Annotated in this window: 237 protein-coding genes, 3 tRNA genes, 1 other RNA gene and 5 pseudogenes (1 of these 246 cut by a window edge); 101 read left to right on the forward strand and 145 right to left on the reverse strand. The window is 49.3% G+C overall.

The features are described from left to right. Positions 1-25: 25 nt before the first annotated feature. Both BBW69_RS02590 and uvrA read right to left on the reverse strand, forming a co-directional pair. Positions 26-1003 carry an AvaI/BsoBI family type II restriction endonuclease gene (locus BBW69_RS02590; RefSeq protein ID WP_188210316.1) on the reverse strand — a complete coding sequence of 326 codons (978 nt, stop codon included), beginning with the start codon at positions 1001-1003 and terminating at the stop codon, positions 26-28. A 22-nt stretch (positions 1004-1025) separates the two neighbouring features. After that, on the reverse strand, positions 1026-3872 hold the full coding sequence (gene uvrA, locus BBW69_RS02595) for an excinuclease ABC subunit UvrA (protein ID WP_188210317.1): 2847 nt from the start codon (positions 3870-3872) through the stop codon (positions 1026-1028). A gap of 152 nt (positions 3873-4024) precedes the next feature. Between uvrA and BBW69_RS02600 the strand changes: the two genes are divergently transcribed. Further along, positions 4025-4747, forward strand: coding sequence for a phosphatidylserine decarboxylase (locus BBW69_RS02600; protein WP_188210318.1), 723 nt, complete (start codon positions 4025-4027; stop codon positions 4745-4747). A gap of 139 nt (positions 4748-4886) precedes the next feature. Here BBW69_RS02600 and znuD read toward each other — a convergent pair whose 3' ends face one another. Continuing rightward, positions 4887-7175, reverse strand: coding sequence for a TonB-dependent zinc receptor ZnuD (gene znuD, locus BBW69_RS02605; protein WP_188210319.1), 2289 nt, complete (start codon positions 7173-7175; stop codon positions 4887-4889). Between the two features lie 409 nt (positions 7176-7584). Here znuD and BBW69_RS02610 point away from each other — a divergent pair, with 409 nt between their 5' ends. The 3 genes from BBW69_RS02610 to BBW69_RS02625 all read left to right on the forward strand — a co-directional run bounded on the left by BBW69_RS02610 (position 7585) and on the right by BBW69_RS02625 (position 10677). Beyond that, positions 7585-8175, forward strand: coding sequence for an aminodeoxychorismate/anthranilate synthase component II (locus BBW69_RS02610; protein ID WP_003754790.1), 591 nt, complete (start codon positions 7585-7587; stop codon positions 8173-8175). 63 nt (positions 8176-8238) lie between these two features. Then, positions 8239-9267 carry an anthranilate phosphoribosyltransferase gene (trpD, locus tag BBW69_RS02615; protein ID WP_107996703.1) on the forward strand — a complete coding sequence of 343 codons (1029 nt, stop codon included), beginning with the start codon at positions 8239-8241 and terminating at the stop codon, positions 9265-9267. Positions 9268-9933: 666 nt separating this feature from the next. After that, positions 9934-10677 carry a transferrin-binding protein-like solute binding protein gene (locus BBW69_RS02625; RefSeq protein ID WP_223169922.1) on the forward strand — a complete coding sequence of 248 codons (744 nt, stop codon included), beginning with the start codon at positions 9934-9936 and terminating at the stop codon, positions 10675-10677. 143 nt (positions 10678-10820) lie between these two features. Here the strand turns inward: BBW69_RS02625 and mutY are convergent, their stop codons facing one another. Then, positions 10821-11882 (reverse strand): A/G-specific adenine glycosylase, encoded by a 1062-nt coding sequence (mutY, locus tag BBW69_RS02630; RefSeq protein WP_188210320.1) that lies wholly within the window; start codon positions 11880-11882, stop codon positions 10821-10823. 163 nt (positions 11883-12045) lie between these two features. On the opposite strand from mutY, the gene BBW69_RS02635 reads away from it, so the two are divergent. After that, entirely contained in the window at positions 12046-13086 is a 1041-nt protein-coding gene (locus BBW69_RS02635) for a zinc-dependent alcohol dehydrogenase family protein (RefSeq protein WP_188210321.1), read from the forward strand. Between the two features lie 277 nt (positions 13087-13363). On the opposite strand, the gene BBW69_RS02640 is transcribed toward BBW69_RS02635, so the two are convergent. The 3 genes and pseudogenes from BBW69_RS02640 to BBW69_RS02650 form a co-directional block, all read right to left on the reverse strand. Beyond that, positions 13364-14002 carry a bifunctional 4-hydroxy-2-oxoglutarate aldolase/2-dehydro-3-deoxy-phosphogluconate aldolase gene (locus BBW69_RS02640; RefSeq protein ID WP_188210322.1) on the reverse strand — a complete coding sequence of 213 codons (639 nt, stop codon included), beginning with the start codon at positions 14000-14002 and terminating at the stop codon, positions 13364-13366. A 179-nt stretch (positions 14003-14181) separates the two neighbouring features. Continuing rightward, on the reverse strand, positions 14182-14322 hold the full coding sequence (locus tag BBW69_RS02645; RefSeq protein ID WP_188210323.1) for a hypothetical protein: 141 nt from the start codon (positions 14320-14322) through the stop codon (positions 14182-14184). Between the two features lie 11 nt (positions 14323-14333). Continuing rightward, positions 14334-14825, reverse strand: a pseudogene (locus BBW69_RS02650) (dihydroxy-acid dehydratase); the annotation flags it as partial. Between the two features lie 384 nt (positions 14826-15209). Between BBW69_RS02650 and BBW69_RS02655 the strand changes: the two are divergent. Then, positions 15210-16034 (forward strand): annotated as a pseudogene (locus BBW69_RS02655) (glucose-6-phosphate dehydrogenase); the annotation flags it as partial. A gap of 96 nt (positions 16035-16130) precedes the next feature. On the opposite strand, the gene BBW69_RS02660 reads toward BBW69_RS02655, so the two are convergent. From BBW69_RS02660 to BBW69_RS02720, 13 genes are all read right to left on the reverse strand, one after another. Beyond that, positions 16131-17093 (reverse strand): transposase, encoded by a 963-nt coding sequence (locus tag BBW69_RS02660; protein ID WP_188210324.1) that lies wholly within the window; start codon positions 17091-17093, stop codon positions 16131-16133. Positions 17094-17306: 213 nt separating this feature from the next. Further along, entirely contained in the window at positions 17307-17510 is a 204-nt protein-coding gene (locus BBW69_RS02665; RefSeq protein ID WP_188210325.1) for a DNA-binding transcriptional regulator, read from the reverse strand. Further along, positions 17507-17740, reverse strand: a complete 234-nt coding sequence (locus BBW69_RS02670) for a hypothetical protein (protein WP_188210326.1) — start codon at positions 17738-17740, stop codon at positions 17507-17509. The genes BBW69_RS02665 and BBW69_RS02670 overlap by 4 nt, the downstream gene beginning before the upstream one ends. A gap of 45 nt (positions 17741-17785) precedes the next feature. After that, positions 17786-18013 (reverse strand): hypothetical protein, encoded by a 228-nt coding sequence (locus tag BBW69_RS02675; protein ID WP_188210327.1) that lies wholly within the window; start codon positions 18011-18013, stop codon positions 17786-17788. 142 nt (positions 18014-18155) lie between these two features. Continuing rightward, entirely contained in the window at positions 18156-19340 is a 1185-nt protein-coding gene (locus tag BBW69_RS02680) for a zonular occludens toxin family protein (RefSeq protein ID WP_188210328.1), read from the reverse strand. After that, positions 19340-19624, reverse strand: coding sequence for a DUF2523 domain-containing protein (locus BBW69_RS02685; protein WP_188210329.1), 285 nt, complete (start codon positions 19622-19624; stop codon positions 19340-19342). Before BBW69_RS02685 ends, BBW69_RS02680 begins: the two co-directional genes overlap by 1 nt. 1378 nt (positions 19625-21002) lie before the next feature. Beyond that, the gene (locus BBW69_RS02690) at positions 21003-22382 is read right to left on the reverse strand and encodes an IgG-binding virulence factor TspB family protein (protein ID WP_370628308.1); all 1380 of its coding nucleotides are present in this window, start codon (positions 22380-22382) and stop codon (positions 21003-21005) included. Between the two features lie 130 nt (positions 22383-22512). After that, positions 22513-22833, reverse strand: a complete 321-nt coding sequence (locus BBW69_RS02695) for a hypothetical protein (RefSeq protein WP_118817940.1) — start codon at positions 22831-22833, stop codon at positions 22513-22515. A gap of 114 nt (positions 22834-22947) precedes the next feature. Then, complete coding sequence (locus BBW69_RS02700) at positions 22948-23250, reverse strand: hypothetical protein (protein WP_188210331.1); 303 nt, start codon at positions 23248-23250, stop codon at positions 22948-22950. A 27-nt stretch (positions 23251-23277) separates the two neighbouring features. After that, positions 23278-23508: a hypothetical protein gene (locus BBW69_RS02705; protein ID WP_188210332.1), complete on the reverse strand. Its 231-nt coding sequence runs from the start codon at positions 23506-23508 to the stop codon at positions 23278-23280. A gap of 228 nt (positions 23509-23736) precedes the next feature. Beyond that, complete coding sequence (locus BBW69_RS02710; RefSeq protein WP_108043995.1) at positions 23737-23937, reverse strand: hypothetical protein; 201 nt, start codon at positions 23935-23937, stop codon at positions 23737-23739. A gap of 3 nt (positions 23938-23940) precedes the next feature. Beyond that, positions 23941-24252: a hypothetical protein gene (locus tag BBW69_RS02715; protein WP_108043994.1), complete on the reverse strand. Its 312-nt coding sequence runs from the start codon at positions 24250-24252 to the stop codon at positions 23941-23943. An 11-nt stretch (positions 24253-24263) separates the two neighbouring features. After that, the gene (locus BBW69_RS02720; protein WP_188210333.1) at positions 24264-25478 is read right to left on the reverse strand and encodes a replication initiation factor domain-containing protein; all 1215 of its coding nucleotides are present in this window, start codon (positions 25476-25478) and stop codon (positions 24264-24266) included. A 447-nt stretch (positions 25479-25925) separates the two neighbouring features. On the opposite strand from BBW69_RS02720, the pseudogene BBW69_RS02725 reads away from it, so the two are divergent. The 5 genes and pseudogenes from BBW69_RS02725 to BBW69_RS02745 form a co-directional block, all read left to right on the forward strand. Continuing rightward, positions 25926-26582, forward strand: a pseudogene (locus tag BBW69_RS02725) (glucose-6-phosphate dehydrogenase); the annotation flags it as partial. 63 nt (positions 26583-26645) lie between these two features. Then, complete coding sequence (gene pgl, locus BBW69_RS02730; protein WP_188210334.1) at positions 26646-27341, forward strand: 6-phosphogluconolactonase; 696 nt, start codon at positions 26646-26648, stop codon at positions 27339-27341. Continuing rightward, on the forward strand, positions 27322-28302 hold the full coding sequence (locus tag BBW69_RS02735; protein WP_188210335.1) for a glucokinase: 981 nt from the start codon (positions 27322-27324) through the stop codon (positions 28300-28302). The genes pgl and BBW69_RS02735 overlap by 20 nt, the downstream gene beginning before the upstream one ends. A 47-nt stretch (positions 28303-28349) precedes the next feature. After that, positions 28350-29198 carry a DNA-binding transcriptional regulator HexR gene (hexR, locus tag BBW69_RS02740; RefSeq protein WP_188210336.1) on the forward strand — a complete coding sequence of 283 codons (849 nt, stop codon included), beginning with the start codon at positions 28350-28352 and terminating at the stop codon, positions 29196-29198. Positions 29199-29514: 316 nt separating this feature from the next. Further along, on the forward strand, positions 29515-30717 hold the full coding sequence (locus BBW69_RS02745) for a lysozyme inhibitor LprI family protein (RefSeq protein WP_188210337.1): 1203 nt from the start codon (positions 29515-29517) through the stop codon (positions 30715-30717). Positions 30718-30898: 181 nt separating this feature from the next. Here the strand turns inward: BBW69_RS02745 and BBW69_RS02750 are convergent, their stop codons facing one another. The 3 genes from BBW69_RS02750 to BBW69_RS02760 form a co-directional block, all read right to left on the reverse strand. Then, complete coding sequence (locus tag BBW69_RS02750) at positions 30899-31438, reverse strand: C40 family peptidase (protein ID WP_107860112.1); 540 nt, start codon at positions 31436-31438, stop codon at positions 30899-30901. A gap of 56 nt (positions 31439-31494) precedes the next feature. Next, positions 31495-33021: a phospholipase D family protein gene (locus tag BBW69_RS02755; RefSeq protein ID WP_188210468.1), complete on the reverse strand. Its 1527-nt coding sequence runs from the start codon at positions 33019-33021 to the stop codon at positions 31495-31497. A 111-nt stretch (positions 33022-33132) separates the two neighbouring features. After that, the gene (locus BBW69_RS02760) at positions 33133-34539 is read right to left on the reverse strand and encodes an MFS transporter (RefSeq protein WP_188210338.1); all 1407 of its coding nucleotides are present in this window, start codon (positions 34537-34539) and stop codon (positions 33133-33135) included. Positions 34540-34819: 280 nt separating this feature from the next. Here BBW69_RS02760 and BBW69_RS02765 point away from each other — a divergent pair, with 280 nt between their 5' ends. From BBW69_RS02765 to BBW69_RS02775, 3 genes are read left to right on the forward strand one after another with little or no spacing between them, the layout of a single operon-like run. Next, entirely contained in the window at positions 34820-35599 is a 780-nt protein-coding gene (locus BBW69_RS02765) for a (Fe-S)-binding protein (RefSeq protein WP_188210339.1), read from the forward strand. Next, positions 35596-36297, forward strand: coding sequence for a lactate utilization protein C (locus BBW69_RS02770; RefSeq protein ID WP_188210340.1), 702 nt, complete (start codon positions 35596-35598; stop codon positions 36295-36297). The genes BBW69_RS02765 and BBW69_RS02770 overlap by 4 nt, the downstream gene beginning before the upstream one ends. Continuing rightward, complete coding sequence (locus BBW69_RS02775; protein WP_188210341.1) at positions 36294-37748, forward strand: LutB/LldF family L-lactate oxidation iron-sulfur protein; 1455 nt, start codon at positions 36294-36296, stop codon at positions 37746-37748. Before BBW69_RS02770 ends, BBW69_RS02775 begins: the two co-directional genes overlap by 4 nt. 143 nt (positions 37749-37891) lie before the next feature. Here the strand turns inward: BBW69_RS02775 and BBW69_RS02780 are convergent, their stop codons facing one another. Then, entirely contained in the window at positions 37892-38698 is an 807-nt protein-coding gene (locus BBW69_RS02780; protein ID WP_111727054.1) for a sulfite exporter TauE/SafE family protein, read from the reverse strand. Beyond that, positions 38699-39445: a CDP-diacylglycerol--serine O-phosphatidyltransferase gene (gene pssA / locus BBW69_RS02785; RefSeq protein WP_188210342.1), complete on the reverse strand. Its 747-nt coding sequence runs from the start codon at positions 39443-39445 to the stop codon at positions 38699-38701. Positions 39446-39868: 423 nt separating this feature from the next. Between pssA and BBW69_RS02790 the strand changes: the two genes are divergently transcribed. Further along, positions 39869-40351 carry a DUF4189 domain-containing protein gene (locus BBW69_RS02790; RefSeq protein ID WP_107960388.1) on the forward strand — a complete coding sequence of 161 codons (483 nt, stop codon included), beginning with the start codon at positions 39869-39871 and terminating at the stop codon, positions 40349-40351. Between the two features lie 46 nt (positions 40352-40397). Here the strand turns inward: BBW69_RS02790 and BBW69_RS02795 are convergent, their stop codons facing one another. Further along, on the reverse strand, positions 40398-41609 hold the full coding sequence (locus tag BBW69_RS02795) for a uracil-xanthine permease family protein (protein WP_188210343.1): 1212 nt from the start codon (positions 41607-41609) through the stop codon (positions 40398-40400). A gap of 215 nt (positions 41610-41824) precedes the next feature. On the opposite strand from BBW69_RS02795, the gene BBW69_RS02800 reads away from it, so the two are divergent. The 3 genes from BBW69_RS02800 (at position 41825) to clpP (ending at position 46496) form a co-directional block, all read left to right on the forward strand. Beyond that, positions 41825-44257 (forward strand): DNA translocase FtsK, encoded by a 2433-nt coding sequence (locus tag BBW69_RS02800; RefSeq protein WP_188210344.1) that lies wholly within the window; start codon positions 41825-41827, stop codon positions 44255-44257. A 220-nt stretch (positions 44258-44477) separates the two neighbouring features. Continuing rightward, the gene (tig, locus tag BBW69_RS02805) at positions 44478-45788 is read left to right on the forward strand and encodes a trigger factor (RefSeq protein ID WP_188210469.1); all 1311 of its coding nucleotides are present in this window, start codon (positions 44478-44480) and stop codon (positions 45786-45788) included. An 87-nt stretch (positions 45789-45875) separates the two neighbouring features. Next, complete coding sequence (clpP, locus tag BBW69_RS02810; RefSeq protein WP_107859946.1) at positions 45876-46496, forward strand: ATP-dependent Clp endopeptidase proteolytic subunit ClpP; 621 nt, start codon at positions 45876-45878, stop codon at positions 46494-46496. Between the two features lie 52 nt (positions 46497-46548). On the opposite strand, the gene ispG is transcribed toward clpP, so the two are convergent. From ispG to BBW69_RS02845, 7 genes are all read right to left on the reverse strand, one after another. Further along, positions 46549-47814, reverse strand: a complete 1266-nt coding sequence (ispG, locus tag BBW69_RS02815) for a flavodoxin-dependent (E)-4-hydroxy-3-methylbut-2-enyl-diphosphate synthase (protein ID WP_107859947.1) — start codon at positions 47812-47814, stop codon at positions 46549-46551. 15 nt (positions 47815-47829) lie between these two features. Further along, positions 47830-48591 (reverse strand): type IV pilus biogenesis/stability protein PilW, encoded by a 762-nt coding sequence (pilW, locus tag BBW69_RS02820; RefSeq protein WP_039853971.1) that lies wholly within the window; start codon positions 48589-48591, stop codon positions 47830-47832. After that, positions 48591-49691, reverse strand: a complete 1101-nt coding sequence (gene rlmN, locus BBW69_RS02825; protein WP_188210345.1) for a 23S rRNA (adenine(2503)-C(2))-methyltransferase RlmN — start codon at positions 49689-49691, stop codon at positions 48591-48593. The genes pilW and rlmN overlap by 1 nt, the downstream gene beginning before the upstream one ends. Positions 49692-49830: 139 nt before the next feature. Further along, positions 49831-50256 (reverse strand): nucleoside-diphosphate kinase, encoded by a 426-nt coding sequence (gene ndk, locus BBW69_RS02830; RefSeq protein WP_107859949.1) that lies wholly within the window; start codon positions 50254-50256, stop codon positions 49831-49833. 71 nt (positions 50257-50327) lie between these two features. Continuing rightward, on the reverse strand, positions 50328-51470 hold the full coding sequence (gene zapE, locus BBW69_RS02835; protein WP_188210346.1) for a cell division protein ZapE: 1143 nt from the start codon (positions 51468-51470) through the stop codon (positions 50328-50330). Positions 51471-52019: 549 nt separating this feature from the next. Next, the gene (gene fghA, locus BBW69_RS02840) at positions 52020-52847 is read right to left on the reverse strand and encodes an S-formylglutathione hydrolase (protein WP_188210347.1); all 828 of its coding nucleotides are present in this window, start codon (positions 52845-52847) and stop codon (positions 52020-52022) included. Positions 52848-52855: 8 nt separating this feature from the next. Beyond that, a complete protein-coding gene (locus BBW69_RS02845) occupies positions 52856-53965 on the reverse strand; it encodes an S-(hydroxymethyl)glutathione dehydrogenase/class III alcohol dehydrogenase (protein ID WP_308019378.1) in 1110 nt (369 codons plus the stop codon). Positions 53966-54112: 147 nt separating this feature from the next. Between BBW69_RS02845 and BBW69_RS02850 the strand changes: the two are divergent. Beyond that, positions 54113-54509, forward strand: a pseudogene (locus BBW69_RS02850) (MerR family transcriptional regulator). A 433-nt stretch (positions 54510-54942) separates the two neighbouring features. Here BBW69_RS02850 and BBW69_RS02855 read toward each other — a convergent pair. From BBW69_RS02855 to BBW69_RS02880, 6 genes are all read right to left on the reverse strand, one after another. Further along, positions 54943-55257 carry an integration host factor subunit beta gene (locus tag BBW69_RS02855; protein ID WP_003675203.1) on the reverse strand — a complete coding sequence of 105 codons (315 nt, stop codon included), beginning with the start codon at positions 55255-55257 and terminating at the stop codon, positions 54943-54945. A gap of 10 nt (positions 55258-55267) precedes the next feature. Continuing rightward, the gene (rpsA, locus tag BBW69_RS02860; protein WP_003675204.1) at positions 55268-56953 is read right to left on the reverse strand and encodes a 30S ribosomal protein S1; all 1686 of its coding nucleotides are present in this window, start codon (positions 56951-56953) and stop codon (positions 55268-55270) included. Between the two features lie 154 nt (positions 56954-57107). Beyond that, positions 57108-57764 (reverse strand): (d)CMP kinase, encoded by a 657-nt coding sequence (gene cmk / locus BBW69_RS02865; RefSeq protein ID WP_188210349.1) that lies wholly within the window; start codon positions 57762-57764, stop codon positions 57108-57110. A gap of 263 nt (positions 57765-58027) precedes the next feature. After that, positions 58028-59392, reverse strand: a complete 1365-nt coding sequence (locus tag BBW69_RS02870) for a sodium-dependent transporter (protein ID WP_188210350.1) — start codon at positions 59390-59392, stop codon at positions 58028-58030. A gap of 483 nt (positions 59393-59875) precedes the next feature. Further along, positions 59876-60568 (reverse strand): 16S rRNA pseudouridine(516) synthase, encoded by a 693-nt coding sequence (locus BBW69_RS02875; protein WP_188210351.1) that lies wholly within the window; start codon positions 60566-60568, stop codon positions 59876-59878. A 63-nt stretch (positions 60569-60631) separates the two neighbouring features. Continuing rightward, positions 60632-62617, reverse strand: a complete 1986-nt coding sequence (locus tag BBW69_RS02880; protein ID WP_188210352.1) for a LysM peptidoglycan-binding domain-containing protein — start codon at positions 62615-62617, stop codon at positions 60632-60634. A 185-nt stretch (positions 62618-62802) separates the two neighbouring features. Between BBW69_RS02880 and BBW69_RS02885 the strand changes: the two genes are divergently transcribed. The 3 genes from BBW69_RS02885 (at position 62803) to BBW69_RS02895 (ending at position 65209) form a co-directional block, all read left to right on the forward strand. After that, the gene (locus BBW69_RS02885; RefSeq protein WP_107996727.1) at positions 62803-63468 is read left to right on the forward strand and encodes a class I SAM-dependent methyltransferase; all 666 of its coding nucleotides are present in this window, start codon (positions 62803-62805) and stop codon (positions 63466-63468) included. A gap of 50 nt (positions 63469-63518) precedes the next feature. After that, positions 63519-64346, forward strand: a complete 828-nt coding sequence (gene mutM, locus BBW69_RS02890) for a bifunctional DNA-formamidopyrimidine glycosylase/DNA-(apurinic or apyrimidinic site) lyase (RefSeq protein WP_107996728.1) — start codon at positions 63519-63521, stop codon at positions 64344-64346. A 95-nt stretch (positions 64347-64441) separates the two neighbouring features. Then, the gene (locus BBW69_RS02895) at positions 64442-65209 is read left to right on the forward strand and encodes a 1-acyl-sn-glycerol-3-phosphate acyltransferase (RefSeq protein WP_188210353.1); all 768 of its coding nucleotides are present in this window, start codon (positions 64442-64444) and stop codon (positions 65207-65209) included. 30 nt (positions 65210-65239) lie between these two features. On the opposite strand, the gene BBW69_RS02900 is transcribed toward BBW69_RS02895, so the two are convergent. Further along, positions 65240-65566, reverse strand: coding sequence for a stress response protein (locus BBW69_RS02900; protein WP_188210354.1), 327 nt, complete (start codon positions 65564-65566; stop codon positions 65240-65242). Positions 65567-66040: 474 nt separating this feature from the next. On the opposite strand from BBW69_RS02900, the gene nrdA reads away from it, so the two are divergent. The 3 genes from nrdA (at position 66041) to yfaE (ending at position 70192) form a co-directional block, all read left to right on the forward strand. After that, positions 66041-68320 (forward strand): class 1a ribonucleoside-diphosphate reductase subunit alpha, encoded by a 2280-nt coding sequence (gene nrdA, locus BBW69_RS02905; RefSeq protein WP_188210355.1) that lies wholly within the window; start codon positions 66041-66043, stop codon positions 68318-68320. A gap of 313 nt (positions 68321-68633) precedes the next feature. Then, entirely contained in the window at positions 68634-69767 is a 1134-nt protein-coding gene (gene nrdB / locus BBW69_RS02910; RefSeq protein ID WP_107859964.1) for a class Ia ribonucleoside-diphosphate reductase subunit beta, read from the forward strand. Positions 69768-69901: 134 nt separating this feature from the next. After that, positions 69902-70192 carry a class I ribonucleotide reductase maintenance protein YfaE gene (gene yfaE, locus BBW69_RS02915; protein WP_188210470.1) on the forward strand — a complete coding sequence of 97 codons (291 nt, stop codon included), beginning with the start codon at positions 69902-69904 and terminating at the stop codon, positions 70190-70192. A 39-nt stretch (positions 70193-70231) separates the two neighbouring features. Here the strand turns inward: yfaE and ftsB are convergent, their stop codons facing one another. The 6 genes from ftsB to mfd form a co-directional block, all read right to left on the reverse strand. Next, positions 70232-70510, reverse strand: a complete 279-nt coding sequence (ftsB, locus tag BBW69_RS02920) for a cell division protein FtsB (protein WP_107859965.1) — start codon at positions 70508-70510, stop codon at positions 70232-70234. A 14-nt stretch (positions 70511-70524) separates the two neighbouring features. Continuing rightward, on the reverse strand, positions 70525-71811 hold the full coding sequence (eno, locus tag BBW69_RS02925; protein WP_188210356.1) for a phosphopyruvate hydratase: 1287 nt from the start codon (positions 71809-71811) through the stop codon (positions 70525-70527). 44 nt (positions 71812-71855) lie between these two features. Further along, positions 71856-72299 carry a DUF4149 domain-containing protein gene (locus BBW69_RS02930; protein ID WP_188210471.1) on the reverse strand — a complete coding sequence of 148 codons (444 nt, stop codon included), beginning with the start codon at positions 72297-72299 and terminating at the stop codon, positions 71856-71858. An 18-nt stretch (positions 72300-72317) separates the two neighbouring features. Next, a complete protein-coding gene (kdsA, locus tag BBW69_RS02935; protein ID WP_188210357.1) occupies positions 72318-73160 on the reverse strand; it encodes a 3-deoxy-8-phosphooctulonate synthase in 843 nt (280 codons plus the stop codon). A gap of 21 nt (positions 73161-73181) precedes the next feature. Next, positions 73182-73565 carry an aspartate 1-decarboxylase gene (gene panD / locus BBW69_RS02940; protein WP_002217080.1) on the reverse strand — a complete coding sequence of 128 codons (384 nt, stop codon included), beginning with the start codon at positions 73563-73565 and terminating at the stop codon, positions 73182-73184. A gap of 126 nt (positions 73566-73691) precedes the next feature. After that, positions 73692-77204, reverse strand: a complete 3513-nt coding sequence (mfd, locus tag BBW69_RS02945) for a transcription-repair coupling factor (RefSeq protein ID WP_188210358.1) — start codon at positions 77202-77204, stop codon at positions 73692-73694. Positions 77205-77412: 208 nt separating this feature from the next. Here mfd and BBW69_RS02950 point away from each other — a divergent pair, with 208 nt between their 5' ends. Then, positions 77413-78840, forward strand: coding sequence for an acyl-CoA dehydrogenase family protein (locus tag BBW69_RS02950; RefSeq protein WP_188210472.1), 1428 nt, complete (start codon positions 77413-77415; stop codon positions 78838-78840). A gap of 191 nt (positions 78841-79031) precedes the next feature. Here BBW69_RS02950 and ssrA read toward each other — a convergent pair. The 10 genes from ssrA to glyA all read right to left on the reverse strand — a co-directional run bounded on the left by ssrA (position 79032) and on the right by glyA (position 89205). Further along, positions 79032-79393, reverse strand: a transfer-messenger RNA (tmRNA) gene (ssrA, locus tag BBW69_RS02955). 62 nt (positions 79394-79455) lie between these two features. After that, positions 79456-80061, reverse strand: a complete 606-nt coding sequence (locus tag BBW69_RS02960; RefSeq protein WP_188210359.1) for a Smr/MutS family protein — start codon at positions 80059-80061, stop codon at positions 79456-79458. Between the two features lie 153 nt (positions 80062-80214). Then, the gene (locus tag BBW69_RS02965; RefSeq protein ID WP_188210360.1) at positions 80215-81270 is read right to left on the reverse strand and encodes a sulfate ABC transporter substrate-binding protein; all 1056 of its coding nucleotides are present in this window, start codon (positions 81268-81270) and stop codon (positions 80215-80217) included. A gap of 105 nt (positions 81271-81375) precedes the next feature. Next, a complete protein-coding gene (locus BBW69_RS02970; protein WP_188210361.1) occupies positions 81376-81858 on the reverse strand; it encodes a GNAT family N-acetyltransferase in 483 nt (160 codons plus the stop codon). A 62-nt stretch (positions 81859-81920) separates the two neighbouring features. Then, complete coding sequence (locus BBW69_RS02975) at positions 81921-83057, reverse strand: 5-(carboxyamino)imidazole ribonucleotide synthase (RefSeq protein ID WP_188210362.1); 1137 nt, start codon at positions 83055-83057, stop codon at positions 81921-81923. 258 nt (positions 83058-83315) lie between these two features. Beyond that, positions 83316-84791, reverse strand: a complete 1476-nt coding sequence (gene trpE / locus BBW69_RS02980) for an anthranilate synthase component I (protein WP_188210363.1) — start codon at positions 84789-84791, stop codon at positions 83316-83318. Between the two features lie 111 nt (positions 84792-84902). Beyond that, a complete protein-coding gene (locus tag BBW69_RS02985; RefSeq protein WP_188210364.1) occupies positions 84903-85268 on the reverse strand; it encodes a hypothetical protein in 366 nt (121 codons plus the stop codon). Between the two features lie 20 nt (positions 85269-85288). Beyond that, complete coding sequence (locus BBW69_RS02990; protein ID WP_188210365.1) at positions 85289-87199, reverse strand: ATP-binding cassette domain-containing protein; 1911 nt, start codon at positions 87197-87199, stop codon at positions 85289-85291. Positions 87200-87217: 18 nt separating this feature from the next. Continuing rightward, positions 87218-87862: a DedA family protein gene (locus BBW69_RS02995; RefSeq protein WP_107859996.1), complete on the reverse strand. Its 645-nt coding sequence runs from the start codon at positions 87860-87862 to the stop codon at positions 87218-87220. Positions 87863-87954: 92 nt separating this feature from the next. Then, positions 87955-89205, reverse strand: coding sequence for a serine hydroxymethyltransferase (gene glyA, locus BBW69_RS03000; RefSeq protein WP_188210366.1), 1251 nt, complete (start codon positions 89203-89205; stop codon positions 87955-87957). Between the two features lie 210 nt (positions 89206-89415). Here glyA and BBW69_RS03005 point away from each other — a divergent pair, with 210 nt between their 5' ends. Next, positions 89416-89634, forward strand: coding sequence for a YdcH family protein (locus BBW69_RS03005; protein ID WP_003675287.1), 219 nt, complete (start codon positions 89416-89418; stop codon positions 89632-89634). A gap of 159 nt (positions 89635-89793) precedes the next feature. Here the strand turns inward: BBW69_RS03005 and BBW69_RS03010 are convergent, their stop codons facing one another. Next, entirely contained in the window at positions 89794-90768 is a 975-nt protein-coding gene (locus BBW69_RS03010; protein WP_188210367.1) for a class 1 fructose-bisphosphatase, read from the reverse strand. A gap of 254 nt (positions 90769-91022) precedes the next feature. Here BBW69_RS03010 and BBW69_RS03015 point away from each other — a divergent pair, with 254 nt between their 5' ends. Both BBW69_RS03015 and BBW69_RS03020 read left to right on the forward strand, forming a co-directional pair. Beyond that, complete coding sequence (locus BBW69_RS03015) at positions 91023-91265, forward strand: hypothetical protein (protein ID WP_188210368.1); 243 nt, start codon at positions 91023-91025, stop codon at positions 91263-91265. A 50-nt stretch (positions 91266-91315) separates the two neighbouring features. Then, on the forward strand, positions 91316-91648 hold the full coding sequence (locus BBW69_RS03020) for an NGK_0946 family protein (RefSeq protein WP_188210369.1): 333 nt from the start codon (positions 91316-91318) through the stop codon (positions 91646-91648). A 111-nt stretch (positions 91649-91759) separates the two neighbouring features. Here BBW69_RS03020 and BBW69_RS03025 read toward each other — a convergent pair whose 3' ends face one another. Both BBW69_RS03025 and plsY read right to left on the reverse strand, forming a co-directional pair. Beyond that, positions 91760-92605: a 23S rRNA (adenine(2030)-N(6))-methyltransferase RlmJ gene (locus BBW69_RS03025; RefSeq protein ID WP_188210473.1), complete on the reverse strand. Its 846-nt coding sequence runs from the start codon at positions 92603-92605 to the stop codon at positions 91760-91762. Between the two features lie 77 nt (positions 92606-92682). After that, on the reverse strand, positions 92683-93291 hold the full coding sequence (gene plsY / locus BBW69_RS03030) for a glycerol-3-phosphate 1-O-acyltransferase PlsY (RefSeq protein ID WP_188210370.1): 609 nt from the start codon (positions 93289-93291) through the stop codon (positions 92683-92685). A gap of 55 nt (positions 93292-93346) precedes the next feature. Here plsY and BBW69_RS03035 point away from each other — a divergent pair, with 55 nt between their 5' ends. Together BBW69_RS03035 and BBW69_RS03040 are read left to right on the forward strand one after the other, a co-directional pair. After that, positions 93347-93703 (forward strand): dihydroneopterin aldolase, encoded by a 357-nt coding sequence (locus BBW69_RS03035; protein ID WP_108043667.1) that lies wholly within the window; start codon positions 93347-93349, stop codon positions 93701-93703. A 30-nt stretch (positions 93704-93733) separates the two neighbouring features. Continuing rightward, positions 93734-94270 carry an NUDIX hydrolase gene (locus BBW69_RS03040; protein ID WP_188210371.1) on the forward strand — a complete coding sequence of 179 codons (537 nt, stop codon included), beginning with the start codon at positions 93734-93736 and terminating at the stop codon, positions 94268-94270. Between the two features lie 508 nt (positions 94271-94778). Here BBW69_RS03040 and BBW69_RS03045 read toward each other — a convergent pair. Further along, positions 94779-95138, reverse strand: a complete 360-nt coding sequence (locus tag BBW69_RS03045) for a fluoride efflux transporter CrcB (protein ID WP_188210474.1) — start codon at positions 95136-95138, stop codon at positions 94779-94781. Between the two features lie 28 nt (positions 95139-95166). After that, positions 95167-95847, reverse strand: a complete 681-nt coding sequence (locus BBW69_RS03050) for an energy-coupling factor ABC transporter permease (RefSeq protein ID WP_188210372.1) — start codon at positions 95845-95847, stop codon at positions 95167-95169. 164 nt (positions 95848-96011) lie between these two features. On the opposite strand from BBW69_RS03050, the gene BBW69_RS03055 reads away from it, so the two are divergent. The 3 genes from BBW69_RS03055 (at position 96012) to BBW69_RS03065 (ending at position 102257) form a co-directional block, all read left to right on the forward strand. Further along, positions 96012-99026, forward strand: a complete 3015-nt coding sequence (locus BBW69_RS03055; RefSeq protein WP_188210373.1) for a DNA translocase FtsK — start codon at positions 96012-96014, stop codon at positions 99024-99026. A gap of 677 nt (positions 99027-99703) precedes the next feature. After that, positions 99704-101497 (forward strand): 2-isopropylmalate synthase, encoded by a 1794-nt coding sequence (locus BBW69_RS03060; protein ID WP_107960429.1) that lies wholly within the window; start codon positions 99704-99706, stop codon positions 101495-101497. A 97-nt stretch (positions 101498-101594) separates the two neighbouring features. Then, complete coding sequence (locus BBW69_RS03065; RefSeq protein ID WP_039853955.1) at positions 101595-102257, forward strand: YecA family protein; 663 nt, start codon at positions 101595-101597, stop codon at positions 102255-102257. A 73-nt stretch (positions 102258-102330) separates the two neighbouring features. Here BBW69_RS03065 and lgt read toward each other — a convergent pair whose 3' ends face one another. From lgt to hpnD, 11 genes are all read right to left on the reverse strand, one after another. Then, positions 102331-103179 (reverse strand): prolipoprotein diacylglyceryl transferase, encoded by an 849-nt coding sequence (lgt, locus tag BBW69_RS03070; RefSeq protein WP_188210374.1) that lies wholly within the window; start codon positions 103177-103179, stop codon positions 102331-102333. A 75-nt stretch (positions 103180-103254) separates the two neighbouring features. Then, a complete protein-coding gene (locus BBW69_RS03075; RefSeq protein ID WP_188210375.1) occupies positions 103255-104385 on the reverse strand; it encodes a carboxypeptidase family protein in 1131 nt (376 codons plus the stop codon). Between the two features lie 94 nt (positions 104386-104479). After that, entirely contained in the window at positions 104480-105148 is a 669-nt protein-coding gene (locus BBW69_RS03080) for an HAD family phosphatase (protein ID WP_188210376.1), read from the reverse strand. Further along, the gene (gene hda / locus BBW69_RS03085) at positions 105145-105813 is read right to left on the reverse strand and encodes a DnaA regulatory inactivator Hda (protein WP_188210377.1); all 669 of its coding nucleotides are present in this window, start codon (positions 105811-105813) and stop codon (positions 105145-105147) included. The genes BBW69_RS03080 and hda overlap by 4 nt, the downstream gene beginning before the upstream one ends. A gap of 100 nt (positions 105814-105913) precedes the next feature. Next, a complete protein-coding gene (locus BBW69_RS03090; protein WP_188210378.1) occupies positions 105914-107683 on the reverse strand; it encodes an ABC transporter ATP-binding protein/permease in 1770 nt (589 codons plus the stop codon). A 286-nt stretch (positions 107684-107969) separates the two neighbouring features. Beyond that, positions 107970-108617, reverse strand: coding sequence for a DUF799 domain-containing protein (locus tag BBW69_RS03095; protein WP_188210379.1), 648 nt, complete (start codon positions 108615-108617; stop codon positions 107970-107972). Beyond that, positions 108614-108982 carry a DUF4810 domain-containing protein gene (locus BBW69_RS03100; RefSeq protein ID WP_188210380.1) on the reverse strand — a complete coding sequence of 123 codons (369 nt, stop codon included), beginning with the start codon at positions 108980-108982 and terminating at the stop codon, positions 108614-108616. The genes BBW69_RS03095 and BBW69_RS03100 overlap by 4 nt, the downstream gene beginning before the upstream one ends. A gap of 9 nt (positions 108983-108991) precedes the next feature. Then, positions 108992-109663, reverse strand: coding sequence for a CsgG/HfaB family protein (locus BBW69_RS03105; protein WP_188210381.1), 672 nt, complete (start codon positions 109661-109663; stop codon positions 108992-108994). A 352-nt stretch (positions 109664-110015) separates the two neighbouring features. Beyond that, complete coding sequence (locus tag BBW69_RS03110) at positions 110016-110735, reverse strand: SDR family oxidoreductase (protein WP_188210382.1); 720 nt, start codon at positions 110733-110735, stop codon at positions 110016-110018. Between the two features lie 77 nt (positions 110736-110812). Next, positions 110813-112126 (reverse strand): hydroxysqualene dehydroxylase HpnE, encoded by a 1314-nt coding sequence (gene hpnE, locus BBW69_RS03115; RefSeq protein ID WP_188210383.1) that lies wholly within the window; start codon positions 112124-112126, stop codon positions 110813-110815. Further along, complete coding sequence (hpnD, locus tag BBW69_RS03120; protein WP_107860017.1) at positions 112123-112971, reverse strand: presqualene diphosphate synthase HpnD; 849 nt, start codon at positions 112969-112971, stop codon at positions 112123-112125. Before hpnD ends, hpnE begins: the two co-directional genes overlap by 4 nt. Before the next feature lie 171 nt (positions 112972-113142). Here hpnD and hscA point away from each other — a divergent pair, with 171 nt between their 5' ends. The 4 genes and pseudogenes from hscA to fdx all read left to right on the forward strand — a co-directional run bounded on the left by hscA (position 113143) and on the right by fdx (position 116511). Beyond that, complete coding sequence (gene hscA, locus BBW69_RS03125; RefSeq protein WP_188210384.1) at positions 113143-115005, forward strand: Fe-S protein assembly chaperone HscA; 1863 nt, start codon at positions 113143-113145, stop codon at positions 115003-115005. An 82-nt stretch (positions 115006-115087) separates the two neighbouring features. Continuing rightward, positions 115088-115718 (forward strand): annotated as a pseudogene (locus tag BBW69_RS03130) (GIY-YIG nuclease family protein). Beyond that, the gene (locus BBW69_RS03135) at positions 115715-116077 is read left to right on the forward strand and encodes a TIGR02328 family protein (RefSeq protein WP_188210385.1); all 363 of its coding nucleotides are present in this window, start codon (positions 115715-115717) and stop codon (positions 116075-116077) included. Before BBW69_RS03130 ends, BBW69_RS03135 begins: the two are co-directional and overlap by 4 nt. 92 nt (positions 116078-116169) lie before the next feature. Then, positions 116170-116511 carry an ISC system 2Fe-2S type ferredoxin gene (gene fdx / locus BBW69_RS03140; RefSeq protein WP_107860020.1) on the forward strand — a complete coding sequence of 114 codons (342 nt, stop codon included), beginning with the start codon at positions 116170-116172 and terminating at the stop codon, positions 116509-116511. A gap of 99 nt (positions 116512-116610) precedes the next feature. Here the strand turns inward: fdx and BBW69_RS03145 are convergent, their stop codons facing one another. Continuing rightward, positions 116611-117204 (reverse strand): amino acid permease, encoded by a 594-nt coding sequence (locus BBW69_RS03145; RefSeq protein WP_188210386.1) that lies wholly within the window; start codon positions 117202-117204, stop codon positions 116611-116613. A 76-nt stretch (positions 117205-117280) separates the two neighbouring features. On the opposite strand from BBW69_RS03145, the gene iscX reads away from it, so the two are divergent. Then, on the forward strand, positions 117281-117478 hold the full coding sequence (gene iscX, locus BBW69_RS03150; RefSeq protein WP_107860022.1) for a Fe-S cluster assembly protein IscX: 198 nt from the start codon (positions 117281-117283) through the stop codon (positions 117476-117478). A gap of 53 nt (positions 117479-117531) precedes the next feature. Here iscX and BBW69_RS03155 read toward each other — a convergent pair whose 3' ends face one another. Beyond that, the gene (locus BBW69_RS03155; protein ID WP_188210387.1) at positions 117532-117933 is read right to left on the reverse strand and encodes an RNA-binding S4 domain-containing protein; all 402 of its coding nucleotides are present in this window, start codon (positions 117931-117933) and stop codon (positions 117532-117534) included. Between the two features lie 207 nt (positions 117934-118140). Here BBW69_RS03155 and BBW69_RS03160 point away from each other — a divergent pair, with 207 nt between their 5' ends. The 8 genes from BBW69_RS03160 (at position 118141) to bioB (ending at position 125143) form a co-directional block, all read left to right on the forward strand. Continuing rightward, the gene (locus BBW69_RS03160) at positions 118141-119100 is read left to right on the forward strand and encodes an acetyl-CoA carboxylase carboxyltransferase subunit alpha (protein WP_003675358.1); all 960 of its coding nucleotides are present in this window, start codon (positions 118141-118143) and stop codon (positions 119098-119100) included. A gap of 67 nt (positions 119101-119167) precedes the next feature. Then, positions 119168-120478 (forward strand): tRNA lysidine(34) synthetase TilS, encoded by a 1311-nt coding sequence (tilS, locus tag BBW69_RS03165; protein WP_188210388.1) that lies wholly within the window; start codon positions 119168-119170, stop codon positions 120476-120478. Positions 120479-120551: 73 nt separating this feature from the next. Next, positions 120552-121337, forward strand: coding sequence for an RNA methyltransferase (locus BBW69_RS03170; RefSeq protein ID WP_188210389.1), 786 nt, complete (start codon positions 120552-120554; stop codon positions 121335-121337). A gap of 9 nt (positions 121338-121346) precedes the next feature. Beyond that, entirely contained in the window at positions 121347-121544 is a 198-nt protein-coding gene (locus tag BBW69_RS03175; protein ID WP_188210390.1) for a hypothetical protein, read from the forward strand. Between the two features lie 234 nt (positions 121545-121778). Further along, positions 121779-122132, forward strand: a complete 354-nt coding sequence (locus BBW69_RS03180; protein ID WP_188210391.1) for a hypothetical protein — start codon at positions 121779-121781, stop codon at positions 122130-122132. 11 nt (positions 122133-122143) lie between these two features. Further along, the gene (locus tag BBW69_RS03185) at positions 122144-122449 is read left to right on the forward strand and encodes a DUF4124 domain-containing protein (protein ID WP_188210392.1); all 306 of its coding nucleotides are present in this window, start codon (positions 122144-122146) and stop codon (positions 122447-122449) included. A gap of 61 nt (positions 122450-122510) precedes the next feature. Continuing rightward, complete coding sequence (gene mpl, locus BBW69_RS03190) at positions 122511-123887, forward strand: UDP-N-acetylmuramate:L-alanyl-gamma-D-glutamyl-meso-diaminopimelate ligase (protein WP_188210393.1); 1377 nt, start codon at positions 122511-122513, stop codon at positions 123885-123887. Between the two features lie 203 nt (positions 123888-124090). Further along, on the forward strand, positions 124091-125143 hold the full coding sequence (bioB, locus tag BBW69_RS03195; RefSeq protein WP_188210394.1) for a biotin synthase BioB: 1053 nt from the start codon (positions 124091-124093) through the stop codon (positions 125141-125143). A gap of 76 nt (positions 125144-125219) precedes the next feature. Here bioB and BBW69_RS03200 read toward each other — a convergent pair whose 3' ends face one another. The 3 genes from BBW69_RS03200 to BBW69_RS03210 all read right to left on the reverse strand — a co-directional run bounded on the left by BBW69_RS03200 (position 125220) and on the right by BBW69_RS03210 (position 129198). Continuing rightward, positions 125220-126410, reverse strand: coding sequence for a CapA family protein (locus BBW69_RS03200; RefSeq protein WP_188210395.1), 1191 nt, complete (start codon positions 126408-126410; stop codon positions 125220-125222). A gap of 50 nt (positions 126411-126460) precedes the next feature. Then, positions 126461-128320 (reverse strand): dihydroxy-acid dehydratase, encoded by a 1860-nt coding sequence (ilvD, locus tag BBW69_RS03205; protein ID WP_188210396.1) that lies wholly within the window; start codon positions 128318-128320, stop codon positions 126461-126463. Positions 128321-128541: 221 nt separating this feature from the next. Beyond that, positions 128542-129198 (reverse strand): cytochrome b/b6 domain-containing protein, encoded by a 657-nt coding sequence (locus tag BBW69_RS03210; protein ID WP_188210397.1) that lies wholly within the window; start codon positions 129196-129198, stop codon positions 128542-128544. 61 nt (positions 129199-129259) lie between these two features. Between BBW69_RS03210 and BBW69_RS03215 the strand changes: the two genes are divergently transcribed. Beyond that, positions 129260-130165, forward strand: coding sequence for an NAD(P)H-hydrate dehydratase (locus BBW69_RS03215; protein ID WP_188210398.1), 906 nt, complete (start codon positions 129260-129262; stop codon positions 130163-130165). Between the two features lie 91 nt (positions 130166-130256). Next, positions 130257-132068: a translational GTPase TypA gene (gene typA, locus BBW69_RS03220; RefSeq protein WP_188210399.1), complete on the forward strand. Its 1812-nt coding sequence runs from the start codon at positions 130257-130259 to the stop codon at positions 132066-132068. Positions 132069-132475: 407 nt separating this feature from the next. On the opposite strand, the gene BBW69_RS03225 is transcribed toward typA, so the two are convergent. From BBW69_RS03225 to BBW69_RS03235, 3 genes are all read right to left on the reverse strand, one after another. Beyond that, a tRNA-Ser gene (locus tag BBW69_RS03225) sits at positions 132476-132566 on the reverse strand. 37 nt (positions 132567-132603) lie between these two features. Further along, positions 132604-132690, reverse strand: a tRNA-Leu gene (locus BBW69_RS03230). Positions 132691-132722: 32 nt separating this feature from the next. After that, positions 132723-132809 (reverse strand) — tRNA-Leu (locus tag BBW69_RS03235). Positions 132810-132897: 88 nt separating this feature from the next. On the opposite strand from BBW69_RS03235, the gene rnr reads away from it, so the two are divergent. After that, on the forward strand, positions 132898-135273 hold the full coding sequence (gene rnr, locus BBW69_RS03240) for a ribonuclease R (RefSeq protein ID WP_188210400.1): 2376 nt from the start codon (positions 132898-132900) through the stop codon (positions 135271-135273). Positions 135274-135461: 188 nt separating this feature from the next. On the opposite strand, the gene guaB is transcribed toward rnr, so the two are convergent. From guaB to BBW69_RS03280, 8 genes are all read right to left on the reverse strand, one after another. Then, positions 135462-136925: an IMP dehydrogenase gene (gene guaB, locus BBW69_RS03245; protein WP_188210401.1), complete on the reverse strand. Its 1464-nt coding sequence runs from the start codon at positions 136923-136925 to the stop codon at positions 135462-135464. A 146-nt stretch (positions 136926-137071) separates the two neighbouring features. Beyond that, positions 137072-139630 carry a [protein-PII] uridylyltransferase gene (gene glnD, locus BBW69_RS03250; protein WP_188210402.1) on the reverse strand — a complete coding sequence of 853 codons (2559 nt, stop codon included), beginning with the start codon at positions 139628-139630 and terminating at the stop codon, positions 137072-137074. Between the two features lie 45 nt (positions 139631-139675). Continuing rightward, positions 139676-139993, reverse strand: a complete 318-nt coding sequence (locus tag BBW69_RS03255) for a helix-turn-helix domain-containing protein (RefSeq protein WP_188210403.1) — start codon at positions 139991-139993, stop codon at positions 139676-139678. A gap of 338 nt (positions 139994-140331) precedes the next feature. Further along, entirely contained in the window at positions 140332-140805 is a 474-nt protein-coding gene (gene bfr / locus BBW69_RS03260; RefSeq protein WP_003675402.1) for a bacterioferritin, read from the reverse strand. 28 nt (positions 140806-140833) lie between these two features. After that, a complete protein-coding gene (gene bfr, locus BBW69_RS03265) occupies positions 140834-141298 on the reverse strand; it encodes a bacterioferritin (protein ID WP_003675404.1) in 465 nt (154 codons plus the stop codon). 474 nt (positions 141299-141772) lie between these two features. Beyond that, complete coding sequence (gene lipA, locus BBW69_RS03270) at positions 141773-142756, reverse strand: lipoyl synthase (protein WP_003675408.1); 984 nt, start codon at positions 142754-142756, stop codon at positions 141773-141775. Beyond that, the gene (lipB, locus tag BBW69_RS03275) at positions 142749-143372 is read right to left on the reverse strand and encodes a lipoyl(octanoyl) transferase LipB (protein WP_188210404.1); all 624 of its coding nucleotides are present in this window, start codon (positions 143370-143372) and stop codon (positions 142749-142751) included. The genes lipA and lipB overlap by 8 nt, the downstream gene beginning before the upstream one ends. 1 nt (position 143373) lies before the next feature. After that, positions 143374-143649 (reverse strand): YbeD family protein, encoded by a 276-nt coding sequence (locus BBW69_RS03280; protein ID WP_003675413.1) that lies wholly within the window; start codon positions 143647-143649, stop codon positions 143374-143376. Positions 143650-143833: 184 nt separating this feature from the next. Here BBW69_RS03280 and BBW69_RS03285 point away from each other — a divergent pair, with 184 nt between their 5' ends. Next, positions 143834-144904, forward strand: a complete 1071-nt coding sequence (locus tag BBW69_RS03285) for an AI-2E family transporter (protein WP_188210405.1) — start codon at positions 143834-143836, stop codon at positions 144902-144904. A 204-nt stretch (positions 144905-145108) separates the two neighbouring features. Here the strand turns inward: BBW69_RS03285 and BBW69_RS03290 are convergent, their stop codons facing one another. Beyond that, positions 145109-146056 (reverse strand): SPFH domain-containing protein, encoded by a 948-nt coding sequence (locus tag BBW69_RS03290; RefSeq protein WP_107960508.1) that lies wholly within the window; start codon positions 146054-146056, stop codon positions 145109-145111. Between the two features lie 14 nt (positions 146057-146070). Next, positions 146071-146421: an NfeD family protein gene (locus BBW69_RS03295; protein ID WP_231992144.1), complete on the reverse strand. Its 351-nt coding sequence runs from the start codon at positions 146419-146421 to the stop codon at positions 146071-146073. Between the two features lie 58 nt (positions 146422-146479). Between BBW69_RS03295 and BBW69_RS03300 the strand changes: the two genes are divergently transcribed. Beyond that, a complete protein-coding gene (locus BBW69_RS03300; protein ID WP_003714312.1) occupies positions 146480-146746 on the forward strand; it encodes a SemiSWEET family transporter in 267 nt (88 codons plus the stop codon). A gap of 217 nt (positions 146747-146963) precedes the next feature. Further along, complete coding sequence (ung, locus tag BBW69_RS03310; RefSeq protein ID WP_188210406.1) at positions 146964-147623, forward strand: uracil-DNA glycosylase; 660 nt, start codon at positions 146964-146966, stop codon at positions 147621-147623. A gap of 149 nt (positions 147624-147772) precedes the next feature. Here ung and BBW69_RS03315 read toward each other — a convergent pair whose 3' ends face one another. Beyond that, positions 147773-148759, reverse strand: coding sequence for a GlxA family transcriptional regulator (locus BBW69_RS03315; protein WP_188210407.1), 987 nt, complete (start codon positions 148757-148759; stop codon positions 147773-147775). Positions 148760-148856: 97 nt separating this feature from the next. Between BBW69_RS03315 and BBW69_RS03320 the strand changes: the two genes are divergently transcribed. Then, positions 148857-149708 (forward strand): MBL fold metallo-hydrolase, encoded by an 852-nt coding sequence (locus BBW69_RS03320; protein WP_188210408.1) that lies wholly within the window; start codon positions 148857-148859, stop codon positions 149706-149708. 662 nt (positions 149709-150370) lie between these two features. Here the strand turns inward: BBW69_RS03320 and BBW69_RS03325 are convergent. The 7 genes from BBW69_RS03325 to BBW69_RS03355 all read right to left on the reverse strand — a co-directional run bounded on the left by BBW69_RS03325 (position 150371) and on the right by BBW69_RS03355 (position 155350). Then, complete coding sequence (locus BBW69_RS03325) at positions 150371-150646, reverse strand: hypothetical protein (protein WP_188210409.1); 276 nt, start codon at positions 150644-150646, stop codon at positions 150371-150373. A 186-nt stretch (positions 150647-150832) separates the two neighbouring features. Beyond that, complete coding sequence (locus BBW69_RS03330; RefSeq protein WP_188210410.1) at positions 150833-151321, reverse strand: hypothetical protein; 489 nt, start codon at positions 151319-151321, stop codon at positions 150833-150835. A 138-nt stretch (positions 151322-151459) separates the two neighbouring features. Beyond that, positions 151460-151768: a hypothetical protein gene (locus BBW69_RS10100; protein WP_308019377.1), complete on the reverse strand. Its 309-nt coding sequence runs from the start codon at positions 151766-151768 to the stop codon at positions 151460-151462. A 235-nt stretch (positions 151769-152003) separates the two neighbouring features. Then, positions 152004-152507 (reverse strand): hypothetical protein, encoded by a 504-nt coding sequence (locus BBW69_RS03340; protein ID WP_107863501.1) that lies wholly within the window; start codon positions 152505-152507, stop codon positions 152004-152006. Positions 152508-152540: 33 nt separating this feature from the next. Continuing rightward, positions 152541-153017, reverse strand: coding sequence for a DUF4124 domain-containing protein (locus BBW69_RS03345; RefSeq protein ID WP_223169926.1), 477 nt, complete (start codon positions 153015-153017; stop codon positions 152541-152543). Continuing rightward, positions 152983-154902, reverse strand: a complete 1920-nt coding sequence (locus BBW69_RS03350; RefSeq protein WP_188210411.1) for an ATP-binding cassette domain-containing protein — start codon at positions 154900-154902, stop codon at positions 152983-152985. The genes BBW69_RS03345 and BBW69_RS03350 overlap by 35 nt, the downstream gene beginning before the upstream one ends. A gap of 76 nt (positions 154903-154978) precedes the next feature. Beyond that, positions 154979-155350 (reverse strand): Mth938-like domain-containing protein, encoded by a 372-nt coding sequence (locus tag BBW69_RS03355; protein WP_223169927.1) that lies wholly within the window; start codon positions 155348-155350, stop codon positions 154979-154981. Positions 155351-155546: 196 nt separating this feature from the next. Here BBW69_RS03355 and BBW69_RS03360 point away from each other — a divergent pair, with 196 nt between their 5' ends. Both BBW69_RS03360 and BBW69_RS03365 read left to right on the forward strand, forming a co-directional pair. Further along, positions 155547-156854 (forward strand): homoserine dehydrogenase, encoded by a 1308-nt coding sequence (locus BBW69_RS03360; RefSeq protein WP_188210412.1) that lies wholly within the window; start codon positions 155547-155549, stop codon positions 156852-156854. Further along, positions 156847-157281, forward strand: a complete 435-nt coding sequence (locus BBW69_RS03365) for a hypothetical protein (protein ID WP_188210413.1) — start codon at positions 156847-156849, stop codon at positions 157279-157281. The genes BBW69_RS03360 and BBW69_RS03365 overlap by 8 nt, the downstream gene beginning before the upstream one ends. A gap of 57 nt (positions 157282-157338) precedes the next feature. Here the strand turns inward: BBW69_RS03365 and BBW69_RS03370 are convergent, their stop codons facing one another. Both BBW69_RS03370 and lon read right to left on the reverse strand, forming a co-directional pair. Next, complete coding sequence (locus BBW69_RS03370; RefSeq protein ID WP_003677477.1) at positions 157339-157608, reverse strand: HU family DNA-binding protein; 270 nt, start codon at positions 157606-157608, stop codon at positions 157339-157341. A 181-nt stretch (positions 157609-157789) separates the two neighbouring features. Continuing rightward, positions 157790-160252, reverse strand: a complete 2463-nt coding sequence (gene lon / locus BBW69_RS03375; protein WP_188210414.1) for an endopeptidase La — start codon at positions 160250-160252, stop codon at positions 157790-157792. A gap of 216 nt (positions 160253-160468) precedes the next feature. On the opposite strand from lon, the gene BBW69_RS03380 reads away from it, so the two are divergent. Then, positions 160469-161572, forward strand: a complete 1104-nt coding sequence (locus BBW69_RS03380) for a class I SAM-dependent methyltransferase (RefSeq protein WP_188210415.1) — start codon at positions 160469-160471, stop codon at positions 161570-161572. A gap of 75 nt (positions 161573-161647) precedes the next feature. Here BBW69_RS03380 and recD read toward each other — a convergent pair whose 3' ends face one another. The 3 genes from recD to BBW69_RS03395 all read right to left on the reverse strand — a co-directional run bounded on the left by recD (position 161648) and on the right by BBW69_RS03395 (position 165397). Further along, positions 161648-163396, reverse strand: a complete 1749-nt coding sequence (gene recD, locus BBW69_RS03385) for an exodeoxyribonuclease V subunit alpha (RefSeq protein ID WP_188210416.1) — start codon at positions 163394-163396, stop codon at positions 161648-161650. A gap of 65 nt (positions 163397-163461) precedes the next feature. Further along, a complete protein-coding gene (gene lolD / locus BBW69_RS03390; protein WP_111726937.1) occupies positions 163462-164157 on the reverse strand; it encodes a lipoprotein-releasing ABC transporter ATP-binding protein LolD in 696 nt (231 codons plus the stop codon). After that, entirely contained in the window at positions 164150-165397 is a 1248-nt protein-coding gene (locus BBW69_RS03395; protein WP_108043711.1) for a lipoprotein-releasing ABC transporter permease subunit, read from the reverse strand. Before BBW69_RS03395 ends, lolD begins: the two co-directional genes overlap by 8 nt. 191 nt (positions 165398-165588) lie before the next feature. On the opposite strand from BBW69_RS03395, the gene BBW69_RS03400 reads away from it, so the two are divergent. Then, positions 165589-165867 carry a hypothetical protein gene (locus BBW69_RS03400; protein WP_003677468.1) on the forward strand — a complete coding sequence of 93 codons (279 nt, stop codon included), beginning with the start codon at positions 165589-165591 and terminating at the stop codon, positions 165865-165867. 57 nt (positions 165868-165924) lie between these two features. Here the strand turns inward: BBW69_RS03400 and recR are convergent, their stop codons facing one another. From recR to BBW69_RS03415, 3 genes are all read right to left on the reverse strand, one after another. After that, positions 165925-166542 carry a recombination mediator RecR gene (gene recR / locus BBW69_RS03405; protein WP_188210478.1) on the reverse strand — a complete coding sequence of 206 codons (618 nt, stop codon included), beginning with the start codon at positions 166540-166542 and terminating at the stop codon, positions 165925-165927. A 68-nt stretch (positions 166543-166610) separates the two neighbouring features. Beyond that, complete coding sequence (locus BBW69_RS03410; RefSeq protein ID WP_188210417.1) at positions 166611-168149, reverse strand: SurA N-terminal domain-containing protein; 1539 nt, start codon at positions 168147-168149, stop codon at positions 166611-166613. Between the two features lie 86 nt (positions 168150-168235). Beyond that, positions 168236-168589, reverse strand: coding sequence for an arsenate reductase (locus BBW69_RS03415; protein ID WP_188210418.1), 354 nt, complete (start codon positions 168587-168589; stop codon positions 168236-168238). Between the two features lie 150 nt (positions 168590-168739). On the opposite strand from BBW69_RS03415, the gene BBW69_RS03420 reads away from it, so the two are divergent. The 4 genes from BBW69_RS03420 to ruvB all read left to right on the forward strand — a co-directional run bounded on the left by BBW69_RS03420 (position 168740) and on the right by ruvB (position 173237). Beyond that, positions 168740-170368, forward strand: a complete 1629-nt coding sequence (locus BBW69_RS03420) for an ABC-F family ATPase (protein WP_188210419.1) — start codon at positions 168740-168742, stop codon at positions 170366-170368. Positions 170369-170452: 84 nt separating this feature from the next. Beyond that, entirely contained in the window at positions 170453-171706 is a 1254-nt protein-coding gene (locus BBW69_RS03425) for a multifunctional CCA addition/repair protein (RefSeq protein WP_188210420.1), read from the forward strand. Positions 171707-171825: 119 nt separating this feature from the next. Continuing rightward, complete coding sequence (locus BBW69_RS03430; protein WP_101122971.1) at positions 171826-172134, forward strand: hypothetical protein; 309 nt, start codon at positions 171826-171828, stop codon at positions 172132-172134. A 71-nt stretch (positions 172135-172205) separates the two neighbouring features. Beyond that, positions 172206-173237, forward strand: a complete 1032-nt coding sequence (gene ruvB, locus BBW69_RS03435) for a Holliday junction branch migration DNA helicase RuvB (protein WP_188210479.1) — start codon at positions 172206-172208, stop codon at positions 173235-173237. Positions 173238-173313: 76 nt separating this feature from the next. On the opposite strand, the gene rpe is transcribed toward ruvB, so the two are convergent. Then, a complete protein-coding gene (gene rpe, locus BBW69_RS03440; protein ID WP_003677452.1) occupies positions 173314-173997 on the reverse strand; it encodes a ribulose-phosphate 3-epimerase in 684 nt (227 codons plus the stop codon). A 158-nt stretch (positions 173998-174155) separates the two neighbouring features. On the opposite strand from rpe, the gene BBW69_RS03445 reads away from it, so the two are divergent. Next, the gene (locus BBW69_RS03445; protein ID WP_188210421.1) at positions 174156-174590 is read left to right on the forward strand and encodes a Spy/CpxP family protein refolding chaperone; all 435 of its coding nucleotides are present in this window, start codon (positions 174156-174158) and stop codon (positions 174588-174590) included. A gap of 13 nt (positions 174591-174603) precedes the next feature. Here BBW69_RS03445 and BBW69_RS03450 read toward each other — a convergent pair whose 3' ends face one another. The 4 genes from BBW69_RS03450 to mobA form a co-directional block, all read right to left on the reverse strand. Further along, positions 174604-175467 carry an ATP-binding protein gene (locus BBW69_RS03450; protein WP_188210480.1) on the reverse strand — a complete coding sequence of 288 codons (864 nt, stop codon included), beginning with the start codon at positions 175465-175467 and terminating at the stop codon, positions 174604-174606. A gap of 7 nt (positions 175468-175474) precedes the next feature. Then, a complete protein-coding gene (locus BBW69_RS03455; RefSeq protein WP_107960534.1) occupies positions 175475-176095 on the reverse strand; it encodes a riboflavin synthase subunit alpha in 621 nt (206 codons plus the stop codon). 103 nt (positions 176096-176198) lie between these two features. Next, positions 176199-176693, reverse strand: coding sequence for a hypothetical protein (locus BBW69_RS03460; protein WP_107860077.1), 495 nt, complete (start codon positions 176691-176693; stop codon positions 176199-176201). A gap of 74 nt (positions 176694-176767) precedes the next feature. After that, positions 176768-177382, reverse strand: a complete 615-nt coding sequence (gene mobA / locus BBW69_RS03465; protein WP_188210422.1) for a molybdenum cofactor guanylyltransferase MobA — start codon at positions 177380-177382, stop codon at positions 176768-176770. 206 nt (positions 177383-177588) lie between these two features. On the opposite strand from mobA, the gene BBW69_RS03470 reads away from it, so the two are divergent. Together BBW69_RS03470 and BBW69_RS03475 are read left to right on the forward strand one after the other, a co-directional pair. Beyond that, a complete protein-coding gene (locus BBW69_RS03470; protein ID WP_188210423.1) occupies positions 177589-179361 on the forward strand; it encodes a histidine kinase in 1773 nt (590 codons plus the stop codon). Next, on the forward strand, positions 179358-180014 hold the full coding sequence (locus BBW69_RS03475; RefSeq protein ID WP_107860080.1) for a response regulator transcription factor: 657 nt from the start codon (positions 179358-179360) through the stop codon (positions 180012-180014). The genes BBW69_RS03470 and BBW69_RS03475 overlap by 4 nt, the downstream gene beginning before the upstream one ends. 384 nt (positions 180015-180398) lie before the next feature. Here the strand turns inward: BBW69_RS03475 and purM are convergent, their stop codons facing one another. From purM to BBW69_RS03575, 20 genes are all read right to left on the reverse strand, one after another. Next, complete coding sequence (gene purM, locus BBW69_RS03480; protein WP_188210481.1) at positions 180399-181433, reverse strand: phosphoribosylformylglycinamidine cyclo-ligase; 1035 nt, start codon at positions 181431-181433, stop codon at positions 180399-180401. Positions 181434-182003: 570 nt separating this feature from the next. Beyond that, entirely contained in the window at positions 182004-182447 is a 444-nt protein-coding gene (locus tag BBW69_RS03485) for a phage virion morphogenesis protein (protein WP_188210424.1), read from the reverse strand. A gap of 2 nt (positions 182448-182449) precedes the next feature. After that, positions 182450-183352 carry a phage minor head protein gene (locus BBW69_RS03490; RefSeq protein ID WP_188210425.1) on the reverse strand — a complete coding sequence of 301 codons (903 nt, stop codon included), beginning with the start codon at positions 183350-183352 and terminating at the stop codon, positions 182450-182452. After that, complete coding sequence (locus tag BBW69_RS03495) at positions 183349-184818, reverse strand: DUF935 domain-containing protein (RefSeq protein WP_188210426.1); 1470 nt, start codon at positions 184816-184818, stop codon at positions 183349-183351. Before BBW69_RS03495 ends, BBW69_RS03490 begins: the two co-directional genes overlap by 4 nt. Positions 184819-184833: 15 nt before the next feature. After that, a complete protein-coding gene (locus BBW69_RS03500) occupies positions 184834-185109 on the reverse strand; it encodes a hypothetical protein (protein WP_042508120.1) in 276 nt (91 codons plus the stop codon). 1 nt (position 185110) lies between these two features. Then, entirely contained in the window at positions 185111-186607 is a 1497-nt protein-coding gene (locus tag BBW69_RS03505; RefSeq protein ID WP_013448346.1) for a terminase large subunit domain-containing protein, read from the reverse strand. Beyond that, complete coding sequence (locus BBW69_RS03510; RefSeq protein WP_118796560.1) at positions 186604-187149, reverse strand: DUF3486 family protein; 546 nt, start codon at positions 187147-187149, stop codon at positions 186604-186606. Before BBW69_RS03510 ends, BBW69_RS03505 begins: the two co-directional genes overlap by 4 nt. A 1-nt stretch (position 187150) precedes the next feature. After that, positions 187151-187468, reverse strand: a complete 318-nt coding sequence (locus BBW69_RS03515; RefSeq protein ID WP_013448348.1) for a hypothetical protein — start codon at positions 187466-187468, stop codon at positions 187151-187153. After that, complete coding sequence (locus tag BBW69_RS03520; protein ID WP_013448349.1) at positions 187465-187785, reverse strand: hypothetical protein; 321 nt, start codon at positions 187783-187785, stop codon at positions 187465-187467. The genes BBW69_RS03515 and BBW69_RS03520 overlap by 4 nt, the downstream gene beginning before the upstream one ends. A 3-nt stretch (positions 187786-187788) precedes the next feature. Then, on the reverse strand, positions 187789-188001 hold the full coding sequence (locus BBW69_RS03525) for a TraR/DksA family transcriptional regulator (RefSeq protein ID WP_013448350.1): 213 nt from the start codon (positions 187999-188001) through the stop codon (positions 187789-187791). Beyond that, positions 187994-188212, reverse strand: a complete 219-nt coding sequence (locus BBW69_RS03530) for a hypothetical protein (RefSeq protein ID WP_107859083.1) — start codon at positions 188210-188212, stop codon at positions 187994-187996. Before BBW69_RS03530 ends, BBW69_RS03525 begins: the two co-directional genes overlap by 8 nt. After that, positions 188193-188588, reverse strand: a complete 396-nt coding sequence (locus tag BBW69_RS03535; protein WP_188210427.1) for a hypothetical protein — start codon at positions 188586-188588, stop codon at positions 188193-188195. The genes BBW69_RS03530 and BBW69_RS03535 overlap by 20 nt, the downstream gene beginning before the upstream one ends. Beyond that, on the reverse strand, positions 188572-188901 hold the full coding sequence (locus BBW69_RS03540; protein WP_188210428.1) for a hypothetical protein: 330 nt from the start codon (positions 188899-188901) through the stop codon (positions 188572-188574). Before BBW69_RS03540 ends, BBW69_RS03535 begins: the two co-directional genes overlap by 17 nt. Then, positions 188826-188999 (reverse strand): hypothetical protein, encoded by a 174-nt coding sequence (locus BBW69_RS03545; RefSeq protein ID WP_002241500.1) that lies wholly within the window; start codon positions 188997-188999, stop codon positions 188826-188828. The genes BBW69_RS03540 and BBW69_RS03545 overlap by 76 nt, the downstream gene beginning before the upstream one ends. 13 nt (positions 189000-189012) lie before the next feature. Next, positions 189013-189516, reverse strand: a complete 504-nt coding sequence (locus BBW69_RS03550; RefSeq protein ID WP_188210429.1) for a glycoside hydrolase family 108 protein — start codon at positions 189514-189516, stop codon at positions 189013-189015. A gap of 77 nt (positions 189517-189593) precedes the next feature. Beyond that, the gene (locus BBW69_RS03555; RefSeq protein WP_070822341.1) at positions 189594-190601 is read right to left on the reverse strand and encodes a GTP pyrophosphokinase family protein; all 1008 of its coding nucleotides are present in this window, start codon (positions 190599-190601) and stop codon (positions 189594-189596) included. Then, entirely contained in the window at positions 190598-191677 is a 1080-nt protein-coding gene (locus tag BBW69_RS03560) for a nucleoid-associated protein (protein ID WP_223169928.1), read from the reverse strand. Before BBW69_RS03560 ends, BBW69_RS03555 begins: the two co-directional genes overlap by 4 nt. Before the next feature lie 16 nt (positions 191678-191693). Then, complete coding sequence (locus tag BBW69_RS03565) at positions 191694-191888, reverse strand: S24 family peptidase (RefSeq protein WP_188210430.1); 195 nt, start codon at positions 191886-191888, stop codon at positions 191694-191696. Further along, positions 191881-192504 (reverse strand): hypothetical protein, encoded by a 624-nt coding sequence (locus BBW69_RS03570; protein ID WP_188210483.1) that lies wholly within the window; start codon positions 192502-192504, stop codon positions 191881-191883. The genes BBW69_RS03565 and BBW69_RS03570 overlap by 8 nt, the downstream gene beginning before the upstream one ends. Position 192505: 1 nt before the next feature. Beyond that, positions 192506-192874, reverse strand: a complete 369-nt coding sequence (locus tag BBW69_RS03575) for a helix-turn-helix domain-containing protein (protein WP_074897822.1) — start codon at positions 192872-192874, stop codon at positions 192506-192508. 117 nt (positions 192875-192991) lie between these two features. On the opposite strand from BBW69_RS03575, the gene BBW69_RS03580 reads away from it, so the two are divergent. The 25 genes from BBW69_RS03580 to BBW69_RS03700 all read left to right on the forward strand — a co-directional run bounded on the left by BBW69_RS03580 (position 192992) and on the right by BBW69_RS03700 (position 207770). Then, positions 192992-193168, forward strand: a complete 177-nt coding sequence (locus BBW69_RS03580) for a DNA-binding protein (protein ID WP_074897824.1) — start codon at positions 192992-192994, stop codon at positions 193166-193168. Positions 193169-193179: 11 nt separating this feature from the next. Continuing rightward, positions 193180-193470 (forward strand): DNA-binding protein, encoded by a 291-nt coding sequence (locus BBW69_RS03585; protein WP_107970788.1) that lies wholly within the window; start codon positions 193180-193182, stop codon positions 193468-193470. Between the two features lie 45 nt (positions 193471-193515). Then, a complete protein-coding gene (locus BBW69_RS03590; RefSeq protein ID WP_188210431.1) occupies positions 193516-194391 on the forward strand; it encodes a DUF3102 domain-containing protein in 876 nt (291 codons plus the stop codon). Then, the gene (locus tag BBW69_RS03595) at positions 194384-196150 is read left to right on the forward strand and encodes a DDE-type integrase/transposase/recombinase (RefSeq protein ID WP_188210484.1); all 1767 of its coding nucleotides are present in this window, start codon (positions 194384-194386) and stop codon (positions 196148-196150) included. Before BBW69_RS03590 ends, BBW69_RS03595 begins: the two co-directional genes overlap by 8 nt. 41 nt (positions 196151-196191) lie before the next feature. Beyond that, a complete protein-coding gene (locus tag BBW69_RS03600; RefSeq protein ID WP_188210432.1) occupies positions 196192-197337 on the forward strand; it encodes an ExeA family protein in 1146 nt (381 codons plus the stop codon). Position 197338: 1 nt separating this feature from the next. After that, on the forward strand, positions 197339-197479 hold the full coding sequence (locus BBW69_RS03605; RefSeq protein WP_159068915.1) for a hypothetical protein: 141 nt from the start codon (positions 197339-197341) through the stop codon (positions 197477-197479). A 105-nt stretch (positions 197480-197584) separates the two neighbouring features. After that, on the forward strand, positions 197585-197854 hold the full coding sequence (locus tag BBW69_RS03610; protein ID WP_013448363.1) for a hypothetical protein: 270 nt from the start codon (positions 197585-197587) through the stop codon (positions 197852-197854). Positions 197855-197953: 99 nt separating this feature from the next. Beyond that, positions 197954-198289, forward strand: a complete 336-nt coding sequence (locus BBW69_RS03615) for a hypothetical protein (protein ID WP_188210433.1) — start codon at positions 197954-197956, stop codon at positions 198287-198289. Beyond that, complete coding sequence (locus BBW69_RS03620; RefSeq protein ID WP_188210485.1) at positions 198286-198777, forward strand: hypothetical protein; 492 nt, start codon at positions 198286-198288, stop codon at positions 198775-198777. The genes BBW69_RS03615 and BBW69_RS03620 overlap by 4 nt, the downstream gene beginning before the upstream one ends. After that, positions 198761-199216, forward strand: a complete 456-nt coding sequence (locus BBW69_RS03625) for a hypothetical protein (protein ID WP_107960480.1) — start codon at positions 198761-198763, stop codon at positions 199214-199216. Before BBW69_RS03620 ends, BBW69_RS03625 begins: the two co-directional genes overlap by 17 nt. Before the next feature lie 158 nt (positions 199217-199374). Beyond that, positions 199375-199986: a DUF3164 family protein gene (locus BBW69_RS03630; protein WP_107960478.1), complete on the forward strand. Its 612-nt coding sequence runs from the start codon at positions 199375-199377 to the stop codon at positions 199984-199986. A gap of 2 nt (positions 199987-199988) precedes the next feature. Beyond that, the gene (locus BBW69_RS03635; protein ID WP_019272472.1) at positions 199989-200186 is read left to right on the forward strand and encodes a hypothetical protein; all 198 of its coding nucleotides are present in this window, start codon (positions 199989-199991) and stop codon (positions 200184-200186) included. 15 nt (positions 200187-200201) lie between these two features. Beyond that, on the forward strand, positions 200202-200510 hold the full coding sequence (locus BBW69_RS03640; protein WP_159069351.1) for an HU family DNA-binding protein: 309 nt from the start codon (positions 200202-200204) through the stop codon (positions 200508-200510). 169 nt (positions 200511-200679) lie between these two features. Beyond that, positions 200680-201156 (forward strand): gp16 family protein, encoded by a 477-nt coding sequence (locus tag BBW69_RS03645; protein ID WP_107859097.1) that lies wholly within the window; start codon positions 200680-200682, stop codon positions 201154-201156. Beyond that, positions 201134-201475 carry a Mor transcription activator family protein gene (locus tag BBW69_RS03650; protein ID WP_118813951.1) on the forward strand — a complete coding sequence of 114 codons (342 nt, stop codon included), beginning with the start codon at positions 201134-201136 and terminating at the stop codon, positions 201473-201475. The genes BBW69_RS03645 and BBW69_RS03650 overlap by 23 nt, the downstream gene beginning before the upstream one ends. 222 nt (positions 201476-201697) lie before the next feature. Continuing rightward, the gene (locus tag BBW69_RS03655) at positions 201698-202051 is read left to right on the forward strand and encodes a hypothetical protein (protein ID WP_107859098.1); all 354 of its coding nucleotides are present in this window, start codon (positions 201698-201700) and stop codon (positions 202049-202051) included. Between the two features lie 6 nt (positions 202052-202057). Continuing rightward, positions 202058-202333, forward strand: coding sequence for a hypothetical protein (locus BBW69_RS03660; RefSeq protein ID WP_019271763.1), 276 nt, complete (start codon positions 202058-202060; stop codon positions 202331-202333). A 136-nt stretch (positions 202334-202469) separates the two neighbouring features. After that, entirely contained in the window at positions 202470-203501 is a 1032-nt protein-coding gene (locus BBW69_RS03665; protein ID WP_188210434.1) for a 2-oxoacid:acceptor oxidoreductase, read from the forward strand. A 57-nt stretch (positions 203502-203558) separates the two neighbouring features. Then, positions 203559-204497 carry a major capsid protein gene (locus BBW69_RS03670; RefSeq protein WP_188210435.1) on the forward strand — a complete coding sequence of 313 codons (939 nt, stop codon included), beginning with the start codon at positions 203559-203561 and terminating at the stop codon, positions 204495-204497. Positions 204498-204545: 48 nt separating this feature from the next. Beyond that, positions 204546-204815 (forward strand): Gp49 family protein, encoded by a 270-nt coding sequence (locus BBW69_RS03675; RefSeq protein ID WP_188210436.1) that lies wholly within the window; start codon positions 204546-204548, stop codon positions 204813-204815. Then, the gene (locus tag BBW69_RS03680) at positions 204816-205154 is read left to right on the forward strand and encodes a capsid cement protein (protein WP_107818788.1); all 339 of its coding nucleotides are present in this window, start codon (positions 204816-204818) and stop codon (positions 205152-205154) included. It begins immediately after the preceding gene. A gap of 2 nt (positions 205155-205156) precedes the next feature. Then, positions 205157-205438, forward strand: a complete 282-nt coding sequence (locus tag BBW69_RS03685) for a hypothetical protein (protein WP_188210437.1) — start codon at positions 205157-205159, stop codon at positions 205436-205438. A 3-nt stretch (positions 205439-205441) separates the two neighbouring features. Further along, positions 205442-205867 carry a gp436 family protein gene (locus tag BBW69_RS03690; RefSeq protein WP_188210438.1) on the forward strand — a complete coding sequence of 142 codons (426 nt, stop codon included), beginning with the start codon at positions 205442-205444 and terminating at the stop codon, positions 205865-205867. Then, a complete protein-coding gene (locus BBW69_RS03695; RefSeq protein WP_188210439.1) occupies positions 205867-206364 on the forward strand; it encodes a Gp37 family protein in 498 nt (165 codons plus the stop codon). Before BBW69_RS03690 ends, BBW69_RS03695 begins: the two co-directional genes overlap by 1 nt. 11 nt (positions 206365-206375) lie before the next feature. Continuing rightward, positions 206376-207770, forward strand: coding sequence for a phage tail sheath subtilisin-like domain-containing protein (locus BBW69_RS03700; RefSeq protein ID WP_188210440.1), 1395 nt, complete (start codon positions 206376-206378; stop codon positions 207768-207770). Positions 207771-207921: 151 nt separating this feature from the next. Here BBW69_RS03700 and BBW69_RS03705 read toward each other — a convergent pair whose 3' ends face one another. The 13 genes from BBW69_RS03705 to BBW69_RS03765 form a co-directional block, all read right to left on the reverse strand. Further along, on the reverse strand, positions 207922-208884 hold the full coding sequence (locus BBW69_RS03705; protein ID WP_188210324.1) for a transposase: 963 nt from the start codon (positions 208882-208884) through the stop codon (positions 207922-207924). A 213-nt stretch (positions 208885-209097) separates the two neighbouring features. After that, positions 209098-209301, reverse strand: a complete 204-nt coding sequence (locus BBW69_RS03710; protein WP_188210325.1) for a DNA-binding transcriptional regulator — start codon at positions 209299-209301, stop codon at positions 209098-209100. Continuing rightward, positions 209298-209531 carry a hypothetical protein gene (locus BBW69_RS03715; RefSeq protein WP_188210326.1) on the reverse strand — a complete coding sequence of 78 codons (234 nt, stop codon included), beginning with the start codon at positions 209529-209531 and terminating at the stop codon, positions 209298-209300. Before BBW69_RS03715 ends, BBW69_RS03710 begins: the two co-directional genes overlap by 4 nt. Before the next feature lie 45 nt (positions 209532-209576). Next, complete coding sequence (locus BBW69_RS03720) at positions 209577-209804, reverse strand: hypothetical protein (RefSeq protein WP_188210327.1); 228 nt, start codon at positions 209802-209804, stop codon at positions 209577-209579. Positions 209805-209946: 142 nt separating this feature from the next. Next, the gene (locus tag BBW69_RS03725; protein ID WP_188210328.1) at positions 209947-211131 is read right to left on the reverse strand and encodes a zonular occludens toxin family protein; all 1185 of its coding nucleotides are present in this window, start codon (positions 211129-211131) and stop codon (positions 209947-209949) included. Continuing rightward, complete coding sequence (locus BBW69_RS03730) at positions 211131-211415, reverse strand: DUF2523 domain-containing protein (protein WP_188210329.1); 285 nt, start codon at positions 211413-211415, stop codon at positions 211131-211133. The genes BBW69_RS03725 and BBW69_RS03730 overlap by 1 nt, the downstream gene beginning before the upstream one ends. A 1378-nt stretch (positions 211416-212793) precedes the next feature. Continuing rightward, positions 212794-214173 (reverse strand): IgG-binding virulence factor TspB family protein, encoded by a 1380-nt coding sequence (locus tag BBW69_RS03735; RefSeq protein WP_370628308.1) that lies wholly within the window; start codon positions 214171-214173, stop codon positions 212794-212796. Positions 214174-214303: 130 nt separating this feature from the next. Then, positions 214304-214624, reverse strand: coding sequence for a hypothetical protein (locus BBW69_RS03740; RefSeq protein ID WP_118817940.1), 321 nt, complete (start codon positions 214622-214624; stop codon positions 214304-214306). 114 nt (positions 214625-214738) lie between these two features. Then, positions 214739-215041 (reverse strand): hypothetical protein, encoded by a 303-nt coding sequence (locus BBW69_RS03745; protein WP_188210331.1) that lies wholly within the window; start codon positions 215039-215041, stop codon positions 214739-214741. A gap of 27 nt (positions 215042-215068) precedes the next feature. After that, a complete protein-coding gene (locus tag BBW69_RS03750; protein WP_188210332.1) occupies positions 215069-215299 on the reverse strand; it encodes a hypothetical protein in 231 nt (76 codons plus the stop codon). Between the two features lie 228 nt (positions 215300-215527). Beyond that, entirely contained in the window at positions 215528-215728 is a 201-nt protein-coding gene (locus BBW69_RS03755; protein ID WP_108043995.1) for a hypothetical protein, read from the reverse strand. Positions 215729-215731: 3 nt separating this feature from the next. Further along, positions 215732-216043: a hypothetical protein gene (locus tag BBW69_RS03760; protein WP_108043994.1), complete on the reverse strand. Its 312-nt coding sequence runs from the start codon at positions 216041-216043 to the stop codon at positions 215732-215734. An 11-nt stretch (positions 216044-216054) separates the two neighbouring features. Then, positions 216055-217269 (reverse strand): replication initiation factor domain-containing protein, encoded by a 1215-nt coding sequence (locus BBW69_RS03765; protein WP_188210333.1) that lies wholly within the window; start codon positions 217267-217269, stop codon positions 216055-216057. Between the two features lie 456 nt (positions 217270-217725). Here BBW69_RS03765 and BBW69_RS03770 point away from each other — a divergent pair, with 456 nt between their 5' ends. From BBW69_RS03770 to BBW69_RS03780, 3 genes are all read left to right on the forward strand, one after another. Then, the gene (locus BBW69_RS03770; protein WP_188210441.1) at positions 217726-218241 is read left to right on the forward strand and encodes a phage major tail tube protein; all 516 of its coding nucleotides are present in this window, start codon (positions 217726-217728) and stop codon (positions 218239-218241) included. Positions 218242-218336: 95 nt separating this feature from the next. Then, entirely contained in the window at positions 218337-218633 is a 297-nt protein-coding gene (locus BBW69_RS03775; RefSeq protein ID WP_188210442.1) for a phage tail assembly protein, read from the forward strand. A 55-nt stretch (positions 218634-218688) separates the two neighbouring features. Beyond that, positions 218689-218757: a hypothetical protein gene (locus BBW69_RS03780; protein ID WP_223169944.1), complete on the forward strand. Its 69-nt coding sequence runs from the start codon at positions 218689-218691 to the stop codon at positions 218755-218757. An 88-nt stretch (positions 218758-218845) separates the two neighbouring features. On the opposite strand, the gene BBW69_RS03785 is transcribed toward BBW69_RS03780, so the two are convergent. After that, positions 218846-219124, reverse strand: coding sequence for a hypothetical protein (locus BBW69_RS03785; protein ID WP_107960470.1), 279 nt, complete (start codon positions 219122-219124; stop codon positions 218846-218848). A 57-nt stretch (positions 219125-219181) separates the two neighbouring features. Between BBW69_RS03785 and BBW69_RS03790 the strand changes: the two genes are divergently transcribed. The 8 genes from BBW69_RS03790 to BBW69_RS03825 form a co-directional block, all read left to right on the forward strand. Then, positions 219182-221788 (forward strand): phage tail tape measure protein, encoded by a 2607-nt coding sequence (locus tag BBW69_RS03790; RefSeq protein ID WP_188210443.1) that lies wholly within the window; start codon positions 219182-219184, stop codon positions 221786-221788. After that, positions 221788-222684, forward strand: a complete 897-nt coding sequence (locus BBW69_RS03795; protein ID WP_188210444.1) for a phage tail protein — start codon at positions 221788-221790, stop codon at positions 222682-222684. Before BBW69_RS03790 ends, BBW69_RS03795 begins: the two co-directional genes overlap by 1 nt. Next, positions 222681-222902, forward strand: a complete 222-nt coding sequence (locus BBW69_RS03800; RefSeq protein ID WP_013448388.1) for a tail protein X — start codon at positions 222681-222683, stop codon at positions 222900-222902. Before BBW69_RS03795 ends, BBW69_RS03800 begins: the two co-directional genes overlap by 4 nt. Beyond that, complete coding sequence (locus BBW69_RS03805; protein ID WP_188210445.1) at positions 222890-223984, forward strand: contractile injection system protein, VgrG/Pvc8 family; 1095 nt, start codon at positions 222890-222892, stop codon at positions 223982-223984. Before BBW69_RS03800 ends, BBW69_RS03805 begins: the two co-directional genes overlap by 13 nt. After that, positions 223947-224582: a phage baseplate assembly protein V gene (locus tag BBW69_RS03810; protein ID WP_188210446.1), complete on the forward strand. Its 636-nt coding sequence runs from the start codon at positions 223947-223949 to the stop codon at positions 224580-224582. The genes BBW69_RS03805 and BBW69_RS03810 overlap by 38 nt, the downstream gene beginning before the upstream one ends. A 72-nt stretch (positions 224583-224654) precedes the next feature. Then, a complete protein-coding gene (locus BBW69_RS03815; protein WP_114935680.1) occupies positions 224655-225032 on the forward strand; it encodes a GPW/gp25 family protein in 378 nt (125 codons plus the stop codon). Next, positions 225023-226156, forward strand: a complete 1134-nt coding sequence (locus BBW69_RS03820) for a baseplate J/gp47 family protein (RefSeq protein WP_188210447.1) — start codon at positions 225023-225025, stop codon at positions 226154-226156. The genes BBW69_RS03815 and BBW69_RS03820 overlap by 10 nt, the downstream gene beginning before the upstream one ends. Before the next feature lie 2 nt (positions 226157-226158). Then, positions 226159-226300 carry the 5' end (the start) of a phage tail protein gene (locus tag BBW69_RS03825; RefSeq protein WP_107859114.1) on the forward strand. It continues 437 nt past the right edge of the window, so only the first 142 of its 579 coding nucleotides appear in the window; the start codon lies at positions 226159-226161; its stop codon lies beyond the right edge, outside the window.

The raw sequence follows: 226300 nt of genomic DNA on the forward strand, positions 1-226300 counted from the left end.
AGCTTTTGCTGTTGTGAGTTAAATTTTAAGTTATATCTTTAATATTTGTTAACCAAAGGCAATATTCTTGTAGTTGTTCATCGTTAGAAAAATTGGCTGCATTAGATAGCTCATTAGATTCAAGTTGATCAAATATTTCATTAGCCATAGACTTTTCAATTGCAGCACCTAAAAATGAAGTTAAAACAGGAGTTTCTTTTTTTAAAAAAGCTTGTCGTATTCTATTTAATGCAGAGTTGGCAGTTTTCCAATGCTCATCAGCTCCTGCAGGATCTATCCCGCCTTTCAATTCTCCAAGCATACAAAATTTATCAATTTTTGAAACAATAGCTCCATTTTCAAATTCTGAATAATCTGCATTAAATAAAAGAATATCTATATTTTTATCTACAATAGGCACCTTTAAGTTAAAAGCTAATATATAACTTTTATTATTCTTAATCCAAGAAATTGCTAATGCCTGGTTTTCAACTTCATTTATACTTGAAAGATCTTCTTTACGTTCTTGCCATTCAAGATTTTTATTTGATTTCAGCTTATACCTGTAATGAATATTTTGCATCTCTAAGCATGCAATTACATATCTTTTAAGTTTCTGTTCTGCAAAAGTTCCTATTATATTTCTCATTGAACCACCAAGAGAATCTCCTTTAATAAGTAAAAAACGATATACTAATTCATCAACAAAGTTTGCTCCAGCAGGAATTAGGAATTTTTTTATTAATTCGTTTACTGCTTGCAATTTGTCTTCATTATTAAAATATTTCAATGATTTGTCTGATAATCCTGATGCGGTTAGAAGGCTAGATTGAATCGTTTCTATTTTCAACAAATCCATAGGATTTTGTGCTTTTAGTGCTTCTTGCTTAAGAAAATTGGCTTGAGCAATATAAGGCGATGATCTACGGTTTTTCTCCAAGGCAAAATTGATAAATCCTGTGCGTATTTGCTCTTTTGAGGTAATTAAATCATCGGCTTTAGTGATGAATCTGTTATAGGTCATAAATGATTTCCAAATTAAGATGTTAAATAATTTTTTTTAAATATATCCCAGTATAACTCCCTTTTACCATCGCCACCTGCTCAGGGCTACCTGAAGCAATAATCATGCCGCCTCCATCGCCGCCTTCCGGTCCTAAGTCCACAATCCAATCCGCAGTTTTAATCACGTCCAGATTATGTTCGATAATCACAATCGAGTTGCCTTTGCCTTTCAGACGACCTATGACTTCCAGCAGCAGGGCGATGTCGGCGAAGTGCAGGCCGGTGGTTGGTTCGTCGAGGATATAGAGCGTTCTGCCGGTGTCGCGTTTGGAGAGTTCCAAGGCAAGTTTGACGCGCTGGGCTTCGCCGCCGGAGAGGGTGGTGGCGGACTGGCCGAGGCGGATGTAGCCGAGGCCTACGTCCATCAGGGTTTGCAGTTTGCGCGATACGGTGGGGACGGCGTCGAAAAATTCGCGGGCTTCTTCGACGGTCATGTCGAGGACTTGGCTGATGTTTTTGCCTTTGTATTGGATTTCGAGCGTTTCGCGGTTGTAGCGTTTGCCGTGGCAGACTTCGCAGGGGACGTACACGTCGGGCAGGAAGTGCATTTCGACTTTGATGACGCCGTCGCCTTGGCAGGCTTCGCAGCGGCCGCCTTTGACGTTGAAGGAGAATCGGCCGACGTTGTAGCCGCGTTCGCGCGAGAGGGGTACGCCGGCGAAGAGTTCGCGGATGGGGGTGAACAGGCCGGTGTAGGTGGCGGGGTTGGAGCGCGGGGTGCGGCCGATGGGGGATTGGTCGACGTTGATGACTTTGTCGAGGTGTTCGAGGCCGCGGATGTCGTCGTATGGGGCGGGTTCTTCTTGGGCGCGGTTGAGTTCGCGGGCGGTGATTTTGGCGAGGGTGTCGTTAATCAGGGTGGATTTGCCGCTGCCGGATACGCCGGTGATGCAGGTAATCAAACCGAGCGGCAACTCGAGGGTAACGTTTTTGAGGTTGTTGCCGCGCGCGCCTTTGAGGACGAGCATTCGGTCGGGATTGACGGGAGTGCGTTCAGACGGCACGGCAATGGATTTTTTGCCGCTGAGGTATTGTCCGGTAACGGATTTTTCGCATTTGGCGACGTTTTCGGGTGAGTCGGCAATCAGTACGTTGCCGCCGTGTTCGCCCGCGCCGGGGCCCATATCGACCACGAAATCGGCTTCGCGGATGGCGTCTTCGTCGTGTTCGACCACAATCACGCTGTTGCCCAAGTCGCGCAGGCGTTTGAGGGTGGCGAGCAGGCGGTCGTTGTCGCGCTGGTGCAGGCCGATGGAGGGTTCGTCCAAAACGTACATCACGCCGGTCAGTCCGCTGCCGATTTGGCTGGCGAGGCGGATGCGCTGGGCTTCGCCACCGGAAAGGGTTTCGGCGGAGCGGCTTAAATTCAGGTAATCCAGTCCGACGTTAATCAGGAAGCCGAGCCGCTCGGTGATTTCTTTGAGGATTTTTTCGGCGATTTGTTTTTTGTTGCCGTCCAAATCCAGCGTTTCAAAGAATTGGTGGGTTTTGGTCAGCGGCCAGGCGGAAACTTCGTGCAACGGTTCGCCGCTGACGTAAACGTAGCGGGCTTCTTTGCGCAGACGTGCGCCGCCGCAGCTCGGGCAGGCGCGGTGGTTCTGGTATTCGCGCAGTTTTTCGCGCACGGTTTCGCTGTCGGTTTCGCGGTAGCGGCGTTCGAGATTGGGGATGATGCCTTCGAAGGCGTGGCTGCGGTTGAAGGTGGTGCCGCGTTCGGATAGGTAAGTGAAATCAATGACTTCTTTGCCTGAGCCGTGCAGCACGACTTTTTTGACTTTTTCAGGTAGTGTTTCCCAAGCAGCCTGCACGTCGAAACCGTAATGCCGCGCCAGCGACTGAATCATTTGGAAATAGAACTGGTTGCGTTTGTCCCAACCGTCAATCGCACCTGCGGCTAAGGATAATTCAGGATGGGCGACCACTTTTTCGGGGTCGAAGAAATTGGTGTTGCCCAAGCCGTCGCAAGTCGGGCAGGAACCCATTGGGTTGTTGAACGAAAAAAGGCGCGGCTCTAATTCGGGCAGGCTGTACGAACACACTGGGCAGGAGAAACGCGCGGAAAACCAATGCTCTTCGCCGCTTTCCATTTCCATTGCCAGCGCGCGCTCGTTGCCGTGGCGCAGCGCGGTTTCAAAACTTTCCGCCAGCCGCTGCTTGATGTCCGCCTTCACTTTCACGCGGTCGATGACCACGTCGATGTTGTGCTTGATGTTTTTTTCCAGCTTCGGCACTTCGTCCAACTGATAGACCTCGCCGTCTACGCGCACCCGCGCAAAACCCTGCGCCTGCAAGTCGGCAAAGAAATCGACAAACTCGCCCTTACGCTCGCGCACCGCCGGCGCCAGAATCATCACGCGCGTGTCTTCCGGTAGTTTTAAGACGGCATCGACCATCTGCGACACGGTCTGGCTGGATAGCGGCAGCTTGTGTTCGGGGCAATACGGTGTGCCGACGCGTGCGTACAAAAGGCGCAGGTAATCATGGATTTCCGTAACCGTACCGACGGTGGAACGCGGATTGTGGCTGGTGGATTTCTGCTCGATGGAAATCGCGGGCGACAGACCTTCAATCAAATCGACGTCGGGTTTGTCCATCATCTGCAAAAACTGCCGCGCATAGGCGGAAAGGCTCTCAACATAACGCCGCTGCCCTTCGGCATACAGCGTATCAAACGCCAGCGACGATTTGCCGCTGCCTGACAATCCTGTTACCACCACGAGCTTGTGGCGCGGAATGTCTAAATCGACGTTTTTCAAATTATGCGTACGCGCGCCGCGGATGCGGATGGTGTCGTTGTCGTGTGAATGTTTGGGATGATGGTTGCACATGGTGAATGCCGTCTGAAAAAGAAGGAAACGGCTATTGTAGCACTTTATCAAATAACGTCTTAAGCAGGATTCAGACGGCATTTGCCAGCGGAGTACGGCAGATTCCGCTATAATGTCGGCAATTTTAACCCGCTTGAATAGAAGGATGACAAATGAACCGTCTTTACCCCCACCCGATTATCGCCCGTGAGGGCTGGCCGATTATCGGCGGCGGTTTGGCTTTGAGCCTGCTGGTGTCGATGTGCTGCGGCTGGTGGTCTTTGCCGTTTTGGGTGTTTACCGTATTTGCCCTGCAGTTTTTCCGCGACCCTGCGCGTGAGATTCCGCAAAATCCTGAAGCGGTGTTGAGCCCGGTTGACGGCCGTATCGTGGTGGTCGAGCGTGCACGCGATCCGTATCGTGATGTCGATGCTTTGAAAATCAGTATTTTTATGAACGTGTTCAACGTGCATTCGCAAAAATCGCCTGCTGATTGTACGGTAACGAAAGTGGTCTATAACAAAGGCAAATTCGTGAATGCGGATTTGGACAAAGCCAGCACAGAAAACGAACGTAATGCGGTGTTGGCGACTACGGCTTCAGGTCGTGAAATTACTTTTGTTCAAGTGGCTGGTTTGGTGGCGCGCCGTATTTTGTGCTATACCCAAGCAGGTGCGAAACTGTCTCGTGGCAAACGCTATGGCTTTATCCGTTTTGGCTCGCGCGTGGATATGTATCTGCCTGTCGATGCGCAGGCGCAAGTGGCGATTGGCGATAAAGTTACCGGCGTCAGCACTGTATTGGCGCGTTTGCCGCTGACTGATCCTCAAGCCGAGCCTGTTTCACAAGCTGCTTCGGTTGAAACAGCGGCAAACCAATCTGCCAAACAGCACTAAATCGAAGCTGCTGCTGCCAAGATTCAGGCGGCTGTGCAAGATGTGTTAAAAATTAATTGCCGGTTTTAAAATTGGTTTAAAGTAAGAAAAAGGTTTTCAGAATGCCGTCTGAAAACCTTTTTTGTTTGCCTGTCCAATTTTAAAACTTCACGTTCACGCCGCCGGTAAAGCTGCGGCCCATTTGCGGCGTATCAGAGAGGAAGCTGCTGTGGGCGTAAACGGATTGGTTGAGCAGGTTGTCGGCTTTGACGTACCAATTCCACTCGCCATAGCGTGTATTGCGGCGGTAGTTTGCGCCGAGGTTGAGCATATGGTGTCCGGGCGTGCGTGTTTCGTAGCGGGCGAGTTTGTTTTGGGCGAACACGCGGTAGTAGTCCAAATTGGCATCGATACGGTCGGTCAGCGAGGCTTTCAGGTGGAAGCCGAGGCGCGCAGCCGGAACGCGAGGCGCGTTTTGGTCGTCCTGTGCGATGAAAGGACGGTTGCCGTAAGCATCTTCCCTACCGGGCAGCGACGGAAGGTTTTTCAGACGGCCTCGTACATAGTCGCCAGAAATACCGATGCGGTAGCGCGGTGTCGGTTTGAAGTAGATTTCGCCTTCCGCGCCGTAGAAGTCGGCACCGGATTGGTTGTAGCGCACGAGCTTCATTTCGCTGTCGTCTTCGATGGATTTTGGGCCGCGTCCGTCGTTTAAGGTTTGGGCGTAAATGTAGTTGCCGAAGCGGTTGCGGTAGAGTGCCAGATTGTATTGCCAGCGGTCGCCTTCGTAGCCCAGCGCGAGTTCGATGTTGTTGGAACGTTCTTTGTTGAGGTGTTTGTTGCCGACTTCAAAGGTGTTGGTGGCAACGTGTTTGCCGTGTGCGTACAGCTCTTGCGTTGACGGCAGGCGTTCCTGATGGGAGGCGGTCAGGCTGAGTTTGTGGTGTGGCGTGAAATACCAGTTGCCCGAAAGTGCGAACGAGCGGGCGGTTTGGCGGTGCGCACCGAGGTCGGGCAGGGGTTGGTTGTAGTAGTTTTCCCGATCAATCAATGCTTTGTCGTACTGGATGGAAGCTTTTTGTTTTTCCACGCGTACGCCGCCTTCAAGCGTGAAGTTGTCCCAGTTTGCCTGTTCTACACCGAAAAAGCTGTAATGGCGCACATTGTTGTCAATCAGCATCGGCTGTTGGACGGTTTCGGGAATGGCAGAAAGCGCGCTGGATTTTTGTCCCAAATATTGCACGCCCCAGCTGCCTTTCAGACGGCCTATGGGGTGGTGGCGCAACTCGATACGGGCGTTGTGTGTTTTGTTGTTGAAGAAGTTTTCTACTGCATCGCCTGCTTTTTCGTCGTGGTGGTAGTCGTTGCGGTTCAGGTGCACGCGTAGGGCTTCAAAACCGGGGAGTGGCTGCTTCCATTCGGCGCGGAGTTCGTAGCGTTTGTTGCGCAGGTCTATCCACGGTCTGCCGTTGTGGGCATGGGCGTGTGCATTATCGTCGTCGTGGAAGCCGCAGCTTAAGCCCGGATTGTCGTAATCGACGTCTTCTTCGGTCAGCAAGTGCGGATAAAGCTGCAAATAGCGTTTGTTAATCAAACTCTTTTGCCAGATGATGTCGGCGTGGCAATCATCGTATTCGTGGCTGTGGGCAGGCAGGCCGTATTGGTCGCTACGGTCGCTGTACGCCACGCCGATAAAGCCTTTTTCGCCAACCCAAGACAGTCCGATGCTGCCTGTTTTGGAATCGGCATGGCTGTCGGGCAGTCGTTTCAGACGGCCTTCTTCTTTTTGATAGCGCGGTACGGCGTAATCGCCCGATTTGCGGTACAAGCCTTCGGTATGCAGCACGAAGTTGTTGCCCAAACCGATATTGATACCTGCGGATGTCAGTTTTTCCAAATTGCCGCTGCTCAAACGCAATCCGGCTTCGCCCGATACGCCGTTTTCAGGCATTTTTTCAGGAATTTTGCCATCGGCAACATCGACCAAACCGGCCACATTGCCCGAGCTGTACAAGAGCGTAACTGGGCCGCGCAGGATTTCGACCTGTTGCGACAAGGCGCTGTCCACCATCAAGGCATGGTCTGGAGAGAAGTCCGCCATGTCGCCCGTTTCGCCGTGATGGTTCAATACTTTAATCCGTCTGCCTGTTTGACCGCGAATGACGGGAGCGGATGCGCCGCCGCCGTATTGCGAGGCATGAATGCCCGGTACGCCGTCTAAAGCATCGCCCAAGTTGACGGCTTTTTGGCGCAAGGTGTCGCCGGAGATGATTTTATCGGAGGCGGTTGAAGTGTGCAGCAGCCCCGACGTGGTGCGCGGACGGCTTTTGCCGACGACGGTAACCGTTTTTAAGTCCATAGACTGTTCGGTCCCATGTGCTTGCGAGAGGATAGGAGTGCTGATTAAAAGAATTGATAAAACAATGGGTTTTAGCGTAGTTTGCGCCATTTTAGTTTCTCATCACATTTTGAAAACCTGTTATTATATAACATTGCATTATTTATATAATAAATTTTTAAGAAAAAACCAAGGTACCGGAAAAAGTTTTTTCAAATGATACGGTTGTGACATTTAATGGCGTTAATTTGTATTAACCCTAATTTTAGGGAAGTGAATGATGTGAATACGAATTCCGCTATATTTGGCTATCGGATAATCAAAATTTATGAGGGCATAAAATCGGTGCTTTCCCGAATGGTCGAAAAGATGGCAAAATTGCACACTTGTCAGAAAGCGAGACTCTGCGTCAGATTCCTAAGGGTGCATCAGGCACGCTAAGATATAAGGGGTATGCTCAGGGGTATCGGAAAGGCAGTAAATAATAAATAACACTATAAATCAACAGGTTAATTACAAAATGCTTTTATTTATTGATAATTATGACAGTTTCACTTACAACATCGTCCAGTATTTTACAGAATTGGGGCAGGAAGTTGTCGTGCGCCGTAACGATGATATTACATTGGAAGAAATCGAAGCCTTAAAGCCGCAATATCTTGTAATCGGCCCCGGACCGTGTTCCCCTAAGGAGGCGGGTATTTCAGTAGAAGCCATGCGCCATTTTGCCGGCAGGCTGCCGATTATGGGCGTGTGCCTAGGGCATCAGACGATAGGCGAAGCGTTCGGCGGAGATGTGGTACGGGCAAAAACCTTGATGCACGGCAAGGTGTCGCCTGTGTCCCATTCGGGTAAGGGTATGTTTAAAGATTTGCCCAATCCGGTTACCTGTACGCGTTATCACAGCCTCGTTATCGATAGGAATACGATGCCCGAATGTTTGGAAGTAACGGCTTGGACTGAGGACGGCGAGATTATGGGTGTGCGCCATAAGGAATATGCCGTTGAGGGGGTACAATTCCACCCTGAAGCTCTGCTGACCGAACACGGACATGATATGTTAAACAATTTTTTAGTTGAATTTCAAAACTTCAAACCGCAAAAAATCTGACGTGATGCCGTCTGAAGCCCTTCAGACGGCATTTTCGTCCGAATATTGAACGGAGGACAAAAAATGATTACACCGCAACAGGCTATCGAACGATTAATCAGCAATAATGAGTTGTTTTACGATGAAATGACCGACTTGATGCGTCAGATTATGAGCGGACAGGTTCCGCCGGAGCAGATAGCGGCCATTTTGACAGGATTGCGTATCAAGGTTGAAACCGTTTCCGAAATTACCGCAGCTGCAGCCGTCATGCGCGAGTTTGCGACAAAAGTGCCGCTGGAGAATGCAGAGGGGCTGGTCGATATCGTCGGTACTGGCGGAGATGGTGCCAAAACCTTCAATATTTCGACGACTTCGATGTTTGTTGCCGCAGCGGCAGGCGCGAAGGTTGCCAAACACGGAGGCCGGTCGGTCTCTTCCTCCAGCGGTGCGGCGGACGTGATGGAGCAAATGGGCGCAAACCTCAACTTGACTCCCGAACAGATTGCCCAAAGTATCAGCCAGACCGGTATAGGGTTTATGTTTGCACCCAATCACCACAGCGCTATGCGCTATGTCGCCCCGGTGCGCCGTTCGCTCGGTTTCCGAAGTATTTTCAATATATTGGGTCCATTGACCAATCCTGCGGGCGCGCCGAACCAACTTTTGGGCGTGTTCCACACCGATTTGTGCGGCATTTTGTCGCGGGTCTTGCAACAACTTGGTTCCAAACACGTTTTGGTTGTTTGCGGGGAGGGCGGTTTGGATGAAATTACACTGACGGGCAAAACGCGCGTTGCCGAGCTAAAAGACGGAAAAATCAGCGAATACGACATCCGCCCAGAAGATTTCGGTATCGAAACCCGCCGCAATTTGGATGAAATCAAAGTTGCCAATACTCAGGAATCTTTGTTGAAAATGAACGAGGTGCTGGAAGGAAGAGAAGGGGCGGCACGCGATATCGTATTGCTTAATACCGCCGCCGCCCTATATGCCGGAAATATCGCTGCTTCGCTTTCAGACGGCATATCTGCCGCACGGGAAGCCATCGATTCAGGTAGGGCCAAATCGAAAAAAGAGGAGTTTGTCGGGTTTACGCGGCAATTTGCCTAAGCAGGCAGAATGAATATAAAGCAACAAATGCCGTCTGAAAATTTCAGACGGCATTTGTGTTTTAGAGTCAAAAGAATGGAGAGGGCAATTTATTTATATATAGTGGATTAACAAAAATCAGGACAAGGCGACGAAGCCGCAGACAGTACAAATAGTACGGAACCGATTCACTTGGTGCTTCAGCACCTTAGAGAATCGTTCTCTTTGAGCTAAGGCGAGCCAACGCCGTGCTGGTTTTTGTTAATCCACTATAAAACTTTTGGGGCTGTAAAAGAGCAAAGATTGCAGTTGCAACGTGTGGTAGAGTATGGCGAAAATCGAAACATTACAGTCAAAATTACGGAGATCGAATAAAGGTGCTCATGAGAAATCCCCTAAATGCCTTGGTGGGAATTTTGGGGATTTCGGGGGGATTTTGCAAAGGTCTCAGGCCGTCTGAAAAAGTGGGTTGATTTGATGCGTTTCCTGCTAATGAATTGTTAACTTAGTCATAATTTAGTTATATTTTGTTTGCAAATTTACTTAAATTAACTATTGCGGATGGGTTAGCTTATCTTTTTAGTATAAAATGTCTAAGTCATTGATTCAGGTGCGTCGCAAGCACAATCAAGACTTGTTCCCGAATACAGAAACTTCGAGATTCAATTTAAAAAAGGATGATACGACATGAAAAAAGTACTTGCATTGATTTGTACAGCAGCTTTGGCTGCCTGCGGAGGCGGTGGTGGTGGAAATTCCACTCCTTCTTCACAACCTACGCCTAACGCAGGTTCAAGCAACCCATCAACGACAACTCCTGCTACTCCGGCGGTTCCTACCGCTGCACAGCAAACAGTTGGTGGTAACAGCATTGCCATTGATAATAGCAACATCAAACACATCCGCGTTGACGGTGTGGATTTCGATTTGACCCAAAGCGGTGGTGTTTCTTTGGGTGATTGGAAAAGCAAAGTCCCTGGTTTTGCTTCAGGAATTGCATCCGGCGAGCCGAAATCCGTACAGAAATTCTTAGTCAATGCTGCTTCAGCAAATGCTACTGCCGGCGTGTTGGAAGTTAACGGCAAAAAACAAGCTTTTTTCAGCGGACACTTTACGCCTGCAGCCGAGCTGCCTAAAGGACAAGTTCATTACGGTGCCAGCGTTGCCTCTATGCATAGCGGCGCAAATTACGGTATTGACCGCACAGAGTTGACTGCTAATTTTGACAGCAAAAAATTAACAGGCACTATCTTCCGTGATGCTAAATTTGGTGGCGACATTGCTGTTAATGCCCAAATTAGCGGCAACAAATTTGACCAATCGGGTGCGACCCAAATCAAAGGCGGTTTCTTTGGCAAAAATGCAGCGGAAGTTGCAGGCGGATTCTCTAACGGCAATACGGTAGGCGCATTCGTCGGCTCGAAGAAATAATCTTCCGGTAAACGGTATGTAAATAAAGGCCGTCTGAAAACAGGTTTTCTGGTTTTCAGACGGCCTTTACTTTCCTGTAAAACAACACTCAGGCCGTCTGAAAAACAGCTTCGACAAAGACGCGGTACACAATGCCACCAGGCTTAACTTTCTCTATCTAATACAGCCCCAAATTTTTTACTGTTTAAATAGATTTCCAAAGGCTTGGGCAGGCCGTAATCTTTCAAATGCGCCGGCTTTATCCAAATGCCGTCTGAAGGGCTTTCAGACGGCATTTGTCCTTCAATCGGCGTAATCATCAGCAACCGGTGCGTCAGGCGGTGGGTCAGGGCGGTTTGTTCGTCCATATCTGCCATGGTCAGGGAGAATTTGGCGGCAAAGTCGGAAAGCCCGTTCAAACTTTCAAAACACGGTACGCAATACAGACCGCCCCAAATGCCTTTGGCGGGGCGTTTTTCCAGCAAGATTGCGCCGTTTCGGTTGCGGACAATCAGCCAGTAAAGCGGCAGGGTTTGTACCTCGGGGGCAGTTTTTTTGCGCGGTAACTCGGCGATGCGGTTTTGCTTTTTCGCTTCACAGATGTCTGCCATCGGGCATTGGTGGCACAAGGGTTTCGTCCGTTTGCACACGGTTGCCCCCAAGTCCATCAAGCCTTGCGTGTAGGCGGGCATATCGGCGTTTTCAGACGGCATCAGACTTTCGGCAAGCGTCCAAAGCGAGTTTTCAAATTTTTTGTCTTGAGGATTGCCGTCGCGGGCGAACACGCGGCAGAGTACGCGTTTGACGTTGCCGTCCAAAATGGTTTCGCGGCGGTTGAAGGCGAAGGCGCAAATAGCGGCGGCGGTGCTTCTGCCGACGCCGCAGAGGGTTTCCAAGTCTTTGCGCTCCGATGGAAATGTGCCGCCGAATTGTTCGACGACTTGTTGCGCGGCTTTGTGCAGATTGCGCGCGCGGCTGTAATAGCCTAAGCCCGCCCACAACGACAACACTTCGTCTTGCGGCGCGGCGGCAAGCGTTTGTATGGTCGGGAATTTTTCCAAGAAACACGGATAGTAGTCCAACACGGTGGCAACCTGCGTTTGCTGGAGCATGATTTCGGAAAGCCAAACGCAATAAGGGTTTTTGACTTGCCAAGGCAGGTGGTGTCTGCCGTATTGTTTCTGCCAGCGGATGAGCCGTTCGGAGAAGGGGATGGGTGTGTTCATTAATATCAATCTGTGGTTTTATTTATATTTAAAACAGTATGTTATGGTATAACTTTGTGAAAGTAATTCTTATTGGCTTATTTTTTGTAGGGGGTATGTAACTCATATAAAGAGACTTTATTGCGGTATTGAAATTATTTATCAACAAGCAAGGAGTATCAGCATGAAAGCAATGGTTTATTACGGCGCAAACGACATCCGTTTTGAAGAAAAACCCCGTCCGCAGATTATCGATCCGACCGACGCGGTGGTGAAAATCGTCAAAACCACGATTTGCGGTACCGATTTGGGTATTTGGAAAGGCAAAAACCCCGAAGTCGCCGACGGCTGTATTCTCGGCCATGAAAGCATCGGTATTGTAGAAGAAGTCGGCGAGGCTGTAAAAAACATCAAAGTCGGTGATAAAGTCATTATTTCATGCGTCAGCAAATGCTGTACTTGCGACAACTGCAAAATCCAACTCTATTCACACTGCCGTAACGGCGGCTGGATTTTGGGCTACATGATTGACGGCACGCAAGCCGAATACGTCCGTACGCCTTATGCCGACAACAGCCTTGTTCCGCTACCCGACAACGTCAATGAAGAAGTCGCGCTGCTGTTGAGCGACGCCTTGCCGACCGCCCACGAAATCGGCGTGCAATACGGCGATGTTAAACCCGGCGACACCGTATTCATTGCAGGTGCCGGCCCTGTCGGTATGTCTGCGTTGCTGACTGCGCAACTGTATAGCCCTGCCGCCATCATCGTTTGCGATATGGACGAAAACCGCTTGAAACTGGCGAAAGAGTTGGGCGCGACCCATACCATTAACCCTGCTTCCGGCGACGTCTCCAAACAAGTCTTTGCCATCGTCGGAGAAGACGGCGTGGACTGCGCGATCGAAGCCGTCGGTATCCCTGCGACTTGGAATATGTGCCAAGACATTGTGAAACCCGGCGGCCATATCGCTGTGGTTGGTGTACACGGTCAGTCCGTTGATTTCAAACTGGAAAAACTGTGGATTAAAAACCTTGCAATCACAACCGGTTTGGTAAACGCCAATACCACCGAAATGCTGATGAAAGCGATTTCCAGCAGCTCCGTCGATTACACCAAAATGCTGACCCACCGTTTCAAATTCAGCGAATTGGAAAAAGCCTACAACGTGTTCAAGCATGCTGCTGAAAACCAAGCCATGAAAGTGGTTTTGGAAGCGGATTAATCAGCGTTGAATCAGTTGTTTTTTAACCGGATGCCGTCTGAATGCGTTTCAGACGGCATTTTTTCAGCCGTGTAGCACGGGCTGTCCGGCCGCTGTATTTGTCGAATGGATTGACCGTTATTTTTATTATGCGGAAGATGGATGGGCATTTTAGGGGCAGTATGTCGGAGCGGTGCTGCTATGTATGCCTACCGAGTCGCCAATCGGCAAAATGCCGTCTGAAACAGGAAAGGGACGCAATATATAAGGGCTTCAGACGGCATTTTTACGATGCGAATCAGGCTTTGGGTTTCAATGCCGCCGCTTCTTTGGCGAGGCGGGTGATGGTGTCCCAGTCTTTGTTTTTCACGGCTTCTTTCGGTGTCAGCCATGAGCCGCCGACGCACAAGACATTAGGCAGTGCCAAGTACTCGGGCGCGGTAGCGAGACTGATACCGCCGGTCGGGCAGAAGCGCACGTCGGCATAAGGACCGTAGAGTGCTTTGAGCATGGCTTTGCCGCCAACGACTTCGGCAGGGAAGAGTTTGAGGGTGTCGATGCCGTGTTCCAAAGCCAGTTGGACTTCGCCCGGTGTGGCAACGCCGGGAATCAGGGGAATGCCGCTGTTGTGGCTGGCTTTGGCGAGGGATTCGTGCAGGCCCGGGCTGATGGCGAAAACCGCGCCTGCGTCTTCGACGGCTTTGAGCTGTTCGGGATTAGTTACTGTACCTGCGCCGACGATGGCGTTGGGCACTTCTTTGGCAATCAGGTGGATGGCGTCGAGGCCGACAGGGGTGCGCAGGGTGATTTCGAGGGTGGGGATGCCGCCTTCGACAAGGGCATGGGATAAATCGACGGCAGTACTCAAGTCGTCAATCGCCATCACAGGTACAACTGCGCCTGCGCTTAGGATTTCGCGGGGGGTCAGTTTGGACATTTCGGTTCTCCGGGTAGGATGGGGTGTTTTATTAAGATGGGACAGGTTGTAGGTTGGATTCAAGAAACCGACATCTTGGACGGCTGTGTCGGATTCGAGAATCCGACCTGCGTCTATCTTAAAACGCTTGAATAATTTTTCAGACGACCTTCTGTTTGAAAAGGCCGTCTGAAAAGGGTTTAGGCAAATTCGCCTCCGAAGCTCATGGCGCCGGTTTCTGCGCTGCTGGTCATGCTGCGGAAGTTGGCGAAGAGTTCACGGCCGCAGCCTTGTTGGTTCGCGCTCAAGTCGATTTGTTCGACTTCGCGGGCATTCTCCATTCGGCTTCGTTGATCAGGACATTGAGTTCGCCGGTAAACAGGCCGCCGTCAAACATTTGATGCGACAGACCGATGGCGGTACTCATGGCAATCACGTCGCGGGAAAACAGCGACAATTCCATACCGGCGTAGCCTTGGGTAATACCGTCGCACATGGCGGGTGTGCCGCCGGCGACTTGGGCGGTAGCGCCGTTTTTTTGTGCTTCGTCTTTGATTTGGTCAGGGAAGTCTTTAAACGGCTGGTGTGCGGAAACCATGTCATTGTAGGCAGTGATGATGCCTAAGTTGGGGACAGTTTCCTGAAGCATTTCGATTTTGATACTTTTAGGCATGGCGGCGTAACCGTGCGCCAAGTTGCTGCAGCCGAGCTGGTTGCGCTCCAGCCGTCCCATTTGTTTGGCGCTGCGGATTTTCGCCAGATATTTTTCACGCGTCGGGCGGCTGCGCTCAATGATGCGCTCGGTAATCTCGGCAAGCTTGGGGTGGATAGGAGAGGAGTTCATGTTCGACCTCTTGTTTGAATGCGATGGCTTGGTATCGTGTGTTTTGATTTTGTATTCGGAGTGGATATTAAATTAATGTACCGTCTAAAAATAGAAAAAGCAATATTTATTATAATACAACTTGTAATTTTATTACAAAATTTAATAGTCAAAATGAAGCTTGATTTAAATTTTATGCGTATTTCAAATTACGCCACTAATACCGAAGAGGATTTGTCTTGTTTTGGATTAGGTCAAAGAAATTGAAAAAATGGGCATGGACAAAAAGTGTAGTGATGTGTAGTATTACTACTCATTATGTTCCTACTTTGTCCTTGAACTATCCGGTGTTTCAGTGAAAGACAGGGGTAAGACGGCATTAAAAATTTTTAATGAGATAATACGATGAATATGCAGACAAATTTTGATTTGGTGTTGTTTGGCGCGACCGGTGATTTGGCAATACGTAAACTTTTGCCTTGCCTGTATCAGGCGCATGTAGCCGGTTTGCTTCATCCCGAAGGTCGTATTTTGGGCGTAAGCCGCAGCGAATTGGATACTGCCGGCTTTTTGGCTAAAGTGGAAACGAATTCTAAAATCCATGTCAAACAAAACTTCTCAGATGAAGCGTGGGCATCGTTCATCCAACGTCTCGAGTATTTAAAAGTCGATGTGACAAAGAAAGGCGATTTCATTGCCTTGGGCGACTTGGTAAAAGCACGCAAGAATACTGAAAATGTCGTGATCTACCTCTCAACTGCGCCGAAATTCTTTGCGCAAGCCTGTGAAAACCTTGCTGAAATCGGTTTGAATGCCGATAACGTGCGCGTGGTTTTGGAAAAACCGTTGGGTACGGACTTGGCCTCTTCACAGCAAATCAATACAGATGTCGCCCGTTATTTCAAAGAAGAACAAATCTACCGTATCGACCATTATTTGGGTAAAGAAAGCCTGCAAAACCTGCTGGCCTTGCGTTTTGCCAATGTGATGTTCGAGCCTTTGTGGAATAACAAATATATTGAAAGCGTACAGCTGACCATCGCCGAGCAGTTGGGCGTGGAAGAACGCGGTGAGTTTTACGACATTACCGGCGCATTGCGCGATATGGTGCAAAACCACTTGATGCAAATGCTTTGTATGACTGCGATGGAAGCGCCGACAAGCTTGGATGCCGATGCCGTACGCGACGAGAAAGATACTACTTTAATTTGCAATAGAATCTTTACAATTCATTTACAACTTATTGAATTTCAATATTTAAAAATTCACTGAATTTCAGACACGGCAAAGCAGGCATTCAAAAAATGCCTTTTTTCCTTGCAGGATTTACGCCGATTTATAACGAGATTGATCGTAATCTTCGCCTTTCTTGTTTACGTTATACGCAATGACGGCGAGTTTACGCATCAATGCGGCGATGATGACTTTTTTAGGCTTCTTCTTGGCTTCCAGTCTTTTGATGAAATCGGGAAATGCCCTCATTCGGTATGCGACCATGGCGGGCATGAATAAAACGGCGCGTAATTTCCTGTTTCCAAACTTGGTCAATTTGGATTTTCCTCTTACGCTTGTACCTGATTCTTTTTGCTGCGGGCTTAGGCCTGCAAACGCTGCAAATTTGTTTGATGTTTCAAATTTCGAAGATGTGAGATATTGAAACAATACGGCTGCGGTCATTCTTCCAATTCCCGGTATGGTTTCAAGACGTTTCACACCCTCCCTACATTTCGGCTTCTCCGTCTGCTCTTTTATCTTCGCCTTTAAAACTTCAAGCTGTTCATTCATGGCTTTGATGATTTCTGCATATGCTTTGGCCGCTTCTTCATCTTTTGCCACCTGATAACGATTTTTCATTGCCGCGCATTCGCTTTTGATTTGCGTATATGCTGCGGTCATCCGTGAAAGCCTGTATTGCTCGTCCGTAGGCTTCTGCCTCTTTACAAGCTCGCTTTCTTTCACAGACTGGCAATACTCCGCTATCAATTTTGAATCCTGTTTGTCTGTTTTGGTTCTTTTGAACCTGCTTTCTGCATACTTGCTTATTTTTAGCGGATTAACTACGTAAACGCTGTAATATTCCGCGAAATAGTCGGCAACTTCTTCATAATAATTTCCGGTTGCCTCCATGCATATATGCAGATCCTCACATCCCAAGCTTTTCAACCAGTCGGAAAACTGATCTAAACCTTTTGAATTGTTGCCAAACTTTGCCGAATATTCGGCATTGCCAACAATGACGGTTGCGTCAAATGTCAGCTTTGATATATCCAATCCTACGGCATTACGCATGGGATTACCCTTATCTATTCAGAATCGTGTTCTTTGATACTACCCAATTTCACAAACAAGAAAAAACCGCCGTCCTAATCTTTCTCTCTGTCTAATGACATGGGAACATTCAGGCTCGGCGGTTTCGGCAAAGGTTAGCTATTCCTTTGCCGTGTCTGATTCTATTATGGTTACTGTTTTTGGTAAAGGTTCATTTTTAAAGAAAAAAGGCTTTTATTTAAAAAGCTCTATAAATTCAAGCCATTTTTTATACGGCATATCAATATGACTATTCACATTCACAGGCATCTCCCACCTCTGAACCGTTACCAAAGACACTTCTAAAGCATCCGCTATTTCTTTCTGCGTTCTCCCTGAATTCTGTCTAATGAACTTTAGATTTTTTGGCGTGTAGCCTATCTCAAAATCGTTCATCATGATAATGATTTCCTTGCCCTTGTCCAAGCTTCACCGGCTTCACGTGCTATTCTCGGCGCATTTTTAATTTGCTCAAGCGTGATGTTTTCCGGCTGATTGATTAATTTGCCGTCAAAAACGCCGTCTGAAACTTTTTCAAACTTAAAAACCCAGCCGTCTTCATGGCTGGCCGTTTGCGTTTCAAAATCAACCGTCCAGCGACGGTGCCAATTTCTATTAGGGTGTGTCATATTTTTCCTTTCAAAAAAGCCGCCATATTTCAGGCGGCTTGCGTTTTATTCCTCGTCGTCAAGTTCGATTTCTTCATATTCAATGACCAAATTTGAGGCGATATATTCATCACATTCTTGAATTTGTCCCTCAAACCAGCCTTTATATTGGCTCAATTCTTCGTCAGTCATGGCTGTTGAGAAACCGTTTGCCATTGCCAAGCCGTTGATGTAGTCGGCGGCAGCTTTAGCCATTTCAGTTTTTGCGACGATGTTGATTTGGATTGCTTTCATTTTCATTTCCTTACCCCTGATAACCCGAGGCGCAGTTTGCGCGATTGCGCTGTTTCCATATGCTTATAATACTACATATTATGTAGTACTGCAAGAAAATATTTCAATATTTTTATAAACATATGATTTTAGAAAGAACTTTCTAATTTACAACGCCTCCGCCGATTCCCTCAAACGGTTTTCCGCGTTCTTCCCAGTTGTCGTACATCAAATTTTGTTGTGGCTTCCCACCCATTGAAACAACTTTGGGCTTGTCATCTTTCATGGCAGTTTCTTTCTGCTCTACATTTTGCTGATTTTCTTCTTTATACGGATCAAAAGGCAATCCGTTTCTTGCGTAATCCTTGCACATTTCCTTTGTGATTTCCTTTAAAGGCGTTCCCTGTTGGGAATAACATGTGCAACCTGTTTTGCCACCTTCTATACAGCCTGCTATATGCTCAAATGTTTTTACCTGTCTCACGCCATTATAAATTGGTTTACTTTCAGGTTTTTCAGGCAATACCGGCACGAACATTTCAGGTGTCAAATTTCCATTAGACGACTGAACAGTTTCTATATTTGCTGATGAAGCCGAATTATCTTTTAATTCTGAAGCCGATTCCTCTTTAGATGCCGTTTCTTCCTGTTTTTTTCCGTAACTACTCAACATTTTATAGGACAGGCCGACAAACACGGGAATCAGCAATATTATTACCGGCAAAGTATAAAACCACTTTGACCGTTTGACCTTATTTACGGTATGAACCTCTGCGGATTCGTACAAGTCATAAACTTTTTTATCAAGCGTATAAATGCTTGAAAATCCATTTGATACCATTTTAAGAGGGTCATCGGCGCATGAATTAAATTCTAAAAGTGTACGCATACCCATCTTGTTTGATGCAATGTGATAATGCTTCCTCACAAGCGTTCTAAGCGTTTGATCCAGCAGCTTAGGGCCTTGTGTCAAAACAAATATATCAATACCCTGATGGCGGTGTGTATTAAGCCACTGAACATTATCCGGGATTTTCGAACCTGCCGAGCGTACCGGCCATACGTCTTGCGCTTCGTCCACAATGACAATAGACCCGATGTTTTCGGGTTTCTCTATCCATTCGTACATATCGTGCGCTGATAGCTGCTCATCTGTCGATTTCGGCAGTTTCTTTGCGTCCGTCTCGATGTATATATGGGGGATTTTCAAGCCTTTTATGTTTGTGAATACTTTACGGCGCATGCCGTTTTCATCGGGCTGAAACATTTCATCGTTCGCCATCATGGAAACCATCTTCAATGTTTTCCCTGAACCGGGCGTACCCGTAATAAGACAAATCTCCGCCATTATTTTTTCTTCCCTATTGAGGTTGCCAATTTCGTCATTTGTTTAAATGACAGAATGAATGCGATTGCGCCAAACAGGATATTAAGAACGGTGCCGCCACCGCTTATATAAAAAAGCTGCAACATTGCCTGAGGTGCGCCTGTCACGCTTTCCTGTATTGCATGCTGAAACTTCATAACCAGCCTATCTACACCGGCATAGGTCACGGCCATCAAGCCTAATGCAGTCAATATACGGCCTGCGACGCTCATCAAGAGCGGAATCAATGCGGCCAACAATTTCATTTGCTCTCCCTTTCTTAAAAGGCACGGTTGCCTCATTAAACAAATGTTTCTTAATCTGAAAGATTTGCGTCGCATTCGCGACGCGGCGGCGCTGTGGGGACACCCCCCTCGCGCTTATCGCCAATTCCCCCCCGCGCTTCTCGGCTGTTTGCGGCTTCGCTCGCAAAGTGCGCTGCTTCGCCTGATTGTGGCCAAAGTTTCTGAAGCTGAACGCTTTGCGGGGGACTAGTCCCCCACACCCCCTAGTCTCACTTGCGACGCCGCGCGGGCAGGGGGAACGGCGCAAAAGGCGCGCGCCTATCACCCTGCCCACGGGCAGAGTGTGTTCTTTTGGCGGGGCGGCAAGGGGTATCCGTAAAGAATCATAAAGGCGAAAAAACCCGCCTTTACGATTCTTTACAGACATCCTCCCCCTGCCTTGGCACAAGTTACTGAAGCCCGGCGGTGCTTCGCCAAGCTCTCAGGCGATTCGCCTGGCTTCGCCCAGCTCTCCGGCGGTTCGCCCTGGCTTCGCCCAGCTCTCCGGTGCTTCGCCCTGGCTTCGCCCAGCTCTCCGGCGATGCGCCTGGCTTCGTCCGGCTCTCCGGCGATGCGCCTGGCTTCGCCCAGCTCTCCGGTGCTTCGCCTGGCTTCGCCCAGCTCTCCGGTGCTTCGCCCTGGCTTCGCCCAGCTCTCCGGCGATTCGCCTGGCTTCGCCCAGCTCTCCGGCGATGCGCCTGGCTTCGCCCAGCTCTCCGGTGCTTCGCCCGGCTTCGCCCAGCTCTCCGGCGATGCGCCTGGCTTCGCCCAGCTCTCCGGCGGTTCGCCCTGGCTTCGCCCAGCTCTCCGGTTCTTCGCCCTGGCTTCGTCCGGCTCTCCGGCGATGCGCCTGGCTTCGCCCAGCTCTCCGGCGGTTCGCCCTGGCTTCGCCCAGCTCTGGCGGTTCTCCCGGCTTCGTCCGGCTCTGGCGGTTCTCCCGGCTTCGCCCAGCTCTCCGGTGCTTCGCCTGGCTTCGCCCAGCTCTCCGGTGCTTCGCCCTGGCTTCGCCCAGCTCTCCGGTGCTTCGCCCGGCTTCGCCCAGCTCTCCGGCGATGCGCCTGGCTTCGCCCAGCTCTGGCGGTTCGCCTGGCTTTGGCTCAAGTTTCCGAAGCTGAACGCTTTGCGGGGGACTAGTCCCCCACACCCCCTAGTCTCACTTGCGACGCCGCGCGGGCAGGGGGACGGCGAAAAAAGCACTCGCCTTACCACCTGCCCCCGGGCAGAGTGTGTTTCTTTGTCCGAGCGGCAAGGGGTATCCATAAAGAATCATAAAGGCGAAAAAACCCGCCTTTACGATTCTTTACGGACATCCTCCCCCTGCCTGAACAAAGGTTACTGAAGCCCGGCGGTGCTTCGCCTGCTAGACTTCACGGGATACTGTGCGGATACAGAAAAAGGCGGCAACAGCCCAAGCAAGGGCGAGAAGCATGTACCTCAGCCTTTCGGCTATCGTACATGCGTTCTCAAAGCTGAACGCGAACTGTTTGCTTGAATCAAGCACGGTTATCGTGAACGTGACAGGTGCGGGACACTGAGCGGAATCTTGAAAGATTCCGGATTTCTCAAACTCAACGTTAACCGTCTCATTTGGAAGCTGCGGATCGGAATCGGCTGACGGCTCCGGAAGCTGGTCACATGCCAGAATATTCGGGAAGAAACGGCACAAAAGACCGCCGTCTTTGCCGTCCTTTCCGTCTTTGCCGTCCCTGCCATTTGCCGGTGATACCGGAGACCCCGGACTTGTTCCGGGCTGCACGTTCGGTTCGGGATTTGTGTCCGGGTCAGGTTCGGGATTGGGACGTGTGCCGGGTTGCTCATTGGGATTCGGGTTGTTTGATGGGTTCGTTGCCGGTGATGTATCAGGCGACGGGCGGACATTGGGAGCTTCCGCGCTTCCTGGCGTGAGATCGGGACGTGGTGTTACTTGAACATCGGCTGTTGTTTTGCCTTGGGAATCGCGCCCGAAACTGACAAGGACTTGTACGGGATTCCCGCTTTTGTCGGTTACCGGGCCGATGTTCAGTTTTGTGCCGGGTGCGACTTCGACATCTTCCTTGTAACCGGGGAAGTTTGTTGCTTTGATAAATCTATCTGGATTGGCATCGACCTTTTTTGCAATCAGATCATTAAATGAATTTGGATCGGGGTCTGACTTTTTAATTTCATGTTGCAAACTATACCGTAATAAAAGATCCCCAAAAGAACATGAAACAGAAATATCTTCATTATAAAAACAGTAATCAATTTTTTTAAATCTATTAGGTTCGCCGTAATCTTTACCCAAAACATCCGCAATTCTTTCAAAATCGCTTTTAACCCTTCTAACTAATAAATCCTGAGTTTCCTTAGCGCGTTGTCCGCCTTGAGACAAAGCCAATAATTCGGATGAATCAACTCCAACACATGAGAAATAACCTGGTTCACTCCTGAATCTGCCTTTACACAATGCGTTATCGTAATATTTGACGTAATCTCCAATATCTTCTGAATATCGGAAACCTGCTTTTTCAAGCTCCGGATTTAATTCTTTATATATGTCATAGGCTAAAAGAGCAGTTCCGACATAGGGAACCGCTCTTGTGCCTAGTTTTGCGCCTTGGCGGACTAATGCGCCAACGCCTGCCAAGACTCCGGCGCGGGAAACTGATGCAGTTACTTTAACAGGAATTCTTTCAAGAGAACGTGCTCCTGTTGAAGAATGAACAACCGGCAATGATTTTTGTATCTCATGATAGAACATATTGCCACCGAGTCCACCTCTTCCTCTATCAAGATAACGCCAAGTTTTAACGCCATTCTCATTGAATTCGCCTGTTGATACGCGGACTCTTCCACTTGGTTCAACAAACAATTCTTCTGCATACGATGAATTAAAGCCTAATAGAATAACGACCGTAATAAAAAGCCGTTGAAATTTGACCATCATAGAATTCTTTACATTCAAAGCCATTTTCTAAAAACTGAAATTTCAGAAAAGAGCCATCCTCAAAAAAAACTACCATATCATCAAGATATGTTCTATTTAAAAAATATTGAGATGCTTTTCTTACAACATTTGTAAAATCGGAAATCGGATACATATCCTTAAGTCTAAACATTTCCGATATAAAAATATGACAAAGTTTCTCATTAAAATAATCAGGATTTGTATTTTGTTTGAATTTCAATTCATCTTCAGACAAATAGAACATAATTCAAGCCTCAACTATTTAATTAAAAGCCTGATTTTAAAACACGTCATATAAATATCAAAGCGACAGACAGAGCCAAGAAAAAACCAAGAAGAAACCAAAAATCAATAACCATCAATCAATCCCAACCTTGCCCATGTCTTTCAAAAAATTAATCAGAAGCCTGAAACCGTAGATGACTACGAACAGAATTAAAACCGTCGAACCAAGATAAGAGCCATATTTAACCTGTTCGTAATTGGAACATTCCGGATAAGACAACGTAACCGGATTGCCATTCAACACCCATTTTTCGCCCACCCTTTCCGGCCTGATTATTTTTCCGTCCTGGGTAACAGTAGGAGGGAGGGACGACAATAAATAGTCGTCTGCCTGCAATCTTGTATCAAAACAGTTCATGCCGACACGGTAGCCCATTTATGCGCCCCTTTTTCTTCACTTCTGTTATTTAACAGATTTGATCATGCTCCAAGCCATTTTGAAGCCTTGGATTGCCAAAATGACGGTAATGGCCGCCATACCCACGGCGGAAACCATGGCAACGAAACCCATGATTACATTAGCCACCTGCGTGCCAATTGCTGCCGCATTAAAGTCATCTGCCAGAACAATAGCCGGTGTGAAGATACCGGCTGCCAATGCTGCTTTCACAGCATATTTTTTAACGATGTTCATCGCTCTTTTCCTTTTTTAAGTTTAAGTAAGACGGCTTCTTAGGTTTAAATCCGGGCGAAGCCTGTTCCCGAATTATTTTATTTATTAATTCATGAAATATAACAAAGCAAACATGAATAAAAACAGGCACACAACCCAACCAACTATTAATTTAGTCGAATTCATTTTTTATCCTCTTTGCGGGCTTTGTGAAAGGTTGACAGACCGCCCGCCGAGCCTGTTTTGCTCTTATTCCGATTTCACGAAAAACTGAAATATTTGGAAACCTCCGCCTATTTCATTTATGCCCGAATTCAACGCATCTTCGTAGCTTTCGAAATGACCGGCAGACTTTAGATTTTGCGTAAATCCGACATCCCCGAACGGATCGGGATAGATGAATTCATGCGTTTCCAAATCTTGAACGATAAACCGCTCCTCATATTTCATAAATCAACCTTTCGGTTTTTCAGCCACCTGAAAATCAATTAATGACGGAACCATGCCTTTACCTGTCGAAGTCATTTCAACCGTTACCATAACTTCGCAGGGGTATTTGAGATTCTCTAACCTTGAGAAATTCTTACTGTCCCCGAATTTCATTTGTGCCGCCGTGAATCCAACAGCATTTCCCGACTGTACCGGTAAAGATGTTGCAACCAATACAGAACAAGTATCGATATTTGAGCCATCAATTTCTCCTTTGAATTTTTTGGCTCCCAAAAAAGTTGCAGGATAAGTTACAGTTTGGTTTTGATTAAACATTTTGATTTCCTTTAAAAATAATCATAATCTACATTTTGATGATAAACTTTATCTAAATATTCCTGATATTTCCTTTCTTTTTCGGCATCATAATCAGGACTAAAAAGCCTTTTTTCCCTATCGAATTTGTCAGAATTTATAAAATCAATAACCCCCAATTCATCAAGTTCAATCTCTAGATCAATATCCGGCTGTTCATGAATAAAACCGTGTTTTAACCCGTCCCTTAACATTTCCAGAGCATATTTTTCAGGTTCTAATCCTTTGGGAAATCCCGAATCTGCCTTTAAAGATTCCACAATTTCGCTGTTGTCAAAACCCATTTCAATCATGAAATTGACCAGTTTTCCAACTGCGTTTTTCGCGTAATGCAATTTATGCTCAAAAGTTAGATTAAGCGTTTTCTTTCTCTGATCGAACCTTTCGGGAACCGGCATATTTTTGAACTTTCTACAAATTGGGAAAGCTCCACAGAAATAAGAACCCTGATTTATTAAAATATCCAAGGGTATTTCGATATCTCCATAATTAAACTGGATCTCGAACCTTACCCACTTGCTATCTTTATCGCCAAGCTGCCTGCCTTTCTCATAAACACGAACAAAACGAGAATTTTTCTTGCGACCTACATAAAATGTCTTGCCGCTCCCGTCCTCATTCCGCCAAGCCGTACCGATCGTTTCAGATTTCGGCCTTTGGTTACTGTTGTCGAAGAAGCCGTTATCGTGATCTAACAACGCCTGATCCGGCGTGTACTCTCCGTCAAAAAAATCAAGCGCCAGGTCAATTCGCGTTATTCTTGGCCTTATCGAATCATCAAGAAACTGCTTTAGCCTCAACTCCCAACCCGGACTTGCAACGCTGCAACCAGTACCTTTCAACTCAACCAAAACAGTATTTCGCTGACCTCCGAAATGCACCTCACCATAATCAACATCGTCTGAACCTAGCCTGAACATGGATTCATAGAATTTGTTGCCCCTAGATTTACATTTGCGCGTTATGCCGAAACCTAGAATTTCTTCCAGCTTTCCGCTTAATACATACATGTATTCAGCATCAGAAAATAAAGGGCAACCGGAAACTTTCAGTAAAGTATCTTCATGGAATGTGAATGAAATCCAATCAACGAAAACTCCATCTTGCTTACCTCTTCGCTGAGGAATTTCTAAAAGCTTTCCTTTTCCGTCCGATATAAAGTGCGAGAAATATTCAACTTCACTCATTCGTTCACTACTCTTGGAATTGGTTTTTAATTTCGCTCCCCCCCTGTTAGTCAAGGGGGGGGCTTTCAGCCGTTTCCCGTCTGCCGCGCTAAAGCGCGTCCGACGGTCAACGACCGAAAGCCAAACCCTGACAAATTTTTAAAGATCAAGAAGAAAGACAACAACCGTCTGTTGTGATAATTACCGGAAAATTCGAATCAATCGAATCTATATAATCGAACGCTTGATAAAGCTTTGAAAAATTCTCTTGCTGAGTTAGTTTATGCGGTTCTCCATTTCGGAACAGATAAAAACACAAAACACAAGAATCTGATTTTTTAAATATTCTCCAGTACGAACAGGAAAATATTACATTTGCTGCTGACATAAAAAAGCCCCTTTCACTTGGCTGTCAAAGGGGAATGTTAAGAAAAGTAATGCGCCCCTCTGATGGGACGCAATATATAAGTGAAAGTCATCAAATCGCTGAAACCGCTGACCATCGAATCCGTCAATGAAAATGTGATTCGCGGACAATATGTTGCGTCAAACGGCATGAATGGCTATCTGGAAGAAGTCGATGTACCGAAAGACAGTTTCACTGAAACCTATGTCGCCATCAAAGCCGAAATCGAAAACGAGCGTTGGAAAGGCGTACCTTTCTACCTGCGTACCGGCAAACGCATGGCAGGCAAAGTGGCGGAAATCGTGTTGAACTTCCGTCCGCTGCAAAACCATATTTTTGACAACAGCCAACCTGCGCCGAATCGTTTGGTTATTGAACTACAACCGACCGAATCCGTCCGCCTTTACACGCAAGTGAAAACTCCGGGTGCAGGCAATAAAGTCGAAGTGACACCGATTGGCGTGGACTTGGGCACAGCCGTCGAAGGCCGCCGCGCCGAGGCTTATGAGCGCCTGCTGCTGGATGTGATTAACGGCAAACTCGCTTTGTTCAACCGTCGTGACGAACTCGAAGCCGCTTGGGAATATGTGATGCCGATTTTGGAAAACTGGGCGAACAATACAACGCCTCCACATGCTTACGAAGCCCATTCTTGGGGTCCTGAAGCTGCGCGCGCGCTGTTGGCCCGTGACGGCAACAAGTGGCACGAAGAGCAATAATATTTCTTTCAGACGGCCTTGTTTTCCAACAAAAGGCCGTCTGAAACCATGAAAGGACGAAACATGTTTGTTTGGCACGAACAAGAAAACGCTGCAACTGCCGCGCAAGCTCTCGCCGATGCTGTTGCCGCCGCATTGCAAGCCGCGCTGAATGAGAAAGGCCATGCGGTTTTGGCCGTTTCCGGCGGTCGTTCGCCGATTGCGTTTTTCGAGGCTTTGTCGCAAAAAGATTTAAATTGGCAAAATGTCAGCATCACATTGGTGGACGAGCGTATCGTTCCGACCACGCATGCCGACAGCAATACAGGCTTGGTACGCGAATATTTGCTCAAAAATAACGCGGCCACTGCCACATGGATTCCTGTTGTTGAAGACGGAAAGTCTGAAACTGAATTACAACCTGAAGTTGTTGTTGCTTATGCATTGAAACATTACAAGCAACCTGACGTGCTGGTGTTGGGCATGGGCGAAGACGGGCATACGGCGTCGTTGTTCCCTCAAGCGCCTCAATTACAGGCCGCAATCAATGAAGCCGATGACCCGACATTGATTCATACTACGCCGGTTACCGCGCCGCATGAGCGTGTGAGCATGACTTTGGGTGCGATTGCCAAAACGCCGAATGTATTTTTGGCTATTCAAGGCCCAGAGAAAAAAGAGGTATTCGATAAGGCTGCTGCAAGGGCTGATACCGAATATCCGACCAGTCTGATTCTCAATCACCAAGGAATTAACTGCCATGTCTACTATGCACACTGAAGCTTATCCTCGTTTGGTCGCCGATATCGGTGGTACGAATGCACGCTTCGCATTGGAAACCGCTCCGCGTGTGATTGAAAAAGCGGCTGTTTTTCCATGTAGTGATTATGATACGCTTACAGATGCCGCACGCGCCTATTTGAATCAAAGCAGTACGGAAAATGTGAAACATGCGGCTTTTGCCATTGCCAACCCGATATTGGGCGATTGGGTGCAGATGACCAACCATCATTGGGCCTTCTCCATCGAAACGACCCGTCAAGCTTTGGGTCTGGAAACCTTGATTCTGCTGAATGATTTTACTGCGCAGGCTTTGGCGGTTACCTTGACGGACGATTGCGATCTCTTGCAAATCGGCGGACAAAAACCGGTCGAGTTTGCACCGAAAGCAGTCATCGGTCCGGGAACAGGCTTGGGCGTAAGCGGACTGGTACACAGTGCGGCAGGCTGGGTGGCTTTGGCAGGCGAGGGCGGACATGGGACTTTTCCTCCGTTTGACGATATGGAGGTTTTGATTTGGCAATATGCCAAAAACAAATACGGTCATGTTTCTGCAGAACGCTTCCTCAGCGGTGCAGGCTTAAGCCTGATTTATGAAGCGTTGGCGGTAAAGCAGAAAGTCAAATCGGTAAAATTGCCGCCTTCTGAAATTACGGAAAAAGCATTGGGCGGTTCGTCCCCTTTGTGCCGTCAGACTTTAGACATCTTTTGCGCCATGCTCGGTACCGTCGCTTCCAACCATGCATTGATGCTGGGCGCACGCGGCGGTGTATACTTGTGCGGCGGCATTATTCCCCGCGTGCTGGAATACTTTAAAACCTCCCCGTTCCGCAGCCGTTTTGAGAATAAGGGCAGGTTTGAAGCATATCTTGCCGCGATTCCCGTCTATGTCGTATTGAGCGAGTTTCCCGGAATTTCCGGTGCGGCAGTAGCTCTCGACAACCATTTGAGAAACGTTTAACCATATCGCCTTTTACGGCGGGCTGGATTATCGAAGGGTATATCATTATGTTAAGCAAAATCAGCGAATCACTGGCAGACCTTTCTGGCGCGGAACGTAAAGTAGCCGAATGTGCATTGGCAAAACCCAAATGGTTTGTTCATGCGGCTGTTGCCGAGATTGCCGAACACTCCTCCGTCAGCCAACCGACCGTTATCCGGTTTTGCCGCAGCCTGGGCTACAAAGGGCTGCCCGAGTTCAAACTTGCATTATCCGCCAGTATCGGTCATGAAGGTATGCCCTATGTTCATGAAGAGCTCAATGTGGATGACGACATGTCAAGCGTGGTCGAAAAAGTATTGGGCAATGCCGCGGCCTCCCTCTTGGGCGAGCGCCGCTTTCTGAAAGAATCCGAACTTGAAAATGCGATTGCCACATTGATGCATGCCCGCCGTGTCGAGTTTTACGGAGTCGGCAATTCAGGTATTGTCGCCCAAGACGCGCAACACAAATTCTTCCGCTTCGGTATGTCCACCGTTGCCTATGTCGATACCCATACGCAATTGATGGCGGCTTCCGTCCTTTCCAGTGAAGACGTCCTTATCGCCATTTCCAATACCGGTTCGTCAATCGAGCTTCTGGATGCGGTCAGTATCGCCAAAGAAAACGGTGCGTCGATTATTGCGTTGACGCGCAACGAATCTCCTTTGGCACAAATGGCCGATTGCGTATTGAGCATAGCCACTCAGGAAAATGCGGAACTTTACACGCCCATGGTTTCACGCCTGCTTCAACTTGCCGTTATCGACATTCTCGCCATCGGGCTAGCCCTACGTTTGGGCGATGCTGCCAGCCTGCAACTGCAAAAAAGTAAAAAAAGCATACATAACAAGCATATCGTTTACGACAAGGATTGATATCAAGACAGCATTCCGCAAATGCCGTCTGAAACACCGGCTAAAAACCGTCGGGCGGTTTGGTACGGGCTTTGGAAAAAGATGCTCATCAGGCGGGTAAGTTATCAATATCGCAACCGCTTATGTTGCTTTGGCGGGAAATGCGTCAAGCCGCAAGGAAATATAAGGAAAGCGCAAGCCAAATAAAGGCTTGTCGGCATCCTGTAATCCCGATATGATAATTCGCATGAATTTAAAGACTTGTACTTTACAGTATTGTATGTGTACCGGAATACACAGATAAACGTACGGTCTGTCTGAATGAAAAGGAAAACCGATGGGAAAAAATTTATCCGCACTGGCATTGGCAAGTATGCTGATTTTGTCGGGCTGCGACCGTTTGGGTATAAGCAATCCGTTTTTCGAGAAGGAGGTTTCCTGCGGAAGCGAAGAGGCTAAAGAGATTTTGGTCAAACTTATCCGCGACAATGTCGAAGGGGAAACCGTCAAAACTTTTGACGATGACGCATTCAAAGAACAGGCATTTGCCGACATCGGCATATCGCATATCCGCAGCATGATCGAACGTTTGGGCATAACCATCGATGAAATCCGTACTGCCGAAAAAACCGACACTTCCAGCAAATTGAAATGCGAAGCCACGCTGAAGTTGGAAGTGCCGGAGGATGTCGTCGGTTATGCCGTTGCCGCTAACCGGACAGTAGGCAACAGTTATAAAAAAACGCCCGATTTTTTTGAACGCTACTACCGCAAAGAAGGCGCGTATTACATCAAAACTATTTCTTACAGCGTCCAGCCGACAGACGACAAAAGCAAAATCTTTGCCGAGCTGAATCAGACGTACGAAGTCATCCGTCCGGTCAGCGAGCTGGTGTCTATGGCATTGATTAAGGAGCCGTTGGACAAAGCGAAGAAAATGAATGAAGAGCTTGAAGCAGCGGAAGCGGCGGCACAGGAGGCGCGCGAGGCAGAAGAAGCAGCGGCGCAGGAGGTATTGAGCCAAGAACAGGAGGCAGCCCGCATATCAGAATGGGAGGAACGCTACAAATTGTCGCGCAGTGAGTTTGAACAATTTTGGAAAGGTCTGCCGCAAACCGTCCAAAACAAGCTGCAAGCCTCACAGAAAACATGGAAAAGCGGGATGGATAAAATCTGTGCCAGCAAGGCAAAAGCCGAAAGTGAAACGCCAAACGGCATAAAAATCAGCGAACTGGCATGCAAAACGGCGGAAACCGAAGCACGCTTGGAAGAGCTGCACAACCGTAAGAAAGCAGTGATTGACGAAATTATCAGGGAAGCAGACAAAAAAGAAAGGACTGCCAAGGCGGCATTGGATGGTGCGGTTCAGGCATTGCCCGCCGATATTGCCGAAACCGTTATGCCCGAATACCGAAACTGGCAGAATGGTTTGAATGCCAAATGTGCCGGAGGGGACGAATACGGTTTGGCGCAATCCGACTGCCGTACTAAAGAAATCAATGCGAAAACCAAGGAAATCCAAGGTTATTTGATCAACTGATCTTCGATTTGAAGATGCCGTCTGAAATGCTTTTGCGTTTCAGACGGCATTTTTTGTCGGGATGGCAATTTTGAACAGCGGCTGTTTTTTGTCGGGTATTTATGCCTGATTTACGGCTGCGGGTTGAAGCCGTAGGGCAGCATTGCCATGCTGCCGTTTGTTTTGTTGCGGTGTGTCGCTGCTATTCTGTAAAGAAAGTATGTGCGCCGAGGTAGTTTTTGGCGTAAAACGGTGTGGAGAGTTTTTCGGTTTTGATGGTTTTACCGCTACTGGGGGCATGGATGAATTCGCCGTTGCCGATGTAGAGTCCGACATGGGAGTAGCGGTGCGCGCCGCCCGTATTAAAGAATACCAAGTCGCCCGCTTTGAGGCGGTTGTCGGGGATTTTGCGGCTGGCCGCCGCCATGTCGCGGGCGGTGCGGGGAAGGTTGACGTTAAGGGCGTTTTTGTAAACGAATTGAATCATGCCGCTGCAGTCGAAGCCGGTTGCGGTGCTACTCCCGCCCCATTTGTAGGGTGTACCGACAAGGCCGAGGCTGTGGAGCATGAGTTCTTGAGAGCCTTGTGTGCGGTCGATGTGGCTGATGCGGACGGGTTGGATTTGTCGGGACGGGTATCGGACTCCCGATTCCGGTCTACGGTGTTTGCCGGAGGTTGCCGCGCATGAGGCGAGGATGAACGCGTTGAGGCAGAGAAAAAGGACTTTGATGGTCGGATACATGTTTTTTTCCTTTGCGGGTTCTTGCATGCCGTCTGAAGGACATTCAGACGGCATGTTTATAATAAACCTTCGATTGGCAGCAGGGATAGGATTTTTGCAGCAATGCGTTTCCAGAGTTTGGCTTCCGGTTCGTTCGAGTAGGTTTTTTGGGTGGCAGGGTCATACCATTGCAGGCGGTTGTGTTTGTCGAGGGTAACGCGGTAGGCGTAGGAAGGGGTGGTTTGGGCGAGGGTGCGCTCCATTTTGCCGGCTATCAGGGGGCTTTCGATGACTACGCCCATTTCGGTATTGAGGCGTGCGGAGCGTGGGTCGAGGTTGAAGGAGCCGATAAAAATACGTTTTCCGTCGACGATGAAGGTTTTGGCATGAAGGCTGGTAACGGAGCTGCCGGTCAGTCCTTTGTCTTTGGTAGAAGGAACGGCATGATTGGGTTGCAGTTCGTAAAGTTTGATGCCGGAGTGAAGCAGGGGTTTGCGGTATTTGGCGTAACCGGAATGGACGGCGGCAACATCGGTAGCCTGCAGCGAGTTGGTCAGGACAGTTACACCTATGCCGTTTTGAACCAGTTTTGCCAATGCCTGTGTGCCGGATTTCGTGGGGACAAAATAGGGGGAAACTAAATAGACGTTTTTTTCGGGTTGTTTGAGGGCGTTTTGCAGGCGGTCGGCAATCGGCGGTTTGCGGCTGTCTCGGTCTAGCCCTTTGTCGGGATCGTCGCTGATTAGGCGGGTTTGGACGCTTTGCCAGTCAATCTGCCGGTTTTGTATTTTTTTGTAGAGCGGGGATTGTTCGATGGTTTCACGGTAACGGAGGAGTGCTTGTCTGGCGGTTTCGTCGTCGTAGCCGAGTTCTTGAAGTCCGTGTGGAATATCTCCGCGACGGATGATATGCGTGGCATTGTAGGCGGAATGGCTTGCCCAGTAGCGGTCAAAATCGTATGAAACTTCGCTAACGACGCTGCCGGTAGCGAGGATGTCCAGGTCGGCAAAAACGGTATCGTTCCTGACTTTGAAATATTCATCGCCGATGTTGCGTCCGCCGAGTATGGTCGCACGGTTGTCGGCGGTAAAGGATTTGTTGTGCATACGGCGGTTGAGGCGGGCAAAGTCGGTCAGGTAGCCTAAGGCACGCCATTTTCGTAAGACGAAGGGGTTGAACAGGCGTACTTCGATATTGGGATGGCTGTCGAGGGCAAGCAAGAGGTCGTCCAATCCGCGCGTGTTGTTGTCGTCCAGCAGCAGCCGTACGCGTACGCCGCGTTCTGCGGCAAGGTATATGAGGTTGAACAGAAGTCTGCCGGAAATGTCGTTGCGCCAGATGTAGTATTGCAAATCGAGGCTGTGTTCGGCGGATTCGATGAGGGCTGCGCGCGCGGCAAAGGCTTCGTGGGGATCGTTCAGCAGATAGATATCGGATAGCCCGTTGTTATGAGGGGGGTGCCGGATTTGCAGGATGTTGTCCAGGAGGACGGGTTTGGAAGTATTGAAATGATGGCTTTCCGTCCGTTCTTCCAAGGGGGGCAGCCATGAAGAACATGAACAGAGAAGGAGGCATAAAAGGGAAATGAGGCTGCGTGTTTTCATCGGGGATAGGGTTTCAGACGGCATTGCCTGTATTTTGGGGTCTGTACGCATTGAAATGAAGCATCATAATCTAAAGGCCGGAACGGGTAAAAGTTTTGTCGGGATGCAGGATTAAGGCCGTGTGCCTCTTGTCAGGTTGGCACCGTCTGATACATGCAGCCGTTTGAAAACCAGCGATGATGCAAGGGTAATGCCGCCGATGCTGAGCAGCGTCATGCGGAAGGCCGGATGCAGGTTGGCGGCGGCAGGCATTAGGAATGTCCAGTTTTTAAGTATCAGCGCACCGGAAACAACCCCCATACTGATGGCAAGTTGCTGGTTAACCGCCATCAGGCTGTTGCCGCTGCCTGTTTGTTGCGGACGTAAATCTGCAAGTGTCAGTGTATTCATAGCCGAAAACTGTAAAGAATTGCATGTGCCGATTGCCAGCGAGAGCAAAACCCATATCCATAACGGAGAGTGTCCGTCAGGCAGTGCCAGCAGCATGATGAAGGCGGCAAGCAGTTTGGTATTCCAAAGCAGCACCTTGCGGTAGCCGAAACGCTTCATCAAGGTGGAGATTAACGGCTTGACCAATAGCGAAGACAGGGCGACGGGTGCAACTAGCCAGCCTGACAGGCTTGCGCTGAAACCGAAAGCGATTTGAAACATCAACGGCATCAGGAAGGGAATCGAGCTGATGCCGATACGGCTGAACAGGTTGCCTGCCAATCCCAGACGGAAAGTGCGTATCAGGAATAAATCGGCAGAATAAATCGGATGGGGTGCCGTTTTCATGTGTCTTAAATAACGGTGTGCAAACAACAGACCCATACCCAGCAGGCATAGGGAAATATACGGAGGCAGTGCGTGAGACAGGCTTTCTGCTGAAAGTAACAAGAGGCACGCGGCGGCAGAAAAAATCAGATAACCTTTGAAGTCTAAAGAGGTATTGCTGCCTTTAATATCGGGCATAATGTTTCTTCCTAATATAAAGCCCAGCAGGCCGATAGGCAGATTGAGCAGGAAAATCCAGTGCCATGAAGCATATTCGACCAGATAACCTCCCGCCAAAGGTCCCAGAACAGGCCCGATTAATGCAGGCATGACCGCATAATTAATGGCATTGAGAAGCTTTGATTTTTCATACACGCGCAGGATAGTCAGGCGCGGTATCGGAACCAGCATCGAACCGCCTATGCCCTGAATGATGCGTGAGAATGCCAACCCGAGCAGGGAGTCGGATGCGGCACACAATGCCGACCCTAGCATGAAGAGGGCAATTGAGCCGAAAAAAACCTTCTTGGTTCCGAATTTGTCTGCCAGATAACCGCTTAAGGGAATCAGCAAGGCAACGGTTAGCGTGTAGGAAATAACCGCCAGCTGCATGTTTAATGGCGACTCATTCAGGTCGGCGGCAATTTCAGGCAGGGCGGTATTTAAAATAGTGGCATCCAACATCTGCATGAAAATGGCAATTGCAAGCAGAAATGGTAACCAGGCGGAGGTCGTATGGGAGGGGAGGGTGCTTTTTTCCATAAAGCGATTGTACTCCATACCGGTCTGTTGTCGTTCTTAAATGCGACCTGGACGGTATTGGTTCAGACGCGATTACATTCATAAATGAATAAAGGTATCGGCTTCTTGTAATGATAACGATTATCTTAATTAATAATATAAGATGCAGCAAGCAATAGATAGCAGTTTGTAAGAAAAATAAGATTATTTTTTAAAATTATACTTGACCCACAACAGTCAATTACTTAAAGTAAACGCTTAATTTTCGACAGAGAAAACGGGTATCCCCGTTAACAAAAAAATGAGCGCAATCACTCCTCCAAAAATCACCACATTCGACAGCAAGCCGACGGATGTTTATTTCTTCGGTACCTGCGTCCTCGATCTTTTCATGCCGGAAGCCGGTATGGATGCCATTACTTTAATCGAGCAGCAAGGCATACGGGTCCATTACCCGATGGCGCAAAGCTGCTGCGGCCAACCTGCCTACTCTTCCGGTCATCCGGCCGAGGCGTTTGATGTCGCCAAAGCGCAACTCGACCTTTTCCCTGAAAACTGGCCGATCGTCGTACCGTCCGGCTCGTGCGGTGGCATGATGAAACATCACTGGCCGACTTTGTTTAAAGGCTCCGAGTACGAGCAAAAAGCCATTGATTGTGCCGGCCGCATCATGGAGTTTACCCATTTTCTGCTGGCTATCGGCTACAAGCCTGAAGACAAAGGCGGGCCGGTTAAGGTTGCCGTTCACACTTCCTGTGCCGCACGCCGTGAGATGAATGTTCATTTGTCAGGCTGGCAGTTGATTGACGGCATGGAAAATGTCGAGCGCGTCGTTCACGACCACGAAAGCGAGTGTTGCGGCTTCGGTGGGACGTTCTCTGTCAAACAGGCCGATATTTCCGGCGCGATGGTAACAGACAAAGTTGCCGCTCTGAAAGAAACCGGTGCGACCGAAATCATCAGTGCAGACTGCGGCTGCATGATGAACATCGGCGGCAAAATTGCTAAGGACGAGCCGAATATGCCGCGTCCGAAACACATCGCATCCTTCTTGTTGGAACGTACCGGAGGCAAAGCATGAGCGCGCGCGAAAATATTTTGGCAAAACTGAAAAAAGCCGACGCATTGCCGATGGAAGAGCCTGCGGTTTTTGATTATTACCGTGAAATGGGTGTTTCTTGGGGCAGCGAAGTTGAGCGTTTGAAACATTGGGCTGTCGCTATGCGTGCGGTCAAAACCGAAATTTATTGGGTGACCAAAACCGGCTGGCCGCAAGTATTCCGTCAAGCAGCCGAAGGCAAAGGTCTGAAAAACATTCTGCTGCCGTTGGCGACCGAACACGGACAAATTGCCCGTGCCGCGCTGGTGGACAGCAATATCGAACCGATTGCTTTCGAGCGCGAAATCGATACTTGGAAAACCGAGTTCTTCTCAAACATCGATGCAGGTTTTAGCAGCTCTCAATGCGGCATCGCCCGTACCGGTACGCTGATGCTGTTTTCCAGCCCCGAAGAGCCGCGTACTTTAAGTCTTGTTCCGCCCGTGCATTTCTGCCTGTTTGATACGGCAAAAATGTATAACGAATTTCACAACGCTGTCGAAGGTGAAAAACTGGTGGAAAATGGCATGCCGACCAATGTTTTCCTGATTTCCGGTCCGTCCAAAACCGCAGATATCCAGCTGACGCTTGCTTACGGCGCGCACGGTCCGCGTGATTTGGTCATTCTCGCCATCCTGCCTGACCATATTTCCCCTGCCGATTTGGAGGAAAACGCATGACTACGCAAACCATCAAGTTCCACATGAAGCCGGAAACTTTCAAACAAAACGCCGCAATTTCCCTTCAAGACAAGCCTTTGCGTAAAAGCCTGCGTACCGCGATGGATATGCTGATGACCAAACGTAAAGCCGTTTTGACCGACGAAGAAGAGCTGCAAAGTCTGCGCGATTTGTGCGAACACGTCCGCCAGCGTTCTCTGTCCAAATTACCCGCACTGTTGGAGCAATTGGAAGAAAACCTGACTAAGTTGGGTGTGAAAGTACACTGGGCGGAAACACCGGTCGAAGCCTGCGAAATCATCCATGACATCATTACTGCCAAAAACGGCAAGCTGATGGTCAAAGGCAAATCGATGGTCAGCGAGGAAATCGAGCTGAACCATTATCTTGAAGCAAAAGGCATTAAAGCGGTAGAAAGCGACTTGGGCGAATTTATCGTCCAAATGGCAGGCGAAAAACCGACCCATATCGTGATGCCTGCTATCCACAAAACCAAAGAACAGGTTAGCGAACTTTTCCACCAAAACCTCGGCACGCCGTTAACGGACGACGTAGACCAACTGACCGGCTTCGCCCGCAAAGCACTGCGCGATATTTACAGCACTGCCGATGTCGGCTTGAGCGGCGTGAACTTCGCTGTTGCTGAAACAGGTACGCTGTGTCTGGTGGAAAACGAAGGCAACGGTCGCTTGAGTACCACCGTTCCGCCCGTGCATATCGCCATTACCGGTATTGAAAAAGTAGTTGCCAAGTTGTCGGATATTCCACCCTTGTACAGCCTGCTGCCGCGTTCTGCCATCGGTCAGAACATTACCACTTATTTCAACATGATTACCGGTCCGCGCCGTAGCGAAGAGCTGGACGGTCCTCAAGAAATGCACTTGGTCCTGCTCGACAACGGCCGCAGCCAAGCCTATGCTGAAGACCAAATGCGCCGTACCTTGCAATGTATCCGTTGTGGCGCGTGTATGAACCATTGTCCGGTTTATACCCGTATCGGTGGCGCGGCATACGGTACCACCTACCCCGGCCCGATTGGCGAAATTATTTCTCCGCACTTGTTGGGTCTGGATGCCACCCGCGACCTGCCAACCGCCTGTACCATGTGCGGTGCGTGTGTGGAAGTTTGTCCGGTACGCATCCCGATTACCGAACAAATGCAACGTCTGCGTATCGAAGCGCAACGTTCGCCGACCGAAGTCGTACCGCATCCTATCCGCGGACAAGGCGCATCGCATACCTTCGGCGAACAAATGGCATGGCGCACATTCAACGGCATTTTCAGCGGCAGCAAAACCTACCGAGCATTCGGTTGGGCAGCCACCAAATTCCGTGCATTGACGCCGAGCAAGCAACTGGGCTGGACGGACAACCGCGTTCCGATGAAACCTGCCAAGAAAACGCTGCATGAAATGATGGCGGAGAAAAACCGTAAAAAAGAAAAAGTATAAGCAATCTGTTTATAAAAATGCCGTCTGAAAATATTTCAGACGGCATTTGTTTTGATTGTTTGTATATCGGGTATATTTTCACGTGAATGCTTACATTTCCATTATAGGAGGGAAGGGCTTGAAATAAGAGGGGGCATTGTGTCTTAAAACAGGTTGTACAGCATTTTCCCAGCAATCAGAAGCAGCATGATGCCGAAGGATTTTTTTAGTTTGGCGGAAGAGAGTTTGTGGGCAGCTTTGACGCCCAAGGGGGCAAAGGTAATGGTTGCCACACTGAGTACGCCGATAGCGGGCAGATAGAGGAAGCCCAGCGAGCCTTCAGGCAGCCCCCCAACTTTCAGGCCGTTTAAAAGATAAGATACCGCACCTGCCAACGCAATTGGCCAGGAGAGGCCGGATGATGTACCGATGGCTTTGTGGGTGGGAAATCCGCAGCGGATTAAGAAAGGGACAGAAAGTGAGCCGCCTCCTATGCCAACCCAGCTTGACATTGTGCCGAATAATGTGGAAACAGCAGTCAGTCCCGGCAGTTTTGGCAGGGGATGCGATGCGGTCTGATGACCGGTATGCAATGTTCTGAATGCGACGGCTGTAAAAAATAGGATAAAGAAAATTTGAAGCCAGAATGTGGGGATATATTTTGCGGAGAGCGAACCCAAGAATACGCCGAATATCATGCCCGGCATCATCATGAATACCGTTTTCCAGTCAACCGCCTGTTTTTTGTGCTGTCCCAACATACTGGAGAAGGAAGTAAAGACCATAACGGCAAAGGATGTTCCGACAGCGAGGTGTTGGGCATAGGGATGCTGAGCCAATCCTTGGTAACCGAGTACCCATAAAACGACAGGAACAATCAGTGCGCCGCCCCCGACACCGAACAGACCTGCAATAAAACCTGACGCACTGCCCACGAAAAGCAGGAGCAGGATAATTTCCCAATGCCACATTCAATCGGCCTTTCTACGTTTTTTCAAAAAGCGGCGTGCCGCCATAATGTAGCCGGAGAGGCTGTATCCGAAGAAGAACAGGAAGAGGACAAGCGACGGCTCCCAAGTAATCAGCAGCAGCAGCAAAACGGCAATCAGCATGCCGACGAAGGGGACTTGTCTGCGGATATTGATTTCCTTAAAGCTCCAAAACGGAATCTGTACAATCATCGACAGACCGGCAAACAGTGTGATGCCTAACGCCCACCAGTGGACGGCGGGGAATTTTTCAACGCTGTGGTTGACCCAAATCAGCCCGACAATCAGTGCGGCCGCTGTCGGACTGGGAACACCGATAAACCAGCGTTTATCGATTTTTCCGATAAGCGTGTTGAAAAGTGCCAGGCGCAGGGCGGCGCAGGCGCAGTAGATAAATGCAACGGAATAACCGATTTTCCCGAATTGCCAAAGTTGCCATTTGTAGGCAATCAGGGCCGGGGCGACACCAAAGCTGACCATGTCTGCAAGGCTGTCAAGTTGTTCTCCGAATGCGCTCTGGCTGTTGGTCAGCCGTGCCACACGTCCGTCCATGCCGTCCAGCAGCATGGAGATAAAAACAGCAATAGCGGCTGTTTCGTAGTGTCCGTGCATAGATTGGGTAATAGCGTAAAAGGCGGAAAATAGTGCGGCAACGGTAAAGGAGTTGGGCAGGAGGTAGATACTGTTTTGACGCAGAGAACGTTGGGAGGTGTTTGGCTGGGTTTCCATAGATAAAGTATCTTTCGGACACGGAAAATCGATAGGGAGATTATAACCCAAACAGTTATCGAACAATACGCCCTGTAAGATATAACTGTTGGGAAGGTATTTATTTTGTTGATGCTTGGCAGCGGTGATTGGATGATTGGAAAGGAGTGATGATATTAAAATAATTTCCCCATTCATAAACGTATGCCGCAGGGTACATTGTAAAATACAGCTTTTTCGTGCGTTGGAAGGTTTGCGCGCAATTGTCGTCTTAATAGATTGTTTATTCGGCAAAGGTTGGTGATGCGTTAATTTGTGTTGTCAAAGCGGGTTGCCGATGCTTCACAGCGTAATTTTTCTAGAGGAATAAAACGATAAGGCGGGAATTATCCTGTTTTTTGTTTATAATGAGGTAGGACATGGACGAACCGTCAGGAATCTATCATGATAAAAAAAATATTGGCAGTATCTGCACTCTGCCTGATTATTGCGTCGGCACAGGCTGCCGATACTTACGGGTATCTCGCTGTTTGGCAGAATCCGCAGGATGAGAACGACATTTTGCAGATTAAAACCACTAAAGAGGATTCGACACAAAATGAATCGCTTGCCGAGTTGGAGGCTTTTTGCAAAGGGCAGGATACGCTTGCGGGGATAGGTGAAGATCAAGCAACTGGATGTCGTTCTGTTGTGCCGTTGAAAAATACTTGCGTTGCATTGGCGTATCCGAAAGCAGAGGGCGGAGTGCGTACCGGTAATGCTGTTGTGATTACTTCGCCACGCTTTACTAGTGTCCATCAGATTGCCCTCAACCAGTGTATCAAAAAATATGGTGCGCAGGGGCAGTGCAGTTTGGAGACGGTTTATTGCACATCGTCTGCCTATTATGGCGGAACGGTCAGTTCTTTAATCCAGCATTTGAAGTAAACAGAATGCCGTCTGAAGAATGTTCAGACGGCATTTATATCGTCAATCAGCTCTCTTTGGAGTCGGGGAGCAGGCGGTTCAGTACAATAGCAAGTACGGCGCACAAACCGACCCCGGCAAAGCTGAAGCTGCCCAGTTTGAGCGTCATACCACCGATACCCGTCGTCAGTACCGAGCTGACGATAACCAAGTTTTTCGGCAGCATCAAATCGACTTTGGCATCAATCAGGGTTTTGATGCCCAAAGAGGCAATCGTACCGAAAAGCAGCAGCATGATGCCGCCCATAACAGGCATCGGGATGGAGGCCAAGAATGCATTGAATTTGCCGAAGAATGCCATACAAATGGCAAAAACTGCAGCCCAGGTCATAATGACGGGGTTGCTGTTTTTAGTAATCATCACAGCACCCGTTACTTCCCCATAAGTTGTAACCGGTGGGCCGCCGATTAAGCCGGCAATGCATACGCCCAAACCATCGCCTGTAAGGGTTTTGTCCAAGCCGGGGTCTTTTGTGTAGTCTTTTCCCGTTACATTGCCGATTGCCATGATGCCGCCGATGTGTTCGATGGCCGGGGCAATTGCGACCGGCAACATAAACAGAGCAGCCTGCCAGTTGACTTGTGGTGTTTCAAAATGCGGGACGGCAAACCAAGGTGCATATGTCATGCTGGCCGTGTCGACCAGCCCCATCAGCAGTGCAAGGGCATAACCGGAGGCAACGCCGATTAAAATAGGGATCAGCTTCATCATCCTGCTGCCGAAAACCGATACGATGGCGGTAACGGCAAAGGTAAAGCCGGAAAGAATCAGGGAATCGGTATAGTCGATGACCTGTTTTCCGTCTGCCTGTCCCATTGCCATACTGCTTGCCGCTACAGCGACCGACAAGCCGATAACCATAATGACCGGACCGATGACGACCGGCGGCAGCAGCCTATGAACGGCAGCAAGTCCGCGCCAGCGGATTAGTGCGGCAAATACAAAATACATAAATCCCGCAGCAAACAATCCGAACATGGTGGAGGGCAGACCCCATTCACCGATAGCGTAGATAATCGGCGCGATAAACGCAAAAGAAGATCCTAGAAAAATAGGCACTTTGCGTTTGGTGGTAATTTGGAACAATAAGGTTCCTATACCTGCCCCTAAAAGAGCAAGTGCCGGGTTCAGTCCCGTCAGCAGGGGAACCAGCACCATTGCGCCGAATGCAACGAATAAAATCTGAGCACCGGAAACGGCAAGTTTCAATTGGTTCATACTATCTTCTTTCAGTCAGTTCAAACGGCACGGATTATACTGGTTTGCCGTAATCCTGCGTAAAAATACATATTTTGCGCATCAAGTATAAGTTCCGGTATGCGGCAGCGGCCCACAGGGGCATGAAAATGGGCGAAATGGAGTATAATCCGACATTTCATATTTAATCCGCAAGCCGTCCGGTGTTTTCAGACGGCATTTTCCGGTAATACGGCATGACAGAAAAATCCAATAAGAAAATCACAAAAGGCAGGGCGGCAAACCAGTCTCAAAATTCTTCCCGCAAGAAAGACAACGGGGTGAGGGGCAATAAGGTTTCCGAACAGCTTAAAGCTGCTAAAGAATTGCAAAAAACCGAAGCAAAGAAGGCACGTCCCGAACATGTTGTCAATCTAATCGCCGACGCATTGTGGCTGATGGGCTTGGCGGCAACCCTGTATCTGACGATTTCCCTGATTAGTTTCGATATGGGGGATCCGTCTTGGTCGCGCAGTTCGCCGGTTGTGGAAGATGCCGCCAATTGGGGAGGTTTGTTCGGAGCATACATTGCCGATGTCGGTTATTATCTTTTCGGCTGGTCGTTCTGGTGGTGGATAGTTGCTGCCTGCGTGATGTTGTATAAAAATTTCCGTCTGCATGCCAAACCGGCGCTACCCGGTTCGTACAACCACAAAATCGCCGTCGCCGCACTTTTTATCTTGACGGTATTCAGCCCTGTTTTGGAATATTTTGTGCTGGGCGGAAAATACGGTGAATCCTTGCCGGTCGGTGCGGGTGGTATGGTAGGTATACGTGTCGGCGCTATATTTGCATGGTTATTGGGAAAATCGGGCAGCCTCTTGATTATTTTGGTTGTTTTTTTGTTATCAGTGTCTTTGCTGGTACAGGTTTCATGGTTGGAAGTGTTGAACGGTACAAGCAGGACGATTCAAAATTGTCTGGCTGTATCGGGTAGAAAAATATCATCACTGGGAAAACGCCGTCCTAATACCAAAAAAGACAGTGTCGATACCCTAAACACCCGCCGTATGGTAAAAGAGGCTAAAAATATTACCGCCAAGCCCGTTATCTCACTCGAAGGCAGTACCAGCAACCGCAAATCTGTAGCAGTCTCTGTTGCACCGCCGCCTAAAATCCAAGCTTCGCTGTTTGAAGATAACGAAGTCCAGAGCAATGGAGAATATCACAAGCCTGCGTTGAATTTGTTGCGCCTTCCCGATAGCGAGCCGGTCAGCATCAATCCTGCCGAATTGGAGCGCACTGCCGAACTGATTGAATCCAAGCTGGCAGAATTCGGCATCGGCGTGCAAGTCGTTTCTGCCACTTCCGGCCCTGTAATTACGCGTTATGAAATTGAACCCGCGCAAGGCATAAAAGGCAGCCAAATCGTTGCTTTATCTAAAGATTTGGCGCGTTCCATGTCGCTGCAATCCGTACGTATCGTAGAAACCATCGCAGGCAAAAACACGATGGGCATCGAGTTGCCCAACGATAAACGCCAAGACGTGATGTTGAGCGAAATCTTGTCTTCACCCGTGTTTACCGAAGCCAAATCCAAACTGACCGTTGCATTGGGCAAAGACATCGCCGGTACGCCCGTCGTCGGCGACTTGGCGAAAATGCCGCACCTTTTGGTCGCCGGTATGACCGGTTCGGGCAAGTCCGTCGGCGTGAACGGCATGATTATGTCCATGCTTTTCAAAGCTACGCCGGAAGAAGTCCGCTTCATCATGATTGATCCGAAAATGCTCGAATTGAGTATTTACGACGGCATTCCGCACCTGCTTTGCCCGGTCGTTACCGATATGCGTGAAGCGGGGCAGGCGTTGAACTGGTGCGTCGCCGAAATGGAAAAACGGTACCGCCTGCTCTCGCATGCAGGTGTGCGCAACTTGGAGGGCTTCAATCAAAAAGTCGAGGCTGCTAAAGCGGCCGGTAAGCCGCTGTTGAATCCTTTCAGCCTGTCTCCGGATAATCCGGAACCTTTGGAAAAATTACCATTGATTGTGGTCGTTATCGACGAGTTGGCAGACCTGATGATGACCGAACGTAAATCCGTCGAGCAGCAAATCGCACGCCTTGCCCAAAAAGCGCGTGCGGCAGGTATTCACATGATTGTCGCGACCCAACGTCCGAGCGTCGATGTCGTCACCGGCTTGATTAAGGCGAACATCCCGACGCGTATGGCGTTTACCGTACAAAGCAAAATCGACAGCCGCACCATTCTTGATCAGATGGGTGCGGACGAGCTGTTGAAATATGGTGATTCACTGTTCCTACAACCGGGCAGCGCCGAGCCAACCCGACTGCAAGGGGCGTTTGTTTCAGACAACGAAGTGCATCAAGTCGTCAACTATGTCAAATCCCAAGCTCCCGCTGACTATGTCGAAGGTTTGCTCAGCGGGGAAGCCGCACTGGAAACCACTAATATCGTCAATCCGAATGCGGGAAGCGACGAATTGTTTGACCAAGCCGTTGCCTACATTTTGGAAAGCAAAAAAACTTCCATCTCTTCCCTGCAACGTCAGTTGCGCATCGGCTATAACCGCGCAGCAAACCTGATGGAGGCACTCGAAAATGCAGGTGTCGTTTCCCCTGCCGATATGAATGGCAGCCGTAAGATTTTGGCACACAAAGAACATTTTTAGTTTCACATTGGGATTAAGAAGTCTGGGTGGCTGATTTGACGTTTTCGGACGGCATATTATGTTTGCGAAAACATATTGTGATATACTTCCAAGTTAAGATGTTCCCTTTACGGAGAAGGTAGGGCAATTATTTGTATTGCCGGTACCGTTTTGCCGCTTACCGTCCAATGTCGGAAAGGGGCTAGCTATTTTATTAACACAACAAATTTAAGGGCTTATGATGAGCGTAACTGTTGAAACTTTAGAAAATCTGGAACGCAAAGTAGTGCTGTCTCTGCCTTGGTCCGAAATCAACGCAGAAACCGATAAAAAACTGAAACAAACCCAGCGCCGTGCAAAAATCGACGGTTTCCGCCCGGGTAAAGCACCTTTAAAAATGATTGCCCAAATGTACGGTGCAAGCGCTCAAAATGATGTCATCAATGAGATGGTTCAACGCCGCTTCTACGATGTTGCCGTTGCCCAAGAATTGAAAGTTGCCGGCTATCCGCGTTTCGAAGGCGTTGAAGAACAAGATGATAAAGAATCCCTGAAAATTGCTGCGATTTTCGAAGTATTCCCTGAAGTCGTTATCGGCGATTTGTCTGCACAAGAAGTTGAAAAAGTAACCGCTTCCGTCGGTGATGCCGAAGTGGACCAAACCGTAGAAATCCTGCGCAAACAACGTACCCGCTTCAACCATGTTGAACGCGAAGCCCAAAACGGCGACCGTGTCATCATCGACTTCGAAGGCAAAATCGACGGCGAACCTTTCGCAGGCGGCGCATCCAAAAACTACGCCTTTGTATTGGGTGCAGGGCAAATGTTGCCTGAATTTGAAGCCGGCGTAGTCGGTATGAAAGCAGGCGAAAGCAAAGACGTTACCGTCAATTTCCCCGAAGACTACCACGGTAAAGACGTTGCCGGTAAATCCGCTGTCTTCACCATCACATTGAACAACGTATCTGAAGCTACTTTGCCTGAAGTTGATTCTGATTTTGCTAAAGCATTGGGTATTGCCGACGGCGACGTTGCCAAAATGCGCGAAGAAGTGAAGAAAAACGTCGGTCGCGAAGTGGAACGCCGCGTAAACGAACAAACCAAAGAATCTGTCATGAACGCGCTGCTCAAAGCCGTAGAGCTGAAAGCACCTGTTGCTTTGGTAAATGAAGAAGCCGCACGCTTGGCAAACGAAATGAAACAAAATTTTGTTAACCAAGGCATGGCTGATGCTGCCAACTTGGATCTGCCTTTGGATATGTTCAAAGAACAAGCCGAACGCCGCGTATCTTTAGGTCTGATTCTGGCCAAACTGGTTGATGAAAACAAACTGGAACCGACTGAAGAGCAAATCAAAGCCGTTGTTGCCAACTTCGCAGAAAGCTACGAAGATCCTCAAGAAGTGATTGACTGGTACTACGCAGAGCCTTCCCGCTTGCAAGGCCCGACTTCTTTGGCAGTAGAAAGCAACGTTGTTGATTTCGTTTTGGGCAAAGCCAAAGTAACCGAAAAAGCTTTGTCTTTTGATGAAGTGATGGGCGCACAAGCCTAATCATCTTCAAAGGTTTGTCTGAAACAGACAACTTGAAAGCACCAAAGCATCCCTTTGGTGCTTTCGTAACATTGACAGGAGACAAGAATGTCCTTCGATTTCAATAATTACCTCGTTCCTACCGTTATCGAACAAAGCGGTCGTGGTGAGCGTGCATTTGATATTTACTCGCGTCTTTTAAAAGAACGCATCGTATTTTTAGTCGGTCCAGTAACTGATGAGTCTGCCAATTTGGTGGTCGCCCAGCTGTTGTTTTTGGAAAGTGAAAATCCTGACAAAGATATTTTCTTTTACATCAATTCGCCCGGCGGTTCGGTAACGGCAGGTATGTCGATTTACGATACTATGAATTTCATCAAACCTAATGTCTCTACTTTGTGCTTGGGGCAAGCGGCAAGCATGGGTGCATTCCTGCTGTCGGCAGGCGAGAAAGGCAAACGTTTCGCCTTGCCCAACAGCCGTATCATGATTCACCAGCCTTTAATCAGCGGCGGTTTGGGCGGTCAGGCATCTGATATTGAGATTCACGCACGCGAACTGTTGAAAATCAAAGAAAAACTCAATCGCCTGATGGCCAAACACTGTGGCCGAGACTTGGCAGATTTGGAACGCGACACTGACCGCGACAACTTCATGTCCGCTGAAGAGGCTAAAGAATATGGTCTGATTGATCAAATCTTGGAGAACCGTGCTTCTTTACAGCTTTGATTAATTGGGAGAGAAAATAAATGCCGTCTGAAATGTTCAGACGGCATTTATTTTATAGAGACTGTATCGGGATGACTTTTCCTTTATTGCGTTTAGAACTGTTTTCGCCATAATTGGTTTTAACATATTCCTCTACAATAGCTAGGAATTCAGTTGCAATATTATCACCTTTCAGTGTTATTTTGCGCTCCCCATCTACATAAACAGGTGCGACGGGTGTTTCCCCTGTACCGGGAAGGCTGATTCCGATGTCGGCCAATTTGCTTTCTCCGGGCCCATTGACAACGCAGCCCATTACGGCAACGTTCAGGGATTCAACCCCGGGATAAAGGTTACGCCATATAGACATTTTTTGGCGCAGGTAATTTTGAACATCTTGTGCCAGCTCTTGAAATACGGTACTGGTTGTACGCCCGCAGCCTGGACAGGCAGTTACCATAGGTGTAAATGAACGCAGCCCCATGGTCTGTAAAATTTCTTGTCCGACGATAACTTCCTGTGTTCGAGAACTTCCCGGTTCCGGAGTCAGTGAAATGCGGATTGTATCCCCGATTCCTTCCTGCAATAAGACGGAAAGGGCTGCCGTAGATGCTACAATGCCTTTGCTGCCCATCCCTGCTTCGGTTAATCCCAAATGCAGGGGATAGGCGCAGCGCCTACCCAATTCACGATAGACTTGAATCAGATCCTGGACAGAGCTGACTTTACACGAAAGGATAATTTTGTCTTCGGGTAATCCTAGCCGAACGGCTTTTTCGGCAGACTCCAAGGCGGAAACAATCAGGGCTTCTTTCATAATTTCCTGAGGAGGTTTTGGAGAGGCAGATGCCTGATTGGCATCCATCATGCGCTTGGCAAGGCTTTGATCCAAAGAACCCCAGTTTACGCCGATGCGGACAGCTTTGTTGTTTTCTGCAGCCGTCCGAATCATAAAGGCAAACTTTTCATCGCCTTTTGCACCTTTACCGACATTGCCGGGATTGATGCGGTATTTAGACAGGGCTTTGCCGCAATCGGGAAATTCGGCCAAAAGGCGTTCACCGTTGAAATGGAAATCACCAATAAGGGGGGTGGGATAGCCCATATCGTCTAAGCGCTGGCGGATTTCTGCAACTTTAGATGCTGCTTCGGGACTGTTAACAGTAATACGCACCATTTCTGAACCTGCATCGCTTAATTCTTTGACCTGCAATGCAGTGGCTTGGGCATCTGCGGTGTCGGTATTGGTCATAGATTGGATGATGACGGGTGCTTCTGAACCAACAATGATGTGATCGATATGGACTTGGTGTGTCTTACGTCGTTGGAGTGTGTTCATAAGGTTCGAATCTGTTTATTGACCTGTGATAACAGTCTGTAATTCTTCTGAGTAAGGGAAGTTTGCCTGCAACTGTGCTTCATATTCGTATGCTGCCTGTGAGTTTCCGAGAGATTTGGCAATTTTCCAACCAAGCAGCAAATCATCCGCCTGTAGGACTTCAACCTTACTTTGGTATTTTTTAAAATAATAGTCCGCATCATTCAATTGGCCGGCAAGCATTTTAGTACGTGCCAGCTCTTTAAATGCAGGAGGAAACTGCGGCTGTGCGGCAAGTGAACGTTCTAAGTAGGCTTCTGCCAATCCAAGCTGCCCTTGTTTTGCACTGCATATGCCTTTATTCAAATTGGCAACAAACGGAGTCGGGTAGGTAGGATCTGCCAATGCTTTATCAAAGTGGGGCATCGCTTCTGCAGGCCGGTTGAGCGTGCCGCATAAGAACCAGCCGTAGTTATTATTGATTTCAGCGTTGTCGGGTTTTAGGGAGAGTGCGTGCAGGAAACTCTCCTGAGCTTTATCATTTACTTTCAGATATTGATAGATTTCGGCACGGACAAGCCAGGCAAGTTCGTTTTTGCTGTCTGTTTTCAGTGCATCTTCAATACTTGCCGTTGCCTGGCGGTAGTCTTGCCCGCGCATATACTCCATGGCCAATTGGGTTTTAATGTTGGAAACCTGATTGGCTTTTTCTGCGCTTGAGGGTTGATAAGAGGTGCTGCATGCGCTTAGAGCAAGCGCAGCTAAGAAGAACAATTTTTTGGATATATGAAAGGGCATCATAATTCCCCCCGTTGTTCGATTAAAATCTGTTGCCATTTTTGCTGACGGCGTGTTTTATCCTGAACCTGGCCTGCTAATTGTCCGCAAGCGGCATCGATATCGTCGCCACGAGTTTTTCGAACGGTAACGACAAATCCGGCTTGTTGCAGGATATCTCTGAAAATACGGATGTTTTCGTTACTTGAACGTTCATATCCCGAATTAGGGAAAGGATTAAACGGGATTAAATTGAATTTGCAGGGAACATCTTTGACCAGTTCAATAAGTTCGTATGCATGTTGTGCCTTATCGTTGACACCGTTCAGCATCACATACTCGAAAGTAATAAAATCCCTGGGTGCTTTGACTAAATAGCGCTGGCATGCTGCCATTAATTCTTTCAGCGGGTATTTTTTATTTAGCGGTACGATTTTGTTACGGACTTCGTCATTAGAAGCATGGAGAGAAACAGCCAAAGCTACAGGCATGGTATCACGCAGTTTATCCATCTGGGGAACCATACCTGAGGTGGAAACCGTTACGCGGCGGCGGCTTAGACCATAGCCATGATCATCTAACATGATACTCAAGGCGGTAACGACATTTTCAAAATTTGCCATTGGCTCGCCCATACCCATCATAACGACGTTGGAAATTACGCGCTCATTTTTCGGAGTAACCCCCATGGCTTTGTTTGCCCACCACAATTGGCCGATAATCTCGGCTGCACTCAGATTGCGGTTGAAACCTTGTCTGCCGGTCGAACAAAATGTGCATTCCAACGCGCAGCCGACCTGAGAGGAAATGCAGAGTGTGCCGCGTTCGGATTCGGGGATAAAGACGGTTTCTACTCCGTTTCCCGTTCCGACATCTAAAAGCCATTTGCGGGTGCCGTCTGAAGATTCTTGCGACATCATGAGCTTAGGAATATCGATGCTTGCCTGTTCATTTAATTTATAGCGCAACGATTTTGCCAAGTCGGTCATTTCATCAAAATTTTGCGCTCCGGATTGGTGTATCCAACGCATAACTTGTTTGGCGCGGAAAGGTTTTTCGCCCATATCGGCAAAGTGCCGGGTCAGCCCTTGGAGGTCGTAGTTGAGCAGATTGGTTTTCATGTGGTTATATTTCTTAAATTAGGCTTTTCACAAAATGGCCGGTTCGACAAATTTGATTGAAAGCCTTTGTAACAGAACTTTCAGACGGCATGGACAGGTTTCATGCCGTCTGATAATGGGTCTGTGTAGGTGTATTATATTAACGTGGGCAAATTTCGGTTTGGCTGAAGAAGTAGGCAATTTCCAAGGCGGCGTTTTCCGTACTGTCAGAACCGTGTACGGCGTTAATACTGACAGAGGTGGCAAAATCTGCCCGTATCGTACCTTCGGCTGCTTCGGCAGGATTGGTTGCCCCCATCAGCTCCCGGTTTTTCAGAACGGCATTTTCCCCTTCCAAAATTTGAATCATTACAGGACCGCTGGTCATAAATTCAACCAATTTGGCATAGAAGGGACGCTCTTTGTGAATCGCATAGAATTCCTGAGCCTCTTTGAGGGTAAGTTGTTTCATTTTGGCCGCAACGATTTTCAAACCGTTTTCTTCAAAACGGCTGTATATTTTACCGATAACGTTTTTGCCGACGGCATCGGGTTTGATAATGGAAACGGTGCGTTCAATCGCCATGCTATATCCTTATTTTTTATTTATTAAAGTTAGAGACAGTATTATTTTATCGAGAAAAAAATTTATCTAACCTAATCCTTTGGGGATAAGGTCAAGTGAGGTTGTTCCAAATAAACTTCGGACTGCATTTCAACCATCCGGCTGGCAGTACGGGTAAATTCTTCGGCAAAATCACCTTCTGTATAGATATGGTTGACATCTACCGCGCTGGTGGCACACAGTTTGACTCGGAAATCATAAAGGACATCAATCAGCCAAGTCAGACGTCGTGCTTCTGCCTTTTCTTGGGGAGAGAGTTTTTCCAAACCTGAGAGAAAAACCATTTCATAATGTTCTGCCAAATATAGATAGTCGGACTGTGAACGGGGGCCAAAGCACAGTGCGCGGAAATCAAACCATATGGCGCGACCGGACTCGGCTTTGTGGGGAATTTCCCGACCGTGGATAGTGCTGATGCCGGGATTTAAATCGGTAATACCTGCCATTTCTTTGAACAGTTTTGCCAGTTTCGCCTCATTTTCTTCATCGGCAGGAGTAAAGAAAATCTCGGCAGGGCGAAGGGTTCGCAGTCGGTAGTCTTCCCCTCCGTCAACATTTAAGACTGTCAGGCTGGATTCGATGAGTGCAATTGTGGGAAGAAAACTGCTTCGGTTTTGACCTTGTGGGTAGAGTTCGGAAGGGGCGTAGTTTGAAGTTGCCACCAAAACGACACCTTCGTTTAGTAGGTTTTCCAGCAGACGGCCTAAAATCATTGCGTCTGCAATATCGCTTACATGGAATTCGTCAAAGCACAATACGCGGGTTTCTGTGGCAATCTCGGCGGCAACGGATTTCAACGGATTGGCTTCGCTCTTTAGTACTTTCAGGCGCTGGTGGATTTCCGCCATAAAAGCATGAAAGTGAACGCGGCGTTTGCGGCGGTAAGGGAGACAACCGAAAAAAGCATCCATCAAAAAGCTTTTACCCCGGCCGACACCGCCATAGAAATAAAGCCCTTTGGGGACTTGCGGAGAACGCAAACTCCTACCTAAAAAACGGTTTCTTTTGCGTTTGAACATCATCAGCTCGGTCCAGAGTCTGTCGAGGTATTCAATGGCGTTTGCCTGTGCCTGATCATGGATAAAATTAGGCGATTGGGAAGCAGCCTGATACCAGGTCAGCGGACTGTGGTTTTCAAATGGAGGAGCTTTAAAAAGTTGGTCTCTATTGCTCATATTTAACCTTGTTATACTTCTTGTGGCTAAGAAAGAAAATGCTTACCAGCCGGTATTATAAATGATTTCCTTCAAACTTGGCGTTTTCCGTGGAAAAGAATAATGAAGCGTGCAAGGAGCTTGTATAAGCAAAGATGGTGTTTCAATGTGATGTTGATATTACCAATTCATTGAACGAAATGCCTTTTGTTTAAGGCTGTGTTTTAATATTGAAGAAGGACAAATTAAACAGATGGTGAATCGTGAGGCTGCCACGCCAACATCAGCTTGAGGAGAGCTGAAAACACAACAGGCTGCTTATGTAAATTTGATCATGAATGATACAAAGCCTGAAAGTGAGGTAGGAAATACGGGCGATTTTAGTGTTTGACCAATCAAGGTTTAAGCTCAAAAATCAGACTAATCAAATGAAGGGCTGGGTTCAGTAATCCGTAGAGCCAGCTCCTTCTGGTTCAGACGGCATAAGTTTATGTTGGCATTTTGCCGGCACTTTTTACCGCTCTCGTGCCGGCTATCCCAAACTGCTTTGAAAACTGACCGCTCTTTAGCTTACTTCAAAAATGCCGCATGATAGGCAATATGATCACCAATAAAACTGGCAATGAAGTAATAGCTATGATCGTAGTTTTTGTGGAAGCGCACATCGGTCGGTTGATTTGCCGCACAACAGGTTCTGATAAAATCTTCGGTACACAATTGTGTTGGCAAAAACTCATCTTCCAAGCCCTGATCAATGCGCATACCTTGCACTTTATAGCCTTGTTGGATGAGCGAGTTGGCATCATATTGCTGCCATTTTTCGCGATCTTTTCCTAAATAGGCAGAAAAGGCTTTTTCTCCCCAAGGCACAAGACTTGGCGACAAAATAGGCGAAAAGGCAGAAACACTTTGATAACGTTCCCGATTTCGCAGTGCCAATACCAATGCGCCGTGTCCGCCCATTGAATGTCCCATAATGGAACGTTTGCCGTTGGTAGGAAAATTTTCCTCAATCAGGCCAGGCAACTCATTCAAAATATAATCATACATTTGATAATTCGTCGCCCAAGGCTGCTCGGTCGCATTCAAATAAAAGCCTGCACCTTGCCCTAAATCGTAAGCATCATCGTTCGGCACTTGCTCTCCGCGAGGGCTGGTATCAGGTGCAACCACAATCACTTGATGTTCTGCCGCGTAACGCTGAAAGCCTGATTTGGTAATGAAATTTTGTTCCGTGCACGTTAGGCCGGAAAGCCAATAAATCACACCAAGTGGTCGATTCTCTAGATTATCCGGCAAATAGACGGCAAATTTCATTTTGCACTGAAGCGTTTGGGCATAGTGTGCCCAAACTTGTTGCGAACCGCCGAAAATTTGATGTTGTTCAATCAGTTTCATCGCGTACCTTAGTAATGAATAACAGTGCGGATCGATTTACCTTCGTGCATTAACTCAAAGGCTTCATTGATTTGATCAAGTGTCATTGTGTGGGTCACAAACGGTTCTAACTCGATATCGCCTTTCATTGAATCTTCCACCATTTTAGGCAGTTCAGAGCGGCCTTTCACGCCGCCAAACGCCGTGCCTTTCCAAACACGACCGGTCACCAACTGGAATGGACGAGTTGAAATTTCTTGCCCTGCACCCGCTACACCGATGATAATGGATTGTCCCCAACCACGGTGTGCACTTTCTAATGCCTGGCGCATTACGTTTACGTTACCGATACATTCAAAGGTATGATCAATGCCCCATTTATTGATGTCTAACAGCACATCTTTGATCGGTTTATCGTAATCGTTCGGATTTAAACAATCCGTTGCACCAAACTGTTTTGCCAACTCGAATTTTGCAGGATTGGTATCAATAGCAATAATGCGACCCGCTTTGGCTTGACGCGCACCTTGCACCACCGCCAAACCAATCGTCCCCAAGCCAAACACCGCAACAGAGTCGCCTTCTTGTACTTTTGCTGTGTTATGCACTGCACCAATACCTGTGGTAACGCCGCAGCCGAGCAAACATACTTGTTCGTGGTTTGCTTCTGGATTAATTTTCGCCAGTGAAACTTCTGCAACAACAGAGTATTCACTGAAAGTCGAACAGCCCATATAGTGATAGATCGGCTGACCTTGATAAGAAAAACGCGTCGTGCCGTCCGGCATTAAGCCTTTACCTTGTGTATCACGCACTGAGACGCATAAGTTGGTTTTACCTGAACGACAAAACTCACATTCGCCACATTCTGCGGTGTAAAGAGGAATGACGTGATCACCTGGTTTTACGCTTAACACGCCTTCGCCCACAGCAACAACCACACCCGCACCTTCATGTCCAAGCACCACAGGGAACACACCTTCAGGATCGCTTCCTGATAACGTAAACGCATCAGTATGACATACGCCAGTGTGAGTGTTGCGGATTAACACCTCGCCTTTGCGCGGCATTTCTACATCGATTTCCACAATTTGTAAGGGTTGATTTGGGGAAAATGCCACCGCCGCACGAGATTTGATGGTTGAATTGGTTTGTTTAATTTCCATTATTTTTCCTCTTAATTTATTGGCAAAATAGCCTTGCCTAAGCAACATACCAATAGTTTACACTTTAGAGTTCACTCCAAGGCAAGTGTTTTTTACCATTTTTGTTTAGAGGGAAGAATAATGGCTTATATCACTGCTAAAGCCGCCGAAAAAATAGGTATCTCTGCACACACCCTACGTTTTTACGATAAAGAAGGCTTATTACCTAATATCGGACGTGATGAATACGGTAATCGTTGTTTTACCGATAACGATTTGCAATGGTTGAATTTATTGCAATGCTTGAAAAATACAGGAATGAGTTTAAAAGACATCAAACGCTTTGCGGAATGTACCATCATTGGCGACGATACCATTGAAGAACGTTAAAAATCAAACAGAAAATGTGAAGTGTCAAATTGCCGAATTAAAACGCTATTTAGATTTGCTTGAATACAAATTAGCATTTTATCAAAAAGTTAAAGCGTTAGGCTCGGTAAAAGCTGTGAATTTGCCGCAAATTCCTGAAAAGGCTTAGTTTCAGTGTAATAAGCAAAATTTTGTGTTGTTCGAAATAGAAATTAGCAATTTGTTGTTTAAAAAGTAGATTGTAAGTAATTATAAAAAATCTACATCTTAACAGGTTGGTCGTTTAACCCAAAGTATTGAAGAAGCAGATGAAGTTAAATCACGTGGCTATGTTCTAACAAACAGTTGATTTTGACTGCAGGTCAGGGGATAAGACGATTTTTCATTTAGATAGAAACCTATCCTGTCGGATAAAAAGAATTTCGTTTAACTCATAAGTTGATATTAACGGAATATCAAAACTCTTCCTTATTTAATAGAATAGATTTTCAGTCAAAAAATAATTGGTCTGCTCCTTATTTATACTTAGCTCAAGTCAACTGATTGTTAAAATGTGGCCTAAAGAAAAACGCCGCGTGGCGGCGGCGTTTTGATGCTAAGGTTTAGTTGGCATTTTCTTTTAAAGCCAAGTCAACCCGTTCACGTAATTCCTTACCGGGTTTGAAGTGGGGTACATGTTTTTCAGGTACTTCCACTCGATCTCCAGTTTTAGGGTTACGACCGATACGGGCAGGACGATGGTTCAAATCGAAGCTGCCGAATCCCCGGATTTCGATACGTTGACCTCGAGCAAGCGATCGAGTCATGGTATCGACCAAGACTTTTACGCTGTACTCTACGTCTTTTGCCAGAAGATGGGTACCGTTTTTAGCGGCAAACACTTCTGCCAAACGAACCATTAACTCAGACTTTGTCATGTCTGCAACCTTATTCTTGTTCGCCGGACAGTTTGGCTTTCAACAAGTCGCCTAAGCTGGTGGTACCGGCATTGGCAGTTGCAGCAGCATTAACTGAATTCAGTGCTTCGCGGTTTTCTTTAGCGTCTTTCGCTTTTACAGACAGACGGATGCTGCGGTTTTTGCGGTCAACGGTAACGATAACGGCTTCAACTTCGTCGCCTTCTTTCAGTTTGGTAGTCAGGTCTTCAACGCGGTCGGCGGCGAATTCGGAAGCAGGCAGGTAACCTTCAACTTCTTCAGACAGGGAAACTACTGCGCCTTTAGCGTCAACAGATTTTACAGAACCTTTAACCAGAGAGCCTTTGTCGTTTACGCTGATGAAGTTGCCGAACGGATCGCCTTCCAGTTGTTTGATACCCAGGGAAATGCGTTCTTTTTCAACATCGATTGCCAATACAACGGCTTCAACTTCTTCGCCTTTTTTGTATTTGCGTACGGCTTCTTCTCCGGCTTCGGTCCAAGAGAGGTCAGACAAGTGAACCAGGCCGTCGATGCCGCCGGGCAGACCAACGAAGATACCGAAATCAGTAATGGATTTAACGGCACCGGAAATCTTGTCGCCTTTGTTGTGATTGGCGGCAAACTCTTCCCAAGGATTAGCTTGGCATTGTTTCATACCCAAAGAGATACGGCGGCGACTTTCATCGATTTCGAGGATCATTACTTCAACTTCGTCACCCAATTGTACAACTTTGCTCGGGTGTACGTTTTTGTTGGTCCAATCCATTTCGGAAACATGTACCAAGCCTTCGATGCCTTGTTCGATTTCAACGAACGCACCGTAGTCGGTCAGGTTGGATACTTTACCGAACAGGCGGGTGCCTTGCGGATAACGGCGGGTCAGGCCGCTCCAAGGATCTTCGCCCAGTTGTTTCATACCCAGAGAAACGCGTTGTTTGTCTTGGTCGAATTTCAGGACTTTGGCTTCTACTTCTTGGCCGACTTCCAAAACTTCGCTTGGGTGTTTCACACGGCGCCATGCCAAGTCGGTAATGTGCAACAGACCGTCGATGCCGCCCAAGTCAACGAATGCACCGTAATCGGTAATGTTTTTAACGATACCTTTGATAACTGAACCTTCTTGCAGGTTTTCCAGCAAGGCTTTGCGTTCTTCGCCCAAAGTAGCTTCCAGAACAGCGCGGCGGGACACAACAACGTTGTTGCGTTTTTTGTCCAGTTTGATCACTTTGAATTCAATTTCTTTACCTTCGAAGTGAGAAGTGTCTTTTACAGGACGTACGTCAACCAAAGAACCCGGCAGGAATGCGCGGATGCTGTTGATCATAACGGTCAGGCCGCCTTTGACTTTGCCATTGATAACGCCGGACAGGATGTCGCCGTTTTCCATCGCTTCTTCCAAAGCGATCCAGTCGGCAGCGCGTTTGGCTTTTTCGCGGGACAGTTTGGTTTCGCCGAAGCCGTTTTCAACAGATTCGATGGTAACGGTAACGAAATCGCCAACTTTAACTTCAATCTCGCCCTGAGCGTTTTTGAATTCGGCAACGTCAATCAGAGATTCTGATTTCAGACCTGCGTTTACGGTAACGAAGTTTTGATCGATGCCGACTACTTCGGCAGTAATCACTTCACCCGGGTTCATTTCTTGCAGGGTAAAGCTTTCTTCAAGCAGCTGGGCAAAATTTTCCATAGTCATATATTCTCTTTTCGGTACACCGCCAAGGGGTGTGGGGTAGGTTGGTGGATATCTGCCGCCCTTGGCGCGGCAGACGGATAAATAAAGATTTCAGACGGCATACGGGAAAATTCATGCCGTCTGAAACGCAATGTGGGCGATTATACCTGAAAATTTAAACTTTATGATACCAATCAAGTACTTTTTTTATAGATTCCTCTATGCTCATATGGCTTGTGTCCAGAAGCAGGGCATCGGGTTGCTGTTTTAGGGGGGCGAGCGTGCGGTTGCGGTCTGCTTCGTCCCTGGCTTTAATGTCGGATAGGATGCGGTCGAATGCAGGGCCTTCGCAGGGGATGCCGATTTGTTTGGAGCGGCGTTCGGCTCTGATTTTGGATTCTGCCGTAAGGAAGATTTTGAGTTCGGCTTCGGGGAATACGACTGATCCGATGTCCCGTCCGTCGGCAACCAGCCCTTTGGCGGTTAGGAAGTCGCGTTGTCGTTGCAGCAGGGCGGCACGGACTTTCGGCAATTGCGCGACAGCGGATGCCCCCATGCCTATGGCTTCTGTCCGTATGCCGTCTGAAACGTCTTCTCCGTCAAGTAGGATGCGGTTTCCTGCAAATACGGCCGGTAGTTTTTCGGCAAGTTCGGAAACGCGGTGCTCGTCATGCCATTGGACACCTTGTTTTTGTGCATACAGTGCGGTCAGACGGTAAAGTGCTCCGGAATCGAGATAGTCGTATCCCAATGCGGCTGCGACTCGGGAGGCTACCGTTCCCTTGCCTGATGCTCCCGGACCGTCGATAGCGATTACTTTTTGTCTGTTCATAAAAGGTATTCCTGATAATTCGGCATGTGGGATTTCTAATTTTACATGCCGTCCTAAGGGTGTTTCCCGTTGAGGGGCTGATTCTACCTGTTTCAAAGGATTATTGTCTGAGCGTGCGAATTACCGGTTACTCAGGAAATTCTGATGGAGATTCAGAACCTGATAAATTTGTCCGGATTTTAGCATTTCGGATATTGGAGTGGAAATAAAAGCAATGCCGTCTGAAGTCAGTATGGTTTTCAGACGGCATTAATCGGTGCGAATCAGAAAAGGTTGCTGACAAAAATCAGCAGGATTACGAGGGGCACGAGGTATTTCACATAGGCAAACCAAATATTGACCGTCGTATGATTGCCTTTATAAAGTAATTCGTCCTTCGCTTCGTCCTTCATCACGAAACCGACAAACAATGCGGAGCCGAGCGCGGTCAGCATAAACAAGATGTTGCCGCTGATGTAGTCAAAAGCATCAAAAATATTTTTGCCAAATATGGAAACATTTTTCCATGGACCATAGCTCAGAATGGACGGAATATTGCCGAAGATGAAGATGGCGGACAATACAATCGTGATTGCGGCGGTACGGCGGATTTTGGTTTTTTCCTGAATGGTCGTAATCAACACTTCATAAATCGTCAGCGAAGTTGTCAGAGCGGCAATCAGGAGCAGCGAGAAGAAAATGACGGCGAACACAGGTCCTGCCCACATATGTGAGAACACAATCGGCAAACTTTGGAACACCAAAGTCGGGCCGGAATTGGGTGCGACGCCGAAGCTGAAGAGCGACGGGAAAATCATAAAGCCCGCAAGTACGGCGATGATGGTATTGGTAATTGCCGTGATAACTGCCGTCTGAACCAGATTTTCGTTTTTATCCAGATAGCTGGATAAGGTAATCATCACGCCGAAACCCAAGCTTAAGGCGAAAAATACTTGCCCCAAAACGAAGACGAAAAGTTCGGTGGTAATCTTGCTGAAATCAGGCTTCAGATAGAAAGTAATCCCTTCCATTGCGCCCGGCAGGGTAACGTTGCGCACGACCATGGCAATCAGGAACAAAAACAACAGCGGCATCAGGTATTTCGCTGCTTTTTCAATACCGCCGATAACGCCTTTGACCAAAATCCATTGGTTCACAACGACAAATAAGAACGTGTAGAACGCAATTTCCCAAGGACTGTTTTCGATATGTTCGGTAAAGAAGCTTTTTGTCAGTTCGCCGTTGACAGGGCTGGAAATATTCAGGTTTCCGCTAATAATATTAACGATATAGCTGATTACCCAACCGCCGAGCACCATGTAATACGCCATAATGCCGAATGCACCGACCAAGCCCATCCAGCCGACCAGCTTCCAAATTTTGGCGACGGGTTTGCCGTTCATAGAGCCGCCGAATGCGTCCAGCGCGTTCACACCTTTGCGCCGTCCGATGACGTTTTCTACCAAAATCATCGGTATGCCGATAACGAGCATGGCGATACAGAATAAAAATACATACGCGCCGCCGCCGTTTTCACCGACCAGGTAGGGAAAACGCCAAGTTGCGCCAAAGCCGACGGTTGCTCCGGCAACGGTCAGGATATAGGTTAATCGGCTGGACCAGGTTTGACGATTGGTGTTGGAAGACATATTGCAACAGTGTTTGATTAAGATGAGGTGGAAATTCTACACGCGTTTTTTAACAGGAACTGACTGATTGTTTTTTAAGTGTATAGTTATTTTCACTGATGGAGTTATATTTTATAGGGGATATTGCTAATTTATATAAATCAACAAGGATTGAATCAGATTTTATAGATAGATTAATCGTTTATTTTTCTATAACGGGACGGTGAAATGAAATTTCATATGTCATATGGGCGGAGATGTTGCACCGGTAATATATGTAGTAAATGAAGATAAAAAAAACCATCTATACAAGGGGAAGTATAGATGGCCAAACACATTACGGGGAAAACGTCTTACTCATAAGCCTGCTTGAACAGGCGTTACTCAGACAAATGGATTGTATCGCAAGCTAACTGTTTTTTTCTTCTTTTTTGAGTTAATTTTTGTAAAACTACTTATTTAATAAGCATATAGTTGAATATAGGGAAATTATGGAATTTTGTTTCAGAATTTTGGACATTCGATAAATTTCCATTCCCCGGGTTTGAGGTTTTCTGTTTCCAGATGTGCGAATTGTCTGCGATGAAGATGCTGCACGCGGTTGCCTGCGGCCGCTACCATCCGTTTGACCTGATGGTATTTGCCTTCCGTAATGGTCAGTAATAATGTGGTCGGGCTCTCTAAGTTGGCATCAGCGGCGCAAACGGTTTCATTTTCATCATGAAGCAGGACGCCGTTTTTTAGCGTTTCGCAGAGCATTCCGTCAGCAGGATGCTTGAGTGTTACCTCGTATAATTTGGGAATCTTACGGCTCGGAGAGGTAAGGTTGTGATTCAGTTTACCATCGTTGGTAATCAGTAATACGCCGGTCGTATCTGCATCCAGCCTGCCGACTGCCTGCATGTCAATATTACGCATATTGTCGGGGAATAGGCTGAATATGCTGCGGTAGTGCTTCGGTTTGTGTGAAGTTTCGTAATCTGCAGGTTTGTTGAGCAGGATATAGAAATAAGGTTCGGGAATAACGGTTACTGCTTTGCCGTCTATGTCTAAGGTATGGACAGAGGTTGAATCAATGTCCGCATCGGCATCATCTATACAAGTGCCGTTGATGAAAACATAACCGCCGGCAATCAGCCACTGGCATTGTTTTCGGCTTCCTATGCCTTGATATTGAAGGTATTTGATAAGTTTCATGACGGTATTTGAAAATGTAGATGATGACAGGGTTGTCAAACCCTGTCATGTACTTCTCTTGAATCAGCTTCCGATCAGTTTGATTCTCTGTCCCGGGCTGATGGTATTCAAATCGGGGTTGAGTCTGCGGATGTCGTCGATATTGATATTGAAACGTGCGGAGATGCTTTTAAAAGTGTCGCCTTTCCGTATGGTGTAGGACACTTTGTCTATGTGGGTTTTGGCAGGTTTTGCCTGTGCTAGACGGAGTACTTGCCCTTTTTGGATGGTGTTGCCTTTAATGTTATTAGCGATAATCAAATCGGCTACGCTGACGTTGTAGCGTTTGGCAATGTTGAATAGGGTGTCGCCTTCTACAACACGGTGGATGCTGGCGTGAAGGGGGGAGATATCAGTATCGGCAGCCCTGGCTATGCGTGTTTCCAAACGGGTTTGCCGTTTGTTGTTGGCAACAACAATATGCTGGGAGGGTGCGGAAATTTTATGTTCGGCAACAGAATTAGGTACGTTGATGATGACGTTGGAAACACTTTCTTCTGCCAGCCTGCGTAAATTATTTTGTGCAATAAGCTGCATAAGTTCGTCTTCTGTCTGTACACCGTTTTGAGTGATGTTTAGTGCAGGTTCGGTAGACTTAACTTCAGACAGCATGGGCATTTCAGACGGCATGGGCGTTTGTTTTTGGGATAGAACCTGTGGGGTATCTTCTATGCCGGTTTGATTTTGTACGATGAGTGGATTGTTTTTCGGAGCGGGAGTTGCCGACTCTATGGGTGTAACGGCAACATTTGCAGCTTGCATGGGTTGAGCTTGGACGGCTGAAAGGGTAATGTTGACGGGTTCCGCCGGCATGTTGGAACGATAGGTGTCGGGCGTATTGTCAATGTCGATGGAGGCGACGGATTCGAATGCCGTCTGAAGGGCGGGACTGTTTTTGGTAACGAGGATGCTGCGTCCTGCGTTAACCAGGTTGCCGTTCAGGTTGTTGAGGCGTTTGATGTCGGCAATGCTCATACCGGTTGCAGAAGCAATGTCGGACAGAGCAGTTTTCGATGCGGGGGTGTAGGTTTCCCAAGAAAACAGGCTGTCAGGGCTTGAGTTCAGATAGTTGCTTTGGAAGGTTTGTACGGACCCAACGGGGAGCAGCAGCTTGCGTTTGCTTTTAGGAATGAACGCAGGGACGTTGAATGCCGGGTTTAGGGCGAGCAGCTCGTTTTGTGTAATGCCGGCAAGCCGAGTAATGGCTTCGTTATCGATGGGGTGGTCCAGTTCGATTGCCTGAAAATACGGTTTGTTGTCTATATCGCTGATGCTGATGCCGAAGGATTGGGGGTTGGCGATAATGTTGCGTACGGCAAGGAGTTTGGGGACGTAGTTACGCGTTTCATTGGGCATACGCAGGTTTTCGTAGGTCGGTTCGAGACCTTGCGCCCGTGCGCGGTTGATGGCGCGTCCGACATTGCCTTCTCCCCAGTTGTAGGCGGAAAATGCAAGCGGCCAGTCGCCGAATAGCCCGTATAGGTATTGCAGGTAGTTGAGTGCGGCATCTGTGGCGGCGTAAACGTCGTGCCTGCCGTCATAAACCGGTGTCTTTTCCAAACCGTAATGTCTGCCGGTAGCGGGCATGAACTGCCATAAGCCCGATGCGCCGACGTGTGATTTGGCTTTTGTAACAAACGCACTTTCGATAAAGGGAAGCAGGGCGGCCTCGGCGGGCATATTGCGCTTTTTGACTTCATTGGCAATATGGTACATATAGGGTTTGCTGCGGGCGATAATTCTGTCGAAATAGCCACGGCTTTCGATTAATTTGCTTTCGTGGCGGCGTACCAGTTCGGGATTGACTTCGGACATGCGGAAGTCTTGGCGCAGTGCGCCCCATAGGCTGCCGGATTGGAAATATTGTTTGGGGGCTTGGTCAAGTATTGAAGAGTTTAACCGCATGATCGCTAAACCGACTTGGTGTGATGAGGTGTTTTGGGCATATAGGAAACCCGGACAAACGGACAGACCCGAAGCGGTCAGTACGATGGTTTTGAGTTTGGACATGATTTATATCGGGGGGATAAACATATTTTATCGTCCGATGGTACTGTTTGCTTGAAAAAGCGTCAAGTTTTATAGAACATTTGTGCGGATTGGTAGGGGGTGGTTCGGGATGGAAAATGTGTTTTTGACAGAGTTTGTGTTTAGAATAGAATACCGGCGGGAAATGTCGCGGAAACGGATGTGATATGGATTCATGGTTTGAACATGAGGCGATGGGGCGGTATGTTGCAAAATTGGAACAGGATTTCTTTAATCGGTATGTGGCGTCATATCGGTTTGGGGGAATGTGTGCACTTCAGGTGGGCGGTCCGTGGTTGAGGCCGTCTGAAGATATTGTCTGCGTACCGCGTGATATGTCGATGTCGGCAGAAGAGATGGCTTTGGCAGATATTTCTGCAGATATGCTGCTTTTGCCGCATACGCTGGAATGCGGTATCCCTTCGCAAATCCTGTCCGAGGCGCATCGAATATTAAAACCGTCCGGACGCTTGATGCTGACGGGTTTTAATCCGTATTCGCTTTGGGGGCTGGGTTCATGGTTTGACGGTGTCCGTTTGCCGGAAAAACGGTTTTGCCTGTCGCTTCATGAGTTGAAGAAACAGCTAGCCGATGCCGGTTTCGACATCGAATATGGAAAATTTATGGTGTATCTGCCGGCGGTTTCTTCGCTCGGAAAAATACGTTTTTGGCAGTTTATGGAAAAGGCGGGCGACCGTTGGTGGCCGCAGTGTGCCGCAGTATACGGTTTGGTTTTGCTTAAGAATGTGGCAGGTGTAACGCTCCTGCGGACGCAGGAAGGATTTTGGGACGGTAAAACTGTTGCGGCAGGTGCGGCAAGGGTTGCGGATTAGGTTAGATTTGTTTCAGACGGCATGGGCCGAAAAGCATTTTGGGAGGAATTATGCCGGAATTACCGGAAGTAGAAACGACGTTGCGCGGCATCGCGCCCCATATCGAAGGTAAAACGGTGGAAACCGTGATATTGCGCCAGCCGAAGTTGCGCTGGCAGGTTAATCCTGCATTGGGGGATATTTTGTCCGGTCAGCAGGTTTTGTCTTGCGGCAGGCGGGCAAAATATCTGATTGTTCGTTTCCCAATGGGAATTTTACTGATTCACCTGGGAATGTCGGGAAGTTTGCGGATTTTCACGCCTTCGGACGAACGTATCGGCAAGCCGGGTAAGCATGACCATACGGATTTTGTCTTTTCGGACGGCACGGTTTTACGTTACCATGATCCGAGGAGGTTCGGCGCAATACTTTGGTATGAAGGTATCGAAGAGTATCATCCGCTGCTGGAAAAGCTGGGGCCTGAACCTCTGTCGGAAGTATTTTGTGCTGATTATCTGTATGCAAAGCTGAAAACCCAGAAACGGGCAGTCAAGCTGGCCCTGATGGACAATGCCGTCGTGGTCGGTGTAGGCAATATTTATGCCAATGAAAGTCTGTTTAGGGCGGCTGTTTCGCCAAAACGCCCTGCCTGCCGGGTAAAAAAGAAAGATTGCGCGGTTTTGGTTGATGCGGTTAAAGCAGTTTTGAGGCGCGCCATTGAAACGGGCGGCAGCACATTAAAGGATTTTGTCGACAGTAACGGTAAAAGCGGCTACTTTCAGCAAGAATATACCGTATATGGGCGGCACAATCTGCAGTGTGTAAGATGCGGCGGTTTGATTGTGAAAGAAATTTTGGGGCAGCGCGGAACGTTTTATTGTCCGAACTGTCAGAAATAAAACGGAAGAACGGTTTCAGACGGCATTTTAAATTTTATCGGCATGCTGTCCGGGTGTTCCAACATCAAGTATTTATTTTTGGAAAAGAATTGATTATGTCGGCAAGCAGAGCTTCAATTTTTACACGTCTGCATCGGCTGTACCGTTTGGCGGTTTGGCTGTTTAAAACAGGGAAAAACCTGCGCAGTATCGACGGCGATTGCCCGGAGTCGCGCAATCGGGCGGTTATAGCGTTGGGCAAGGGCGCTTTGGCGGCTTTGGATATCGGATTGGTGGTAGGTAAGCCTGCCCCAGAACATTTGGACGGAGTCTTGGTAGCTGCCAATCATGTATCTTGGCTGGATATTTTTGCCATGAGCGCGGTTTATCCGAGCAGCTTTATCGCCAAGCAGGAAATCAAAAGCTGGCCTGTGTTGGGCAAGATGGGGCAGAACGCGGGAACGGTGTTTATCAACCGCAATTCACGACGCGACATCGAACCGATTAACCGCGCCATCTGTGCAACATTGCAACAAGGTCAAAACGTCAGTTTTTTTCCTGAAGCAAGGACTTCTTCGGGCTTGGAGCTTCTGCCTTTTAAGGCAGCACTGTTCCAATCTGCCATTGATGCAGGAGCAAAGGTTTTGGCGGTCGCACTGCGTTATTATGACGAAGCAGGAAAAAGGACGGCTCGTCCGTCATATGCCGATGTCGGTTTGCCGACCTGCCTTTGGCGCATTGTGTCTATGAAAAAACTGACGATAAAAGTCGATTTTATTTGTGTATCGGACGCGGCGGAAAGTGAAGATCGTTATGCATTAAAAGATAAAATCGAAGAAAGTATTCGTACAATCATTGTCAGCGACTTGGATGATGCTGTCTGAAATCATGATAAGGAATATATTTTATACAGGTCAGCGTCTGAATCTGCCTTTGTCAAAATCATCGAAAGCCTCATAGGCAGCCTGACATTGGATTTTTTGTTCCGGGTAAGGCAGGGTGCGAAATGCTTTGCTTGCCTTTCTGTTTTCACGCAATTCTTGCCTGTCGCCCTTCAGCCGGTACCATGCGGCACGACGTTCCAAATATTTTCTACATTCCGGATGCAAAGCGGGTTTGCCCGGTTTGCCGGTGTGTCTTATATGCTGGTGTAAAGGTTTGGAAGTATCAGCAACGGCAGTCATGGTTCCTGCAGCCAATATTGCAGATAACAGAATGGTAATTATCTTCTGTATAGTCATGATGGTTCCTTCCTGTTACGACTTCCTACGATATAGGGTTGCAGCCGGGTGGGGCAACCTTTCAACCTAATTAAACGTTTTAGCGAATGTACAAATTCAAATTCATAATATTCTCGGCAGGAGAATTTTGTACATGGTTGAGTGTGGCAAAAATGGTAATTTGCAAAATTTAACAATTTATAGTGCGGAAATTTGAAAGGATTTCCTCTTTCTTTAAAAAACCCTTATTTCATCGCCATGTAGCAGGAGTCAGAACTCAGGAGGATTTTTTACCTGATTTCTGTCAAAAAAGAATTATCAGATAAAACAAATATTATAGAAAAATACGGTAGGCAGGTTTTATCTTTCATTGATTGAAATTTAAAAATACAGGTATTGTCAAGACTAGAGAAAACGTAAAAAATCCACTATATTGTCCAAATTGATTCATTTGATAAGACCGTGTCTTACGCATCAAGAGTTAAAGAGGAAGTGATGAATACACCGACTGATTTAAAAGTAACCAAACGGGACGGCAGATTGGAACCCATTGATTTGGATAAGATTCACCGTGTCGTCACTTGGGCGGCAGACGGATTGAAAAATGTATCCGTATCGCAGGTCGAGTTGAAATCACATATTCAGTTTTACAACGGCATCCGCACCGACGACATCCACGAAACCATCATTAAGGCGGCTGCCGACCTGATTTCGCAGGATACGCCGGACTATCAATATCTCGCCGCGCGGTTGGCCATTTTCCATCTGCGTAAAATAGCCTATGGCGATTTTGAACCGCCCCATCTCTACGAGCACGTTAAAAAACTCACCGATTCGGGCAAATACGACCGCCACATCATCGAAGATTACAGCCGCGAAGAGTTTGACGAACTTAACGCCTATATCGACCACAGCCGCGACATGACCTTCTCCTATGCCGCCGTGAAACAGCTCGAAGGCAAATATCTGGTACAGAACCGTGTTACCCGCCAGATTTATGAAACGCCGCAGTTCTTATATGTTCTGGTGGCGATGTGCCTTTTCAGCAAATACCCCAAAGAAACACGCCTCGATTACGTCAAACGGTTTTACGATGCCGTTTCTACATTTAAAGTATCGCTGCCGACTCCGATTATGAGCGGCGTGCGTACGCCTACACGCCAGTTCTCGAGCTGCGTATTGATCGAATGCGACGACAGCCTGGATTCCATCAACGCCACCACCAGCGCGATTGTGAAGTACGTTTCCCAGCGTGCGGGCATCGGCATCAATGCCGGACGTATCCGCGGACTGGACAGCGAAATCCGGGGCGGCGAAGCCCGGCATACCGGCTGCATCCCGTTTTTCAAAATGTTTCAGGCGGCCGTTAAATCCTGTTCGCAAGGCGGCGTGCGCGGCGGCGCGGCAACCTTGTTCTATCCATTGTGGCACATCGAAGCCGAAAGCCTGCTGGTGTTGAAAAACAATCGCGGTGTAGAAGACAACCGTATCCGCCAGTTGGACTACGGCGTACAAATCAACCGCCTGCTGTACACCCGCCTGATCAAGGGCGGCAATATTACGCTGTTTTCGCCCAATGAGGTTCCAGGATTGTACGAGGCGTTCTTTGCCGATCAGGACGAATTTGAACGGCTCTATACGAAATACGAGCAAGACCCGAACATACGCAAGCGCATCATTCCAGCTGCCGACCTGTTTTCCACACTGATGCAGGAGCGTGCCGGAACAGGGCGCATTTACATTCAAAACGTCGACCATTGCAATACGCACAGCCCGTTTGATCCGAGTGTCGCCCCCGTGCATCAGTCCAACCTGTGCATGGAAATTGCACTGCCGACCAAACCTCTGGACAATATCAACGACCCGAACGGCGAAATCGCCCTGTGTACACTGTCCGCCTTTAACTTGGGCGCATTGAACAACTTGGACGAGTTGGAAGGACTTGCCGATTTGACCGTTCGCGCACTCGATGCACTTTTAGATTATCAGGGATATCCGGTAGAAGCCGCGCGTACCTCTACTATGGGTCGCCGTTCGCTCGGTATAGGCGTCATCAACTACGCCTACTATCTGGCGAAAAACGGTGTCCGTTACAGTGACGATTCCGCACTCGGCCTGACCCACCGTACCTTTGAAGCCATGCAGTATTACCTGCTCAAAGCATCGGTAAACCTTGCCAAAGAATACGGAGCGTGTCCGCTCTTCAACCAAACCGTTTATTCGCAGGGTAAATTGCCCATCGACACCTACAAAAAAGACTTGGATGCCGTGTGTAACGAGCCTTTGCATTACGACTGGGAAAGCCTGCGTGCCGACATCGTCAAATACGGCCTGCGTAACTCCACACTGACCGCGCTCATGCCGTCTGAAACCAGTTCGCAAATCGCCAACGCCACCAACGGTATCGAGCCGCCTCGTGGACTGGTAACGGTCAAAGCGTCGAAAGACGGCATCCTGAAGCAAGTCGTGCCGGAATTTGAAACCCTGAAAAATGCCTACGAAACCCTGTGGCAGCTTCCGGGCAACGAAGGCTATCTGAAACTTGTCGGCGTGATGCAAAAATTCGTCGATCAGGCGATTTCTGCCAATACCGCCTACGACCCTGGTAAATTCGAAGGCAACAAAGTTTCCATGAAACAAATGCTCAAAGACCTGCTGACCGCCTACAAATACGGCGTCAAAACCCTGTACTACCACAACACCCGCGACGGCGCAGATGATACGCAGACTGATATTCAGGATGACGGTTGTGCAGGTGGGGCTTGTAAGATTTAAAACAGGTTAATTTTTGAAAGTATATCCAAGGCTTCTAGATAGTAGAAGGCTTTAAGGATTTTCTTAAATTAGCACCTACTACTATATGAAGCTAAGTTGTTATTTTCCAGAAAAGGAAAAGTATGGATGCCATTTGGTCATTCTTAGCTGAATATAAATTTTATATATTTATTAGTGTTCTTTTAGTCTTCACTATTTTAGGATGGCACTTTATTGATAAAATTCAACATGTTTCATATGGTAAATTAAAAATCAATAGAAAAGTCGACTAATTTTTAAAAAGAGAGACGTTATGTCCTGCGAACACCTAGTCATGTCATACAGTACTTTTCCCAAAACCAAAAACGACGCGCTTAAAGAGCCGATGTTTTTCGGTCAGCCGGTTAATGTTGCCCGTTATGACCAGCAGAAATACGAAGTATTTGAAAAACTGATTGAAAAACAATTGTCTTTCTTCTGGCGGCCTGAAGAAATCGATGTCTCGCGCGACCGTATCGACTACGCCAACCTGCCCGAACACGAAAAACATATTTTCATTAGCAATCTGAAATACCAAACACTGCTCGATTCGATTCAAGGCCGCAGCCCGAATGTTGCGTTCTTGCCTTTGGTGTCGATTCCCGAGCTGGAAACTTGGATTGAAACGTGGAGCTTTAGCGAAACCATCCATTCGCGCAGCTATACCCACATCATCCGCAATATCGTGAATGATCCGTCGGTCGTGTTTGATGATATCGTCGAAAACGAATACATCATCGCCCGCGCCGAAGACATTGCCTGCTATTATGATGATTTAATCGAATACACCCAGTATTACAACCTGTTGGGCGAAGGGGTGCACAATGTCGGCGGCAAGCTCGTTAACGTGTCTTTGCGCGAGTTGAAGAAAAAACTATATCTCTGCCTGATGTGTGTCAACGTGTTGGAAGCCATCCGTTTCTATGTTTCATTCGCCTGCTCGTTTGCTTTTGCCGAGCGCGAGTTGATGGAAGGTAACGCCAAAATCATCAAACTGATTGCTCGTGATGAAGCGCTGCATCTGACCAGTACGCAGCATATGCTTAATTTGATGCGTTCGGGTGTCGATGATCCGGAAATGGCGGAAATTGCCGAGGAATTGCAGGAAGAGTGTTTCAAACTCTTCAAAAAAGCGGCGGAGCAGGAAAAAGAATGGGCGGCATATTTGTTTAAAGACGGTTCGATGATCGGCTTAAACAAAGAAATCTTATCCCAATACGTCGAATATATTACCAACCTCCGTATGCAGGCGGTGGGATTGCCAATCGGATTTGAAGGAGCGAATCAGAATCCGATTCCTTGGATTAATGCGTGGCTCTCATCGGATAACGTCCAGGTTGCGCCTCAGGAAGTGGAAATCTCTTCTTACCTGATCGGGCAGATTGATTCCGAAGTGAGTACGGACGATTTGGGCGACTTTGAGCTGTAAATTTTTTACTGTATGTGTTTTTTATGGAGGAATGCCGTCTGAAACTTGTTTTTCAGACGGCATTTTTTCAATAAGGAATGAAAAATAGCGGGTTAGGCTTGTTATCGGTTTTGGATTTTTATGATTGGTTAGAGATGGCACTCATTAGTACGAGAGATAGGGTTTTTGAGTTGTTGGAGGGGGAAACTTTGTTAGAAGGGCTGGAACGGACCGGTCATAAGGTGGAGTATCAGTGTCGCAGCGGATATTGCGGATCTTGCCGGTTAAAGATTTTGGAGGGGAGTGTTACTTATCGCATACCGCCTTTGGCTTTTCTGGGTAGGGATGAAATACTGCCTTGTTGCTGTTGCGTTGAAGAAAATATCAGTTTGGATTGCGGATTGGAGGGAGAGGTCGGGGAGAAACCTGACAGTTTCTTGAAATAAAAGCCGTCTGAAACGGATTCAGACGGCTTTTGTACAGCATTACCGGTTATGCCTGATGAGTCGGTAAAAAGTTTCACCGTCTTGGATGTAGCCTAATTCTACTCTGGCAATTTCTGAAATGGCTTCTTGACCGTTTTCTAAATCATAGACTTCGGCGGCCAGAGAATTATTGCGTAAAGCGAGTGTCTGGTTTTTTTCTTCCTGAACGGCAATTTGATCTTTCAGGTTGTTGTTGCGTCCGATACTGCCTTTGCCGAACCAGAGGCTGTACTGGCAGCAGACAAGTGAGACGGATAAAACGACAGTTACCCACTTCATACGTTAAACCTTTTTTATTTGCCCAGTTGGTAGAATGCGGCTTTCCCGGGGTAGTAGGCGGCTTCCGCCAATTCTTCCTCGATACGCAGCAGTTGGTTGTATTTTGCCATACGGTCGGAACGGGAGAGGGAGCCGGTTTTGATCTGCATGCAGTTGGTGGCAACTGCCAAGTCGGCAATGGTGCTGTCTTCGGTTTCGCCGGAGCGGTGGCTCATTACGCTGGCGTAGCGGTTGCGTTTGGCCAAGTCGACGGCTTTCAGGGTTTCGCTCAAAGTACCGATTTGGTTGACTTTGACCAGCAATGCGTTTGCTACGCCTTTTTCGATGCCTTCGGCCAAGATTTTTGGATTGGTTACGAACAAGTCGTCGCCGACCAATTGAACTTTTTTGCCCAATTTTTCGGTCAGCAGTTTCCAGCCTTCCCAGTCGTTTTCGTCCATGCCGTCTTCGATGGAAATGATTGGGAATTCGTTAACCAGGCCTTCCAAGTATTCGGCAAATTCTGCGCTGGTGTAAGAGCGGCCTTCGGCTTCCAAGTGGTATTTACCGTCTTTGTAGAATTCGCTGGATGCGCAGTCCAGGGCGAACAATACGTCTTCGCCTGCTTTATAGCCGGCGGCTTCGGTTGCTTCGACGATCAGTTGCAGGGCTTCTTTGTGGCTGTTCAGGTTAGGTGCGAAACCGCCTTCGTCGCCAACGGTAGTTGGGAAGCCTTTGCTGTCACACAGTTTTTTCAGTGCATGGAAAATTTCGGCACCGCAACGCAGGGCTTCGCGGAAGGATTTTGCGCCGACAGGCATAATCATGAATTCTTGAATGTTCAAGCTGTTATTGGCATGTTCGCCGCCGTTGATAACGTTCATCATCGGAACAGGCAGGGCCATTGGGCCTGCGCCGCCCAAGTAACGGTACAGGGGCAGGCCTGCATCTTCAGCGGCTGCGCGTGCTACGGCCATAGAAACGGCCAAAGTCGCGTTGGCACCCAAGTTGCCTTTGTTTTCAGTACCGTCCAATTCGATCATGATTTGGTCGATATAAGATTGTTCGCTGGCATCGATACCGATGAGGGCTTGCGCGATTTGGTTGTTGACGTGGTCAACGGCTTTCAATACGCCTTTGCCCAAGTAACGAGATTTGTCGCCGTCGCGAAGTTCCAAAGCTTCTTTCTGACCGGTTGATGCGCCGCTTGGTACGGCTGCGCGTCCCATTACGCCGGATTCCAACAGTACGTCGCATTCTACGGTTGGGTTGCCGCGTGAATCTAGGATTTCTCGGGCAAAAATATCAATAATTGCACTCATGAATATTCTCCAAGTGAGGTGAAGGGAGGTAAAACGGTAGGGCTTCAGACGGCATTCTTACAGGAAGAAAGTTGCCAACTTAAGGCTGTCGAAAGTAGGGCGGTTGCCATAAAAACAATACTGGAAATGCCGTGCCACATTCCGAAGGATCCGCCAAGCAGAGACAGCAGCCAATCTTCGTGACCGTATTTCAATGCCTCGATGACAGGGGCAATTAGAAACTGGTTGATGGCGACAGAAAGCAGCAAAGTACATAATAAAATGGTTTGCAGGCGGGTCAGGATTTTAGTATGTGCCAGAAACAGTATTCCCCAAATGATCAGCCCTGACCAAGAAACGATATGGAACAAAACGCCTGCAATTTCCCCTGCCTGCATTTTGGGTAGCATTTTGAACAAAATCGGTGTAACGATGTAGCCGGCGGCAATTTGTATGCCAAGCCATAAAGTTGCGGCGTAAAGGCTGATTTTTCGTAAGGTTCGCATGATGGATGCAGTTTGTCCCTATTACTCAATGGTTAAAACCGGCTGCGATTTGATTAAATCGTCCAATGCCTTGATGCGGATTAAAAAGTCTTCCAGAAGGTGCAGCGGCAGTGCGCTGGGGCCGTCGCATTTTGCCAGTTTCGGATCGGGGTGGGATTCAAGAAACAGGCCTGCAATCCGGGCAGCCATGCCGGAAAGTGCCAAATCCAGTGCTTGCGACCGTCTTCCTCCGGAAGCGGCAGAGCCCGATTCCCTTGTTTGCAGGGAGTGGGTAACGTCAAAGATGACCGGCAGATTGTCGCAGGTTTGTTTCATCACGCCGAAACCGAGCATATCGACAATGAGGTTGTCGTAGCCGAAGCTGCTGCCGCGTTCGCATAAAATCAGTTTCCCATTGCCGGCTTCGCGGAATTTTTCCACAATGTTTTTCATTTGAGAGGGGCTGAGGAACTGGGGTTTTTTGATGTTGACAACCTTGCCGGTTTTTGCCATGGCAACCACTAAATCGGTCTGCCGCGCAAGGAATGCGGGAAGCTGGATGACATCGCACACTTCGGCAACGGGTTGGCACTGATAGGGTTCGTGTACGTCGGTAATGACGGGGATGCCGAATTCTGCTTTGACTTTTTCGAAAATCTTTAAGCCTTCTTCCAAGCCTACGCCGCGATAAGAATGTATGGAGGAACGGTTTGCCTTGTCGAAAGATGCTTTAAAGATATAGGGAATACCGAGTTTTTGGGTAACTTCGACGTAATGCGCGCAGGTTTGGAGGGTGGAATCCAAATTTTCTAAAACGTTGATGCCGCCGAACAGTACGAAAGGAGCGTCGTTACCGACGGTAATGCCGTTGATTTTAATATCCATGGTCAATGTCCGTTTTCAGGGTTACAGCACGGTGTGCGGCGGCTCATAGGAGATGATGTCGCGGATTTTGTTGTTTCCGTCCACCAAGACGACTTTGGGCTCATGCGCGGCGATTTCGGGTTCGGAGAGTTGGACGTAAGACATGATGATGACGATATCGCCTTTCTGTACCAGCCTGGCCGCAGCACCGTTCAGGCAAATCACGCCGCTGCCGCGTTTCCCTGCAATGGTATAGGTTTCAAAACGTTCGCCATTGTTGTTGTTGACGATGGCGACTTTTTCGTTGGGGTAGATGCCTGCCGCGTCTAACAGGTCCTGATCGACGGTAATACTGCCGACATAGTTCAAATCGGCTTCGGTAACGGTGGCGCGGTGGATTTTTCCGCCAAGCATGGTACGGAACATGTATTTCCTTTTGTTGTTTTGGTGCGGTCTGACGGACAGGATGCCGTCTGAAAATCTGAATGCCGTATTATAGTGGAGTTTCCTTCAAATTCATAATGGCAGCTTTCAGACAAGGAAAACAATGTTTCAGACGGCATTGCCGTATCGGCTTTCTTTAGGCAGGCATCTGGTTTGCAAGGTTTTTAAAACGTTTTTTACTGTATTGATTCTGACCTCGATATTTTCCATATCTGCGGTAAATCGCAGCTTATCCGCGCCGGCAAGGCGGTATTTTTTGTCGTTCTGAATCAGCAGGATGATTTCGGTTGGATCGACATTATTGTTTTTGCCAAAGGTTACCGTTACCGCCTCTCCGGTCGCATCAATGGCGTCTATACCCAGTTCTTTTGCCGCAAGCCGTAAGTGGTGGCTTTCAATCAGGGTTTTGACGGGTTGTTCGGGTAGGCCGAAGCGGTCGACGAGTTCTTCGTGTATGGCGTTGATTTGCTGCACGGTTTCGCAGACGGCGAGGCGTTTGTAGAGGACGAGGCGCTCGTGGATGTCGGGGCAGTAGTCTTCAGGTAGTAATGCCGGGCTGTGCAGTTTGATTTCGGTGGTAATGCCCAATGGTGCGTCAAGGTCGGGTTGGCGGCCTTTTTTGAGGTCGCGTACGGCTTGCTTGAGCATTTCAGTGTAGAGCGTGAAGCCGACCTGTATCATTTCGCCGGACTGACCTTCGCCGAGGATTTCACCTGCGCCGCGGATTTCCAAATCCTGCATGGCGAGGGTGAAACCTGCGCCGAGTTCGTCTGCCGCCGCAATGGCGTCGAGGCGTTTTTCTGCGTCTTTGGTGATGTATTCGGGCGTGAGCAGGTAGGCGTAGGCTTGGTGGTGGCTGCGGCCGACGCGCCCGCGAAGCTGGTGCAGTTGCGCCAGCCCGAATTTGTCGGCGCGGTTGATGATGATGGTGTTGGCGTTGGGGATGTCGATGCCGGTTTCGATGATGGTGGAGCAGAGCAACACGTTGAATCTTTGCTGCAAAAAGTCGCGCATGACTTGTTCCAACTCGCGCTCGCGCAGTTGTCCGTGCGCCACGCCGATGCGGGCTTCGGGCAGCAGGGTTTCCAGCCGCTCGCGCATGTTTTCGATGGTATCCACTTCATTGTGCAGGAAAAATACCTGCCCGCCGCGCTTGAGTTCACGCAATACGGCTTCGCGCACGCTGCCTTCGCTGAAGGGTTTGACAAAGGTTTTGACGGCGAGGCGGCGGCTGGGAGCGGTGGTAATCAGCGAGAAGTCGCGCAGGCCTTCGAGCGCCATGCTGAGGGTGCGTGGAATCGGCGTGGCGGTCATGGTGAGGATATCGACATTGGCGCGCAGGCGTTTGAGTTGCTCTTTCTGGCGCACGCCGAAGCGGTGTTCTTCATCGATAATCACTAAACCTAAGTTTTTGAATTTGATGTCATCCTGCACCAATTTGTGCGTGCCGATAACGATATCGACCGTGCCGTCCGCCATGCCTTCCAGCGCGGCTTTGGTGGCTTTGCTGTTGTTGAAACGCGAAAGGCTGGCGACTTTCACAGGGAAATCGGCGAAGCGGTCGGCGAAGTTTTGCGCGTGCTGCTCGACCAGAAGCGTGGTCGGGGCGAGTACGGCGACCTGTTTGCCGCCCATCACCGCCACAAACGCGGCGCGCAGGGCGACTTCGGTTTTGCCGAAACCGACATCGCCGCACACGAGGCGGTCCATCGGCTTCGCCTGCGTCAAATCTTTAATCACGGCGGCAATGGCAGCGGCCTGGTCTTCGGTTTCCTCGTAGCCGAAGCCGTCGGCAAACGCCTGATAGTCCAACTCGTTGATTTCAAATTTGTGTCCTGATTGGGCGGCGCGTTGGGCGTAGAGGTTGAGCAACTCGGCGGCGGTGTCGCGCGCTTTTTCGGCGGCTTTGCGTTTCGCCTTGTTCCACGCGCCGCTGCCGAGCTTGTGCAGGGCGACGTTTTCATGCGCCTGGCCGGAGTAGCGGCTGATTAAATGCAGTTGCGAAACAGGCACATAAAGCTGCGCTTCGCCCGCGTATTCGAGCAACATCATTTCGTTGGTTTCGCCGCCCAAATCCATCGTTACCAAGCCCATATACCGCCCGATGCCGTGTTCCTCGTGCACGACGGGGTCGCCGATATTGATTTCGGCAAGGTCGCGCAACAGGCCGTCTGAAACAGCGGCATGTTTCTTGCGGCGGTTGTGGACGCGCGAACGGGCGACGTATTGGTAGAGGTCGGATTCGGTGATGACGGCGATGGCACTTTGAGCGGCAACCGCTTTGCCCTCTCCCCAACCTTCTCCCTCGGAGTCGGGAGTAGGTTGCTGTTGGTTCGGAGATTGCAGCCCGCCCAGTTTGAATCCGTATGCCAACGGCGCCACTGTAATCATCAGCGGCTCGTGCGCCGATAAAAAGCCTTGCCAGTCGGACACAGGTTTGGCTTTCAAGCCATTTTGCTGCAAGAAGCCGAGCATGGTTTCGCGCCGTCCCAGACTTTCGGCGCACAGCAAAATCCGCCCATCAAAGGTCGTCTGAAAATCCTTCAATGCCTGCAAAGGCTCGTCGGACTGGCGGTTGACGGCAAGGTCGGGCAGGGTGTGTTCCTTGCCGGAAACATCGGGCAGCACTTGTCCGTAGTTTTTCAGACGGCCTGCGAATACATCGGCAGAGAGATACAAATGCTGTGGAAGCAAAGGCGGATAGGTCTCATCGCCCTGCGCCATGGCGTAACGCGATTTGACGTCGCTCCAAAAGCGGTTTGCCTCAGCATGAACGTCGCCCAAAGAGACAAACAGTGCATCGTCGCCGATATAGTCAAACAGCGTTTCCAGCTCGTTTTCAAAAAACAGTGGCAGATAATATTCCACGCCCGCGCCGAAGTGGCCGTTGCTGACGGCTTTGTACACAGCCGCATCGTTCGGATTGCCATCGACTTCCTCGCGGAAGCGGCTGCGGAAGATTTTTTGCGCCTCGCTGTCGGTGGGGAACTCGTGCGCCGGCAGCAGGCGGATTTCGGAAACGGGGGAGATGGTGCGCTGTGTCTCGGTGTCAAAGGTTTTGATGCTGTCGATTTCATCGTCGAACAAATCGATGCGGTAAGGCATTTCGCTGCCCATCGGGAACAAATCGACAATCCCGCCACGCACGGCAAACTCGCCCGCCGCGACAACATGGGAAACATGGTTGTAGCCCGCATCCACCAAATCGGTTTTCAGACGACCTATATCCAAAGTCTGCCCCGTTTTCAGCCAGAACGTGCGCCCCGCCAGAAACGGCACGGGCGGCAGCTTCTGCATCGCCGTGGCAACCGGTACGAACAACACGTCCGCCGCGCCGCTCTTAATCTGCCACAACGCAGAGAGCCGCTCCGACACCAAATCCTGATGCGGCGAAAAACGCTCGTAAGGCAGCGTTTCCCAGTCCGGCAGGAACACCGCAGTATCGTGCGGACGGAAAAACAGCCAGGCCGTCTGAAGGCGTAGCGCCTGTTCCGCATCTTGGGTCAAGACAACCTTGAGCTGCTTATGCGGCAGATAACGCGCCAAAGCCAAGGGCAGTGAGCCTTGAGACAGATTGAGCCAACGGGATTTTTCACGGGGTTTGGGGATAGGATAGGTCATGGCGCGGAAATATTTTAGATACGGAGGCAAACGGCAATTCTAACACGATGGCGATAATCTGATGCCGTCTGAAAGATTGATTAGCATGAAAATAGTGAAGCGGATTGTTAGCTGTCATACTTTGTGGTAAATTTTAGAAACTAAACTCTAAATTATGGGCGGCGGTTTGATAAAACTGCCCGTTAATAGAAATTAACCGGAAAATATGATGACACACACTGAATCAAGCGCGCAGCCGTCAACCATGGGCACGGCTGCTTTTTTAAAGCACATCGAATCCGCATTCCGCCGCATTTTTTCAGACGGCATCAACCTCATGCAATACCTGCCCGAAGACAAATGGCTTGCCTTGAAGCAGGCGGGTTTGCTGTTGCCCTTCCTCGACAAAAAACACGGCGGTCGCAAGGGTAGTCAGTTTGAAATTCAGGAAGTATTGCGGATTGCGGGGCATTACGGCGTGCCCGTTACCCTGCGTACCGGCATCGAGGGCGCGTTGGTGTTGCAGCCCCTGCAAGAATTCGGCGACGAAGCGCAAGTCGCGCAAGGTTTGGACATGGTTTTCAAAGGCGAGGGCGGTGGTTTGGGTGTTACCGAACCCGAAACCTCCGGCGCGGCGATTGCCCGAGAAATGCAGTCCTATTATGAATATATCGACGAACAAACCATTTACGTCAATGCCGCGAAATATTGGCAAGGCAACTCGCAAAGCGACTTTCTCCTCGTTGCCGCCAAAGAGCGCAAAAACGGCAAACTCTCCAAAATCATCGATCTGCTGCTCGTTCCCAAACAATACATCCGCTATGAAGCCCTCACATCTGAAGGCTTGCGCGCCGTCCGTTATGCCGTCAACTGTATTGATGCCCAAATGCCCTCCGCCGCCGTCATGAAACTCTCTCAGAGCGACACCGCCGGTTTGCGCGCGTTCCAAAACATCTTTATCCGCAGCCGTCTGCAACTGATCGGCATGACGCACGGTATCATGGAATACATCCTTGAAAACCTGAACCGATACGTTCGCAACGACATCAAATTCGTCGATTACGAACGCCGCGAAATCCAACGCCGCCATCAGGTTTCCGAGATTCTTTACCGCTACGTCTGCCATTCCGTTTCGCCCGTTGCACCCGTCGCCCATCAACTGATGGAGGCAAACATCATCAAAACCCTCGCCACGGAATACACTTACGCCGCCGCACAAATGCTGCAAAAACTCTTGGGCGCGAAGGGTTTTGAACGCGGACACACCGCCAGCAATATCGCTATCGACATCCGCCCCTTCACCATCTTCGAAGGTCCGAACGATATGCTTTATGCCGAAATTTACGACCAGTTCGTCCGTGCCACCGCCGAAGAAAAAGAAGCGGGTATTAAGTTGGACAAAAACCAAACCCTGCTCGACCGCCTGCAAACCGATGCCCGCTTTGCCGCCGTTGCCCGCGACTACACCTTGCCCGAAGACATCCGCAGCTTCCTGCAGGAACACACCCTGACCGACGCCTGCGCCCTGCAAAAAGTCTTCATCGGCAAAATCATCGCCCGACTCTTTGTCTTCGTACAGGCGGAACACGAAGACACCGCAGCCTTCCTGCTGAACTACATCCGCAAAGACATATTGGACTGCCGATATTGCGGATAGTAATGATTGGGTATGGATTGGCGTTGAAGTGCAGTTGCTTTCAGACGGCATGCTAAGGCATCGTCAATATCGGATTCAGATGAAGGTTTGTATTGAATTTTAAAGAATGACGGATGATGATGTAAAAAAGCCTTGAAATGTTGAATTTCAAGGCTTTATGCGTATTGCAGGATACTACTGAAAATAGGGTATGGTGGAGGCGGGGGGAATCGAACCCCCGTCCGAAAGTCCTCTACAAAGCGTTCTACATACTTAGTCGTATCTATTTGGAATCTTATCCCCGTCATGCCGACCGACAGGCCTTCAGGGAACCAGTTACCTTAAGTCTCATTTCTTGCCAAGTAACCCGGCAGGAAACCAGTCAATGTAAGATGACGTTGCAGTGGCTTTCGCCACACAGTCCATTGACCAACTGCTGCAACGGCTAGCCTTAAGCGGCTAAAGCGTAAGTTTCGTCGTTTGCGACTATTTGAATTCAGTGTTTTACGGGAATCTGAGACCCCGGTATGCCCGCATCTGCTTCGCAACCCCCGTCGAAACCAAGGTCGCCCCCAGAAATGGTTTGCAAATTATACGGATATTGTGAGGTGCTGCCAAGTCTGTTGGAGAAATTTGTCAGTCTTGCTGCCTTGATTTGCGTTTGAGCAGGATGCGGACGCAGCCGTCGTTGCCTTCCCGCGGTTCGACATAGGCAAGTACCTCAGGGTGCTGCATCAGCCAGTTGCGGGTCATGTTTTTGAGTACGGGTGTGTAGCCTTTGGAACCTAATCCGCTGCCGTGGATGATTTCTCCGCATACACCGCGTTTTTGGGTGAACTCGATGAATTCGTTGAGGACTTTTTGGGCTTCTTCTTGGTTGTAGCCGTGTAGGTCGACATCGGTAACGACGGGATAGTATCCGTTTTTCAGGCGTTGAATGTCGTTTTTTCCCTGTCCGTTTTTGCTGAAGCTGGCGGGCGGTTCATTGTATGTGCTGCCGATGTAAAAATAGTTTTCTTCGTCGGTGCGGGTATCTTTAGGACGGACTTTGATGGGGGTTTTGTCGGGCGGTGCATAATATTGTTGACGGTTTTTTAATGGGGAGACTTGTCCGACTACTTGTGAAAAATCCAAATCCTGTTCTTGTTTTTGCTTGTTTTTTTCGGCTTCCTGTTTTTCTGCCGCTTCTTTTTTGGCCTGTTTGCCCAGTTGTTTGAGGATGTTTTGGAAGTCAGTATTCATGTTTTTTCCTGTTATTTGTTTTGTCGTTATTTTGGCTTGAAAATGTGATTGTAGGGGAATTTGTTTGGGCTTGCCAGGATGGGCTTGCAGAGGTTGGACGATGCCGTCTGAAAGTGGTTCAGACGGCATCAGGAGGTTTGGGCGGTATGATGTTTATTTTTTAGCGCTTAATTGGTCGAGCATGCCGCCGTCGGCGAAGTAGGTTTTCATGATTTTTTCCCAGCCGCCGAATTTTTCTTCTGGAGAGAAGGTGTCTAAGTCCGGGAAGTCGGCTTTGTGCCGTGCCAATACTTCGGCGTTACGCGGGCGCAGGTAGAGCGATGCGGCGAGTTCTTGCGCTGGTTCGCTCCAAAGGTATTCGAGATAGGATTGGGCGGCTTCCTGTGTGCCTTTTTTTCCGACGACGCTGTTTACGACGGCAACGGGGCTTTCGGCGGAAATGGTGTAGCTGGGATAAACAATCTCAAATTGTTCTTTTGTCAGTTTTTTGCTGACGTAGTTGGCTTCGTTTTCAAAAGTGATGAGTACGTCGCCGATGTTTCGTTGTGTGAAGGTGGTGGTGGCGGCTCGTCCTCCGTTTTCAAAAACGGGGGTGTTTTTGAGAATGGCTGCAACGAGTTTTTGGGTTTCCTGTTCGTTGCCGTTGGTCGCTTTCAAGCCGTAGCCGTACGCGCCGAGGAATGCATAGCGTCCGTTGCCTGTGGTTTTGGGATTGGCGATGACGATTTTAACACCGTTTTTGGCAAGGTCGTTCCAGTCGTGGATTTGTTTCGGATTGCTTTTTCGGACAAGGAAAACCATGGTGCTGGTGTAGGGGGCTGCATGGTCTGGTAGGGCTTGTTTCCAGCCTTTTTGTACCAGTCCTTTTTTTTCGAGCAGATCGATATCGGAGGATTGGTTCATGGTGACGACATCGGCTTGAAGGCCGTTGGCTACGGATAATGCCTGTTTGCTAGAACCCCCGTGGGACTGTTGGATGCTGACGGATGTGCCGGGATGTTTGGATTGGTATTCTTTGATAAATAATGGGTTGTATTCTTTGTAGAAATCCCGTGCTACATCGTATGAGGCATTGAGCAGGGCGATGGTTTTACCGTTGGATTCGGTATTTGCCGGGATATTTTGCCCTGACGGATTATCTGGGTTTACAGAGGGGCTGCATGCGGTGAGCAGGGCTGCGGTATAGAGTGCCGGTGAGTAGGTTTTCATGTGCGTATCCTGTCGGTTGGTGGATACGGCAACTTTATACGGCTATTGGTGTTTGTAGAAATAATGTTTGATTTGAAGATTATCAGTTTTGGTTATAAGGAGTAGTCAGAGGTGTTTCCGCATCAGTTCGCATTTGATTTTGATGCTTGAGTCAAGCTGTAATATTGCGGAACCGAGTGATTCGTAGCGGTTGATGAGGTAAAACGGGATGGAGTTGAGCGAGGCATAGAGTTTTAGGAAACTTAGACCGGACTGGCGGGCAATGGTTTCTGCCTGATAAAGCAGCGAAGTACCCAACCCCAGATTGTGGAATAAGGGGTGGACGTAAAGTGCGTCAAGCTGCGCTTCGCGACAGTCGATTTGGAAAAAGCCTTGAATGCTGCCTTTATATTCCGCGACCCAAAGTGCTTTATCGGGATCTGAAATGGTCGGTAGGTAGCTATCTGTATTGAGCAGGCCTTCCCATACTTGCAGGGCCTGGTCGTTGTAGCTGCGGATGCAGGTGTATTGGACAGAGTGCAGGTGGACGTTGAAGATATCGTTGCAGTCTTGTACGGTAGCGGGGCGTAACAGTGTCAACAGGCTCATGGCGGTATATTAGCAAGGTTGGCGTATGGATTGCCGGCAGACTTAGACTGCCGGCGTTCCGATTATAAAGACTGGTGTAGGATTTTTGTTTGCAGGAATACGGAGTCGGAGTCAGTTCCCAACATGGTGAAATGCCCCATTTTCCGACCTTTCCGCGCGGCTTTTTTGCCGTATAGGTGCAGGTGTGCATTCGGATGGCTTTGCAGCGGCAGCCATTCGGGTTCGCTGCCGTCTTCCTTCCAGACGTCGCCCAAAATATTCGCCATACAGCAAGAGCTCAGTAATTTGGTATCAGCCGGAGGCAGGTTGCACATCAGGCGGACCTGTTGCTGGAATTGGTCTGCCGCGCAGGCGTCGATGGTATGGTGGCCGGAATTGTGCGGACGCGGCGCGATTTCGTTGACGACTAATTCATGCGTGTCGCCGACGACGAACATTTCCACCGCCAACACGCCGACATAATTCAATTCGTCTGCCAAGCGTTGTGCCATCTGCCGCGCCTGTTGCTGCACGTCGGCACTCAGTCGCGCAGGGACGATGGAATAGGCCAAGATGCCGTTTTCGTGGATGTTTTCGGCGGGGTCGAAGGTTTGCACGTTGTCATTGTTCAGACGGCATACGATAACGGAAATTTCGCCGCGTAAATCCACCATTTTTTCCAAAACGCAATCTACGCCGCCGTGTTCGGCAAACGCGGCTTTGAGTTCATCCACCGTTTTGACGCGGATTTGACCTTTGCCGTCGTAGCCCAACGTAGCCGTTTTCAGGATGCCGGGCAAAAATTGCGCGCTTGCTTCGCTGATGTCGTCTGAACAGCAAACCACTTGATACGGCGCGGTTTGCAATCCCGCTTTGCGTATCCACGCTTTTTCCTCAATACGGTTTTGCGCGATGGCAACGCAGTCGCCGCTGGGGGAAACGTTGGTATGTTTTGCCAGAAAGCGCATCGCGTCGGCATTGACGTTTTCAAATTCAGTGGTAACCGCTGCGCATTTTGCCAACTCGTCCAAAGCGGCTTGGTCGTCAAACGGCGCGCACAAATGGCGGTCGGCAAGTTCCGCCGCCGGTGCGTTCGGATCGGGGTCGAGAACGGTTACTTTGTAGCCCATGGTTTTGGCGGCAACGGTAAACATTCTGCCTAATTGTCCGCCGCCGAGGATGCCGAGCATGGCGGGCGGGAGGATGGGGGATTTATTCATAGCGGTTTAATTTGTCTGTGTTCTACTGTTTATTTCAGGTTGTCTGAAACCGTTAATCCGTCATTCCTGTGCAGGCGGGAATTTAGGCCTCAATCTTTCGGAAATATTTAGAGATTCCCGTCATTTCAAATTTCTGGATTCCCGCTTGCGTGGGAATGACTCGGTAAAGATAGTTGTTTTAATCAAACGATTGCTGCTTATTGTTTGGATTTTCAGACGGCCTGTTGATTCCTTAAAGGCTGTCTAAAAACGCCAAGTTTACCTATCCAACCCTTCCTGCACCATCTGCGCCGCCCGAACCACTGCTCGGGCTTTGTTTTGCGTTTCCTGCCATTCTGATTCAGGATTGGAGTCGGCAACTACGCCTGCGCCGCTTTGGACGAAGAGGGTATTGTTTTTAATCACGGCGGTGCGGATGGCAATTGCCAAATCCATGTCGTTGTTGAAACCCCAGACGCCGACGGCGCCGCCGTAGATGCCGCGTTTGCTCGGTTCGACTTCTTCGATGATTTCCATGGCGCGGACTTTGGGTGCGCCGGAAAGTGTGCCGGCAGGGAAGGTAGCGGCGAGGATGTCCATGTTGGTAACGCCCTCTTTCAGACGGCCTTCGACGTTGGAAACGATGTGCATCACATGGGAGTATTTTTCAATCACCATTTTGTCGGTTACTTTGACTTCGCCTGTTTTGCTGATGCGGCCGACGTCGTTGCGCCCTAAATCGATGAGCATGACGTGTTCGGCGATTTCTTTGGCGTCGCTTAATAAGTCTTGTTCGTTGGCAAGGTCTTCGGCAGGGGTTTTGCCGCGCAGGCGCGTGCCGGCGATGGGGCGGACGATAACGTCGTTGCGTTCGCGGCGGACGAGGATTTCGGGCGAGGAACCGACGATGTGGAAATCGCCGAAATCGTAGTAGAAGAGATAAGGCGAAGGGTTGAGCGTGCGCAGGGCGCGGTAGAGGGCGAGCGGGCTGTCGGTGAATTCCATGCTCATGCGCTGGCTTGGGACGACCTGCATACAGTCGCCTGCGAAGATGTAGTCTTTGATTTTATCGACGCAGGCTTTGAACGGTTCTTCGCCGAACTCGCTGACGGCTTCAGTATGTTTGCTGCCGAGCGAGAGCGGGATGGCGCAGCTTTGGCGCAATTGGGTACGGATGTCTTCGAGGCGTTCGCGGGCGCGTTCGTAGCCATTGGGCTGCGACGGATCGGCGTAAACGATGAGGTGGATTTTGCCGCTCAAATTGTCAATCACCGCCAAATCTTGCGACAACATCAGCAAGATGTCGGGCGTGCCGAGCGGATCGGCTTTGGCGGTGTTTTTCAGGCGGTGGGCGAAGTGTTCGAAATTGTAGATGGTTTCGTAACCGAAGTAGCCGACCAATCCGCCGGTAAAGCGCGGCAGGCTTGGGATTTCGGGTGTTTTGAAACGGTTGTGGAAGGCTTCGATAAAGGGTAGCGGATTGCCGTCGTGTTGCTCGACGATTTCGCCGTTTTGATAAACATCGACGTGTTTGCCGCTGACTTTAAGATAGTGGCTGCAAGGCAGGCCGATAAAGGAATAGCGGCCGAAACGTTCGCCGCCGACAACGGATTCGAGCAGGTAGGTATAGGGGCGGTTGGCAAGTTTGAGATAGAGGGAAAGCGGCGTATCCAAGTCGGCAAGAAGTTCTTGCACGAGCGGGATGCGGTTGTAGCCTTGTGCGGCTTGGGCTTGGTATTCTTGTTTGCTGATCATTTCTGCTTTCCCAAAAGGCGGTTTCAGACGGCATGATAAGGGGTGCGAGTATAGCATTTTATCGGAATTGTTGACAGTCTGACCGAAGATGCCGTCTGAAAAAAGACGGGCTTACGGCTTTGTTTTGCGCTGCCGGTATTGTTTCCATTTAAACAGATAACCTGCGGTTACGGGAATCAGGGCTAAGATGGTTTTGAACGTCCATGATGCATACCAAGGTAAAGAACCGGGTGCGACCGATTGATTCAGATACGGCCACCAACAGGCAGTCAGGCAGCCGAGCAGCAGCGGCCAGATATGCCGGCTGAGGTTTTTTTGCCAAAGGAGGAATGATGCGGCAGACCAAAGCAGGGTAAGGGCAGTGATTTTTAACACGGTATAAGCATCCGCTCCAAACAGGGCGGAGAGAAAATACGTACCGGCAATCCAGAGGACGGCAAGTATCAGGACGATGATTTCTTCAGGTCGTTTGAACATTTTTTTCTTCCTATTTGATTTCAGACGGCATTGCCGTTCTGTTTGGTTTCCAGCAGCTCCCAGCGTTCCAGCTTTTCCAAAAGCAGCATTTCGATTTCTTCGGCGCGGTTTTGCAATGCACCTGCTTTTTCGTAATCTTTGAAAATTTCAGGATCGGAAAGTTGGGTATTGATTTCAGCCTGTTCGGCTTCCAAAGCGGCGATTTCGTCGGGCAGGGCATCGAGTTCGCGCTGCTCTTTGTAGGACAGTTTGACCGTGCGGTTGGCTTTGGGTTTTTCTTTCACTGGTTCGGCATCGGCTGTTTTGGGTGCGGATGCCGTCTGAATTTTCTCTTCGCGTGATTTTGCGTCGATATAGTCCTGATAGCCGCCGATGTATTCTTTCAGACGGCCTTGTCCTTCGAAAACAATGCTTTGGGTAATCACGTTATCAAGGAACATACGGTCGTGCGAGACGAGGAATACCGTACCTTGGTAATCACGCAGCAAATCTTCGAGCAACTCTTGGGTGTCGATGTCCAAGTCGTTAGTCGGTTCGTCCAAGACCAGGATATTGGCAGGGCGGGTGAAGAGTTTTGCCAGCAGGAGGCGGTTGCGTTCGCCGCCGGAGAGCGATGAAACAGGACTTTGTGCACGGGCTGGATGGAACAGGAAATCTTCCAAATAGCTCATGACATGTTTTTTCTTGCCGCCGACTTCGACGTAATCGTTGCCTTGTCCGAGCGTGTAAAACACGGTGTCGTTTTCGTTCAACGCGCTGCGGAACTGGTCGAAATAGGCGACCTCCTGCTTGCTGCCGATGCGGATTCTGCCGTAGGTCGGCTGCAATTCGCCCAAAATCAGCTTGAGGAAGGTGGTTTTGCCAATACCATTTGGGCCGATTAAGCCGATTTTGTCGCCGCGCTGCAAGATGGCGGAGAATTTGTCCATGATGACTTTGTCGCCATAGGCAAACGAGGCATGTTCCAGTTCGGCGATGATTTTGCCGCTTTTCTCACCGCTGTCGAGCTTGAAATTGACCTGCCCCTGCACATTGCGGCGTTCGGTGCGCTGGCGGCGCAGCTCTTCCAAACGGCGCACGCGGCCTTCATTACGGGTACGGCGCGCTTCGATGCCTTTGCGTATCCATGCTTCTTCCTGTGCGTGGAATTTGTCGAAGAGGCGGTTATGTTCCGCCTCGACTGCCAACTCTTGCGCTTTTTTCTCGCTGTATTTAGAGAACGAGCCGGGATAGGAGCGCAGAATGCCGCGGTCGAGTTCGACGATGCGCGTGGCGATATTATCCAAAAAACGGCGGTCATGGGTAATCACGACCAGGCTGCCTTCAAACGCTTTAAGCAGGTTTTCCAGCCAGATAATCGCATCGATGTCCAAATGGTTGGTCGGTTCGTCCAGCAGCAATACATCGGGCTTTTGCACCCAAGCCTGCGCCAAGGCGACACGCTTTTTCTGACCACCGGAGAGGTTGCCGATTTTTTCGTTTTCCGGTAAACCGAGTTCGCCCAAAGTCTGCTTTACTGCCGCATCCAGTTTCCAGCCGTCCTTCGCTTCGATTTCAAGTTGCAATTCGTTGAGCTCTTTCAACAAAGCCTCACTCGAACCATTTTCCAACTCATGGCTGACATGATGATAACGGCGCAATAAATCGCGAATTTCGCCCAAACCTTCGGCAACGGTATCAAATACGGTTGCATCCTTATCAAAAAAGGATTCCTGCGGCACATAAACGATTTTGAGGTTGTTTTGAACGATAATCTGCCCGTCGTCGAGCTTTTGCACGCCGGCGAGGATTTTCAGAAACGAAGACTTACCCGCGCCGTTGCGGCCGATTAAGCCGATTTTTTCGCCGCTGTCGAGTTGGAAGGAAGTTTTGTCGAGCAGGGCGACATGGCCGACGGCAAAGGAAGCGTTTTCTACGGATAATATATTCATGATACAAATTCTCAACAGTTACCGTTTGGATTTTACCGCAAGTTTGGCGCGGGCAATTTCAACCGCACCCGGCAGGATGGAAACAATAATGATGCCGCCCATCACCAAACCCAGATTATTTTTTACGACGGGGAAGTTGGCAAAGAAATAGCCTGCATAAGAAAACAGGATAACCCACAAGAAGCCGCCGATGATGTTATAGCGGATAAATTTTGCATAATGCATTTTGCCCATGCCGGCAACAAAGGGGGCAAAGGTGCGGACGATAGGTACAAAACGGGCAATGATGATGGTTTTTCCACCGTGTCTTTCGTAAAAACGGTGGGTTTTATCGAGATATTCGCATCGGAAGATTTTAGAATCGGGGTTGGCGAACAGCCTGCCGCCGAAATACTTACCGACGGTAAAGTTGAGCGCGTCACCGAGTATAGCGGCGACAAATAGCAGCATAACCATCAGATGAATATCCATACCACCTAGTGCGGCAATCCCGCCGGCGGCAAACAGCAGCGAATCGCCGGGCAGGAAGGGGGTAATAATCATACCGGTTTCGCAGAACACAATAATAAATAAAATGGCGTAAATCCAAATGCCGTATTGCGCCGACAGCGCAAGCAGGTGTTGGTCGATATGGAGGATGAAGTCGATGGCAGATGCAACCACGGGTTTTCCAAAAGACAATGTCGAGGCGGTATTTTAACCGATTGGAAAAATGCCGTCTGAAATTTTCAGACGGCATTTGTTTTTAAAAAAGTTTACGCACCGTAAACGGGATACTTGCTGCAAAGCTCGGTAATTTGTTCGCGGACTTTGGCAAGGTTGGCTTCGTCATCAGGGTTGGCCAAAACGTCGGCAACCAAGTTCGCTAATACGCGCGCGTCGGCTTCGTTAAAACCACGAGTGGTCATGGCGGCGGAGCCGATGCGGATGCCGGAGGTAACGAATGGTTTTTCCGGATCATTCGGGATGGCGTTTTTGTTGACAGTGATGTGAGCTTTGCCCAAAGCGGCTTCGGCGGCTTTGCCGGTGATTTTCATCGGTTGCAGGTCAACGAGGAAAACGTGGCTTTCGGTACGGCCGGAAACGATGCGCAAACCGCGTTTGACCAATTCTTCCGCCATGGCGGCAGCATTGATTTTCACTTGTTTTGCGTATTGTTTGAACTCAGGTTGCAACGCTTCTTTAAACGCTACGGCTTTGGCAGCGATAACGTGCATCAACGGTCCGCCTTGCAGGCTTGGGAAGATGGAAGAGTTTAGCGCTTTTTCGTGGGTATTGTCACGGCACAAAATCACACCGCCGCGAGGGCCGCGCAGGGTTTTGTGGGTGGTGGTGGTTACGAAGTCGCAGAATGGCACGGGGTTAGGATATTCGCCACCGGCAATCAGTCCGGCATAGTGCGCCATGTCGACAAAGAGGTATGCGCCGACGTTATCGGCGATTTCACGGAATTTTGCCCAGTCGATTTGCAACGCGTAGGCAGACGCACCGGCCACAATCATTTTAGGTTTGTGTTCAAGAGCCAAGCGTTCTACTTCGGCATAATCGAGCACTTCATTTTCATCCAAACCATAAGTAATGGCGTTGTAGAGCTTGCCTGAGATATTAACGCTTGCACCGTGGGTCAAGTGGCCGCCGTGTGCCAGAGACATACCCAAAATAGTGTCGCCCGGTTTCAAAACAGAAGCGTACACGGCTTGGTTGGCTTGGGAGCCGGAGTGCGGTTGAACGTTGGCATAGGCGGCGCCAAACAGTTCTTTTACGCGGTCAATCGCTAATTGTTCGACAATATCGACGTATTCACAGCCGCCGTAGTAGCGTTTGCCGGGATAGCCTTCAGCGTATTTGTTGGTCAATTGCGAACCTTGGGCTTCCATAACGGCACAGCTGACGTAGTTTTCAGAGGCGATCAGCTCGACGTGGTCTTGCTGGCGCTTGTCTTCTTGGGCAATGGCTGCTGCCAAATCGGGGTCGTATTGTGCGAGGGTAACGCTTTTTGAAAACATGTTCTCGGCTCCTTTGTGTAATCAGGGTATAAGGGCTGAAAATTTATGCGTAAAGCGTGATATTGTCAACGGTTTTATCAACCGGACGGCGGTGTTAAAAGAAAATTTTGCCGCATCCAATAAAATACTGGATAAAAATATTATCTTTGTTATAATCAATGTAAAGATTCAGTTTGCTTTTTAACCCGTTAATGAAGAGAGGAGAGCAATATGTTCCCAGAATACCGTGATTTGATTTCCAAGTTGAAACAGGAAGATTCCCACTTCGCACGTCTGTTTGACGAGCACAACGAGCTGGACGACAAAATTACCGGTTTGGTCAATAATCCGATTACCAGCGGTGCAGAAGCGATTGAGGAACTGAAAAAAGCCAAATTGAAATTGAAAGACGAACTGTACGCCATCCTGCAAAAAGTGGCAGGCAAATAAATTTGAGCTTTAATTTTTAAAATGCCGTCTGAAAATTTTTCAGACGGCATTTTTATCGTTCGGAAAGGCGGTTTTCTGTTTTTCTGGAGGATATGCTTGAAATATCGGCGGCAGTATCGGATTCACGCTGCCGCCGGTCTTTATCAGTACGGCCTCTGCCTATTTTGAATGCAGACGGTTGAGGTAATCCACTTCTTCGCTGCTGCCCATGACAACGGCGACGCGCTGGTGCAGGTTTTCCGGGCGTATGTCGAGCATGTCCTGGTGTGTATTGCTTGCCGATGCGCCGGCTTGTTCAAGTATCAGGCTCATAGGGTTGGCTTCGTACATCAGACGCAGTTTGCCGGGTTTAGCGGGGTCACGTTTGTCTTGCGGATACATGAACACGCCGCCGCGCATCAGTATACGGTGGATTTCGGCAACCATACTGGCTACCCAGCGCATATTGTAGTTTTTGCCGCGCGTACCGGTTTCGCCTGCCAAGAGCTCGTCTATGTATTGTTGTACGGGAGAAAACCAATGGCGGCGGTTGGACATATTGATGGCGAATTCTTTAGTGCTTTCCGGTACTTTCGGGTTTTCTTTGGTCAGCACAAATTCGTTTTCGGCATTGAGTGTGAACATATATACGCCGTGCCCGAATGTGAACACGAGCTGGGTTTGAGGCCCGTAGAGGACATAGCCTGCGGCAAGCTGGCATCTGCCGGCTTGTAAGAAGGATTCAGTTTTCAATTCTCCTTCAGGTTTTTCAAGGATGGAGAAAATGGTACCGACGGAGATATTGATATCGATGTTGGACGAGCCGTCTAAAGGATCGAAGAGGACGAGATAGCATCCGTTTTCATCGGCGTTTACGAATGTATCTTCTTCCTCGCTTGCGAGCCCGGCAACGGCAGGATTGGCTTTGAGTGCGTCAATCATGATGTTGTTGGCGATAACATCTAGTTTTTTCTGGTCTTCGCCCTGAATATTGCCCGTACCTGCCATGCCCAATACGCCGGCAAGTGCACCCAGGCGGACTTTGGCGTTGATTTCGGTACAGGCGGAAACGACAGACAGTAAAACGCCGCCGAGTGATTCGGGCAGCTGGTTTTGTTGCAGGTGTTCGGGGAGGAATCGGATCAGTGTGTTCATGGTTTGCTCGTCTCGGAAAAGTTTATGCCGTCTGAAAGGCGGCAGGTTATTGCGGCGTATTCCTTTGGTGCGTTTTGCAGGATGGTCTAGGGGATTGTAGTGTAAAAAAACGGCATGGGGCAAGTCGGAGCGTGGTATGCGGACCAAGAAGTACAAGATGCCAAATTTATTTTTTAAAAAATATTGACGCTATATATATGATATATAGTGATAGCATGATTTACAGATAAACTTAAATATAGGTAGATAATAAAATGAAGAAACTGATTTTGTTGTCGGCAGCTGCGATGTTGATGACGGCATGTACTTACGCAGACCGCCGTTTTGTATCTCAAGAATCTGCTGCGGAAATGCAGGCGAGAAGTCGTGCTATTCAGGCAAGCGAGCGTGCCGAGCGAGCTGAATACCGTAAAGAACATCGGGAAGAAATGATGGATGCGGCACGTGCCATCAAAAAGGCAAACGAAAATTCACCCAATATTTACTTTATCCGATAATACGCCGGTTAGATTAGTTTTTTCCTTTATTTTGAGATAATAGGACAGGTATGAAAAACTTGAAAAATATTCCCGTTGTTGCTATGTGTGCCGTTTTGCTTGCTGCTTGTGCTTCTGAAAATTCCGTAGGCAACTATGCCATTGGCGACGATTCGGCCGCAATCAAAGCAGGACGTAACCGCGCAGAAGCTCGGATTAGTCGTGCGGAATTGGCTCAGCATCGACGCCAACGTCAAAATGTTTCTGAAGAGTTGGCTTTGGAACGTGAAAAACGTGCTAATAAAAATGATGCGCTTCGTCAGGGTATGGGTACGGCTGCCGGCGGTCTGATGCTGCTGAACGGTGTGGTCGGCACGGTCGGAGTGTTGAAAAGCGTGTTCTGATTTTTGAATACTGGTTTTATGCAGAACCGGACGATATGGCCAACATATCGTCCGGTTTTGTTTGCTTGATGGAAGATGCCGTCTGAAAGGTGGTTCGGACGGCATTGAGAGTCAGCGGATTTTGCTGTCTAAAAGATAGTGCGCGCCTTCGTCTTGCGCGAGCAGCCGTGTCAGGGCGGGGAGATTTGCCGCCAATTGCTCGGCTAAAAGGTAAGGGGGATTAATCACGAACATTCCGCTGCCGTGCATGCCGAAACCGTCGGTTTTCGGGGTATGCACGTGGAGCTCGGTATGAAGATAGTTGTCGGGCAGAAGTTTTTTCAGTTCTTCGGGCAGTTTCAGGCTTTCTTCGCGGCTTAAACAGGGATACCAAACCAAATAGCAACCGGACTCAAAACGTTTCAGTGCGGTTTTGAGTGTATCCGTCACGCGCCGGTAGTCTTGTTTTTCCTCATAAGGCGGGTCGATGAGGACGGCGGCACGGCGCGGCGGGGGCGGCAGCAGGGAAATTAGTCCTTTGTAACCGTCTTCGCGCAATACTTGTCCGCGTTTGCCCAAGCCTACTTCGTTCATATTGTTCTGCAGGCGGATGAAATCGGCAGGATGCAATTCGAACAGTCGGAGTTTGTCGGTCGTACGGGTCATGGACTGTGCCAGCCACGGAGAGCCGCAGTAAAGTTCGGATGAGGGCAGGATTTTTTGTATGTGCAAAGCAAAGTCAGACAGTTCGGCAGGCAGGTTTTGCGCTTGTCGAATCAGGCTGATGCCTTGGCGGTATTCGCCGACTTTCTGTGCTTCGCTGCTGCCGAGATCGTACAAACCTGCACCGCCGTGCGTATCGATATACCAATAGGGTTTGTCTTTTTTGTTGAAATATTGCAGGACGAGGAAAAGTGTGAAATGTTTGAGCATGTCGGCATGGTTGCCGGCGTGGAATGCGTGTCTATAACTGAGCATGGTCAATAAAACGGCGGGATATTCGGATGCCGTCTGAAGCGGTGGTTCAGACGGCATAAACAGGGATGGGTGGGAAATCAGCGGCTGCTGCCGATTTTGCTTTCTTTGCCTTTAATCAGGTTGAGGATGTTGCTCTTATGGCGGAGTAACACCAATATGGCGATTGCGAGGGTTGCGAAAATCCAAGAAGTATGCGGCATAAAAAACAGTGCGGCAAGGGGAGCGGCGATTGTGGCGGTTAATGCGGCAAGAGAGGATACTTTGAAGCCGAATGCCATAACAAGCCAAATCAACGCACAGGTAAAGGCGGTTGCGGGAGAGAGTGCCAGAAGCACGCCCAATGCCGTTGCCACACCTTTGCCGCCTTTAAATCCGAAAAATACCGGCCACATATGTCCGATCAGTGCGGCCAGTGCAACGGCGGCAACCGTCGTTTCGGATAAGCCGAGCGGTTCTTGAAGCATACGCGCGAGGAGGACGGCGGCCCAACCTTTGGCAGCGTCTCCCAACAGTGTCAGTGCAGCTGCCTTTTTTTTGCCGCTGCGTAAAACATTGGTTGCACCGGGATTGCCAGAGCCGTAGGTGCGCGGATCGTCCATGCCGTAATACTTGGAGACGATAATGGCGAAAGAGAGTGAACCGATCAAATAGGAAACGGCAACGGCAATAGTCTGTATATTGAACATTTGCGGTACTTTACTTAGAATGGTGCGGTTATTTTAGCAAAAAACGGGTCGGATTATGGATAAAATCTTTTTGCACGGGATGAGGGCGGAAACACTTATCGGCGTGTACGGTTGGGAACGTGAACATTTGCAGCCGTTAATAATTGATTTGGATATCGGCGTCCCTGAAAAAGTGGCTGCGGACGACGATATAGGCAATACGGTACACTATGCCGAAGTGTGCGAAACATTGCGCCGACAGCTGAAAGAACAGGACTTCCTGCTTTTAGAGGCTTTGGCCGAATATATTGCGGATTGGGTTTTGGGATGTTTCGGTGCGGTATGGGTACGCGTAAAAATCGTTAAGCCGGGTATTTTGCCGGGTGTAAGGGAAGTCGGCGTAGAAATCGAACGCGGTAAAGATAAAGATTGAGTTGCAGGCTGGAAATAGAAAGGAAATACAGTGGATTTAAGGGAAGTGAAACTAAGCGGGGAAACCCTGTACGAAGGTGAATTTGTCAGTATCAGCAAGGATAAGGTCAGACTACCCAACGGTAACGAAGGGCAGCGTATCGTCATCCGTCATCCCGGTGCGGCATGTGTCTTGGCGGTTACGGACGAGGGGAAAGTGGTTTTGGTACGGCAGTGGCGTTATGCGGCAAATCAGGCAACTTTAGAGCTGCCTGCCGGCAAATTCGATATGGCGGGTGAAGATATGGCGGCATGCGCTTTACGAGAACTGGCTGAAGAAACGCCTTATACCGCCGACAGCGTACGCCTGCTTTACAGTTTTTATACTGCGGTCGGTTTTTGCAACGAAAAAATGTATCTGTTCGAGGCGGAAGGCGTGCGTTTGGGCAGCACGCTTTCTAATGATGAAGATGAAATAACGGAAACCGTCTTGATGTCGAAGGAGGAAGTCCGTCAGGCATTGGCAAACGATGAAATTAAAGACGGTAAAACATTAATCGGTTTGCAATACTGGTTGATGAAGGATTGACAGGATGTTGGACTTGCCCGCCGGAGTAGATCGGCGGGCATTTTGTTTGGCGGATGGGATATGCCTTTTCGGCTTGTCTCTGGGCGCGTCCTTTAAAGTCATTCGTGCTTTAGTAATAAGAGGGAAAAGGGTATGATAATTACCCAAACGAACATGATAATTTTTAAGAATAGTTAATAATGAATATCTTTGTTACTAATTTTTTTTACTGTTTTATTAGTTTATTGGTTCTTTCTTATATACCATCTATTAATCCATGGCATGATGAATTAATAGATGATATTAATTTTGGCAAAAGGGTTATGATGGTTACTTTTTTGCATTTTTAGACGCAGCAATAGAGCGTTTTTTTTAATAAAAAGCCTTGGTAGGTTTATCCTACCAAGGCTTTTTCTCTGTTATAGACCTAACAGCTTAATTTGAGAACGGTAATTGGCACAGCCAGTATTTAAACAAGCGAAGCCAATTTATAGATTATGTCAAAACCAAAGGAAGCAATTTTTTGCGATTATTTGACTGCCGTCCCTATCTTCAGCCCGAGCCAAGTCAGCAGCAGCGAACCTGCCGTGTGTAGGAAAATATTGGCAAGTGCTGAAACGGGACGATTCGATTGGAGCAGGGTTACGGTTTCCAGCGAAAATCCGGAAAGCGTGGTCAGGCTGCCGAGAAAACCGGTAATCAGCAGCAGCTTCCATTGCGGGTGGTTGACGGTTTCGGCAAAGATTCCGATAAGAAAAGCGCCTATCCAGTTGGCAAACAGGTTACCTGTGGCCGGAGGTATTGATGCGGGAACGGCGAGGTTGAGCAGCCAACGCGCAGTTGCTCCGAATGCTGCTCCAATGGAGAGGGGAAGGATGTGGGGGAACATATTATGCATATCCATGCCGTCTGAAAGATTATTGCCAGATGCTGCGGTCGGACTTTAAATACCGGTTGTCATCGAAGGTATTGATCCAATGGGGTTTCAATGCCACAAAAATGGCGGTGGCTATGCCGCTGAGAAAAGCTTCCGCCCATGCAATCAAGATGAATACAGGCAGGGCGGCAGTCCATAAAACATCCTGCCCGAACGCATGGATGCCGTCTAAAACGGCAACTACGATAATGCCCGTCAGTAATATGCCGGCAGCGGCAGACAAAAATCCGTTGAGGAAAATAAAGACAAAAATATTGGGCGGCAGGCGGTCGACCAGCATACGCGACAGGCGGTTGACGGCAAGTGCGGGCAAAATCAGAACCAATACGTTTGCAGGATACGCACCGGAAGAGCCGGCAAACAGCAGGCAGTATGGAAGCATTAGAATCGAGGCAAGCCAAAGGGCGGCAGAGGTATCCACCATCAGAGCGACCAGGTTGACGGCGAGCAGGTGATAGCTCATTTGGGCAAGTTGTCCGCCTCCGGCAGCGGTGTTCAAACTCCATGCCGCAGAAAAAATAACGATACAGAGCGGTACGGCGGAACGGTAGCGGACAAGCGAACGGTATGCGGACGGTCCGGAAGCTGCCAATAGGAGGATGAGTGCAATCCATGAAGCCCCCAGCAGCATATTTGAAAACCAGACTGTTTGGAAAATCATGCCAATACCGTAAAGATGAATAAGAGGGCGTCTATTATAGTGCTGCCTGCGGCAAACAGAAAGCCGTAATGATTTTGACCGAATTGTCGGTCAGGTTGTTTTGTTTGTAATGGAAACACGTTAAAATATACTCATTTAATCGTTTGTTTTGCGGGAAACTGCATATGTTTTGGATAGTTCTTATCATTATTTTGTTGCTTGCTATTGCGGGTTTGTTTTTTATCCGAGCACAGTCCGAAAGGGAATGGGTGCGTGAAGTTTCTGAATGGCAGGAAAATAAAGGGGGGCAACAGGCGGAATCACCTGAAATCCAAGACAGGATGCCTAATTTTCTCGAGCTTGGCCTGATGATTTTTCATGCGGTCAAAGCGGCGGTATGCTGGCTTTCCGTTAATATTGTCCGTTTTTGCCGGAATTATCTGGCACATGAGTCCGAACCTGATAAGCCTGCTTCGTCTGATTCGGAAGCTGTGGCGGCATCTTCCGGATATGCGGACAAGGCAATGGAGGAAGATGAGGGGGATGAGGCTGTTAATGCGGAGGATATTTCATCTGCGGTAATCGGCAACCGATGCATTCCTTCCAATCGGGAGGAGGGTGAAAGTCCCATGCCGTCTGAAAGCATCATTATGCCCGTGCGTCCGGCTTTGAAAGAAATTACTTTGGAGGAAGCGACCCGTTCTTTAAACAATGCCGCCGAAAAAGAAGGGCAAATCAGTTATATCGATACATTTGAAAAAAATGATGAATTGGGTTCTAAAGTCCGCGTTTCCGAGAAACCGATGGAAGGGCTGCCTATTATCGGTTTGGACGATCCCGTGCTTCAACGCACGCGTTCCCGTTTCTTCGACGAAGGTAAGAAAGCATTAGCCGAACCTGCGGATTATGCGTTCGAACCGTATTTTGAAAAAAAACACCCGTCCCCTCCTGTTGAGATTAAAGCCGAAGACGTACGGAACATGCCGTTCCGCCAGCATGAAGGTCTTGTAAAGAAGCCGACGGAGGCAAGTTACTCAGGCACTCCTCAGAAACAGTCTCCTTCAGACGGCATCATCGTCCCTAATATTGACCGTCGCCGTGTTTCTTTAAACTTGAAAGAACCCAATAAGGCAACCGTTTCGGCAGAAGCTCGGATTTCACGCTTGATAATGGAAAATCAAGATAAGCCGGAGCATATTGTAAAGTCTGACTTCGAAATGCCGCCTGAATTGGAAAGTATCACGGCGGAAGAGATTTCAATCGGACGTGAAGGCCTGCTTTCTGATGATACTGCCGATATCTATATTGAAGAACCTGCCGCACCGGATGCATGGGTAGTCGAACCTCCGGAGGTGCCGGAAGTTTCCAGACCCGAAATCGATATCCCGCCGCCTCCGCCCGTTACGGAAATTTATAACCGTACATATGAGCTGCCTGCCGGATTTGAGCGTGTACAGGCCGGCCTTATTGCCGAAAACGCTCGTCTCGCCGGCGATATTATTGAGGATCGGCAAGACGGGGAAGCCGATACCTGCCCGGACGGAGGAGCAAAATGTGCCGAAGAGGGGCAAAACGGAGAATATCTATCAGAAACCGAAGTTTTCGAGCATGAAGGGCGTTTGGCGTATCCGTTTGCAGGTATGCCGTCAGAGCATGAGTTCCAGCAGGTACCTTATCCTGAAATAGATGAGGCCGAATTGCAGGGCGCAGAGGATGATGTGCCGAACGAACACCTGCCGACGACCGACCTGCTTTTACCGCCGCTGTTTGATCCTGAAGCAACCCAGACGGAAGAGGAGCTGCTTGAAAACAGCATTACCATTGAAGAAAAACTGGCTGAGTTCAGGGTTAAGGTTAAAGTTGTCGATTCATATTCCGGCCCTGTCATTACACGTTATGAAATCGAGCCGGATGTCGGCGTACGCGGCAATTCCGTTTTGAATCTGGAAAAAGATTTGGCGCGTTCGCTCGGCGTTGCCTCTATCCGCGTTGTCGAAACCATACCCGGCAAAACGTGCATGGGCTTGGAGCTGCCCAATCCTAAGCGGCAAATGATACGTCTGAGCGAAATTTTCAATTCGCCCGCATTTGCAGAATCCAAATCCAAGCTGACGCTCGCCCTCGGTCAGGACATTACCGGCCAGCCCGTCGTTACCGACTTAGGCAAAGCGCCGCATCTGTTGGTTGCAGGTACTACCGGATCGGGTAAATCGGTAGGTGTTAACGCGATGATTCTGTCCATGCTCTTTAAGGCTACGCCTGAAGACGTGCGCATGATTATGATTGATCCGAAAATGCTTGAATTGAGCATTTACGAAGGCATCCCCCACCTTCTCGCGCCGGTTGTTACCGATATGAAGCTGGCGGCAAACGCGCTGAACTGGTGTGTCAACGAAATGGAAAAACGCTACCGCCTGATGAGCCATTTAGGTGTGCGCAACTTGGCCGGTTTCAACCAAAAAGTTGCCGAGTCTTCCGCCCGGGGTGAGAAAATTGCCAACCCGTTCAGCCTGACTCCCGACGATCCCGAGCCTTTGGAAAAACTACCGTTTATCGTAGTCGTAGTTGATGAGTTTGCCGATTTGATGATGACGGCGGGCAAGAAAATCGAAGAATTGATTGCGCGTCTCGCACAAAAAGCCCGTGCTGCCGGCATCCATCTGATCCTTGCTACGCAACGGCCCAGCGTTGATGTGATTACGGGATTGATTAAGGCAAATATTCCGACACGCATTGCCTTCCAAGTATCCAGCAAAATCGACAGCCGTACGATTCTTGACCAAATGGGTGCAGAAAACCTGCTCGGACAAGGCGATATGCTTTTCCTGCCGCCCGGTACGGGTTACCCGCAACGGGTACACGGCGCATTTGCCTCCGATGATGAGGTGCACCGCGTCGTCGAATATTTGAAACAGTTTGGAGAGCCTGAGTATATCGATGATATCTTGAGCAGCGGTATGACTGACGATTTGCCGGGAATTGGCCGGAGCAGCGAAGGTGAGTCCGACCCGATGTACGATGAGGCCGTATCTGTTGTTTTAAAAACACGCAAAGCCAGTATTTCAGGTGTTCAACGGGCATTGCGTATCGGCTACAACCGTGCCGCGCGACTGATTGACCAGATGGAGGCGGCAGGTATCGTATCTGCACCGGAACACAACGGCAACCGTACCATTTTGGTTCCTTCGGATAATCTATGATACGGGCAGCTTGATAAATATAAAAATGCCGTCTGAAGGTTTCAGACGGCATTTTTTGCGGACATTTGAATACGGGTCATTCAAAAAGTTCCTATGATTTCAGGGCTTATACTTATATTTTTCTGCAACCCATGGTGTTGGGCATCCCATGCTCAGGTTCTATAAAGTGCTGTGAATTTTTAAGTCGATGCTAACCATTGCTTTCTTTGTCCTTATGCATTACAGGACGCCGAAGTCTGTAGGTGCGATAAGTGGTCAAGCTTTTAAAAAGTGTACAGAATCCTTCTGAAACGGATTTTAAGAAACCAAACTTGATTTATGTTGATATGGTGCGGTGTGCTGATGCTAGGGAGTAATAGTTTGAATTTGAATGGAAAAGAAGGTGCAGGGAATAGTTTGACTAATATGCTGATTTTAAATAAGGATTTTATATTTTATTGTATTGTTATCAGATGTCTGACATTTGGCTTATTGCCGCTTAATTAGTCTTGCTTTATTGGTTTTCGTAACAAACATTATTTTTTCATCAGGTAAAATGGACAAAATGTATAAAATAATTCTGGATTTAAAAAGTAAATCCGTATTTTTAGAAAAATAGATTGTCGTTTTGTCTAAAATGCGTATAATTCCCTTCCAAAGCAAACCATAATTTCGATAAAGTTTGGACAAGGAACATCATGCAATTAGACATTGATCGCTTAGTTGCTTATTTCGGCGGCGTGAATGCACTTGCCGAAGCGTTGAAACAGCACGATCCCGAAAATGCCGCGACGACTGCTGCCATCTATAAATGGCGCACGCGCGGGTCGCTGCCCTTGGCGCAACTGCAAAAGCTGACGGCGCTGGCGGAAGCGCAAGGCAGACCGCTGGATTTGAATGCTTTTTTACAAAAAAATGAATCTCTGGAGAGAACAGAAATGACACAGACCAACCGCGTAATTATTTTCGACACCACCATGCGCGATGGCGAGCAGTCGCCCGGTGCATCCATGACCAAAGAGGAGAAAATCCGCATTGCCCGCCAGTTGGAGAAAATGGGCGTGGACGTCATTGAGGCAGGTTTTGCCGCCGCCAGCCCGGGCGATTTCGAATCGGTCAATGCGATTGCCAAAATCATCACCAAATCCACAGTCTGCTCGTTGGCGCGTGCTGTTGAAAACGATGTGCGTAAGGCAGGTGAAGCCGTTTCCCCCGCTCCGAAAAAACGCATCCATACCTTCATCGCTACCAGCCCCATCCACATGGAGCACAAACTGAAAATGAAGCCGCAGCAGGTGATTGATGCGGCAGTGAAAGCGGTGAAAATCGCCAAAGAATACACCGACGATGTGGAATTTTCCGCCGAAGACGCCGTGCGTTCGGATTTGGACTTCCTCGCCAAAATCTTTACGGCGGTTATCGAAGCGGGTGCGACCACCATCAATATTCCCGATACCGTCGGCTACTCCATCCCTTCCGTTTGGTACGAACGTATCAGCAACATCATTAAAAGCGTGCCCAACGGCGACAAAGTAGTCTGGTCGACCCACTGCCACAACGATTTGGGTATGGCGGTTGCCAACTCGCTGGCCGCCGTTCAGGCAGGCGTGCGCCAGGTGGAATGCACCATCAACGGCTTGGGCGAACGCGCGGGTAATGCCAGCCTTGAAGAAATCGTGATGGCGTTGAAAGTGCGCCATGATTTGTTCGGCTTGGAAACCGGTATTGACACCACGCAAATCGTGCCGGTATCCAAACTGGTGTCCACCATTACCGGCTATCCGATTCAGCCCAACAAGGCTGTGGTCGGCGCAAACGCCTTTGCACATGAATCAGGCATTCATCAGGACGGCGTGTTGAAACACCCCGAAACCTATGAAATCATGACTGCCGAATCGGTCGGCTGGTCAACCAACCGCCTGACGTTGGGCAAACTGTCCGGCCGAAACGCCTTCAAAACCAAGCTGGCAGATTTGGGTATCGAATTGGAAAGCGAAGAAGCGTTGAATGCTGCTTTTGCCCGCTTTAAAGAACTTGCCGACAAAAAACGCGAAATCTTCGATGAAGACCTGCACGCGCTGGTGTCCGACGAAATGGGCAGCATGAACGCCGAGAGCTACAAATTCATCTCCCAAAAAATCAGCACCGAAACTGGCGAAGAACCGCGCGCCGACATCGTATTCAGCATCAAAGGTGAAGAAAAACGCGCTTCTGCCACAGGCTCCGGCCCTGTCGACGCGATTTTCAAAGCGATTGAGAGCGTGGCGCAAAGCGGCGCGACTTTACAGATTTATTCCGTCAATGCCGTAACGCAAGGCACGGAAAGCCAAGGCGAAACCAGCGTCCGTTTGGCGCGCGGCAACCGCGTCGTCAATGGTCAGGGCGCGGATACCGACGTTTTGGTCGCCACTGCCAAAGCCTACCTCTCCGCCTTGAGCAAACTGGAATTTGGTTCTGCCAAACCGAAAGCGCAAGGCAGCGGTACGATTTAACGGTTGGGCGAAAGTTATGCCGTCTGAAGTAGAAAACGCTTCAGACGGCATATTGCGATTATAATTAGGTATTAAACCCATTTTAAAAGGTTAAATGATGGATTCCCAAAAATTTACCGAAGCGTCTAAACAGCGGTTGAGCGAATTGTTGGATGCCAAAAGCGAACAGGGCAATACCATGCGCTGTGACGAAGTTCAAGGTTTTATGATGGCCCTATTGAGCGGGCCGGACAAATTGGCGCCGCGCGATTGGCTGCCCGAAGTGTTGGGCGACGAGTCGCAATTTACAGCCAGCGAACGTTCTGAAATAGAACGTTTGGTTTTGACAATGGCGATGGATACGGTCGGCTCCATATCGGATAAAAAACTGCCCGATTTGTGGCTGTATGAAAACGAAGACGGCGGCAGCGATTTTTACACATGGTGCAATGCTTATCTTTACGGTTTGGATATTGTGCCAACCGATTGGTTTGAAGCCGTCGATGATGAAGAGTTTGAAGAGTTGTTTTATCCCATCATGGCATTGGGCGGTATTTACGATGAAGAGGACAACGGCTCTATCCGTCTGCAATTCACAGAAGGCGAGCTGGCGGAGCTGGAATCTGAGTTGCCTTATGCATTGGCGGATATCTACCGCTACTGGCAGGCAGTCATCAATAAACCGCAAACCGTCCGCAGGGAGGGAGAAAAAACAGGCAGGAATGATCCCTGTCCGTGCGGCAGCGGCAGGAAATACAAGGCGTGTTGCGGTAAAAATTGATGGTTCAAGCGGAATAAAAATGCCGTCTGAAACTTAAAATTTAAGTTTCAGATGGCATTTTTATCAAGAAGGTTTAATTTTTCCTGCTGCCGAAAAAGATGAAGCCGGCTATACCCAAAACAATCATGGGGACGCTCAGCCACTGACCCATCGACAGCCCCAAGGTAAGGAGGCCGAGATAATCGTCGGGTTGGCGTGCGAATTCGGCAATGAAGCGGAATACGCCATAACCGCCGAGGAAGAGCGAGGCGACTTGTCCGGTCGGCCGCTGTTTTTTAGAGAACAGCCAAACGACGGCGAACAGGCAGATGCCTTCAAGTGCAAACTGATAAAGCTGCGAGGGATGGCGGGGCAGCATACTATATTGTTGCAGCCAATCTGCCCAAAGAGGATTGTGCGCGGCGGCTTCGGCATCTTCGTAACGCGCCTGCGGGAAGCCCATTGCCCAAAATGCGTTAATGTCGGTAATGCGTCCCCAAAGTTCGCCGTTGATGAAGTTGCCGATACGTCCCGAAGCGAGACCCAGTGGAACAAGCGGTGCGACCGTATCCATCAGTTTGAGGAAGCTGATGTTTTGTTTGCGGCTGAACAACCACATTGCGGCAACCACGCCTAAAAATCCGCCGTGAAACGACATGCCGCCTTCCCATACCTTGAAAATATCAAGCGGATGGGCGAGGTAGTCGGAGAATTTGTAAAACAGGACATAACCCAAACGGCCGCCGAGGATAACGCCCAATATGCCCCATGTCAGGAAGTCGTCAAGCGATTCTTTAGTAAAAACAGAATTCCCCTGAGCGATGCGGCGCTTGCCCAAAAAGCTGAAAAGGATAAAGCCGAAGATGTAGCTTAGGGCATACCATCGGACGGCAAGCGGGCCGATACTGATAAGGACGGGGTCGAATTGGGGATGGGTAATCATGATGTTCCTTGATTTCAATTTCAAATGCCGTCTGAAAGGCATGATGCTTCAGACGGCATTTCTGCAATAAGGGTTTCAGCGCAAATCGCCGATGACGTTGAGGATGGCGGACAATGCGGCTTCGCCCAGGCGCAACGAACGTTGGCCGTTCCATCCGAAGTCGTCGTCGGGCAGGTTGGCGTTGTCTTTAAAGGGCATTTCCAACGTATAGGCAAGACAGTTGAACCGGTTGCCGACCCAGTTGGTCGCCAAGGTCATGTTGGCCTGACCGGGCGCGTCTTTTTCGTAGCCGTATTCATCTTGAAAATCTGGGCTCGCGTTTAAAAGGGCATTTTTAAACTGCGCTTCCAACGCGGCGATGCGCGGATTGTAGTTCGGCACGCCTTCCGTACCTGCGACAAAGACAAAGGGCAGTCCTTCGTCGCCGTGGATATCCAAAAACAAATCCACGCCGGTTTCCAGCATTCTTTCACGCACGAAGAATACTTCGGGACTTTTTTCTACTGTCGGATTTTCCCACTCGCGGTTGAGGTTTGCACCGGCGGCGTTGGTGCGAAGGTTGCCCAGTGCCGAACCGTCGGGGTTCATGTTGGGGACGATATAGAACGTGGCGCGGTCGAGCAGGGTGCGCGCGGTTGCATCCTGAGGGTCGAGCAGCCTGCCGAGCAGTCCTTCGACAAACCATTCCGCCATGGTTTCTCCCGGATGCTGGCGTGCGGTAATCCAGATTTTCATGTCGCTTTCGACTTGGTTGCCTATGGTCAGCAGATTGATGTCGCGGCCTTGCACGGTGCTGCCCAAGTCGTCGATGCGGCAAAGCCCGCTGCTTTGAGCATCGCCTAGGAGGTTGAGGTGCTGCTCTTCGGAATAGGGTTCGAAATAGGCGTAGTACACGCTATTGGACAGCGGGGTATGGTTGATGGTCAGTACGCCGTTTTCATAGCTCGTCGGCACACGGAACCAGTTGCGGCGGTCGTATGAGGCACATGCCTGATAGTCCTCCCAGCCTTTGGGATAAGCGGCATCTGCCGCATTGTCAAAATGCATGATGCAGTTTTGATAAGCTGCCCCTTGAAGTCTGAAGTAGAACCACTGCGCAAAATTGGAGGCATTGTCGCTGCGCAGTGCAAGACGGATATCGGAGGGGGCGGTCAGGTTTTTGACGATGACGGAGCCGGCATCGAAACAGGTGCTGATTTTAATCATGGGAAAGTCCTTGCTGTCGCCGGTTGCTCAAACCGGATTAGCCGTGATTTTACCGTCCGTACAGTGAAGCTTCAACCTGCCGGACGGAATGGCGTTATTTGAAATTTAAAACCGGCCAGCCTTTTTCTTTGGCTTCTTGTTCCAATTCTGCATCAGGGTTGACGGCAACGGGTTCGTTGACGAGACTCAGCAGCGGCAGGTCGTTTTTGGAATCACTGTAAAAATAGGTTTTGCCATAGCTTTCGAGCGTTTCGCCACGTTCGGCAAGCCATTGGTTCAGACGGGTGATTTTTCCTTCCCTAAAGCTGGGTGTGCCGATGTAGTTGCCGGTGTAGCGGCCGTCGGTACCGGTTTCGAGTTGCGTGCCGATGATATTGGTAATGCCGAAAAGGTGGCAGATGGGGGTAATGATGAATTCGTTGGTTGAGGAGATAACGAGGGTTTCGTCGCCGGCCATTTGGTGGCTCTGCACAAGCATACGCTGCATGGGCGAGATATGGGGGATAATGTATTCCGCCATAAATTCGCGGTGAAATTCCGCCAGCTCTTCTTTGCTGTAACGGGCGAGCGGAGCAAGGTGGAATTTGCAGAAGGCGTCGATGTCGAGACAGCCGTTTTGGTAGTCGCGGTAGAATTTTTCGTTTTGCGCCTCGGTTTGGGCAGCATCGTCCGGCATTTTCTTAATGAGGAACGCCGACCAGGCATGGCCGGAATCGATGTTGATGAGTGTGTTGTCGAGATCGAAGATAGCAAGGTTTTTCATCGGTTTTCCTGTTGTTTTAAGAGCTGGCGCAAAAGCGGCAGCGTGATGCGTTTGCCCATGGTTACGGCGTAGTTGTCCAACGTGTCGAGCATATCCATCAGACTGTCCATATCCCGCCGCCAGTGGTTGAGCAGGTATTCGAAGATTTCGGGGTCTATGGTAACTTGGCGTGCTGCCGCCATGCTGACGAGAGCATCGATTTTTTCTCGGTCTGTCAGTGATTTAACTTCGTAAACGAGGCAGTATGCCATACGCGTGCGGAGGTCTTCGCGGATAACGAGCTGTTGGGGCGTAGATTCCGAGCCGAGCAGTAAAAAGCCCTTTCCGCTATTGCGGAAACGGTTGAAGATGGAAAAAAGCAGTGCCTGCTCTTCGTTTCCCAGTCTTTCGACTTGGTCGATGGCGAGATAGTCGGCATCGAGCGCGGAGTCGGTAAGCGGTTCGGCGGCGGCATCGACATAGACGGCATTTTTTCCGGCTTCGAGTGCTTGTGCGACCCATGCCTGCAAAAGGTGGCTTTTCCCCGCGCCTTCTTCTCCCCAAACATAGATGAACTGTCCGTGTTTGTGTTGGAGGACATAGACCAGCTCCGCATTTTCCGTGCCGAGGAATTTGTCGAAACTTGGGTAGTCGTGTGCGGCAAAATCAAAAATAAGCTGGTTCACGGTGCAGCATTTCAGAGGTTGGCAGATAGGTTTATTGTACGTTGTTTCAGCGTGCTTTATCAATTTGAAAACGTATGCTCAGAAAACCTGCAGCATTATTCTAATTGCAGTCAATGTTGCCGACATGGGTACTGCCGTCATGGAACTGATCGAGCGTGCTGCGGTGTCCGATGCTGATGATGATGCTGTCGGGCAGTTTTTGCTTTAAGACTCGGTAGAGCATGGCTTCGGTCGGTTCGTCCAAAGCGGCGGTGGCTTCATCGAGCAGGATAACTTTGGGCTGCGAGAGCAGGGCGCGGACGAAGGCGACACGTTGCAGTTCGCCCGGGGAGAGTTTGTGTTGCCAGTCGTCGGGTTTATCCAATTTATCAACCAGATAACCTAATCGACAAGTATTCATGGCTTCGATTAGCTCCGGATGCTGTTTGTCGATGTCAGGATAACAAATCGCATCGCGCAGGCTGCCTTGCGCCGTGTACGGACGTTGCGGCAGGAAGAGGATGTCTTGATGCGGCGGATGGCTGACTTTGCCGCTGCAGCCGAAAGGCCAAAGCCCCGCCAGCGCGCGCAGCAGCGAGGTTTTGCCGCAACCGCTCGGGCCGCGTATCAGTAGGGAATCGCCGCTTTTGAGGTTGATGTGGATACCATCTAATAAAACTTCGCCGTTGTGGCGGTATAGGGCAACGTTTTCCAAGATCAGGCCGTCTGAAACTTCGGTTAGGTCGGGTTGCCGCGTGGTGTGTTTCTCTTCCGTACTCAGCAAGAAGCCGTACAGACGCTCTAATCGGGCGCGGTAGGCAGTGAATTTGTTGTAGAACATCCGAAAGAAGGACAGGGCGTTTTGCAGTCGTGCGAAGGCTTGGACAGTCTGCTGGATGTCGCCGATTTTAATTTGTCCGGCAAACAGGCGCGGGGCTTGCAAAATAATGGGGAAGAGTTTGATGCCGTTGGTGAACATATCGTTAAAGCCGCTCAGGCAGACGCTTTGCCGCGCAATGCGCCAACGGTTGCGGATAATGGCTTTGAAGCGGTCGGAAAGCTGGTCGTGTTCGTGTTTTTCGCCGCTGTAAAACGCCACGCTTTCGGCGTGGTCGCGTACGCGGACAAGGGAATAACGGTAGTCGCCGTTGAGCTTTTCGTTTTCATAGTTGTAACGAATCAATGGGTTGCCTATCCACATGGCGATAAAGGTCGCTAAAATCACGAAAATAAAGACGAACCAAACAATGCCGCGCGGAATGTCAAAGCCGAACACGGTCAGGATGCCTGCCAAGCCCCACAAAACAACGGCAAACTCCAGCGAGGTAACGACCGAATTGACCATGCCGCGTACAAATTCTATGGTCGAAGCGATGAAATCCTGCGCGTCCTGTTGGATACGTTGGTCGATATTGTCCGGTGCATGGCGGCGCATTTGCAGGCGGTAGTAGTTTTTGTCGGCAAGCCAGCGTGAAGTCAAAACTTCATTGAGCCGCTCCGACCATTTAATCGCCAAACCTTGATCGAGAAAGTCGTTGACGACATTGTTAAACGCCCGTATCAACACCACGCCTGCGTTCATTGCTGCAAACATCCAAAACGCGGAGGCGTTCAAATCCTGCATCGAATCGTAAAGCCCTTTGGACATAAAGGTGCTCAACACATTCAGCCGCACTTCGGTTAACAGCAGCGTAATCATCGCCGTAATCAGCAGCAAAACTTTGACCGTACTTTTCGGCGTCAGGCACAGGCGAAGGATATAGCCAAACTCGCGCCCGAAGCGTGTGTTGCGGGCAAAAAACAGAATAACCGCCGAGGCTGCGGCGACCATCAATAAGGTCTGCAACAACCAAGACGGCGTGGAATAAAGCTCGATTTGCCATTTTTGCATAGAAAATCCCTTATGGTTTTAAATGCTCTTTTAAAAAGACGCACGCGGTAAACATTTTCTATTCGGATTTTAAAAATACCGTCCGTCCGGCGGGGATATTGTGCGGTTGATTGGGTATATGAATACGTTGCGCACAGTTTAAATAAAAGGTTCAGATTCTGCAAAATACAGAATCCGAACCTTATCGGGATATGAAAGCAACCGTCTGATTTCAGTCAGAACTATTTTAAAATATCCGGTCTTGCCAATGCCGTCTGAAAATTACGCGTGTTCAGACGGCATATGCTTATTTGGATTGAGTTTCGACAAACCTGGGACCTTTCAGGATGCCGTTATGGGTATATGGCGACAACAGACTGTATGCGGCGGTTTTGGAAACCTTATAACCACGGTCGGTCAGGTTGTTGGCAATCTGGTTGACGATTGCGCCGACTAAGGCACCCAGCAAGCCGCTATTGCCATTGTTACTGCCTTCCCTGATATTGACCGTACCCGACCATAACTCTTTCCCGTTTCGGGAATCGACCAGCCTTGCTTTGGCGGATACGCTGGTTACGCTGTCTAAAATTTGGTAAGAAGTGCCGTATTCGGTAACCGTAATGTATAGAACCGCATCATTGCCGAAAATCTCATGCAGTTTTTCGGGGCGGACGGCATGAATATCGGCGGCATTGGTCAATCCGTTTTGTTTGAATGTTTGCTCCGCAACCGCAACCGGGAAGACGTAATAGCCGGCTTCGGAGAGCGGTAAAGCCGTTGAAGCCAACATGCCCCAAGTCGCATTGACGTCGGGTGATTCATTTAAAGGCGGAACCACCAAAATAGAGGCCGGTTTGCTTTCTTTAAAAGCGGAATAGTCGAAATCGGGAACTTTTTGAACTTGGCAGGCAGACAAGGTCAGAACGGCGGCAAGCCCTAAAATCCATTGTTTCATCGTTTGCCTCCTTTATCGGTTTTCATCAGGAAATCCATAAATGCACGCGACTCGGGAAACAGTTTTTTCTCTTCTTCAAATTGTCGGAAGGCTCCGGATCTGTCTCCCATTTGGGAAAGCAGCAATCCCAAGTGTGCATGCGCGCCGGGCGCAACATTCATTTTTTTGCTTTCGGCTTCCTTAAAGTATTTCTCCATTTTTTCGGTTTGTTTGCCCAACGAAGTATCATTGTTTTTCAAACCTTCATAGACGGTATCGGGATAGTCGCCGTAATAATACAGGGCTTTTTGTCCGCTGCCGCCGCAGGCGGTCAAAGCCAAAACTGCGGCATACAGCGGTAAGCGGATTAGAGTTTTCGGATTCATGATTTATCCTTAACGGTTAGGTTGCCATGAGCCGTTGTCGATTGCCCGAACTAGGTTGTTGACTGCTTCACGGATAGCCAAATCCAAAACTTTACCGTTTAGAGTCGCATCGTAGCCGGAAGTGCCGCCAAAGCCGATAACTTCGCGGTTGGAGAGTGAATATTCTCCTGCTCCTTGAGTGGAGTAAACGATTTCGGAAGTTTTGACATTAACGATATTTAAAGCAACCTTCGCATAAGCGACTTGTGATTTTCCCCGACCCAAAATGCCGAAAAGCTGCTGGTCGCCGACATCCTTGCGTCCGAACTCGGTTACATCACCGGTAACGACATAGTCGGCACCTTTTAGGTTTTGCATTTTGCCGGAAATGCCGGATTCTTGTTTTAACGCGCTCAAATTGGTGCGGTTCAGTACGTTGAAACGGTTGGTCTGTTGAAGGTGTGTAACCAAAATGGTTTTTGCCTGACTGCCCAGACGGTCTTCACCGTCGGAGAAAATACCTTTTTGGAAGCTGGAGCGGTTGTCGAAAGTACCGATGGAAATCGGAGTCCGTACGCCGTGGTATTGCGTGTTGTAGGAATCAACTTTTGCAACTTCAAGGCTGCGTGAAGATTCGGTTGCGCAGCCTGCCAATAATATAGAGGCAACAGAGAAGGCAACCACGGTAGAAATTTTTGTCATGAAGTTCGCTCCATAGGATGAAAGGATAATAAAACCATTATTATTTGTATGTAAATTCTAGTCAAGATACTTTATTCGTATAGGGTTGTGTTTTCTTATACGGGATTCGGCTATTTTTCAGGCCGAATGATTTTCAGGTTAGGAAATAAGGCTGGTGTCGGGCTGACACACTGCTTTTCCGTAATTTTTATGCTGATGGTTCTTTTAAGTTGCCGGCTTCCGCAGTACCTGTATCGGGGCATGGAAGACGGCAGCTTAAAAGGGGAGAAAGGGCGGGAGGATGCGGGAAGGTTTCTGATGCCGTCTGAAAAATGGGGCAGATACGGTACCTGTTTTTGAAGGGGCTGCAGTTTTAGAGGTAAACGATTTCGCCGCTTCTTCCTTTACTTTCGGAACTTGCCCACCAGACAAATTGCGGGAGTACGTCTTCGTAGTTTTTACGTTCGTTTTTTGCTTCACCCGGATGGGATTTGATGCGTTGGGGGGAATTGATGGGGCCCGGAATCAGGACATTGGCGCGAAGGTTGCTAAAGCGTTCCCATTCATCGGCGGCAACTTTGCACAGATAGTTCAGTGCGGCTTTTGATGCGCCGAACCCACCCCAGTAGGCTTTTGGGGTTTCCCCGTGGCTTTCGCCGACGAAGATAACGGATGCGTCCGGCGACTGTTTCAGCAGGGGAAGGAGGGCGCGGGTCAGCCCCATCGGGGCGACGGTGTTGATACGGTATTGGTTGACCCATTCGGCGACGGTCTGGAAATCCAGGGGCGATAGTGCGTAGAAATAGCTGGCGCAATGGACGATACCGTCTAGTTTGCCTTGCGTGGCTTCGGCAATAGTGGCGGCGAAATGTTCAAATTCTTTTTCTTCCGCGCTAATAAGGTCAAAGCAGATGGCGAATGGTTCGGGGTATCCGGCTTCGACAATCGCGTCATACACTTTTTCCAGTTTTTTCTGATGACGGGCAACCAAAATCACAGTCGCGCCTGCTGCCGCATAGGCTTTGGCAACCTGTTCGCCCAGCCCTTGTGATGCGCCGGTAACTAATATGGTTTTGTCGGTCAGTGTCGGCATGGTTGTCCTTTGAGATTTAGGGATAATGTATTTTAACGTTTTGTTGCGGCTTGTAAAGTATCTTCATGCCCTGACGGTCAAACTGTAATCAGATAGTGCAGACATGCTTCTGCCGCTGCAAATCCTGATTGTACCGCAGCTTCAAGCGTGGCAGGGTAGAGGGGGTGGAGGTAGTCGCCGGCCGGGTAGATTCGGTGTCGGTGCAGCCAGGTCAAATCAGGCAATGGGGAATTGGCGGTTGCAGAGGTTGTTGCGCGTTTTTCGGTAATGACGCGGACGGCTTCGGGTTCGTTTAAATAGGGGCAGATGCGCTTGACGTCGGTGTGGATTTTTTCCGCCCACACTTGTCCGGTAAATGTACCGACGTGATCGGAAACGCTGATAACGGCGGATACTTCGTTTGGGGACAGTCCGAGTGTCCCGCGGCTGAGCAGCCATTGTGCCGTTCCGTCGGCAAGTCCGGTCAGTGGTGCAGGTAGGCGGATGGGGTCGGCATAACGCAGATAGACGGTGGTAATGGCATGATAATGCAGGTTTTGATAGCCGGACAGAATGTGTTCGGGTGTATCTTCAGGCAGGAGTGCCGTGGCATGATAGGGTGCAACGGCGAGAACTGCGGCATCGAAAAATTCCCCGTTTACCGATACCCTGCCGTCAGGCAAGGTTTTCAGACGGCATACCCGGGTTTCTAAACGGATATCCGCACCGAAATGCCTGAGTTTTGCCAGTGCGGGTTCGGCAACAATCATACCTAAATCCTGCTTGGGTAAAAGATAGTCGCTGCCGGATTTCCCTGTCCAAACGCCGTCGGATAACACGTTGCACAATATACGCAGGCTTGCATTTTCCAAAGGTGTATTGAGTGCGCCCCATACAAGCGGCTGCCAAAATTGTGCAATGGCGGCGCGGGGGGTATTTTGTTGCCGCAGCCATTGCCCGACCGTCATGTCAGCCTGGTCGGAACGTGCAAACTTTTGCAGGCTGGACATATCGGAAAGCAGTTTGGTTTTGAATGTAAAAGGGAAGTGTCTTGCCAACAACACTCCGCTTAAAATGTGAAGCGGAGCTGGCAGGAAGCGGGTACGGAATTGCAGGCCTTCGTGCATATGCCACTGCAGAGGCAGGCGTAGAAAGGCGGTTTTAGGGTTGGAGCCGATTTCTTTCATTAGGCGCAATACGCCGTGATATGCACCCAGTAGGATATGCTGCCCGTTGTCTAAAAAACTGAATCCGTGGTTGTCACCTGTCAAGGTGCGTGCCCGGCCGCCCGGTTGTCGACCGGCTTCGAACAGGGTAAGGTCGGTATCGCGAGCCAGCATTACGGCGGCGGACAATCCTGCCCAGCCTGCACCGATGACGGCAATTTTCGGGCGGTTTTGCAAAATCTTCATGGTTTAAATCCGAATAACCAGGTTTTTAAGGCAATGCGTTTTTTACGCGGGGAAGGAATGGCAATCTTATAGGTCAGGACATTTTGTACGCCGTCAAAGTCTATTTCGTTTAAAAGTGCGTAATAAACCGCCGCCATAACCAATCCTGCCTTTTGTGATTTTTTATCTGTGGCTGGTAGGAGAGATACGGCTTCACGATAGGTTTCACGCGCACGTTTTATTTGGAATGCCATCAATTCGGTGAAATTTTCTGTTGGCCGGCACTGCAAAATCATACTTGCAGGGACATCAAACCGCTGCATTTCCTCCATTGGCAGGTAAATCCGCCCATTACGAGCGTCTTCGCCGACATCTCGGATAATGTTTGTCAATTGTAAGGCAAGCCCCATCTTGTCGGCGTATTCCAGTGTTTGATTGTCTAAAAACCCTAAAATTCGGGCAATCAGACAGCCGACTACGCCTGCGACGCGGTGGCAATACAGTTTCAATTCTTCAAAACTGCCGTAACGGGCTTGAACCAAATCCATCTGCATCCCGTCGATTAATGCTTCTAATTCATATTTCGGCAGGTCGAACGTTTCCTTTATTTGCCTCAAGGCCTGATTGATCGGATGTTCCGGCATCATGCCGCAGAAAATTCTGTCTAAATCGCCGCGCCACCAGTTCAGCGTTGCCTGCGCCACATTCGGATCGGAGCAATCGTCGGCCACGTCGTCCAATTCGCGGCAAAAGGCATACAAAACCGTTATCGCATCCCGTTTTTCCTGTGGCAGGAAACGAAAGCCCGACAAAAAACTGGAGCGGCTTTCTTCTGCTTTCTGACGGCAATAGTCGAGTCCTTGCACGGCGTGTTCCTTAAGGCGAAAGTAAAAGGCGGATTTTATCGGTATTTTGCAGGGAAGGGCAATTTTAAAACCGGATGCTTCATTCCCTAGCAAACCACTCAACTATCTGTCCGAAATCTGTTAAAATGGCTGCCCATCCCAATAAATATCATATTTAAAGGCACACATATCATGGCTCTTTTGCAGATTTCCGAACCCGGCATGTCCCCGGCTCCCCATCAGCGCCGCCTTGCAGTAGGAATAGACCTGGGTACGACCAACAGCCTGGTTGCTGCCGTACTCAGCGGAAGTTCGGCCTGCCTGCCTGATGAAAGCGGCCGTATTACGCTGCCTTCCGTTGTCCGTTATTCGGAAAATGGGGAAACGGAAGTTGGGCGTGCTGCGCTTGCCGCACAAAAAGCCGATCCGCTGAACACCATTAGCTCTGCCAAACGGCTTATCGGGCGGACACTTGCCGATTTGCATCGTGATGCTCATTACCTGCCTTACCGTTTCGGTGAAAATCAACGCGTTATCGAATTGCACACGCGTCAAGGTGCCAAAACGCCTATCGAAGTGTCGTCTGAAATTCTCAAAGCCCTCAAATCGCGTGCCGAAGAAACTTTAGGCGGCGATTTGGTTGGTGCTGTTATTACCGTTCCCGCCTATTTCGATGATGCCCAACGCCAAGCCACCAAAGATGCCGCGCGCTTGGCAGGATTAAATGTCTTGCGCCTCCTTAATGAACCGACTGCCGCCGCAATCGCCTACGGACTGGATAACGCCTCAGAAGGCACATTTGTCGTTTACGACTTGGGCGGCGGTACATTCGACGTATCCGTATTGCAACTGACTAAAGGCTTGTTTGAAGTTAAAGCCACTGGTGGCAACAGCGCATTGGGCGGCGATGACTTCGACCATCGTTTGTTCTGCTACCTGCTCGAACAAAACGACCTTTCCAAACTCAACGAACAAGACAGCCAACTTCTGCTTTCCCTTGTCCGTAGCGCCAAAGAAAAACTGACCACTCAAACCGAAGCCGTCATCGAAACCACACTTTCAGACGGCCATAAAGTTCATACCGTCATTACCCGCCAAGAGTTTCACCACCTGACGCAAAATTTGGTGCAAAAAACCATAGAACCGGTGAAACAGGCACTGAAAGACGCAGGCGTGACCAAAGCCGACATCAAAGGCGTGATTATGGTCGGCGGTTCCACCCGTATGCTGCACGTTCAACAAGCAGTTGCCGCATTCTTTGGCCAAACCCCGCTGAACAACCTCAACCCCGACGAAGTGGTCGCACTCGGTGCCGCCATACAGGCAAACGTCCTTGCCGGCAACAAAACCGATGGCGAATGGCTGCTGCTGGACGTTACCCCCCTGTCGCTCGGCTTGGAAACCTACGGCGGACTCGCCGAAAAAATCATCCCGCGCAATTCTACCATCCCCACCGCGCGTGCGCAGGACTTCACCACTTTCAAAGACGGTCAAACTGCCATGACAATACACGTCGTACAAGGCGAGCGCGAACTCGTTTCCGACTGCCGCAGCCTTGCCAAATTCACCCTGCGCGGCATTCCACCCATGGCCGCAGGCGCAGCGCGTATCCGCGTAACCTTCCAAGTTGATGCTGATGGTTTGCTGTCCGTTTCTGCACAAGAACAAAGCACCGGCGTACAGGCGCAAATCGAAGTCAAACCTTCCTACGGCTTGGACGACGGCACCATCACCCAAATGCTCAAAGACAGTATGAGCAACGCCGCCGAAGACATGGCCGCACGCGCACGTGCCGAAGCCGTAGTCGAAGCCGAAAGCCTGACCGATGCCGTTAACGCCGCCCTTGAGTTGGATAGCGATTTGCTGGATGCCGAAGAGCTTGCACAAATCCAGCGAGACATCGCTGATTTGCAAGGCAGTCTGAAAGACGGCAACGCTGAGGACATCCGCTCTGCCGTCGCCAAACTCAGCCGCAGCACCGACAACTTCGCCGCCAAGCGTATGAACCGCAACATCCAACGTGCGCTGACTGGGCAAAGCGTTGATAATATTTGACGGTAAATGGTTTCAGACGGCATTGGATAAAGAGGCCGTCTGAAAAAATATCATCTCGCAGAAATAAAAATAAAGAGCAACAATGGAAAAAGCAGGCATTGTTTACCTGATGAAAACCGTCATCAAAGGTGTATATAAAATTGGTATTTCGGACGTAAGCAATTTTGAAGGCAGAATGCGCCATTTGGAAAACAACGGCTATGCGAACGTTGCCGGATTGGAACGCATCCTTGCCATCAAAACCGACAATTACAAAGAAAAAGAAACCTTGCTTCATGAAATTTTCTGTAAGAGCCGAATAGGGGAAACTGAGCTTTTTGCAATTGATGAAAATCTTGTGAAAAGGCTTTTTCTCTCACTAAGGGGGGGAAATTGTATTTCCTAAAAATGAAATAGCAGAGTTGGGTTTTGAGAAAACGGTTAAAGAACATCAGCAAGAAAAAGCTTTTGAAGTAAACAGAAGTGCATTTGTTTCCTTTGTTAAGGAAAAGCACCGACAAAATCCTTCCATATTAAGGAATCTCATTTCTTCGGAAGATATGTATAAACCTAAAAAATCCAAAGTACGGATATATAAAAATGAATACTTTGGAAAAAGTGGAGCAAAGCTAACCACTGGAATTGAAGAAGGTCTTCATATTTACACTACCTACTCAAAAAAGGATTTGAAGATAGCTTACGAAGATTACTCAAAATTATTTAAATCACAATGAGACTCTGGCACCAAACCCTTATCCCCATTCTCCCCCGCGCCCAACTTTTAGGGCAGCATCGCGAATGTGCCGCTTTACGCGGAGCGGGCTGGGGCAGGCCGCATGCGACGGTTAATTACGTTTTTACCCATTCACCCTACAAACTCTATCTGTATCACGCGTTGATTATGGAAGAGATGGAAAAGCGCGGTTACAAACCGGATGTTTTATGGAAAGATCCGCTATATCGCGGCAAAGCCGTTGCCCCATACCATTCGCACGCGATTGAAGTATCTATTTCGCCGATTTATGCCGAACATGATGATGCTTATCTAGATGAGTGTCTGGAAAATTTAAGAAGTAAAGGCATCATGTTATGAACCTATTTTTCAGACGGACTGAATATTGAATAACCAAGGCCGTCTGAAACCATGTTAACCACAACCACTTTTAAACAACCGAGACAATAAAAATGCCAAAAATTACCGTACTCCCACACGCGACATTATGCCCCGAAGGCGCGGTTATCGAAGATGCACCGGAAGGACAAACCGTCCTTGACGTGCTGCTCGACCACGACATCGAAGTCGATCATGCCTGCGAAAAATCATGTGCCTGCACCACCTGCCACGTGATTATCCGCAAAGGTTTTGACAGTTTGGAAGAGCCGACCGAATTGGAAGAAGACCTGCTCGACCAAGCATGGGGTTTGGAAGCCGATTCACGTTTAAGCTGTCAGGCAGTCGTCTCAGATGAAGATTTGGTCGTGGAAATTCCCAAATATACTATCAATCATGCCCGAGAGGACCATTGACGCAATGCCGTCTGAAACATCATGTGGTTCAGACGGCATTGGATATGCATAAGCCGGAGCAGAAGGGTAATCCCGTATTTGATACGGGTAAACCGGAGTTTAGTTTGGGCGGTAGATAAACCGTTGTCGGGCAATTTTTAGAGGTATTTGTGTCTGATTTGCCGCATATTGCTCTATTTTGGCTTTCGTATTAATCATACTCAGTTTTTGACCGGGCTTTTCGGATAGCTTTTTCAATATTGATTGTTGCTGCGTTTTATCTTCCGGATATTTTTGCTGCTGCAGTTTCGCTTCCTTTAATCCAAAAAGAGTGACAGTTTTATCGGCAATATCCAGATAGTATTGTTCAAGTTGGGTGGGATTAGCAGTCTCATTTTCAATTGTTACGGAAATCCGGTCATAACGGTTTGCCATACGTTCGGCAATTTGGGTATAAATATGCCACCGCTTCATACGTATTGTTGCAGCATCGGAATCAGCCCGTGTACCGTCTAGGACAATAAGCCCCCTTTGGTTTTGACAGCGGATGCAAAGCGTCAGCTGGGAAAGGGCATTTTGTTCGTCGAGTATCTGATACAGTCTGCGGACCAATAGAACCAGACGGTCAAATTCCCCTATTTTGGGAAGGAAATCGGGATTGTCCGGAGCGGTATAAACCAGTTTGGACAGTTTGGCGGTTAAGGCATTATTCATTCGGCTATCCTTGGCAGGTATGCATTTGGAACATATTCTATACGGTTGAAAGGCCGGGAAATACAGGAGAATTAATATGAAATGGACAGACACACAACGTATCGCTGAAGACCTTTACGACCTTCACGGCGAAGATATCGACCCCAAAAGCCTGCGCTTTACCCAATTGAGAGATTTGATTATGGCGCTTCCCGAATTCGACGATGATCCGGCGCGTTGCGGAGAACGCATTCTTGAAGCCGTACAGCAGGCATGGATAAACGAAGCAAGTTAGACCATTTACTGTTGCCGTCTGAAATCCAAACAGCCACCGGAAACGGAATCGGACTACCAGCTTCCTTTTTTCATTTTATCCAGTTGGCGGCGGTCGCGCTTAGTCGGCCTGCCGTCGGGATACGCGTGGCTGATACGGCTGAATTCGTCGAGCTGCCTGCGTTTTTCCCTCAAGTCTGCCGTTGCCTGGTCTTCTTCATAAAGGCAACGCGCCTCCGGTGCCGGACGGCGTTGATTGTTCAAACCTTTAACTTCGATCTTATAGGGTAGGGAATTGAGCGTCAGCTCGATAATATCGCCGATGCCGACGGATTTGCTGTTTTTAACCTTTGAACCGTTTACCTGAACCCTGCCCAGTTCGATATGTTTTTGTGCCAACGACCTGGTTTTGAAAAAGCGCGCGGCCCACAGCCATTTGTCCAGCCGTATGGCAGAAGAATCATTGTTATCTTTCATTATGATTTTTGAAGCAATTGAATTTGTTTTGAGTTTAGCATAAGATACGCAGCTTTATAACTAGTGTATATACACTAATCCTTTGTTTCCCATACGCCCGAATATGAAAATAGTGGGCGGGAAACGGTCTGCGGCAATAAATTAACTGCGTAATATGCACAAATAGCGTATGATAACGGTAGAATCTGTTGATGAGAGCTTCATTTTATGAAACCTGTTTTTTTGGATTTTGAACAACCTATAGCCGAACTAACCGGAAAAATCGACGAACTGCGTTTTGTTCAGGATGAATCCGCTGTCGATATTTCGGATGAAATACACCGTTTGCAGAAAAAAAGCGATGATTTAACCAAGTCTATTTTCAGCAAACTTACGCCTGCCCAAATTTCACAGGTTTCCCGGCATCCGCAGCGTCCTTATACTTTAGATTACATTGAGGCACTGTTTACCGATTTTGAAGAACTGCACGGAGACCGTCATTTTGCCGACGACCATGCGATTGTAGGCGGATTGGCACGGTTTAACGGACAGAGCGTTGTAGTGGTAGGCCATCAGAAAGGGCGCGATACTAAAGAAAAAATCCGCCGTAATTTCGGTATGCCCCGTCCGGAGGGTTATCGGAAGGCTTTGCGCCTGATGAAAACGGCGGAGAAATTCGGCTTACCGGTTATCACCTTTATCGATACGCCGGGTGCTTATCCGGGTATCGGTGCAGAAGAGCGCGGCCAGTCCGAGGCTATCGGTAAAAATTTGTATGAACTGACGCGCTTGCGCGTTCCGGTTTTGTGTACGGTCATCGGAGAAGGGGGCTCGGGTGGTGCGCTGGCGGTTGCCGTGGGCGACTATGTCAATATGCTGCAGTATTCGACTTATTCCGTTATTTCCCCTGAGGGATGCGCTTCCATCTTATGGAAAACTGCCGAAAAAGCGGCGGATGCGGCACAGGCCTTGGGCATTACCGCTGACCGCCTGCAAAAATTGGGGCTTATCGATACCATCATTAAAGAGCCTTTGGGTGGTGCGCATAGGGATTTCGGGCAGACTATGGGAAATGTCAAAACTGTTTTGGAAAAACAGTTGCATGATGCTCAAAGTATGCCGATTTCCGATTTGCTTTCCCGCCGTTTTGACCGCATCATGGCTTACGGCAAATTTTCTGAGCAATAATTCAAATGGGACCAGCGGCAAGCAGTTTGTTTGAAACTGCTTGCTTTTTCTTTGTCGGAAAAAAATTGTGTTGACCTTGGATGTTTTTGAACAGCAATTGAGAAACTGTTTCCCTCAAGGGGTGGATGGGCAAAAAATTGCGGTAGCATTAAGCGGCGGTTTGGATTCTGTGGTTTTGCTGCACTTGCTTGTTTGTGCCGGAAAAAAGGGCGGCTTTATTCCTGAGGCTTTGCACATCCACCACGGCTTGAGTCCCCATGCCGACGCTTGGGCGGATTTCTGCCGGAATTATTGCGATACACTGGGCGTAAGGCTGGAAACGGTCAGGGTCAGTGTGGAAAAAAACGGTTTGGGCATTGAAGCGGCGGCAAGGCAGAAGCGTTATGCCGTATTTTCGGAGAAAGAATTTGATATTCTTGCTTTGGCACACCATCGGGACGACCAAATCGAAACCTTTATGCTCGCCGTGGCACGCGGTGGGGGATTGCGCGCTTTGTCCTCTATGCCGTCTGTACGTCCTTTAGGTACGAGGGGCATAATCTGGCGGCCTTTGCTGCCTTTTTCACGCCAAGAATTGCAGGATTATGCGGAAAGACAGGGTTTGTCGAACATCGAGGATGAAAGCAATACTGATACGGGTTATTTGCGGAACTGGTTCCGGCATAGTGCTCTGCCTGAGTTGTCGGCAAGAATTCCTGATTTTGACCGTCATGTGTTGAACAATATCCGTGTTTTGCAGGAAGATTTGGCTTTATTGGATGAAGTTGTCGTTCAGGACTACCGTTTTGTCTGCGGGGCAGGAGGATTCGATACGGCGCGGTGGCTGACGTTTTCTCCTCGTCGGAGAACCCATATTTTGCGGTATTTTTTGAAGGAAAATGCGGTTCCCTTACCCAATCAGAATGCCCTTGCCGATATTGCCCGCGTTTTGGCAGAGGCAAAAACCGGACGTTGGAGCTTGCAAGGCTTCGAATTGCATCATTATGCAGGCAGGCTGTTTGTGTTCCCATTGGAAAAAATGGATAAACTACTGTTTTTGAAAGACAGGCAGATAAGCGGAAATTTAAGGGAAATATTGACGGGGCAGGGATTTGTTTTAAAACGTCATCCGTTTGGGCTTCCTGAGCATCTTTTGGAACAGGATGGGATTTTACGGCCGGTTTTGCCGTCGGACAGCCTAACCATAGGCGGGATTCATAAAAATATGAAGAAAATCCTTCAGGAAAAACGGGTTTTACCCGCCTTACGCACGTTTTGGCCGGTTGTGGCTGACAGGGAAAACCGTCCTCTTGTGTTGGCAAATTGCTGTACCGATTTCCGATTGTCCGTTTCAGACGGCATTTTACCCGTACATCCAGATTTTCCCGTTTTATTTTGATGGAATCGAAATCGCTGTTACTTAGTGGACGATTGGATACCGTCCGATTATATATTCTTGAAAAGGCTGTAAAGTGAAGCAAATCAGTTCGCCAAATAATGAACAAATCAGGCATCTTCAGCGCCTGTTGTCGCAGGGGAAGTTCAGGCGGCAGTATGCCCAAACCGTTTTGGAGGGAGTCCACCTGCTTCAGGTTTTCCTGCAATCCGGCAGAAAGCCGGTCGGGGTATATATTCCCGAAGCTAAAATGCCGTCTGAAGAAGTCCGTAAATTGACGGCGGTTTTGCCGGAAGACAGGATTTTTTCCGTTTCAGACGGCATATTGAAAAAAATCAGCAGCTTGAGTTGTGCAGACGATATATTTACACTGATTGATATCCCATTGGGCGGAACCTTGCCGGACAAAGGCGACTGTGTGGTTTTGGACGGCGTGCAAGATCCGGGCAATGTCGGCACCGTCTTACGGAGTGCGGCGTCGGCAGCGGTAGGTACGGTCGTTTTGGGCAGGGGTTCAGCGGATGTTTGGTCGCCCAAGGTATTACGCGCGGGTATGGGCGCGCATTTCCTGTTGGACATTTATCCGCAGACGGATTTGGAAATATGGTTGGCGCACTATGAAGACCGTGTGTTTGCCACCGCGTTGCGTGAGGAAAAGCAGGCAGTTCTGTATGGCGAAGATTTGTGCGGACCGACAGCCTGGGTGTTTGGCAACGAAGGCGCGGGTGTCGGTAAAGCAGTTTTAGAGAGGGCGGACAAGTGTGTCAGGATTCCGATGCAGGATGCAATCGAGTCTTTAAATGTCGCGATGGCGGCGACAATCTGCCTGTTTGAACAGATGCGCCAACGGGCAGCGTATTGAGGAAAAGAAATGCCGTCTGAAAAAATCTATTACGGCGTATTGATTTTCTTATGTATCGCTTCTATGCTGCTGTCGCCGTTTTTTTATGGCGGCGTTTTGAAGCCGAGAAGGGACGTACCGCATAAGACAGGTCAGTGGAAACTCATCTTATTGTCTAATGCCATGGCGGCGGCGGTTTTGTTTTGGATGTGGTGGAAATGGTTTTGACAGATATTGCTCAAAATCGGGTTAATGGAATCTTAACAAATAAAGAATTTGGTAAAAAATTTTATGAAATCCACGGGTTAAAGTTTACTAGAAAACAAAACAGCTATTAACCAAGTAGATTGTTTGTTGATAAATACGGAAGATTTACGGCGTTATTGGGAATCTGTAATATGTAATGCTCGTTTTATGAGCAGTGGGTATAAAATTGTGAATTGGTTGAAGTGTGAGGGCACCATGAAAAATTGCGAATTTTTTTATGATCCGACAAGAGCAATCTATGATAGTGGCGCAGATTACTTAACCAGAGAAAAACATAGATTAGTCGTAATCGCAAATAGCGCTTGGGGGCTATTACTTAATTTATCTTGTTATTATGATGAGATATTAGAAAAGCGAAAAATACCATTTGGCAAACAGGAAATTGATGACGATATGGACAAAGTATCCGCTCTTAAGCGGAAGTTTAAAGACATTTCTGAAATCAAAGTAGGAGATGATTGGGAATACCCATTCAATTATGAGCAAGGAATGAAAGAATTAGATGAAGTTCTATTGAAATACATTCCTTTTTTTAAAGAAGAACAATAAAGGAGGTTAATATGCGAGTATCTAAAATTATCGGAAGTATGTTGCTTGTTGCAGCGGTTCAGACCGTATTTTCGGCAAATGTTTACGAGTGCCGCCATAATGGTAAAACCAGTTACAGCCAAACTCCGGGAAAACATTGTACCAACGCAGGTTTGGGGCGTGATCAGGTATACAGTTCGGTTAGGCCGGCAGTAAAAGACAGGGCGGAAAACACAGGGGTTGATGACAATTTGGATATGAGGAAGGACGAACACGTCCAAAATCCGAAAGAGAATACGCATAAGGATGCTTCGAATACCGGTGCAAAGACGCATTGATTGAAACCGAATCAGCCATGACGGCGTTGAACAATAGAATTTGAACGATTAGGGAACTCTGATGAAACACATCCACATTATCGGTATCGGCGGCACGTTTATGGGCGGAGTGGCCGCCATTGCCAAAGAAGCCGGGTTCAAAGTCAGCGGTTGCGACGCGAAGATGTATCCGCCGATGAGCACCCAGCTCGAAGCCTTGGGCATAGACGTGCACGAAGGCTTCGATGCCGCGCAGTTGGACGAATTTAAAGCCGACGTTTACGTTATCGGCAATGTCGCCAAGCGCGGGATGGATGTGGTTGAAGCGATTTTGAACCGCGGCCTGCCTTATATTTCCGGTCCGCAATGGCTGTCGGAAAACGTGCTGCACCATCATTGGGTACTCGGCGTGGCGGGGACGCACGGCAAAACGACTACCGCGTCCATGCTCGCATGGGTCTTGGAATATGCCGGACTCGCACCGGGCTTCCTCATCGGCGGCGTACCGGAAAACTTCAGCGTTTCCGCCCGACTGCCGCAAACGCCGCGTCAAGACCCGAACAGCAAATCGCCGTTTTTCGTCATCGAAGCCGACGAATACGACACCGCCTTTTTCGACAAACGCTCCAAATTCGTGCATTACCGCCCGCGTACCGCCGTGTTGAACAATCTGGAATTCGACCACGCCGACATCTTTGCCGACTTAGGCGCGATACAGACTCAGTTCCACCACCTCGTACGCACCGTGCCGTCTGAAGGCTTAATCGTCTGCAACGGACAGCAGCAAAGCCTGCAAGACACTTTGGACAAAGGCTGCTGGACGCCGGCGGAAAAATTCGGTACCGAACACGGCTGGCAGCTCGGCGAAGTCAATGCCGACGGCTCATTCGACGTATTGCTTGACGGAAAAAAAGCCGGATACGTCGCATGGGACTTGATGGGCGGACACAACCGCATGAACGCGCTCGCCGTCATCGCCGCCGCACGTCATACCGGAGTCGATATTCAGACGGCCTGCGAAGCCTTGAGCGCGTTTAAAAACGTCAAACGCCGCATGGAAATCAAAGGCACGGTAAACGGCATCACCGTTTACGACGACTTCGCCCACCATCCGACCGCCATCGAAACCACCATCGAAGGCCTGCGCCAGCGCATTGGAAACGCCCGCATCCTCGCCGTCCTTGAGCCGCGTTCAAACACCATGAAGCTCGGCACCATGAAAGCCGCCCTGCACGAAAGTCTCAAAGGTGCCGACCAAGTGTTCTGCTACGCCGGCGGCGTGGATTGGGACGTCGCCGAAGCCCTCGCGCCTTTGGGCGGCAAGCTGCACGTCGGCAAAGACTTCGATGCCTTCGTTGCCGAAATCGTGAAAAACGCCGAAGCCGGCGACCATATTTTGGTGATGAGCAACGGCGGTTTCGGCGGGATACACGGAAAGCTGCTTGAAGCTTTAAGATAGTCAGGAAGCAAAAATGCCGTCTGAAACCGTTCAGACGGCATTTTTGCATATGTAAAGCAGGGATAAAAACCGTTTGCCCCGTATTTTCAAACGCGCTACACTTGCAGGTACTAATAGTATGATGAACCCGCAGCCGTCGTCATTACGCCGACGGTAAAGCCGGCAGTGCCATTGCGACACTGTCAAACATGAGAGAACACACCATGACTGTTTCACCGGTTGCTTTACGCCGCCAAACTGAGCGCAAGCCGCATCCTACTGCCCGTTATTGGAAAAAATGTGATATAGAGGCACTTTTCGAACTTCCTTTTCTTGATTTGGTCTATCGTGCGGCAGAGGTTCACAGAACGAATTTCAATCCGCGAGAAATCCAGCTTTCCACTTTGTTGTCGATCAAAACCGGCGGGTGTCCCGAAGATTGCGCCTACTGTCCGCAATCGGCGCACCACAATACCAATCTGGGCAAAGAGCAGATGATGGATGTGGATGAAATTGTCGAAAAAGCCAAAATCGCCAAATCGCGCGGTGCCAGCCGGTTTTGTATGGGCGCGGCGTGGCGCGGTCCCAAACCTAAAGACGTGGAGACGGTTTCCGCAATCATTAAAGCCGTCAAGGGATTAGGCATGGAAACCTGTGGTACGTTCGGTATGCTCGAAGACGGCATGGCGGAAGACTTTAAAGAGGCAGGCTTGGATTATTACAATCACAACCTCGATACCGATCCGGAACGCTATAACGACATCATCCATACCCGTAAACACGAAGACCGTATGGATACCTTGGGTAAAGTCCGCAACGCCGGTTTGAAAATCTGCTGCGGCGGTATCGTCGGTATGAACGAAACCCGTGCCGAGCGTGCAGGACTGATTGCCAGTCTAGCCAACCTCGACCCGCAGCCCGAAAGCGTGCCGATTAACCAGCTGGTCAAAGTGGAAGGCACGCCGCTGGCCGATGCGGAAGATTTGGATTGGACTGAATTTGTCCGTACGATTGCCGTAGCGCGGATTACCATGCCGCAAAGTTATGTCCGCCTCTCGGCAGGGCGCAGCAATATGCCTGAAGCAATGCAGGCGATGTGCTTCATGGCGGGCGCGAACTCGATTTTTTACGGCGACAAGCTGTTGACCACAGGCAATCCTGATGAGGACGGCGATAGAATCCTGATGGAAAAGCTTAACCTGTATCCCTTACAGTTTGAGCTGGAAGGCGAGATCGCCGAAGTGGAAAAAGCCTCACGGATTAAAGTCGATTATTGATGATTGCAAAAATGCCGTCTGAAACATTGAAAGGTTTCAGACGGCATTTTCTTTTAGACATTATTTTGAATATCTTTTACCGGCGCGTGATGCTGCCGTCGGGGGAGACATCCAGTCCGTTCCCGTTGGGGAAATCGCTGTGGTTCAGATAAATAATCCGCTCAATAACGGTTTTTTCAGGGTCGATTTTGGGAGTTTTGTCGCTGGCTTGGGTAATCGGGATGATGGTTCCGGAAATAAATTTGCCTTGTTTGTCCGTAATAATTTTGAAAATGGGTGCAATGCCGCCGATTCCTTCATTGTCGGTTGCAGTGTAGGCGGCAAGGCTGCCGCTGCCGTACGAGATAAAGCGGTTTTTGTAAAGTTCGACGGCGCGTGTTACGCGCGGTACCTGTCCGAATACAACATCCGCGCCGGAATCGACGGCCAGCCTTGCAAACTCGACAACATTTCCCCTGTTTTCCCCATGAGATATTTTGGTAGAGAAAGGTAGCTGTTCTGCCTGCCTGCCTTCTGTCCGGACATGAAACATGACGATGACGATATCGGTTTTTTCTTTAGTTTGCGCAATTAGTCTTTTGGCTTTTGCGTAATCATTCAATTTGACGGCGGCCGGGCTTGCGGCAAATGATACGAAGCCGTATTTCACACCGTTTTTCTTCAGTATGGCGGTCTCAAATTTATTTTCGATACCGGAAAATTTGATGTTCAGTTCTTCCAGGTTGACGGCGGTTGCCATTATGCCTTGTTCGCCAAAGTCGTTGATGTGGTCATTGGCAAGGTTGAGATAATCAAAACCGGCATCGGCAAGATATTGCCCGTATGAAGAGGGTGTACGGAAAAGGGGACAGATTTTTGGGTCGGCACATTTTTTCGGCGTACCGCCTTCGTCAAACAAAGTGCCTTCAAGGTTTCCGACGGTGATGTCTGCATCTTGCAGTACGGTTTCAATATTTTTCAGGATATTGGTATCGGGTAAGTAGGCGGCAGGATAATTACTGCCGAGCATGATGTCGCCGACACCGATGATAGAGACACTCCCGGTGGTTTTTTCCGTACCTGCATTTTCAGGTGGTTTTCCGCTTTTTGAAGCTGTCGTTTTTCCGGTAACTTGGGAAGTGGGCGTGTTTTCCGTTATTTTGTCCTGAGCCTCTTGTTTTACCGTATAAGGAGATTGCTTGAGGTATTCTAATGCAGTAAAACCGCCACCGATAACGAGAGCCAAAATCGCGGCAAATACCGCCATCGCCCAGATAAATTTGTCCATAATCAGACCTTTGCTGTTCAGACGGCATTTGCCGCGCGTTTCGGAAGGGCTTATCTTTCGATTTGCGATACGTCGCGCACCGCACCTTTGTCGGCGGAAGTCGCCATCGCGCCGTAGGCACGCAGGGCTGCGGAGACGTAGCGGTCGCGGTTTTCAGGCTTCCATGCTTTGCTGCCGAGCGCTTCCATTTCGGCGCGGCGGGCGGCGAGTTCTTCGTCGGACACTTTCAGGTTGATGCTGCGGTTTGGAATATCGATTTCGATGGTGTCGCCTTCGTGTACCAAACCGATGGCACCGCCTTCTGCCGCTTCAGGTGAAGCGTGGCCGATGGAGAGGCCAGAAGTACCGCCGGAGAAGCGTCCGTCAGTCAGCAGGGCACAGGCTTTACCCAAACCTTTGGATTTCAGGTAGGAAGTCGGGTATAGCATTTCTTGCATGCCCGGGCCGCCTTTAGGGCCTTCGTAGCGGATGATGACGATATCGCCAGCCACGATTTGGTTGCCCAAAATGCCTTCTACTGCGTCTTCTTGGCTTTCAAACACGCGGGCGCGGCCGGTGAATTTGAGGATGCTCTCGTCCACGCCTGCGGTTTTCACTACGCAGCCGCGTTCGGCGATATTGCCGAACAAGACCGCTAAACCGCCGTCTTGCGAGTAGGCGTGTTCGACATCGCGGATACAGCCTTTTTCACGGTCGAGGTCGAGGGTTTTCCACATGCGGTTTTGCGAGAACGCTTGTGTGGTGCGTACGCCGCCAGGCGCGGCTTTGAAGCGTTCGATGGCGTGGGTGTTTTCAGGATTGGTTACGTCCCATTTTTCAATCGCGTCTTTCAGCGTCGGCGCGTGGATGGTGTACACGTCGGTGTGCAGTTTGCCCGCTTTGTCCAATTCTTTCAGGATGGCGAAGATGCCGCCTGCGCGGTGCACGTCTTCCATATAATAATCGTGATTGTTTGGCGCGGTTTTGCAGATGCAGGGCACGACGCGGCTTAAGCGGTCGATATCGGCCATTTTGAAATCCACGCCCGCTTCGTTGGCGACGGCGAGCAAGTGCAGGATGGTGTTGGTGGAGCCGCCCATGGCGATGTCCATGGTCATGGCGTTTTCAAACGCTTTTTTAGTGGCGATGCTGCGCGGCAGCACGGTTTCGTCGTCCTGCTCATAGTAGCGTTTGGTGATTTCGACAATCATGCGGCCGGCTTCGAGGAACAATTCTTTGCGGCCGGCGTGGGTGGCGAGGTAGGAGCCGTTGCCGGGCAGGGACAGGCCGAGCGCTTCGGTCAGGCAGTTCATGGAGTTGGCGGTGAACATGCCGGAGCAGGAGCCGCAGGTCGGGCAGGCATTTTGTTCAACTTCTTCAACCTGTTGGTTGCTGACATTGTCGTCCGCCGATTCAATCATGGCGTCAATCAAGTCCAAGCGGCGTTCGGGTTGGATGTTGGCCACGCCGATGACCTTGCCCGCTTCCATCGGACCGCCGGAAACGAAGATGGTCGGGATGTTCAGGCGCATGGCGGCAATCAGCATTCCCGGGGTGATTTTGTCGCAGTTGGAAATGCATACCAGCGCGTCGGCGCAGTGGGCGTTGACCATGTATTCGATGGAGTCGGCAATCAAATCGCGGCTGGGCAGGGAGTACAACATGCCGCTGTGTCCCATGGCGATGCCGTCGTCGATGGCGATGGTGTTGAATTCTTTGGCGATTGCGCCGGCTTTTTCGATTTCGCGGGCAACCAGCTGACCCATGTTGTGTAGGTGGACATGGCCGGGCACGAATTGGGTGAACGAGTTGGCAACGGCGATAATAGGTTTGCCGAAGTCGGTTTCCATCACGCCGGTGGCGCGCCACAATGCGCGTGCGCCCGCCATATTGCGGCCGTGGGTGGAGGTTTTGGAGCGGTAGTCTGGCATGGTATATTTCCTTGTTTTTATGCTGTCAGAGAAATGGATGATGCTAAGACGGCATTATGTACTGTGTTTTGGGATTGGGAAAAGGAGGCATTTTATACCAAGTATTACTAATATGTGGAAATTGCAAATAGATTCGGAGTCGCTTAAGCAGGATGTGTGACGGATTTGTCAAAATGCCGTCTGAAAGGTGAAAAGGCTTCAGACGGCATAATGTTCAAATTTCAGGAAAGGAATAAAACGGCAGCTACGGTAAGTGCGGCAATCAATAATGCAGCGGCAAGCGCGGCTTTGCCGGCAAAGCGTATGGAAGTTTTGCCTTCGATATATTTGAAGCCTGTAATCATCGGCATAACCAGATTTTTCTTTTTGAACACTCGGTACGCGGCGACGGCAGCGATATGAATGGCGGAAAAAACGGCGAGCAGGTTGAAAAAGTTGAGGTGGATTTTCCTCATAAGGCTGCCTGTATGTTCGGAAACCAAATGGTTGAGGTAGCCGTTGGTGCTGAAGGTGTTTTCATCGGCGGCAAAAAGCCCGGTGCCGACTTGAAATGAGACGGCGGTCAAAAGCGCAACGACCATCAGTGCGCCCAAGGGGTTGTGTCCGGGTTGGACGTGTTCGGGAATACCGTTTTTCATATACTCCCTGATACCCGTCCATCCGCGGACAAAACGGGAAAAACGGGCGGTATCGCTGCCCCAAATACCCCAGCATATACGGAATATGAGCAGGAAAAGGATGAGCAGCCCGATACGCGTGTGCCATTGAAGCAGGCTGCCTCCGGCTTTTGCGCTATACCACATAAAGGGCAGTGATGAGGCAAGCAGCCAGTGGAAAAGGCGAGTGGGGAAGTCCCAGACTTTGGTTTTGTTTTTCATAATCGGTTTCCGGCGGTAAAATCAGTTTCTTCAAGCCTTATTTTAACCGATTGGAGGGATAATGTTTCCCGTTTTCCGCATTTCAGGAGAAAGCCGCCGCCGTATGCTTCAGACGGTATCTCAGTTTCCCAGGGCTTTCAAGGTGCGGCCTGAAAATGCCCATAAAGGCATTTTCGGCACGCTGGCGGTTGTTGGCGGTGCTACGGGTATGAGCGGCGCGCCCATATTAGCAGCATCCGCGGCGATGTATCTTGGCTGCGGCAAGGTGTGGGCAGGTTTCAATCAGGATACGCTGCCTTTTGCCGTCATTGCCGGTTTTCCCGAGATTATGCTGGATACGGCGGACAGTTTGGCCAAACGTCAGGATATAAGCGCCTGGGTTGTCGGTTGCGGATTGGGTACAGGTAGGGCGGCGGTCGGAACGCTTGCCGGAATTTTAACGGAACATGCGGACAGCCAGATGCTTTTGGATGCGGATGCATTGAATATATTATCAGCCGATACTGAAATCCGAAGTATGGCGCGGGGGTGTAAAAATCTGATTTTAACGCCGCATCCCGCCGAAGCCGCGCGCCTGCTTGGAACGACGGTTGTACAGGTTCAGGCAGATCGGACGGTGGCAGTAAGGAAGATAGGGGAAATTTTCGGTGCAACCGTGGTTTTAAAGGGACACAAAACACTGGTTGCAGCACCGGATACGGAAATCTATGTCAACCATAGCGGTAATGCCGGGCTGGCTACGGCGGGAAGCGGAGATGTGTTAGGCGGTATAGTCGGAAGTTTGCTTGCGCAAGGCTTGAAACCGTTTGAAGCAGCGTGTGCCGGAGTTTGGCTGCACGGTGCGGCGGCAGATGTCATGATGGAATCGGCGGGCATCAAGGCCGGATTGCTGGCGGGGGAAATCGCCCCGGCAGCAAGGTGGCTGAGAAACAATATAACGGCCGGTCTGCATGAGAATGCCGTCTGAAAGGTAAAAGCACTGCCATTTTCTCAATGGCATTCAATAAATCATGGTACAATGTGCAGTTATCTTTTCTAGATTTTGAAAAATATTAACCATGAAACAAATTCGCAACATTGCCATTATCGCCCACGTCGACCACGGCAAAACCACATTAGTTGACCAACTGCTGCGCCAATCCGGTACATTCCGCGCCAACCAGCAGGTTGACGAGCGCGTGATGGACAGCAACGACCTTGAAAAAGAACGCGGCATTACCATCCTCGCCAAAAACACCGCCATCGATTACGAAGGCTACCACATCAACATCGTCGACACGCCGGGACACGCCGACTTCGGCGGCGAAGTGGAGCGCGTTTTGGGTATGGTGGACTGCGTCGTATTGTTGGTGGATGCGCAAGAAGGTCCGATGCCGCAAACCCGTTTTGTAACTAAAAAAGCCTTGGCTTTGGGACTGAAACCGATCGTCGTCATCAATAAAATCGACAAACCGTCCGCTCGTCCGAGCTGGGTCATCGACCAAACTTTCGAACTCTTCGACAACTTGGGCGCAACCGACGAGCAGTTGGACTTCCCGATTGTCTACGCTTCCGGTTTGTCCGGTTTCGCCAAACTGGAAGAAACTGACGAGAGCAACGACATGCGTCCGCTGTTCGACACCATCTTAAAACACACGCCCGCACCGAGCGGCAGCGCGGACGAAACGCTGCAACTGCAAATCTCCCAGCTCGACTACGACAACTACACCGGCCGTCTCGGCATCGGTCGTATCTTGAACGGACGTATCAAACCCGGTCAGGTCGTTGCCGTGATGAATCACGATCAGCAAATCGCCCAAGGCCGCATCAACCAACTGTTGGGTTTCAAAGGTTTGGAACGCATACCGCTTGAAGAAGCCGAAGCCGGCGACATCGTGATTATTTCCGGTATCGAAGACATCGGTATCGGCGTAACCATCACCGACAAAGAAAACCCTAAAGGTCTGCCGATGTTGAGCGTGGACGAACCGACGCTGACCATGGACTTTATGGTGAACACCAGCCCACTCGCGGGTACCGAAGGCAAATTCGTGACCAGCCGCCAAATCCGCGACCGCCTGCAAAAAGAATTACTGACCAACGTTGCCCTGCGCGTGGAAGACACCGCCGATGCCGACGTGTTCCGCGTATCCGGGCGCGGCGAACTGCACCTGACCATTTTGCTGGAAAACATGCGCCGCGAAGGCTATGAACTGGCAGTCGGCAAGCCGCGCGTTGTGTACCGCGACATCGACGGTCAAAAATGCGAACCTTATGAAAACCTGACTGTGGACGTACCCGACGACAACCAAGGCGCGGTAATGGAAGAACTCGGTCGTCGCCGTGGCGAATTGACCAATATGGAAAGCGACGGCAACGGCCGTACCCGCCTCGAATACCATATTCCTGCGCGCGGCTTAATCGGTTTCCAAGGCGAATTCATGACTCTGACGCGTGGTGTCGGTCTGATGAGCCACGTGTTCGACGACTATGCGCCCGTAAAACCCGATATGCCCGGCCGTCACAACGGCGTACTGGTGTCCCAAGAGCAGGGTGAGGCGGTTGCTTACGCCTTGTGGAATCTTGAAGACCGTGGCCGTATGTTCGTATCACCCAACGACAAAATCTACGAAGGCATGATTATCGGTATTCACAGCCGAGAAAACGATTTGGTCGTTAATCCGCTCAAAGGTAAAAAACTTACCAACGTCCGTGCCAGCGGCACTGACGAAGCGGTGCGCCTGACTACGCCGATTAAACTGACGCTGGAAGGTGCGGTCGAGTTTATCGATGATGATGAGCTGGTAGAAATCACGCCGCAATCCATCCGTCTGCGTAAGCGTTACTTGAGCGAATTGGAACGCCGTCGTCATTTTAAAAAGCTGGATTGATGTTTGAATGATGAGTTAATGCCGTCTGAAAGTGTTTCAGACGGCATTTGTTTTTAGAACATTTATATTGGATATGGTATGAAAAAAAAGTGATATGTTTGTGCTGAAATTGTATGTGTTACATGGTGTTTACGTGCAGAGAAGCAGTTTGGCTATATGGAAGAGGCAGGTGAAAACAGGGGGTGTTTAGTTCGAATGCAGCAGCCTTGACGGTAAAATCCTGACTTATGATAGCCGACAGGTATATTTCATACGTTAGTTGTCTGATATCAGATAAAATACCAAAAAACAAAAAAGATTTAAATCTGTTGAAAAGTGTTTTTAAGGTTGGATAGAAAAAAGCCCCATAAGTATTTATGGAGCTTTTTTCTTATTTTAAAAGTTTATAAAACTTTTGAAAGTATAACTGGCAGAGAGGAAGGGATTCGAACCCTCGATACGCTATTCACGTATACACGCTTTCCAGGCGTGCGACTTAAACCACTCATCCACCTCTCTAATGGCGGAATTTACCCTTAACAGGATAAATTATTATTGGTGCCCAGGAGAAGACTCGAACTTCCACACCCGTGAGGATACTAGCACCTGAAGCTAGCGCGTCTACCAATTCCGCCACCTGGGCAATATAAATATCTAAATAAAGCAAAGCATGATTGGTGCCCAGGAGAAGACTCGAACTTCCACACCCGTGAGGATACTAGCACCTGAAGCTAGCGCGTCTACCAATTCCGCCACCTGGGCTTTGCTTTATTCACTGTTTTGCGGTACAGTGTCCTTCCGCAAAGAAGTCGCTATTATATAGGTCATAAAAAGAATGTCAACGGTCAAAATGAACAAAAATATTAAATATTTAAATTTACGGGAAAAAGACCCGTTTTTGAGTCGGGAGAAACAGCGTTATGAACATCCCTTGCCAAGTAGGGAATGGATTGTCGAGCTGCTTGAACGTAAAGGCGTACCGTCCAAGATTGAAGCTTTGGCACGCGAATTGTCGATTAAGGAAGAAGAGTATGAATTTTTCGAACGTCGTCTGAAAGCGATGGCGCGGGACGGTCAGGTTTTAATCAACCGTCGCGGTGCGGTCTGCGCGGCGGACAAATTAGATTTGGTCAAATGCCGTGTCGAGGCACACAAAGACGGTTTCGGCTTCGCCGTACCGCTCACGCCCACCAAAGACGGCGATTTCGTTTTATACGAACGCCAAATGCGCGGCATCATGCACGGCGACATTGTTACCGTCCGCCCTGCCGGCATCGACCGCAGAGGCCGCCGCGAAGGTACGGTTTTGGATATTGTAGAACGCGCGCAAAGCAAAGTGGTTGGTCGTTTCTATATGGATCGCGGCGTGGCGATTTTGGAAGCAGAAGACAAACGCCTGAACCAAAGCATTGTCTTGGAACCTGACAGTGTCGCGCATTTCAAACCCGAATCCGGTCAGGTCATCGTCGGCGAAATCGAGACTTATCCCGAGCAGAACCGCCCAGCCGTAGCGAAAATCATTGAAGTATTGGGCGATTATGCCGACAGCGGCATGGAAATCGAAATCGCCGTGCGCAAACACCATTTACCGCACCAATTCAGCGAAGCGTGTGCCAAAGCTGCGAGAAAAATCCCCGACCATGTTCGTAAAAGTGATTTGAAAGGCCGCGTCGATTTGCGCGATTTGCCTTTGGTAACGATTGACGGCGAAACGGCGCGTGATTTTGACGATGCCGTGTTTGCCGAAAAAATCGGACGCAATTACCGTTTGGTTGTGGCGATTGCCGATGTCAGCCATTATGTCCGCCCCGATGACGCTATCGACACGGACGCTCAGGAACGCAGCACCAGTGTTTACTTCCCGCGCCGCGTGATTCCCATGTTGCCGGAAAATCTGTCCAACGGCATTTGCTCGCTCAATCCTAATGTCGAGCGTTTGTGCATGGTGTGTGATATGGTCATCACTTACGCGGGCAATATTAAAGAATACCGCTTCTACCCTGCGGTTATGCGTTCCCATACCCGTCTGACTTACAATCAAGTCTGGGATTGGATTTCAGACGGCCTCGACCATCCGCACAAAGCCCAAATTGACACCCTCTACAAACTCTTCAAAATCCTTCAGAAAAAACGCTTCGAACGTGGCGCGGTAGAGTTTGACAGTATCGAAACCCAAATGCTTTTCGACGATAACGGTAAAATCGAAAAAATCGTTCCCGTTGTCCGTAATGAAGCCCACAAGCTGATTGAAGAATGTATGTTGGCGGCGAACGTCTGTGCGGCAGAGTTTTTGATGAAAAACAAACATGTCGCACTATTCCGCAATCACTTGGGCCCGACACCCGAAAAACTCGCCACCCTGCGCGAGCAGCTCGGCTTATTGGGTTTGCAACTGGGCGGCGGAGACAAACCGACGCCGAAAGACTATGCCGTGCTTGCCGAACAATTCAAAGGCAGACCCGATGCCGAATTGCTGCAAGTCATGATGCTGCGCTCCATGCAGCAGGCAGTTTACGAACCGCATTGCGACGGACACTTTGGTCTTGCCTACGAAGCATACGCCCACTTTACCTCGCCCATCCGCCGCTATCCCGACCTGACCGTCCACCGCGCCATCAAAGCTGTGTTGAACCAGCAGACCTACACGCCAAACAAAAGCTGGCAGGCTTTGGGCGTGCATACCTCGTTCTGTGAGCGCCGTGCCGACGACGCCAGCCGCGACGTGGAAAACTGGCTGAAAACCTATTATATGCGCGATAAAGTCGGCGAAATATTCGAAGGCAAAATCTCCGGCATGACCCACTTTGGCCTCTTCGTTACTTTGGACGGCATCCACATTGACGGCTTGGTACACATCAGCGATTTGGGCGAAGACTATTTCAATTTCCGCCCCGAAATCATGGCGATAGAAGGCGAACGCAGCGGAATCCGTTTCAACATGGGGGATAGGGTTACCGTTAAAGTTGCCCGTGCTGATTTGAATACCAGTAAAATCGATTTTATTTTGATTGCAGGAGGAGTTGCGGGTAGGCGGAGGAAGATTAAATCATCCCAATATGCCAAGCCGGCAAAGGCGGTTGTGCAAAGCAAGCCGAGAACTGTTGCAAAGAAACAAGCAGCCCGAGACTGCAAGGCAAAGGAAAGAGGTAAGTCTGTTGCCGCGCTGCCGAAGAAAAAGGCAAAAAAATCGGTTTCGATTAAAATAAAAAAAACGAAAGGCAGATAATGTGGGTCGGAGCGGGTAGTAGAAGCGTTTAAGAAAAATCCCAAGCCATGCCTGCCATGACACAGTTGCCTATCTTTTTATGGCCTATCCGTTTTATCGGATAGGCTATTATTCTCGGTCAATTTAAAAATGCCGTCTGAAACCTTAAAATCGGGTTTCAGACGGCATTTTAATAAAGACTGCTTGAATCAGCGATGATAGTTCGGCGCTTCTTTAGTGATTTGTACGTCGTGAACGTGAGATTCGCTCATGCCGGCAGAAGTGATTTCCACAAATTCTGCTTTCTCGTGCATTTCAGCAATATTAGCGCAACCCAAATACCCCATGCTGGAGCGCAGGCCTCCGGTCAGCTGGTGGATGATGTTCACGATCGGGCCTTTGTAAGGTACACGGCCTTCGATGCCTTCAGGAACATATTTGTCTGCGCTGTCGGTTTTGTCTTGGAAGTAGCGGTCGGCTGAACCTTGGCTCATCGCACCCAACGAACCCATGCCGCGGTAAGACTTGTAAGAGCGGCCTTGATAGAGTTCGATTTCGCCCGGTGCTTCTTCCGTACCGGCAAACATACCGCCGAGCATGACGCTGTATGCGCCGGCAGCAAGTGCTTTGGCAATATCGCCGGAGAAGCGGATACCACCGTCGGCAATCAGAGGAACGCCCGTGCCTTTCAGAGCTTCGGAAACATTGTGAATCGCAGTCAGCTGGGGCACGCCCACGCCGGCTACGATACGGGTCGTACAAATCGAGCCCGGGCCGATACCGACTTTAACGGCATCCGCACCTGCAGCCACCAAATCCAAAGCAGCTTGGGCAGTCGCAATGTTGCCGCCGATGACTTGGATGTGCGGATAGGTTTCTTTTACCCAGCGCACACGATCGATAACGCCTTGGCTATGACCGTGGGCAGTATCGACCACAATTACGTCCACGCCTGCTTCTACCAATGCTTTGACGCGCTCTTCGGTATCGCCGCCGGTACCCACCGCGGCACCGACGCGCAAGCGGCCTTCGGCATCTTTATTGGCATTAGGGAATTCGGTTGTTTTCAGAATGTCTTTAACGGTAATCAGACCTTTGAGTTCGTCTTGGTCGTTCAATACCAAAACGCGCTCGACTTTGTGCGCATGCATGACTTCTCGGGCTTCATCGATGCAGGTACCTTCGGGAACAGTAACCAAACGTTCGCGCGGTGTCATGATGGCAGAAACAGGCAGATCGAGACGGTTTTCAAAACGCAGGTCGCGGTTGGTTACGATACCGACCACTTTGCCGTTTTCAACGACAGGCAGGCCGGACATTTTGCGTTTGCGCTGCGCGCGCATTTCCAAAACTTCACGGATCAATGCGGTCGGTGCAACGATAACGGGATCTTTCACCACGCCGCTCTCATGGCGCTTCACTTTGGAAACCGCACGCGCTTGCAACTCCGGAGTCATGTTCTTATGGATAATGCCGATGCCGCCTTCTTGCGCCATAGAGATGGCCAAACGCGCTTCGGTAACGGTATCCATTGCCGCAGAAAGCAGGGGGAGGTTGAGCGTGATGTCGCGGGTGAGTTTGGTTTGAAGCTTGACATCTCGGGGCAGCACGGTTGAATGTGCAGGAACCAACAGGACGTCGTCGAAAGTATAGGCTTTTTCTACGATACGCATGATGCTCGGTCTTTCAGTTTGTGCGAGATGCACGGCATTATAACATGGTACTTGCGTCTTGGCAGCCAATATTGTTTACAATATTTATCCGTTGCAGGATAGTTGGAAAACAGAAGGGCTAATGCCGTCTGAAAAAGGAAGAGGAATCATGTTAATTGTTCCAACAAAGCCTGTTTCAGGGTAGATTGGATTTTCGGATTTTTCAGATCGGGGCTGAAAACGGTAAAACTGTCTTCGACGCGTTCATCCAGCGTGGAAATTTTGGCGTAGCGCAGGCTGACGTTGTGGGCGAAAAAGACTTCCGCCATATCGGCGAGCAGGAAAGGGCGGTTGACGGCGGTGATTTCGACGGAGTACCAGTCGGGGTAGTCTTCTTCGGGGGTAATGGTGATACTGGGCGCGATCGGCATGTAGCGGCTGCGGCGGCTGATGCGGCGGCTGCGGCTTTGGGTTTCGGCAACGGTGTGTCCGTGGATAAAGCTGTTGAGTTCGGCTTCGAGCGCGCTTTGGATGTCGGGGTAGTCTTCGGGGGCGTGCTGCGAGGGGATTTGTACGATGAAGGTGTCGAGGATGTAGTCGTGTTCGGTGATGAAGGCGCGGGCGGCGAGGATGTCGAAGCCGTGGCGGCTGAAGATGCGACAGAGGCGGGCGAACAGGCGCGGGCCGTTGGGCATGAAGACCATGACTTGGAAGCTGTCGCTCTTGGGCAGGATGCGGCTGCGGACGATGGGTGTTTCAAAGTCGTGTACGAGGTTGGCGGCGTGCCACAGGATTTCGCGGGACTGATGGCGGGCGAAATAGGCGGAACCGAGCGCGTTCCATAGTTTTTTCTGTTGTTTTTCGGGGACGGCGGCGCGGGTGAGCAAATCGGCGGCTTCTTGTTGGCGGCGGCCGAACAGGGCGTGCGGGTTGCCGCCGTTGCCTGCGAGGTAGCGGCTGGCAGCATGGAACAGGCTTTCCAACAGGCTGGCGCGCCATGCGTTCCACAGTTTGGGATTGGTGCCGCGTATGTCTGAGATGGTCAGAAGGTAGAGTGCGCTGAGACGTTCGTGGTTTTGCACGCGTTTGCAGAATGCATCGAGTACGTCGGGGTCTTGGATGTCTTCTTTTTGGGCGACGGTGGACATGAGCAGGTGGTTTTCGACCAGCCAGGCGAGCAGGTCGCTTTCTTCTTCGATCAGAAAGTGGTCGGCGGCAAATTGGCGCGCGTCTGCGATGCCTTGTACGGCATGGTCGCCGCCGCGTCCTTTGGCGATGTCGTGGAAAAAGGCGGCGAGATAAAGGATATCTTGTTTTTCAAAGGACTGCATCAGTGCGGAGGCGTAGGGCAGCTCGTGGCTGTGCATATCTAAGGCAAGGCGGCGGATGTTGCGGACGACGGCGAGGATGTGGTCGTCCACGGGATAGATGTGGAACAGGTCATGCTGGAGCAGTCCGACGATTTTTTCCCACGCGGGCAGGTAGCGGCCCAACACGCCGTAGAGGTTGAGAAAACGCAGGGTTTGGGTCAGTCCGTTGCCGCTGCGGAAAAAGCCGGCGAAGCGGCGGCGGTTTTCGGGATTTTGGTAGAAACTGCGGTTGATTTTGCGCGTCGCCCCCCACCAAGCGCGCAGGGTTTGCGGTTCGAGCGTAGTAATATCGTTGCGCTGCTGCATGATTTCGACGATTTTAAAAATGTGTTCGGGCCGTCTGAAAAAAATATCGGTGTGCCGCGCGGCGATTTGGTTGTTCACTTGGATGTAGTCGTCGTCAATCCGCAGGGTAACGCGCAACGGCGTGGAGGAGACGCGGCTTTGCAGCATGGGCGTGAGGATGCCGCTCAGTTGTTTGATGGTTTTAATCGCGCGGTAAAACACGCGCATCAGTTCTTCGCTTTGACGGCGGAGGTTCATGCCTTTATAGCCCATGCTTTCGGCAACTTGCGGCTGCAAATCGAACAGCAGGCGGTCTTCGGCGCGCTTCGCGTTTAAATGCAGATGGATGCGGATGTGGGCGAGGCGGCGGTAGCCGTGCGAAAGCATGCCGGCTTCAGTGCGCGTCAGAATGCCTTGTTTGACCAGCGCAGGCAGGTTGGCCGCCAAGCCTTGCGCTTTCGCTATCCAAAGCAGGGTGTGGATGTCGCGAAGACCACCGGGACAGCTTTTTATGTTTGGTTCCAATACCGCCCCTGAACCTTGCGATTTGGCATGGCGGTGTTCCATCTCCACCAATTTTGCTTCGATAAACGCCGCTACATTGCGTTGCGCGTTCATTTTTTCCGTCAACTCGTCTGCTGTCTGGCGGTTGCCGAACAAAAAACGAGCCTCTAAAAACGCCGTGTCCCCCGTAATATCATTGCGCACGCTTTCACATAGTTCATCAACGCTGCCGCTTTTGACCGAGGGCATCAGTTTGCAGTCCCACAGGGTTTGAACAAATCGGGCGATTTGTTCTTGGATGCTGTCTGAAAGCGGATTGGGTGAAACCACTGCCAAATCCACGTCCGAACAGGGATACAGCTCCTTCCTACCGAAACCGCCTACCGCCATTAGGCATAATGCACTGTTTTGAAAATGTTCTACCCACAATGCCGCCAGTAAGGTTTCGACTACCGCCGTATATTCCCTGAAAAATACCGACACGCGGTTGGTTTTCAAATAATGCTCTTGTGTGGCATCACGCTGCTGCCGGAAGGTTTCCAATACTGAAGGCAAATTTGCAGACATTTTATTCTTTCGAGTAGGCAGGGAGGTGGACAGATAGTTTGACGGTCAAATATCGGTTTCAGACGGCATTTGGAGGGTATCGGGGAGACGGGTCATCAGATTCAACAGTTCTTGCGGCGGCAGCAGCAACTGATACGCCGCTACACCTAAAGCCGTCGCCATCTTTTCAATATTCGACAATGCAATGTTCCAGCGTTTGCGTTCCACAGCCGATACATAAGTTCTGTCCAAACCGCATTGGCGTGCCAGCTCTTCCTGAGACCAGCCCTTGTTCACGCGGAAAAGCCGCATGTTGTACGCCAATACTGCCCGTAAGTCTTGGCTATTTGGTAATTCTGAAGGCGGCATCAATTTATTGCTCATGATGTTATTTCCGGATAAATGATTAGGATTAAGAATTTGCTGTTACGGATTTTACTTCACGTTAAAACTAAAAAAAAGGGGTGGCGACAGCCACACCCAAACACACACACATCAAGAGGAAAGAGGTAAAATCGAGATAGATTGAAAAAACAGTAAACTACCAAACAACCCAATCTAGATTCCATATCAGTATTATTAAACAAAAATTGTTATCACGTATTGATTCAAATCAATTTCGATTTTATTCGCAATCCGGTAAAGAAAAACGGCATATCCGTTTATACGGATATGCCGTCTGATGGTGCAGAGAACTGCTATATTTGGCAGTGATTTGTGTTTTAGTCCTCTTGCGCCGCTGTTTGCAGGTAGTTGGGCAGGCCGATCTTGCCGATAAGCTCTTGTTGGGTTTCTAGCCAGTCTATATGTTCTTCGTTGGTATCTTTTTGTTTTTCCAACAAATCACGGCTGACATAATCCTGTTGCTCTTCAGCTACGGAAATTGCCGCAATCAATGCCTCATGTTTTTCTTTCTCTTTTTCCAAATCGCAGGCAATGATTTCTTCGGTAGATTCACCAATCAACAGCTTGCCCAGCTCTTGCAAATTGGGCAATCCCTCAAGGAAGAGGATGCGTTCAATCAAATCGTCTGCAGCTTTCATTTCTACGATTGATTGTTTGAAGAAATGTTCTCCCAATTCTTCAAAACCCCAATTTTTCAGAATTCGGGCATGAAGAAAGTATTGGTTGATGGTTACCAGTAGCAGGCCGAGATTTTTATTCAGCTCGCGGATAACCAGGCGGTCACCTTTCATATCAGACTCCTTTTATTCCGAATACGGATTACAGTTGGCTTTGGTAGTAGTTGCCTTCGCCAATCAGCTCGATCAGGCGAAGCTGCTGTTCCAGCCAGTGGGCGTGGTCTTCTTCAGTATCTTTCAGTTGGGCAACCATCAGGTCGCGGGTAACATAGTCTTGAGCCTCTTCGCACAGTTTGATGCCTTTTTTCAACGCATCGCGTACTTCATATTCGGTTTGCAGGTCGGCTTTGAGGCAGGAAACTACGTCTGTACCGATATTCAGTTCGGCACGTACCATTTTCGGCGTACCGCCCAGCATCAGGATGCGTCGGATAAAGTCTTCGGCGTGTGTGGTTTCTTCTTCCATCTCGTGATTGAGACGTTCGAACAATTTGCTGTATCCCCATTCGGAGTAGAGGCGGGAGTGGATGAAGTATTGGTCGCGTGCTGCCAGCTCGCCGGACAACAATTCGTTCATATAATCTAAAACTGCTTGAGTGCCTTGCATAATATCTCTCTTTCCGTAATTTGATTTTCGGTATGTCTGAACAGCATCTGTATCGCTATTCGGGATGCGTGCATTGTATGCAAAAGTTTTTGATATGACAAATTTTCTATTTAAAATACAAACAATTATCAAAAGAGATAGGGTGGGTTTGCTGATGCTTTCCAAATCAATGCTCTGTTTCTTATCGGTTTTTTTTGCTTCTAAAACTAAGAATCCATCTCATCAATAAAGAACATTTACACTTGTTAACCATAGCAAAAAACAAATAGAGCACGGTTTTTTATCAAAATTTATAATGAATCGTTCTCATTAACTGACAGATTCTTTTGAGATTATCGGATTTGGAGAATAAATCATGCCGTCTGAAGGGATTTCAGACGGCATGGATAATTCAAGTTGATGTTGTTTACATCAAACAACGCGGCAGACAGCAGCGTAGGAAATTATTTTTTACTTCGGAACGGTGTTTTGGGTTTAATGATGCCCGCAACCGCCATGGCTTTCCCGCAGAGCTTCCGCCGCCTGTTCGTCGGCATGGTAACTCGAACGTACCATTGCACCGATGGCGGCATTGGTAAAGCCCAGTTCGTATGCTTCTTTTTCAAATATTTTGAATTGTTCGGGTGTAACGTAGCGCAAGACAGGCAAGTGGCCGTCTGAAGGTTGCAGATATTGGCCGATGGTAATCATCTCGATATTGTTGGCACGCATATCGCGCATGATTTCGCGTACGTCTTCGTCTGTTTCGCCCAAGCCGACCATGATGCCGGATTTGGTCGGGATGTGCGGCATCATTTCTTTGTAGCGGCGCAGAAGCTCGAGGGAGTGCTGATAGTTGGCACCCGGACGGGCTTTTTTGTACAGGCTCGGATGGGTTTCCAAGTTGTGGTTCATCACGTCTGGCGGCGTTTCTGCCAAGATTTCCAGCGCGATGTCCAGACGGCCACGGAAATCGGGAACGAGGATTTCGATTTTGGTATTCGGGCTGGTTTCGCGGATGGCTTTGATGCAGTCGGCGAAGTGTTGGGCACCGCCGTCACGCAGGTCGTCGCGGTCAACCGAGGTGATGACGACGTAACGCAGGTTCATGGCTTTGACGGATTCTGCGAGATTTTTCGGTTCGTCGGGGTCGAGCATATTCGGACGGCCGTGTCCCACGTCGCAGAACGGGCAGCGGCGGGTACAAATATCGCCCATGATCATGAATGTGGCCGTACCCTTGGTAAAGCATTCGCTGATATTGGGGCAAGATGCTTCTTCGCATACGGTATGCATTTTTTGTTCGCGAAGAATATTTTTGATTTCAAAGAATTTCTTGCCCGGTAATTTGGCGCGGATCCATTCGGGCTTTTTCAATTTTTGTTCCAATGGAACAACTTTAATCGGAATACGTGCGGTTTTGTCCGCGCCTTTGAGTTTGATGCCGCGTTTGGGATCGTCGGTTTTGATTTCACTCATTGTTATCTGCTTTCGGTGTGAGTTGTGTTTCAAGATGTGTGGTCAGTTTGGCGGCAACTTCGTCCAGCGTGGGGCAGGGGTGGACGAGGTCGGCAATTTGCGTCATTTCCATACCGGCATAACCGCAGGGGTTGATATGGGTAAACGGCGAGAGGTCCATATTGACGTTGAGCGCAAGGCCGTGATAGACGGAACCTCCTTTGATACGCAGCCCCAGCGAGGCGATTTTGCGTTCTCCGACATAAACGCCGGGGCGTTTGGGATCAGCCGCCGCTTCAATGCCGTATTCCGCCAATGTGGCGATGATGCTGTTTTCAAGCGCGGAAACGATGTTTCTAACACTGGTTTTACGCCGTTTGAAATCAATCATGGTGTATACGACCAATTGCCCGGGGCCGTGATAGGTAATCTGTCCGCCCCGGTCAATCTGGATAACGGGGATGTCGTCCCTAATCAGCAGATGTTCGGGTTTGCCGGCCAGCCCCTGAGTGAACACAGGGGGGTGTTCTACCACCCACAATTCATCTTCGGTAGAGGCGGTACGGTTGGCATTGAAAGTTTTCATTGCCTCAAAAGTCGGCAGATATTCAACCAAACCTTTATGTATGATTTTCATCTCAAAGTACCACTTTGACCAGTTTGTGCGAAGTCAGCGCGCGATAGATATTGTCAAGTTGTTCTTGGTTTTCAACCTTTACTTGTACGGTGGCGCCGGTATAGTTGCCTTTGCTGCTCGGCCGCGTGGTGATGTGGTGCGCCTGCGTGTCAGGGGCGTGAAGGCGGACGGTTTCTAAAACCGCTTGCTCGAACTCGGGATGAACCGCCCCCATTACTTTTAATGGGAAGGTGCAGGGAAATTCAATGAGGGATTTTTTGTTTTCTTGTTCGGTCATGATGTGCTGCCTTGTTGTGTACGGTATGCCGTCTGAACAGGGATTTTGTTTATCAGACTGCATCAGATAATGCAGTATTTTAGCCCAAACCGTGATAACAGGCTATCGAAACGGCACGGGCTTTATCTGCGATATAACCCGTTCTGCTATAATAATGATGAAAATGGTTTCCGGACGGGTCGTTATGTATCAGAAAAAAAAGCAGAGTATCAAACCCTGGGTTGGTGCGGTGGTATTCCTTACGGTCTTGATATGGCTGGCTTTCGCACTTGGCGATACACTGGCTCCCTTTGCAGTTGCGGCAGTGTTGGCGTATGTGTTGGATCCTTTGGTTGAATGGTTGCAGGAAAAAGGTTTCAACCGTGCCGTTGCTTCAATGACTGTAATGGTTTTTGCCTTGCTGCTGCTTGCGGCGCTGCTTTTGATTATTGTCCCTATGCTGGTCGGACAGTTCAACAGCATGGTATCCCGTTTACCCCAACTTGCAGGTTTTATGCAAAATACGCTGTTGCCGCTGTTGAAAGATACTGTGGGCAGTTATGTGGAAATCGATCAGTCATCCGTTATCGCATGGCTTCAGGCACATACGGGTGAGCTGAGCAACACGCTTAAGGCGTGGTTTCCCGTTTTGATGAGGCAGAGCAGCAATATCGTCAGCAGTATCGGCAATCTGATGCTGCTGCCGTTGCTGCTTTACTATTTTCTGCTAGATTGGCAGCGGTGGTCGTGCGGCATAAGTAAACTGGTTCCGAGGCGTTTTGCCGATACTTATACCCGTATTACAGGTAATTTGAACGAGGTATTGGGCGAATTCTTACGCGGTCAGCTCCTGGTAATGCTGATTATGGGCTTGGTTTACGGTTTGGGATTGATGCTGGTCGGACTGGATTCGGGATTTGCCATCGGTATGGTTGCCGGTATTTTGGTATTTGTCCCTTATCTCGGTGCGTTTACGGGATTACTGCTTGCCACCGTTGCCGCCTTGCTCCAATTTGCTTCGTGGAACGGCATCTTGGCTGTCTGGGCGGTTTTTGCCGTCGGTCAGTTTCTCGAAAGTTTTTTCATTACGCCGAAAATCGTGGGAGACCGTATCGGCCTGTCGCCGTTTTGGGTTATCTTTTCCCTGATGGCATTTGGACAACTGATGGGCTTTGTCGGAATGTTGGCAGGATTGCCTTTGGCTGCCGTAACATTGGTATTGCTGCGTGAGGGTGTCCAGAAATATTTTGCCAGTAGTTTTTATCTGAACAGGTAAGGCATTGACGAAGTATAAAGTTTCCGAAGGGGATATTTTGTTTTTATCCGAAAATGCAGTATGGATACCTGCAGTCCGCTTCCGTTATCAAATAAGGGTATGGGGATAAATATATTTTTGAGATTTTGGATTTAGATAAAAATGCCGTCTGAACCTTTCCCGTAATGTTCAGACGGCATTTTTCATACCTATTGATTGGGATATTTATTGGGAAGTTTTACCCTTGTCGAGGATTTTCATCCCAGCCGAAATCAGGCTACCAATGTCGGCAACGTTGGCAGGCATAATTAGCGTATTGCTTTCTTTGGCAAGATTGTTGAACGCGGCGACGTATTGTTCCGCAATCTTCAGATTGACCGCATCTGCACCGCCTTGTGTTTGAAGGGCGGCGGCTATTTGACGGATGGCTTCGGCATTGGCTTCGGCAACAAGGCGCAAGGATTCTGCTTCACCTTTGGCGCGGTTGATGCGGGCGATTTTCTCGGCATTTGACGCATTGACCGCAGCCTGAGCCTCACCTTCGGATTGTTGGATTTCGGCTTCACGCTGACCGCTGGCAAGGTTGATTTGTTCGATTTTACGGCCTTCGGATTCAGCGATACGGGCGCGTTTTTCGCGTTCGGCGGTAATTTGCGCCTGCATTGAGCGAAGGATTTCTTGCGGCGGAACCAAATCCTTGATTTCGTAACGGAGAACTTTCACACCCCAAGCTCCGGCGGCTTCATCGAGGGCGGAGACGACGGTACTGTTGATTTCGTCGCGTTCTTCAAACGTTTTGTCCAACTCCATACGTCCAATAACGGAACGTAGCGTCGTTTGGGCAAGCTGGGTAATTGCCATGATATAGTTGCTCGAACCGTATGAGGCGAGTTTGGGATCGGTTACTTGAAAATAGATGATACCGTCAACAGTCAGCTGCGTATTGTCGCGCGTGATGCAGACCTGGCTGGGGACATCCAAGGGAATTTCTTTCAGCGAATGACGATAGGCGATGCGGTCGATAAAGGGAATGAGGATATTGAGGCCGGCAGTCAAGGCGCGATGGAAACGTCCGAGCCTTTCGACAACGTGGACTTCCTGTTGGGGAATAACGACAAAGGATTTAAATCCGAAAACAACGACGGCTACCAGTAATATAATGAAAAATTCCATGATTTCTCCTGATGTTAAGGGTGTGTGATAATAAGCAGGTTACCTTCCTTGCGGACGATTAGGGCGCGAGTTCCCGGTTCAAGCTCTTCTTGCCCCGTATTTTGAGCCTGCCAGTGCGTACCGCGATAAAAAACTTCGTAACGGTTGCCGCCTGTGTGTCGGAGGATTTCGGCATATTGTCCGGCATCCAAATCCTGATATGAATCCGTTTCAACTTTTCTAACGGCGGTTTTGGCGTGTACGAACCAAATACCCAGCGCGGAAAGTAAGGCGGCAGTCAAGACGGCGGCAGGCGTGCTGCCGATCAGTCCGTAGATAATGCCCGAACCCGCCAAAGCTGCGCTGACAACCAGTTCGATAGCAATATTGCTCCGCTATATTAAAGGCCGTACAATAAAAATTTTTGAGAAAGGATACTTATCTATGATAAGCAAGAAAAAATTCAATGCTTTTATCGGAAGCATAGGCGCGGCAATCGGGATTTTTGTATTCATCGCCTATATCCCCCAAATTATCGCTAATTTGGAAGGGGAAAAGGCGCAACCGTGGCAACCTCTGTTTGCGGCAGTATCCTGTTTGATTTGGGTTTTATATGGTTGGAGTAAAGAACCCAAAAAAGACTGGATTTTGATTGTGCCCAATGCGGTTGGCGTGATATTGGGTTCTTTGACTTTTCTGACCGCACTTTAAAAACAACCGACGCGGTAGCGTAATCGTCATCATAAAGGCTACCTGAAAACGATAAAAGGTGTTTCAGGAAGATAAACCGTTCCCGTCAATAATTCGATGATTAAGACGGCAACAGCAGCAACAAACCATACAGTCATACATTTCCCCACAAAGCGCGTCGTTTGACAAAATCACGCGATATCAGCAGTATAGCCGAATTTGAAAGGATAGGGCAGATATGGATACTTGGCACGATGCACTGGGCAACGAAAAACGGCAACCGTATTTTCAGGAAATTTTAAATGCAGTCAGGCAGGAACGTTTGTCGGGACAAATCATCTATCCGCCGGAGGCGGATGTGTTCAACGCATTCCGCCTGACAGCGTTTGACCGGGTCAAAGTCGTTATTCTCGGACAAGACCCGTATCATGGGGCAGGGCAGGCGCACGGTTTGGCATTTTCCGTCAGGCAGGGTATCCGCATACCACCGTCTTTGTTGAATATCTACAAGGAGTTGGAAACCGACATCAACGGTTTTTCCATTCCCGCACACGGCTGCCTGACAGCGTGGGCAGAGCAGGGCGTATTACTTCTGAACACAGTTTTGACGGTGCGTGCAGGACAGGCGCATTCGCACGCCCTTTTAGGCTGGGAACGCTTTACCGATACCGTCATCAGGCAGCTTGCGATACACCGCAAGCACCTTGTCTTTATGCTGTGGGGCGGGTATGCACAACAAAAAGGGAGGCTGATAGACAGTCAAAATCATTTGATATTGACCGCACCGCATCCGTCTCCTCTGTCGGCATATCGCGGTTTTTTCGGCTGCCGACATTTTTCACAGGCAAACAGCTATTTGAGCCGACACGGTATTGATCCGATAAACTGGAAGCTGTAAATGCCGTCTGAATGCCAAGTTGCTTAAACCGCACTTATGGAACCAGTCAATCTGTTGAGTGGAAGATTGTTTGGCTAATTCTTTAAACCTTGCAAGAAACGGTGTAAAACCAATAACGTTGCTCAAGTGTTTTGGATTGACTACCCGAGCTATCTGCCAAATACTTTCCGCCAGGCATTCGGATTGATTTTAAACTTGGATTTGAATTGCAAACGTAGGTTTGCCGCGCTGCCGAAGCCGCTTTGTTCGGCGATGCGTTCTATCGGCAAATCCGTATTTTCCAATAAATCCTGTACCTGCCATAGCCGCTCTGTTGTCAGCCACTCACCGAAATTCATGCCTGTGGCTTGAGAAAAATGGCGGATAAAGGTACGGCGGGAAACAGCTAATTTTTTTGCCAAATCGTCCAAGCGGTATGAGGTGGCAAGGTTTTGGCGCAGTTCGTCCAATAAGCGGTTGATTTTGTCATCGGCGGTACGACGTTCGACAGGTCGGTGGATAAACTGTGCCTGCCCGCCTTCGCGGTGTGGTGCTGCAACCAAGGTACGGGCAAGGTCGTTGGCAACGGTTGCACCGTGGATTTTGCGGATGAGGTACAGGCAGCAATCCAGCCCGCCCGCCGCACCTGCCGATGTTAAAAAGTTGCCGTCTTCCGCATATAGGCGGTTGGTATCCAGATGAATTTTAGGGAAACGGCGGACAAAGTCGTCTTCGGCAAGCCAGTGGGTGGCGGCGGTTCTGCCGTCTAAAAGTCCTGTGTAGGCAAGGGCGTAAGTGCCGTAACATAGGGCGGTGATATGTGCACCACGTTGTACTGCTTTCTGTAAATGTGCACTTAACTTGGATGTTGGGGCTTCTTCAATATTGCGCCAGCCTGCGATGACGATGATGTCGGCTTCTTCCGTCAAATCCAAGCCGCCGTGTACGGGAATGTTTGCGCCCAGTGCAGTGATAACGTCTTTGCTGTCATCGGAACAGATTTTCAGGTCAAAGAGCGGATTGTTCCGATAGGTCGTCTGAAAAATAGAAAAGGGAATGTTGAAGACAAAATCGTTCATGCCCGATTGAGCATATAGCACGATTTTGGGGACAGTTTGATTTTGGCGAAACTCGTTACGCTCGTTTTCAGACGACATTTTGGCACTATCCTTGCGTTTGTTGGCAATATTGCCTATTTTAGCCGATACACCTGCTGTTTAAAATACGCTTCATGATTTTTTAAGGAGCAAAATCATGAAATTCAAGCAATTTATTCTTGCCACTGTTTTGGGCGCGACAGCCTTTTCCGCTTGGGCAGACGATTCATACCAACATATCCGTAACGCTACCGCCAAAGTCGAATATGCGGGGCAGACGTTTTTGATTGACCCGTTTTTCGCCCCCAAGCATTCCATGAACGGCTTTGCCGGCACGTTCAACAGCCAAGCCAAAATGCCGCTGGTCGGGCTGCCGATGAGCGTGAATAAAATTTTGGACGGTGTGGATGCAGTTATCGTTACCCATACTCACGAAGACCATTGGGACGAAACCGCAGCACGTTCCATTCCGAAAAAACTGCCCGTATATGTGCAGCACCAAGCCGACGCAGCAAAAATCCGCAGCCAAGGCTTTACTGATGTACGCGTGTTGAACGGCAGCGCTGTCTTCAACGACGTAACCATCAGCAAAACCGGCGGCGTACATGGTACAGAAGCCATGTATGCCAACCCTCAGCTAGCCGAAATCTTAGGTGATGCAATGGGTGTGGTATTCCAAAGCAACGGACATAAAACTGCTTATATTATGGGTGATACTGTATGGACGGCAGATGTAAACAAAGCATTGAACCGCTACAAACCCGATTATCTGATTATGAACACGGGCTACGCGCTGATTTCAGGCATTTCAGACGGCATTATTATGGGAATGGCTGATGTATTAAAAGCCAGCCAAGTCATGCCTAAAGCCAAAATCATCACCGTACACATGGATACCGTGAATCATACCGCCATCAGCCGCGCCGATATGCGTAAATTTATACGCGGTCAAGGCATTGAAAGCCGTGTTAACGTTCCGGAAGACGGAGAAATCCTGAAACTGGATTGATAAACGACACATTACCCTAAGCAGCCTGCACCTTGTTTTCAAAGTGCAGGCTGCTTTTGGGCTTTCAGACGGCCTGAAACCGTGTGCGTAACCATGCCTGTTCTGTAACACCTTTAAGCCGTACGATTTTTCATTTCACCAACAACTGTCCTTGTCTCGCCAAATTCAAAGTAGCCAGCAACATAACCAAGCCGGAGCCTGTGGTGGCGAGGAAATAGCCTAACGCTGTTAAGTGGCTGAGTTTTGAATGAGGTTGTAAAAATATCTATATTAATTCACTATAAATTTAACATAATATACATTATGCGAACTAGAATAAATATGTAAATTTCATAAGTTTTGATTTTACCCGAACGTACTGCTTCTCGAAGGATGTTTTTAGTGGGATGATTATCTGGTAAGTTAGTACCAACCCTCACTCATCCGCGTATATCCACCCGCACCATTCGGATTCAGCTGTACCGTACCGTACTCTGTATATTACCAATAATTTTAATAAATCCCGTCTGAAGAAGCTGTTTTTCAGACGGGATTTATTACAAACATTGGTATTTTATCCTGCCCAGATGGTCGACCACAAACAACTCAAAGGAAGCCCATAGTTGATAGTGAACTCTACATCCTCTTCTAAACGATTTTGATACCGTTTATGAACATCGTGATTATTCAATTTTCTCATTTAAGTTTTCATCTTCATAATATGGATGATTGAACAGCTCTCCTTCCCAGATACATTCACCCGTTATACCTTGGGATTCCATGAAAGGAACATAAGAATAAAAATCTTTTTCATATTCTCCATAAAATATATTCATACCTTTGAGCCATACTGCATCGCATTCATCACACAGAATAATTTCATCATGAAGATATTTAGGTTTCGAATGGTAGAGATAGCCTTGTTGACAAGCGGGACATATTTTTATTCTCTTATTCATGATTACTCCATATAATCAATTTATTTTTGTGGGTAAGCAGTAGTGATTTGATTGCTGCCTTTAGTCTGTACAACAATACGTATATAGCAATCTGATAATTTCCTGGTTTTTATCAGCTTTATCCTCAGATTCCAAGCCCAATAATAAAAGCCGTCTGAAATTTTTTCAGACGGCCTTAAAACTCAATTAAATAATGTCCGGATTTAACACCAAATCATATTCACCAAACTTTGGAAATAGAATTACCTTATCTTTTTGGGGATATAATTCTGTTTTTTCATATAGCTCATTATTAATAAAATCTTGTTTCAAAACATAGCAATCATCCGTATTTTCATTGAAGAAATAAGTATATCCTTCTGCTAAGTCATGAGATTCCAAAGTTATATAATCTCTCCATACAGCCGTAGAAAGAAAATAATAATTCGAATTAGAATATTTTTGAAATTGATGGGTTAAATAATCCCTTCCAAATTTATCGAAAAAATGTACCGAAAAAAAACCTACTTCCTCTCGCAAGGTAATTACATATTCAGGTTGTGTCGCCGAACCTATTACGGCACTATATAATTCCCCTTTAATATGTTTTTCTTCAGCTTGTTTCTCAGAAAAAGGCTTATGAAGTCTCTTATAACCATAAGACCACTGCTCACAATAAAAAATATCTTTCTTCATTTGTAAATCCTTCCTGTTGTATCTCTAATGATAACATTTTCTTCTTGTGCTGCCCTTAATACAGATTGTGGAATTGGATTGACCTGAGCAGGAACTTCTAAAATAAGTTTTCCTTCAAGCTCTCTTCCTCTTAGCAGATCAGGTGTACTTGGAACATTGGAAATGAACAAAGCCCGGATTGTTCGGATAAACAAAATGCGCGTAATGGGCTTTGAAATACGCCCTTTTTACGCACTCCCTGTCCCTTTCCTTGCACCTCATATATTTCAGACCTGCAATAATTTCAATCGGATCTATATCCATCACGTCGGCAATATCCAAGACGACGGCAAAAGGAAACCTAAGCCGGTTTTGTCGGTATTGAGACATTTCGGACGGCGTAACCGCCAATCTTTTGGAAAGCGCGTAATCTGAACGCACACGTAACCGCCCTTTGAAGGCATCCAGCTATTGTGATTGTGAAAGTATAATAAAATCAAAGCCTTTTCAAAAATCTGTAATTTAATAATACAGATTTTTGCAAAGGCTCTCTATTTGAGCATATGCTCCTTATTGTTTTATGTCTTTGGGATTGTTTTCGGGAATGTTTAAAAATTCAATTTCCGAAGCCGAACCATCAAAGGACATTGCACAAAATCCTTTATCTTTGGTTTGGGCACATTTTGCCATATTCTTCATCAGCCTACATACGCCCCAGTTCCCTTTGCAGGGCTTGGATGTTTTGCTGCCTGTCCAATACATTGCTTTGTAACGCATTTATTTCTTGGTGGTTGATGTTGCCGCCTTTTGCCAAACGTGCTTGCGATAACATTTTTTGGGCTTCGGTTAGGGCTTTGCGTTCATTGCTTAATTCTGCTTCGAGAATGGAGCGTCTGCTGTTGTTTACAGGTGCTTGTTGAGGCGGCGGCGTATTAGGTTTTGTCGGCTTGGATACTGTTCTGACCGGTGCTTTATGTTTAACGACAGGTTCACTGTTTGAAGGTACAGGTGTATGGGACGGAACATAATGGTCGCTGCTGTAACTTCCGATTGGTGGTAAGTCGGCTGAGTGGCAGCTTTTAGACGGTTTTGTGGTGTAAATGGTCTCTCCGTCGGCTGTGCAGGTATAAATTTTGGCTGCATCTGCACTTAATGGCATCGAAATCAGTGAAAGGTTAATTAGGATTAAGGATAGTTTTGATTTCATAATGTGTTTGATACTCGGATGATAATTTGATTTTTAAGGATTTCTTGGCGTTTTTATTTGGGTGAACTTCTCTTTATTATCTATTTTCTTTTGATTTTCCTTCGGGATGTTAGCGCTCCTCACGCTCTTTTTCTTTTTTCCAACAGTTTTTTTGTTTTTCTTTTTACTTTCTATGTGTATTTGGGTTTCTTGACTGAGTTTTTTTATTTTCAGACGGTATTCGCCTCCCTGGTGGCTGCTGATTTTAGGTAAGTCTGCGCCAGCACATGATCCTGATGGATCTGATGTATATACGCTTTTGCCATTTGAACTGCAATTGTATACGGAGGCTTGCGCCGCCATACCGGAAAAGGATATGAACATGAAGGCGGCGAAAAGTCTAATTTTCATGTTGGTAAAGTGAAAAGACGACGATAAAGCACCAATTATACCGTTCTTGGCAGACAAATATAAGCACCCTGCCCACGCTTCCTTATCACTCGGCAAACTGTATCCCAATTTCAGTTTCAATCCGTTCTAATTCTTCTTGGCAAGTCAGCCAAGTTTCTTCGATTTGGGCAAGCTGTGTTTTGACTTTTGCCAGATTGGATAAAGTGTCCTGCAACTTTTCTTTGTTTTCCTCAAAGTAAGCTTCTTCTTGTGCTAAAAATGCTTCACATGCCGTCTGAATTTCGGAAAGCTGTGCCATTTCTTTTTCGGCTTTGTCGATTTTCTGCTGTATCGGTTTACTGCGTCGGGCTTTTTCTTGACGGATTTGTGCTTCGATACGCTTGGTATCCTTGCGGTTTTGGCTTTGAGCAGAAGCGGCTGGCGCGGTTGCGGCGTTTTCCTGTGCCAAGCGCCATTGGCGGTAATCGTTCAAATCGCCGTCAAAGTTTTTCAGACGGCCTTTGTCAATCAAGAGGAAGCTGTCGGTCGTGGCTTCAAGCAGGCTGCGGTCGTGCGACACGACGATTAAGGCACCTTGGAAACTTTGCAGAGCGAGCGTCAAGGCGTGGCGCATATCCAAGTCCAAATGGTTGGTCGGCTCGTCAAGCAGCAGCAGGTTCGGCTTTTGCCAGATAATCATGGCAAGAGCAAGGCGGGCTTTTTCTCCGCCGGAAAAGGGTTCGGTTTTCTGCAACGCCATATCGCCAACAAAATTGAAGCCGCCGAGGAAATTTCGGATTTCTTGTTCGCGTACTTCGGGAGAAAGCTGCTGAATATGCCAAACAGGGCTTTGGTCGGCGCGGATGGTGTCGAGTTGGTGTTGGGCAAAATAGCCAATATTGAGTTTTTCGGAACGGACGATGCTGCCGGAGAGCAAATCGATTTTGCCCGCCAAGGCTTTGATAAACGTAGATTTACCGCTGCCGTTGACACCCAATAGCCCGTAACGTGCGCCGCTTTCCAGCGACAGGGTAATGTCGTGCAAAACGGTTTTGCCTTCGTAACCCAAATCAGCGTGCTCCAGCTTTAACAAAGGATTGGGCAGATGGTCGGGATTGTAAAACTCAAAGGAAAACTCGCTGTCCAGATGCGCGGGAGCGATGCGTTCTAGCTTTGCCAACGCCTTCATGCGGCTTTGCGCCTGAACGGCTTTGGTGGCTTTGGCTTTGAAGCGGTCGATAAAGGATTGCAAATGTTTGATTTGTGCCTGCTGTTTGACATAGGCAGCTTGTTGCTGCGCGAGACGCTGCGCGCGTTCGTTTTGGTAAAAATCGTAATTGCCGCCGTATTGCGTGAGTTTTTGCTGGGACAATTCGATGGTTTGGGTGGTGGCCGCATTGAGGAAATCACGGTCGTGGGAAATGATGATTTGCGTGCAAGGTAAAGAGGCAAGGTGGTTTTCCAGCCACAAGACGGTTTCCAAATCCAAGTGGTTGGTCGGTTCGTCAAGCAAGAGCAAATCGGCGCGGCAAATCAGGGCTTGCGCAAGATTCAGGCGCATACGCCAGCCGCCGGAAAAGGATTTGACGGGGCGGCTGTGTTCTTCTTGCGAAAAACCCAGCCCGTTCAACAATTTTGCCGCGCGGGCCGGCGCGGTATAAGCGTCGATTTCTTCCAATTTGGCATGGTATTCCGCCTGCTTCATGCCATCATTTTGCGCTTCCGCCTGCCTCAATGCCGTCTGAAAAGCCTGCAAATCGGCATCACCCTGCAAAACGTAGTCCAACGCGGAGATGTCCAAGTCCGGCGTTTCTTGGGAAACGGAAGCCATCCGCCAATTTTTCGGAATCGAGATATCGCCGCCGTCCTGAGTGATTTCACCCTTGATTAAGGCAAACAGGCTGGATTTTCCCGTTCCGTTCTTACCGATCAAACCGACGCGCTGACCGGGATTGACGGTAGCGTTGGCTTTGTCGAGCAGGATTTTCAAACCGCGTTGCAGGGTGAGGTTTTTGATTTCAATCATGACGGAAATATTATTGGACGGAAAAGAGCCGTATTTTACCTGAAAGAAAGTGCTGATGCCGTCTAAAACGGGAAATTTACGGTTGAAGCCACGCCCAGGCTTTACGCCCTTCCGAGTGCAAAAAGGCCAATGTCCTACATGCCGATTCTGTGTTCATACATTCCACACCGATTCCGATCTGAGAGAAATCCGCCATGATTTTGGGATGGATAAACTTCTGTACCGCCCCAGTCCCGATAATCAATATTTCCGGATAATCATCCGCTTTGACATCAGACAACAGATTATCCGGTGTCAGTTCTGACAATGACTGCCATTTCGAGAGGTCGGCAGAATCCTTATGCAGCAGCACAGGCTTATTGAAATGTCTGCCAGATAGCCGGATTTCACCCGTGCGGCGGTCATACTCTGCAAAATGTTCGTCTATCGGATTTTCTTCAAATAACATTTTTTTATCCTGTTGTCGCTTCATCTGTATCAGGAGGGGTGCAAAATCAGACAAATTCATGTAGGATTAGCGGATTTCATCTGACCTCTCCTGCTGATTTCAGACGGCATTTGATTTAAAGTGCGGCATAATTATATCGGCAGCGGATATTTTCGTCTTTCAATATTTACATTCAGTCGGCTTACAAGGAGACACAATGAAGCCAGTAAACATCGGTCTTTTGGGTTTAGGTACGGTCGGCGGCGGTACGGCTGCCGTGTTGCGGGACAATGCGGCGGAAATCAGCCGCCGTTTGGGACGCGAAGTGCGCATTCGTGCTGTATGCGACTTAAGCGAAGAAAAATCCCGCCAAATCTGCCCGTCCGCAGCCTTTGTCAAAGACCCGTTCGAACTGGTCGCGCGTGAAGACGTCGATGTCGTCGTCGAATTGTTCGGCGGTACCGGCATCGCCAAAGATGCGGTGTTGAAAGCCGTTGAAAACGGCAAACACATCGTTACCGCCAATAAAAAACTGCTCGCCGAATACGGCAACGAAATCTTCCCGTTGGCGGAAGAAAAAAACGTCATGGTGCAATTTGAAGCGGCAGTAGCGGGCGGTATCCCAATCATCAAAGCCCTGCGCGAAGGCCTCGCCGCCAACCGCATCCGCAGCATCGCCGGCATTATCAACGGCACCAGCAACTTCATCCTCTCTGAAATGCGCGAAAAAGGCAGCGCGTTTGCCGACGTATTGAAAGAAGCACAGGCGTTGGGCTACGCCGAAGCCGACCCGACCTTCGATATCGAAGGCAACGACGCAGGCCATAAAATCACCATTATGAGCGCGCTGGCATTCGGTACGCCGATGAACTTCTCCGCCTGCTACCTCGAAGGCATTAGCAAACTCGACAGCCGCGACATCAAATACGCCGAAGAATTCGGCTACCGCATCAAACTTCTGGGTATTACCCGCAAAGCCGAAAAAGGCATCGAATTGCGTGTCCACCCTACCCTGATTCCTGAAAGCCGTCTCTTGGCAAACGTCAACGGCGTGATGAATGCCGTACGCGTCAACGCCGATATGGTTGGCGAAACCTTATATTACGGCGCGGGCGCGGGCGCATTACCGACCGCTTCCGCCGTAGTCGCCGACATCATCGACATCGCACGCCTGATTGAAGCCGATACCGGTCACCGCGTACCACATCTGGCATTCCAACCCGCGCAAGTCCAAGCGCAAACCATCCTGCCTATGGACGAAATCACCAGCAGCTACTACCTGCGCGTCCAAGCCAAAGACGAACCGGGTACGCTGGGGCAAATCGCCGCGCTTTTGGCAAAAGAAAACGTGTCTATCGAAGCCTTAATCCAAAAAGGCGTGATTGACCAAACTACCGCCGAAATCGTGATTCTGACCCACAGCACGGTCGAGAAAAACATCAAGCGTGCGATTGCCGCCATCGAAGCATTAAGCTGCGTGGAAAAACCGATCACCATGATCCGCATGGAAAGCCTGCATGACTGAGCTGAAAAACGAAATGTCCGCCGAAGAGCAGGCTGCGGCGCGTAAAAAAGCGAAAGCCAAAATCCGCACCATCCGCATTTGGGCGTGGGTCATTTTGGCATTACTCGCCTCGACCGCCCTGCTCTCCCAATGTGCCATGTCCAAACCGCAGGCAAAGCAGAAAATTATTGAATCCTGCGTAAAAAACATTCCGTTTGCCGAAAAATGGCAAAACGATTTGCGGGCCCGCGGTTTAGATTCAAACAATACCCGCCTCGCCGTCGACTACTGCAAATGTATGTGGGAGCAGCCTTTGGACAGATTGAGCGAGAAACAGATTAGATCCTTCGGCAAACTCGATGCGCAAGAACAACTGAATTTGCTTGGTGGCGCCCATGCCTTTGAAGCGCGTGACAAGCAGTGTGTTGCCGATTTGAAATCAGAATAATGTGGAGCGATAAAAAAGCCGATTCTTTAAAGAATCGGCTTTTTAATAAAAAACGGCTTACAGTGCGTCTTTCAAAGCTTTGCCGGCGCGGAATTTAGGCGTTTTGGCAGCAGCAATGGTCAAAGGTTCGCCGGTTTTGGGATTGCGACCTTGACGTTCGGCACGTTCGCCGACGTAGAAAGTACCGAAACCGACCAAAGTAACTGTGTCGCCTTTTTTCAGCGCGTTGGTTACTGCATTGGTAGTGGCATCTAAAGCTTTTTGCGCGGCAGCTTTAGAAATACCGGCTTCTTGAGCAATCGCTTCGATCAATTCAGACTTATTCACAATCAGTCCCTTCCTGTCTAAAAAATGATGAAATGCCCGAATATTCGGGAGTTTGTACTGCTTGAGTAACTTTCGCTTTATAGCAATTCTGAAAATGCCGTGTCAAGCAAAAAATACGGAATCGTCCTATTTTACAGGCTCTCAGGACGAAACCGCATTTTTACAACACATTTTCCCTCTGTCAGTGCTTGGTTGCCTTGCTTCGGGACTTCGCTTTTGAAGCAGATTCTTTCGCTATTTCTGCAACAGAAGGCTCAATCCAAGATTCAGGTTGGGTTTCCAAGCCTAAAGCCAATACTTCGTCTATCCATTTGACCGGATGGATGGTCAGGCCGGTTTTCACGTTTTCAGGGATTTCTTCCAAGTCTTTGACGTTGTCTTTCGGAATCAAGACGTGTTTGATGCCGCCGCGCAAGGCAGCCAACAGTTTTTCCTTCAATCCGCCGATTGGCAAGACTTCGCCGCGCAGGGTGATTTCGCCCGTCATCGCTACATCGGCGCGCACCGGAATTTTGGTAAAGGCGGACACCATCGCCAAGGTCATGGCAATGCCTGCGCTCGGACCGTCTTTCGGCGTCGCACCTTCGGGAACGTGAACATGGATGTCTTTTTTCTCGTAAAAATCAGGAGCCAAACCCACTGATTCTGCACGGGAACGGACAACAGACCATGCTGCGGATACAGATTCCTTCATCACATCGCCCAACTGGCCGGTACACTGGATCACGCCTTTACCCGGTAATGCCACGGCTTCGACAGTCAGCAATTCGCCGCCGACTTCCGTCCAAGCCAAACCGGTAACCTGTCCGATGCGGTTTTCACTTTCGGCAACGCCGTAATCGAAGCGGCGCACGCCCAAGTAGTCATGCAGGTTTTTCTCATTGACTTTAACCGCTTTAGGCTTGGTTTTGCCGGTTTTCTTGGTTTCAGACGACCTCTTCTTATCTTCGCTCAAGGTAATCTGCATCACCACCTTACGGCAGATTTTGGCAATCTCACGATCGAGCGAACGCACACCGGCTTCACGGGTGTAATAACGGATAATATCGCGTACCGCGCTTTCCTCGACGAGCAATTCGCCTTCTTTCACGCCGTTGCGTTTCATTTGCTTAGGCACGAGATACTGCATGGCGATATTGATTTTTTCGTCTTCGGTATAGCCGGACAAACGGATGATTTCCATGCGGTCAAGCAATGGAGTCGGAATGTTCAAACTGTTAGATGTAGCGATAAACATTACATCGCTCAAGTCGTAATCCACTTCCGCATAATGATCGGCAAACTTGTTGTTTTGCTCAGGATCAAGCACCTCAAGCAACGCGCTGGCAGGGTCGCCGCGGAAGTCGCTGCCCAATTTGTCGATTTCGTCGAGCAGGAACAGGGGATTCTTCACGCCTGCTTTAGCCATGTTTTGCAGGATTTTGCCGGGCATAGAGCCAATATAGGTGCGGCGGTGACCACGGATTTCGCTTTCGTCGCGCACGCCGCCCAAAGCCATGCGGACATATTTCCGGCCTGTTGCTTTGGCGATGGATTCGCCCAAGGAGGTTTTACCCACCCCAGGAGGACCGACCAAACACAGAATCGGACCTTTCAGTTTATCCATACGTTTTTGGACGGCGAGGTATTCCAAAATCCGCTCTTTGACTTTTTCCAAGCCATAGTGGTCGGCGTTCAACACCAAATCGGCTTTGGCAATATCTTTGCTGACACGGGATTTTTTCTTCCACGGCAGCTCAAGCAAAGTATCGATGTAGTTGCGTACTACGGTGGATTCCGCAGACATAGGCGGCATCATTTTGAGCTTTTTCAATTCAGACAGGCATTTTTCCTCAGCTTCTTTGGTCATGCCCGCTTCTTTGATTTTTGCTTCCAACGCATCCAGTTCGCCGCGTTCGTCTTCTTCCCCCAATTCTTTCTGAATCGCTTTCACTTGCTCGTTCAAGTAATACTCGCGTTGGGATTTTTCCATCTGGCGTTTCACACGGCCGCGGATGCGTTTTTCGACCTGCATGATGTCCAGCTCAGATTCCAGGCAGCTCAATAAGAACTCCATGCGGTCAACAACGTCGGCAGTTTCCAAGATTTGCTGACGCTGCTCCAGCTTTAATTGCAGATGGGCGGCCACGGTATCCGCCAAACGGCTGTTGTCGGAAATGCCGTTGATACTGTTTACGATTTCTGCCGGAATCTTCTTATTGAGTTTGGCGTATTGTTCAAATTGTGCCAACAGGGTACGGCGAACGGCTTCAAGCTCCGGATGGCTTTCCGAATCATTATCTTTAACGGTTTCTATGTGGGAGACAAATAGCCCGCCCGTGTCTTCGATTGTTAAAACTTGTCCGCGGTACAGGCCTTCGACCAAAACCTTTACCGTACCGTCAGGCAGCTTTAATACCTGTAAAACTTGTGCGACGGTACCGGTTTGGTACAGGTCGGCGGCAACAGGGTCTTCCACTGCGGCATCGGTTTGTGCAAGCAGGAAAACTGGCTCTTCATTGGAGACGGCGTTTTCCAGTGCGGCAATGGATTTCTCCCTACCGACAAACAGCGGCAGAACCATATGCGGATAAACGACGACATCCCGTAAAGGAAGTGTTGCCAAGGCAGCATATTCCTCAAAATTCTTTTCTTTCTGCGTCATGAATACTCTCTTGTGTCTGACAGATTGTTGATTGTCGCGTAAATTGGGGTTGAAAGCATTATTTCAAGCATACGCGGTTTATTTATAAAGTTTGATATTCGGATAAAATATACATATCAAGAATGCCGTCTGAAGTTTTAATGTTTCAGACGGCATGCGGGCGGATCAGTATTTTTCGGCCCGCTCCCTATTTTTTAAACATTATGCAGGTATGGCATGTCTTATTTTATTTTTCCGGACAATGGGTTTGAATGGCGCAACGAAAGTTTGCAAAAGCCGCCAAAAGGCTGGCTTTATGTCCGCGAAAGCAGTGCAGACGCTGTTTTGAAAGCCGCCTATCAGAATATGGCAACCGTTTGGCAGGGGGATTTCCACAATGCGGTGCAGGTGCTTTCGGCGGTAAAGAAAAAAGTCCGCAGGCCTGTTGCTGCCGATCCGGATGCCGATATTGCCTCCCTATTCCACGCGCACCGTATGAAGCAGGCGCAGCAGAGCCGTATTCTGAACATGCTTGCCGTTGAGGTAGGCCCCGGTTTCGTATTGCACAACAAACGTGCGCCCGATATATACGCTGCCCTGTCGGATGTGTACGGCAAGCCTAACATCAAGCCTTTTTTTCTCCCGCTCAACCTGCTGCTTGGATTTATAGGTGCGCACGAATGGCATAAAAAGGGTGTTGCCGTTTCCCAGATCGGCGGGCGGATACATGTCCCCTTCGGCGTATTCTCACCTTTGCGCGGAGAATATCTCGATTTGCTCGCACAAGCACCGTCAACGGGGTTTCAGACGGCATTGGATATCGGAACGGGTTCTGGCGTTCTTGCCGCTATCTTGGCAAAACAGGGGATATCTTCCGTCATCGGGACGGACACCAATCCAAGGGCCGTTGCATGCGCCCGAGCCAATATCGCCCGGCTGGGTTTGGAAAAAAAGGTTGAGATACGGGAAACCGATATGTTCCCCGATATGCGTGCCGATTTGATTGTCTGCAACCCACCGTGGCTTCCTGCCAAGCCTACTTCTGCCATCGAGTCTGCATTATATGACCCTGATTCTGCGATGTTGACCGCATTTTTAAGGGATGCGCCGGAACATTTGAATCCGGGCGGCGAAATCCGCCTGATTATTTCCGACCTTGCGGAGCATCTGCACCTACGCCCGTCCGGTTTTTTGGAGAAGGCCTTTGCAGAGGCGGGGCTGCGTATTACCGATATTATGAAAAACAAGCCAAACCACAAGAAAGCCGCGAATCCGGACGATCCGCTTGCTTTTGCCCGAAACAGGGAAACCACTTTCCTATACCGTTTGAAAAAGGTATGAAAAAGACCGCACAAATGTGCGGTCTTTCCCTTCAGCATCCATAAAAGAGCCTGCAGGACACGGCATTCGGATGGATTATCCTTGTGAAAATACCCGTTTGAGCATAGTGCCCAATGCTGTCTGACGAACTTTGACAGTAGCCGCCGCCTGACGGAAGGTTTCTTCCCCGCCGAAGAATACGAATTTTTCCTTTGCCCTGGTAATGGCGGTGTAAAGCAGCTCCCTGCTCAAACCGGAAAGCGCATCGTCCTCTTCGTTCGAAGGTGCAGCAGAAGGCGGCAGCAGCCAGACTTCCCGATATTCCGAACCTTGGCTTTTATGGACGGTCATGGCGAAAGCAGGTTCAAAATCCGGAAGGCAGCTGACTGCAACCTTTTTAAACCCGTCCGTATCGGGAAAATAGGCAGACAGGCTGCCCGGCCTTTGGACATCATCCATAATCAGCCCGACGTCTCCGTTGAACAGCCCGAGTGCGTAGTCGTTTTGCCTGATCATAATCGGCTCTCCGGCGAAATAGGCTTGATGTTCAGGTATGTTCCTTTTACGGCGCACATAATTGCAGTAGGCTTCGTTGAAGTTGTCCGCATCTTGGCGCCATGCGGCCAGAACCACGGCATCCGAGATGCCCGTATAGGCGGATTCGATGTTGCCTTCGTCTACCGCCTGCCAATAGCCTTTGTGAGTCCGGTACAACCTTTCGACCTCAGCGTTCAGACGGCATTCCGAATGTTCCAGCTCTTTATCAAACTGGGAGAACAAAGCCCATGCCTGCGCCTCATCGCCCGATACCACCGAACGGGAAAGGCAGCCGATGCCGCTGTTGTCGCCAAATCGGTGGCTGAAGGAAAGACGGGCGGTATTTTGTGCCAAGACGGGTACATCTCTGCATAAGGGAAAACCGTGTTCGGGCAGGTACTCAACCAGCTTATTATATATTTCTCCGCCGAGGAACGTTTTTTGAGACAGGACAGAGAGTACGGCACCGACCCCAACGGACGGAAGCTGGTTTTCATCGCCCAGCAGAATCACGCGCGCCCCTGTTTTAACGGCTTTTAAAAGCTGAAGCATCAATACCGTATCCAGCATCGAAGCTTCATCGATAATCAATACGTCAAACGGCAGCGGGTAAACAGGGTTGAACGCCGGCTGCATTTTAGGTGGGCGCAGCTTTAGCAGGCGGTGGACGGTTTGCCCTTCCAATTTAAGCAGATGGCGGCGGACGTTGTCCGGAGCGTCAAAACTGTTGATTGCACGGTGCAGCGCACGCGCCATATGCGCGGCAGCTTTACCCGTAGGGGCGGCAAGCGCGATATGGGGAAGGCTTCCGTCTCCGCTGCAAATCAGTGCCAACAGTTTGGCAACCGTCGTCGTCTTACCCGTACCGGGGCCGCCGGTAATCACCATAAAAGACTGCAGCAATGCTAGAGCAGCCGCATCGCGCTGTCCTTCACTTCCCACGCCTTGAAACCATTTTGCGAGGTTTTGCCGCGCGCCTGCCGTATCGGGGGCGGACGTGCCGGCTGCCGCCAAGCGTTTTATTTCGGCAGCCAAATCGTATTCCAACTGCCACATCCTGCCCAAAAACAGTTTTTCCCCTTCCAAAATCAGAGGGGAGGCAGATTCCCCGACCACGGGCTTGAGTGTCGAAAGGAAGGACGCCTCCCCTTTTTTCAAGCGGATAAACGAATGACCGTTCTGCAATGCTTGAAACAGCCGTTCGATATAGGAAGAAAGGGCTTCAGCACCGGAGTCGGTATAGTGTTCCAAAAAACGGATTGCCGCCTGTGCAGCCGCCAGGGCAAATTCATCTGTCTGCCGTTCCATCGTATTCCTTATTCAAATGCCGTCTGAAAGCATGATTTTTCAGACGGCACGGTGTATTGCACTTTTCAGGCGCCTGCTCCCTGTTTCGGATGCAGGCTGCCGTCTTTCATGACCATGACGCGCTCGAAGCGGCCGGCGAGTTCGTCGTCGTGTGTAACGACAACCAAACCTGTTTTCAATTCTGTTTTCAGTTCCAGCATCATATCCAAAACATTCCTGGCGTTCGCACGGTCGAGATTGCCGGTCGGTTCGTCGGCAAGCAGGCATTTGGGTTGGGTAACCAGGGCGCGTGCAATGGCGGCACGCTGCCGCTCACCGCCTGAAAGTTCGCCCGCGCGGTGCGCCGAACGGTGCTTCAGTCCGACCTTCTCGAGCATCGACATCGCCGCCTCCGCAGCTTCTTCACGGTTTTTTTTGCCAATCAGCAAAGGCATCATCACATTTTCCAGTGCAGAAAACTCCGGCAGAAGGTGGTGGAACTGATACACAAACCCAAGGTAACGGTTGCGTAAGTTGCCCAGTTGCCGCTGGCTTAATGTACGCAAATCCTCATTCATCAGCAGCACCCTGCCTTCAGACGGCATATCCAGACCGCCCAAAATATGCAGCAGGGTCGATTTGCCACTGCCCGAAGAACCGATGATTCCGGTACTTTCCCCGGCATGTATTTCCAAATCCAGACCGCGCAGCACCTGAACATCCAAACTGCCGTCACGGTAGCGTTTGCCCACGCCTTCGCATTTCAAAATCAAATCACTCATAACGCAATGCCTCCGCTGGTTGGGTTTTAGATGCACGACGGCTAGGGTACAGCGTCGCTACGAAAGACAAACCCAGGGAAATGCAGGCAATCAGAGCGACATCGCCCATATCGACATCGCTGGGCAGGTAGTCGATAAAATAAATCTGAGAATTGATGAGGTGGACACCGAACAAACGTTCAAAAAATGCAACAATCCTTCCCACATTCCAGCCCAACAACACGCCGCAGACTACTCCTATCAGCGTACCGAAAAATCCGGAAAATGCGCCCTGAACCATAAAAATCTTCATTACGCCCGAGGGTGAAAGACCCAAAGTGCGCAAAATGGCGATGTCCGCCTGCTTCTCCGTAACCGCCATCACCAACGAAGAGACAAGGTTAAACGCCGCTACGGCGATAATCAGCGTCAGGATGATGAACATCATCCGTTTTTCCAACTCGACTGCCTCAAAATAGCTTCGGTTGCTGAACGTCCAATCACGTACCCAGACCGTGTCCCTTTGAGCCTCAGGAATCAGCTTTGCCGTCAATGCGGGGGCATTTTGCGGGTCGGCGAGTTTCAGCCGCAATCCTGCAACCTCCTTATCCAAACGGTACAGTACGCGCGCATCTTGGATATGCGTCATTGCCAATGAATTGTCAACTTCGTAAACACCTGTTTTAACCAGCCCGACCACGTTAAACTGTTTCAACCTCGGTACGACTCCGGCGGGCGTAACATTGCCTTCCGGTGTAATGACGGTAACTTTATTGCCGACTTCGACGCCCAGTGCCTCGGCCAAACCGACACCGAGGATAATGTCAAACTGACCCGGAATCAGATCTTCGAATTTGCCTGAAGGCATCTTGTCGCCGTATTCGACGACTTTGCGCTCTTCAGACGGCAGAATCCCTCGTATCTGAACACCCCTGACTTCCCCCGCATTGGCCAGCAGCGCCTGATCGGAAACATAGGGGGCAGTCGCCAAGATGCCTTTCTGATTTTCAGTAAACTTGCGCAGATTGCGCCAATCCGTATCCGTATTGTCGATATAGCCGATTTCGGCATGCGGCGCGACATTCAGGAGCTGCCCGCGTATTTCTTTCTGAAAGCCGTTCATGACCGACAAGACAACAATCAACGCAGTTACGCCCAAGGCGATTCCGGCAATCGAAACCATCGTAATAAACGACATAAAGCCGTTGCGCTTTTTCGCCCTGAGATACCTCAAGCCTATCCAAGCCTCTAAAGAAAACATGACTGCTACCTTAAAATGTCTGCAAATGAAAGTTTATTGTACCGTAAAACCCCGGCAGCGTCCGAATGTCAGCTTGTGAAAACGAAAGTGCGGTCTTTGGCAAATTCTGTAAAACCGTGCAGAACACTTGCACAATGCTTAGAACTGCCCTATCCTTCCCTTGAAATAAAACCTTTTCTTGAAGGAAAACAATGAATATCAGGAAAATCTCCGCTTTGGCTGCTATCAGCGTATTTGCCGCTGCAACAGCCTATGCCAAAGAAATCAAAATTGATGCCAACAATACGTCTTATTCCGAAGCAGACGTGCAAAAGCTGGCGGCAACTGCCGTGGGCATGGGTGTTAAAGAACCCGTCAGCTTAAACGGCGGCAGCGGCAGCATTACCGTTTCCGGCAGCAGCGCGACACAGTGCTCCTTTAAGGTTGGCAACGGCGGTGCCTTGCAGATCCAAGGGGTGAGCTGTAAATAAACCGAGCCGATAAAAAATGCCGTCTGAAAGTTCAGACGGCATTTTCATTGGTACCGGTTATAACTCGCCTTCTTTAATCAGCCGCCGTTCGTACACCGCCTGCGCCAGCGTACCCGCATCGACATATTCCAATTCGCCGCCCAAAGGAATACCTTGGGACAACCTGCTGATTTTATAAGGTAAATTTTTGAAAAACTCCGACAATACAAATGCCGTGGCGTTACCTTCCGCGGTAAAGGCTGTCGCAATAATGATTTCTTCGATTTCTTCTTTTTTCAGCCGTTCGGCGAGCTTATCCAATGCGATGGCCGATACGTCCATGCCCAGTGCCGTATTGATTTGCCCCATCAAAACAAAGTAAAGCCCGTCATGACAGTTTGCCGCTTCCATATTGGATACGTCGGCAGGCATATGCACAATCATCAGCTTCCGCACATCGCGTGATGGATCTGCACAGATACTGCATAATCCGCCTTCGCAAAATGTATTGCACATCGAGCAATGGTCAACCTGCCTTAATGCCGTCTGTAAGGCGTCTACTAGTTCTTCAGCCTCCTTACGCTTGTGCTGAAGCAGGTGATATGCTATCCGTTGTGCCGATTTCGGTCCGACGTTGGGCAAAACTTTAAGCGCACCGATCAGCCTTTGGAAGGCATCTTGCTTTTTAGGATTCATCATACCTCGACACATGGGAAAACGGTCGGAATATTCCGACCGTTATATCGAATATAGAAAACCGGAAATTACTGACCGTCATTTCCGCCAACAGACTGAGCACCTTTGGTCTGTTTGATTTTGCCGTTGAAATAACGTATCAGCAAGTCGAAAGTATTGGCCGACTGTTGCTGCGCCAAAGCCTGTTTTGCAGAAGGCAGCCTGTTGGCGATATCATCCGGCGGGGTTACAGCCTGTACTTCGACAATCACGGGAGCCGGCAGGCCGGTAAGTCTGACATAGGCCGGTTTACCGTTTGCCGGTTTTGCTTTCAGCAGTTCCGTATAAGATTCGGGCGGCATGGACTGCCTTGCCTGCTGCGCCCCCAATACGGATACTTCAGACCATTTTACATCGGCGGCCTTACCGCCGTTCAGCTGGGCGAGTACTTCTTTTGCCCTTTCTTCGGCAAGTTTGACGGCTTCGGTACGGATATAAGCCTGACGCACCGCGTCTTTAGCTTCTTCAAACGGTAAGGTTTTTTCTTCGCGTACTTCTTTAGCGCGGACGACCCATGCGGTTTCATTATTGATAGACAATACTTCGGAATTGTGTTTTTTCTTCAATACGTCATCACTGAATATGGCGCTGATTACATTTTCGGGCAGTCCGGACATTTGGGCATCCTGCCTGCTTAACCATGTTTCTTGGGTTTCTACCTTCAAACCGCTGTTTTTGGCTGCATCGGCAAGCGAAGAAGGATGATTGAAAGCATCATCGCCCAGTTTTTCTTTCGCCTTATTGAAGTCGGCAACCGCTTTTTTCATTTTCAACTCATTCTCGACAGCGGCTTTTTCCTTTTCGAAAGAAGGTTTTTCCCCTTCTGCGGGCAGACGTGCCATACGTTCTTCATACGCATTTTTCACTTCTGTTTCGCTGACGGTCTGTTTGTCTGCAAAGTCTTTCAGATTCAATGCGACATATTCCAATTTGACCGCTTGGGGAAGCAGGTAGTCTTTTTTGTTTGCATTATAAAATTTCTGTAAATCCGCATCGGCTGCTTTTACTTGTCCGATGAATTCGTCGGGGTTAAAAGTATGCGAACGGATGGTACGGTTGACCTGGGTCAGTTTGACCAGTTGCTCCGCCTGGGCATCGCTGACCAAGACACCGTTTTGAACAAGGTTTACCAAATTCTGCAATGCGAATTGGTCACGGATTTCCTCGACGAACTGGTCTTCCGACATATGGCGTTGCGAAAGGTACTGGCTCAAAAGGGCATGGCTGAATTTCCCGCCTGCATCGTGAAAATTAGGATCGTCTACAATAATCTGTTTGATTTGTTCCTGGGAAACGGAAATACCCATCAGTTTTGCACCTTGTTTCAGATAGGCGCGTTGCAGCAGGGATTGGAATACGGCATCGCGTGACGGGCTGCCGCCGTCCGCCTGTTCGTTTTGCATGGCGGTATTAATCGAATGATCGCTGATTTTTTCGTCCCCGACTTGGACGATGTAATCGGAACCGGGGTGCGAAACCGTGCTGACGCCGAAGCCGACAAAAGTTAATGCAATCAGGCCTAATAAGACTTGGGCGGGTGTTCTGTATTTTTCGATGGAATGGAACATATTTTCAGATCGGAATATGGAATGGGGTTGGGAAATATAGATTCCGTATTGTAACGGTTTTTATACGCGCCTGCACGAAGGCTTAATTAACGTTTGAATATCTCTCGATAAGATTCATCGCTGAAGCCGACATGAACCTTTTCGCCGTATTCCAGTACGGGACGTTTGATAAGGCTGGGCATTTCGGACATTATCCTGACCGCACCTTCCTTTGAGGACAGGGCCTCCTCCTGCATCAGTGCATCAAGTTTGCGCCATGTGGTTCCCCGTTTGTTGAGCAGTATCTCCAAAGGCACCTGCTCCAGCCACAGGCGGATTTCCGCTTCGGAAGGCGCCTGTTTTTTAAAATCCCGAAATTCAAATTCCATACCATATTCGGCAAGCCGGCTTTTGGCTTTTTTGACCGTATCGCAATTTGGGATGCCGTGAAGGACTATCATTTGGAAACCTTTTGCCTGAAATAATAAAACGGATATTTTACTATAAGTGTCTGAAAATTTGCCCGTCTGTTTCAGACGGCAAGGGGATTATGTTACAATCTGAAAATTCAACAAATTTAATCTATTGTTCAATATAAGGTTTTACCAATAATGATTTCTACCAACGGCATTACCATGCAGTTCGGCGCGAAGCCGCTGTTTGAAAACGTATCCGTAAAATTCGGCGAAGGCAACCGCTACGGCTTGATCGGCGCGAACGGTTCGGGCAAATCCACCTTCATGAAAATCCTCGGCGGCGATTTGGAACAGACCGCCGGTGAAGTTGCAATTGAAAACGGCGTGCGTTTGGGTAAATTACGTCAAGACCAGTTTGCCTACGAAGATATGCGCGTGCTGGACGTGGTGATGATGGGCCATACCGAAATGTGGGCGGCGATGACCGAGCGTGATGCAATTTACGCCAACCCCGAAGCCACCGAAGACGACTACATGAAAGCCGCCGAACTGGAAGCCAAGTTCGCCGAATACGACGGCTACACCGCCGAAGCGCGCGCTGCCGAATTGTTGAGCGGCGTGGGCATTTCCGAAGATTTGCACAATGCGACCATGGCGGAAGTCGCCCCGGGCTTCAAGCTGCGCGTATTGCTGGCACAAGCCCTGTTTTCCAAACCTGATGTATTGTTGCTTGACGAGCCGACCAACAACTTGGACATCAACACCATCCGTTGGCTGGAAGGCGTGTTGAACCAATACGACTCCACCATGATCATCATCAGCCACGACCGCCACTTCTTGAACGAAGTCTGCACCCACATGGCGGATTTGGACTACAACACCATCACCATCTACCCGGGCAACTACGACGATTACATGCTCGCTTCCGCCCAATCGCGCGAACGCGCCCTGAAAGACAACGCCAAAGCCAAAGAGAAACTGCAAGAGCTGCAAGAGTTTGTCGCCCGCTTCTCTGCCAACAAATCCAAAGCCCGTCAGGCAACAAGTCGTCTGAAACAGGCCGACAAAATCAAATCGGAGATGGTCGAAGTCAAACCTTCTACCCGTCAAAATCCGTATATCCGTTTTGAAGCCGATGAAAAAGCCAAGTTGCACCGTCAGGCTGTGGAAGTTGAAAAACTGGCCAAACGTTTTGAAACCCAGTTGTTTAAGAACCTGAACTTCATCCTTGAAGCAGGCCAACGCCTTGCCATTATCGGCCCGAACGGCGCAGGTAAATCTACCTTGCTGAAACTCTTGTCCGGCGCGTACAACCCCGAATATTCAGACGGCCTGTTACCGGACGAAGGCACCATCAAATGGGCAGAAAAAGCCAGCGTCGGCTACTACCCGCAAGACCATGAAAACGACTTCGACGTCGATATGGACCTGAGCGAATGGATGCGCCAATGGGGTCAGGAAGGCGATGACGAACAAGTCATCCGCGGCACTTTGGGCCGCTTGCTCTTCGGCAGCAACGATGTCGTGAAAAAAGTGAAGGTTCTCTCCGGTGGTGAAAAAGGCCGTATGCTTTACGGCAAACTGTTGCTGTTGAAACCCAATGTCTTGGTCATGGACGAACCGACCAACCACATGGACATGGAAAGTATCGAATCCTTGAACATGGCGCTGGAAAAATACAACGGCACGCTGATTTTCGTCTCGCACGACCGTCAGTTTGTATCTTCATTGGCTACCCAAATCATCGAATTGGACGGTAAAGGCGGATATGAACATTACTTGGGCGATTACGAAAGTTACTTGGAGAAGAAAGGCGTAGCATAAACGCACAAAATACCCTCCGGTTGAAACAATGCCGTCTGAAGCCTCTTCAGACGGCATTATTGATAACTTTAAAATAGGAAGCATATGCAGACTTACCTCGTCGGCGGTGCCGTCCGCGATTATCTTTTGGGCTTGCCCGTCAAAGACCGCGATTGGGTGGTCGTCGGCGCAGACGCACAAACCATGCTGGCGCAAGGTTTCCAGCCGGTCGGCAAAGATTTTCCCGTATTCCTCCATCCTAAAACCCACGAAGAATACGCCCTCGCCCGTACCGAGCGCAAAACCGCCAAGGGTTATGCCGGTTTCAGTTTCCACGCCGACAAAGACGTTACGCTGGAGCAGGACTTGATGCGCCGCGACCTGACCATCAACGCAATGGCGCAGGATTCAGACGGCCTCATCATCGACCCTTTCGGCGGACAACAGGATTTGACAGCAGGCATTTTGCGCCACGTCTCCCCCGCCTTTGACGAAGACCCCGTCCGCATCCTGCGTACTGCCCGCTTTGCCGCGCGCTACGGATTTGAAATCGCCGAAGAAACCATGAAGCTGATGCGGAAAATGGTCGAAAACGGCGAAGCGGACGCTTTAGTTGCCGAACGCGTCTGGCAGGAATTGGCGAAAGGTTTGATGGAAAAAAATCCCCGCAGGATGATTGAAGTGTTGCGCGAATGCGGAGCACTCAAAGTCTTGCTACCCGAAGTCGATGCCCTCTTCGGCGTGCCGCAACGCGCCGACTATCATCCCGAAATCGACAGCAGCATCCATACCCTGATGACGCTACAACGTGCTGCCGATATGGGTCTGACGTTACCCGAGCGCTATGCCGCCCTGCTGCACGATTTGGGCAAAGCCAAAACACCGTCCGACATCCTGCCGCGCCACCACGGACACGACCTCGCCGGCGTCGAACCCGTACGCGAAGTCAATCAGCGGCTGCGTGCGCCGAAACATTGCGCCGAGCTTGCCGAACTGGTCTGCCGTTGGCACATTATTTTCCACCAAGTCGGACAGCTTAAAAGCCAAACCATTCTGAACGTTTTGAAAAAAACTGACGCTTTCAGGCGCCCCGAACGCTTCGCCGCCGCCTTAAACGTCTGCATTGCCGATACGCAAGTCCGCCTGAACCGCGAACACACGCCCTACCCGCAACTCACGCACTGGCTCGCCCTGCTCGAAGCCGCCAATCAGGCAGATTCGGGCAAAATCGCCGCTGAATGCCGCGCGCAGGGAAAAGCGCACCTTATCGCCGAAGAAATCGATCGGGCGCGGCTGACAGAAATTACCCCATTGCAAAAAGCGTTTCGGACGGAGCAAGAAAAGACAGAAAAACATTAAAACGCACAATATGGCTACTTTGGGAATTTTGAGGACGATACCCAATCCAAGCTTTGCAACAGCCGCCGCCATATCCGCTATAATTCACTCTTCAGCCATTCCGTTCCCAACATAAAATCATGACCCTACAAACCGATTTATTATCTAAAATCAATAACGAAGATTACCAACGCCTCATTCTCAAACACAGCTCGGAATTTAGCGATGGCGAAATCCGCCTATTGAACGAAATCCTCGAAAAATTCACCTTCGACGTCGTTCAAGCGCAGGCATTGGCTCAGGCGGTAATGCAGCAAGTCCGCTTCGACCCCAACGCCTATCACATCGACAGCGATGACGAAGACACCACAGGCATCTGCCCCCACTGCATCAACCCGCCCATGCCGCCACTGCGCGATTACCTCGTTTGGCGCGAAACCCGCGGCTGACCCTCTTTCAAAAAGGCCGTCTGAAACCGGCAAACCGCTTTTCAGACGGCTCCGAACCCACCGGAAAACCCATGCTGCAAACCGACAACCTAACCGCTGCCCAGCCCCAGCGCATCATCACCGCCCAAAGCATCTCCTCACAAGAAGAGTTGCTCGAACGCGCCCTGCGTCCTAAAACGCTGGACGACTATATCGGGCAAGACAAAGCCAAAGAACAGCTCGCCATCTTCATCCAAGCCGCCAAAAAACGCGGAGAAGCCCTAGACCACACCCTGCTCTTCGGTCCGCCCGGACTGGGCAAAACCACACTGGCGCACATCATCGCCAAAGAGCTGGGCGTCAACCTGCGACAAACCAGCGGCCCCGTCCTCGAACGCGCCGGCGACCTTGCCGCTCTTCTGACCAACCTTGAGCCGCACGACGTACTGTTTATCGACGAAATCCACCGCCTCAGCCCCGTCGTCGAGGAAATCCTCTACCCCGCGCTCGAAGACTACCAGCTCGACATCATGATAGGCGAAGGCCCTGCCGCACGTTCCGTCAAAATCGACCTTCCGCCCTTCACGCTCGTCGGCGCGACCACCCGCGCAGGTATGCTGACCAACCCTCTGCGCGACCGTTTCGGCATCGTTGCCCGTTTGGAGTTTTATCAAAATCAAGACCTTGCCACCATCGTCAGCCGTTCCGCACAATTACTGCAACTCAAGATGGGCGAAGAAGGCGCGATGGAAGTCGCCAAACGAAGCCGCGGCACACCCCGCATCGCCAACCGCCTGCTGCGCCGCGTCCGCGATTTTGCCGATGTGAAAAACAACGGCGTAATCGATACCGCCGTCGCCGATGCCGCTTTAAGCATGCTGGATGTGGACGCGCAAGGTTTGGACGTTATGGACAGAAAATTCCTAGAAGCCATCCTGCACAAATTCAGCGGCGGCCCCGTCGGTCTTGACAACGTTGCTGCCGCCATCGGCGAATCCACGGACACCATCGAAGACGTTATCGAACCCTACCTTATCCAACAAGGCTTCCTGCAACGCACACCGCGCGGCAGAGTGGCTACCGAACGCGCCTATCTTCATTTCGGACTGCCGGTCGAAAAATAACGCAATGCCGTCTGAAACAAAGTTAAGTTTCAGACGGCATTTCTATTTCAATCCATTTCAATCATTGGCGCAAGATTCAATTTGCCGCTTTTGCCAATTCAACCCTCATAGCATCAATCACCGCCTTATAGTCCGGTTTGCCAAAAATTGCCGAACCTGCCACAAAAGTATCTGCGCCCGCCGCCGCAACGGCGGCAATATTGTCGGTTTTGATGCCGCCGTCCACTTCGATGGCGATGTGCCGCCCGCTTTGTGCTTCGTACCGATCCAGCATCGCCCGCACTTGACGGATTTTTTCAAGGGTGTGCGGGATGAAGCTTTGTCCGCCGAATCCGGGGTTGACCGACATCAGTAATACCATGTCCAGCCTGTCCAGTACGTTTTCCAACAGATATACGGGCGTTGCCGGATTCAACACCAGCCCGGCCTGACAGCCCATATCACGAATCAGGCTCAAACTGCGGTCGATATGCCGGCTTGCCTCAGGGTGGAAAGTAATGATTGATGCCCCTGCTTTGGCAAACGATTGGATCAGGTCATCCACAGGTTCGACCATCAAATGCACATCAATCGGCACACACGCATACGGTTTTAATGCCGCGCAAACCATAGGGCCGAAGGTCAGGTTCGGTACATAATGGTTGTCCATCACGTCAAAATGAATCAAATCCGCACCTGCCGAAATAACATTCGCAACCTCTTCCCCGAGGCGTGCAAAATCAGCCGACAAAATACTGGGGGCGATACGGTAAGTAGTCATGTTTTTTCCTTCACTATCCTTTTAGGGATTTATTCCACCGTTATGGCTGCCTGAAAACACGCTGCAGACGGCATTATTACAAAAGTTAACCGCGATAATACCATCTTTCACACGTCAATCTAGTATATTTCCTAAAATTTCCAACAAGAGAAAAAGCCGTGCCACTGCCTGATACCAGCCGTTTTGTCAAACCCGTTGCCTCTTTTCTAGGGATAGCCTTGCTTTCCTGCCAGATTTCCCATGCTGCACCGTCCTATATTTCTCTGAACGATTTTCAACCGAACTGCGATATACGCCGGCTCGGGCTCACTCCGGAGCAGCACAATGAATTGCGTAAAATCCGTGCCGCCTTCAAGCTTGCAAATGACAAGGCACGCATAAAAAGAACCCGCTCGGAACTCAGCCGCCGTCAAGTCATTGTCGGGATCATCTCTTCGTATTCGTTTAATCGGGGAGACGCACGCGATTATGTCGAAAACCGCTATTTGTCCAGCATAGATTTTGCGGTGGACGAATTGGAAATCCAACACCGCTTCTTCCATATCCTGACACCTAAACAGCAGCAGCTGTGGCTGTCCTCCTGTCTCAAATAATTCCTAAAAAAACTTACAGCACCCGTTGTTCCGGCAGCCTGCCCGCCCAGTCGCATGCAAACTGCCAGGCAGAACGTCCCGAGCGGTTGCCCCTCATCTGCGCCCACTGCAATGCCGAAATCCTTGCGGTTTCATCATACGGCACGCCAAAATCTTCCAGCCAATTTTGCACTGCTGCCAGATAATCGTTTTGATCGAACGGATAAAAACTGAGCCACAACCCGAAACGGTCCGATAGGGATACTTTTTCTTCTACCGCTTCTTTCTGATGGATTTCCCCCCGCATCCCCGTCGTACCGGCATTCTCGTCCAAGTACTCCGGCATCAGATGCCGTCTGTTGGAGGTCGCATAAACTAAGACGTTGGCGCAACGCTGCGACAAACCGCCGTCTAACGCGGTTTTCAATGCCTTATATGTTTCATCACCGCTTTCAAACGACAAATCATCGCAAAATACGATAAACTTTTCCGGACGCTCTTTTAAAAGCGTCAACAGGTAAGGCAGGCTGACCAAATCGCTTTTATCGACCTCGATCAGGCGTAACCCCTTATCCGCGTATTCGTGCAGCAATGCTTTGACGAGTGATGACTTGCCTGTTCCTCGTGCACCGCTCATCAATACGTTGTTTGCAGGTCTGCCGGCAATGAATTGTTCGGTATTGCGTACCAGCAAATCGGTCTGCCGGCCAACTCCTGCCAGCCTTGCCAAAGGGAAAACATGAGGGGCGGGCAAGTGCTCCAAAACCCCTTTTTTACCCGCACTCTGCCAACGGAATGCCAAAGCATTCCAATCCGTACTTTCGGGTTCCGGCGGAAGTACGGCATCCAAACGCCGTAAAACGGAATAGGCTTTGTCAAGAAATTCGTTTAATTCCATACCTGCCTCATTTTTCAGCATATCTTTGTGCCATCAGGCGTTCGACCGTGTCGACGGTTGCCTGTGTGTTCGGATCGATTTCAATATTGACTTGGTCGCCGGTTTCTCTGCTGCCGAAAAGCGTCCGCTCCAAGGTTTCCGGAATCAGATGTACGCAAAAACGCGTCTTTCCGACTTCTCCCACGGTCAGGCTGCAACCGTCCAAACCGACAAATCCTTTGGTCAGAATATAAGGACTGAGTGCGGTCGGGAGCTCGAACCAAACCGTACGGTTAAACCCGTCCTGTTCGATTTCGACAATACGCACGGTTGTCATGATATGCCCACTCATGAGGTGTCCGCCGATTTCGTCGCCGAAACGCGCCGCCCGCTCAATGTTGACGCAATCGCCTTCTTTCAGTAGTCCCAAATTGGTTTTTGCCAATGTCTCCGCCATCAAATCGAAGCTGACGCGGTTTCCTTCGATTTCGGTAATGGTCAGGCAGCAGCCGTTATTGGCAACTGATGCGCCGCGCTGCAGGTTTTCTGCCGCCTCTTGCGGAAGCTCGACAATATAAGTGTGAAATGCCGACGACGGACGGTGGACTTTTATCAGTTTGCCTAAGCCTTGAACAATGCCGGTAAACATATTCCGATTTTCCTATATCAATTCCAAGGGCTGAAATTGTAACACTTCCCCAAACAAAATGCCGTCTGAAAGAGTTTCAGACGGCATCGGTTTCTTATTTGCCCTAAGCCATGGCACATACCCAGTCGGGTAGTACGGTTTTGCCTTTGCTTAATGCGGCTAGGCGTTGCTTACCATATTTTTCAAACAGTAGTTCCACTCCGCTTTGCAGACGCAAAACCAAGCCGGTGGGCGTATCCAATTTGATAAAGTCGATACCCCGCCCTATCAGCTTCTCGATTACGGAATGAAAATCAGATTTTTCCTGCCGGTTTAAAAACCACGTATTCAGGCTCAACCACCTCCCTCCCTGCAAACCCGATTCAGAATCGAAGTCTGCGCGTATCTGTACCAAACGGTCGTCGGAGAAATGCAGTTCGATGTTGCCGTAAAGCCAAATATTCCAGCCTTTTTTTACCAGCAGCCCTTCGGGTACACACTCAGGTGCTGGAAACATTTGCAATATCATTTCCGCAGTCTGCCCGATTTCCAGATAATCAAACCGTCCGGCAGACAAGAAATCGTACATATCGATGGAAATTGGAAAATGGTAACGCATGACAAAACCACATAAAATCGACTTATGCGATTATTTCATGTTTTTATAAGAATAAAAATAAGAATTACTATTATTTACTGAGGATGCAAATCCGTATGCGTGTTTAAATCGATGAAATGCTCGTTGACTTCAAATTTCACCGAGCGCGCCCTTTGTTGCTGCAACCAGCTTCTAAGTGTCTTCATCCCTGAAAATAAATAAGGAATCGCGCTTTGAAGAATCTGCGGGCGGATGTACATGATGTTGTAATGCATGGTTACCGGTGTTTCCACATAAAATGCATTACATAACGGCGTACGCTTTGATACGGTTTCAAACCTTGCCACCAAATCATCCGGAAGATACGGCATATCGCACGGCACAACTAGAAGCCAGTCGGCCGTTGCCAGCTGTAAATCGTTCGCAGCAGTACACAAAGCCGAAAGCGGGCCGAAATGCTGCCACTGCCGTGCGTCCGGAAAAATATGCGGGCTCCTTCGAGCATATTCTTCCAAATTCCGGTTGGTGCTGATGGCGATATGGCTGACTTGGGGCCTGATTTTGTCGATAACATGGTCAATCAACGCTTTGCCATCCAAAAGTACGAGCCCTTTGTCTTCTCCCCCCATGCGGCTTGCCTGACCGCCTGCCAATATCAGTGCAAAAGTTTTTACCGCTAGCGTCCTTTTGGAAAAATTGAAGGTTTTCATGATTACAGCTTGTTGTTCCCAATATTTTTAGAATAAGTCTGATATAGACATTTAATAAATTCATATTATTTGAATTTTATCATAACCTGATTTAACACTGGAAGCGATGACGATTAAGTTTTTCTTAACCAATTCTTTCTGAGCAGTTGTCTCTAATCCGAAAGAATGATATTGTTGACATTATTTTAAAATAATTTTCTCAAAGTATGATACTGTCATCCCGATTTTCAGACGGCATCAGCCTTTCTCTACGCCTGAAACTTCTGACCGGTTTATGGGTCGGATTGGCGGCATTGTCCGTCGTGTTAACGTTGATGCTCTCTTTACGCCTGGAAAATGCCGCCTCAGTCATTGAAGAAGCCGGAAACTTGAGGATGCAGGCATACCGTCTGGCCTATATGGCCGGCGAAGGATCTCCCCGCTCCCAAATAGACAATCAGGTTGCCGAATTTGAAAAAAGCCTGAAGCGTATTTCGCAAAGCGATGCAATCCATCCGCTGATTCCTTCGGACACCCCTCTTGCTTATGATTTGATACAATCCATGCTGATTATAGATTGGCAGGCACACATCCTCCCCCCGCTCCAGTCCTACCGGCGACCGACTCAGGTCGATCTCTACCGCTTTGCCGGAAACATCGAACTATTTTTGCAGGCATTGGAAAATGCCAACGAAAAAAACACATGGTGGCTCAGGCGGTTTCAATGGGCAATTATGTTGATGACGCTGGTGTCGTCTGTACTGATGCTGTTTTGGCATCAGATTTGGGTTATCCGGCCGCTGCAGGCGTTAAGGGAAGGTGCGGAACGCATCGGACGGAGGTGTTTCGATATTCCCATTCCCGAAGGCGGTACGCCGGAATTCAAACAGGTCGGGCGTTGTTTCAATCAAATGGGCGGCAGGCTGAAAATTTTATATGATGATTTGGAAGGACAAGTCGCCGAGCAGACACGCAGTCTCGAAAAACAAAATCAAAACCTGACCCTGCTGTACCAAACTACGCGGGACCTGCACCAATCCTACATACCTCAACAGGCTGCGGAACATTTTCTAAACCGCATCCTGCCCGCCGTAGGAGCAGATTCCGGCAGAGTTTGTTTGGACGGCGGATCCGATGTTTATGTCTCCATTCATCATGCGGATTGCGGCACAGCAGCTTCGGATTTGGGGAAATACTATGAGGAAACCTTCCCCATTGAGTACCAGAACGAAACATTGGGCAGACTGTCGCTCAGCTTTCCAAGCGGCATTTCTCTTGATGAAGACGACCGCATCCTGCTTCAAACACTAGGCAGGCAATTGGGCGTATCGCTCGCCGGGGCGAAACAGGAAGAAGAAAAACGCCTGCTTGCGGTATTGCAGGAACGCAACCTGATTGCGCAAGGATTACATGACAGCATCGCACAAGCATTAACGTTCCTAAACCTGCAGGTACAGATGTTGGAGAGTGCCTTTGCCGAAGGAAAAAAAGAAGAAGCTACGGAAAACATTAGCTTTATCAAAACAGGCGTACAAGAATGTTATGAAGACGTCCGCGAACTGCTGCTCAACTTCCGTACCAAAATCAGTAATAAAGAATTTCCCGAAGCCGTTGCCGACCTATTCGCCCGCTTTACACAACAAACCGGGATAACGGTCGAAACCGCCTGGGAAAACGGTTTGTTCCTGCCTCCTCAGGAAGAGCAGCTCCAAATGATTTTTATCCTGCAAGAAAGCCTTTCCAATATCCGAAAACACGCCCGCGCCACCCATGTCAAATTCAGGCTGGTCAAACAGGATGGAAGTTTTACAATGACCATTCAAGACAACGGACAGGGTTTCGACACGGAAAACATTGGAGAACCTTCGGGCAGCCATGTCGGACTACATATCATGCAGGAGCGTGCCAAACGTATCCGTGCCGTATTGAAAATCTATTCCCAACCCCAACAAGGAACCACCGTCTCATTGACGGGTGCATCTGAAGAAAGCTTGAAATGACCATTAAAATTATTCTGATAGACGACCATACCCTTTTCCGCAGCGGCATCAAGGCACTTTTGTTGCGCCAACATGATTTTGAGGTCATCGGCGAAGCTTCCGACGGACTTTCCGGCATTAAAATGATCAGCCAGCTTCAACCCGATGTCGTCTTGCTTGACCTTGATATGCCCGGTATGAACGGACGCGAAGCACTCTCCCAAATTATTAGCATCAATCCGCAACAGGCAGTGATTATGCTGACCGTTTCCGAAGACAGCGACGACCTTACCGAATGCATGCGTATCGGTGCCCGCGGCTATCTGTTGAAAAATATTAACGCCGATTTCTTGCTCGAAAGCATACGCAAAGCTGCCGACGGCGATAATGTATTCTCTCCCGAGATGACTGCCAAACTCGTCCGCAGCCTGATTTCCCCTCAACCCGCACAAGGAACTCAGACACTTTCCTCCCTTACCCCCCGAGAGATGGAAATCCTAGGTTACCTTGCAGCAGGACACAGCAATAAAATCATTGCACGCCACCTCAACCTTGCTGAATCCACCGTTAAAGTTCACGTTCAAAACCTGCTCCGCAAACTCAACCTCAGCAGCCGGGTTCAAGCCGCCGTTTATGCTATCCATCATAATGTCCCCCAGCCTGTATTGGAGTAAGGCGGGTTCAGACGGCATATTAGGGGTTTTAATCCCCGTACGGTCATTCGGATAACAGACCAAGCTGTAAGCTTACGCCCCCATAAGTACGCTTGGCATAACAGCAATATTGTTCGGTTTAGTGTTTTCTACTTGCTCCTATCTGATACTGCAATTGATACTTCAATATCAGCTATGTCGTCTGAAAACGTATCATCATGATATTTTCAGACGGCATAATAAAAAGTGGAAATACTAATGCAGGGAAAAATGTTTCCTGCCGAATCCCGCAAATATACAATTGGCTTACATCCGCTTTAAGCGTGTGCAGCCCAGCCTTATATCAACCAATATAAAAATGCCGTCCAAACCCATGTTTGAGACGGCATTTCGCTATAGGATCAATCAGGCAACCTGAGTTTGATGTTCATCCCCATGACGCTCGCGAATCAAACCCAAACGGTAAACTGTTTCACCTTGTTCACCCAAAAGACCCTGAACCGCATCAGCATCTTCGGCAGCAACAATAACGACCATGCCGATACCGCAGTTGAAGGTTCGGTACATTTCTTGAGTTTCCACATTGCCCGCCTTTTGAAGCCATTGGAAGAGTTTAGGCAATTCCCACGATTTGGCATCAATTTGGGCAACCGTGTCTTCAGGCAACACGCGCGGTACGTTTTCAGTAATACCGCCGCCGGTAATGTGTGCCATGCCTTTAATGATAAATTTTTCCAAAGCGGCAAGAATCGGTTTCACATACAGACGGGTCGGTGCAATAACTGCCTCCCTCAAGCTTTTCCCATTATCAAAATCAGCATCCAAATCAGGATTTTCCCGCTCAATAATTTTACGGATGAGCGAATAGCCGTTTGAATGTGCACCGTTGGAAGCCAAACCCAATACCACATCGCCTACGCCGATACTGCGGCCGGTAATGACATTTTCTTTTTCCACCACGCCGACGGCAAAACCAGCCAAATCGTATTCGCCAACGGGATACATACCCGGCATTTCAGCAGTTTCCCCGCCAATCAGGGCGCAGCCGGATTCTTCGCAACCTTGTGCAATGCCTTTGATGACATCGGTCGCGCGCGGAACATCCAATTTACCGCAGGCAAAATAATCCAAGAAAAACAGAGGTTCTGCTCCTTGAACCAAAATATCGTTAACACTCATAGCGACAAGGTCAATGCCGACCGTATCATGCTTATCCCAATCAAAAGCAAGCTTGAGCTTGGTTCCTACTCCATCCGTACCGCTGACCAATACGGGATTTTTATATTTCTTGCCAATTTCGACCAATGCGCCAAAACCGCCCAAATCCCCCAATACTTCCGGACGCATGGTGCGTTTGGCAAACGGTTTGATGTTTTCGACCAGTTGGTCGCCTGCGTCGATATCGACACCTGCATCGCGGTAACTCAATGAAGTACTCATCATTTTTCCTTGGTAAATGGTGATTAGACGGTAAGATAACAAAGTGTATTTTACCTTATTTCTTCCTGACAGGTTCAGATTTTTGGTCAGAATTGTAAACAATATTTTTAGTATCTTATTATCAGCTCAAGGCTGCCTTAACTTACGCGTTACTATTATTTCTACCTTGAACTTACAACAATCTTAACAGTAAAAATATATGATGTGGATCATTCTATTCAATAAAACAGCGAGTTAAATTTATTCGGCAGCCTTCCCATATTCGATTCCCCTAATTTCCTTTCAGACGGCATAATTAGCCCAACTTCTTACAATTGACGAGAATCAAAAACTTTTTTGCCCTCTTTAGGCAGTTTTCTCAGAGAGCTGTATAAAATCCCTTATAGTACGAATTAAGATAATAATAAAATACGACTAAATTGAAACCTAATGAGATAAATATATAGGGGTTGATGAGAAAAATGGGATGAGAGAGGATGACGGGGGATTTTATGGGATGAAAAAAAATGCAAGGGAGTTGCAAATATTGCAATAAAAACGGACGGTATTTTTATCGTCCGTTTTTTGTTGTCAAAGTCCTTTTTTGAGGGCGGTGATGGCGATGTCGAGGATTCGGCGTTCGGCACCGGGTTGGAGTTGGTTGTTGCCGTTGATGGGGAGATAGGGGCGTGCTGGAAGGTTGGTTTTGTGCCCTCGCCCTGCTCGTCCGCCGAGGTGGTGGATGGCGGCGTATTTTTTGTTGCTGCCGATTCGGGCATAGTTGCTGCCAACCTGTGTAGTCAGGCTGGCGGCAAGTTGCCCGCTTTTTTGCAGAGTCTTGCCTCCCTCATCTGCGGCACGCCGACTTCGTTTCCACCGCTGCTCGCCCCAGCTTTCGGATTCGAAGTTTTCTTCGGTCATAGATAGCAACTCAGTTGCAATACCGCGCATCATGGGGCGGGTGTTTGCGGCGTTTTTAAGGAGCGTACTCAGACCGTGTTCGAGTTTGGTAGCATCGAGTTTGATTTCCAGCATAATCAGCCTTTTAACAGTTTAAGCACCCAAGTCAGCGAAGCGTTGGACAGGGCGTTTTTGAATCTGTCGTTGCCCATCATCGTTTTCAGGGCAATGCGGGCGATGTCCGGATGGGTTGCCTGAGCCTTATCCACTGCAATTTTCGCCATACGGGACAGCATAGACTTGCCTTGGTTGGCGTTGAAGCCCGCATTGGGGGCGATAAATTTGTTGTTGATGCGAATGCCGGTGCGCTGTGCGTAACGCTCCTCACCGGTATAGGGATTTGCGCCTATATCTACGGTGATGGACTCAAGATTCGGTCGGGGCAGGACACGGTTTTCTCCCATACTGCGGGACAGCGGTTTGACACGGCAGCGACAGCGGTAGTCCAAAGGAGGGTACAAAGTATTCCATACGGGGTCGTCTGCGGCATAGACGCGACCGTGCATCATACGGTGGGTATCACGAGTGCGGTTGTCGTTGATGGCGACGTACTGCCAATAAGGGTGCGTGTCGATGGAGTCCATCATTTCGGCGTAACGGCCCGCCATGTAGGCCGACTGCATATTGGTCAGATAGATGGTTTTCAGGCGGTGGGGGCTACCGAGCTGTACGCTTTGGGTTTCTCCTTCGGGATTTTGAACTTCCTGCCTGCCCCACCAGCCTTTGCGCTGTAGAACAGGGGCGAGTTCTCGGCTGAACTCTTCCAGCGTCCGGCCTTGTTCGGCGGCATCGACGACGGCGGAATAGATATCGGAGAGCACATCCATTTTGGCGGTTTTGGCCACCGTAAAGGCAGTGGCGTGCGCGTCGTCCAACATATCCTGCCAGTCCCAAGATACGGCAATGCCTTTTTGCTTGAGATAGGCGACGGCGGCTTCGGGTTTCATGCCGAAGATGGCTTTAATATCTTCGGGGTTCATGATTTAAGCTCCTGTACTACTTCAATCCTGCCGACCAAGTCGGAAAGGAAAATCAGGCGCGCCAACTCGTTTTGCAAGGCGGTATCGTCCATATTCGGATAGGCGGCGGACAGACGATCGAGCAGATTTTCGGCAGTTTCTCCACGACTTAATTCGGCCACTAGGACGGCAGTCAGCAGGTCGCCTTGTGTATTCAGACGGTCTGAGTTAGGGGCGAGTCCGTCGATAACCAAACCTGCATCCGTCAAATCGCCCTCGGTAAAGTCGGCAGCTTTTGCCTCCGGGCTTGCTTGAACACCCTCAAGTAAATCCCCATCTTCCAAACCGTATGTGCGCTGCCAGTATTGCTTGGTGAACTTGGCACCGGCATCCACCATCATCTTATCCCGTTCGGCACGCTCTTTCGTGCCACTCTCCTCGTTCTCAAACAATACGAATTTCGGACGGGCAACGTCTCCGAAATTTATCTCTACCACCCACTCTATCAACTGATTGAATGTTGTCTCCACGATTCGTTTGTCGCTGTCGCGGATGTCGTCCGTTACTTCCAAGCCTGCGGTCGCGCTGGCGTGCGTGCTGTCTTTTTCGGTGGTTTGGTCTTGTCCGAGCAGCGCAATGCTGATTTCGGAGCGGCAATAACGGATGAGCTTGTCGTAGGCATCAATAGATGAGGCCTTACCGCTTGCCTCGTGGATTTCGACGCTGGAATCATTGGGAATGGTGCCGACGCTGTTGCCGATCAGGGCTTCGAGCGCGTCCAGCAGCTTGTCGGTATCCTGCGGGGTATTGGAACGCGGTTCTTTACCAATCAGCCAAGGCGCACCGTATTTTTCGGTGAACTGCATCCAGAATTTAAGGCCGCCGCGTTTGAAGGTGACTAGCCAAAAAACCAAGCCCAAATCGCCCAAACCGTAGGGGTTTAGATAATCTGCCTCATGTGTCGGGCAAAGAAACTTATAAGGCGGAGGAACGGTATCGGTCAGCCCATTTTGGATGTAACGCAGCTCGCCTTCGTCGTTGAAGGCGAACCACTCTTGCGGCTTGGCGATGATTTTGTCAGGCAGCCATGCAGAATCGGTACGCCAAATCAGTTCGATGGGCTGGTAGCCGTAAAAAACGGCATTTAAAACGTCTTTAATTAGGCGGTAAACATCGGTTTCAGCCAGCCAGCTATCGACAAAATCCCGAACATTTTTAGGGGTGTCGTCGCCCTCAAGCCGCCATTTGAGGCGGGCGACAGCTGCTTTTCGGCGGCGCACCAGCGAGCCGACCAACGGGTCGCGCATCAGCTCGCGGTAAATGGAGATTTGCCTACCCATTTTGCGCAAAACAGGGTCTGGATTAGGCAGCCAGCCGTTGAAACCGCTGAAAAACGGGCGGGAAACGGCGAGATGGGCAGATAAATCCTGCGGCTTGAAGGTCATGATGCCTTGACTGGTTTTGAGTTTGAGGTGGGGCTTGGGCATGAATAAAACTTTCTATCAAAAAGGTAAGCACAATTCATATATTTTCCACCAGAGATATGGCAATGATTGAGCCGTATCTTTTATAAACTTGAAAGGACTGTGTGGATTCCAATGGTCAGACGGCACTTTTGCCAGTATCAGAAGTAGAGGGTAAGAAGCTAGTAGCATTAGAAAAATTATAAATCTTGCTACAAGCAATACTGTAAAAGGCAGTGATGCAATAAGCGTAATTGCCACCAATACGGGTAAACACAGGGTGAAAATAATTTTCTCAATGGTTTTATCATTCATATCAATATCCTTTGGTTAATGCGCTTTTTCGGCGGATTCGGCGGCTGGCTACGCGTATTGGGCCGGTATTCAGCTCGCGGCTAGCGTAATGGGCAAGGACAAAGGCAATCGCCGCGTCGCCGTGGCGTTTTTTGCCGTCTTGACCTTTGGTGCGTACATCGGGGATGCGCGGCACGCCTCTGACCAGCTCGAAGGCACGCAGGTCGGTCAGGATGTCTTCGTCTTTGGGGATTGCGTCCAACGTGCCGTCTTCAAGGGCGGCTTTGAACGGCGCGGTATGGGTGCGGTACCAGTTTTCCGAGAGCATGACCGACTCACATACCTCCGCGCCAAATTCGTCGCGCATGGCTTCGGCGATTGACTGGCCGTTGCCGCGCGCGTCCAATGCCACACCGCGCAGATTGGGTAAGCCGTGCAACAGGTGTTTCATGATTTGCTCTTGTTGTGCAAACGGCATATTGCCCAACTCCAATACGAACGGCGGCTTAAGGCTTAAATTAGTCTGCTGCAATAAAGGGACGATGACGGTACGGTCGCCGCTGCGGGCAAAGTCTTCACCGACAAAGCTGGTGCGGGTTTTGTCCAAGCCGTCGAGCAGCGGCTGCAGGGTATCGGCTATCCAGTCCGCTACTTCGGCAGCGCGGCGCGGTTCGGGCAGCAGGCCGAAATCGTCGGTCTGGTCGTAGCGGATAACCGGTGTATAAGGACTCATACGGCTTTCGATTAAGGCACGGTTCAGCCATTTGCCGCCGCCGTTTTTGGGGATACAGTCCAACTCTTCGCTGGCATCTTCGCCGTAGAAATCACGGATTTCCTTGCACCACGCGGCTTCGCCGTCTGCCGTCCACTCTTTGCCCAAACGCAGGCAGATGCGGCGGTAGAGGCCGTCTGAAACAGCCTCGTCGAAAGTAATGCGGTGGATGGAATAAGGTTTTTTGCCCGCACGAATGTCGGTAATCAGCTCGTTGAAGGGGTTATCCACGCCGTCATGGGTAGAGATGATGTGTACCTGCCCGCCCCACATCAGCAATGCCATTGCCGCTTTGAGCAGCTCTCCGAGCTGCTCGTGGAACGCCGCTTCATCGATGATTACGCGCCCCTGCTTACCGCGAAGGTTGGATGGTCGACTGGACAAGGCAGTAACGCGCCAGCCTGACGCGAAACGGATGACGAAGGCGAGGACGGATTTTTTGTCGTCACCCTCGACGAACACCTCTTCAGTCTCTTCGATTTCGCCTGCCGCCAAACCGTAGAACTTGGCCCAGTTGGCACAATCGCGGATAAACTCTAAAGCCATATCTTTGTTGTAGCCTATGTACCATGCGTCCATGCCGCCCGATGAGGCGGCAAGTAAGGCGGTATCGGCAGCCTCGCCCCAGCTCAGACCGATGCGTCGGGATTTTTCGCAGAGTTTGACGGGAGCGTTGTCGGCGCACCAACGCTGCTGATAAGGCAGCAATGCCGATGGCGTGCGGTCTTCGGTTTTGGGCAAGGTCATGATGCGATACCTAAAATCTGTTTGCGGATGGCTTCGGCAGCCGCGTCGGACAGCCCGCCTTTTTTTGCCTGCTTGGCCACGTTTTCGGCTGCGGCTTCGACTTTTGCTTTAACTTTTGCCTGATATTCTTTCAGGCGCGTTCCAGCGGTAATCAGCCCGCTGATTTTGCGCGCTCCTTCGCTCATGATGCCGAAGCGGTCGAGCGCGTTCAGTTCTTCAGACGGCATTTCGCCGATTTGCACCAATGCCTCAAATAATTCGGTCTGTAACATCGCCATTAGGGCTTCGGAGCGGGTATCGCCTTCATCGGCCGCGCCTTCGGCAATCAGGCGTGCCGCTTCGGTGCTGTTTTTGATGGCGGCAAACCGACGCTGGACTTTCTGCCCGTAGCGGTGGGCGGCAGAACGGCTGATTTCATATCCCTGCTGCTGCAACCATTCGGACAATGCCTGATAGTCGGCGAAACCGTTTTCGACGAGTTTGCGCTCAAATTCGTGTCGGACGGCTTCGGGTAATTGGTCTATCGTGCTGCGCTTGGCCATATCAGCTCCACACTTTTTCGGGACGGGCGATACCGGCGCGACATTCGACCGTGTATTCAGCAATATCGACACCCAAACTGGTCAGGTCGGCAAACCACAAGCCGTGCGGTGCTTTATTCAGCTCGACCATTTTGCGGTCGGCAAGGTAGTCGAGCTGCTGGCGCAGTTCGGTGGCGGTGGTCTGCGGGTAAATCGCGTTCATAATATCCAGCAGGAAGGTTTCGCTGGTGGTGTGCGGGCGGGCTTTATTAAGGGTGTTGATAATGTTCCAACGCATCCCCTCGCGGCGTTGTTTGGCGATCAGTTCCTGGCTAATCATTTCTTTACGCTTTCCATTTTGTAGATTTCAGTGAGTTTTTCTGCGACGTTGTCGAGTTTGGCTTCGAGGACGACTTGATTGCGGATGTAGTCTTCGCGCAGGACGTATGTCAGCGGCAGACCGGCATTGAATTCCGCCAGTTTGTTTTCCATAATTTCGACTTTGCCTTGTAGGCGTTCCTGCTGTTTTTGGCGTTCGTCCTGCTGCTCGCGGAATTGCGCCAGCAGCATTTTGCCGAAGGTAAAACAAATGCCGAGGAAGGAGAGTAAAAAGCCGACAAGCTGCCAAAATTCGATGTGGATAAAGGTTTTTTCCATTGTTTACCTCTGAAATCCGTGTTCAAAATATTCTTGGCAGACAACACAGCGCGTACAGCCTTGGACGGCTTTTTGCCTGGCTTCGGGTATCGGGCTGCCGCAATCTTCACAGTGGCTTAGGCTGGCGGTGGTTTCAGACGGCGGTTGATGCTTTGCCAGGGATTCTGCAAGAAAGATGGCTTCGCGTTCGGATGCGCGGTCGGCAAAATCAGTCATTTTTCAGACGGCCTTTCTCGTACCATGTCTGCCAGCCGGAAATTTGTTTTTCCAGTTTTTGGCAGTATTCGCCATAGCGGACGGCGTGGTTTAAAAGTTGTTCGGGAGAGCCGCCACTCAGACGCTCGGGGCGTTCGTGAACGAGCAGCAGCTCGGAAGAGACCGGGGGGATTTCCGCGACGTTAACGGTTTTAATCGTGGCCGAGGGCACGGTTGTAGAGTTGCACGCTGTTAGTGCCAAGGCCGTTAAAACGGTTGCCGTCTTTTTGTACAGTTTCATCAATCTGCTTCTCCAATTGAGCCGCTTGGCGGCCGATTTGCTGATAAGCGGTTGCCAAATCGCGGCTTTGTGCTTGTGCGAAATCAAACCAACGCTGTTTTTCTTCATTAGCCGCTTTGAGCTTTTCGGTATAAAGCTGCTCGGCTACCAAGGCTGAAGCCTGATAAGTAGCAATGACTTCGGCTTTTTCAGCTTCCGCCTTCCTTGCCGAGGATTTATAGCCGCAGAAATAAATCGTTGGTACTGCACCTGCTATCAGCAAAATCAGAATCAGGGTCTGCCAAATAGGGTTAAGCGTTTTCCACATCGTCTTTACCTTTATTGATTCCAACAACCTGCGGAATCGTCGCGATGCCGCGTTTGATTAATGCATACCCGCCGACCAATGCGCCATAAGCCCACCAGAGCCATTCCGGCGCATCTGCTGTTTGAGAAAACTTATAGGTCATAGAAGCGGCTGCCACGTTTGCCCATAGTTTGGTATGGCTGATTTTCCCTGTGGCCGGATTAGAGACCAAGCCGCCCAGCCATCGGAAAAAGGCGGTTATTTGCGACGCTTTTTTTTGGCTGCGCGTTTCGCGGCGGCTACCCCGCTCTTGCGGTGGGCTTGCGTCCAACATCCCTGAGTCGGCATGGCGTAGCGAATGCCTAGGTCGCTGTGGCTGAAATCGGGCTGCATGGCTGCGGTCATTAGGGCGATGAGTGACTTTTTTGACATGGTTTGTCTCCCTTTAATCAGTGTTATCTGCAGACGCGTGAATCAGGTTTTGCGCCACACGGCGTACCCAGCCCTTGCCGAAAGAAGTGAACGTACCGAGCTTGGTATAAAAGACCAGACGCTCGGCGTTGAACCGCAATAAAAGGTCGTTTTCGGGAAGGGAATTGATGGCTTTGAGGCTGATTTCGCCGATGATTCCATCGTCCGGCACGCCTGCGGCGCGTTGGAGCATACGGGCGGCATTGCCGTAACCGTGGTTGACGCAGGCATCGAAGAATTGGAAAGCGACCGCTTCAGGCATTTTGTCGGCGTGGTAACGCTCCCAAAACGCTTTACGGTAAATGCCGATTGCCTGTTCACGGGTCATGGCACGCATGGAGCCGTTGTAGCCGTTTGCCTGTGCGGTACGCTTGGTAATGCCCCAGTTGGTTTCGCCACCGGGGTCTTGAGGGTGGTTGACGTAACCGCCCTCGTGGGAGAGGACGCGTTCGATGAATTGGGTGAATTTGTTTGACATGGAAAAATCCCTGTATTGAGGTTGAAATCAATACAGGGATTTTAGGAAAGGCCGTCTGAATGGGCTTTTAAAGGGGGTTAAAAGAGTTCATGGGATGGTTGCTTATCCAAATCAGTACAAATGAATTTCAGGTTTTTGTTGTATGCAGGTAAAGGCCATTTTTTCCATACTTCATCTGCACCAACTTTCTCAATCAGCCAATAAACCAACAAAGCTGCTGGCTGACTGAAAAAATACATTTCTTCAGCATTTTCTTTTATCCGATTAGCAAGATATTTCTTCTCATTCAAAAGTGACCGGATATTAGCAAGAATATTTGAAGGGTCAATGCTGGATTGAAATGTTTCTAGAAAAATCATATTGGTTTTTTTATCAACTTCAGGAACAAGCCCTATTTCCTCTTGATAAAGCTGTGATAATTGGGGAAGAAGTTCTTCTTGTGGTTGATTTGCTTCTTTCAAAATTGCCAGAGTACGACTAAATAAGTCATCTGTAGTTTCCATCAAAGCCATGCTCTTCGCGACTTCGCGCTCTGCTTTCTTTGGAACATTGCCGTCAGGCTTGTATATATTGTCATGAACCAGCTCTGCATAAGCATGTTGGAGTAAAGAACGCACCTGAACTTCACAGCACAAATCAGCAGGGATGCTGACATTTTCGGGTGTAATGAATGCTTGTTTAGGACGAATCTCGTAATGTTTGGATTGATAGTCAAATGCTTTGGGATTTTGCTGAATTTCATCCGCAAAATCTTTCGAAACTTTAGCATTCCACTGAGATGAGGATTCAATGATTTCACAAACTATTTGAATATGTTCCGCAAGCAATACCACAAAACGTACGCCGACCAAGTCAGTCATTTGAGTTTGAGGTGAAGTGTAATTTTTTCGGCCAATCTTGGCCAGAGCTGAAGAAATCTCTTTGACTCTAGGCTTTGCTTCAATTTTTAGAAAATTGGCAACCGGAACAGGAGAAATGACATTGGATAATTGATTTTGAATTTCTTCAGCCACAAATCTACCCCAAGCGGCAAATGCCGCTTGGTGGCTTTCTAAATAGCTTTTGAAATCATCAATATCACTCATTTTTGTTGTTGTAACTGTCCTTTAATTGTGACAACAGTATATTCCCCATCTTCCGTTGGCGCAATTTCCATATAGTCTTGAGTATGCTCGGGAGGAGTCAAGATAACTACACCGTTACTAAATCCGTAAGACCTCCGTTTGCGTAAACGAGTTTTAATATATTCAATATCCTTACTTACAGCATTTTGAGGAAAATCCTTAGCTATCATAAATTCTGTATAAGCTTTTTGCTTGTCTTCAGGTAAATAATTTTGAGCAAAATCGTTAACGCTGATGGTTGCTGCTGCACTTTTCAATGTGACACGCAATGCTTCATGTGTATCTAACTTTTCATCATCACTCAAATCAGAGTTATCGATAAAATTACGTGTCCATTCAAAAAAATTCTGTGTCAGCTTACGGGAAGAAGCAGCTATACTCATGCCTAAGAACACTTGGTAGAAATAGGAAGCTGCTGGCCTAGTTTCCGTTTGTGTCATCAGATGGTCATACAAAAAAGCCCGATAATTCCCAGATTGTATTTGCTCCTGCGGCCTTACTGTTTCGGCTACCAAAAAACCTATTTTGAATAGTCTTGCTGAATCGGTCAGCAATAATTCCTCTAAGAATTCAATCGTGATAAAGTCATCCTCTTCTTTGGTCCTGAACCCATCTTGAGGCTCAGCCTTAATCACACATAAAAACGGCTTGCCGGTATCTCCAACCCTACCTTTTAATACCAACAAAATACCACCCGGTGCATTCGTATTCAGTTGTGCATCGGTCAACATGTGAGCAAATTGTGCGGAATCTTCAATAAACTCTGCTTCCTCTTTGAGTTGTATGGCTGCTGCTATCTGAAAAAAACTATTTTCAGCCGTATTGGCAATAGACATTTCAATACCATGAGATTTATTACCCAAAGCTTTGGTCAGCCTGTTTTCCAATGTTCTTCTTGCCGTAATAGGCAAATCAATCAACTGCGTACTGATTTTAGGTTCTACACGATCTCTATTTTCATTTTTCGGATAAATACGATGGGTAATAATTTTTTCAATTACCAGCCCTTCAAAAGAGTAATTCGTTTCTGTCATCATTTTTTCCTATTGTAAGTTAATTAAGGTCTTTTGAGATTTGAACCACTTGGCCGATGACCTGAATATCAGGATGGTCTGCCAACATCAATGACATCGGCGGATAGGTTGCGTTGTCGGAAATCAAGAGCAGGCTGCCATCAATTTGGCGTTGGATACGTTTGACCCATAACACATCGCTGCTGCAATTCCTATATAGATAGTAATTATTCATACTGTCTAAAATTCTCAATATCAAAACTTGGACACCAATCTATATTTTGTTTTACTGCCAATGCGGCAATTTGTTCATTCCAATTTCCTAAGTAGGTTTCTTTTTCAATCCTATGGTGACGGAAATTAATACAAGGCATCACAAATTTCTTTGCAGAGGATGTTTCTTTTTTCTTTCCGGCTAGATCAAGACTGATTTCAAAAGTTGGTCTTGATCCATGCCATAGAAAAATGTCGTCTGAAACAAAGCAACAGTGGCTTTTAGGGTTGGGACAAGACTGTGATTTTTGATAGCAGTCTAAAACCCCTAACAAATCATAAATACTGCCACTATGGATTCGGCCATTGATGTAAATCTGTTTGCCATTCCAATTTTCAATATAATTCAAAAATACCCCGGCCATCCCAGCCTGTTCTGCTGTTTTATCGAAAGCGCAGCAATAGATGGTTTCTTTTTCAATCTCAAGATTCTCAAATATTTTGGCACTTCTTGCCCAAAGTAATGCTGCTTGAAAATTTTTACTGCTGGATTTGACGAATGTTACAACCAGTAGATATTGCTTTGACAAGGCAAATGGATTGATATGTTCTTTTTGGCACAATTCGAATTGATCCATTTTATCCATTACTCACTTTACCAAGCGCAGTTTGGGCTTTTTTCTCTGCACCTTTTGCCACACTGAGAATGACAAATTTACCGTTATCGCTGGCTTGGCGGTAATACCCTAATAACTCTGACTCTTCCTTACTAATTTCAGAATTTTCAGACGGCCTAATTTCCTGTTCTGCAGCAAACAGACTGCTCACATCTATTCCCATATTCAAAAAAGAGAGCAATACGTCTCCACTAGGCATAAATACGCCACGTTCGTATTTACCCCATGTTTCACGCTCAATACCTGCTTTTTCAGCAGCTTGCGCTTGGGTTAACCCTAAAAACTTTCTTTTTTCTTTCAAACGATTACCAAAAAGAGATTTAGAAATCACAAAATAATCCTTGCAAAAGAGATTTTAAAATCTCATAATTCACGCATCAGTAATGCACTAATCAATTACTAGTGCATAAACAGTTCACTATTTTATCACAATGGGAAAGGGCTATCTATGGCTATAACTATTGAAAAATTAAAAGAAAATTTTGCCAAAAACGGCCAGACGCTGGCGCAGTGGGCAAGAGAGAACGGCTTTAAGCCGCGCGATGTGTATCTGGTGGTCGGCGGACAGCGCAAAGGCAATTACGGCAAGGGGCACGAAATTGCCAAGAAACTGGGACTGAAATAAGGAGGATGCGGATGGCAGAAAGTAAAAGGGTACAACGGCTATTGAGGGTTTTTATCGCGCTTGACGAGCATCCGATTATCGGTCTGAGCAATAAGGATTTATCGGTCGGACTGGGGCTGACGCCATCACAAGTCAGCAGGGATATTGATGATTTGGTTGCATCGGGATTGGTCATCAAACTTGAAAACGGCAACTACGCCTACGGCATCAAAACCCTGCAAATCGCGGAGCGGTTCAGGCAGCAGCATGAACGGCTGCAAAGCAAGATTGCCGAAATCGGCAAGCGGGTGAATGCAGATTAACGAATTTTGAAATTTCCTGACGTAAGGAAATTTGGAGAGTGAAAAATGAGCAATGAAGTTGAAGTGATGGATGCGGTTTCAGTGCAAAACTACCAAGCCGCGCACAGCGTGATGGTGATGGAGCAATGGGGTAACGGCGAGGTTTACAACGAAGCCACTTGGATCGAACGCGGCCGCTTGGCGGTACGGCAGACGATGGAAGGCATGTTTGAATTGGGGCGCGCACTTATTGTACTGAAAGAGCATACAGAACACGGGCGATTTATGGAAATCGTAAAAGGTCAATTTGGTATCGGTCATAACGAAACCGCCCGATTGATGTCTGCCACCCAACGTTTCGCTACGCCGCAAATGCAGAAAGCCGCGCCGAAGCTGATGGATTTGGGCAAGTCAAAGCTGCTGGAACTCTTGGTCGAAGAAGACGTTACGTTGGTGGGACTTGCCGAAGGCGAAGAAGTCAACGGCATGACCTTTGACGATGTGGATCGGATGACGGTGCGCGAGCTGCGCGTCGCCTTGCGCGAAAGCCGTGAAAACCTCGCCGCCAAAGACGAAGTGATGAAAACCAAAACAGCCAAAATTGATGAGCTGGCCGAGAAGCTGGCTAAGAAGCAAACCGTTGTAAGAGAGCCGAAGGCGGAAGACGTGGGCAGCGAGTTGGCGATGCAGTTAACAAGCCTTGAGGTCGGTATCCGCAGTCAAGTGAGCCGTCTGAAAGATTTGTTCGACCAACTTAATGCGCACAGTGAGGCACACGGGATCAGCCATCAGGCAAAGATGGTCGGCACGCTCAATCAAATTATTTTGGACTGCGAGCAACTGCGCGAAAGCTATGCCCTGCCGACTGAAGCACCGACAGACAATGTGCCGGAATGGTTGGGCGGTGAAACGGGAGAAGGCGATGAATCCGGCAATGATTGAGCGTCTTAAGGCAGTCGAGAATCAGGCGGAAGCAATGGGACGTGGCGCACGCTCTGCATATCTTAAGCAGCAGGCACAGGAATTGGGCATCAGCCTTGCCACGCTATACCGCAAGCTGGAGGCGGTTAGCGTCAAGCCGACGCGCAAACGGCGCAGCGATGCGGGCAAGACGGAGCTGAAGCTGGAAGAAGCCAAATTGATTTCGGCGGTTTTGGTGGAGGCGATGAGGCGCAACGGCAAGCGGTTGATGTCGGTGCGGCAGGCGGTGGAAATGCTGCGCGCCAACGGAAAAATCGAGGCGGCGCGGATTGATGAGGAAACCGGGGAAATCATCCCCCTTTCTGAAAACACCATTACCCGGGCTTTACGAGAGTACAAGCTGCATCCCGACCAACTGCTCCAACCCGAACCGGTCAGCCGAATGAAATCAGAGCATCCGAACCATTGTTGGCAAATCGACCCGAGTTTGTGCGTTTTGTATTACCTGCCCCGTCAGGGCAAGGATACGGGGCTGCGGGTCATGAAGGAAGAGGAGTTTTATAAAAACAAGCCGAAAAACGTCGTCAAAATCGAAAACGACCGCGTCTGGCGGTACACGGGGACAGACCATGCTTCCGGCACGATTGCGGTGCGTTATTACTTCGGCGGCGAAACCAGCGCGAACCTCTGCGACTTTTTCATCTACATGATGCAGCAAAAGGCAGACTCGTTAAAAGACCCGTTTCGCGGCGTACCGCGCATGGTCATGCTTGACCCGGGCAGCGCGAATACTTCGGCGGCGTTTAAAAATTTGTGCAAGTCGTTGGATGTGCATGTGCAAATCAACAAGCCGGGCAATCCGCGTGCCAAAGGGCAAGTGGAAAAAGCCAACGATATTGTCGAAACGGCATTTGAGAGCGGGTTGCGCTTTACCGAGGTGCACGACATCGACCAGCTCAATGCTTTATCGGAACGGTGGATGCGTTACTACAACGGTACGCAAAAGCACAGCCGCCACGGCATGACCCGCTATCAGGCCTGGAACAAAATCAAACCCGAGCAGCTCATCCTGCCGCCGCCTGCCGAATATTGCCGAGAACTGGCCATCAGTGCACCGAAAGAGGCGAAAGTTTCGGCGGATTTGGAAATTCGATTCGGCGGACGGGTGTATAGCGTGAAAGGCATCCAGGGGATTTTGGTCGGTCAGAAGGTTTTGGTCGGTAAGAATCCTTGGGAGGTAAACGGGGCGCGGGTCGCCACTTATGACGCGGAGGGTAACGAGGTTTGGGTATCCGTACCCGAAGTAGTTTTTGACGAGATGGGCTTCAGGGCTGACGCCGCGGTCATCGGGGCGGAATACAAAGCCCCTGCCGATACGGACGCGCAGCAGCATCGCAAAGAGCTGGACAAGCTGGCGATGGGTGCGGAAACGCTGGAGGCGGCAGCCGCCAAACGCAAAGGCAAGGCAGTCCCATTTGGCGGCGAAATCGACCCGTACAAACATCAGGAAGATACGCTTGCCGCGCGAAATACGCTCTTTATGCCCAAACAGGGACAGCAGATGGCATACAACCGGATGGAGGTCTCTGAGCAGGTATTGAGCAAGGTCGAAATCGCCAAACGCTTAAAACCCCGCGTCGAGGCAGACGGCGGCGACTGGAAACAGGCGATGGCGGTCATCCTCAAACACTACCCGGAAGGCGTGGTCGAGAGCAAATTGGACGAGGTTTACGACAGGCTGAAGACGATGGGTCGTCTGAAGCTGCATAAAACCGGTTAGGCAAATGCGACGACGTCGTCGCATTTGAAAAAAGGGAAAGCATGAAACAGACCTTTAAGCAAATCGGCAAATCCTATGCCGCTGCGGCAGCCGAAATCGGATGCAGCAAACCGATGCTGGTGGCGGTAGTCAATCACGGGCAATGGCCGAAAAAAAACGCAGCCGAGCTGCGAAGGAAATTGAAACAATTTTTTGAAACGAATGGTGCGGAAATCCCAGCGAGCCTGAGAAACGAGCCGGAAGCCGCACCTGCCCAAGCAACTTACGAAGACAAGGACAATGAGATGTTACTACGAAAAGCAACTTTAAACCAAGCGGCAAAACAACATTTTAGCTTATTCCGCGACCCGTTTAACGACGAAATCCAGTCTGCGGACGATGTGTATATGACGCCGGATGTGCGCTATGTGCGCGAGGCGATGTTCCAGACGGCCTGCCACGGCGGTTTTGTGGCGGTGGTTGGTGAGAGCGGAGCGGGTAAATCCACACTGCGCGAAGACCTGCAAGACCGTATCAACCGCGAAGGCCGACAAATCATCCTGATCGAGCCTTATGTCTTGGCGATGGAGGACAACGACCAAAAAGGCAAAACGCTTAAGGCGGTACATATTGCCGAAGCCATTTTGGAGGAGGTGTCGCCGGGAACCAGCCCGAAACGCAGCCCGGAAGCACGTTTCCGCCAAATCCACCGCGCTTTGTCGGAAAGCGCGAAAGCAGGCAACAAACACCTGCTTCTGATTGAGGAGGCGCACGGTCTGCCGCTGCCGACCCTGAAACATCTGAAACGCTTTTTTGAGCTGAAAAACGGGTTTGAACGCCTGCTCGGGATTGTCTTAATAGGTCAGACGGAGTTGGCGCAAAAACTCAGCGAAAACAATCCTGCGGTGCGCGAGGTGGTGCAGCGATGCGAGGTGGTCACACTCTTGCCGCTGACCGACGGAAAGCTAGAAGGCTATCTCAAGCACAAGTTTGCCCGCGTCAATGCGGACATGGCGAAGATTTTAGACCAAAGCGCGATTGATGCTGTCGCCGAGCGTCTGACAGTCAAAAGCCGCACGAGCAAGGGATTGGAAACCAACAGCCTGCTCTATCCGCTGGCGGTCAACAACTTGGTGGCGGCAGCGATGAATCAGGCGGCGGAGCTTGGTTTTGAGATGGTTGACGGCGATGTGGTACGGGGGGTGTGAGATGAAAAGAAACGAAATCGCACCGGCTGTCATCATCGTATTGCTCTCCATCGTCATTATGGTACAGGCGGTGATGGCGGAACCCTGCCGGCAGCATCCGCCCGTGCAGATAAACGAATACGATAAGGGACAGTACCGATGAAAACCGTTTGTCCGATTTGGGTTTGAAAAATACAAGCCCTTGATACGGCTATATATTTTTTACCCTTTAATTTTAATAACTTTTTGATTTATAAGGAAATACGAAATGCAAGTTTTAAAAAGGCACGCGCTGCCAGCGTGGTGCGGCGCGGCGTTTTGGCGGTGGGTTCCGGTGGGGCTGCTGACGGGCATCTGGTGGGTAGTGGCGGTGTTGGCACTGCATACCTGCGCGCCCGAGCCTGCGCTCAAAGCGGCGGAGCCGTCCAAGATGGAAGCCATGCAGAAGGAAGCAGATGCGGAGTCGGCACGGCTTGAAGGTATATATGAACGAATGAGCGATGAAGAACGGATGCGGGGGGTGGTGTATGAACCGTAAACACCCCCCGAAACGGATACGCAAACTAGCACTGAAACGCGCCATCGCCGAAATCCGCGCCAAATACGGCGCAAAAGCCATCACGAAAGGAGACGGAAAGTGAACCAAAAAACTCTCACTAAGCTGAAAAAATGCAGGGTCTGCGGACAGAGCAAATCAGAAATAGCATTTGCCTGGCGTTTTGATGCGACAAAATGTGTACGCGTGCGTTCTGAGGTGTGCGCCAAATGTTGGCAAAGTCAGGGCGGCAGGCACACCTTGTCCCAATTTAAAAAGATGGACGAACCGTTTGCCGGATACGAATCACAAACCAAACGCCGCAGCGAGTATCCCAAAGCACCTGAAATTTTAGATAACAAATACTGGACAGCGACGGATACGCGTCAAACAGATGCGGCATGGGCGCAACAGTTTTGGACGGAGCGAAGTCAATGAAAGTACGCTGCCCTACCTGCGGCGCGGTGATGAGCTTGGATGTATTAATCGCCCATGACGATGCCCGTGAAGCACTGATTGCCCTGACAGGCATTTCAGACGACCTTTTTAAGGCGGTATTGCGGTATCTGACGCTGTTTCGCCCCGCTGAAAAGGATTTAAGTTTTAACCGAGTTTCAAAGCTTGTCGGTGAGATTGCGCCGATGATACGGGAGGGCGAAATCGTGCGTAACCGAAAAACGTACCCGGCCCCGCGCGAGGCTTGGATTTGGGCGGCAACGCGATGCCTTGAGGCACGGGACGCGGGAAAACTGACACCGCCGCTGACCAGCCACGGTTATTTGTTGGAAAACATCACGTTTTGGTCGCCTGAAAAGACGGCGGTTTTGTTCTCTCCCCAACCCTCTCACACGAGAGAGGTGGCAAGCACCAAATTGAGGAGCGGGGTGGGCGGCTTGATGGAGTGGGCAAATGGAGGAAAACAATAGCTGGCTGAAAAAAGCAATCGCACAGGGTTTCATGATGCTCGCCGCCCTAAATCTCAAAGGCCGCCCCGCTTCGGCGGATTTGACGGCCGTTGCCGAACTTTGGTTGGGCATACTAAGCGGACGATCGTGGCAACCGGAACAGGATGAAATCAGGATACAGGCAGCCTTTAGGGATATCGCGGCATCCTCGTCAGAGTGGCCAAATCCTGCCGACCTTATCAAACACCTGCCTCCTCCCGAAATCAGGATGGTGCCGAGGCTGGAAAAGAAGCATCGTCCGACCGAATACGGCAAGGCGCAGGCCGCCAAACTCAAACAAACACTCAGCCTGCTGGAAAGCTCCCCTTGCATGAACAGGGATTGGATACACGGGCCACGCCACCGGTCGGTGGATGAGTGTAAAAGGATTAATGCCGAGAGGCAGAAGGGAAATAAATAGCCAAATGAGTACGTTTTTTGACAATCAGGAATCCGACTTAATAAACGAATTTCTGACGGAATACTGGGAAGAGTTTGAAAAATTTGCTGCCAACAACGGATTTGATGACGATTTATTAAAGCAAATATCAATGGAATTGGAAGGACGTAGGAAGCATTATGAGTAACTTAGACATGAAACAATACAAACAGGATGCCAAAGGCAATCTCGTGCCGCTGGCCAATATCCGCGAAATTGACCTGCTGCGCGACGAGCTGGTGCAGGAAATCGCTGCCAAAGCCCGCGCAGTACAAGATAACTTAATCGCCTTCAAACGTGAGGCTATGGATGATATTGCGGCGTTTGTACAGTTAAGTGCCGACCGATACGACGTGAATGTCGGCGGTAAGAAAGGCAATATCAGCCTTCACAGCTTCGACGGCGCGTACCGCGTTAACCTTGCCATGCAGGACACGCTGGTATTTGACGAGGGATTGATTGCCGCCAAAGCCCTGATTGACGAGTGCATCAACGAATGGACGGAAGGCAGCCGAACGGAATTGAAAACTCTGATTAACGCGGCCTTCCAGGTGGACAAAGAAGGCAATATCAGCACCGCCCGCGTCCTCGGCCTGCGACGCCTGCAAATCACGGATGAAAAATGGCAACGGGCGATGGATGCGCTCTCCGACAGTTTGCAGGTGCATATCAGTAAACCGTTTGTGCGGGTGTACCGGCGCGGCGAGGATGGGGAGTATCAGTTGATGAATTTGGATGTGGCGAAGGTGTGAACATGGCGACGGTAAACATCCTCATCAGCGATCAGCCGGGCGGCCTGTTTGTCAAGCTGACTTCAGACGAACCGATGCCGCAGGATGAAGAAGACGGTGGCAGCATCGCCCAAAATGCAGGTCTTATCTGCCTAGCTGTCCTCAAGAGTGAAATTCGACAGGTAACCGGCAAAGAGCCGGAGTTAGCCAATATCCAATAAACCGCGCGGCACGGTCTGCCGCATTTAAATCTAAATAGGAGTCAAAAAGTGAATAAATCCGAATTAGTACAAGCTGTTGTTGCTGAAACAAACTTGAGCCAGGCTCAAACGGCAAAAGTGGTGGATGCCGTCATCGGTGCAATCAAACAGGAACTGGCTAAAGGCGGTGAGGTCGCATTGGTCGGATTCGGCACGTTTTACGTCGCCCAATCCGCCGAGCGCAAAGGCCGTAACCCGAAGACCGGCGAGCCGTTGACGATTGCCGCCACCAAAACGCCTAAATTCCGTGCCGGAAAACCTTTGAAAGAAGCGGTAAACAGATAAGCAAACCATTCTTTAAAACAGGCCGTCTGAAATGTTTCAGGCGGCCTTTTTCTATCCGCTCCGTATGTTTGCCAAGTGGTTCAATTCAGGCTAGAATAATATTATTCATTGATTTTAATGAAAAAAGTGAAACAACGTTTCACTTTTTTGAGGTTCTTAGGGGCTGGAAATGGAAACCCGTACTCAGAAAAAACAGCGGTTGATACGGCTCATCCATGTAGCCAAAACCCAGTTGATGATGGACGACGGCGAATACCGCGCGCTGCTCGCTAATCTGTCATGCGGCAAGACGAGCAGTACCAAGTTATCGGTCGAGGAGCTGGAGCTTGCCGTGAGGGCGATGAAGATGCGGGGTTTTGTGGTTACCACAAAAGCGCAGGCGGCATCAGGCAAACCTGATTTGCCGGTGCATATGCCCAACCGCATGATAGAGGCGCAGGTCAAAAAGATACGCGCGCTTTGGTTGGAGCTGCACCGTTTGGGCGCGGTGCGAAGCCCGTCTGAATTGAGCCTGGCTCGATTTGTCAAACGCATGACGGGCATAGATTATCATGGATGGTTGGGGACTGATGACGCAATACGGGTCATCGAACATCTGAAGAAGTGGAAAGTGAGGGTGGAAAATGGCGGACAACAGAGTGCCTGAGCTGGTGGCGGACTTGGAAGACCAGGCGGTCGCCTGCTTGATGTCGGTATTGCCGATGGAGCGGCAGCAGGCGGTCGAGGTATCTAAAAAGCTGTCTCATCATCTGACCAGCAACTGGGGCGGGCAGTTGATTTATTTCCCAAAAAACCTTTTGGGCAGGGTATCGGAGCGGGATATGCAAATTTACAAGGAGTTTGACGGTAAGAATCATGCAGGCCTCGCCCGAAAATACGGTCTGACCGTACAGCACGTTTACCGCATCGTCAAGGAGGTTGGAATGGCAGAGCGGGCGAAAAAACAGGCAGATTTGTTTTCGTAAGTACACCGCATAATTAAAACATCGGTCAGGTTTAGCCCTGACCGATTTTATATTGCGTTTCTCTTTGCGGTCGGGGGTTTGCCCACCCTGAAACCGAAACGCGCTAAAAACGCAAATTTGGCGCATTTGTTTTTATTAGCCCCGATTAAAAGATTGTGGATGGATAAAGATTCATGATGATCCTGCTGCCGATATGGCAGTATGACCTCGAAAGGAATTTATATGTCTTTATCAACAGAAGAAAAACAACTGTATGCCGGTTTTATCCATAATGTGTACAATGGTGCCGTCCATGCCGATGCGGACGATATTACGCCTGAAGTTGCCGACATCTGCGACAAGCTTGCAACCGCCATTGCCCAATGTTCAAAAGGAATGGTTTGGCCTGAGGCTATGTTTCGTGCATTTTACGGGCAACCGTTCTCGTCTTTGAGGACCGTATTGAAAAAGTTTGCAAGGTCTTTAATCGAAAAATGGATTGAAACGATAGTAAAAGACAGGCGCTATCGTGTTTGTATAGCTGCCGCCGCATTGAATTGGCGGTCGGCTTTAGAGATGGAGCTTATGGGAATCTGATAGCTTATGCTGGAAAAAATCATCGACTTTCTGTTCTTTCTCGACCAACGCCTTCCCTTTGCCAAAAACAGATGGGCGGCATTATTGGGATCGTTGCCGTTTACGCTCCTGCTGCTGATTACCGACGGTAAAACCATCCGTATGCTGTTGTCGGAAACATCTTGGGGTATATGGGCCGTATGCTTTGTATTGGCAATGATGTGGTTTGACTGTAGAACAGACCGCCGCTTGAGGTTTTTACCGTATATCTGTATCGCTAAAATTGCTGTTTCATTCTTGTAAACGACAAACCGCCCGCCTCAGGGCGGTTTTTTACTGCCTCCGGCAAACATCTGCCGAAATAAGTTTTAAACCCGATTAAAAGCCGTTTCAGACGGCATTTGCCACAATAACCTCATCCATCTGATGAGGTTTTTTTATGTCCTATGAAATTTTCCGCGCAGGGACGCGCACCGATGCAAACGGCAATACGGTAACGATTACGCACGCCGACCTTGCCGCCGCCGCGCAAGCCTACGATCCGAAGGTGCATGAGGCTCCTATTGTGGTCGGACACCCGAAGGCGGACGCGCCGGCTTACGGCTGGGTCAGTGGACTGAAAGCTGAGAACGGCGTACTGACGGCGGACTTTGACCAAGTCGATGAAGGCTTTGCGGATTTGGTTAAAGCCGGACGATATAAAAAAGTGTCGGCGAGTTTTTACCCGCCAACCAGTCCGAACAATCCCAAACCGGGCATTTGGACGCTGCGCCATGTCGGCTTTTTGGGCGCGCAACCGCCTGCCGTTAAGGGCTTGTCCGCCATCAGTTTTGCCGAAGGCGAAGTTTATGTCGAGTTTACCGAAGAACCGCAGGAAATCGGCCTTTTGCGCCGGTTACTGAACATGGCGGGTTTGAAACCTGCCGAATTTACCGAATCACCCCCACCCCCGGAAAACCATGAAAACAAGGAGACCCCTATGTCGCTAGAACAAGAACTTGCAGCAGAAAAGGCCGCCCGCGAAGCTGCCGAGAAGAAGGCCGCCGAATCGCAGGCGGAATTGAAAAAGCTGCAAGACGAGCAGCATGCCGCCCTGCGCGATGGTGCGCATGAGCAGAATGTCGAATATGCCGAAGGCTTGGTTAAAGAAGGTCGTCTGAAACCTGCTGACAAGGATTTGGTCGTCAAGGTTTTGGATTTTGCCGAACACCCTGATGACGTAACCGCCGACTTCGGCGAAGGCAGTAAGAAGCAGCCTTTGTCTGCCGCGCTGCGTGCGTTTTTTACCGCTGTCCTGCCTAAGCAGATTCAGGGCGGCGAGATGGCTAAAGGTGAAACGCCGTCGGGATTGGCGGCAGACTTTGCCGAGGCGTCGGACCCGGAAGCCTTGAGCCATCACCAACGTGCATTGGCATTGGCGGCGCAGGAAGGTATCCCTTACGAAGAGGCTGCCCGCCGTACTATTGCTTAATCATCAACCCGTCAAATGCGACGACGTTGTCGCATTTGTCCTAAAAAAGGATAAAACATGAGTGCATCTCATTTGCGCGGTCTGCGCGGCCAGCTTGATCCGGTTTTAACCAATCTCGCACTGGGCTACAAGCAGGCGGATTTTATTGCCGAGAAAATCTTCCCGGTGGTGTTTACTGAAAAAGAAGGCGTGCGTGTGCCGGTGTTCGGTAAGGGTTCATTTGTCGAGTATCAGACCGAACGTGCGGTCGGTGCGGCATCGAATGTGATTACACTGGACTCCCCAAACTTTATGCCGGTTGTGTTGGAAGAACATGATTTGGCCGCCGGTGTGGATTACCGCGAACAAGCGGAATCGATGTACGACGAGCGCGCCAAGGCAACACGCCGCGCGGTCAAGGGCGTGCAGCTGCGTCAAGAAATCGAAACTGCCGCCCTCCTGCAAAACAAATCGGCTTATCAGTCAGGTTTCAGCAAAGATTTGGCCTCCACCCAAAAATGGAGCGATAAAAACTCTGATCCGTTGGCAGACATCGAGACCGCCCGCGAAACGGTTCGCGCAGGCTGCGGTGTACGCCCGTCGGTACTAGTGGTAGGCGCGAGCGTGCTGTCGGCACTGAAACGCCACGAGAAGCTCATCGGTGCACTGGGTGCAAATGAACGCAAGTCCCTGCTCACGGTCGAGCAGCTGAAAAATCTGCTGGAGCTGGACGACATCATCGTCGGCGAGGCGGTATCTACACCTGCCGCCAATAAGGCCACCCAAGATATTTGGGGCAAATTCGCCAGCCTGATTGTGCGTCCGAATACGGCTTCCGGTGGCAATGACGATGGTGAGCCAAGCTTCGGTTATACCTTCCGCCGCCGCGGTATGCCGGTAGTCGACCGCTACGAAGAGGTCGGCGGCAAGGTGGAATACGCGCGATATACCGACATCCGCAAAGCGGCGGTGGTCGGCGGTACATGCGGTTTCTTGTTTGAGAACGCGGTTGCTTGATAAGTAAAAGGTCGTCTGAAAGGCTTCAGACGACCTGTGGAGAGAAATATGACTTTATTCGTGAAGTATGAAGATTTAGATGAGCGTATTGCCGAGGTGCGATACCACCGTGTCGAAGGAACGACTGCGACGGTGTGTACGGTCATTCTGCATTCCGGCTTTGTGGTCATCGGACAGTCTGCCTGCATTAATCCTGAAGTATTTGATGAAGAGGCAGGCCGTGAGTTTTCCTATCAGGAAGCCCTAAAAAAATTGTGGGAACTGGAAGCCTACCGCGTCAAAGAAAATGCGCATGACGCGCAGCAAAAGGAGTCTTAAATGGCACAAGCGAAGCAAGTGGTTTTGGTAACCACGGTCAAAACATCAGGCAAGGTGGTCAAAAACCGCTTTGTGGATTTTGTCGGCAAACAGGCAGCCGCCGGTGTGAAAGTGCTGGGTACTGCTACTTTGGATGCAGATGCGGGCGAAATGTTGGCCGTTGATGTATTGGGTATAGCCTTAGTTGAGGCAGGCGGCACGATTGCCGTCGGCGATGAAGTAGCAGCCGATGCGCAAGGCGCGGCAGTCAAGGCGGCAGGTAATGCCAAAGTTGCCGGTACGGCGCGCTCTGCGGCGACAGCGGCGGGCGAAGTCATCCAAGTATTTTTGAAAGGCTGATCATGGCTAAAGTTTATATCGCAAACACTCCGTTGATTTTGGAAAACGAACAAGGCGACCAATTTCGTGTCGAGGTCGGCGAAGTGGTCGAATTGACGGCGGAGCAGTACGAATCGGTCGCGGCACACGTTACCCCGACACTGACAACCGGCGAAGAGCTGGATGCGCAACAAAATGACACCCCGCCGTCCGAAGATACGCCGTCAGATGATGCAGGCACTGCGGGCGAAGTTGAAAAGCCGAAACGCGGTAAAAAACCGGCAGCAGCCGAAGAGGCGGAGTAAGCCATGTATATCGGCGCGGATGATTTGACGGCTGCGATGGGCAAAATGGAGTTGGTGCAACTGACCAACGACAATGCGCGCGGGACGGAACCCGACGCTCAGGTCATTGATGCGGCAGTGCGTTATGCCTGCGATTTGGTGGACGGATACCTGCGCGGCAGATATGTGCTGCCTTTGGTGGAAACGCCGACGGTGTTGCAGCCTTTATGCATTAACATTGCCCGCCATTTTTTGCACAGCCGCCGCATCAACCGAGCCGACTTTCCGAAACCGCTGGAAACTGCCTACAACGCAACCATTAAGACGCTGGAAGCCATCCGCGACGGCAAGATTCACATCGGCATCGCCGCATTGGACAAGCCGTCGCAACCCGAGCCGGGCGCGTATCACGTCCGAGCGCGCGACAAAATGGATTTAGGAGGCTACTGATGAGCGCGACACGTCCGATTATTGATGCGGTAGTAGAACATTTGCAGGCCGCTATCCCGTGGGTCAGCGTTGAGGCTTTCCCCGAGCGTCCGTCCGAATACCAATTTATCCATCCGGTCGGAGCAATCTTGGTCGGATACGGCGGCAGCAAATTTGGCGAAATCGAGCAGCTCGGTCGTATTGCACAGCAGCGCGATGTCAGGTTGGTGTTGACCGTTTTCGGCAGCAGCCTTAATGCGGATGACGGCACGCTGGCGATTTTAGATGAGACACGTCTTGCTATGGTTGGTTTTGCGCCGCCGAACTGCCAGCCCTGCCACCTTATCAGCGAGGAGTTTTTGGCCGAGGATGCTGGCGCATGGCAGTATCAGCTTGTCTTGCAGACTGAGACTCAGCAGGTTGAAGTTTGCCGTGAAGAAAAACGCCCCGGCTTCGTCGCTGCCCGCTATCGCCGAACCGACCAAGACCTCAATTCCGATTTAAAACCTAAAAAATAGGAGTATCCATCATGGCAGCAGCCTACCATCACGGCACGGAGACCATCCGCATCGACGGCGGCTCCAATCCTGTCTATACCGTTGACGGCGCAATTACCGCCATCGTCGGCACTGCGCCAGTCGGTGCGGTCAATGAGCTGACGGTATGTCAAATTAAAAAAGATTTTGCCCGATTCGGCGGCGAGCTGACCGGCAAGGGCTTTACTCTGCCGGATGCCGCACACATCTGGACGCGCTACGGCAGCGGTGTCGCTTATGTTGTCAATGTTTGCGACCCTGCCAAACATAAGACAACCGTCAGCAACGAAGTATTGGCGGTTGATCCTGACACCTTGACAGCCAGAACCGCCAAGCCTGCCCTGCAAAGCGGCTACACAGTTTCAGACGGCAACAGCCCCCTGACCGAAAACACGCACTACACCATCAACACACTGACGGGCGAAATTGTGTTCAAAACCAAACCGTCCGCCGCGGAAATCAGCTACACCTATACCGACCCGACGAAAGTGACCGAAGCCGACATTATCGGCGCATATGTGGCGGCAACGGGAAAACGCACCGGTTTGGAACTCTTGACCGAAGGTTTCAACCGACAAGGCGCGGACGCGAAAATTATCATCGCCCCCGAGTATGACGGCAACGCCGGAGTCCGCGCAGCAATGGAAATCATTGCGGGCAAATTGAAAGCCATCGCCTATGCCGCCGCGCCGAAAGGCACAGGCTTGGGCAAGGCTTTGGAAGGACGCGGTCCGTTGGGCAGCATCAATTTCCAAACTTCGTCCGACCGCTGTCAGCTCTTTTACCCCTACGTCGTCGGTTTGTCGGGCTTGGAAAGCCTTGCCACCCACGCCGCCGGCCTGCGTATGAAAACCGATGTGGAACAGGGCTACTGGTACAGCATCTCCAACCGCGAACTCTTGGGCGTGACCGGCGTGGAAATCGGACTGACCGCCCGTGCGGACGACCCGCAGTCCGAAACCAACCGTCTGAATGAAAAAGGCATTACGACTGTATTCAACAGCTATGGTACGGGCTATCGTATGTGGGGCAACCGCCTTGCCTGCTTCCCAACGGTTTCGCATATTAAAAACTTTGAAGTGGCACAACGCACCGGCGACATCATCGACGAATCCATCCGTCGCGCAGAGCTGCAATATGTCGACCGTCCGATTGACGATGCCTTAATCGACAGTTTGATTGAGACGGTACGCACCTATTTGGGTACGCTGCCTTCCATCGTAGGTTTCTCGGTCGGTTTGGACTATGACTACGACCTGCCGGATGCGTTCAGTAAAGGCCAAGTGCCGATTGTGTACGACTACACGCCCAAGCTGCCTGCCGAGCGTCTGACCAATACCAGCGTGATGACCCGCAAATACCTGGCCAATCTGGTTTCTGCGTCCTAATGCCGTCTGAAAAAAGAAAGATACTACTTTAATTTGCAATAGAATCTTTACAATTCATTTACAACTTATTGAATTTCAATATTTAAAAATTCACTGAATTTCAGACACGGCAAAGCAGGCATTCAAAAAATGCCTTTTTTCCTTGCAGGATTTACGCCGATTTATAACGAGATTGATCGTAATCTTCGCCTTTCTTGTTTACGTTATACGCAATGACGGCGAGTTTACGCATCAATGCGGCGATGATGACTTTTTTAGGCTTCTTCTTGGCTTCCAGTCTTTTGATGAAATCGGGAAATGCCCTCATTCGGTATGCGACCATGGCGGGCATGAATAAAACGGCGCGTAATTTCCTGTTTCCAAACTTGGTCAATTTGGATTTTCCTCTTACGCTTGTACCTGATTCTTTTTGCTGCGGGCTTAGGCCTGCAAACGCTGCAAATTTGTTTGATGTTTCAAATTTCGAAGATGTGAGATATTGAAACAATACGGCTGCGGTCATTCTTCCAATTCCCGGTATGGTTTCAAGACGTTTCACACCCTCCCTACATTTCGGCTTCTCCGTCTGCTCTTTTATCTTCGCCTTTAAAACTTCAAGCTGTTCATTCATGGCTTTGATGATTTCTGCATATGCTTTGGCCGCTTCTTCATCTTTTGCCACCTGATAACGATTTTTCATTGCCGCGCATTCGCTTTTGATTTGCGTATATGCTGCGGTCATCCGTGAAAGCCTGTATTGCTCGTCCGTAGGCTTCTGCCTCTTTACAAGCTCGCTTTCTTTCACAGACTGGCAATACTCCGCTATCAATTTTGAATCCTGTTTGTCTGTTTTGGTTCTTTTGAACCTGCTTTCTGCATACTTGCTTATTTTTAGCGGATTAACTACGTAAACGCTGTAATATTCCGCGAAATAGTCGGCAACTTCTTCATAATAATTTCCGGTTGCCTCCATGCATATATGCAGATCCTCACATCCCAAGCTTTTCAACCAGTCGGAAAACTGATCTAAACCTTTTGAATTGTTGCCAAACTTTGCCGAATATTCGGCATTGCCAACAATGACGGTTGCGTCAAATGTCAGCTTTGATATATCCAATCCTACGGCATTACGCATGGGATTACCCTTATCTATTCAGAATCGTGTTCTTTGATACTACCCAATTTCACAAACAAGAAAAAACCGCCGTCCTAATCTTTCTCTCTGTCTAATGACATGGGAACATTCAGGCTCGGCGGTTTCGGCAAAGGTTAGCTATTCCTTTGCCGTGTCTGATTCTATTATGGTTACTGTTTTTGGTAAAGGTTCATTTTTAAAGAAAAAAGGCTTTTATTTAAAAAGCTCTATAAATTCAAGCCATTTTTTATACGGCATATCAATATGACTATTCACATTCACAGGCATCTCCCACCTCTGAACCGTTACCAAAGACACTTCTAAAGCATCCGCTATTTCTTTCTGCGTTCTCCCTGAATTCTGTCTAATGAACTTTAGATTTTTTGGCGTGTAGCCTATCTCAAAATCGTTCATCATGATAATGATTTCCTTGCCCTTGTCCAAGCTTCACCGGCTTCACGTGCTATTCTCGGCGCATTTTTAATTTGCTCAAGCGTGATGTTTTCCGGCTGATTGATTAATTTGCCGTCAAAAACGCCGTCTGAAACTTTTTCAAACTTAAAAACCCAGCCGTCTTCATGGCTGGCCGTTTGCGTTTCAAAATCAACCGTCCAGCGACGGTGCCAATTTCTATTAGGGTGTGTCATATTTTTCCTTTCAAAAAAGCCGCCATATTTCAGGCGGCTTGCGTTTTATTCCTCGTCGTCAAGTTCGATTTCTTCATATTCAATGACCAAATTTGAGGCGATATATTCATCACATTCTTGAATTTGTCCCTCAAACCAGCCTTTATATTGGCTCAATTCTTCGTCAGTCATGGCTGTTGAGAAACCGTTTGCCATTGCCAAGCCGTTGATGTAGTCGGCGGCAGCTTTAGCCATTTCAGTTTTTGCGACGATGTTGATTTGGATTGCTTTCATTTTCATTTCCTTACCCCTGATAACCCGAGGCGCAGTTTGCGCGATTGCGCTGTTTCCATATGCTTATAATACTACATATTATGTAGTACTGCAAGAAAATATTTCAATATTTTTATAAACATATGATTTTAGAAAGAACTTTCTAATTTACAACGCCTCCGCCGATTCCCTCAAACGGTTTTCCGCGTTCTTCCCAGTTGTCGTACATCAAATTTTGTTGTGGCTTCCCACCCATTGAAACAACTTTGGGCTTGTCATCTTTCATGGCAGTTTCTTTCTGCTCTACATTTTGCTGATTTTCTTCTTTATACGGATCAAAAGGCAATCCGTTTCTTGCGTAATCCTTGCACATTTCCTTTGTGATTTCCTTTAAAGGCGTTCCCTGTTGGGAATAACATGTGCAACCTGTTTTGCCACCTTCTATACAGCCTGCTATATGCTCAAATGTTTTTACCTGTCTCACGCCATTATAAATTGGTTTACTTTCAGGTTTTTCAGGCAATACCGGCACGAACATTTCAGGTGTCAAATTTCCATTAGACGACTGAACAGTTTCTATATTTGCTGATGAAGCCGAATTATCTTTTAATTCTGAAGCCGATTCCTCTTTAGATGCCGTTTCTTCCTGTTTTTTTCCGTAACTACTCAACATTTTATAGGACAGGCCGACAAACACGGGAATCAGCAATATTATTACCGGCAAAGTATAAAACCACTTTGACCGTTTGACCTTATTTACGGTATGAACCTCTGCGGATTCGTACAAGTCATAAACTTTTTTATCAAGCGTATAAATGCTTGAAAATCCATTTGATACCATTTTAAGAGGGTCATCGGCGCATGAATTAAATTCTAAAAGTGTACGCATACCCATCTTGTTTGATGCAATGTGATAATGCTTCCTCACAAGCGTTCTAAGCGTTTGATCCAGCAGCTTAGGGCCTTGTGTCAAAACAAATATATCAATACCCTGATGGCGGTGTGTATTAAGCCACTGAACATTATCCGGGATTTTCGAACCTGCCGAGCGTACCGGCCATACGTCTTGCGCTTCGTCCACAATGACAATAGACCCGATGTTTTCGGGTTTCTCTATCCATTCGTACATATCGTGCGCTGATAGCTGCTCATCTGTCGATTTCGGCAGTTTCTTTGCGTCCGTCTCGATGTATATATGGGGGATTTTCAAGCCTTTTATGTTTGTGAATACTTTACGGCGCATGCCGTTTTCATCGGGCTGAAACATTTCATCGTTCGCCATCATGGAAACCATCTTCAATGTTTTCCCTGAACCGGGCGTACCCGTAATAAGACAAATCTCCGCCATTATTTTTTCTTCCCTATTGAGGTTGCCAATTTCGTCATTTGTTTAAATGACAGAATGAATGCGATTGCGCCAAACAGGATATTAAGAACGGTGCCGCCACCGCTTATATAAAAAAGCTGCAACATTGCCTGAGGTGCGCCTGTCACGCTTTCCTGTATTGCATGCTGAAACTTCATAACCAGCCTATCTACACCGGCATAGGTCACGGCCATCAAGCCTAATGCAGTCAATATACGGCCTGCGACGCTCATCAAGAGCGGAATCAATGCGGCCAACAATTTCATTTGCTCTCCCTTTCTTAAAAGGCACGGTTGCCTCATTAAACAAATGTTTCTTAATCTGAAAGATTTGCGTCGCATTCGCGACGCGGCGGCGCTGTGGGGACACCCCCCTCGCGCTTATCGCCAATTCCCCCCCGCGCTTCTCGGCTGTTTGCGGCTTCGCTCGCAAAGTGCGCTGCTTCGCCTGATTGTGGCCAAAGTTTCTGAAGCTGAACGCTTTGCGGGGGACTAGTCCCCCACACCCCCTAGTCTCACTTGCGACGCCGCGCGGGCAGGGGGAACGGCGCAAAAGGCGCGCGCCTATCACCCTGCCCACGGGCAGAGTGTGTTCTTTTGGCGGGGCGGCAAGGGGTATCCGTAAAGAATCATAAAGGCGAAAAAACCCGCCTTTACGATTCTTTACAGACATCCTCCCCCTGCCTTGGCACAAGTTACTGAAGCCCGGCGGTGCTTCGCCAAGCTCTCAGGCGATTCGCCTGGCTTCGCCCAGCTCTCCGGCGGTTCGCCCTGGCTTCGCCCAGCTCTCCGGTGCTTCGCCCTGGCTTCGCCCAGCTCTCCGGCGATGCGCCTGGCTTCGTCCGGCTCTCCGGCGATGCGCCTGGCTTCGCCCAGCTCTCCGGTGCTTCGCCTGGCTTCGCCCAGCTCTCCGGTGCTTCGCCCTGGCTTCGCCCAGCTCTCCGGCGATTCGCCTGGCTTCGCCCAGCTCTCCGGCGATGCGCCTGGCTTCGCCCAGCTCTCCGGTGCTTCGCCCGGCTTCGCCCAGCTCTCCGGCGATGCGCCTGGCTTCGCCCAGCTCTCCGGCGGTTCGCCCTGGCTTCGCCCAGCTCTCCGGTTCTTCGCCCTGGCTTCGTCCGGCTCTCCGGCGATGCGCCTGGCTTCGCCCAGCTCTCCGGCGGTTCGCCCTGGCTTCGCCCAGCTCTGGCGGTTCTCCCGGCTTCGTCCGGCTCTGGCGGTTCTCCCGGCTTCGCCCAGCTCTCCGGTGCTTCGCCTGGCTTCGCCCAGCTCTCCGGTGCTTCGCCCTGGCTTCGCCCAGCTCTCCGGTGCTTCGCCCGGCTTCGCCCAGCTCTCCGGCGATGCGCCTGGCTTCGCCCAGCTCTGGCGGTTCGCCTGGCTTTGGCTCAAGTTTCCGAAGCTGAACGCTTTGCGGGGGACTAGTCCCCCACACCCCCTAGTCTCACTTGCGACGCCGCGCGGGCAGGGGGACGGCGAAAAAAGCACTCGCCTTACCACCTGCCCCCGGGCAGAGTGTGTTTCTTTGTCCGAGCGGCAAGGGGTATCCATAAAGAATCATAAAGGCGAAAAAACCCGCCTTTACGATTCTTTACGGACATCCTCCCCCTGCCTGAACAAAGGTTACTGAAGCCCGGCGGTGCTTCGCCTGCTAGACTTCACGGGATACTGTGCGGATACAGAAAAAGGCGGCAACAGCCCAAGCAAGGGCGAGAAGCATGTACCTCAGCCTTTCGGCTATCGTACATGCGTTCTCAAAGCTGAACGCGAACTGTTTGCTTGAATCAAGCACGGTTATCGTGAACGTGACAGGTGCGGGACACTGAGCGGAATCTTGAAAGATTCCGGATTTCTCAAACTCAACGTTAACCGTCTCATTTGGAAGCTGCGGATCGGAATCGGCTGACGGCTCCGGAAGCTGGTCACATGCCAGAATATTCGGGAAGAAACGGCACAAAAGACCGCCGTCTTTGCCGTCCTTTCCGTCTTTGCCGTCCCTGCCATTTGCCGGTGATACCGGAGACCCCGGACTTGTTCCGGGCTGCACGTTCGGTTCGGGATTTGTGTCCGGGTCAGGTTCGGGATTGGGACGTGTGCCGGGTTGCTCATTGGGATTCGGGTTGTTTGATGGGTTCGTTGCCGGTGATGTATCAGGCGACGGGCGGACATTGGGAGCTTCCGCGCTTCCTGGCGTGAGATCGGGACGTGGTGTTACTTGAACATCGGCTGTTGTTTTGCCTTGGGAATCGCGCCCGAAACTGACAAGGACTTGTACGGGATTCCCGCTTTTGTCGGTTACCGGGCCGATGTTCAGTTTTGTGCCGGGTGCGACTTCGACATCTTCCTTGTAACCGGGGAAGTTTGTTGCTTTGATAAATCTATCTGGATTGGCATCGACCTTTTTTGCAATCAGATCATTAAATGAATTTGGATCGGGGTCTGACTTTTTAATTTCATGTTGCAAACTATACCGTAATAAAAGATCCCCAAAAGAACATGAAACAGAAATATCTTCATTATAAAAACAGTAATCAATTTTTTTAAATCTATTAGGTTCGCCGTAATCTTTACCCAAAACATCCGCAATTCTTTCAAAATCGCTTTTAACCCTTCTAACTAATAAATCCTGAGTTTCCTTAGCGCGTTGTCCGCCTTGAGACAAAGCCAATAATTCGGATGAATCAACTCCAACACATGAGAAATAACCTGGTTCACTCCTGAATCTGCCTTTACACAATGCGTTATCGTAATATTTGACGTAATCTCCAATATCTTCTGAATATCGGAAACCTGCTTTTTCAAGCTCCGGATTTAATTCTTTATATATGTCATAGGCTAAAAGAGCAGTTCCGACATAGGGAACCGCTCTTGTGCCTAGTTTTGCGCCTTGGCGGACTAATGCGCCAACGCCTGCCAAGACTCCGGCGCGGGAAACTGATGCAGTTACTTTAACAGGAATTCTTTCAAGAGAACGTGCTCCTGTTGAAGAATGAACAACCGGCAATGATTTTTGTATCTCATGATAGAACATATTGCCACCGAGTCCACCTCTTCCTCTATCAAGATAACGCCAAGTTTTAACGCCATTCTCATTGAATTCGCCTGTTGATACGCGGACTCTTCCACTTGGTTCAACAAACAATTCTTCTGCATACGATGAATTAAAGCCTAATAGAATAACGACCGTAATAAAAAGCCGTTGAAATTTGACCATCATAGAATTCTTTACATTCAAAGCCATTTTCTAAAAACTGAAATTTCAGAAAAGAGCCATCCTCAAAAAAAACTACCATATCATCAAGATATGTTCTATTTAAAAAATATTGAGATGCTTTTCTTACAACATTTGTAAAATCGGAAATCGGATACATATCCTTAAGTCTAAACATTTCCGATATAAAAATATGACAAAGTTTCTCATTAAAATAATCAGGATTTGTATTTTGTTTGAATTTCAATTCATCTTCAGACAAATAGAACATAATTCAAGCCTCAACTATTTAATTAAAAGCCTGATTTTAAAACACGTCATATAAATATCAAAGCGACAGACAGAGCCAAGAAAAAACCAAGAAGAAACCAAAAATCAATAACCATCAATCAATCCCAACCTTGCCCATGTCTTTCAAAAAATTAATCAGAAGCCTGAAACCGTAGATGACTACGAACAGAATTAAAACCGTCGAACCAAGATAAGAGCCATATTTAACCTGTTCGTAATTGGAACATTCCGGATAAGACAACGTAACCGGATTGCCATTCAACACCCATTTTTCGCCCACCCTTTCCGGCCTGATTATTTTTCCGTCCTGGGTAACAGTAGGAGGGAGGGACGACAATAAATAGTCGTCTGCCTGCAATCTTGTATCAAAACAGTTCATGCCGACACGGTAGCCCATTTATGCGCCCCTTTTTCTTCACTTCTGTTATTTAACAGATTTGATCATGCTCCAAGCCATTTTGAAGCCTTGGATTGCCAAAATGACGGTAATGGCCGCCATACCCACGGCGGAAACCATGGCAACGAAACCCATGATTACATTAGCCACCTGCGTGCCAATTGCTGCCGCATTAAAGTCATCTGCCAGAACAATAGCCGGTGTGAAGATACCGGCTGCCAATGCTGCTTTCACAGCATATTTTTTAACGATGTTCATCGCTCTTTTCCTTTTTTAAGTTTAAGTAAGACGGCTTCTTAGGTTTAAATCCGGGCGAAGCCTGTTCCCGAATTATTTTATTTATTAATTCATGAAATATAACAAAGCAAACATGAATAAAAACAGGCACACAACCCAACCAACTATTAATTTAGTCGAATTCATTTTTTATCCTCTTTGCGGGCTTTGTGAAAGGTTGACAGACCGCCCGCCGAGCCTGTTTTGCTCTTATTCCGATTTCACGAAAAACTGAAATATTTGGAAACCTCCGCCTATTTCATTTATGCCCGAATTCAACGCATCTTCGTAGCTTTCGAAATGACCGGCAGACTTTAGATTTTGCGTAAATCCGACATCCCCGAACGGATCGGGATAGATGAATTCATGCGTTTCCAAATCTTGAACGATAAACCGCTCCTCATATTTCATAAATCAACCTTTCGGTTTTTCAGCCACCTGAAAATCAATTAATGACGGAACCATGCCTTTACCTGTCGAAGTCATTTCAACCGTTACCATAACTTCGCAGGGGTATTTGAGATTCTCTAACCTTGAGAAATTCTTACTGTCCCCGAATTTCATTTGTGCCGCCGTGAATCCAACAGCATTTCCCGACTGTACCGGTAAAGATGTTGCAACCAATACAGAACAAGTATCGATATTTGAGCCATCAATTTCTCCTTTGAATTTTTTGGCTCCCAAAAAAGTTGCAGGATAAGTTACAGTTTGGTTTTGATTAAACATTTTGATTTCCTTTAAAAATAATCATAATCTACATTTTGATGATAAACTTTATCTAAATATTCCTGATATTTCCTTTCTTTTTCGGCATCATAATCAGGACTAAAAAGCCTTTTTTCCCTATCGAATTTGTCAGAATTTATAAAATCAATAACCCCCAATTCATCAAGTTCAATCTCTAGATCAATATCCGGCTGTTCATGAATAAAACCGTGTTTTAACCCGTCCCTTAACATTTCCAGAGCATATTTTTCAGGTTCTAATCCTTTGGGAAATCCCGAATCTGCCTTTAAAGATTCCACAATTTCGCTGTTGTCAAAACCCATTTCAATCATGAAATTGACCAGTTTTCCAACTGCGTTTTTCGCGTAATGCAATTTATGCTCAAAAGTTAGATTAAGCGTTTTCTTTCTCTGATCGAACCTTTCGGGAACCGGCATATTTTTGAACTTTCTACAAATTGGGAAAGCTCCACAGAAATAAGAACCCTGATTTATTAAAATATCCAAGGGTATTTCGATATCTCCATAATTAAACTGGATCTCGAACCTTACCCACTTGCTATCTTTATCGCCAAGCTGCCTGCCTTTCTCATAAACACGAACAAAACGAGAATTTTTCTTGCGACCTACATAAAATGTCTTGCCGCTCCCGTCCTCATTCCGCCAAGCCGTACCGATCGTTTCAGATTTCGGCCTTTGGTTACTGTTGTCGAAGAAGCCGTTATCGTGATCTAACAACGCCTGATCCGGCGTGTACTCTCCGTCAAAAAAATCAAGCGCCAGGTCAATTCGCGTTATTCTTGGCCTTATCGAATCATCAAGAAACTGCTTTAGCCTCAACTCCCAACCCGGACTTGCAACGCTGCAACCAGTACCTTTCAACTCAACCAAAACAGTATTTCGCTGACCTCCGAAATGCACCTCACCATAATCAACATCGTCTGAACCTAGCCTGAACATGGATTCATAGAATTTGTTGCCCCTAGATTTACATTTGCGCGTTATGCCGAAACCTAGAATTTCTTCCAGCTTTCCGCTTAATACATACATGTATTCAGCATCAGAAAATAAAGGGCAACCGGAAACTTTCAGTAAAGTATCTTCATGGAATGTGAATGAAATCCAATCAACGAAAACTCCATCTTGCTTACCTCTTCGCTGAGGAATTTCTAAAAGCTTTCCTTTTCCGTCCGATATAAAGTGCGAGAAATATTCAACTTCACTCATTCGTTCACTACTCTTGGAATTGGTTTTTAATTTCGCTCCCCCCCTGTTAGTCAAGGGGGGGGCTTTCAGCCGTTTCCCGTCTGCCGCGCTAAAGCGCGTCCGACGGTCAACGACCGAAAGCCAAACCCTGACAAATTTTTAAAGATCAAGAAGAAAGACAACAACCGTCTGTTGTGATAATTACCGGAAAATTCGAATCAATCGAATCTATATAATCGAACGCTTGATAAAGCTTTGAAAAATTCTCTTGCTGAGTTAGTTTATGCGGTTCTCCATTTCGGAACAGATAAAAACACAAAACACAAGAATCTGATTTTTTAAATATTCTCCAGTACGAACAGGAAAATATTACATTTGCTGCTGACATAAAAAAGCCCCTTTCACTTGGCTGTCAAAGGGGAATGTTAAGAAAAGTAATGCGCCCCTCTGATGGGACGCAATATATAAGGAAACAAGATGAGCGCAATCAATGCAATCTACAATGCCAACGTCTATATCGACGGCAACAGCCTGTTGGGTAACGCATCCGAGTTCAAACTGCCCGAGTTTGAGTTTGGGCAGGACGACCATACCGGTTTGGGTATGGTCGGTACCATCAAACTGCCTAATGGCGTAGAAGCCCTGGAAGGCGAAGTTACTTGGAACAGCTTTTATCCCGAGGTGGCCAAGAAGGCATCCAACCCCTTTAAAGCTGTGCAACTGATGGTGCGCGGCAACCTGCAGACCTTCAATGCGTCAGGTTTGGCGGAAGAAGTCCCCATCGTAACCACGGTAACGGCAGTGTTTTCCAAAAACGCCCTGGGCGGCTACAAGCCGAAGGAAAAGGCGGAATTTAGCTCAACCTACCAGGCAACAGAAGTCCGCCAAGTCGTCGTCGGGCGCGAAGTGCTGTACTACAACGCGTTCAAAAATATCTACCGCGTGGACGGTCAGGACGTTTTGAACCAAATGCGTAAAAACATTGGTGCTTAATCTTTAAATCGGATTAAAAGCCGTTTCAGACGACCTTTGACACAATCACCGTATCTTTACCGATACGGTGATTTTTTTATTTTTGGAGATGGAAAATGAATGAAGCCAAGAAATTGCAAGAAGATTTGGGTGTAAATACCGTTGTGAAACTGAAATATCCGGTACGGCTGGCGACGGGTCAGATGTTGGAACAGGTAACGCTCCGTCGTTTGCGCGTGGGCGATTTGCGCGCCGTGTCGCACCTGACGAATGAGGCGGAGCAAGAACTGGCCCTGTTTGCCCGTATGGCAGGCATGATTCCCGAAGACTTGGATTGTTTGGATTTGGCGGATTGGAAACAGTTGCAGGAAACGTTTCGCCGCTTCACGGAATCCGAGCCGGACGGCAAATAGTCCGCCGCTTTCGAGGGCGGAAACGCAGCGGCAGCTGCTGTCTGCCGCCGCCGATTTGGCTTGGTGGTTCGGTTGGAGCGTGGATGAGGTTTACGCGCTGTCGCTGGACGAATTTGAAGACTGACAGAAAGAAGCAACCCGCCAAATGAAGGCGGGTTATCGGAGGGGGATGTGAAAAAGCCGGACAATCCAGTATCCGGCTTTTCTTCAGATTATGCGGCGGTTTTGGATTTCTCTGTCCAACACAACAATCCGGAGAGGATGCCGCCCAGTAAGGCGGCTGCCAATGCGGTCAATGGAGAGGCCATTAATGTCGCAAAAGCGGCAATCAAGCCGCCGAATATTGTTGAGATAACGGGTTGATCGGCAGTAAACAGCGAAAAAAACACAATCCCGAAGACGGTTGAAGACAACAGCCAAAAAAATATCTGCCCCGATATTTCAAAGTTGTCGGAAAAGTCCAACAGCTGCTCATCTTTCCTTGTATTCATGGCCGGTCAACCCGTGTCTGTCAAATTTGTTTTTAATCATAGGTGTGGGGTTATCGAATGTCAAGCGAATTGGCGATAGGTATTGTTTTAGGTGCGTCCGTCAAAGCAGGGTTTTCTTCTGTTTTCGGGCGGACAAAAAACACAATCAAAGAGTTGGGCAGTGAAATCCAGCGTGTCAAAAGCCAACAGGACAAACTGGGTTTGTCCATTTCAAAGGGGCTGGCATCGGGTAAACGCGGGTTGGGCGATATGCGCCGCCATTACGATATGATGGGACAGTCCATCCAAAAAGCTGCCTATGCTCAAAAAAAGCTGAATGACGCCATTAAAAAACAGGAACACGCCAAAGAATTCCGTGCGGGATTGCGTTCGGAAATGATAGATACGGCAGCTCATGGAGCGGTAGTTGCCGGTCCGGTTATTGCTTCAGTCAAAAAATACATGGAGCAGGAAAGTGCGTCGGCAGATTTGAAAATCGCCATGATGCGTAAAGACGGCAGTTTCGGCAGGTTTGACGAAATCGACCGTCTGACGACGAAATGGGGCGCAGATCTGCCGGGCAATAAAAAAGACTTTACCCAAATGGCTTTAGGACTGAAAAGTCAAGGTATTTCAGACGATACCATCATCAACGGCGGCGGCTTGGCAACCGCACAACTGAATACGGTTATCGGTATCCCGATTGCCGACGGCAGTTTTTTTGCCAAAAACATGGAAGCCCACGGCATCAAAGAAGCCGATCTGCTCAAATCCGCCGACCTGACCCAACGTGCCTATTTTGCGGCGGGGCTAAAAAAAGAAGATATGTTCGAGGCGATGAAATACTACTCGGGCAAGGCAAATAACATCGGCTTTACGGGGTTGGAGCATCAGAAAAAAATTTACGGCATCGAAGGTTTGGCGGCGACAAAAGGTATCGAAGGGTCTCAGTTCGGTACGAACTTCAGCACTTTCTTGGGAAACCTTTCCAAGGGTGTTGAGAACCTCGAATATGCAGGGCGTGGGCGGAAAGGCGAATTGCGGAAGATGATGCAGTCTGCGGGCGCGAACTTCGACTTTTTCAATGCCGACGGTTCTATCAAGGATTTACGCCAAATTACAGGTATTTTGGAATCGGAGTTCGGAAAAATTCGTGCCAAATACGGCGACAAGGGGGTCATGGATATTTCCAATGCCATTTTCGGCTCTGAGGGTGGCAGGATTGCGGATATTCTGATTCAGTCAGGCGTTAAAGGCTTTGATGAAATGCTTGCCAAAATGGACGCGCAAGCCTCTTTGCAGGAACGAATCCAAGTCAAAACAGGGACACTTTCCGCCGCACTGGAGGCGTTGGGCGGTACGGCAGAGAATACCGCCGCCGTTTTCGGCGGCGTGTTTGCCGCCGAAATTCAGCAGTTTGCCCAAAAAGCTCAGGCATTTGTAGAAAACACTTTGCGGCCTTGGCTGAAAGAAAACAAAGGGCTGATTAAGTGGGTCGTCGGACTTGCTGCCGGATTCTTTGCAGGAAAACTCGCCATATTGGGGTTGATGTATGCGGCAAGTATGGCATTGATGCCTGTTCGTGCTTTGGCCACGGGGTTCTTTAAGGCTCAAGCTGCCTTCAGACTGTTCCAACTGATGCGGCTTGGGAAAATAGGTAGGGGCGTCATGCTGCTGCGTATGTTCGGTCTGTCTGCGAAAAATGCCGCTTCCTCCGCCCGCTTTTTTTCATCGGTATGGAAAATCGGCAGCAGTATCATCGGTTCGGTCATCCGTAATGTCTTGAAGCTGGGAAGTACCTTTTTACAGTTCGGCTCCAACGTAATCGGTTTTGTTGTCAGGCAGATGCTCATGTTGGGCGGGGCATTCCTGCGGCTGGGAGTGATGCTTCTGACGACCCCTATCGGCATTGCATTGACCCTGCTGGGTGTCGCCGCTTATATGCTTTATAAAAACTGGGATGGTGTAGTCGGTGGTGCAAAAGCATTGTGGCAGGATTTAAGTAATTTCATCGGCGGCGTAGTTAATTCCATAGCCTCTTTTTTCGGTACATGTTGGGAAAGCATCAAGGCATTTTTCAATAGCGGTATAGGTAATATCTCAGCGCAGATTATCAACTGGTCTCCATTAGGGTTGTTTTATCAGTCGTTTGCCTCTGTTATGTCTTGGTTCGGCGTGCAGTTGCCGTCGAGCTTCACGCAGTTTGGCGCAAACATCATCCAAGGGCTGTGGAACGGGTTGCAGTCCAAATTCGAGTCGGTCAAGGCATGGTTTGCCGAAAAGGCGGCATCGCTCAAACAAACATTTGCCGGCGTGATGGGCATTCACTCGCCCAGCCGCGTGTTCCGCCGCTTTGGCGGATGGATGATGGATGGCCTGCAAATCGGTTTGGACGGGAGTGCGGCTCGTCCGATTGCCTCTATAGCCAATACGGCAGGCCGTCTGAAAAGCGGTTTTACCGACCATATGGGCGCGCTGGCGGCACGGTTGTCTGCGGGCGGCGAGGCATTTGCGTCTGCACGCAATACTCAGGCGGCGGGCGGGATGACCATCAATTACAACCCGACCATCAACGCGCCGGGCGGTAATCCTCAGCAGATTGAGGCTGCGCTGCAGATGGGCTTGCGTGAATTCGAAGCAATGTTCCGCCGCATGATGGACGACAAATTACGGAGGGCTTATTGATGTATGCGATGTTGGGTGATGTGCGATTTGAGCTTTTAAACAGCTTCACATCGCTTGAGGCAGAACATTCGGCGAACTTTGCCAAGCATGAGGTCTTAAAAGGCCGTCCGCGCCTGCAGGCCTTGCAAAACGAACTGACGACGTTGCGTTTCTCTCTCAAGTTGCATTGGCGGCTGGGTAATCCCGACACGGCTTATAAGGGTCTGCTGTCGGCTTTGGAGGCGCAGCAGGCAGTGTCTTTGGTTTACGGTAGCGGCCGTTTTGTCGGATGGTTTGTGCTTGAGCGGCTGACGGAGCGCACGTTGATTCAGGACGCGCAAGGTCGGACGGCGGCGCGGGAATTGGATGTGGAGCTGACCCAGTTTGTCGGCGACCCGAATAACCCGCTCCCGACCCCGGCAGTCAAGTCGGGCAGGCAAAATCCGCTCCTGTCCTTATTACCGGAGAGCGTTCGGGCTCAGGCATCGGATGTAGCGAGGGCGGTCGAAAAAGGTATCAAGGTTTACCGCGCTGCGGAATCGGGCATAGCCGATATGCAGAACCTGATACGCGTGGCTAAAGATTTGAAAAACGACCCATCAGGGACATTAAACCTGTTGGGGGACGCACTCAATGTCGGTGGCAGCACTTTAGGAAGGCTCAATACCTTGCCGGAAGTAACGGCGGTTTTCGGCGACCTGAAAGGCGCGGCAGAATTTGCGGCACAGGCCGGACAAGCGGCCAACCGGCTGGGCGGAGCCGTCGGCGCATTGCGGGCAGGTTATGAGGGCGGTTCGGTAGGAAGTTGGTTGGATGCGGTGGAAAACGGCGTAGCCGAAGCATCGGATGCGCTGGCAAACGGCTCTGCCGCCGCCCAGGCTTTGACCGGCTATCTTGCGGCAAGAAAGGATAAATGATGAGTGCGGTCATACGCTACACCACCCAAGACGGCGACCGATGGGATTTGATTGCGCACAAGCATTACGGCAATGCGCTGTTGATTGACGGTCTGATTGCGGCCAATCCGCACTTGCCTTTGGCGGAGGAGTTTACGGGCGGCCTCACGGTATTTGTCCCCGTTTTGGAAACCAAACCGAAAAATAACCAAGAGGAGCTGCCGCCGTGGATGCGTTAAGTGCGTTTTTGAAGCTGAAGAGTTTGGACGGCGGCAATACCCATCCGGTTACCATGCCTGATTTCGTCCTGTCTTACGAAGACAAAGATATAACGGCAGATGTTGCGCCTTATCTGATTTCGTTCAGCTATACCGATTATCTTGAGGGGCAGTCGGATGAATTGCAGGTCGATTTTGAGGATACGGACGGCCGCTGGCTGAGTAATTGGTATCCCGAACAGGGCGATGCTTTGTCTTTGAGCCTGGGTGACCAATTTACCGGGCTGGTTTCTCTCGGCAAATTTGAGATTGCCGAAATCGAATACAACCGGCCGCCGTCGACGGTCAGCCTGAAGGCTTTATCGACGGGCATTACCAAGTCGAACCGCACCCTGCGCGGCAAGGCGTATGAAAACACGACTCTGGCCGCCATTGTCCGTCAGATTGCAGGCCGTCTGAAATTGGAAATCACAGGGACGGTTAAAGATATCCCCATCAAACGCGTTACCCAGTATCAGGAGCGCGATGTCGAGTTTTTGGCGCGGCTGGCGAAGGAATACGGACACAGCTTTAAAATCGTCGGCAAGAAACTGGTGTTTACCGACAACAACGCGCTCAAACAGCGTCCTGCCGTTGCCGTCCTGAAACCTGAGGATATCATCCGTGTCCGCCTGCGTGATTTGATTAAGGGTGTGCCGTCTAAAGTAGATGTCAAAGGCTACGACCCGAAAAACAAGAAAACGGTCTCGGCAAGCCGAAAAAGCAAGCCCAAGCGAGGCAAAGCCAAACACGGCAGCACGGGCGATACATTGCGTATCGTGCCGAATAAGGGTGAGAGTACCGCCCAATTAAATGCCAGGGCAGATGCCAAATTGGCAGATGCGCAGGACGACCAATGCGCGGGGACGGTTACACTGGTCGGCAATGCGCTGTTGGCGGCAGGTCAAATGGTACGGTTGAAAGGATTCGGCAAGTTTTCGGGTAAATATCTGGTCAAGCAGTCGCAGCATGACTTTTCGCGCAGCAGCGGCTATACGACGGAAATCGAAATCAAGATGACGGAATATGTTTCTGAAGAGGAGCAAGGCAGTGCAAACCCATGATTTTACGGCAACGATGCAATTTGGTACGGTATCGGCAGTCGATGCGGCGGCACACAGTTTGCGGGTAAAAATCCCCGTACTCGACGACATGGAAACCGATTGGCTGCCGATGGCGACACCGGCGGCGGGCGGCAACCGTTTTTACAGCCTCCCCGATGTGGGCGAACTGGTGGTCTGCCTGCTGGACGCGCGCGGCGAAAACGGCTGCGTCATCGGCGCGATTTACAATGCCTCCGACAAGCCGCCGGTATCCGACCAAAACAAATGGGTCAAACGGTTTGCCAACGGCACGGTCATCTCGCACGACCGGCGCAGCGGCGAAGTCGTTGTGGAAACGCCGGGCAAGGTCGAAATCAAAGCGGCGCAGAAAGTGGACATCCAATCGCCTCAGACAGAAATTACGGGCAATGCGACGGTAAACGGGCTGTTGACCTATACCGCAGGTTTGGCGGCAGGCAATGCCGGCGGCGGCGAGGCGGCGAAGATTACGGGTAACGTCATCATTGACGGCGAACTTATCGTCAACGGTATCAATGTCGGCAAGCACATCCATGACGGCGATTCCGGAGGGCAAACCGGCGAACCGAAAAATCATTAAGCCGCATTAAAAGGCGTTTCAGACGGCCTTCTCTACAATCCCTGTATCTATCAGCGATACAGGGATTTTTTGATGTTCTACGCCGCACCTATCTCGAAACACTGGCAGCTCGCGCCCGAAGGCTCGGGCGTGGTTCAGGGCGAGGACGACATAGATCAGTGTATCCGCAATATTTTATCGACCCGCAAAGGTGCGGACGTTACCCGTCCTGATTTCGGCTCCGACCATTACAAATGGCTGGACACGCCGGAAGACGTGTTTGTCCCCAATATCGTGCGCGAAACCGTGCTGGCCATACAGACCTGGGAGAAGCGGGCAGTGGTTGAGGACATTATTTTCGACGGTGCTGTACCGCATCTGACTATGACGGTTTATTGGCGCATCGCCGATAAGGCGGCAGGCGAGGTTTATACGACAGACATCAGATTGGAGCAGGCGGCATGGATTTGAGCAAAATTAAGCGTGAAGAGCTTAAGGCAGTTTCAGACGACCTTACCGAGATTTTGGCACAGACCATTGCCGACTATGAGGCAAAAAGCGGCAAAACCCTGCAACCCGCCCACATCGAGCGTCTGATTATCAATACCTATGCTTACCGCGAAATGTTGACCCGTAAAGCCTTGAACGAAGCCTACCGCCAGCAGCACCCGCGTTTTGCAACGGGGTTGATGTTGGATTTGTGCGGCGATGATGTGAACACGCCGCGCCTTGAGGCATCCGCCTCCCGCTGCACCATCCGCTTTACCCTTGCGGCTTCCCACGGCGAACCCGTCGTCATCCCGCAAAGTACGCAGATTGCCGCAGGTGCGACCGTGTTTCAGACGGCATCGGAAGGCACGCTCTCACCAGCCGGCCGAACTTTGGATTTAGAGGCTGTCTGCACGCAGACAGGTGTGTCCGGCAATGGTTTTGCCGCAGGACAAATCAATACCTTGGTCAGTCCTATTGACGGCGTATCTGCCGCCAATATCGAAGTATCGGCAGGCGGTGCGGACAGGGAGTCGGACGATGCTTATCGGCAACGCATCCTGCTCGCCCCGGAAAGTTTCAGCGTGGCGGGGCCTGTCGGCGCATACGAATACTTTGCACGACGTGTCAATCCTGTCATTTGCGACGTTCATGTCGGCAACCTGAAAACGGCAGGTGGCGAGCCGGTTGGCGGTCGGGTACGGGTAACGGTACTGACTAAAAACGGGCTGCCGTCTTCCGAACTCATCGGCGAAGTGCAGCGGGCATTATCTGACGAACGTATCCGCCCGCTTTGCGACACGGTAAGCGTTTCCGCCCCTTCTGTTATCGATTACACGCTGGATGCGGAACTCACGCTGTTTACAGGCGCAGATGCCGCCGAAGTTTTAGCGGCGGCAAAACAGGCTTGGGCGGATTACGAAGCATCACGCCGCGAAAAACTGGGCGCGGACATCGTGCCGCTGGACATTCAGACGGCATTGAAGGCGGCCGGCGTATACAACGTCGTTTTAAAGTCGCCCGCGCTGACCGTCGTCCAACCCGACCAATGGGCAAGATGCACTTCCGTCAATATCCGCATCTCGCCTGAAACGGCGGAGGGTTAGCAATGGCAAAACTCTCCTACGCATCCGTTATCGAACATGACCGACGTTACAAAATGTTGGCGGATTTAGGCTTGAGGATGAATGAGGCCGATGCGGTCAGACTACTGCCGAGGCTGGTAGATTTAGTTGCTCCGGAACACTTGG

Origin of the sequence: Neisseria sp. RH3002v2f, assembly GCF_014596375.1 — a bacterium.
Classification (GTDB): domain Bacteria; phylum Pseudomonadota; class Gammaproteobacteria; order Burkholderiales; family Neisseriaceae; genus Neisseria; species Neisseria cinerea.

Bases quoted from the DNA above. Each gene is read 5' to 3' on its own strand.
- BBW69_RS02590 (WP_188210316.1), bottom strand. From the start codon at position 1,003: ATGACCTATAACAGATTCATCACTAAAGCCGATGATTTAATTACCTCA.
- uvrA (WP_188210317.1), bottom strand. From the start codon at position 3,872: ATGTGCAACCATCATCCCAAACATTCACACGACAACGACACCATCCGC.
- BBW69_RS02600 (WP_188210318.1), top strand. From the start codon at position 4,025: ATGAACCGTCTTTACCCCCACCCGATTATCGCCCGTGAGGGCTGGCCG.
- znuD (WP_188210319.1), bottom strand. From the start codon at position 7,175: ATGGCGCAAACTACGCTAAAACCCATTGTTTTATCAATTCTTTTAATC.
- BBW69_RS02610 (WP_003754790.1), top strand. From the start codon at position 7,585: ATGCTTTTATTTATTGATAATTATGACAGTTTCACTTACAACATCGTC.
- trpD (WP_107996703.1), top strand. From the start codon at position 8,239: ATGATTACACCGCAACAGGCTATCGAACGATTAATCAGCAATAATGAG.
- BBW69_RS02625 (WP_223169922.1), top strand. From the start codon at position 9,934: ATGAAAAAAGTACTTGCATTGATTTGTACAGCAGCTTTGGCTGCCTGC.
- mutY (WP_188210320.1), bottom strand. From the start codon at position 11,882: ATGAACACACCCATCCCCTTCTCCGAACGGCTCATCCGCTGGCAGAAA.
- BBW69_RS02635 (WP_188210321.1), top strand. From the start codon at position 12,046: ATGAAAGCAATGGTTTATTACGGCGCAAACGACATCCGTTTTGAAGAA.
- BBW69_RS02640 (WP_188210322.1), bottom strand. From the start codon at position 14,002: ATGTCCAAACTGACCCCCCGCGAAATCCTAAGCGCAGGCGCAGTTGTA.
- BBW69_RS02645 (WP_188210323.1), bottom strand. From the start codon at position 14,322: ATGGAGAATGCCCGCGAAGTCGAACAAATCGACTTGAGCGCGAACCAA.
- BBW69_RS02660 (WP_188210324.1), bottom strand. From the start codon at position 17,093: ATGCGTAATGCCGTAGGATTGGATATATCAAAGCTGACATTTGACGCA.
- BBW69_RS02665 (WP_188210325.1), bottom strand. From the start codon at position 17,510: ATGATGAACGATTTTGAGATAGGCTACACGCCAAAAAATCTAAAGTTC.
- BBW69_RS02670 (WP_188210326.1), bottom strand. From the start codon at position 17,740: ATGACACACCCTAATAGAAATTGGCACCGTCGCTGGACGGTTGATTTT.
- BBW69_RS02675 (WP_188210327.1), bottom strand. From the start codon at position 18,013: ATGAAAGCAATCCAAATCAACATCGTCGCAAAAACTGAAATGGCTAAA.
- BBW69_RS02680 (WP_188210328.1), bottom strand. From the start codon at position 19,340: ATGGCGGAGATTTGTCTTATTACGGGTACGCCCGGTTCAGGGAAAACA.
- BBW69_RS02685 (WP_188210329.1), bottom strand. From the start codon at position 19,624: ATGAAATTGTTGGCCGCATTGATTCCGCTCTTGATGAGCGTCGCAGGC.
- BBW69_RS02690 (WP_370628308.1), bottom strand. From the start codon at position 22,382: ATGTTCTATCATGAGATACAAAAATCATTGCCGGTTGTTCATTCTTCA.
- BBW69_RS02695 (WP_118817940.1), bottom strand. From the start codon at position 22,833: ATGTTCTATTTGTCTGAAGATGAATTGAAATTCAAACAAAATACAAAT.
- BBW69_RS02700 (WP_188210331.1), bottom strand. From the start codon at position 23,250: ATGGGCTACCGTGTCGGCATGAACTGTTTTGATACAAGATTGCAGGCA.
- BBW69_RS02705 (WP_188210332.1), bottom strand. From the start codon at position 23,508: ATGAACATCGTTAAAAAATATGCTGTGAAAGCAGCATTGGCAGCCGGT.
- BBW69_RS02710 (WP_108043995.1), bottom strand. From the start codon at position 23,937: ATGAAATATGAGGAGCGGTTTATCGTTCAAGATTTGGAAACGCATGAA.
- BBW69_RS02715 (WP_108043994.1), bottom strand. From the start codon at position 24,252: ATGTTTAATCAAAACCAAACTGTAACTTATCCTGCAACTTTTTTGGGA.
- BBW69_RS02720 (WP_188210333.1), bottom strand. From the start codon at position 25,478: ATGAGTGAAGTTGAATATTTCTCGCACTTTATATCGGACGGAAAAGGA.
- pgl (WP_188210334.1), top strand. From the start codon at position 26,646: ATGTTTGTTTGGCACGAACAAGAAAACGCTGCAACTGCCGCGCAAGCT.
- BBW69_RS02735 (WP_188210335.1), top strand. From the start codon at position 27,322: ATGTCTACTATGCACACTGAAGCTTATCCTCGTTTGGTCGCCGATATC.
- hexR (WP_188210336.1), top strand. From the start codon at position 28,350: ATGTTAAGCAAAATCAGCGAATCACTGGCAGACCTTTCTGGCGCGGAA.
- BBW69_RS02745 (WP_188210337.1), top strand. From the start codon at position 29,515: ATGGGAAAAAATTTATCCGCACTGGCATTGGCAAGTATGCTGATTTTG.
- BBW69_RS02750 (WP_107860112.1), bottom strand. From the start codon at position 31,438: ATGTATCCGACCATCAAAGTCCTTTTTCTCTGCCTCAACGCGTTCATC.
- BBW69_RS02755 (WP_188210468.1), bottom strand. From the start codon at position 33,021: ATGAAAACACGCAGCCTCATTTCCCTTTTATGCCTCCTTCTCTGTTCA.
- BBW69_RS02760 (WP_188210338.1), bottom strand. From the start codon at position 34,539: ATGGAAAAAAGCACCCTCCCCTCCCATACGACCTCCGCCTGGTTACCA.
- BBW69_RS02765 (WP_188210339.1), top strand. From the start codon at position 34,820: ATGAGCGCAATCACTCCTCCAAAAATCACCACATTCGACAGCAAGCCG.
- BBW69_RS02770 (WP_188210340.1), top strand. From the start codon at position 35,596: ATGAGCGCGCGCGAAAATATTTTGGCAAAACTGAAAAAAGCCGACGCA.
- BBW69_RS02775 (WP_188210341.1), top strand. From the start codon at position 36,294: ATGACTACGCAAACCATCAAGTTCCACATGAAGCCGGAAACTTTCAAA.
- BBW69_RS02780 (WP_111727054.1), bottom strand. From the start codon at position 38,698: ATGTGGCATTGGGAAATTATCCTGCTCCTGCTTTTCGTGGGCAGTGCG.
- pssA (WP_188210342.1), bottom strand. From the start codon at position 39,445: ATGGAAACCCAGCCAAACACCTCCCAACGTTCTCTGCGTCAAAACAGT.
- BBW69_RS02790 (WP_107960388.1), top strand. From the start codon at position 39,869: ATGATAAAAAAAATATTGGCAGTATCTGCACTCTGCCTGATTATTGCG.
- BBW69_RS02795 (WP_188210343.1), bottom strand. From the start codon at position 41,609: ATGAACCAATTGAAACTTGCCGTTTCCGGTGCTCAGATTTTATTCGTT.
- BBW69_RS02800 (WP_188210344.1), top strand. From the start codon at position 41,825: ATGACAGAAAAATCCAATAAGAAAATCACAAAAGGCAGGGCGGCAAAC.
- tig (WP_188210469.1), top strand. From the start codon at position 44,478: ATGAGCGTAACTGTTGAAACTTTAGAAAATCTGGAACGCAAAGTAGTG.
- clpP (WP_107859946.1), top strand. From the start codon at position 45,876: ATGTCCTTCGATTTCAATAATTACCTCGTTCCTACCGTTATCGAACAA.
- ispG (WP_107859947.1), bottom strand. From the start codon at position 47,814: ATGAACACACTCCAACGACGTAAGACACACCAAGTCCATATCGATCAC.
- pilW (WP_039853971.1), bottom strand. From the start codon at position 48,591: ATGCCCTTTCATATATCCAAAAAATTGTTCTTCTTAGCTGCGCTTGCT.
- rlmN (WP_188210345.1), bottom strand. From the start codon at position 49,691: ATGAAAACCAATCTGCTCAACTACGACCTCCAAGGGCTGACCCGGCAC.
- ndk (WP_107859949.1), bottom strand. From the start codon at position 50,256: ATGGCGATTGAACGCACCGTTTCCATTATCAAACCCGATGCCGTCGGC.
- zapE (WP_188210346.1), bottom strand. From the start codon at position 51,470: ATGAGCAATAGAGACCAACTTTTTAAAGCTCCTCCATTTGAAAACCAC.
- fghA (WP_188210347.1), bottom strand. From the start codon at position 52,847: ATGAAACTGATTGAACAACATCAAATTTTCGGCGGTTCGCAACAAGTT.
- BBW69_RS02855 (WP_003675203.1), bottom strand. From the start codon at position 55,257: ATGACAAAGTCTGAGTTAATGGTTCGTTTGGCAGAAGTGTTTGCCGCT.
- rpsA (WP_003675204.1), bottom strand. From the start codon at position 56,953: ATGACTATGGAAAATTTTGCCCAGCTGCTTGAAGAAAGCTTTACCCTG.
- cmk (WP_188210349.1), bottom strand. From the start codon at position 57,764: ATGAACAGACAAAAAGTAATCGCTATCGACGGTCCGGGAGCATCAGGC.
- BBW69_RS02870 (WP_188210350.1), bottom strand. From the start codon at position 59,392: ATGTCTTCCAACACCAATCGTCAAACCTGGTCCAGCCGATTAACCTAT.
- BBW69_RS02875 (WP_188210351.1), bottom strand. From the start codon at position 60,568: ATGAAACTTATCAAATACCTTCAATATCAAGGCATAGGAAGCCGAAAA.
- BBW69_RS02880 (WP_188210352.1), bottom strand. From the start codon at position 62,617: ATGTCCAAACTCAAAACCATCGTACTGACCGCTTCGGGTCTGTCCGTT.
- BBW69_RS02885 (WP_107996727.1), top strand. From the start codon at position 62,803: ATGGATTCATGGTTTGAACATGAGGCGATGGGGCGGTATGTTGCAAAA.
- mutM (WP_107996728.1), top strand. From the start codon at position 63,519: ATGCCGGAATTACCGGAAGTAGAAACGACGTTGCGCGGCATCGCGCCC.
- BBW69_RS02895 (WP_188210353.1), top strand. From the start codon at position 64,442: ATGTCGGCAAGCAGAGCTTCAATTTTTACACGTCTGCATCGGCTGTAC.
- BBW69_RS02900 (WP_188210354.1), bottom strand. From the start codon at position 65,566: ATGACTATACAGAAGATAATTACCATTCTGTTATCTGCAATATTGGCT.
- nrdA (WP_188210355.1), top strand. From the start codon at position 66,041: ATGAATACACCGACTGATTTAAAAGTAACCAAACGGGACGGCAGATTG.
- nrdB (WP_107859964.1), top strand. From the start codon at position 68,634: ATGTCATACAGTACTTTTCCCAAAACCAAAAACGACGCGCTTAAAGAG.
- yfaE (WP_188210470.1), top strand. From the start codon at position 69,902: ATGGCACTCATTAGTACGAGAGATAGGGTTTTTGAGTTGTTGGAGGGG.
- ftsB (WP_107859965.1), bottom strand. From the start codon at position 70,510: ATGAAGTGGGTAACTGTCGTTTTATCCGTCTCACTTGTCTGCTGCCAG.
- eno (WP_188210356.1), bottom strand. From the start codon at position 71,811: ATGAGTGCAATTATTGATATTTTTGCCCGAGAAATCCTAGATTCACGC.
- kdsA (WP_188210357.1), bottom strand. From the start codon at position 73,160: ATGGATATTAAAATCAACGGCATTACCGTCGGTAACGACGCTCCTTTC.
- panD (WP_002217080.1), bottom strand. From the start codon at position 73,565: ATGTTCCGTACCATGCTTGGCGGAAAAATCCACCGCGCCACCGTTACC.
- mfd (WP_188210358.1), bottom strand. From the start codon at position 77,204: ATGACCTATCCTATCCCCAAACCCCGTGAAAAATCCCGTTGGCTCAAT.
- BBW69_RS02950 (WP_188210472.1), top strand. From the start codon at position 77,413: ATGACACACACTGAATCAAGCGCGCAGCCGTCAACCATGGGCACGGCT.
- BBW69_RS02960 (WP_188210359.1), bottom strand. From the start codon at position 80,061: ATGAATACTGACTTCCAAAACATCCTCAAACAACTGGGCAAACAGGCC.
- BBW69_RS02965 (WP_188210360.1), bottom strand. From the start codon at position 81,270: ATGAAAACCTACTCACCGGCACTCTATACCGCAGCCCTGCTCACCGCA.
- BBW69_RS02970 (WP_188210361.1), bottom strand. From the start codon at position 81,858: ATGAGCCTGTTGACACTGTTACGCCCCGCTACCGTACAAGACTGCAAC.
- BBW69_RS02975 (WP_188210362.1), bottom strand. From the start codon at position 83,057: ATGAATAAATCCCCCATCCTCCCGCCCGCCATGCTCGGCATCCTCGGC.
- trpE (WP_188210363.1), bottom strand. From the start codon at position 84,791: ATGATCAGCAAACAAGAATACCAAGCCCAAGCCGCACAAGGCTACAAC.
- BBW69_RS02985 (WP_188210364.1), bottom strand. From the start codon at position 85,268: ATGTTCAAACGACCTGAAGAAATCATCGTCCTGATACTTGCCGTCCTC.
- BBW69_RS02990 (WP_188210365.1), bottom strand. From the start codon at position 87,199: ATGAATATATTATCCGTAGAAAACGCTTCCTTTGCCGTCGGCCATGTC.
- glyA (WP_188210366.1), bottom strand. From the start codon at position 89,205: ATGTTTTCAAAAAGCGTTACCCTCGCACAATACGACCCCGATTTGGCA.
- BBW69_RS03005 (WP_003675287.1), top strand. From the start codon at position 89,416: ATGTTCCCAGAATACCGTGATTTGATTTCCAAGTTGAAACAGGAAGAT.
- BBW69_RS03010 (WP_188210367.1), bottom strand. From the start codon at position 90,768: ATGAACACACTGATCCGATTCCTCCCCGAACACCTGCAACAAAACCAG.
- BBW69_RS03015 (WP_188210368.1), top strand. From the start codon at position 91,023: ATGAAGAAACTGATTTTGTTGTCGGCAGCTGCGATGTTGATGACGGCA.
- BBW69_RS03020 (WP_188210369.1), top strand. From the start codon at position 91,316: ATGAAAAACTTGAAAAATATTCCCGTTGTTGCTATGTGTGCCGTTTTG.
- BBW69_RS03025 (WP_188210473.1), bottom strand. From the start codon at position 92,605: ATGCTCAGTTATAGACACGCATTCCACGCCGGCAACCATGCCGACATG.
- plsY (WP_188210370.1), bottom strand. From the start codon at position 93,291: ATGTTCAATATACAGACTATTGCCGTTGCCGTTTCCTATTTGATCGGT.
- BBW69_RS03035 (WP_108043667.1), top strand. From the start codon at position 93,347: ATGGATAAAATCTTTTTGCACGGGATGAGGGCGGAAACACTTATCGGC.
- BBW69_RS03045 (WP_188210474.1), bottom strand. From the start codon at position 95,138: ATGTTCCCCCACATCCTTCCCCTCTCCATTGGAGCAGCATTCGGAGCA.
- BBW69_RS03050 (WP_188210372.1), bottom strand. From the start codon at position 95,847: ATGATTTTCCAAACAGTCTGGTTTTCAAATATGCTGCTGGGGGCTTCA.
- BBW69_RS03055 (WP_188210373.1), top strand. From the start codon at position 96,012: ATGTTTTGGATAGTTCTTATCATTATTTTGTTGCTTGCTATTGCGGGT.
- BBW69_RS03060 (WP_107960429.1), top strand. From the start codon at position 99,704: ATGCAATTAGACATTGATCGCTTAGTTGCTTATTTCGGCGGCGTGAAT.
- BBW69_RS03065 (WP_039853955.1), top strand. From the start codon at position 101,595: ATGGATTCCCAAAAATTTACCGAAGCGTCTAAACAGCGGTTGAGCGAA.
- lgt (WP_188210374.1), bottom strand. From the start codon at position 103,179: ATGATTACCCATCCCCAATTCGACCCCGTCCTTATCAGTATCGGCCCG.
- BBW69_RS03075 (WP_188210375.1), bottom strand. From the start codon at position 104,385: ATGATTAAAATCAGCACCTGTTTCGATGCCGGCTCCGTCATCGTCAAA.
- BBW69_RS03080 (WP_188210376.1), bottom strand. From the start codon at position 105,148: ATGAAAAACCTTGCTATCTTCGATCTCGACAACACACTCATCAACATC.
- BBW69_RS03090 (WP_188210378.1), bottom strand. From the start codon at position 107,683: ATGCAAAAATGGCAAATCGAGCTTTATTCCACGCCGTCTTGGTTGTTG.
- BBW69_RS03095 (WP_188210379.1), bottom strand. From the start codon at position 108,617: ATGAAACAATGGATTTTAGGGCTTGCCGCCGTTCTGACCTTGTCTGCC.
- BBW69_RS03100 (WP_188210380.1), bottom strand. From the start codon at position 108,982: ATGAATCCGAAAACTCTAATCCGCTTACCGCTGTATGCCGCAGTTTTG.
- BBW69_RS03105 (WP_188210381.1), bottom strand. From the start codon at position 109,663: ATGACAAAAATTTCTACCGTGGTTGCCTTCTCTGTTGCCTCTATATTA.
- BBW69_RS03110 (WP_188210382.1), bottom strand. From the start codon at position 110,735: ATGCCGACACTGACCGACAAAACCATATTAGTTACCGGCGCATCACAA.
- hpnE (WP_188210383.1), bottom strand. From the start codon at position 112,126: ATGAAGATTTTGCAAAACCGCCCGAAAATTGCCGTCATCGGTGCAGGC.
- hscA (WP_188210384.1), top strand. From the start codon at position 113,143: ATGGCTCTTTTGCAGATTTCCGAACCCGGCATGTCCCCGGCTCCCCAT.
- BBW69_RS03135 (WP_188210385.1), top strand. From the start codon at position 115,715: ATGAGACTCTGGCACCAAACCCTTATCCCCATTCTCCCCCGCGCCCAA.
- fdx (WP_107860020.1), top strand. From the start codon at position 116,170: ATGCCAAAAATTACCGTACTCCCACACGCGACATTATGCCCCGAAGGC.
- BBW69_RS03145 (WP_188210386.1), bottom strand. From the start codon at position 117,204: ATGAATAATGCCTTAACCGCCAAACTGTCCAAACTGGTTTATACCGCT.
- iscX (WP_107860022.1), top strand. From the start codon at position 117,281: ATGAAATGGACAGACACACAACGTATCGCTGAAGACCTTTACGACCTT.
- BBW69_RS03155 (WP_188210387.1), bottom strand. From the start codon at position 117,933: ATGAAAGATAACAATGATTCTTCTGCCATACGGCTGGACAAATGGCTG.
- BBW69_RS03160 (WP_003675358.1), top strand. From the start codon at position 118,141: ATGAAACCTGTTTTTTTGGATTTTGAACAACCTATAGCCGAACTAACC.
- BBW69_RS03175 (WP_188210390.1), top strand. From the start codon at position 121,347: ATGCCGTCTGAAAAAATCTATTACGGCGTATTGATTTTCTTATGTATC.
- BBW69_RS03180 (WP_188210391.1), top strand. From the start codon at position 121,779: ATGAAAAATTGCGAATTTTTTTATGATCCGACAAGAGCAATCTATGAT.
- BBW69_RS03185 (WP_188210392.1), top strand. From the start codon at position 122,144: ATGCGAGTATCTAAAATTATCGGAAGTATGTTGCTTGTTGCAGCGGTT.
- mpl (WP_188210393.1), top strand. From the start codon at position 122,511: ATGAAACACATCCACATTATCGGTATCGGCGGCACGTTTATGGGCGGA.
- bioB (WP_188210394.1), top strand. From the start codon at position 124,091: ATGACTGTTTCACCGGTTGCTTTACGCCGCCAAACTGAGCGCAAGCCG.
- BBW69_RS03200 (WP_188210395.1), bottom strand. From the start codon at position 126,410: ATGGACAAATTTATCTGGGCGATGGCGGTATTTGCCGCGATTTTGGCT.
- ilvD (WP_188210396.1), bottom strand. From the start codon at position 128,320: ATGCCAGACTACCGCTCCAAAACCTCCACCCACGGCCGCAATATGGCG.
- BBW69_RS03210 (WP_188210397.1), bottom strand. From the start codon at position 129,198: ATGAAAAACAAAACCAAAGTCTGGGACTTCCCCACTCGCCTTTTCCAC.
- BBW69_RS03215 (WP_188210398.1), top strand. From the start codon at position 129,260: ATGTTTCCCGTTTTCCGCATTTCAGGAGAAAGCCGCCGCCGTATGCTT.
- typA (WP_188210399.1), top strand. From the start codon at position 130,257: ATGAAACAAATTCGCAACATTGCCATTATCGCCCACGTCGACCACGGC.
- rnr (WP_188210400.1), top strand. From the start codon at position 132,898: ATGAACAAAAATATTAAATATTTAAATTTACGGGAAAAAGACCCGTTT.
- guaB (WP_188210401.1), bottom strand. From the start codon at position 136,925: ATGCGTATCGTAGAAAAAGCCTATACTTTCGACGACGTCCTGTTGGTT.
- glnD (WP_188210402.1), bottom strand. From the start codon at position 139,630: ATGTCTGCAAATTTGCCTTCAGTATTGGAAACCTTCCGGCAGCAGCGT.
- BBW69_RS03255 (WP_188210403.1), bottom strand. From the start codon at position 139,993: ATGAGCAATAAATTGATGCCGCCTTCAGAATTACCAAATAGCCAAGAC.
- bfr (WP_003675402.1), bottom strand. From the start codon at position 140,805: ATGAAAGGTGACCGCCTGGTTATCCGCGAGCTGAATAAAAATCTCGGC.
- bfr (WP_003675404.1), bottom strand. From the start codon at position 141,298: ATGCAAGGCACTCAAGCAGTTTTAGATTATATGAACGAATTGTTGTCC.
- lipA (WP_003675408.1), bottom strand. From the start codon at position 142,756: ATGAGTGAAATCAAAACCGACGATCCCAAACGCGGCATCAAACTCAAA.
- lipB (WP_188210404.1), bottom strand. From the start codon at position 143,372: ATGAAAATCATACATAAAGGTTTGGTTGAATATCTGCCGACTTTTGAG.
- BBW69_RS03280 (WP_003675413.1), bottom strand. From the start codon at position 143,649: ATGACCGAACAAGAAAACAAAAAATCCCTCATTGAATTTCCCTGCACC.
- BBW69_RS03285 (WP_188210405.1), top strand. From the start codon at position 143,834: ATGTATCAGAAAAAAAAGCAGAGTATCAAACCCTGGGTTGGTGCGGTG.
- BBW69_RS03290 (WP_107960508.1), bottom strand. From the start codon at position 146,056: ATGGAATTTTTCATTATATTACTGGTAGCCGTCGTTGTTTTCGGATTT.
- BBW69_RS03300 (WP_003714312.1), top strand. From the start codon at position 146,480: ATGATAAGCAAGAAAAAATTCAATGCTTTTATCGGAAGCATAGGCGCG.
- ung (WP_188210406.1), top strand. From the start codon at position 146,964: ATGGATACTTGGCACGATGCACTGGGCAACGAAAAACGGCAACCGTAT.
- BBW69_RS03315 (WP_188210407.1), bottom strand. From the start codon at position 148,759: ATGTCGTCTGAAAACGAGCGTAACGAGTTTCGCCAAAATCAAACTGTC.
- BBW69_RS03320 (WP_188210408.1), top strand. From the start codon at position 148,857: ATGAAATTCAAGCAATTTATTCTTGCCACTGTTTTGGGCGCGACAGCC.
- BBW69_RS03325 (WP_188210409.1), bottom strand. From the start codon at position 150,646: ATGAATAAGAGAATAAAAATATGTCCCGCTTGTCAACAAGGCTATCTC.
- BBW69_RS03330 (WP_188210410.1), bottom strand. From the start codon at position 151,321: ATGAAGAAAGATATTTTTTATTGTGAGCAGTGGTCTTATGGTTATAAG.
- BBW69_RS03340 (WP_107863501.1), bottom strand. From the start codon at position 152,507: ATGAAATCAAAACTATCCTTAATCCTAATTAACCTTTCACTGATTTCG.
- BBW69_RS03350 (WP_188210411.1), bottom strand. From the start codon at position 154,902: ATGATTGAAATCAAAAACCTCACCCTGCAACGCGGTTTGAAAATCCTG.
- BBW69_RS03355 (WP_223169927.1), bottom strand. From the start codon at position 155,350: ATGTTATTTGAAGAAAATCCGATAGACGAACATTTTGCAGAGTATGAC.
- BBW69_RS03360 (WP_188210412.1), top strand. From the start codon at position 155,547: ATGAAGCCAGTAAACATCGGTCTTTTGGGTTTAGGTACGGTCGGCGGC.
- BBW69_RS03365 (WP_188210413.1), top strand. From the start codon at position 156,847: ATGACTGAGCTGAAAAACGAAATGTCCGCCGAAGAGCAGGCTGCGGCG.
- lon (WP_188210414.1), bottom strand. From the start codon at position 160,252: ATGACGCAGAAAGAAAAGAATTTTGAGGAATATGCTGCCTTGGCAACA.
- BBW69_RS03380 (WP_188210415.1), top strand. From the start codon at position 160,469: ATGTCTTATTTTATTTTTCCGGACAATGGGTTTGAATGGCGCAACGAA.
- recD (WP_188210416.1), bottom strand. From the start codon at position 163,396: ATGGAACGGCAGACAGATGAATTTGCCCTGGCGGCTGCACAGGCGGCA.
- lolD (WP_111726937.1), bottom strand. From the start codon at position 164,157: ATGAGTGATTTGATTTTGAAATGCGAAGGCGTGGGCAAACGCTACCGT.
- BBW69_RS03395 (WP_108043711.1), bottom strand. From the start codon at position 165,397: ATGTTTTCTTTAGAGGCTTGGATAGGCTTGAGGTATCTCAGGGCGAAA.
- BBW69_RS03400 (WP_003677468.1), top strand. From the start codon at position 165,589: ATGAATATCAGGAAAATCTCCGCTTTGGCTGCTATCAGCGTATTTGCC.
- recR (WP_188210478.1), bottom strand. From the start codon at position 166,542: ATGAATCCTAAAAAGCAAGATGCCTTCCAAAGGCTGATCGGTGCGCTT.
- BBW69_RS03410 (WP_188210417.1), bottom strand. From the start codon at position 168,149: ATGTTCCATTCCATCGAAAAATACAGAACACCCGCCCAAGTCTTATTA.
- BBW69_RS03415 (WP_188210418.1), bottom strand. From the start codon at position 168,589: ATGATAGTCCTTCACGGCATCCCAAATTGCGATACGGTCAAAAAAGCC.
- BBW69_RS03420 (WP_188210419.1), top strand. From the start codon at position 168,740: ATGATTTCTACCAACGGCATTACCATGCAGTTCGGCGCGAAGCCGCTG.
- BBW69_RS03425 (WP_188210420.1), top strand. From the start codon at position 170,453: ATGCAGACTTACCTCGTCGGCGGTGCCGTCCGCGATTATCTTTTGGGC.
- BBW69_RS03430 (WP_101122971.1), top strand. From the start codon at position 171,826: ATGACCCTACAAACCGATTTATTATCTAAAATCAATAACGAAGATTAC.
- ruvB (WP_188210479.1), top strand. From the start codon at position 172,206: ATGCTGCAAACCGACAACCTAACCGCTGCCCAGCCCCAGCGCATCATC.
- rpe (WP_003677452.1), bottom strand. From the start codon at position 173,997: ATGACTACTTACCGTATCGCCCCCAGTATTTTGTCGGCTGATTTTGCA.
- BBW69_RS03450 (WP_188210480.1), bottom strand. From the start codon at position 175,467: ATGGAATTAAACGAATTTCTTGACAAAGCCTATTCCGTTTTACGGCGT.
- BBW69_RS03455 (WP_107960534.1), bottom strand. From the start codon at position 176,095: ATGTTTACCGGCATTGTTCAAGGCTTAGGCAAACTGATAAAAGTCCAC.
- BBW69_RS03460 (WP_107860077.1), bottom strand. From the start codon at position 176,693: ATGCGTTACCATTTTCCAATTTCCATCGATATGTACGATTTCTTGTCT.
- mobA (WP_188210422.1), bottom strand. From the start codon at position 177,382: ATGAAAACCTTCAATTTTTCCAAAAGGACGCTAGCGGTAAAAACTTTT.
- BBW69_RS03470 (WP_188210423.1), top strand. From the start codon at position 177,589: ATGATACTGTCATCCCGATTTTCAGACGGCATCAGCCTTTCTCTACGC.
- BBW69_RS03475 (WP_107860080.1), top strand. From the start codon at position 179,358: ATGACCATTAAAATTATTCTGATAGACGACCATACCCTTTTCCGCAGC.
- purM (WP_188210481.1), bottom strand. From the start codon at position 181,433: ATGAGTACTTCATTGAGTTACCGCGATGCAGGTGTCGATATCGACGCA.
- BBW69_RS03485 (WP_188210424.1), bottom strand. From the start codon at position 182,447: ATGCTGGAAATCAAACTCGATGCTACCAAACTCGAACACGGTCTGAGT.
- BBW69_RS03490 (WP_188210425.1), bottom strand. From the start codon at position 183,352: ATGAACCCCGAAGATATTAAAGCCATCTTCGGCATGAAACCCGAAGCC.
- BBW69_RS03495 (WP_188210426.1), bottom strand. From the start codon at position 184,818: ATGCCCAAGCCCCACCTCAAACTCAAAACCAGTCAAGGCATCATGACC.
- BBW69_RS03500 (WP_042508120.1), bottom strand. From the start codon at position 185,109: ATGAATGATAAAACCATTGAGAAAATTATTTTCACCCTGTGTTTACCC.
- BBW69_RS03505 (WP_013448346.1), bottom strand. From the start codon at position 186,607: ATGACCTTGCCCAAAACCGAAGACCGCACGCCATCGGCATTGCTGCCT.
- BBW69_RS03510 (WP_118796560.1), bottom strand. From the start codon at position 187,149: ATGGCCAAGCGCAGCACGATAGACCAATTACCCGAAGCCGTCCGACAC.
- BBW69_RS03515 (WP_013448348.1), bottom strand. From the start codon at position 187,468: ATGATTAGCCAGGAACTGATCGCCAAACAACGCCGCGAGGGGATGCGT.
- BBW69_RS03520 (WP_013448349.1), bottom strand. From the start codon at position 187,785: ATGGAAAAAACCTTTATCCACATCGAATTTTGGCAGCTTGTCGGCTTT.
- BBW69_RS03525 (WP_013448350.1), bottom strand. From the start codon at position 188,001: ATGACTGATTTTGCCGACCGCGCATCCGAACGCGAAGCCATCTTTCTT.
- BBW69_RS03535 (WP_188210427.1), bottom strand. From the start codon at position 188,588: ATGTGGAAAACGCTTAACCCTATTTGGCAGACCCTGATTCTGATTTTG.
- BBW69_RS03540 (WP_188210428.1), bottom strand. From the start codon at position 188,901: ATGTTGGACGCAAGCCCACCGCAAGAGCGGGGTAGCCGCCGCGAAACG.
- BBW69_RS03545 (WP_002241500.1), bottom strand. From the start codon at position 188,999: ATGTCAAAAAAGTCACTCATCGCCCTAATGACCGCAGCCATGCAGCCC.
- BBW69_RS03550 (WP_188210429.1), bottom strand. From the start codon at position 189,516: ATGTCAAACAAATTCACCCAATTCATCGAACGCGTCCTCTCCCACGAG.
- BBW69_RS03555 (WP_070822341.1), bottom strand. From the start codon at position 190,601: ATGAGTGATATTGATGATTTCAAAAGCTATTTAGAAAGCCACCAAGCG.
- BBW69_RS03560 (WP_223169928.1), bottom strand. From the start codon at position 191,677: ATGATGACAGAAACGAATTACTCTTTTGAAGGGCTGGTAATTGAAAAA.
- BBW69_RS03565 (WP_188210430.1), bottom strand. From the start codon at position 191,888: ATGAATAATTACTATCTATATAGGAATTGCAGCAGCGATGTGTTATGG.
- BBW69_RS03570 (WP_188210483.1), bottom strand. From the start codon at position 192,504: ATGGATCAATTCGAATTGTGCCAAAAAGAACATATCAATCCATTTGCC.
- BBW69_RS03580 (WP_074897824.1), top strand. From the start codon at position 192,992: ATGGCTATAACTATTGAAAAATTAAAAGAAAATTTTGCCAAAAACGGC.
- BBW69_RS03585 (WP_107970788.1), top strand. From the start codon at position 193,180: ATGGCAGAAAGTAAAAGGGTACAACGGCTATTGAGGGTTTTTATCGCG.
- BBW69_RS03590 (WP_188210431.1), top strand. From the start codon at position 193,516: ATGAGCAATGAAGTTGAAGTGATGGATGCGGTTTCAGTGCAAAACTAC.
- BBW69_RS03595 (WP_188210484.1), top strand. From the start codon at position 194,384: ATGATTGAGCGTCTTAAGGCAGTCGAGAATCAGGCGGAAGCAATGGGA.
- BBW69_RS03600 (WP_188210432.1), top strand. From the start codon at position 196,192: ATGAAACAGACCTTTAAGCAAATCGGCAAATCCTATGCCGCTGCGGCA.
- BBW69_RS03605 (WP_159068915.1), top strand. From the start codon at position 197,339: ATGAAAAGAAACGAAATCGCACCGGCTGTCATCATCGTATTGCTCTCC.
- BBW69_RS03610 (WP_013448363.1), top strand. From the start codon at position 197,585: ATGCAAGTTTTAAAAAGGCACGCGCTGCCAGCGTGGTGCGGCGCGGCG.
- BBW69_RS03620 (WP_188210485.1), top strand. From the start codon at position 198,286: ATGAAAGTACGCTGCCCTACCTGCGGCGCGGTGATGAGCTTGGATGTA.
- BBW69_RS03625 (WP_107960480.1), top strand. From the start codon at position 198,761: ATGGAGGAAAACAATAGCTGGCTGAAAAAAGCAATCGCACAGGGTTTC.
- BBW69_RS03630 (WP_107960478.1), top strand. From the start codon at position 199,375: ATGAGTAACTTAGACATGAAACAATACAAACAGGATGCCAAAGGCAAT.
- BBW69_RS03635 (WP_019272472.1), top strand. From the start codon at position 199,989: ATGGCGACGGTAAACATCCTCATCAGCGATCAGCCGGGCGGCCTGTTT.
- BBW69_RS03645 (WP_107859097.1), top strand. From the start codon at position 200,680: ATGGAAACCCGTACTCAGAAAAAACAGCGGTTGATACGGCTCATCCAT.
- BBW69_RS03650 (WP_118813951.1), top strand. From the start codon at position 201,134: ATGGCGGACAACAGAGTGCCTGAGCTGGTGGCGGACTTGGAAGACCAG.
- BBW69_RS03655 (WP_107859098.1), top strand. From the start codon at position 201,698: ATGTCTTTATCAACAGAAGAAAAACAACTGTATGCCGGTTTTATCCAT.
- BBW69_RS03660 (WP_019271763.1), top strand. From the start codon at position 202,058: ATGCTGGAAAAAATCATCGACTTTCTGTTCTTTCTCGACCAACGCCTT.
- BBW69_RS03665 (WP_188210434.1), top strand. From the start codon at position 202,470: ATGTCCTATGAAATTTTCCGCGCAGGGACGCGCACCGATGCAAACGGC.
- BBW69_RS03670 (WP_188210435.1), top strand. From the start codon at position 203,559: ATGAGTGCATCTCATTTGCGCGGTCTGCGCGGCCAGCTTGATCCGGTT.
- BBW69_RS03675 (WP_188210436.1), top strand. From the start codon at position 204,546: ATGACTTTATTCGTGAAGTATGAAGATTTAGATGAGCGTATTGCCGAG.
- BBW69_RS03680 (WP_107818788.1), top strand. From the start codon at position 204,816: ATGGCACAAGCGAAGCAAGTGGTTTTGGTAACCACGGTCAAAACATCA.
- BBW69_RS03685 (WP_188210437.1), top strand. From the start codon at position 205,157: ATGGCTAAAGTTTATATCGCAAACACTCCGTTGATTTTGGAAAACGAA.
- BBW69_RS03690 (WP_188210438.1), top strand. From the start codon at position 205,442: ATGTATATCGGCGCGGATGATTTGACGGCTGCGATGGGCAAAATGGAG.
- BBW69_RS03695 (WP_188210439.1), top strand. From the start codon at position 205,867: ATGAGCGCGACACGTCCGATTATTGATGCGGTAGTAGAACATTTGCAG.
- BBW69_RS03700 (WP_188210440.1), top strand. From the start codon at position 206,376: ATGGCAGCAGCCTACCATCACGGCACGGAGACCATCCGCATCGACGGC.
- BBW69_RS03705 (WP_188210324.1), bottom strand. From the start codon at position 208,884: ATGCGTAATGCCGTAGGATTGGATATATCAAAGCTGACATTTGACGCA.
- BBW69_RS03710 (WP_188210325.1), bottom strand. From the start codon at position 209,301: ATGATGAACGATTTTGAGATAGGCTACACGCCAAAAAATCTAAAGTTC.
- BBW69_RS03715 (WP_188210326.1), bottom strand. From the start codon at position 209,531: ATGACACACCCTAATAGAAATTGGCACCGTCGCTGGACGGTTGATTTT.
- BBW69_RS03720 (WP_188210327.1), bottom strand. From the start codon at position 209,804: ATGAAAGCAATCCAAATCAACATCGTCGCAAAAACTGAAATGGCTAAA.
- BBW69_RS03725 (WP_188210328.1), bottom strand. From the start codon at position 211,131: ATGGCGGAGATTTGTCTTATTACGGGTACGCCCGGTTCAGGGAAAACA.
- BBW69_RS03730 (WP_188210329.1), bottom strand. From the start codon at position 211,415: ATGAAATTGTTGGCCGCATTGATTCCGCTCTTGATGAGCGTCGCAGGC.
- BBW69_RS03735 (WP_370628308.1), bottom strand. From the start codon at position 214,173: ATGTTCTATCATGAGATACAAAAATCATTGCCGGTTGTTCATTCTTCA.
- BBW69_RS03740 (WP_118817940.1), bottom strand. From the start codon at position 214,624: ATGTTCTATTTGTCTGAAGATGAATTGAAATTCAAACAAAATACAAAT.
- BBW69_RS03745 (WP_188210331.1), bottom strand. From the start codon at position 215,041: ATGGGCTACCGTGTCGGCATGAACTGTTTTGATACAAGATTGCAGGCA.
- BBW69_RS03750 (WP_188210332.1), bottom strand. From the start codon at position 215,299: ATGAACATCGTTAAAAAATATGCTGTGAAAGCAGCATTGGCAGCCGGT.
- BBW69_RS03755 (WP_108043995.1), bottom strand. From the start codon at position 215,728: ATGAAATATGAGGAGCGGTTTATCGTTCAAGATTTGGAAACGCATGAA.
- BBW69_RS03760 (WP_108043994.1), bottom strand. From the start codon at position 216,043: ATGTTTAATCAAAACCAAACTGTAACTTATCCTGCAACTTTTTTGGGA.
- BBW69_RS03765 (WP_188210333.1), bottom strand. From the start codon at position 217,269: ATGAGTGAAGTTGAATATTTCTCGCACTTTATATCGGACGGAAAAGGA.
- BBW69_RS03770 (WP_188210441.1), top strand. From the start codon at position 217,726: ATGAGCGCAATCAATGCAATCTACAATGCCAACGTCTATATCGACGGC.
- BBW69_RS03775 (WP_188210442.1), top strand. From the start codon at position 218,337: ATGAATGAAGCCAAGAAATTGCAAGAAGATTTGGGTGTAAATACCGTT.
- BBW69_RS03785 (WP_107960470.1), bottom strand. From the start codon at position 219,124: ATGAATACAAGGAAAGATGAGCAGCTGTTGGACTTTTCCGACAACTTT.
- BBW69_RS03790 (WP_188210443.1), top strand. From the start codon at position 219,182: ATGTCAAGCGAATTGGCGATAGGTATTGTTTTAGGTGCGTCCGTCAAA.
- BBW69_RS03795 (WP_188210444.1), top strand. From the start codon at position 221,788: ATGTATGCGATGTTGGGTGATGTGCGATTTGAGCTTTTAAACAGCTTC.
- BBW69_RS03800 (WP_013448388.1), top strand. From the start codon at position 222,681: ATGATGAGTGCGGTCATACGCTACACCACCCAAGACGGCGACCGATGG.
- BBW69_RS03810 (WP_188210446.1), top strand. From the start codon at position 223,947: ATGTTTCTGAAGAGGAGCAAGGCAGTGCAAACCCATGATTTTACGGCA.
- BBW69_RS03815 (WP_114935680.1), top strand. From the start codon at position 224,655: ATGTTCTACGCCGCACCTATCTCGAAACACTGGCAGCTCGCGCCCGAA.
- BBW69_RS03820 (WP_188210447.1), top strand. From the start codon at position 225,023: ATGGATTTGAGCAAAATTAAGCGTGAAGAGCTTAAGGCAGTTTCAGAC.